Here is a 205,605-nt window from a genome sequence, read left to right on the forward strand (position 1 = left end):
GCACTTTTGCCGTTATCAAATTCTTTGAGAATGCCTGCTATCTGAGCAGGACTAAATGTGCTTTTTTTCATCTTTTACGGTTTTAAAATTAAACATTTTTGTCTTCTTTTAAACCGTACTGTTTTTGGGGGAGCTTACCCATGTGGTACCCGAATCGGAGTCAACAAAAGCGCAGTTGTGTTTTCACTACGATCCGGCTATCATATCTGTTGAAAAAGTACAGAATCTGGCAGAAGAGCGTGGGGCTAAAATCACTGAGCGATATAACCATTTACTGGTTGAGGTAGACGGCTTGCGACACCAACGCCAAACACGGCTGGTTGAGGCTTCCTTACAAGGTAAACAAGGAATTTTGTCTGTGGCTGCCTCATTACCCGGCATGCTATTAATTGAATTTGATGCCAAGGCAATTAAGGAAGAACAAGTGTACAGCCTGATAAAAAAGGAAGGGCTCAATGTAGTGAGCCCGAAGGTCAAAAAGACGGAAAAAAAAGCCGAAGCCCGGAAAGATGCAAAGCATGGTCATGAAAACGGACATAAACTCGATGATAGGCATGAACAAAAGGAAGACGTGCACAAACATGAAGAAGACGATTCGGATCACTCGCACGGCGGAATTTTTGGGAAAAACACAGTGCTTATATTCAATATTATTTGCGGAGCATTGTTGGGAACAGGATTTGGGTTATCATATATCACCGGAATCCCCCCAACCGTTCCAATTGGCTTTTATATTAGCGCCTATTTCTTCGGAGGTTTTTTTACAGCCAAAGAAGCAGTTCAAACCATTGCCAAAGGTGGATTTGAAATAGATTTTTTAATGCTGGTTGCGGCTATAGGCGCAGCTATTTTAGGAGAATGGGCCGAAGGAGCATTACTGCTTTTCTTATTTAGTTTAGGTCATGCATTGGAACATTTCGCCATGGAAAAAGCCCGGAAATCCATTGCAGCACTTGCAGCGTTAGCTCCCAAAACTGCTTTGTTAAAAACGGCTAACGAATTAAAAGAAGTGAAAATAACGGACTTAAAGGAAGGTGATGTGATCGTTGTAAAACCAAATACCAAAATTGCAGCAGATGGTATTGTGGTAATAGGAAATGGAAGTGTTAACCAGGCTCCTATTACCGGTGAAAGCATTCCTGTGGATAAGGTTGCTGTCGAAGAACCCGGAATCTCTATTGCCGAAGCAAATAAATTAGAAGCTAAATACAGGGTGTTTGCAGGAACAATAAACGGTGATGGATCCCTGGAAATAAAAGTAACCCGGCTGGCGGCAGATTCAACAATATCCCGGATTGTAAAAATGGTAAATGAAGCGCAAACACAAAAATCGCCCACACAACGTTTTACCGACAAATTTGAAAAATATTTTGTTCCTGCTGTACTCATATTGGTAGCATTACTATGTTTTTCATTTGTAGTAATAGATGAACCTTTCAGCAAAAGCTTCTATCGTGCAATGAGTGTATTGGTAGCAGCAAGTCCGTGTGCATTGGCAATTTCAACGCCCAGTGCGGTATTAAGTGGTGTAGCAAGAGCTGCCAGAGGAGGTGTTTTAATTAAGGGCGGTAAACCTTTAGAAGACTTAGGGAGCTTAACAGCAATAGCATTTGATAAGACAGGAACTTTAACCGAAGGAAGGCCAAAATTGACAGAAATAATACCTGGCGCCGGAATGAATGAGGATGAACTGCTGAAAATTGCGGTAGCCGTTGAAGCGCTGAGTGATCATCCCATTGCAAAAGCCATAGTAAAAAATGGCAAAGAAAGACTAAAAGGCCAGGATATTCCGCAGGCAAAAGACCTGGAAGCAGTGCTGGGTAAAGGTATTAAAGCAAGATTAGGAAACGATACGATCTATATAGGCAATCTTGCTTTATTTGAAAAGCTTGATGAAAATAAACCTGGCGACCGGGTAATCAATGACGTTAAAAGTTTAGAAACATCCGGCAGTACAACTATGATGGTGAGAAGAAACAATGATTATATTGGAATACTTGCCGTAATGGATACACCCCGGCAAGAGGCAAAGAGTTCACTGGATCAATTGAAGCAATTGGGTATTCGCCGTATGATCATGCTTTCGGGAGATAATCAACAGGTAGCAGAAGCCATAGCAAAGCAAACAGGTATCACCGATGCATGGGGTGGTCTTTTACCTGAACAAAAAGTTGAGGCCATTAAAAAATTAAAACAGGAAGAAGGTAAGGTAGCTATGGTAGGTGACGGTGTAAATGATGCCCCCGCCATGGCAAACAGCACCGTAGGAATTGCGATGGGAGCGGCAGGCAGCGATGTGGCATTGGAAACTGCTGATATTGCTTTGATGGGTGATAAACTTTCACTCCTTCCATTCGCTATTGGGTTAAGCAGAAAAGCAAGTGGCATTATCAAACAAAACCTGGTCATTAGTCTGGGGATGGTAGCCTTGCTTATACCTTTAACCATTTTGGGTATCGCAACAATCGGACCTGCGGTTATTGCACACGAGGGCTCTACCCTGATTGTTGTGTTTAACGCATTGCGGCTGCTGGCATATAAAAAATAAAACAGAGAAAAAAGGCTAACAGGTTACAAGTACGTTATCACAGAATTTTTTTGATACCGATAATTGATGATCCCTTTTTAGCGTAATCTTTAAAGAACCGTCAAAAGGGATTTTTTCGATCACTTTTATTTTTGTCCCAATACCTACGTTTATTTGTTGAAGGTATTGCAGAAAAAGAGTTGAACTATCCTTTACCCCAACAACCTGGCAGGCTTTACCTTCTTGAACTTCTGAAAGGATGGTTCTTTTTATCTCGTTTAATTCCCCGCTGGCTGAAGGGATAGGATCGCCATGCGGATCATATTGAGGAAATCCCAGGTATTTCTCCAGTCGTTGTATCAATTGTTCCGATTGAATATGCTCCAATTGCTCAGCTACCTCATGCACTTCATCCCATGCGAATTCCAGCTTGTCATGCAGAAAGACTTCCCAAAGACGGTGCTTTCGAACGATAAGAATAGCTACTTGCTTTCCTGCTTTGGTTAATTGAATCCTTTTATATTTTTCGTAGGAAATCAATTTTTTTTCAGTGAGCTTGCGAAGCATATCGGTAACCGTTGGTGGCTTTGTTTTGATTCTATCAGCAATCTCGCTTGTTGAAGTATCGAAAGATTCATTTCTTTCCGAAAGCGAAAAAATAGCCTTAAGATAATTTTCTTCTGTAAAGCTTAACTGTACGACAGGTTTCATCTGTTAAAGGTATAGATATTGGAGAAACTTTATATTTAGACTAATCTAACATTATTATTCGATTAATCAAAACTTATACTATATTTGCTGTAAAGTCCATAACATATGGGGAAGAAACAGTTGCTGGGGATACTTGTTCTTTCGGTATTAATTACCGGCATCATTTCCTGCGATAAATTATTGCCGGACACTCCTGCTGATGATGAGATACTTGATGGTCCAATGGAAGGATTAACACCTGAGCAGAGAAGAATTTTTTTGCGTGGAGATGTGGCTTTTAATGATGAAATATTCTCTGTAACTAATGGTCTCGGCCCCAGGTTTGTCGCTACTTCCTGCGGTTCCTGTCATGCAGGCGATGGTAAAGGACATCCTTTCACAACACTTACCCGGTTTGGGCAAAGTGATACATTGGCTAACGGGTTCCTTCATTTAGGAGGACCACAACTACAGCAACGGGCTCTTCCCGGCTTTCAACCTGAGCAAATTCCGGTAGGCGCTACCTTTTCTAAGTTTACTCCGCCTGCCAACACCGGGTTAGGATTACTGGAAACAATTACGGACGCCACTATACTCGCTTTGGCGGATGAAAGGGATGTTGATGGTGATGGAATATCCGGGCGTCCCAATTGGATAAACATACCTTCTTATTGCCTGCTACGTCCAGGCACAGTTGAACGCAATGGAAAATACATCGGACGCTTTGGGAAAAAAGCAGCTGTGTATGACCTTCTTCAGCAAACTGCCAATGCTTATAACCAGGACATGGGAGTTAATTCTACTTACGAAGCATACAATACTTATGACGGACTGGAGATTGATCCTGAAATTTCAAACCAAACCGTATTAGATGTAGTTTTTTATTTACAGACACTCAAAGCTCCCATCCAAAGAAATGAAAATGATGCGGATGTTATTGCAGGAAAGCAGCTCTTCATAAATATTTCATGCAGCAAATGCCATACACCACAACTTCAAACCGGACTGTCTTCCATAGCAGCTTTATCAAATAAAACCATCTTCCCCTATACCGATTTGCTATTGCATGATATGGGTCCGGATTTGAATGATGGCTATACTGAAGGAACAGCGTTACCAGCCGAATGGAGAACTCCACCTTTGTGGGGATTGGGCTTGTCTGAGAATTCACAGGGAGGACAACTTTTCTTAATGCATGATGGACGGGCCAAAAGTATTGAAGAGGCCATTCTGCTGCACGGTGGTGAGGCATCACAGAGTAAAATCAATTTTCAACAGCTTTCTTCTGCAGACAAAGTTAGAATTATCAAGTTTCTTGAATCCTTATAAGTTTCAAATATAGCATGACCAGAAAAGATTTTATTGTAAATACCTGCACCGCTTGTATATCTGCAACAGTGATTTCCTCCTTCCTTCCTTCCTGTACCTCCACCAGGTATATTTCTGGCAATCTCGCAAAAGATGGATTAACAATAAACAAAGATGAATTTATGATCAGGCAAAAAGGAAATATAGCTTATAGATCATTCATCATTGTACGGAATGATGCACTGCAATATCCTATCTGCTTATACAGGTTCAACGAACAGGAATACTCAGCTTTATGGATGAAGTGTACGCACCAGGGTACTGAACTACAGGCATCAGGGGATTTTCTGCAATGCCCGGCACATGGCAGTGAATTCAATAATAAAGGCCAGGTTACCAATGGCCCTGCCGATAATGGTCTGAGAACATTTCCTGTGACAATTACCAATAACGAATTATTCATAGACCTGAGAAAACAATCATGAAAAAGTTTTTCTTACTGCTTTCATTCGTTTTAGCATTGCGTATTGCTTTTGGGCAGATCGATCCTGAATTATTGAGAAAGCCTTTAAAAGACACATCCGGTTTACAATTGAATATGGATGCCGTATATAACCGTCCATTTATCCAGCTTGGAAAATTACCAGTGGCTTTGGGAGGTTATGTTGAAGCCAACTATCAATATTTAAGTGAGGATGGCGTGAGCGAAGGTCATCAGTTCCAGATGCGCAGATTAACACTATTTGTTTCCTCGTCCATTGCAAAAAGAATAAAATTTTTATCTGAAATCGAATTTGAAGATGGCACAAAGGAAATCAATATAGAATTTGCTTCTGTTGATTTTGAATTCGCTCCCTTACTGAACTTTAGAGGTGGCGTTGTGATGAACCCGATCGGAGGATTCAATCAAAACCATGATGGCCCCAAATGGGAATTTGTTGATCGCCCCATCTCTGCAACGCAAATGTTGCCCGCCACGTGGAGTAATGTTGGTTTCGGCATATTCGGAAAGAAGTACAAAAAAAACTGGGTATACGCTTATGAAGCTTATCTGACCAATGGGTTTGATGAAAGTATCATTTCAAATTCAGAGAATAAGACATTTCTACCCGCTGCCAAAGAAAATCGTGACCGCTTTGAAGAAAGCTTTAACGGAAGCCCTTTGGTGACAGGAAAAATCGCAATAAAAAACAGCAAAATTGGGGAGTTCGGATTATCCTATATGGGAGGGGTGTATAATAAGTTTAAAGATGATGGATTAATCTTAGACAAGAAACGGCGGTTAAGTGTGTTTGCTGTTGATTTTAACGCTACCATTTCAAAAACTAAAACTTTTATTAACGGCGAATGGGCATGGATAAACCTGGATATTGCTGACACATACACAGAACAATTTGGCCGAAAACAACAAGGGGGCTTTATAGATATTGTTCAACCCATTATCAAAAAACCCATATTTGGATTTGACAAAGCAGTTTTAAATGCAGCCGTACGATTTGAATATGTGGATTGGAATAAGGGGTCTTTTAAATCAACGGGACATAATATAGCCGACCATATTATTTCTGTAGTGCCGGCAATAAGCTGGCGTCCTGCAGGTCAAACAGTAGTGCGGTTAAATTACCGGTGTAACTGGCAATCTGATCTGTTGGGAAATCCTCCATCAAAGCTGGCAGGGTTTCAGTTTGGATTTTCAACCTATTTCTAGATCACCCGGGTTTCCTTATCACAACATCTGCGAAAGTTGAAGGATGGAAATATTGTTGAAACCAGAAAAGAAGGTCAAACAATTTATTGTTCTCTTAAACAGGAAAACATAAACATTTTAAGGCCATTCTTTATACACATCCATCAACAAACACAAAAACTGGAAACATATGATAAGCATGAAATTATACGGGATATTTACAAGTGCCGGAGTTCTGTCAGCTATTGCGGCTTCTCTTTGTTGTATAACCCCTGTGATTGCATGACTTGCTGGTAGCAGCAACGTTGCAGCTAATCTTTCATGGATGGAACCCAGCAAGGCAGTATTTGATAGGATGATCAATTGCTGTATTAGTATGGTATATCAAACTGAAACCAGTTAATACAAACGAGATGGATTGTAATTGCGAAACAACTATGAAGACTTCATTTCATTAGTTTAAGTTTTTTTTAGCGATAGTATTGTTTCTGCTTTGCTGATAATGGTTTTTCCGCTGTTTGCCCAACTGTTTTATCCAAAACCAAAAAGTCAGGTAACAGCAGTTGCCGCCGTGGATAACAAACAACAGGTAAAATTCACAATCCAGGGAATGACTTGTGAAGCTTGTGAGGAGCATGTAAACAATGAACTATCAAAAGTAGCTGGTGTATTAAGTCATAAAACCTCTTATGCCAACCGGAGCAGCTTAGTAGATTTTGATAGATCAAAAGTTAATGAATCTGCTATTGAAGCTGCAATTAATAAAACAGGTTACAAAGTAAAAAGTTATGTCCCCATAAATCTGCCTGGCTCAATAGATGCTGATAGCGCAGCTTGTCAAAAGGACAAATCCTGCTCAAACGAAAACGGCAAATCCTGCTGCAAAAAACAATAGGTTATGGAAACAACTGTAGTACTCCAATCAACAATTACCTGCCCACATTGTGGTTTTCAGAAAGAAGAAACAATGCCCACTGATGCTTGCCAATACTTCTATAAGTGTACAAATTGCTTAACAATTCTAAAGCCAAAGCAGGGCGATTGTTGTGTATTTTGCAGCTACAGCACTGTAGCTTGCCCACCAATACAGATGAGTAAACCTTGTTGTGCTTAAATATGAAAATGAGGAAAACCCCATACCTGCTTTTCCGCTGCTTCCATCGATGCAGCTCTTTCGCTTCCATTTCGCCAGCCTGACACTCCATTCAGGCTTGGCAACCTTTGCCCACTGCACAAACCTCCAGCGCATAAGGTTGACACAACCCTGAATTCCCAAAGGTTCATTACAGCGGTTGCTGCTATCTGTCATTCGCTACAAAGCAGCATACCCGGATTGCATTAAAGAGGACTTTTAAACCGGCTATCATTCAAGATTGAGATAAGATATTTAAAAGATCCGGCACAGTACACCCGTCTTATTTCTTTTACGCCTGCGGCAAATAAGCCGTGAGAACTGTGCCGGGCAATACCATTGGGAATTGAGATTGGCTCGCTGCTCACCAAACACAATTCCAGAAACCATAAACAATTGCTTTAGATTCCCTAAAAGAAGAGTATATCCTCATTCAACAAACCTTGCCGCAAATTTATTGTCCTGCTTTGTGCGGAACAAGGTCTTCGCCTTCGTAAACTACGGCTTGCCTCCGGTTTTCAAAATAATCTCCACCTGATTCCTCTTACACTATCCATCACTGGGTAGTATTTTTTTGAAAAACCTTGTTTCTCCTCCGCAGTCCTAATGCCTGGTCGCTATCGGTAAATGAATGAAGCGCTCTGCTGAATTCAACATTTATAAACAATTAAAATTTTGAGTTATGGAAATGACAGCAAGATTAACAGGTGATGCAAAAATCAGCACCCTGAAAAATGACAGGCAGGTAGTAAACTTTAGTGTTGCCATTAATGACAGCTACAAGGCCAAAGGTATTAGCGAAGTAACGAAGATTGTAACCTATGTGCAGTGTGACTATTGGGTAAACCCCGCTATTGCCCGGTATCTGACCAAAGGCATATTGGTAGAATTACAAGGGCGTGTTGGCGTAAACGCTTATACCGGCAAAGATGGTGAAGCGAAAGCCACATTAACCTTTCATGTAAATACCATTAAGCTGCATGGCAATGGTAAGCAGCAAGATAATAATGCCAAAATAGTACCAATGGAAGCAGATGTAAAAGTTCCTGCAGATGATCTGCCTTTTTAAACTTTTATACCAGCCTGATTGAGTTTCAGGCTGGTACTTTTTTCAAATTCAATTTTATGTAAGCAACAGACCACAGTAATACCACCTGTGGAATACAAATTAAAACCGGGTAATTCATTATGGCACATAATATCAATTTCAATGAACAAACAGGTAAGCACAGCTTTTTTTCAGTAAAAGAAAAAGCCTGGCATGGGTTGGGGCAAATAGTAGAAGGCTATCCCACAAGTGCCGAAGCGCTAAAGTTTGCAGGACTGGATTATACAGTAGAGAAAAGAACACTCTTTACCTATGACAACGAAAACCAGGTAGCGGATGAGGATATTGAAATCAAAATTCCGGAAATGGAAGTACCCAACTATTTTGCAACAGTTAGAACAGATAATGAAACTGTACTGGGTGTGGTAGGCAGGGATTATGAAGTGGTACAAAATACAGATGCCTTTAGTTTCTTTGATGCTATTGTAGATGGCGATGGTATCCAGTATGAAACTGCCGGCGCTTTAGGAAAAGGGGAGCGGGTCTTCGTTACCGCTAAATTACCAAACTATATCAGAGTGGGTAATGATGATTTGATTGAACAGTATTTATTTTTAACGACTTCTCATGATGGGTTCGGAAGTATTACCGCTGCCTTTACTCCCATTCGCATTTTATGCAATAATACTTTAAATGCCGCCCTCCGCAATTGTAGCAACGCTATAAAAATAAGACATACAGCCAATGCAAAAGAAAGACTGGAAGAAGCGTACAAGCTGATGGGCATTACCAACCAGTTAAGTATCCAACTGGAAGGTATTTTTAACCGATGGGCAAAGATTCGTATAACAGATTCCGAGGTAAAGAAACTCATTCAAATGGCTTTAGTGCCCAACAAGGAAGTGTTGCAAAATATACAGGCTGGTAAAGATGATGAATTATCCACCTGCTTTAAAAACATGACAGATGCCGCTTTCGAATATGCAATGACCAACGAAACCCAGCAGTTAGAAACTACAAAGGGTAGTTTGTTCGGTGCTTATAACGGAGTGACTGGTTATTTTCAGAATATAAGAACCTACAAAAACGATGAAGCAAAACTGAAATCATTGTTGTTTGGTGGTACAGGACAAATGCGGACACAAAAAGCATTTAACCTGTGTGAGCATTTTGCAAAAAGCGAAAGAATAGACTTTTTTAACTAATTTTAGAGAAAAGGGGCATTGCAAAATGCCCCTTTAAAATGCCTGTAAAGCTGCCCCGCAATATGGTGACAGACCTTGTAAAATGGCGGGGCAGCTTTGGTTATTTTGGAAATATTATGCTGCAACAGCGTAATATGAAATACTCAACAAACTATCTTTACTTCCTCCCAAAAAACTATCATTTATTATCAATAGCCAATTTTAAAGCCCGCAAAACAGGATTATTAACAACAGGAGTTGTATCAGGAATATCATACCAATTCCCCTCTTTTGTCTTGTATAATTTATAATTTTCCCCTTTACTGCCTGCGATGGAATATTCCTCCAGGACAGCGATAACAGCGCCTAACACATTGGTAATTTCAACTGGATTCACACTATACAAATACAGGCTGTTGTCTTCAAGAATTATTTCCTTATTTTTTACTCCGGTTAGCTCAGTTTCCATAATACAATAATACATTACCGAAGGTGTTGTGACAAACTTATTTGGTTAACATTATTAAAATACAGGAAAAACACCTGCTGCTTTTCGTTTGAAATTAACATTTCTATTATTACGCTTTTATATCAATGCACTTTTGGCAGTCGTTAAATAATTATTACCGGTTTTCTTAATAAGTTTTAAACTTATCCCTTCCTTTTATGGCTCCCAAAACTTAAGTTTTGAAGTATCTGTTATTTACGTAGCTATGCTGATTCCGCAAATAATATCCCTTTACTTGCTGCTATCGTTTATAAATCTTCTATCTCTCACCTGTTCGGATTTTGAACAGGTCATCTTTTGTTTTACAAATTAGTTTTGTGATAGCAAAAGACAATGAACTGTATATGTCGTTTTGAACAGTCAAGGTGTCTTTTAAAATTAATCTTTACATCAGGTGACGGGATTGCCCGCTTTGCAGCAATCGGCAAGATGTACGTTTGTTTAACAAACGGATCTTGCCCCTTACTCCGGAGTCGTAGGGGTCAGGGAAAAAATGATTTAATTGGTTATTGCGTAAATGAAAAGTGATGACAAAAAAGAAAAATAATCGTACCCGTTTTGTCGGACTCAGGTTTACGCCGGATGAATATAATAAGATAAAAGAACGCAGGCAAACCACTACAACAAAGCATGTAAGCGAGTATATACGCCGGGTTTTGTTGAATAAGGAGTTAACGGTAGGTATTCGCAATAAGTCCTTAGATGATTTTATGGCAGAAATGATCCTGCTGCGTGTTGAGCTAAACCATATTGGCACCAACTTCAACCAGGCGGTCAAAAAGCTCAACACACTCTCCCATATAGCAGAATTTAAAACATGGCTCTCTCAATATGAAAACGACAAGCAAAACCTGTTAAACAAAATCAACAGTATAAAAGAAAAGATCAATCAAATTTCCGACCAGTGGTTGCAGTAATCCATAGTAGTAATAGTATCCGCAGTGCACTTAATTATAACGAACAAAAGGTGCAACAAAAACAGGCAAAATATCTGGCAGTTTCCGGCTACCCAAAGGATTTAAAAGACCTGACATTTTCTCAGAAGCTATACAGGTTAACCCATCTTGCTTCGCTAAATCAACGGGCGAAAGTCAACAGTGTTCACATCTCTTTAAACTTTGATCCGGGTGAAAAATTGCCGGAAACAACGTTGGAAAAAATTGCTAATGTGTATATGGAGAAGATCGGATTTGGAAAACAGCCTTACCTGGTTTACCAGCATTTTGATGCAGGACATCCACACCTTCACGTTGTAACGACCAGCATACAGGCTGATGGAAAACGAATAGACATGCATAATCTTGGGAGAACTAAATCCCAGCAGGCAAGGGTGCAAATTGAAAAAGATTTTGGATTAATTGCTGCCGGTAGCCGGAAACTAAAAGAAGCTTACCAGCTCAAGCCAGTATCAGCCGAGAGAATTAAATATGGTAAATCAGATACACGCAGGGCCATTACCAATGTACTTGATGCAGTGTTAAACAACTACAAATTCAGTTCCCTTCCTGAATTGAATGCCGTACTAAAGCTCTATAATGTTATAGCTGACAGGGGTAGTGAAGATTCACGGACTTTTCAGAAAAAGGGATTGGTATACCGGGTGCTCAATGAAAGAGGAGATAAGGTTGGTGTTCCCATCAAAGCCAGTCTGATCTATAGTAAACCCACCCTGAAATTTCTTGAAACAAGGTTTGACTTGAATGAACCTTTAAAACAAAAACATAAGCAGCATACAAAGACAACAATAGATTGGGCATTGGAAAGGTTGACCAATCCCACTCTTGATAGCTTAATCAAAGCCCTGGAGAAAGACCGGATTAATGTAGTAGTCCGGCAGAATAAAGACGGTATCATCTACGGGATTACGTATGTGGATCACACAACTAAATGTGTATTCAATGGCAGTGACTTAGGAAAATCCTATAGTGCTAAAGGCATCCTGGAAAGGTGCAAAGCTATACCCGCCAAAATATCCACACTAAAAGCAAACATCTTACAACAACCTCAAATTACCACAGAACAAAAAAATATTGGGGTGCAGCAGGCATGGAATAGCAGTGCTATTGCTGTAAAGAAAACTGTAAATGATCCCGAAGAAATAATGCCTCCTGTCTCATCAACTAACTATACTCCTTACCAGCTTAAACGAAACAAAAAGAAACGAAAGAAAAAAAGATTGCGATTTTAAAATATACCAATATGAGTACAGGCGAGAATGAACAGGGACTAAGGAAAATCCTGGATATGACAAGGTTGTTCAGCATTGTGATCCTGGGGATACACTTTTATTACTATTGCTACCGGGCATTTGAGCAGTGGAATTTAACCAGTACTATATCTGACAGGTTACTCGAAAACATTCAGAAAACCGGGTTGTTTGACAATTTTCATTTTTCTAAATGGATAGCAGTCGGACTGCTTATGATATCCCTTCTCGGTGCTAAGGGGAAAAAAGATGAAAAACTAAATTACAAAATCGCCTTTGCTTATATAATTACCGGATTGGGCATATACGGACTTAGCCAGTTGATTTTGCTCCCAACTATGCCGGTTATTTCCCAGGCATTATCTTATATGACAATAACTATTCTGGGTTATATTCTTATCCTCACTGGTGGTACTTTGCTGAGCCGGGTAATCAGGTTGCAGTTTAATAATAAAGATATTTTCAATAAAGAAAATGAAACCTTTCCACAGGAAGAAAGACTTTTAGAAAATGAATATTCGGTTAACCTGCCCGCAAAGTATCATCTGAAAGGCAAAGTCCGGCGAAGCTGGATAAATATTATCAATCCATTCCGGGGATTATTAGTCGCAGGAAGTCCTGGATCCGGCAAATCTTATTTTGTGATCCGTCATGTAATTACCCAACATCTTTCTAAAGGGTTTTCCATGTTCGTCTACGATTTTAAATTTGACGACCTGTCAGTAATCGCCTATAATCACTTTTTAAAGAACAGGCATAAATTTAAAGTAGCTCCTGAGTTTTATGTTATTAATTTTGATGATCTCTCCCGCAGCCACCGGTGCAATCCCCTGGACAAAGAAAATATGCTCGATATCACCGATGCTGCAGAATCAGCCCGGACGATTTTAATGGGACTTAACCGGGAATGGATCAAAAGACAAGGCGATTTCTTTGTAGAATCGCCGATTAACTTTTTGACTGCGATCATTTGGTTTTTGCGCCGCTACCAGGACGGAGAATTTTGTACACTGCCGCATGTCATAGAACTGATGCAGGTAAATTATGACAAGCTTTTTTCCGTACTGAGGACTGAAAAGGAAATAGATGTCTTGATCAATCCTTTTATAAACGCTTACCTAAATGATGTAATGGAACAGTTGGAAGGACAAATTGCTGCGGGAAAGGTAGCTATGGCAAGATTATCCTCTCCTCAATTATACTATGTCCTTTCCGGGAATGATTTCAGTCTTGATATTAATAACCCTGGCGCTCCAAAGATTCTTTGCATGGGCAATAACCCGCAAAAAATACAGATATATGGAGCAGTATTGTCTCTTTATGTTAATCGCCTGGTTAAGCTGGTCAACAAAAAAGGAAAGCTGAAAAGCAGTCTGATCTTCGATGAGTTTCCAACCATCTATCTCAATAATATAGACAGCCTGATTGCTACAGCCCGGAGTAATAAGGTAGCAACATGTTTGGGTATTCAGGATTTTAGCCAGCTCCGTAAGGATTATGGGAAAGAACAGTCAGATGTGATTATGAACATTACTGGTAATATTATTTCCGGACAGGTAGCAGGAGATACAGCAAAACAATTGTCAGAACGGTTTGGAAAGATTATGCAGGATAGAGCCAGTTTCTCCATCAATAGGATGGATACATCCATTAGCCGTTCTAAACAACTGGAATCCGCGGTACCTGCTTCCAAAATTTCTGCACTCAGTTCGGGAGAGTTCGTGGGGATGGTAGCGGATGATCCTGGCAATAAAATAGAACTTAAAACTTTCCATTCGTCTTTAATAAATGATCATACTTTTCTGCAAAGTGAACAGAAAAACTACAAGCCTATTCCTCAAGTCAGGAAAATTGATAACGCTATGATCCAGCGGAATTATTTGCAGATAAAACAGGATGTAGAGGATTTGATAAATGCTGAAATTGAACGGATGATGAATGACCCTGGTTTGGTAGGACTGATAATAAAAAAAAATAAAGATTAAAAATACAATCCCTATGGCTAAATATTTTAGTAATATTGCGGGTTAGATGATTTTTACAGTCCTTTTATTATATTATGCAAAATTAATTATCTCTTCAGATGGGTAAACCTTTTAAAAAAGAATTGTCTTTCATTAATGAAACTTATAATTGGGCAAAATCTGTTGATATTACGGAGTTGACAGATAACATTGAAGAAATTATGAATTTTTCAACCTTTGTAGTCGGCTCGGGAGGATCATTCAGCGCTTGTCATATGTTTTCGGTGTTACAGCAGTCTAAGGGTACATTTTCGAAGCCCATTACGCCTCTTGAACTACATTATTCGTCTGGATCAATAAGGGATTCTAATGTCTTCTTCTTGAGCGCAAGCGGAAAAAATTCTGATATTCTTTTTGCCTACAACAGGGCAATAATGCACGATGCTAAGAATGTTTTTGGTATTTGTATGAAGAAAAATACAAGACTTAGAACGATTTCGTTAAATCATTCAATTAGTAAAATTATAGAGCTCGATAGTCCTGCAGGGAAGGATGGCTTTTTAGCTACAAATTCTTTGATTGGATATTTTACACTTTTGTCTAGAATGTTTGGTTTCGAGAATAATGTTGAAGACTTTTATTTATCAACTTCGGAAATAGACTCCATCAAGCATTTTGTAGAAAAATTAGACTCTGATTTTACTTTAATAGTTTTATACGCGGGATGGAGTCAACCGGTTGCGGTTGACTTAGAATCAAAATTTACAGAAGCGGGGCTTGGAAACGTTTTATTTTCTGATTATCGAAATTTTGGACATGGCCGACATAACTGGTTTGACAAAAAAAAGAGGCAGTCAGCAGTTGTTGCACTTATTACGCCTGAAGAAAACGAATTAGCTCAGAAAACCTTGGCTCTGCTTCCAGATCCTATTCCAAAATTGGTCTTGGAAACGAGATATCATTTGTCTACTTCGACGATTGATCTTCTTATAAAGTCATTTTACTTAGTGAACGCTGTTGGCGAAAAAGTTGGAATAGATCCAGGTAGACCTGGGGTGCCGACGTACGGGGGCAAACTTTATAATTTACGATATCTATCCCTGCTAGAAAATAAGAAGAGGGATTATAAGAGCATTAATGCTATTTTGAGGAAATCCCGTAAAAAATCTTATGAAGAGCTAACTAAAGTGGAATTGACCCACTGGAATGAGAGTTTATTTAAATTCAAGAAAAAAATGAATAATGGTAAATTTGGTGCGGTCATTTTAGACTACGATGGGACCTTGTGTACAAAAGAAGAAAGAAAAAAATTGCCATCGCCACAAATTATAGAGGCTTTGCATACATATGCTAAAAAAGGGTTCATTGTTGGGATAGTAACAGGAAGGGGCAAATCAGTGCGAGCAAATTTGGCTAAATGCATTGATAAGAAATACTGGGGAAACATCATTGTCGGTTATTATAATGGTGGAGTCATCGCCCAATTAACAGATGAATCGCAACCCGACATAAGTGCTAAACCTAAAAAATCTTTACAATTAATTTCAGATACAATAAGGAGTCATTCTCAATTTGACTTTTCTTCAGAACTGTCATTAAGACCATTGCAAATGACAATTGAAAAAAATAATAAGGGAGATTGGAATTTGGAAAAACAGATGATCTTGGAAATGATAGCAAATCTCCAGTTAAATGATATTCAAGTATTAGAGTCCGGACATTCAATGGATGTTATTGCAAGACCTGAAGTTTCTAAATTAAACATAATAAAGCTTTGTGTTGAAGAATGCAGCAAAAGAGGTATTTCGGAGCAGTATGTTTGTATCGGTGATAAAGGAATGTATCCAGGCAATGATTATGAACTACTGCGATCAGAATATTCCTTAAGTGTAGATGAAGTATCGTCCGATCCTGTTACTTGCTGGAATTTATCTGATGTTGGAAAAAAAGGTGTTCTCTCTTGTTTGGAATATCTCAATTCTGCTAAATTCAATAAATCTTACTTTACCTTGTCATTATGAGAAACGATATTGCTCAGGCCCTTATGCTAAATGTATTAAATGGTTCATCTTTTGAAGTTGTTGATGATGCCAGGAAATATTTTCAAAATATGGCAAAATATAAATACGATGACTATCAACAGTATTCACCTGGAATGAGGTTTATAGAACGATTTGCTCTGTGGCTTAATCAATTTAATGATGCTGATAAAAGTGTAGCGTTAAAATTCATTCGTGAAAAACTTATTTTTATCTCTCACGCTGAAATGAATCTTCTGGTTTCGTCCGCTTTTCCAGATGTCATAAGAGAGTACTTTCTCAGGGATGTTTCTGATCTAATTAATGTTCCCGAATATGATGTAGCGAAAATTATCGGATCAAAAGAATATAAAAGGCTTGTCAGACAGTCTCTTTTCTGTGGAATGAGTGATGGCGCCAAGATGGAATATTTTAGGCGTTCAAATACGGGAGTTATCTCACATGAACAAATCTATCAAACCTATGAATTGTCGGATGATAGGGCTGGAAAAATGAAGGAGGAACTAATTAAGGATTTAGAAAAAATACTAGGTACAAAGGAAATCGAGGAAGCTGAGCAAAAATTTAAAAATGTTTTTTTGTTAGATGATTTTTCTGCTAGTGGGACTTCGTATCTGAAATTTGTAACAAAAGATGGCGAATCCATAGGAAAAGGGAAAATAGCAGCATTTTATAGAAGTATATCTCAAAACCCTGGACTGAAAGAAGTCTTTGACCTTGATCATTTAAAGGTTTATGTAATTATATATTTGTGTACGGAACAAGCTAAAAATCAAATAGAAAATAATTTCAATGAACTTGAAAAACAATATGGGCGCAAACCTGAATTGATTTGTTTGCATATAATTCCCAATGCAGATAAACTTAATCCGGTAACAGACGAAGAAATAGTAAATCTATGTAATAAGGATAATTATTATGATGCAGAAGCCCTTGAAGACGGGCATACAAGACAAGGAGGTGGTAGTGGTGTAAAAATGGGCTTTGGACAATGCGCGCTTCCAGTAGTCTTATTTCACAATACCCCCAACAATTCTGTTCCACTTTTATGGTCCTATGATGCATCGATAAAGTTTACCGGATTGTTCCCACGGATTCCAAGACATAAAGAAATATGAGAGTTGATATAAATCCATTTTATACAAGAGCTTCTGATAATATTGATTCAGAAGAAAAATTTATTAAACTTTTCAGCCCGGAGATTCTTTTGATATTTAAGGATTATCCAATTTGGCATGCTGTTAATGTTTTAAGAAGTTCGCCAGGGGGTGGTAAGACAACTTTATTAAAAATGTTTACTCCCAAAATACTAGCATCTATAAAAAACAGTAAAAATCACGATGATCATGCCAAGGAACTCTTTAATGTATTGACGGAACTGGAAGTGTTTAACAGTAAAGGAGATATTCACATTGCTGCGGCTCTGATTTCTTTTAGTAATCAATACACAAATTTGGAGTATTTGAATCTTCCCGGCAATCAGAAAATCAGATTGTTTTGCTCATTATTAAATACTCGTATTATTCTTTCAGTACTTAAATCTATATGCTTAACAAAAGACCTTAATTATCCCCAAGATTTGCGAAGATTGACTTTTACGGAAGAAAATAATATTGATATCCCCGTCCATTTGCGCGACATAAAAAACGCATTGCAACTATATGAATGGGCTACTAATGAAGAGGAGAAAATAAGTGATCAGATTGATAGCATATACTCAGATGTCTCTGAAGTGAGAGGCGGAGATTCTTTTTATCCTTTGGATTTGTTAGCTCCATCCAACTTAAAATTGGATGGCAACAACATTGATGTCAAGGTAGTGGTAATGCTTGATGATGTTCATAATTTGTCGGTCTCACAGCGTGGTTTTTTAGTTAAGGCTGTAATTGATAAAAGGCCCTTGGTTAATACATGGATTTCAGAGCGGTTGAAAGCTTTAACAATGGAAGAGCTATTGTCTGAAGGAAGTTTACAAGGAAGGGATAATAATATTATCATTTTAGAGAATTTTTGGGCAAAACGCCATGTCCAGTTTGAGAAGTTCGCCAAATCCGTGGCTAATAGACGAGTAGAAGTAGCATTTGAGAACAAAATGGATTTTGCTAGTTTCCTTTCCATTAAAATGTCTAACAAATATCAGACGGTGATAAAGGAAGCATTGGAGAAAGTTGAAGCCAGAATAAAAAGTAAATATAGTGTCACAAGTAAATATGTGCCATGGATTAAAACAACTGAAGAACTTGATGAAGACGAGTATAATAAATTGGTGGAGTGGCGAGCTCTAGAAATTTTAATATATAGAGATTCTAATAAAGTGCAGCAAACACTAGCATTTGAAGATCTGGAGGTAGAGGCGTTGGAGCATCAAAATGGGAATGATGTAAAAGTGGCTGCTCAGCTTTTTTTACACGACGAATTCAAAATTCCTTTTTATTATGGGATTTCAACCGTATCTCGATTAGCTTCTTCCAATATTGAACAGTTTTTGAATATAGCAGGTGAATTGTTTGATCTGGTTCAGACCAACAGTGTAAAGAAAATTATTAATTCAAATCATCAGCTTGGGTTGAGCCCGGAAAAACAAGAGGAAGTTATAAAAAAGATTGTGAGCTTAAGATGGAAAGATTTAAGTACGAATGTTCCTTTGTTTGATGATGTGAAGAAGTTGATGGATTCAATAGGCCAATTTTGTTATTCTGAAACATACGTTCCGAATGCATGGAATTCTCCTGGAATTAATGGAATAGCTATTACGATGGCCCAACGGAATGAAATAAAAGATACAATATTGAAGGATAAAAATCATCAGTATTATAAACTGGCAAGGTGTTTAACAATATGTATAGCATATAACCTAATAGATTTTAAACTAAATTATAAATGTAAAGGGAGGGAATGGATGATCTTGTATATCAATAGGATTTATTGCGCAAAATATCAATTACCCCTAAATAATGGCAAGTTTAAGGAAAAGACACTAAAAGATTTATTAGGGTGGCTAAATAATGGGATTACTATTAAACCTAAACTTAACGTATAGCTATGCTAAGGTGGGAAAATTATTTCATGAAGTCTGGTTCAAATTTTGAATCCTTTTGGAAAAAATATCAAGAAGAGTCAAAGCCGGATATCCTTTTTATTATGGGTATGGGATTTGATCCCAGAACTAATAATGGTATTGAATCCATTTACTCTTTCAAATCTGAACAGAAAAGAGATACAATATTATTGCGTTATTATAAATCTGCCGAAGATGTGGAGGAAGCTCCTGTACTTAAAGTAAAGGAGCATCTGGATCGGTTAACTAATTTTTTAAATAAGGCGGGATATTCCGGGCCGCAGGAAAAAAATATTATTCTACGTTCAGATGACGATAAGAGTATTGCTTCTATCAATGCTACCTATATTATTCCAGATTTCTCTGTTTTCGAAAAATATTCAGATATAGTAATTGACATTAGCGCTATGCCAAGAGGAATATTTATTCCTCTAATTAATAAGTGTCTTGATCTTGTTGATCAATACAATAATGTTAATGTAATAAAAAAGAATCTTCATGTTATCGTTTCAGAAAACTCAAACCTTGATGGATTGATCATGGATAAAGGAACGGATGAAGCCGCCACATACATTTACGGTTTTAGAATAAAGGAAATTGATAAGACCGTTGATCAGAAAGAAGTTTGGATACCTCTCCTTGGAGAGAATCAAACCAACCAATTTGACAAAATTAAAGTTGAATTAAATCCTGTCGAAATCTGTCCTATACTTCCTTTCCCTTGTGAGAATCTTAGGAGAGGTGATAATTTGATAATTGAATATCAGGACCGGCTTTTGAATGATAATAATGTTGAACTAAAAAATATTGTATATGCGGATGAATCCAATCCTTTCCAAGTCTACAGGTTATTAAATGGAACAATTCATAGATACAATGAGTCATTTAGACTTTTATCCGGCTGTAAAATTATTGTTTCTGCTTTATCAAGTAAACTTCTTACCATAGGGGCCTTTATGGCTGTTTATGAAAAAAAGAAGGAAGGTTCAAACATTGGCATAATGCATGTGGAATCAATGGGTCATGAACTTAGTGAGGATTTTGAAGAGCAGAAAATAGAAATTGCAAAACACAACAAATTATTCGAAATTTGGCTCGCTGGAATTCCCTACAATGAAGCATAAAGAATTGAATATCAATAAGAAAAGATCCTCCAAGGCTATATGCTTTGGAGCAGGATTAGTAGCCCTTGACGTAATTATGAACGGCAATCCAAATACGCAACCAAAATTTTTGGCTGGAGGATCATGTGGGAATGTCTTAACTATTCTATCTTTTTTAGGATGGAGAAGTTACCCTATCGCAAGGCTATCCAATAAACCATCATCAAAGCTGCTTTTTGAAGACCTTAAAAATCATAAAGTAAAATTTGATTTAATCAGTCAGTCTGAAGACGGAAGCACTCCTATTATCATTCATAGAATTTTAAAGGATTCAGAAAACAATCCGAAGCATAGATATGAATTTCGTGTCCCTAAAACCAATGTGTGGTTTCCATCCTTTAAACCCATATTATCTAATAAAGTTGAGGAAATATCGTCATTCCCGTTGATTCCTAAAGTGTTTTATTTAGACAGAGTAAGCAGGGCTTCAATTAATTTAGCCAGGCATTATAAACAGAATGGAAGTATAATATTCTTTGAGCCCTCTTCCATGAACGATGAAAAACAATTTAAGGAATGTTTATCCCTTGCTGATGTATTTAAGTTTTCAAATGACAGATTACCTCGATTTAAAGATTTCTTCCCCAGTCGTCAAGTACCTATCGAAATTGAAACATTGGGCGCTAACGGATTATTATATCGGTCTTTTAGAAATAAAACTGATGATTGGAGGTTTTTAGCCGCAATTCATATAGAAAATGCTTTAGATACTGCAGGTGCTGGTGATTGGTGTAGCGCTGGAATGATTCATGCCTTATATGAAAATTTCGATGGGTCGGGTTTACCATCTCTTACAACATCAAGACTTGATCAAGTTCTTGTATTCGGTCAATTCTTAAGCGCCTTAAATTGTAGTTTTTACGGTGCTAGGGGTTTAATGTATAATCTTACTTATCCAGAAATAATAAGACTTTATAGAGGATATGTGAAAGGAGGAACTATTGACATACAGAAAAAGGAGCCGGGATTTTTTTTAAATAATATACCTTTTGATTTTTCAAAGCTGCTATAATGTGTTAAAAATACTTACATTTCCTTAAGATGAATCCTTTAACCTGCAAAGGATACAGATATATGGAGCAGTATTGTCTCTTTATGTTAATCGCCTGGTTAAACAGGTCAACAAAAAGGGAAAGTTGAAAACAGTCTGATTCTCAATGAGTTTCCAACCATCTATATAGACAGCCTGATACCACACACAGCCCGTAGTAATAAGATAGCAACTTGTTTGGGTATCTAGCATTCTTAGCCAGCTCCGCAAGGATTATGGGAAAGAACAGTTAGATGTACTGGTAATATTATTCCGGGCAGATAGCAGGGGATACAGCCAAACAATTGTCTGAAAGGTTCGGAAAGATTATAGTGATTTGCTTAAAAAACGGTACGATTGAACTTGGAAGATTAGTGAATTAATGGGATACGCGAATCACAGCCCTATTTCTAAGGCAATGATTAAAATTAGAAATAAGGCAAAGAAATATTTTGACATAAAGTAAGTAAGCGTACTGTTTACAATGTTTTTATCAGACATGCTTTTGAGGATAAAGATTTTTTTGTTCATGAATTTGCCAATGGTGTTTTACAAACAGTTTTGAGTTCTGGCATGTCGGCATTTTGCAAATCAAGGAATAACTTTTAAAAATAACCATTGAATGTCAGAGAAAGGAACAGTTTTTCAAAAAGGCGGCGGCGGCACAAACTTTGAGCAATATATTCAGGCGGCATTTGTAGTAACCATGGCTGTAAAAGGAAATGCACCCTGCATACCTCAAAACGAAATTGAAGAAATTGTATTGCAGGCTTCAAACAGGAGTTGGGAAACCGACGATATGCTCGTCATTGCAAAATCGAAATCCGGGAACCATCAGTTATTAGTTCAGGCTAAACATACACTTGTATTTTCGGAAGAAAACGAAACCTTTAATGAAGTAATACTTGCTTTCTGGAGTGATTTTAATAAGCCGGCTTTTAACAAGATGAATGACCGGCTCCTAATTATCAAAAACAGGCTGAACAACATTGAAAAAAATCATATCAAGGGAATTCTTAACTATGCAAAAACCCATTCTTCAGAAACTGATTTTATAAGCGAAGTAAACAGAATTAAAGAGAAAAAAGAGCGGCTAGATATTTTCAGAAAAACTTTGAAGGTGGCAAACAATAACAATGCTGTTGGCGAAAAGAATTTATGGGAATTTCTTAAATGTCTGGATGTACTTGGTTATGATTTTTTAAATGAAGGCAGTGTAGATGAAACGTATATTTTAAATCTTATTAAACTATCCAAGAATACATCTATTACAACTGGAGAAAAGGAAATATGGAACAGTATAATCACTTTTATTACAAAAACTAATCCTGCAGGTGGGAGTCTCACAAAGGAAACAATTAAAGGAAAGGAGTTTTACAACTATTTCGATTTTAGCCGCCTGGAACCAGTCTACAAGTCAGTTGAGAAATTATTAAAAGACAGTGAAGCGATACTAAAACCAATCAAGAATGTGATTGGTAATTCAACCGCTCAGTTTTATATTTCCCGGCCTACCATGATTCAGGATATAGTCAATGGGACCAATGAGTCAAATTTTGTTATTGTTACAGGTAAACCTGGTGTTGGCAAATCTGCTGTGGTGAAAGACATTTTTGCAGGCGGCTTTATTGATTCCAGCATCCTTGTTTTTCGGGCTGATCAATTTAACCGACCTCATTTGGCAAATGTCCTCTCTGATATGGGAATTCATCAGTCGCTCACGGAAGTATTTGCCTGCCTTTCACTGATACCGGGAAAAATTATTTTTATTGACAGTCTTGAAAAATTATTGGAAGATGCAGATCCTGATAATGCTTTTAATCAACTTCTTTCACTAACTAAGGAAAAGGATATTAAGGTAATAGGGACATCCCGCAAATATGCCGTTGAACTGCTTATTCAAAAATTTGGTATCGAACAAGCCACCCTGAAAATTACAGAGGTCCTGCCATTATCGGATGCTGAACTTACAGAAGTCGCAAAACATTTTCCAGTATTAAGCAATCCCTTAAAGAATGAAAACATTAGATCTCTTTTGCGAAGTCCTAAATATCTCGACTTTACTATCAGATCACTGGCGCTGTCCTCAGATGATTTTACCGGCACTTCCATAACAAAGTTCAAAGAGAAGCTTTGGAACTCTCTTGTTTCTAATGCCTCGTACAGGGCAAATGGATTGCCTGCCAAACGAGATCGGACTTTTATGAACATAGCGGTTAACAGAGCTAAAGAAATGACGCTGTTTATTAAGGCAACCGATATTGACGAGGAGGCAGTTGATTTACTGGAAAACGATGATATAATTTTTCAGGACGGAACAAAAAGAAAATATGCACCATCCCATGATATACTCGAAGACTGGGCACTTGTAAAATATGTTTCTTTTAAATATGAGGACCATACGGATATTAAATTCTTTTTTGAAGAACTTGGCAATGAGCCCGCCATCCGGCGGGGATTCAGGTTGTGGGTTGAAGACTTCATGGTTGATCAACCAGGAAAATTAAACAGCTTAATAAAATCATCGATAACCAACGAATCAATTGAAAGATATTGGGCAGACGAACTTTTAACAGCAATTTTTAAATCTGATAACAGTAAACCTTTTTTTACTGCATTCCAAAACGAATTGCTGGATGATAATGCACGTTTTTTGAATCGCTGCCTGCATTTAATTAAAACATCCTGCAAGGAAAATAATTATTCGGTTGGCGAAAAGCCAGTATTGCTGCCGATAGGCTCAGGATGGGAAGAAGCGCTTGTTTTCATTAATCAACATTTGACTGATTTAAATCATCTTCGACTTTCTATCCTTAGCTTTCTTGATAACTGGGACTATCGTTTAATATTCCAGTATCCCCGAGAGAAGCCTGAATTGTTCGCGGTCAGGGATATTGTGCTGTTCTATATTGGTCAAATTGAAAAAGAAGACGAATTCTGGATGGAAAGGTCTTCAGAGAGTAATCAAAAACTAATTATTTCAATTTTGCTGAATCTCCCTTCAATTGTGAAGGATGAAATAACCAGCCTGGTTAAAAAGGCTCTCAAAGAAGAAGACGAAAGATCAAACTGGCGGCTGCATTCATTTTATGAAAAAGTGCTCGAAAAGTTTTTAAGTGGCATAGGAACACAACGAATTGCATTGGTTTTACCAGACCTGATTATCGAAGCTGCCTGGAAACATTGGAAATATGCACCACCCAAATTAGACGAAAACGATATGAGCTTTACCCGTGTGATGGGTGATTATATCCACCGGGACCATTGCTGGGGCATAAACGAAAAATTCGGTTTTTTCCCCTCTGGTATTTATAAAACTCCAGTTTACAACCTTCTTACCTTCCATCCTGTTCAGGCAGTAAAATTTATCACCGAATTTATCAATTACTCCGTTGATTTTTATGTAAATGCTAAATGTCATTATAAACATGAGATGTCGGAAGTGAATATAACAATGAATGATGGAACAATTGTAAAGCAATGGGCAGGATGGGAATTATGGGTAGCATATAGGGGAATTAGTGTTACCGATTATCTTTTGGAATGTTTATTAATGACGCTTGAAAAATATTTGCTGGACCTGGCATCACAAAAAACTGAAACTAGCCGCAAAACCTTAAAACTTGTTTACAATTACCTTTTGCGTAATAGCAATTCGGTAATGGTTACCGGTGTTCTATCCAGTGTAACAATAGCCTATCCTACAGAAGTTGAAGAGGAAATGTTACCCTTAGTACAGGTTAAGGAAATATTCCCTTGGGAATCAGCAAGACCGTTGCAAGAGAATACAGCCCTCGCTCCTTATGATGATCATATATTAATTGCTCAAAAGATCAGGTGGGAATCCAATCAGCTTCCACACAGAACAAAATACCGAAGAGGTTTTGCGGATTTTCTCGTGGATTATCAGTTAACAATAGGCACACTGAACCCCCGACTGATAGAAATTCTTGATAAAATGTGGGATGAGGCACAACCGGACGATGTTATATGGAGGAAGAAACTAAACGAAATAGATACACGAAAATGGGAAGTCAGCAAGTTTGAAGAGGGTTCGGGCCAGTTTATGATACAGCCCAAATATGAAACGGCAATAGTAGAGTTTATGAGTACAGGGAAGGAGCAAATGGATGCCGCAAATAAAGCCTCTGGCTACTCATTAAAGTTAAGCAAAGTATTAGATGGAAAAGAACAAATGGATATTGATACATGGAAGGAATACTTTTTATATTACTCAATTCTTGAAAAGATAGATATTCTGCATGACCGGCCGGTTACTTTTGCCGTAATAGGTTTGAGAGAATTTGCCGAGCATTTGTCAGGTGAAGAGTTGAGCTGGTGCGTGCAGACTTTAACTACTACTATTGGCTACATAATTGGAGAGACCAACGCCAGAAATTTCTCGTTGAGTAGTAATTATAACCTGATGGAAAAAGAGGTAGCATTACACTCCTTTCATCTCCTTTTTAATGTTGTTGAAGAAGAGGATAATATCAACGAGCTTATTTTTATGATGGCGTATGCTTTAATAGCACCCTTTGCTGAACATGAAATTGAAAAACTAACGGATTATGTACGATTGACGTTCGCAAAACCGCATCCTGTGATCACTAAAAAAATATGGAGAATCGTTATCCATTGCAGCCGTTTTAAGAAGGAAAATCAATACTTCTATGATGATCATGATACTAATCGCCTGCAAGCAGCAAGAAAAAAAGAGTTTGAATATGTTGAAAATCTGTCCAAGAAGGGTGAAATACCCCCACTTGATTTTTCAACAATCACCTTTATCAACTCACGGGCACATTTACTTTCCATAGCACTTTGTATAATGCCGTATGAAGAAAATGAAGAAGAATACATCCAGTTTCTTTTTAGGTTTGTTCAATTGCTTGCCGAGGATTTGAGCAGGGAGGACAATTTTTCCTATAAAAGAAATAAAGACAGACAGCTTCATCACCGTCTAATATTTGATATTGAAAAATATTTAGCGGAATTACTATTGAACGCTGAAATAGGTCTTTCAAAAAAAGTAATCGACACGCTTACGTCAATGGCTTACAAAATAAAAAAGACGGATTTACACAAAAAAGCCGATTTCCTAGATTTTATTTCGAAAACGCTTGATCTTTTAGTTTACAAATTAGATGATTTTGTTTCAAATGATGCAAATAAGGAATTAAGAAACATTGTCACAAAGAGGTTCTGGGATTTATGGAATCACCTGTATAGTATCGTTTCCAAAAGCAAGAAAGATTATTTTAAATCTAAGTTATTATTTGATACAGAGATTTCTTGGCCTGAGGAACGAGACCACTTCAGTGTACTCGATGGAAAGACTAACCAGTATAAAGAGATGGCGTACGAGTTCGAAGAGACAAATATCAAATCGGTCATTAAAATACTATCCACTGTTGGGAGGAAAGTGTTTTTACCCGAAGGGCTAGTTTGGATAACAGATATGCTTAAAAAGTATCCCGAACAAATTAACCATGTCAATACTGTGGCTTGTGAACGACTGATAAAATCTCTTTATTATAACCATATCACTGAAATAAAAAACAGGCAAGCTCTGATTACTAATTTTATATGGCTGTTGGATAAAATGATAGACCTTGGAAATTCATCAGCTTATCTTTTCCGGGAAAATGTAATTAGCTACAAAAAATACAATTAACCTCCTCATTCAAAAGGGGAAGGGGCTGCTTTTAGGGATGAAGTGGGATATTTAAAAAAGAAGCGAAATATGTCAATCAATACTCTCTTAGATAGCGATTTGGATAAGATTCCAGACTTTGAAGTTTATGCGGCTAATCTTCAATCCTTAAAAAATATTGACTTTAGCCAATCTTCTTTACTGAATATTCAAAAGGCCTATGATCAATACGCCACAGTAATACCGTCAATATTTACAACACGGACGCCCGAACAATTTAACCAGCTGTACTTTTATCGTGTACGGATGAATATCGTTGATGAAGACCTTAATCTTTTTCGCACCTACTCTTGCCCGTCTCCACTTATTTGTAAGAATAATGGCCGGGCAAATCTCAAAGGGAAATCAGTTTTTTATTGCTCAAACAACCCGTTTGCGGCAATGATAGAAAGCAAGCCCCAGGTGGGTCAAACTGGCTATCTCAGTATATGGAAAGCCGGGACAACAAGGAATATAAAAGTGGGACTTTTGCTGCCAAACTCATTAAGGCCGGATAATATCTGGAGTGATATGGCGAAAGGAGCATACGAATATGCAATTAACCATTCAAATGCGGATGCGAAGAGCAAGGCCAAACAATTTGTGTTGCTGCATGAATTTATAGCCGGACTTTTTGTGACAGAAAAATATCCTTATTCCATTACATCAATGCTGGCTGACCAGTTGCTGTTTGATAAGGATACATGGAAAGATTGCATCCTGTATCCCAGTGTTGCTTCTGATAAACATTATTGCAACTTCGCCTTTCACCCGAACGTGGTGGATCAATTTCTGAAATTTGAAAATGTCATTCCATTTGTCGTAAAGGAAGTAAACAATAATTCGGTAGTCAGGTATACGGCAGGCCAGATCGGTAAGGTGAGCAATGCGGGAATTTTTTGGGATAAAAACATATCGCCCCAGGATGTTGATTTCAGGAACTTGCCATTTGATTAAAATAAATCCTGTTCAGTATTTTTTGTTTTTGATAGAGGATTATTTTACGATCCCCACTGCCTTTGCTACCAGTTCCGTATTTATTCTGGTAAAAACAACGGAGTAGCGGAAATCGTCAAAGTCAACCGGGATGGTCACTGTTGCTCCCTCAATCATGAAATTAGGACTGGTAGAATCTTTCGGATCTTTTAGACGGGCTGCGGCTATTACTTCTTCAATAGTACGGTTGGCGAAGTGTACCGGCCTCCGCAACCGGTCGGTAAGCTCTTCCAGCCGTCTGATCAGTTCTTCAAACTCGGGCGGGTTTCCTTGTATCATTTGCGTTCTCATGACAGCATAATCTTGGTCATATTCCTTCAATATCTTTTCCGGGGGTATGAACAGGATGGTATCCGGATGATGAGTTTCATAATCAACCCCACTTAATTTATAAAACTTTTTCCGGTGTTCAATAACCGTAGCATAAAGTGCTGTATCCTGCAGTGCATCCCAACCCTGCAAAGTATCCATGACCATTTCAAGATCATATAAATGACGGGACATGCGGTGAGCCCGCATTTTTTCTTTGCGCTGAAATTCTTCGTGCAGCAGGAATATCTTTTCCACGAAGGTGCGTTTCGGATCAACGGCACTTACTTCAAAAGGCTCCCCGGCAAAAGGATAGCCGGGATATTGTTCACCCACTACTGATTGAATCAGGCAGGCAGAGAAAGGTTCTTTCAGTGAAAGGCCGCTGACTTCTGCTTTCACCACGTTGGAAATATATTCCACCGGCTCAAATAGTGAAGGGTACTCAATCTGCAACTCTTGCGGGTCTTTGTCCTGTAACTCCGGTTTAATCGGGCTATGCGTGATGGTGAGCATACCTTCTGGCACTCCCAATTCCAGGAGTTGCTTTTCAACAGCATCCTTCAATTGAAAACTCGTGAAGGCACAGGCCGCTTTTTTCAGTTCATGAATCTTGCTGTTGCTGATTGCTCCGCCAAAGCCAAGATAGTCACGGTCAATTGCCAGATCAATGTCCTCGGAAAAGCGGCTGATCAGCTTCCAGCATTTGCTGAGTGAAGTACCGCCCTTGAATAATAAGTGTGGTGCGTACTCCGTCCGGAACACAGCTTTCAGCACCAGCGTTACCCACCAGTCTTTTTCGACCACGTTTGCCAGCAGTCCCGCCTGGAAACCCGCATTGGTAAAAATCAGCTTACGCTGTTCGGCTGGTAAGCGAAGCAGTTCCGTCATGAAAAGGATTTAATTGTGTATAATCAACCATGAGTTTACAAATCCAGGCCGGGGCAAACTTGAAATCGTTAATCAGGTTTCTCTTCGTTTCTTGTTTCAGCAGTTCCTTCAGCTTCTTTTCCATATCCGGGGTAACTTCCTTGGGACCCAGTTCTTCCAGTGCCTGTATAACGAGGCTGGAAATCGGGCCTGTCAGCATCAGTTTCTTCGGAGTGGTTTTTATAAACCTGATACTCCCTTTGCCAATCTTAATTTTCCGGGGCGCACCGTCCGTCAGGTATACCAGGTTCATCGGCACCTGGGTGCTCAATCCCAGTTTGTGAAGTGCAAAACTACCTGTCGGCCGGATACGGGCACGATCCCGGTCAGCAATGGCTTTCGCAATTTCTTCCATACCGGGATACAGCAGGCCGAGCAGTGGGTCGTACTTCGGTATAACATAAATACCGTGCGCAAGACGTTTAATCGCTCCTTCCTTGTTAAGCCTTGACAGAGCCATGTTGATCGCAGCATCGTCCGCCAAGCCCTTAAAATCAGCCGGGAAAAGGAGGCTTCCCTTTTTAGCCTTTGCGACTACTTTATGGATAATATCATGGGTTGAATTTTGCATTTACTTGTTACAAATATAGTATAAAATTATAACAAAAAATCAATCTCCTGATGGTAAACAATGACTTATACCGTCTAATTATAAGACCTTCTGCTTCTATTTCCAAAATGCAAACAGGAAAGTTTGAATATTCATTTAGCAACGATTCTTATCCGCCAAGAAGCCTTACCAGTTATGTCTTTGACAGATTTGTTAAGAAAAAGTGAAAAAATGTCATAAAAGAGACTGCCAAAACAAAGAAGGGAGAAAAATTCAGTTTCCCAATAAAATTAGCTTGTAAACGCTAAAAAAATTAGAACTCTTTACAGGCTTCACTTTCCGCTGTAATCCACAACTGCCAAGGCCAAAAGGTGAATATCAAAAACTGCCAAATTGGATCAGCTCGAACGAACTGGCATAATAGTAGCGAAAAAAATAATACTTTGACGAGCATTGGTTCAAATCCTTTGAGGGATTATGGTTTAACGACCGCGAATGTAAGGGCAAATCGTGTACCGGAAACACCATCTCTCCTTCTTTTTCCCCTCTCTTTTGGAATTGATCATAGTAAAGCCAGGTGCAAATACCCGGAGGGTAATTCATATACTAAAACTAAAAAGATGGCAACGGACAAAAACAAACATTTGGAATGTGTGCTTAGTTCACACAAGATCAGTAAAGAGCAGGGACTTCTTGATAAGCATATTGCAAAGAGAAATGAAGTAAAAGAGGCGCTGGAGGAAAAGTATGGCAGCGATATATATTCTCCTTTTAATTCCGGCTCATATGCAAAAAACACTGCGGTAAACAAGAAATTCGATTTTGATTTAATGGCACCTTTTAAAAGGGATGCATTTGACACACTCGAAAAAATGTATACCGGGGTGCACGACTTTTTATATGAAAAATACAAGAACGTAGCCACGGTAAGAAAACAGAAAGTTTCGGTTGGATTAGATTTTTTTGCAGATGTCGATGGTGATGTGATCAAAATTGATGTGGTGCCGGGCCGGGAGCTAAACCAGAAGCAGTATACAGAAGATGACAAACTCAACCTGTACGTCTATTCACAATTTGGCAAAATTGAAAGTGGAAGTGATCGTCTCCGCAGTAATGTGAAAGCGCAGATTGAAAGCATCAGAAACAATGCAGAAAAAAGTTCCGTCAGGCAGATAACCCGGTTGCTAAAAGTATGGAAAATATGCAAGGGCAATGGACCAAAATCTTTTTTCCTGGAACTAATCACCATAAAAGCTTTTGATAAGAAAGATATTGCCGGGGAGATATGGGATAAATTGAAAGCAGTGATGGAGTTTATAAGGGATGAGGTAAAAGATATTGCGTTACCAGATCCCGGAAATGGCGGCAATGATGTGGCTGATACTCTGACTGATTTTGAAAAAGGAGTTTTAAGTGATGATATGAAATATATGATTGAAAGAATTGAGGAGAACAGTGACAATGTCAAGCTATATTATATGGTAAACGAAAAGTTTCCATGCGATGATGAGAAAAGTGATAAGTATGATGAGAAAAAGAAAGGAATGTCTGTTCCCCCACCAACCAGATTCGGATAAAAAATGAGCCAGCGGCTGAATGAAATAGTTAACGTCATAACGAATATTGATTATGCGGAAATTGTTAAAGCATTTGAAGAAAATGAAAATGCCTTAACAGTAACGAGCAGGGTTGCCCTGACCGTGAATGAACACAGAATTGAATTCGATGTCTCCATATACCCCCAATATCCGCTACAATTTCATGATACAGAAACTATCAGGTTTGTCAACAAGGACTTACTGGAATTTGATCATGTAAATGGTGACGGTTCCATTTGTGTACATACTTTTCATAGCCCGGTGATGGAAAGAAAGTTACAACTGGATTTTAATTCACTGAAACACTGGATCACGAAATACTATATCAATAAGGAGAAAGACACTCATAATGAACATATCATTGTTTCACCACACGTAAATGCCGGGCTGAATCCTGTCTTCTTGTTTACAGAGGTAGATTATGATTTTCATAAAGGTCAGTTCGGCCGATTCACTTATTCAACGCTTGCCACAGGCATCCTAAAAGAAAAACATACTGTCACCAACCTGGTGCAGGATTTTATTATTGACAAGATAACGGCATCCTGTAAATGGAATACTGCGTATAAAGCGCTGACAAGGCAAACAGGGATATTTGGTTATATTGAAAACCCTCCTGTTCGCAACAGAAGGTTCGCAGTAAATAACTGGCAGGAATTACAATCTTTGGTAAGTCAGAAATTCCTGAGCTTTTTAAATAGGACAAGTAAAGATTACGCTGGCAATAGAAACAAGGAACTGGAAATTCCTCTATTACTCGGTTATAAAATAAGTGATACCGAAATACACTGGCAGGCGACTCAGATACCTGTTAATCATTTTCCTACTTACGGCGAAAAAGTACTGGGGCTGGGAACCTGGATCGGGAGATTACGTGACCAGGGAATCCTTTGGGCGGAAACCCGTAATTGCTCCTATAAATACTTCTTTGGACGGGGGAAACTGCATGATACATTAACGGGCATTAAAATAACTTATAATCGGAATTGGAGCAATAGGGAGCATGCTGGCGACAACGCTTGTCAGGGGTGGTTGTACTAATATCGTATTGTTCGATCATGATGGGAAAGAACCGGAAAATGTATGCAGATCAGATTATAGATTCTCCAGCGGTATCCTCGATAAGGTAAGCGATCTTTCAATGGAACTGACGGCAATATCACCATTTGCAGAAGTGTTAACCAACCAACGATTTATTGATTTTGCCAAAATTGGCATCAATGATGATCGCTGGAAGGATACACTTACACAGTCGCTTAACGAATATGATATAATTTTTGATTGCACGGCCGATAACGACGTAGCCCATATCCTTGATCAATTATCTGCGCGGTGTAAAATATTTAATCTGTCTATAACTAACCATGCAAAGGAACTGGTGTGTTCAGTTAGTCCTGATTCATATCGGTGGGCGATGGAAATGTTTGAGAAACTGGAGAATGATGTGGAAGATCTCTATAACCCAGCCGGTTGCTGGAGCCCCACTTTCAAAGCTTCTTACAATGATATTGCCGTTTTAGTACAATACGCAATAAAACATATTAATACTTGCTTTGAGAGCGATTTGCCGGTTAGGAATTTTTTCCTGTCAACTCAATCTGATAAAGGCTTCACAATAAAATTGAGCCAGTTTTGAAACTCATCAATAAGCAAAAGGGATTGGTCATAAAAATGGAGGATGCGTTACTTGAAAAGCTTTGTAAATATGGTGTACAATGGCATCCGAAGGAGTTCGGCGGAATACTGGTAGGATATTATGCCGATGATAATAGAACGGTGATAATTAGCGAAACGGTAATACCGGAGGAATTTAGATCATCCAGGTTTAGCTTTGAAAGGAGAAATAAAGGACTGAAGAAAATACTTGAAAGATTATATAGGCAATCTCCTCCTTTGGTGTATGTAGGAGAATGGCATACGCATCCTGATAACCCTGCCATTCCAAGCGCAACTGATATGAAGGCCTTGCAGGAAATAGTACAGGATAAAAGAGTTTTTATCAATAACCCGATATTGCTTATAATAAGTATATGCAAAGAAAAATGTGCCCCTGCATTTTTTGTCTACAATAACAATAAAGTATATAGATATGAAGAAAAAGAATGACCAAATTGATATGCAACAAATGTTTCTGGGTCTGCAGGCAACAATGGTTAGCCAGCTGAAAACATTCAGGAAATCAATAAAACATCCGGTTGATAAAGGAGATGGGTCAGAAAATATTTGGATAAAATTTCTCTGCAAATACTTGCCCAAACGTTACACGGTTGCAAAAGCTACTGTTATCGATCATTTGGGCAATACAAGCGAGCAGATTGATGTGGTGATTTATGATAGCCAGTATACTCCTTTTATTTTTAATGAGGAAGGCACCGTTTATATACCTGCAGAAAGTGTATATGCTGTCTTTGAAACAAAACAGGAAATAAAAAAGGGCTTGGCCGAATATGCAGGTAAGAAAATTGCCAGTGTAAGAAAGTTACAAAAAACATCAGCTATAATTATTGACAAAGGTACTCCAAGGCCTGCGGCGCAGGTATTTACAACGCTTGGTGGTTTTCTTTGTTTAGATAATGGCTGGAAAAATTCAATAAAGGGAAATCAGTATTTTGAAAAAGTGATAACGGAATCAACGGCTGAAGAGCTAATAAATATTGGCTGTGTGTTAAATGATCGCTCTTTTGTTACAGAAGTGGACACAAAGGATGAGCTTAACCCAGTTGTCAATGTTCACTATAGTACAAAAGGAGAAAGCCTGATATTTTTCTTTTTAAAATTGGTAGCTGAGCTTCAAAAGTTGGGAACGGTAAGGGCAATTGATTTAAATAAATACATTGACCAGTTAAAATCACAGTAATGAACACCTTAAAAATATATGATCTCACCCCGTCTGACTGGAAGCAGTTACAGACGTTTACAGCCACTATTTTATCTGAATGCGGGTTTGATACAGAAATTGAAAAAACTATAGAAACTGTGAGAGGAAAGGTCGAAGTCGACGTACACGCCCAAAGAAAAGCAGCTTTTGACTCGAAAATAATTTGCGAATGTAAATATTGGCAATCTCCTGTTCCACAAACTGTAATTCATGCGTTCAGAACAATTATCAATGACTCAGGGGCCAGCCGGGGATATATTATTTCAAAAGCAGGTTTTCAAAAGGGGGCTTATGAAGCAATAGTTAAATCGAATGTGTCAATACTCAGTTGGGAGGAATTTCAGGAAAAATTTAAATTGGAATGGCTTACACAGCTGATAGAACGGAATTACAAAATAGGGCGGGAATTAATGAGGTTAAGCCATGATATGGTTACAGAGTTACATAAAGAATCACTACGATTTGATGAAGCGCAAATGAACGGTTTTTATGAGAAGAAAGAATCAGATTTTATTTTTTTTACTTTCAAGGAACATTTTCTTGATTTAGATAACTATGAAATCTCATACCACCAGATCGATAGCAGTATTGATAGTTTCCAAAGAAAGCATTCTGTAAACTTTTCTTCATACCGAGATTTTTTTAATACCATGCATACAGAATGCAAAAAGATTATTGCAGGATGGGAAAGCACACTTTCAGGATTAAAAACTCCTCCACATATAGATTAAATCAACAAAATGAGTAAAGCCAAAAAATATGCAGTAGAGGGTGCGATTGCGGTTGGTTTAGTAAAGACAATTATTAATGCAGTAAAACAGCTAAACCAAATGGAAACAAATCCTCAACAAAAATTCAATTGGAAAGAATTATTACTTGAGGCAGGAAAAGGAGCGGCAATAGGAGGCATTGGGGGCGGTTTTATTGGCGCAATTGAGGATCATCAAAATAGCTTGGAAAAACCACTGAATACGGATTCCTTTTTGTATGCTGTTGCCAGCAAACTGAAATTAAATAAAGAAGACGCTACCTATCTTAAACTCCAGCAGAAAGCTGATCAGCTAATTGGGCTACTCAAAAATAAATATGCAGAAAAACTAGCAAGTGAACCATTCAGAATTGGTTCGACTGAAAGAGGCACAGCATTAAGAAATAAATTCGATATCGATATTGCTCTTGCTTTTAAAAAAAACAGCTTTCGATCAACCGCTGATATGTTTGACAATGTAGCGGCCTTTTTGGAAGGAAAGATTGGTGATTATTCTATCGTCAGGGTAAGAGATCAGCATGTATCAGTCGGAGTGTATTTTAAGGTCAACCAAAGGGAATACAAAGTTGATGTAGTTCCCAAAAAAAGGAGCAGCATCAATGGTAAAAATAAATCAGGGTATCTGTATGTCAATGATTACAATTTTTGGAAAGACAATTCAAGTTACACGAAAACCGATTTCCATGCACTTAATAGCATCCGGTTAAGTGAAGTACAAAAAAGAATTGTCATCATTTTAAAACACTGGAAGAGTAAAAATAACTTGCCATTAAGTTCGCATTTGCTTGAAAACCCGGTACTGGACGCTTATAAAATGAACCGGTACAGAATACCGGGAAACTTAACTGGGAAAATCATTATGGTATTAAAGCATATTGCCGAAAATTTAGATGTAGCGGTTATAAAGAGTATAGAAAATACAAATAATGTTCTTACGGATATCTCTGTAGAAAGTAAAGCCGCGATAATTGATGCATGCATTAAGGTGGTACTGGATTATGAATATCAGCCTAATTCCTTATTCGATACATTTGGTAAATAGCACGAATTAATTAACTATAGTATTCACCTCAGGTACTAATCCCAATATCTCACGCTGTAACCAAATTTCTCTTATTTAATGTCCTGCCACTTCAGCAGTAATCCTCATATAACGACAAAAATCACAAATACTTTTATGGCCACTGATCTTCATTGTAAGCTCAACAGGTTTCTGCTAGAAATTCATTGGTACAAAATCACCGACGACAAGTCTGTCACGTCACCCAAGCATATTTTGGCTTTACAGTAATAATATCCTTATTATTCTTTTTGTAGGAGAATTTAATTAACTTAAGTATAACCCTGCTTTAGTTAATCCAGATAAAGACAAGAGATTGCTATTCTTATATTGGAGAAAGAGAATGTTGAAATGATAACTGATAATCTTCCTTAAGTCATTGGTCACCTATATCTGATATCAACAGAACACTATTCATATTGATTGAGGTCACCTATTCGTGCGAATATGATGTGCTAAGCGAGTCGTTGAAAGGAACTTATAAAACAATGGATTTGGACTGTTTTATTTTGTGTAAACCACTTAACTTAACAACAAAATGTCAGTGGCTTTTTGTCATATTTCTGACAAGATTTTTTTGTTAGAAATTTGTTTTAAAAAATGTTGGAATTTTAATATGTACTGGAACACTTTGATTACAAATTATTTACAAATTGGAAAAATTACACCCATAATGATATTAATAGATTGATTATCAATAAGTAAAGAATCCAGTCTTGGGCACGTTAAAAACCCCTTAAATCATTGATTTTCAGGGGTTTTTATTTTTTTAACATGCTTTTTTTTACCGCTTTTTTACGCTTATTTTCACTGTTTTTTCCCTTAAATCACCCACAGTTGTTCCCGCACTTTTGGTGTTTTGTTTGTGGCATAGCCGATAAACAAAATTACTATAACTATAGAGGAAAGACTATCTGCAAACGGAAAGAAAATTAAAACAACATCTGGAAGTAGAAGAATACCTCAAGTTATTAAGAACACCCTGCCTGAACGCGGAAGTACGGAATACTATTGCTACTCAAAATTTGAGAAAAGTAATAATACGGCAGCAGGCCTGGCTATCTACAAGGCAACGCTATCCAACCTGCACCAGAAAGCCGAAGCAAAGCTTATGTAACCGGTATATCCTTTCCTTTCAATACGGCAACCGTAAGGCGGCTTATGCACACCAGCCTTTCGCGTTCATCATAAATTTTAATATCCCACACATGGGTGGAAGAGCCCAGATGTATGGGTGTTGCAATGCCCGTAACCAATCCCTGCCGGGCGCTGCGGATATGATTGGCATTAATTTCCAATCCTACACAAATAAACACACTGGTATCTAACACCAGCGATGAAGCCACACTCCCTAATGTTTCGGCCAATGCAACCGAGGCGCCGCCATGTAATAAACCATAGGGCTGCCGGGTACGCCGGTCTACCGGCATGGTGGCTTTCAGATAACTATCGCCAATTTCAGTAAATTCAATACCAATATGCTCCCCCATTGTTCCGGCACTCATAGCCTGCAATTTTTGGAGCGAGAATTCTTTTTTAAACCAGATATGTGACATGGCTGGTGATGTTTACATTTTTTAAATGAACTCAAACTTAATTGTTTTCAGGATAATTATATGTTCCTGATTGCATTGATCAGTAAATGTTTTTAATATTGCCAACAGAATTTTTTAATGCAGGATCAACTTTTACAACTCAGGCAATTAATTCAGGCTGTGTATCCGCTGCCCGATGCAGACTGGCATGCATTTGCCGGAATATGGCAGCCTTTCTCTGCAAAAAGAAAGGAGATCATTACCGCGGCCGGAGAAAGAGAAAAATATTTATACTTTGTGCTGGAAGGCCTGCAAAGGGTATATTATTATGATGAGCAGGATCGCGAAGCCACGCTCGTTTTTACCTATGCCCCTTCTTTCGGTGGTGTGCTGGATGCCATGATGCTGCGCCAGCCTTCGCGCTATACGTATGAAACCCTTACGCCGTCTGTTTTTTTAAGAGCTCTCTATCCTGAAGTGGAAGCCATTATGAAAAGCAGGCCCGTTGTTGAAACGATGGTGCGTATGGGTGTAACCCATGCATTGTCCGGTTTATTGGAACGCCTGGCAGAAATACAATGTTATTCTTCTGAAGATAAATTCAGAAAGCTTTTACACCGCAGTCCGCACATTTTACAACTGGTTCCCCATAAATACCTGGCCAATTACCTCGGAATAGACCCCACCAATTTCAGCAAACTCATCAATAAAATAAGGATCTGAAAAATGTTGGTATTTACCAATAATTATCAGTGCAGGGTGAAACAATTTTGCATCATTAATACATGAAGCAAAATGAAAACAAAAAGAATCGTATTGGCAAGCTCTAAGGCTTTTATCGCATTATCTGCGTTAAGCCTGTTATCTGTAAGTCTGATGGCATTAAAAAACCCTCAATCTGTAATGGATATGGTGAATGTTCAACTCAGTAACAATGATGCATTCAGTTCCATAAGAGGAGTATATGGTGGTGTAGGGCTAACCATCTTTATCAGTTTGATTTACCTGCTGAAAAAAGATGTAAAAAAAGGATTAGGATTTCTTTGTTTGCTTTGGGGACTCTATGCCGTATCGCGTATGATCACCATCTCAACAGAAGGAGCATTGGGCGCATTTGGTTCGCAATGGTTAATAATCGAATCCTCTTTTTTTACAATTGCGGCAGCCCTGCTTATTTTGAATAAAAAATACATCACCGAATAATAATCCACACGATGAAATCAATCTCAAAATTTGATTTATTAAGTTCATTGGAGCATGAAGTGGAAAACCATCTTGCTGAAGCCATCAGCGTTTTCCAGAACTTACCCGAAGAAACCCTGTTAAAACCCGCCCCGGATGGCGGTTGGAGCATGGCCCAGTGCCTGGCGCACTTAAACAGCTATGGCAGGTTTTACCTGCCGGCTATCACTTCTGCCATCAACCATCCTGCGGGTAACGCTACCAATGAAAAATTCAAAAGTAGCTGGCTGGGTAATTATTTTACCCAAATGATGCAGCCCGGCAATTCCGCTAAAAAATACAGGTCTCCAAAAAATCATTCGCCGGCTCCAAATCTCAATGCCCGTGCAGTAATGGCGGAATTCATACAGCAGCAGGAACAGCTTATGCTTTGCCTTCGAAAAGCTAAAGTCACAGATATTAATGCTACGCGCGTACCCGTCTCCATTTCAAAATGGATCCGTTTAAAGCTCGGCGATACTTTCCGCTTTTTAATTGCGCACAATGAAAGGCATATGCTGCAGGCAAAAAAACATTTAGATAAAAATCAAACATGCACACTATGATCCGTTACCATCAGTTTTTAACCTGTTCAGCAAATGATAGCCTGCTATTTTACGGCACCACCACTTTTTTCGAAAAAGCCATACCTGAGGCGCTGGTATAGGACACTATATACAAACCGGGTTTAAGCACATGCGTAGTATAAGCAAATTGAGCGGTATTATCCTGCCATACCAACTGGCCCGAAGCGCTGAACAACCCTACCTGCTTTGGCATCCTTCCGGTAAATTGCATGTTTATCTTACTGCCAGACGTCCAGGCATACATGTCTGCCTTAGGCTGTTGCGATACTATCTCAACGGGCGAATAGGAGCGCCCGCCATCAATGCTTTGCAGTTGTAAGCGATATTGTTTAGTGGTAAACGACATATCCCTGTCGGTATATGTGTAGCTTACTGTTCCGGTGGATGACACAGCTAATATGTCGGTAATGTTTTTCCAGTCATGTCCATCGGCATTGGCCTGTAATTGAAATCGCTGGTACTGTTCATTGTTATTCACCTTCCAGTTAAGCTCTACGGCGCTATTTCGGAGTGTTGCGGTAAAGCTATGGCGTACTAATGGCAAAATGGTACCGTATTGGGCTGCCGTTATCCCGTTGAGTTGTATATTGTTCAGCGCTATTTCCAAATAGTTTAATGCGGGGTCAACAAAACCGCTTCCGGTTGTTGCCCAAATGGTTGCCAGTCGTTTGTAAATCTCAAGGCCGGCTTCCGTATTACCATTCAGCTCGTCATCTTCATAGTATAGCTGTAATGTGCCTGTATAGTTTATTGGCTCATCCAATACGTATAACCTGTTAATGCCGGCAGCGGCGCCTGGGCCGGTTACTGCTGTGGTGCTTTTTGTTACCGCATTGCTGGAAAGTGTAAGGGGCGAAAGAGGTGTGAACACTAACCCATCGTACGAAAACGTAGATCCGGTCGGCAGCGTGAGGCTTTCGCTGCTGCCAACCGAAAGCTGGGCCTGTGCACCCAGTGCGGTGGCAAGCGCTATAAGTAAAAAGATTTTCTTCATAAGACGTTTAGTTTAACAAAAGGGAACCATGTATACTTTTCATTTTCTAACAAGGACTGTTAAAAATTGAGCTCAATAGAAATGGGATAAGCCATAAGAGCCGGGTTGTTTGCAGTCACCGCCGATGCGGAAAGACTGCTCCGTGTTTTGCACTGCGGAGCGGTTGCGGTCATTGCGGCAACAGAGCTATATTGCACCAGATGGCCATCGCCGGCACCTGAACTGGTTTGATACACGATCCGAAAGCCGAAACCAGATGTAGTGTTTACGATTCCAATGTTAAATTCCATGGTATATAGCTCACTGGTACCGTTGGAGCCCACAATTAAAGTAAAATAATCGGTTCCATAAAGGTTGGCAAGTGCGGGGTCGTTGTCCATGTCCACCCCTCCTGTACCCAGCGCTGTGCGGCCCAGCACAATCTTGCCCAAGATATTGCTATTTACGATTATCGCATTCTGGCTTTGATCATAGTGATTATCATTCTCCAGTGATTTGAATTCGTTGATAATTTTTTGCAGCCAGTAAGCGGCTAACTGGTTGGCTTTGGTCACATTTTCGCAATACCAGGGTACCTGGGCGGGCGTAATGCCCCCGGTGCCGGTTTGGTACCACAGCAGGTCGTGATAAACCTTTTGCGGAAAAGCGCTGCCGGTAAGATCAATACCCAGCTTTTTTTCGGCGCCCGCACTGCGGGTAGTGTTTATGCGATCCCATATAAGGCTGGTGCTATTCCACACATACAAGCCCGGAGTAACGTTGCCGGTGGTAGCTGTGTTGTACACAATAAGGCCATCAACAGGCGAAACAACAGGCGCAGCAACGGCAGTACTGCTGAGTGATACCCGTGGGGGCAAAAAACCTTTTGTGGTAGCGGTAACGTCCAGCGCGGCAGAAGCGGCTGGTGTAGCAGTTCCAATGCCTACCTGGGCAAAGCTGTGGAAACAAAAAAGCACGCAAAAACAAAGCAGTGAGAAGTTTTTCACTTTCATGGATATTGAATTTAATGCAGGTTATCAACGCCTGCGGATTTACATACAGATACGGCAAATATATCTGTTGGGAAATAAATTCGCAAAAGCCAATGAATGGATAACAACACCAGATGTGCTTACGCAAATTATTGAGGACCAATTTATTATAATGATATTTTTATTTTTTCCTAAGTACTTCCACTGATTGAATTTCCTGACAATTGTCAAGATTTTTTTTAAATTCTCCTTCTGACCAGCCTGAATAACGGCTTTTAATTCCGCTATCAGTTACTTATTACAACGGTATACTATTGGCGTAATATATTAATTTTAATTAGTAACGGTAATCATATAGCAATGCCGATTGCTTATATGCAGACCCGGCGCCACACATGCGAAAAGCTAAAGTCCCGGGTATTAATGCTATGCCTGTCTCTGTTTCCATTTCAAAATGGATTTGCTTAAAACCCGGTGATACTTTCCGCTTTATGAATTGCGCATAATGAACGGCACATGCTGCAGGCAAAAAGGCATTTGGATAAAAATAAAAATGTGCTGTTACCTGTTATAGTTTTAGTTTTACCACGCTATTTTATTAAAGCTTACTACTTCAGAGATGTCCTTAATGAATAAATCCATTACCAATCGTACTACATCGCAGGGGGCAAAAACGGATCATTCACCATTAGTGGATTTTATGAGAGCCATTTACCCACTGGGGAAAAAAGCCGGGCAATATATCATACAAAACTCATTTCGTAAAAAAATAATTAAGGGTAAATACCTTTTAAAACCAGGTGAATTTTGCGCACATTATTACTATATACACAAAGGCGTTTTACGTGCTTTTATAAAAGAAGGAAAAAAAGAGATCACCACATGGATCAATCCAGAAAATGAAATCACCACTTCCATCCGCAGTATGTCGCGCAGGGAGCCTTCACTGGAATATATACAGGTCATGGAAAACAGCGATCTGTATGTAATGTCCTTTGAAAGCCTGCAAAAAATGTATGCGCTTTTTCCCGAAATGAATATAGTTGTGCGGATACTGCTGGAAGAATATTATGCCGCTTCAGAAGAAAGATCATATATTTCGCGCCTGCCCAGCGCTGAAAAAAGATACCGTCATTTCATTGCATCCAGGCCGGAACTGGTAAACCGCATACCGCTCAAATATGTGGCCTCCTACCTCGGCATGTCGGAAGAAACCCTTAGCCGGCTCAGAGGCAAAAAAAGCATGTAGCCCTTACTGTTATAAACCAGATAATGCATGTCATAATTTCAAATACTACCTTGTTTGTGTACTTTGCGTTTTCCGCTTTCCCTCGTTGCGTGAAAAATTACTACCCCATTTCTTACGTTATGAAATTTTTCTTTGTAATATTGGGTATCTTTCTACCCGGGCATACTCTACATGTAAAAACGGCAGACTTTTTATTATAGCTATGCTTTTAAGTTTCACACAACTAATAATATATTCTTCTTACTATAACACGCTAAATCTGATCATTTAATTATGGGAAAGTTCCAAATAAAAAAATCGGCCGCTGTTCATGACGTAGTTATCATTGGCTCCGGAGCAGGAGGAGGAATGGCCGGGCATTTTTTAGCCCAGGCAGGTATAAAAGTTTTAATGCTGGAAGCCGGCCCTTTCTTTGATCCCGCCAAAGATTCACAACAGTTTAAATGGCCATGGGAATCCCCGCGCCGCGGCGCCTCTACTGTTCGCCCCTTCGGTGATTTTGATGCCGCTTACGGAGGATGGGAAATAGAAGGTGAACCATACACCAGGAAAAACAATACGGAGTTTGACTGGTTCCGTTCCAGGATGCTCGGTGGCAAAACCAATCACTGGGGCCGGATATCTTTACGTATGGGGCCGGAAGATTTCAGACCTAAAGACGGCTTAACGGATGATTGGCCTTTTACCTATGATGATATTAAGCCTTACTATGATAAGGTTGACCGCTTAATAGGAATTTATGGTACCGTGGAAGGTTTGGAAAATGAACCCGATGGTATTTTTATGCCGCCGCCCAAACCACGACTCCCCGAATTATTTATAAAAAGATCGGCCGCTAAAGCAGGTGTAAAAGTTATCGCGGGCAGAGGATCGGTTATTACCGAACCCATACCCGGAAATAAAGATCGCCAACCTTGTTACTTTTGCGGGCAATGCAGCCGCAGTTGTAAAACTTATGGCGATTTTTCAGCATCTTCCTGCCTGGTTATTCCTGCCATTAAAACAGGAAACTTAGAAGTGATCACCAATGCTATGGTAAGAGAAATACTTACCGATAAAAATGGCCAGGCTACCGGTGTTTCATATATCAGTAAAGATGATATGCAGGAGTACCAGGTAAGCGCCAAAACGGTAGTGCTGGGTGCAAGCGCCTGCGAATCGGCACGTATATTACTTAATTCCAAATCTGCCAGCCATCCTAACGGATTGGCCAATAACAGCGGTGTGGTAGGAAAATATCTCCATGATTCTACCGGTTCCAGCCTGTCTGGCTTTCTGCCGCAGTTGCTGGATCGTAAACGCTTTAATGAAGACGGATCAGGCAGCATACATATTTACTCGCCCTGGTGGTTAGATAATAAAAAGCTTGACTTTCCAAGGGGCTACCATATTGAATATGGAGGCGGAATGAGGATGCCTTCCTATGGTTTTGAATCGGGCATACACAGGATAAACGGAAAAGTACCGGGAAGAGATGGGAATCCCAAACAGGCCGGGGGCTTTGGCGCATCGCTAAAAGATGATTATCGCCGTTTTTATGGCACCCGCGTTGGTATGGCCGGAAGAGGCACTGCCATTGCAAGGAAAGAGAATTATTGTGAGATAGACCCTAATGTTGTTGACAAATTTGGTATACCCGTATTGCGCTTCAATTATACCTGGAGTAATGAAGAAGTGAAGCAGGCCAAACACATGCAGGAAACCTTTCAGTCTATTATGCACGAAATGGGCGCAATTGTTACATCAAAACCACAGGGCCCCGAAAACAATTACGGATTAGAAGCGCCCGGCAGGATCATTCATGAAGTAGGTACCATAAGGATGGGAGATGATCCAAAAAAATCTGCGCTGAATAAATGGTGCCAGGCCCATGATTGCAAAAATTTATTTGTAGTGGATGCCGCTCCCTTTGTGCAGCAGGGAGATAAAAATGCTACCTGGACGATCCTTGCTTTATCATTGCGTACAGCAGAATATATTCTGGAACAGAGAAAGAAACTAAATGTATAAAAAGCTTTTTAATCTTATTATAGTATGAACAGACGTGAATCACTTAAAGCCATTGGCTTAACCGCTGTTTCAACAGGCGTTTTATTAGAAGCCTGCAAAACGGATAACAAAAAAGCAACGGCCATAGCAAAAACAACGGCCAATGACAACGAGGCCGGCCGGGAAGCTTTTGAAACAGAGCGTAATAAAAAACTGAATGAACGCCAATTTTTCTCTGACCATGAAATGCTCACTATTACCGTATTGGCTGATATTATTATACCCAAAGATGAAAAATCAGGCAGTGCGTCAGACGCCAAAGTGCCCGGGTTTATAGAATTTATTGTAAAAGATATTCCCGAACACCAGGTTCCTATGCGCGGGGGATTAAGATGGTTAGATATACAGTGCCTGAACAGGTACAATAATACCTTTAAAGATGCTACAGCAGAACAGCAGCTTGAAATGGTGAACGATATTGCCTGGCCTGAAAAGATAAAACCCGGTATGGAACAGGGCGTTGCTTTTTTTAACCGCATGCGCGATCTTACCGCTTCCGGCTTTTTTACCAGTGAAATAGGTGTGAAGGATTTAGGCTATGCAGGCAATATGCCCAACAAATGGGAAGGCGTTCCGGCAGACGTATTAAAACAATATGGTTTGGAGAATGTTTGAGTTTGCTAAACCAAAGGCTGAAACCTGATCATCCGGTATTGCCCGTTAAAGCCAGGCAATGCCAGGTGCTGGTTAACCGGGTGTTGCAATATGGAATAGTACTGGTGCCAGTGGCCTGCAAAAACACCGGTTAGTTTTTTGGCTTTCATTACTTCTTTTACAAATGCCACGGTTGAAGGCTGGTTACCTGATGCGGACCAGCGTTCCCTGCGCTCAATCCCGTAATTCTTATCGCTGGCAGCGCCCCATTCAGGATGTCCGCAGCACATTTTCATGGATGGCATATACAATGGAATATGTACAAAAAGCGCAACGGGTTCGGGTCGTTTAAGCTGATTCCGGAAAAACGCCAGTTGTTCTTCATTTACCTGGTAGGTAGAATTATCAATGGTAACCATATTAATGCCACCTACAATATCTGATGAGTAAAACAGGTTTTTACCGGTGTAAAGTGGCTTCAGCCTTTTTTCGCACCATTCCTTTCGCAATGCATCTGATGAACCCTCCATGCCTTCATAATGCCAGTCGTGATTGCCCGCTGTATAAATATGAGGGATACCCGCAGTTTCTACCGCCGATCGTACAAATTCAACAGCGGTAGCAGAAGGATAGTTAACAATATCTCCAATAAGGGCTATCAAATCTACTTTTTCCTGCTTCGCCATCTGCATCATGGCTGTAAAACATTCCATAGTAGTAGTAGGCTCACCGGTTTTATAATGCTTAGGCTGCAAAAAAGCCTTGTTCATTCGGGCGCTGTATGGTTCATATTGCCGGTCGCTTTCATTATCGCAACTAATATGCGTATCTGCAATCTGTAACACGGTTACTGGCTCAGGCAAACCGGTTACTGATATAATGGTTTGCATGGTATTGGTATTGTGTACACATTGCCAGGGTGTCTTTGCCGGATCGGCCAGGGAAGGCAAAGCAGGTAAGCCCAGTGCAGCCCCTGCACCAAGGGAAGTTTTAGTAAGAAAAGACCGGCGGTTCATGGAAGACATCCTAAAAGATTTGTGTAAATATAAAGAAAAGGAATGCTTTAGGGCATTAAGTATAAGCATTAACCACATGGAAAAACAACAATATTTACAACGCAGCCGGCAATATCCTTTATCTGCACCGGATGCTCCTTATCTTTAATGTTCCTATTGCATGCATATTTTTATACCGGTTTCATCCATGAAAAAACTTTTTCTTTTTACGCTCTTCCTGTCTGCCGCCTTTACCTATGCGCAGCAAGCAGGCGTTCCCGCATCTCCATGGAATATAAAAGCATTGTATCAAACGCCGCTTATGCATGAAACAGGTTGTTGTGCTGTAGCAGGCATGCGTTCTTTTTTTTACGAAGGAATTACTTTTAAAGCAAAACCAACCAGGGTGTTCGCCTATTATAAAGCGCCCGTGGGTACTCCGCCTGAAGGTGGATGGCCGGCAGTAGTTTGTGTACATGGCGGTGGTGGAACTGCATTTCCGGAATGGGTGCAATCCTGGGTAAACCGAGGCTATGCAGCTATTGCTATGGACCTGGAAGGGCATCTTCCTATAGGCGATTTCCCCAACCGCGAATGGCACGAACAGGCCGGGCCACCCCGCATTACCAGCTTTGGCGATATAGAAATTGCCGACAGGGAGCAATGGTTCTATCATGCAGTAGCCGATGTCATCAGGGCTAATTCATTGCTGCGCTCTTTTCCTGAAATTAATTCTGAAAAAATTGGATTGCATGGTATTTCGTGGGGTGGAGTAATAACTGCTGCAGTAATGGGACTGGATAACCGCTTTGCGTTTGCCGTGCCGGTATACGGTTGTGGTTTTTTATACGAATCTACCGTATCCAATTTTGAAAGATATTTTAAGGTGATGACGCCTGCCCAGTTAAATGCCTATAAAACCAAATGGGATCCTTCCTTATATATCCCCTCTTCTACGGTTCCAAGCCTATGGTATATTGGCAGTAATGATGGATCATTCTCTTTAGATATATGGCAGCGATCGGTATCGCTTGTTAAAACGCCTCCGCTCCTTTGCATCCCGGTTACCAGTGAGCATGGTCATATATGGAACCAGCCTGAAATATTTGCCTTTGCCGATATGATGGTAAAAGGCGGTAAAAAAATGATGCAAATCACTAACAATCCCATTCAAAAGCACATGGTTACAGCAAAAATTGTTTCTGAAACAACATTAAGCAAAGCAGTATTGTGCTATACTGCCGATGCCGGCGTTTGGCAAAGCCGCAACTGGATACAGTTGCCAGCTCAATTCAATAAAAACGGGGTATCCGCTATTTTGCCGGCCAATGCACAAGCGTATTACTTCAATATCACCGATGTCAATAATCTTCGCTTCAGTTCTGCGGTTACCACTATTGAAAAGTGATTGTGATTATTGCAATCGCTTATTGTTTTGGCTATGCTCCTTTAATGAACGAACCACCGGTTCGGGCAAAAACTGGTTGGCATTTCCGCCATTGCGGAGTACATCTCTTACCAGGGTGGAAGCTACAGAAGTATATTGCGGAAGGCAGGTTAAAAAGATGGATTCAATTTCTGGCGAGAGGCTGCGATTCATATCTGCAATAGCCTTTTCGTATTCAAAATCACTTACATAGCGAATGCCTCTTAAAATAAAATTCGCATTCACTTTCCGGCAGCAGTCAACGGTTAACCCTTCATAAATAACCGCGTCAACCTTATCTTCTTCTTTAAATATTTCTTTTATCCACTGCAGCCGCTGCTCTTCCGAAAACATAGCCGTTTTGTTTACGTTGCGCCCAATGCCAATGAACAATTTATCAAATAAATGGAGCGACCGGTTTATAATATCTAAGTGGCCGATGGTTATGGGATCAAAGGTTCCGGGAAATAAAGCAATGCGTTGCATATAATGATTTGAGATTGGAGATTTTAAATTTGAGATTTAATACTCACTTACCACCTACCACTTACTACTGTCAACTTACCTCTCTTCCCCCGGATAATAAATACAATACGGCCATTCGGGTGGCCACACCATTTTCTACCTGCTGTAAAATAATAGATTGTTTTGAATCAGCTACATCGCTGTCTAATTCAACTCCCCTGTTAATGGGGCCGGGATGCATGATCAGTATCTCTTTCTCTAATTCATCCAGCATTCTTTTATTGATGCCATAGGCGAGGTTGTATTCCCTGAGTGATGAAAACAATACCTGGCTCTGGCGCTCCAATTGAATTCTCAATACATTGGCTATATCACACCATTTCAATGCATTACGTACATTGTATTCAACTCTTATGTCAAATGCTTTTTGGATATAAGGTGGTATTAATGTGGGAGGTCCGGCCACCATCACTTCAGCCCCCATTTTCTTTAAAAGATAAATATTGCTGAGCGCCACCCTGGAGTGCATGATATCGCCAATAATAGCTACTTTCAAACCTTCCAGCGTTCCTTTATGTTCCCGCATGGAAAAAGCATCCAGCAGGGCCTGCGTGGGATGTTCATTAATACCGTCTCCCGCATTTACGATAGCCGCGGGAATATGTTTTGCCAGGAAATGCGGTGCTCCGCTGGCGCTATGCCGCATCACCACCATATCTACTTTCATGGAAAGGATATTATTCACGGTATCTAAAAGCGTTTCACCTTTTGATACGGAAGAACCGCTGGCCGTAAAATTAATCGTATCGGCGCTCAGCCGTTTTTCCGCCAGTTCAAACGAAATGCGGGTACGGGTAGAACTTTCGTAAAAAAGGTTGACAATAGTAATATCCCTGAGTGTAGGCACCTTCTTAATTGGACGCTGTAAAACTTCCTTAAATTGGGTTGCTGTATCTAAAATAAGTTGAATGTCTGGTGGGGTGAGGTCCCTAATGCCCAACAAATGTTTGGTGCTGAGTTGCATTAGGAAGCGAAATTAAAGGATAGAAACTAAAATGCCAAATCCGAAACAATAAATCCGGGGGAAAAGAGAAAGGTAAAAGGTGAGAGGCGAAAGAAGGAGTTATCAGCCTGTCGTTAGCAGGTTACTTACCTGAAACCTGATATCTGACATATCCTGCCTCGTCTAAAAAACTTGTTTTTCCTTAAGTATATTTTATATACCTTTGCACCCCGCAAAAACGGGTGTGCTTTGTTTACCGCTCTGCGGGAGCGAAGTGCAGATTGCCCCAAAGGCTCCATAAGTGTTTCGTCTGTTCGGAACCGCCCCACGGGTATAACCTAAATACTTTTACTTCTATGCCAAAGGTTAAAACCAATTCAAGCGCAAAGAAAAGGTTTAAAGTGACCGCCACCGGCAAGATCACCTATCAAAAGGCTTTTCGCCGCCACATTCTCACTAAAAAATCAAAAAAACGCAAACGGGCCATGGGTATTGACGGGCAGGTACATAAATCCAATATGGATTTTGTGAAACGTCTCCTGCGCTTAAAATAAGCGTATTGTTTTCTCTGCAAGGAAAACAAAGTGTATAAAAAAGAACAACATTTAAAAAACAGTTGAGCGTAAGCCCGGAACTTACCACAACTTAAAACTTAATAATTATGCCACGTTCAGTAAATGCCGTTGCATCCAAGGCCCGCAGAAAAAGAATACTAAAAGCCGCCAAAGGCTTTTACGGCAAACGTAAAAACGTGTTGACCGTTGCTAAAAACGTAGTAGAAAAAGGATTGACCTACAGCTATGTTGGGCGGAAACTGAAGAAAAGAGAATACCGTGCTTTATGGATAGCGCGTATTAACGCCGCTGTTCGCGAAGAAGGGCTTACCTATTCGGAGTTTATTTTTAAACTGCGCCAGAAAGGGATAGAACTTGACCGTAAAGTTTTAGCCGACCTGGCAATGAATGAAGCCGAAAGCTTTAAGAAGCTGATTGCTTCAGTTAAATAACGATAAACGCGGAGATGAATTGAATACCTTTTCCAGATAATCATATTAACCGGTAGTGAAAAAATTCACAACCGGTTTTTTATTGGAAGAAGCATCAAAAAACTACATTTGCATATCCATTGCTCACCCTTACAACAGCTTTACAGTAAAAAATGAACAAATCATACACCGATCTGGTGAAACAAACCTTCTATTTTCCACAGGAAGGCTTTGATGTAACAGACGGCTACCTTCGCTTTAACGGATTAGACCTGAAAGCACTTATTGATAAATACGGTACCCCGCTTAAACTTACCTACCTGCCCAAAATAGGTATGCAGATAGATAAGGCAAAAAAAATGTTCAAAGAAGCGTTTAAGAAGCACCGTTATGAAGGCAAGTACTTTTATTGCTACTGCACCAAAAGTTCGCATTTTGCTTTTGTGGTTGAGGAGGCGCTCAAACATGAAATTCATCTTGAAACTTCCTATGCATACGACATAGAGATCATTAACCGGCTGTATGAAAGAAGAAAGATCAATAAAGACATTCATATTATCTGCAACGGCTTTAAGCAAAAAAGCTACACTTCCCGCATCGCCCGCCTGCTGAATACCGGGTTTAAAAATGTAATTCCCGTTCTGGATAATAAAGACGAGCTGGATGCTTACCGCCGTTCGGTAAAAGTGCCGTTTAAGCTGGGCATACGCGTTGCGGCTGAAGAAGAGCCTACCTTTCCTTTTTATACTTCCCGGTTAGGCATGAGAGCAAGGGATATACTGGAATTTTATGTAGATAAGATTGAAGGAAATGAACACAAATTCCAGTTAAAGATGCTTCACATTTTCCTTAATAAAGGCATCAAAGATGATATTTATTACTGGAGTGAACTGAATAAGATCATTCACCTGTATTGCCAGTTAAAAAAGATATGTCCTGAACTGGATTCCATTAATATCGGCGGTGGTTTTCCTATCAAGCATTCGCTTGGGTTTGAATACGACTACCAGTTCATGATCAATGAAATTGTACGTAATATTAAAAGCGCCTGTAAAAAAGCCAAAGTACCCATGCCTAACATTTACACGGAGTTTGGCAGCTTCACCGTTGGGGAAAGCATGGCGCATATTTATAGCGTAATAGGAGAGAAAGTTCAGAACGACCGGGAAACCTGGTATATGATTGACTCTTCTTTTATTACCACGCTGCCCGACACCTGGGGCATTGGCGAAAGGTTTTTATTACTCCCAATTAACAAGTGGGAAGAGGAATATCATCGGGTAGTGCTTGGCGGTATGACATGCGATAGTCATGATTATTACGATTCTGAAGAACATATGAATGAAGTATTTCTTCCTAAAGTTGTAAACGGAGAGCCATTGTACCTGGGCTTCTTTCATACCGGCGCTTACCAGGATCAGATCAGCGGCTATGGCGGCATTAAACACTGCCTTATCCCCTCCCCCAAACATGTTATTGTAGAACACGATAAAAACGGAAAACTGGTTGACTGGCTATACGCCAAGGAACAATCTTCCCAAAGCATGCTGAAGATACTGGGATATATCAAGTAAGTGGTAAGTAGTAAGTGGTGAGTGGGGTGCAGGTTGCAAGTCACAGGGGGCAGGTTACAGGGTGTAAACTATCTTGTTAAAGCTTAACAAACCTCAGTATATAACTGCTTTTCCCGGCGGTTAATCTTACAATATAAGTTCCTGCAGCCCAGTTGCCGGTATAAATTGTTTGGGTAAGCACCGTGCCGTTTATTTTTCCGGTATACACGCATTTCATATCACTGCTTAAAATTTCAACACTGGCATTGGCAGCAGGCTTTCCAAAATGAACCGTAATATTATTTCCGGCAGGCACGGGGTATAGTGATGGTGCCTGATTGCTGTTCCCCGTAATGTATACTGCTATAATTTTGCTGTATGCGCTTTTTCCATCCTGGTCTACCTGTTTTATGCGGTAATACATTTTCCCTGCCCGGGGCTGTAAATCAAAATATTCATATGCTGTGGCTGTATTGCTGTTACCCTTCTTTGAAGGCAATGTACCAATCATACTATAATTCGTTCCATCACTGCTTGCCTGCACTTCAAAATGGCTGTTATTAAATTCCATAGCGGTTAACCAGCGCAGCTTTACACCCCCATCCCTGTTTATAGCTTCAAAGTTAAGCCAGCTTACGGGCAACACAGCGTCTAAAGCGCCAATTGAAAAACCGGAAAAACCCGTATTAAAAGCAGCCTGCACCATATGATCTTCACCAAAGCTGCCATGCGCAACCACTGCGTTTATTTCTACCTTATCAGCTTCAGGAGTTGCCGGCGTAACAAATGAAACAGGAATTTGCGTTTTGATCACTTTTACATCGGCCCAGTTTTTCCCCGTTGCCCTTTCATAGCCCAGTTTTTCCGCATCGGTATAGTACAGTGTTATTTCGTAACTCCCCGAAGCGTTGTTGTTTTGAGGCATTACAAAAAATGTTTTACGCGTAAGGTATTGGGCCGGCACGCTATTCCAAAATGGCGCTACGCCATCGCCTTCCCTGTCAATACTTACCGTTGTGCAACCATAATCCCAGGCACCCAGGTTTTTGATTTTAGCCATAATTTTCTGCGGCTGTAACTTATCATAAAAATACACTTCGTTATACGGGCCAAGATATTCTTCTTTAGATTCAGCTATCGAATTATCTACCGGATTACCCTGTATGGTATAGTCCAGCATAACAACAGGCTTTACACCATTCCGGTAAAAACTCACCAAAGCAAAGTTTTCTGAGCAATTCACGGTTTCATCTTCTATCATACTGCCTTGTTCTCCATCGCTTTCATCAGAATAGGCATGTACTATATCGGCAGCTCCGGCAGCAGCCGTGCCGTTATCAAAGCAAAGCTCTACCGCAATATTACCGGCGCCATCCCAGCTAAAAGGTTGTGTAAGGGTGAAGATATTCCAGCCATTTACCGTAGCATACGATGCCAGCGATAATACGGTTGTCATATTGCCGGCGTATCGAATACTGCCATTTTCCGCCAGATTGGCGAGAGTGGTCTGCGCCATCTTTATACTGAGGTTCTTAAATGCCCGGACAGTATTTTTTTCTACAAAAAACCGTATCCCTGTAATGAAACTTCCCGCGGAAAGCCCTGCTGCAGAAAGCTCACCCGACTTATAAAGGATCTGTGTTTTTTGTTTCCGGAGCGCCGCATTAAAAATTTTAGCGTTATTGATATGGTAGGCTGATGAGCCAACTGTTGCAATGGCAGCCCCACCCGCAATCACCGGGCTATAATCACCGGGCTGGATATTAATATCCATTACCGGGGCGGCAGTTCCTATTTCGGCAATTCCTCCTCCATTATTAACAGAAAAATTAAGGCGTAAAAGCTTTGTTTCGGCCGAACTGCCGTTATCATAAATACGCAATATAAAAGGTCTGCTGCTATTTGATCCTGCCGGGAAAATTATATTTTTCCCCGAAGGAAAATCAAAGTCACCGTGTTCCATTGCCGTAGATGCCGGATCAACGGCAAGCACAGCGGTGGCATTCTGCAATGGATCACCGCCAATAGTAAGCTTAAAAACATGATCGCGGTATTTCAAACATCCGCTTACTGTTGTTGCTGTTTTAGCCAGCTCGGCACTTTGCTGTTCAAAATTAATTTTGGGTGTGCAGGAAGGGCTGGCGTAGGTAGATACAGCGCCTGCAGATATAATCAAACTGCTTCTCTCTTCCAACAAAATGCTCGCCTGTATACGGTCTCTTTGTCCGGGTGTAAAAAGCGTATAACAATTCGTGTAACTCATGAAATTACTTTCCGTACGAATAGAATAAGGCTGATTAATGCAGGCGTTATTACCTGTACGGCAGGTAAAATCAACTGCTCCAGAAGCATTGGCATTAAAGGAAACAGGATCCGTATCATCTACGTGATCGCCTTTACCTATCGGACACTTATCCCTGTTTGCGGACCCCTCAAAAGTGTGGTACAGGTTAAAGGCATGCCCCATCTCATGCGAAAGCGTTTTAGAACCCGGCTTCATTTGTGTTGCCAGCATTACCGTACCATCCACCACGCTGGAAGTAGGAAAATAGGCGTACCCGGCAATAAACTGACCGGTAGTTCCATTTTGGCCGTTGATCTTATTAACAACATAAATATTATAATATTTTGAACGGTCCCATGCCACGGGCGCTTTCATATCAATATCCTGGGTAATATTACCACTGCTGGCGCCATTGGCCGTATACGCGGCATTGGAAGACATATTAACCCTCTGAATGCCCGTTGTTGGGTTACAGTCAGGATCTCTTTTGGCCAAAACAAAACGTAAGCCCAGGTCGGCAGCAGCATCGGTACCAGCGGGAGTAAGAGAAACATGTATGCCACTATATATGGCGTTCAAATAATCAATTGCCGCAAGTATCTGTTCATCGGCAGGATTAAAAGGCGTACCTACCGGTTCGCCCGTATGCAGCACATGCACTACTATGGGAATGGTAAAAATACCCGTTTCTTTTTTCTGATAATCCCGTTCAGCTTTTCTTTTCTGGATAAACTGTTCAATTTGCTGTTCATTTAGCGATACCCGGAGCTTATAGGAAGGGTTAGCCTGCTGCAGGGCATAATTAGACTGATCGAAGCCACATACAGGCTGTGCTAAGATTTGGGCGCTACTCAGCAACACACAACAAAAAGCAGCGATTACGCCTTTCATAGCAGCATATTATATTTCAAATGTAAATAATAAAACAAATGCTGCGGTCTTTGCCCGGCTAATTTTGTTCACATAGCGCTGCTTTGTACCCCTGCTGTGATACTGCCAATGTTTTATTGATGCGTATAATACCCAGCCATTTAAAAAAAAGTATAACCGGGTAAATGGGATCCACTTCATGCCGGCGCTTTCCAAAATTAATAGCAGATGGGTTTTTGTAATGGTTGTTATGATACAACTCTCCCAACATTAAAATATCAACCGAAAATAAATTGTGTGAAGTGTTTTTTAGCCTGAAGTTTATATATCCGTATTTATGGGCGAACCAATTAATAATGGCGCCATGAAAAGCGCACATGGTAATTACTACGGGAAGTAATAAAAACCACCATGCTGAGGATGCAAAAATGATAAAGAAGCTAATGTAAAGCAATATCCATGCAATTTTTGAAGTTGTAGAGTTGGCCCATATATCAAAACCATTCCATTTTGGAAGGTTTTTGGTGAACCCTGGTTCTACAGGCAATATTCCCTTTAGTATTCCAACATAAATATTCCGGGTTCGCCACATCATTGAAAAAATATTGGATGAAAATTTTGGCGAGTGCGGATCCTTTCCGGTATCGGTATAAGCATGGTGCATCCGGTGCATTACGGCATAGGAACGGGGACATGAATAAGAAGATCCCTGCATCAAATAAGTGAAAATGAAAAAAAACCTTTCCCAGAATTCACTCATTTTAAACGCGGCATGCGCGGCATAGCGATGCTGAAAAAATGTTTGTGTAAACAAGGACATGTACCACAGTGATACAAAAAAATAAGTATAGTCATAAAATTGCATTTGTTCCCAAACAGAAAGCAGCTTGAAGAAATACAGGAATTATTTTTTGGGAAACATGCCCGAAGAAAAACGGGTTCCTGAGCAGGCGGGAAAACGATTAACTGTATTAACCGATTAACTGTATTAACCCTTTTAAAGGTAGGTATAATTATGTTAAGAAATGCACAACGTGTACTATGAATTATTAAGTGAATAAAGCAAAAATGTAATGAATGCCTCTTCCGCTTCTGATTTTTTCACTTATTTTTGCATCATGAATAATATTAGTGTATTGACAGATTTTGAAGCATTGACCAATACCATCAATTTTAAAAAGCTGCCTTCTCCACCCGGTTTAGAAACGTACACTATTTATGCCGGGGGCAATTTTATTTTTATATCCAATCCTAAAAACCGTACCATTCGCTTCAGCCTCGCCAATTTCAGTACCAGCGACATAACAAATGCCGGGATCCAGGAATGGATTGACCGCATCCATAAACTATATCCCAGCTTTTAGTTCTAGCAGATCATTCTTGCGCTAACATACACATAAGCCGAATTTCCATCCCTGCTATTTTTTACAGCAGATTGGGAATCAATATAAAAAAAGGCCTCATTGCTGAGGCCAATTTCATTGGAGGTCCCGAGCGGATTCGAACCGCTGTACGAGCTTTTGCAGAGCTCTGCCTAGCCACTCGGCCACAGGACCCTTTTTATCTTTTTTTCCGGGTTGCGAAAATAGGATATTTTTATGAACAACAACCATCTTACGCATGCAATATATTGCCGAATCTGAATTAATACTCAATAAGCGGGGGGCTATTTACCATTTAAATTTGCTGCCCGAAGAGTTAGCCGGTATTATTATAACGGTGGGCGATCCCGGCAGGGTAAAAGAAGTAAGCAAATATTTTGACGAGATAGAATGCCAGTGTCAGCACCGCGAGTTTGTTACCCATACCGGACGCATAGGCAATACACGGCTTTCTGTGATATCAACAGGTATTGGAACAGACAATATTGATATTGTAATGAATGAACTGGATGCCCTGGTTAATATTGATCTTGCTGCCAGAACAGTAAAATCAGCACTTACCACTTTACAGGTTATACGGGTAGGCACTGCCGGGTCTTTACAGGAAGATATACCCGTTGATCATTATGTTGCCAGCACACACGGTGTGGGAACAGATAATTTACTGCATTTTTACCGCAATGAAAACAACGATGAAGAAAATCAACTGATCCAGTCTTTTATTACACAGATCCAGTTGCATAATAATACGGCGTTGCCTTATATTAACAGTGCCAGTGTGGGCCTCATCAAGCATTTCGTTGAAGGCTTTCACCAGGGTATTACCGTAACCTGCCCCGGGTTTTACGGCCCGCAGGGAAGAATTCTGCGACTGGGGTTAAGTAACCCGGCTTTTATAGACCGATTGTCTGCGTTTAGCTTTGGTACACACCGGATATGCAATTTTGAAATGGAAACAGCAGGCATTTATGGTATGGGGAAACTTTTGGGGCATCATTGTCTAAGCCTTAGCGCCATTGTAGCCAACCGTGTCAGTAAACAGTTCAGTAAAGACGCCAATGGCACTGTTGACCGGCTCATTCAAAAAACACTTGACACTATTTCGCGCATGTAAGTGGTAAAAGGTACTGGCTCTATAACAAGGAGTACATTTAACTTATTTAGTTATTTAACACGGTCAACCAATAACTTTGCATAATAAAAGCAGGAGATGCATATACATTTTTATAAATACCAGGGAACGGGAAACGATTTTATTATATTAGACAACCGCGACAATGCTTATTCTTTTCTTACTACAGCCCAGGTAAGCTTTTTATGCAACAGGAGGTTTGGTATAGGCGCTGACGGGCTGATGTTACTCAATAAGCACAACGATTATGACTTTGAAATGGTTTATTACAATGCCGATGGAAAAGAAGGCAGCATGTGTGGAAATGGCGGGCGATGCCTGGTAAAATTCGCGTCTGATTCCGGTATCAAAAAGACCACCTATCGTTTTATCGCTATTGACGGTTTGCATGAGGCTGAAATAGACCTTCAGGGAATTGTTCGCTTAAAGATGAAGGATGTTCAGGAAGCAACGGATTTAAAGGACCACTTCATTCTAAATACCGGCTCACCGCATTATGTGAAATTTGTACAAAATCTGCAGAAAATAAACGTAAAGGAAGAAGGCAGAAAAATAAGGTATAGTGATGGATTTGCAGCAGAAGGCATTAATGTAAATTTTGTGGAGGCATTAGATGATGATAGTATTTTTGTGCGTACGTACGAACGGGGAGTTGAGAACGAAACATTAAGTTGCGGTACCGGCGTAACGGCCGCCGCCCTGGTTTCGGCACACCATGAAAACGGTTTTAATGAAATTGCTGTGGAAACCAAAGGAGGGAAACTGAGCGTGGAATTTAACCTGTCGGAAGAAAAGCGCTACAGCAATATCTGGCTTTGCGGGCCTGCCGAATTTGTATTTAAAGGAGAAATAGAAATGAATGTGGAAATATGAGGAATGTGGAATGAGGCGGCGTTTCCGGATGATAAATGAATCATGGGGGTTGAGTGGCTTTCCTGGTACGAACCATATTTGAGCCGAAAGACTTGGCAGGTTTCTACTCCGCCGAAATTGTAAATCTAAAATTGTAATACCCCTACCTTTGCGCCGCAATGATTCAATACTTCAAAAATATCAACGGGGTAACCACCGCGATAGAAAAAGCGGATAATGAAACCTGGGTAAATATTTTGCCACCCCTGAAGCATGAAGAATTTGCTGAAGTATCGGAAACACTTGAAATACCAATTGAATTTTTACAGGACTCCTTAGATATTGATGAGCGCTCAAGATTTGAGCTGGAAGACAAGGTGAAGCTGATCGTTATCAAAACGCCAACGGAAAATAACTCTTTCAATGAAAGCGATTCCTTTTATATTACTATACCTATTTGCATTATTCTTACCCATAACCAGATTGTAACCGTAAATTCTTTTGAGAACGGAGCTATTAAAAAATTTCTGAATACGTTTCAGAACAGGCATGCCGGCAAAAAAAACATGATGGTGGTGAAGATCTTTGAGAAGATCACGCAAACCTATATGGAATACCTTAAGGAAATTAACCATAGGAGGAATATACTGGAACAGCAGTTATATGCTTCCAGCAGAAATGAAGAGCTCCTGGATTTGATGCGCATACAAAAAAGCTTAGTATATTTTGTTACAGCGTTACGCTCCAACGAAATGCTGCTGATGAAATTAGCCAGAACAAATTTTCTTGGCCTCAATGATGAGGAGAAAGAAGAGCTGGATGATTTGGTAGTTGACACCTCCCAGGCGCTTGAAATGGCAAATATTTATACCAATATTCTCAGTGCTACTTTAGACGCTTTTGCAAGCATCATTTCCAACAATCAAAACTCCGTATTGAAACGGCTCACTTCTATTACTATTATTTTACAATTCCCCGTACTGATAGCCAGTATTTACGGCATGAATGTACCCATCCCCTACCAGCATCAGCCCCACGCATTTTATGTTCCCATTATATTAGCGCTCTCTGTTTCTATTATTATGGGCGCTTATTTTATGAGAAAAAAATGGTTCTAACTACTCACCACTTATCACGTACTTCTTACCACTTTTCACCATCGCCGCCACTACCTTATCTATAGGCAGCGTTACGCTTTCCTCAGAAAAGTCACTCCAGTCAATAAAGCGAAAGGTTTCCGTTTCGCCGGTTTGTTTATATACATGCAATTGCCGCTCGTCAAAATCAAAAGGTTTGGACCGGAGGGGAACAGTAATATCTGCCAATGGCTCAACAAAATAATAGATGGAAATAATTTGCTGATCAGGACTAAATGCCGACATCTGGAAAAAATCGGTTGTGTAAATATGGCCGGTCACTTTTATTTTAAGATTCATTTCTTCCATAAACTCCCGCTTCAGGCATTCCCTTGTACCCTCGCCAAATTCGAGTCCGCCGCCCGGAAACTTGGTATAATAGCTGCCCCGGATAAATTCATCACTTACCAAAACCTGTTTCTCTTTATTTATAAACATACCGTAAACCCTGAGATTGAACATTAGAAACAATTTGAGATTTAAGATTTGAGATTTGAGATTTGAAAGGATTTGCTTAAAACCTGTGAGGCTTTCCCACCCTGCCATTCCCTTGCCGCATACCTCATGGGTTTTGCTGATCCACATTTCCACACCACTCTGCCGGCTGGCAGTTTTTCACATTACCTCTCCATCGCCGTCTTCTTCATTCGCATGGCTGTTTCCTTACCTACATATTTTTCTATCCTGGCCTCAGCAAAATAAATGAGCGGTGTAAGCAAAATGGCTATAGTAAATTTATACATATAATTTACACAGCCAACGGCTATCACCTGTGCCCATGTCCAGTTACTACCCAGTTTAAAAGCAATGGTTAACACTATAAAACTGTCAATCAGTTGCGATACCAGCGTTGAGCCTGTGGCCCTCAGCCATACTTTCTTTTCGCCCGTTGCTTTTTTGATCCGCTGGAACACAGCTACATCTACTACCTGGCTTACCAAAAAAGCTACCAGGCTTCCCATAATAATCCACATGCCCTGTCCGAATATACCGTTAAAGGCTACCTGCATATCCGGAATACCCTGGCTTGCCTTAGATGCGGGCCACCAGTCGGCATACGGAATATGAATACTGGCATAAAACATAATAAATGCGTAGGATATTAATGCAACCGCCGTATAGCTGATCCTTTTTACCGCTTTGGGTCCATAAAACTCATTCACAATATCCGTCATAACAAACTCCAAAGGCCATAACAGCACACCGCAGGTAAGACTAAACGATAACCCGCTCTGTCCGAAAAGCGTAAGATTAACGGGGTTGAAACCGAATAGCTTTTCCAATGAAAAAATTTTACCGCCTATACATTCCGCTATCAGCGCATTAGCAACAAAAAAAGCCGCGAACCCGATAAATAGTTTGGTTGGCCGGTCTTTGAGTATCTGCTGTATCATATTATGCGTTAAAATTAAAGGGAAGATTAAAAATAACATTAATTTGCCGCCTTAAATTTGAAATTCTTTTTGCAGGAAGTTTTGTTTTGGCAGCCCTGATTATCATCAGTTTTAAAATATCTGAAAGTGAAAAAAATTAATTTTAAGGCGCTTGTACCTCACCTGGTAGCCATTGGTATTTTTTTAGTGGTGTCGGTCATATACTGCAGGCCTGCATTAGAAGGGAAGGTATTACAGCAAAGTGATATTGTACACTGGGAAGGTATGTCGCACAATTCTTTTGAGTATAAAAAGGAGCATGGACATTTCCCTTTATGGAATACGCATCTGTTCAGCGGAATGCCCAATTACCAGGTGGCTATGGAAGCCCATTCTTTTTTGCCTGACTTTCATACCCTGCTTACCTTAGGACTACCCAAGCCTATCAATTTCTTTTTTCTTGCTTGTTTGTGTTTTTATATCCTGTGCTGCGTTGCTAATATAAAACCGGTTTTGGGTATTATGGGCAGCCTTGCTTTTGCATATGCCAGTTACAATCCTATCTTGATAGCAGTAGGGCATGAAAGTAAAATGTGGGCGATAGCCTATATGCCGGGCGTGCTGGCGGGGTTATTGCTCATCTATCAAAAAAGATACCTCTTCGGGCTTGCCGTTACGACTATATTCGCCACCTGGGAAATAGCGTTTAATCACCCCCAGATCAGCTATTACTTTTTTATTACAGCGGGTATTATCACCCTTGGTTATATTGTACAATGGATTAAAGCCAAAGACTGGAAACACCTGGCTATATCGCTTGGTTTGGCTGCTGTTGCCGGGTGCGCCGCGCTTGCCAATTCGGCCATGAGCTTACTTACCACAGCGGAATATGCAAAATACACTATGCGCGGAGGTAAAAACATTGAAACATCGGGACCGGAAATAAAAAAAGTGGATACAAAAGGATTAGACAAAGATTATGCTTTCAGCTACAGCATAGGTAAAAGCGAAATACTCACCTTTTTTATACCCGATATATTTGGCAGCAGCTCTTCAGACCATTTTGATGAGAACTCCAAACTGGTAACAGCGCTTACCGAAAAGAATATACCAGAGAATAACGCGGTTCAACTTGCCTACTCCCTTCCGCGTTACTGGGGCGGAATAGAAGAAGGTACTGCCGGTACTATTTATTTTGGAGCCATTATCTGCTTTCTCGCCATTATAGGACTTGTTTTAATAAAAAATCCTATTAAATGGTGGGTACTTGCTGCTGCTGTTTTTGCCATTTTTATGGCCTGGGGAAGGAATTTTTCAGCGTTTAATTCATTTTTATTAGAATACTTTCCATTGTATAACAAGTTCCGGTCGCCCAATATGGCGCTCGTTATTCCCCAAATGCTACTACCGTTGCTGGCTGTTTGGGGTTTGCAGCACATATTTTTTACGCCCGATGGCAAGCAACAATTACAAAAATCCCTTAAATCTGTTTTATATGTACTCGGGGCTTTATTTGGCATTACCTTAATCATTTATTTCTTTAACGACTTCAGCAGCGCTTTCGATGCGCGTATTATGCAGGCTTATACCAACCCGCAGGATGGCAATACGGAAATAGCCCGTATTATAGTGAATGCTTTAAAAGCGGAAAGAAAGAGTATGTTCAGCAGTGGCATTTTTCGCGCCCTGTTGTTTGCCGGACTGGTAATAGGGCTATTGTATTTATACCTGAAGAATATTATTAAACCATTAGTAGCAGTTATTATTTTTAGTGTCATCAATATGATTGACCTGCTGGTAGTTGACAGCAAATACCTGAATGCTGATCATTATATGGATGCAGACAGTTACCAGTCAGAAAACTTTACCCCAACAGCAGCCGATACGCAGATTCTGCAGGACAAAGACCCGCATTACAGGGTATATCATTTATCAGGCGACAGGTTCAGCGATGCGATCACCGCCTATTTCCACCGCTCCATTGGTGGCTACCACGCTGCCAAGCTGCGTATATACCAGGATCTCATTGAAACGCAGTTGTCGAAAGAATCATTGAACATGGATGTGCTGAATATGCTGGATACACGTTATCTTATTGTTCCTCCCCAACAGCAGCAACGGGCGGCTGCAGTACATAAAAATGATGAAGCACTGGGAGCAGCATGGTTCATTAAGCATATTAAATATGTAAACGGCCCGGTGGAAGAAATAAAGGCGCTGGACCAGTTTGGACCAAAGGATACGGTGATTGTTGATAACAGCTTAAAATTGCTGGCTGGCAATGACCCCACGCCCGATTCATTAGCTACCATACAATTAGCGAGCTATGATAACGATGAAATAAAATATGCCACACAATCTGCCACTAACCAGTTTGCCGTGTTCAGTGAAATATATTACCCGGCGGGATGGAATGCCTATGTAGATGGCAAAAAAACGGATTACGCGAAAGTGAATTATGTTTTAAGAGGTATGCAGGTACCAGCAGGTAAACACGAAATTGTGTTTAAGTTTGAGCCTGCCTCTTATTCAAATGGACAGAAGCTTATCTATTTTGGTAATACCCTTTTCTTCCTTGCCCTGGCGGGAGGCATATTTTCTTTGTGGAAAAACAGGAAAAGATTCACCGCATAAACTATAGCTTCATCATTAATGACCAATGTATTAAGTATTGTTTCTTATCGTTTTCTGCCCGCCTTAATGGGTGGAGAAAAGAGTATCAGCACATTTAATAACCACCTGGCAAAGCTGGTGAACCTGAGCTGCGTTACTGTAAAAAAAGCAGAAGTGCCTCCTGCTGCCGGGTATGATATACTTCCTTTATTATCGAACAGCATCATTCGCTATATCAATCCCTTTTATTTTTTTGTTGTAAAAAAGATCATCCTCCAAAAAGAAATAACGCATATTATTTTAGAACATCCTTATTACGGGTGGCTGGGTATTGCCTTGCAAAAAGCGCTGGGTATAAAACTGGTTATACACTCGCACAATATTGAAGCCTTACGATTTAAAAGCTTTGGTAAATGGTGGTGGCGTTTGCTATGGTTATATGAGAAGGCGGTTCACCGGCAGGCAGACATGAATTTCTTTATCACCCGTGAAGACATGGATTATGCCATTGCGCATTTTAAATTAAAGAACGATAAGTGTACTGTAATTACGTACGGTACTAACTTTAATACCCCTCCCACCCCACAGGAAAAAATGAATGCCCGAACCAGTGTTTGCAATACACATCATATCAATCCGGCAAACCTGTTGCTGTTTTACACCGGCACGCTATACTATCAACCCAATGTAAAGGGCTTGGATATTATTATAGATGAAATCAATCCCCTGCTGCAGCAAAACGGTATCGCGTATACGATATTAGTCTGTGGCAATCATCTCCCGGAGCGGTACAACAATCTTGAGTTTTACAAAAATAAAAATATCATTTATGGTGGTTTTGTAAAAGATATTGACACTTATTTTAAAGCCGCGGATATTTTTATGAACCCCATCAGTGAAGGAGGAGGTATAAAAACAAAATTGGTAGAAGCCCTGGCTGGCAATAGTTCGGCGGTATCCTTTGCCAGTGGTGCCTTTGGCGTTCCTGCTGAAATAACCGGGGGGAAGCTGATTGTTGTGCCCGATGGAGACAGCGCAGCACTTTTTGAAGCCATTCAGCAGTCTGTAGCATTGCTGAAAGAAGATATTTCAACCGATTTTTACGAACATTTTTACTGGGGAAATATCGTACAAAAAGCGTATCAGCATCTACTTTCAATGCCCTGATCAATGACGCAATGTTTACTTTTGATATTCCAAAGGATTGTTTCATGCAATATAAAGAAAGGGTTCCGGACGAATTATTTACCGGGAAGCATTATCTCGGCCGGCCGGCAGATATAACGGACAAGATCGTTAGCCGCCGTATTAGCCTGATAGATCAGTATCCCGGGTTTACCGGGAAGCAATACACACATCTGGATATAGGCTGTGGCAACGGCGCGTCTATGTTCCTGCTGTCGCAAAAAATGAAATCATGCGTAGGGATTGATATTGTAAATGATTACGAGCAGGATATTAATGACTATCTCGAAAAGAACAATATCAGCAATTGCCGGTTTCAGTGCGTGGATATTGAAAAGGATATTTCGCCATTGCAGCAGCAGTTCAACCGCATTACCAGTTTTGAAGTAATAGAACATTTGCATGATGAAAACAGCGTATCTATTTACCGGGAATTATTAAAAGATGATGGGCTGATAGCAATTTCTGTTCCCAACAAATGGTGGATATTTGAAACGCATGGCGCCAGGCTGCCCCTGTTACCGTGGAACAGGGTGCCTTTTTTTTCGTGGCTGCCCCGCTTTTTACACGAACGCTGGGCCAATGCCCGCATTTATACTAAAGGAAGAATTACGCGGCTGTTAGAACGCAACGGGTTTGAAGTGCTGCACAGCAGCTATATTACCGCACCTATGGATGTTTTAAAAGAAGGAAAGCTGAAGCGCTTCATAGTAAAGCATTTCTTCAAAAATGATACAACCCGGTTTCCTTTTAAATCAACGGCTATATTGGTGATTGCGGGGAAGCGGAAATAATAATCATTTCTTATTTTATTCAACTCTTAGGTTGTACCAATCTAAGATGCTTTCAAATCCATTGAAAGGTATAATTAATCGAATAAACATTATATTAAATTTTTATTTCAATTAATTTTCTTTTATTTGTGATATTATTAAAATTAAACACCTAACTATGAATGTAAGAACCTCTTCCTTAATTATCCTCTCATTAAGCATACTACTGCTCTTCACCAATTGCACAAAAGAGGAGATCATAAATAACAAAATTCCCATAGCTGAAGCAGGAGAAAGTCGGATTATTGAATTACAGGAGAGTGAAGGATCAGCAACCCTCACAGGAACAGGTGCAGATGCAGACGGAAATGTAGTAGCTTATTTATGGAGCCAGATATCGGGGCCCAATGCTTCGGAAATAGTAAACGAAGGAGCCGCTTCAACTGAAGTGAGGAAGCTCATTACGGGAATTTATACTTATCAGCTAATGGTGATAGATAATGACGGGGCAACGGGTGTTGATACTGTTTCTTTAACTGTAAAAGGCCCCGTGTTTCTTACCCTCATACAACAACCCTCTAATAATCCTGATGAGGTACATATTTGGGGAAATTCATCCTTAAACGGATCGGGGCCCGGACAACCTGAAATTGGTGCAGTTTCCTGGACAGATGGCAGTACTATTGGAATGAGGGCAGCTTTTAAATTTGATTTAAGCAGCATCCCCTCCACTGCAACTATTACAAGTGCGAAGCTATCATTATATTCTAACCCAACACCGATCAACGGACATCATCCCGATGACCTGAGAGCAAATTCCGGTAGTAATAATGCAATGCTTATACAACGCATAACAACATCATGGACAGCGGGTACTGTTACGTGGAACGATCAGCCTGCTTCAACAACTTCGCACCAGGTCATTATTCCGCACACCTCAGCAGCTTTTCTTGATTTAATTGATATTGATGTTACAGAATTAATAAAAGATATGACAGGAACAAATATCAATAATGGATTTATAATACGTTTACAAAATGAAGTCGTATATAATTCCAGGGTGTTTTGTTCAAGCTTTTATACAACGGCGGAGAAACATCCCAAACTTATAGTAACCTACAAAAATTGATTTATTAAAATATTGAACTGCTAATTAACCTTTTCCCATTTTAGCTTTATCCAAAAAAATAAATAAAAAGGCAGTTATCATAATTGAAACTGCCTTTTTCTTAACAGCATCCTATGCTTCTGAAAACAAGAAGCTATGATTATTACGATTTTGCTTCTTTCTCTAATTATCTAAAAAACTTATTAAGGTACAGGTACATAACGGGTAGATTGCAAAATACTGAGTTTGTCAAGCGCCGTTATACTTTGAAAAGAAGTTTTCGATATTTCTACCATATTCCAGATAAAAATCTGAGGTGTACTGCTGTTTACAAGAAGCTTCATATTGTGCTGATCTGCAGATGTAAACTCCCATGTAGTAGTATAAGTAACTCCTGTTTCATTAGTGTAAGTTCCGGTACCATCAACTTTAAAGGTGAGCCTGAAATTGCTATAATCTACACCTGTATTATTTATTTCGCCACGAACAAAATGCAGGTTTTTGCATCCAACATTGCTCATTACTTCATCAACCTGCCAGGGCTGACGCACAAGTATTTCTAATTTTGTTAAAGGATTTTCCTCCGGTAGATTATCTTTTGTACAAGAATAAACTAAAGCTATTAATACCAGGGAGGTTACAATTAAAAATTTGGCTTTATTCATTTTATAAGTTTAGAAGTTAATAAATCAACTAACTGTCAAATTGCGGCAATAAATAGAATACAATTTTTTATAATATTAAAATTATAACTTTCTTTCAAAAAATCGGAAATTTTCATATTTTTTCAACGAATATTCTCAAATCACAATTAGAAAAGGGTTCTTCTTCTATTTAAAGTTACCAATAATTTTGAATTGCTTGTCCTCAAAAAGGCGTAAACCCTGATCTATTCTGCTGGTAATAACATAAATCCTTTAGTTTTGTATAATCTTATACGTATATGAAAGTTGTAATATTTGCAGGAGGGTTGGGCACCCGCATAGCTGAAGAAACGGACACGCGTCCTAAACCAATGGTTGAAATTGGCGGAAAACCTATCCTGTGGCATATCATGAAAATATACAGCTACTATGGTTTTAACGATTTTATCATTTGTCTTGGATATAAAGGGTATGTGATTAAGGAATATTTTATGAACTATTTCCTTCATAACTCTGATATCACCATTGATATAGCAAATAATAAAATGCAGGTGCTTGGCACTCACTCAGAAGCATTTAAAGTTACACTTATTGAAACAGGCAGCACTACCAAAACTGCAGGACGTTTAAAACAGGTGCAGCCATATATAGGCAACGAAGATTTTATGCTGACTTACGGCGATGGAGTAGCAGACATAAATATTACTGATCTTGCAGCATTTCATAAATCTCACAATAAAATCGCTACTGTTACCGCCGTTCAGCTTGAGGCGCGTTTTGGCGGCATGAACATTGATAAGAACAATGAGGTAGCATCTTTCAGAGAAAAAGCAAAGGACGAAAGCAAATGGATTAATGCAGGTTTTTTTGTACTGAAGCCCGAAGTATTCAGATATTTAGCAGGCGATATGAATGAAATGATGTGGGAAGATGAGCCCCTGGAAAACCTTACCAATAATAATGAATTAGTAGCCTTTAAACATGCAGGGTTCTGGAAGTGTATGGACGCTATGCGTGACAAAATAGAATTAGAAGCCATGTGGCAAAACAACGCGGCAAAATGGAAAAAATGGTAAGTAAAGCATCGCTTAAGGACTTCTACAAACACAAGAAAGTATTCGTAACCGGACATACCGGATTCAAAGGCGCCTGGCTAATATTACTCTTACAGGAATTAGGCGCACAGGTTAAAGGCTATGCATTAGCACCTGAATTTGAATATTCATTGTTTAATATTACGGGGGCGAAAGACCTTTCTGAAAGTATTATAGCCGATATAAGGGATAAAGAAAGATTACAGGCAGAAATTGAAGCATTTCAGCCGGATTATATCTTTCACCTGGCTGCCCAGCCATTGGTTCGCCGGTCCTATAAAATCCCGGCCGAAACTTTTGAAATAAATGTTACCGGCACCGCCAACCTGCTTGAATGCATTTCTTTGTTACAGAAAAAATGTACCACTGTTGTTGTTACTACGGATAAAGTATACGAAAATAAAGAGCAGCATATTCTTTATAAAGAAGAAGATGCGCTGGGTGGCTATGATCCTTATAGCGCCAGTAAAGCATGCGCTGAACTGGTTGTAAGCGCTTTCAGGAACAGCTTCTTCCATATTGCAAGATTTACTGAACATCAGAAGTCCTTAGCCAGCGCAAGAGCAGGCAATGTGATTGGCGGTGGAGACTGGAGTACAGACAGAATTATACCCGATATTATACGCTCATTACAAGCCAAAAAGAATATCATTGTTCGTAATCCCTTATCGGTACGTCCCTGGCAGCATGTGCTGGAACCCTTAACCGGGTATCTGCTGTTAGGTGGATTATTGAATACGCATGATGAGAAATATTCCACTGCTTTTAACTTCGGACCTTTGCCTGGCGATCATTTCACCGTTAAAACACTTGTTGAAAAATCTATAGAAAGCTGGGGCAGCGGCAACTGGACGGATGCTTCAACGCCGGGTCAGCCTCATGAAGCCGGGTTATTACAATTAGATATCACCAAGGCACAAAATGAATTAAAGTGGTGTCCAAAATTAGATGCGGCGTCTTCTATTGGCTGGACAATGGATTGGTATAAACAACCAGACAACAAAAAAAAGGAATTTACACTACAGCAAATCAACACCTATCTTGCCCTATGATCTTCTCACCTACCACGCTAAATGGCAGTTATATTATAGAACTGGAACAGTTTAGTGATACCCGTGGCTGGTTTGCAAGGTATTATTGCAAAAAAGAATTCAGGAAAATAGGCCAGGAGAAAGAATGGGTGCAAATGAATCATTCATTCACTGCTGCAAAAGGAACTATCCGCGGCATGCATTACCAGGTTGCTCCATACAGGGAAATTAAAATGATAAGGTGTATAGCTGGTGCTGTGTTTGATGTAATTGTAGATTTAAGAAAGAGTTCTCCCACATTTTTACAATGGTTTGGTGTAGAATTATCAGCGCAAAATAAAAAGATGATCTATATACCCGAAGGGTTTGCGCATGGCTTTCAATCTTTATCTGATGATGCAGAATTATTGTATCATCATTCTGAATACTATACGCCCGATGCTGAAGGCGGTATAAGATACGATGATACCAGGATTAAAATTGACTGGCCATTACCTCTACGCATTATCTCCAACCGGGATTCCGCTCATCCATATATTAATAACAACTTTAAAGGAATATAAATTATGCAGTGCAGGTTTTGTAAGACGGAGCTTAATCATATTTTCATTGACCTGGTGAACTCCCCTGCTTCAAACTCCTTTCTTACTAAAGAGCAACTGAAGGAGCCTGAAACATTTTACCCCCTTAAAATATATACCTGCCATAAATGTTTTTTGGTACAGGCTGATGAATATAAAAAGGCTGATGCGATTTTCAATAGTGACTACGTATATTTTTCATCTTACTCAACGAGTTGGTTAAAGCATGCCAAAGCCTATACGGATAAAATGACAGAAAGGTTCGGCTTAAATAAAGCTTCAAAAATTATAGAGATAGCTTCCAACGATGGTTATCTTTTACAATATTTTCATGAGAAAAATATTCCTGTTCTGGGCATAGAGCCTACAGCAAACACAGCCGAAGTAGCCGTAAAAAAAGGAATAGAAACTATTGTGGACTTTTTTGGTGTGCGGCTGGCAAAAGAACTCACATCAAAAAATATATTTGCAGACCTTTTACTGGGGAATAATGTACTGGCACATGTTCCTGATATTCTTGATTTTGTTGGAGGAATGAAAATCGTGCTGGCCCCGGCAGGCGTTATTACAATGGAGTTTCCGCACCTGATGCAACTGGTTGATAATAACCAGTTCGATACTATCTATCATGAGCATTTTTCTTACCTTTCTTTTGGTACAGCGCAAAAAATATTTTCCTCGCAGGGATTAGAACTGTTTGATGTGGAGGAAATCCCAACACATGGAGGTTCACTAAGAATTTATGCAAAACATACTGAAGATAACAGCAAAACAATTTCAGGAAATGTAGCCGCATTATTAAAAAAAGAAACGGAAAAAGGATTAAATGGGCCTAACTATTATAATGGATTCCAGGCGAAGGCACTGAAAATAAAACTTGATCTCACAGATTTTTTGATAAACTGTAAACGCAATAATAAAAAGGTAGCTGCATATGGCGCTGCGGCAAAAGGCAATACATTACTCAACTATTGTGGTATTAAAAACGACCTCATTGACTATGTTGCAGATGCGAACCCCTATAAGCAAAACAAGTGGTTACCCGCAAGTCATATACCGGTGGTGAATGAAGACCATTTAAAAAATGATAAGCCGGATTATATTATCATACTCCCCTGGAATCTAAAAGATGAGATAACAGCACAGCTTTCGTATATAAAAGAATGGCATGGAGGATTTGTAATACCAATACCAGCTTTACAAATAATTAAATGATCATGCAGAAAGTGTTGGTAACCGGCGCAACAGGATTTATAGGAAATTATGTGGTAGAAGAACTATTGCACCGGAATTGCCAGATTATTACCAGCTCAGCTAATGAAATCACTGCCAAACAAAAAAAATGGTTTGCCAAAACAGATTATCGCCCCTTTGACCTCGCATTCCTGAACGAGAACGAAAACTATTTTGAGTTCTTTGATAAGCCTGATATAATGATTCATTTAAGCTGGGAAGGGCTTCCAAATTATAAAGATAATTTTCATCTCGAACAAAACCTGCCAAGACATAAGGCGTTTCTTGAAAACATAATTAGAAACGGTTTAAAAAACATCAATATAACCGGCACCTGTTTTGAATATGGCATGCAGGAAGGAAAATTATCGGAAGATATGCCACCCTTACCCCAAAATCCATATGCGCAGGCAAAGAATGAACTTAGGATATTTATAGAGGATTTAAAAAAAAAACATTCTTTTGAATACAAATGGATCAGGTTATTTTATATGTTTGGAAAAGGGCAAAATGCAAAATCCTTACTTTCGCAACTCCAGCAGGCGCTTGATACCCATAATGAGGTATTCCATATGAGCGGAGGCCGGCAAACAAGGGATTTCTTGCCTGTTGAAAAAGTAGCGGAGTACATCGTTGCTATTGCTTTACAAAAAGAAGTTTCGGGAATTATTAATTGTTGCAGCGGTATACCGGTTACAGTAAAGCAATTGGTGCAGCAATACCTGCAATCCAAAAATGCAACTATAAAATTAAACTTAGGCTATTATCCTTATCCTGACTATGAGCCAATGCATTTTTGGGGGGATAACAGCAAATTAAATCAAATTATAAATAAAAGAAATTAATATATGCATATTCGTAAGAGAACCACCTGCAGGGTTTGTGGTTCAGCATCATTAACATCGGTTATAAGTCTTGGTCCTCAATACTTACAAGGCTCTTTTGTAAAGCCAGGGAAAGAAATGCCTTCTCAGCGTAAGATCAATTGCTCTTTAGTAAGGTGTAACCCTCAAATTGATGAGAATGCATGCGGGTTATTACAAATGGAGCATAGTGTTCCTCCTGATATTTTATATGCAGCATACTGGTACAGAAGCGGCACCAATCAAACGATGCGTACGCATTTAAAAGAGATTGCAGGCAATGCTTTGACATTAATAAAAAAGAGCAATGCAGCAGTATTGGACATTGGATGTAATGACGGAACCTTACTGGGTTACTATCCCGAAAGTTTTACGAAATTTGGATGCGACCCAAGTGATGTTGCACAGGAAGTAAAAGGAGCAGCAGTAGTGCAGGATATTTTCCCATCCGCAGAACTAACTAAATTAATTGGCGATACAAAGATTGATGTAGTAACCTCAATTGCGATGTTTTATGATTTAGAAAACCCGGTGGATTTTGTAAAGAAAATAAAACTCATTTTATCCCCGGAAGGTATATGGGTCTTTGAAATGAGCTACATGCCACATATGCTTGAGCTGGATAGCTATGATACCATTTGTCATGAACATTTAGAATACTATAGTTTGGCAGTATTGGAAAAAATAGCAGCGATGGCCGGAATGAAGATTTTTAAAATATCGTTTAACGATATTAATGGGGGAAGTATTCGCTGCTATGCTACGCATGTTGAAAGTGGATTGTATTATCAGCAGGAAAACCATAAGCTGATGAATGAGGTTAGACAAAAAGAGTTTGATCTGGAGTTAGATACCGATAAACCTTATGTAGCATTTCAATATAGAGTTGAAAGAGTAAAGAATGAGTTACATGATCTTTTAGTGAAACTAAAAAAAGAAGGCAAAAGAGTGCATATCTATGGCGCGTCTACTAAGGGTAATACGATTTTACAATGGTGCGATATCAATAATATGCTGGTAGATTATGCAGCAGAAAGGAATCCCGATAAATATGGCGCTTATACATTGGGAACAAATATTCCTATCATTAGTGAAGCTGAAAGCAGGGCAATGAATCCTGATTATTATTTAGTACTACCCTGGCACTTCAAAAAGGAATTTATAGAAAGAGAACAAGAGGCTTTATCAAAAGGTACAGGATTTATTTTCCCCATTCCCACAATAGAAATATTTAAAAACTAACGAGCAGTATTTATACAACACAACTATTACGATGAACTTAAAAAGGTTTTTAAGAAAGTGCGGAAAGGGATTAGATGTCATTTTCCTGAAGGCAAAGGCATCTTATTCACAGACCGGAGAAGATGTAATAATTGAATATTTGTTTAGTAGTCTTAAAATATCTCATCCAACCTATCTTGAAATTGGCACCAATCAGCCTAAAATATGCAATAATACATATGGGTTATATAAAAAAGGTTGTAAGGGAGTTTGTATAGAGCCAGATATCGAAATGGTGAAAGTAATTAAACATCAACGACCCAAAGACACTATCCTTAATATCGGTATTGGTATTAATGACCAGGCAAGCGCCGATTTTTATTTATTCCCGGGTTTGATGAATGGCTGGAGTACTTTTTCTAAAGCAGAAGCAGATATCAGGAAAAGTGATACAGGATTAGCTTATCGTACGCTACCTGTTGCACTGAAAAACATCAATACAATAATGAAGGATTATTTTGATCCTCATCCTAATTTTATTTCACTTGATGTAGAGGGTTTAGATATTGAGATACTACAATCTATTGATTTTAAAAAGTTCAAACCCGAAGTAATTTGTGCAGAGACTATTACATTTGGATACCTGAATAACACAGAAAAAAAAATAACCGCTATTAGTGAATTCATGTATAGCAAAGGATACTTCGCTTACGCAGATACACATATCAACACTATTTTTTGCCGTAGCGATCTGTTTAATTTTTGATATGACTAAGAAACAGCGTGTACTTATTTTTGGTTCAAATGGCCAAGATGGCTATTACCTTAATCAATTGCTTAGCCATTCGGATATTGAAGTGATCAACGTATCCAGAACTAATGCAGCTATTTGCGGAAGCGTAAGTGATTATAATTTCGTACAAAAGGCTATCAGGGAAAATTTGCCTGATTATATTTTTCACTTTGCAGCCCGATCAAGTACAAAGCACGAATTTCTCCTTGAAAATCATGAAACGATCTCCACCGGGACAATCAATATTTTAGAAACTGTAAAATTATTTTGCCCTGCGTCACGCGTATTTATTTCGGGAAGTGCCATGCAATTCAAAAACAATGATCATCCAATTGATGAAACAACTGAATTTGAAGCCAGCAGTCCTTATTCCTTAGCACGTATTCATTCTGTTTATGCTGCCAGGTACTATTCCAAAGCCTTTGGATTGAAAATATATGTTGGTTATTTTTTTAATCATGATAGTCCATTAAGAACAGAGCAACACGTTAGTCAAAAAATAGTCCGTGCTGTTCAAAGAATTGCTTCCGGAAGTACCGAAAAGTTAATTTTGGGAAATATAGAAGTGCAAAAGGAATTTAATTATGCAGGAGATGTTGTGGACGCTGTATGGAAATTAGTAAACCAGGATGCCACATCAGAAGCTGTAATTGGTAGCGGAAAAGCCTATGCCATAAAAGATTGGCTAGCGCTTTGCTTTTCTTTAAAAAACCTGCAATGGCAAAAATATGTAGCGCTTCAAAATAATTATGTTCCTGAATATAGAATATTGGTTAGTAATCCGGGAGTAATAAAAGGAATAGGCTGGGAACCCAAAACAGATTTTTATCAATTGGCAAATATGATGATGAATGAATAATGAAAGAGAAAAAATACTGATCTTATTTAATGGAGAACATATTGCTTATTCTCCCACGGTAATACAATTGTATGATGAATTGCAAAAAAAATATGACGTAACCATTACCGCGGAGTATCCCTATAGCTTTAATAATCAAAAATTAGAGAATAGAAATGTGCTGTACCACAAATTCTACCATGTAAAGGGGCGGTATTTTTATTGGATATTATTTCAGATTGCATCTATCTTCAATAAAGAAACAAGGCTTTTTAAAAGAAATAAACTAAACTACAAAGAGTACTTTTTCAAATTTCTTTTTATAAAAAAAATTTTAAAGAAGCACCAATATGAGACAATTATTAGTGTAGACATTCTGAATGCTGTTTTTTGTTCTCTGTTAAAAGTAAAAACAGATTTCCTGTCGCTTGAGTTAACTATTGATGAACAACATTTGCCGCTGTTAGATTTTAAATATATTAATTGTGTGTTGATACAAAGTATAGAACGTTACCAGTATCTGTTTAAGGATAAAGAGATAAAAACATTTTTTGTTCAAAACGCGCCTATCTATAAAGATGTTGTTAAAGAAACACGTAGTGGGCTTATTTACGGGGGATCCGCATATGATGAGTTAGGATTTTATCATTGTTTGGACTACGTTGCTACATATAGTAATGAAAAGCTGACGGTACAAGGCGCTATTATGCCTAAAGATATAGCCAGGGTTAATAATGAATACCAACAGCTTTTAGACGAAAAGAGGCTGGTAATAAAGAAAAAATATCTCGAAAATGATGAAGTTGTAGAATCTTTATCATACTATGAAATAGGTTTCTGTTTTTATAATTTCAATGTACCGGTGATTCGCGACAATTATTTTAACTACGCGTCTGCACCATCAGGAAAAATGTTTAAATATCTTGCCGCAGGCGTACCCGTTGTAGCCAGCAATATTGTAGGGTTTAAGTTTGTAAATGAATTTCAATGTGGCTTATTAATAGATGATTTGAGCCCGGAAGAAATACATAAGGCTGTTTCTAAAATCAGGGCAAATTATAGCTTTTACGTTGAAAATGCCATCAGGGCTGCTAAGTTTTACAGTTTTGATAAAGCTATTGAGCCTTATATGAAATTTATAGCCGAAAGATAATTTTATTAAAATTTGCTTACAGAAAAATGAATAAGTTCAGTGTCATATTACCGGTTCGGAACGGTGGTGAATATATTAAAGAATGTGTAGCAAGTATTCTTTCGCAAACGCTTCAACATTTTGATTTATTAATACTCGACAATAAAAGCAATGACGGAACAAGTGAATGGTTAGCTTCCCTAAAAGACAACCGTATCAAAATTTTTCCTTCTGCAAAACCATTGATAATAGAGGATAACTGGAAGAGAGTTTTAGATATTCCCAGGAACGAATTTATGACATTAATCGGTCATGATGACGTACTGATGCCGCATTATCTTGAAGTAATGGATTCGCTCATCAATGCAAACCAGGATGCAAGCCTTTATCAAACACATTCCATATTTATTGATGCACGGGGGGATAAAATACGTGATTGCTTACCCATGAAGCCCATTATGGATACCAATGAATTTATTGGCCAAGCTTTGCAACGAACAATAGATATCAGTGGTACAGGATTTATGTTTCGTTCTGATTTATATGACTCATTAAACGGAATTCCTTCCTTTCCCCAATTAATGTTTGCAGATTATGCGTTGTGGTTCTCTATAGCTCAGAAAGGCAAAGTTGCAGTAGCTGAAACTCCTGCTTTCAAATACAGGTTGCACCGGAACATTTCGCAAATGGCTGATCCGATAATTTATTGTAAGGCTTTGAAAGAATTTATAAGCTTTTTGAAGCAATTAATGAATAACCCAGCTTTACAAATGAACATTAAAGAAAATGCTCCGGTATTCATTACCCATTATTGTAAAAGTATCTGTCATAAAATGCTAAGACTTGCCCTGCCAGAAAGGGAAAACATAACCATAGCGCAAACTGTAGCTGCTTTTGAAAGGGAATGCAAAGAGATTTCAGGCAACCCATCCTACTCACTTACAAATAATACAGAGATAAAATTAGCATTATCAATAGATAATAATAAGCCAGCAAGGTACCTTTTTAGAAAATTCCGCAAGTTGTACAATAAGCCATTTTTGAAATAGTACTACTTTTTCTCAATTAATATTTCTCTATATTGCTTACAAAATATTGCCCGGCTAAATTTTTCTATTGCAACTTCCCGGTTTTTCTGCCCAAGCGCTATTTTAAGGTTGGGCTGTAGCAGCAAAAGCCTTAATAGTTCTACCCCCTTGTTTACTATTTCTCTTTCTTCAGTCTCGTAAATTAATAACCCGTTTTGCATGTGCTCAATATAGTCGGGAATAGCATTTACAGCGGTTGACAGAACAACTTTCCCGTAAGCCATCATGGTCATAATCACTACCGGTAATCCTTCAAATGCAGAAGTAAGTATCAGCACATCTGATCGCCTGTATATATCTTCCATTTGCTTTTTATCACTTATATTTCCCAAAAAACTGCAGTATGGATAATTCGCAGGATTAATTACTTTCTCTACATCTCCTACAAATGAAAAGTGAGCTTTATGCCCGGCTTCATGCATCTGCTTTGCAATAGCCCCAACCAGATGCACTCTTTTCTGAGGAGATCCTCTGCCAATAAAAACTATTTCAAGATTATCGTTTTCGACTGTAGAAGCAGCAGGTATATCTACAGCGTTATCAATAAACAGCAGTTTCTCGTATAAATATCTTTCTATTTTATTGCAGTCATACTGTTGCGCCACCTGCTCTTTTAATTTACGTGTGCTAAAAATCCTGGTATCTATACGGTCAATAAAACCAATATTGTATGAAAGCCAGGTAGCTAAATGACTTAGCTCAACACATTTTGCACTTTTTTTTACATGCGGCAACATTTTATAAAAAAACATACATTCTCCGCCAAATAATACAGGATCAGTACTTTTATTTATCCATGTAGCAATAACTCCCCTAAAAAAAAAATTAACGAAATAGAACAACTTATTATCAATATATGGAGCGAGATCGATTATTCTTACACCTGGTATGTTGAATTCTTCGATAAACTGGTTATTAGCAGGCTTTTTAGAAAAGATAATAAGAGGCATGGCATCCTTCATACACTGCGTAATGTCTATATTCACCCTCGGCGACCCTCCTATATCGCCGTTGGGAAAAAACAGAAAAAGATTATGACGGGTTTTTAATGGAAAAAAGAACCCTGAAATTATCCCAAGCAGTATAAACGGGGACATGAGTGCCTGTTCGATAGCAAGTTTTACTTTAGCCTGTTTATAAGTCATTGGACGTGTAATACTTATTTATTATCTTCCGTAAATAATCCTGGTCAAAATTAATATTAAGCGCTGAAACGATGCTTTGTATTTCCGAAACATCTATTTCGGGATGACTGGAGTTTTCAACAAGGGTATAGTTGCCTTTCTTTTTAAAAAAATGTTCAATTTCATGTACAATAACTTTTACATCATAGTTCACTGCATTGGCAATGTTAATTATTTTATTGTATGAGCAGTCCTGCTTGAGGATATAATTGCAAATTGAAAAGGCATCATCCACATCTATGATATTTCTCGAAGCATTGTTCCATAAAAAAAAAGAAGTGCCTGATAAAATATGCTGAACAAAAAAATTCAATACAGTATGTGGATTAGCTGATTGGCCTGCAAGATTTGAAATCCTGAAAATATAATAATGCTTGTGTAAATCAGCAATCAATCCTTCCATTTCCAGTTTATGCAACACATAGGGCGTTTTGTTTACAACCGTATCATACACACTGCATGTACTAAAATAAACCAATACTTTTTCTGTATGCTCTTTCAGGCATTTAATCAATAATTGCTTTTCCCGGTCAAAAGCCTTTTTGTCTGTATTTGTGGAATCTGAGACGCCTGAAGCAAAAATTAAAAAGTGATTACCTGTGCTATATGCGTCAAAAGCTTTAGCTACCAATCCATTACCAATTACCATTTTTTCAATGTTTAAGATCAGTGATGCAAGATATGTACAAAAAAAGAGCATCCTGGATGCTCTTTATAAAAATTTCATGAAGACTATACTTATCAATCCCTCCTCGCTACCGAACTGGCACCGCTGCTCTTGATATTGCGGGTTATACCCTGGCCCTTATAGTAGATGTCGCTGGCGCCGCTGGCACTGGCGGTGAGTTCTTTAGTAACCGTAATTTGTATATCACTGGCGCCGCTGGCACTGGCCGCGCAATACTCTGCTACCAGATCATAACCCTTTACATCACTTGCCCCGCTCACTTCAATTTTCAGGTTGGTTGTGCGGCCGCTGATATGGGAATCGGAACTGCCGCTCTGGTCAAGACTTAACTGGTTAACGTCTACCGCGCCTTTAAAATCACTGGAACCTGAAATATTTATCTTCAGCGCATCAGCTTTAACCACACCATTGGCATACACATCAGAAGCACCTGAAGCCGTTATTTTTTGTATTGTTTTAAACGAAACATAGGCTTTTAACTTCTTACTGCCGCTGCTCCATTGCAGTCCTTTATCGTTGTAATAAATTTTAAGCTCACCATTGACAACTTCAGTCACGATCCTGTCGCGGTATTTGGTTTCAGCCGCGCTTACTACCACTACTTCTTCATCGCTTTGAGACAGATACAGATCAATAGAACCCGCAACAGAAATAGCGGAAAAAGACCCCACAACATGCCTGGGCTGCGCATTTTTATCATTCACGAATACTTTTTCATCCTGCGCGTTAGCAGCAAAGGCAATGATGCTGTATACTGCAAGGAGTAATATTTTTTTCATGTGAGGTTATTTATGGATGTGTTGCTGTAAAACGGATACTCATCTTGTATTAACTCCTGTAATACGATAAGAATGCTTAAAAGTTACAGTATTTGGATAATATTTTAAAAGTCCGTTATCTTTGTAGCTCAAACAACCGTGGTTAAAGTTTGTTTTAACCTCAGTGATTCCCGGGGTGTTTTGTTTCGCTTACAGCGGGACAGGACTGAGATCAAACCCGTAGAACCTGATCAGGGTAATGCCTGCGCAGGGAAGGACGAGTCTTCACATCTCTCCTTTCCTGTTTTTGTAAACCCGGCTAAAGACAAGTGAGTGCAATAAAAACAAGATGCACGTCTGAAGCCGATAACAAAAACAGAAATGAAAAAAACATTTTCACTATTGATTATGCTGGCAGGCGCCATTGCAGCTTTTGCCCAGCACCCGCTCCATGGAAAAATTATTGAAAAAGATTCCCGGCAACCCCTTGCCAATGCTACTGTTGCGTTATCCGAAAATCTAAACACAATTTCTGACGAAAATGGTGATTTCCATTTCAGGAGTTTGAAAAAAGGAAGCTACACGGTAATGATAAGTTCCATTGGCTTTAAACCGCTAAAAAAAACCATACAGGTACCATCCGCTTTGCCTGTCAGCATTCTGTTGGAACGGATTGACCTGATGCTGGAACCTATAGAAATAAAGGGTGTAAGAGCAGGTGAAAGAACACCTTTTGCGAAGAGCAACCTGTCGAAAAAGGAAATTGAAAAGGTAAATATGGGACAGGACCTTCCTTTTGTACTTAACCAGCTTCCGTCTGTTATTGTAAACTCCGATGCCGGCAATGGGGTTGGCTATACAGGCATACGGATACGGGGTACAGACGCTACCAGGATTAATGTAACACTTAATGGCATTCCCTATAATGACGCGGAATCGCAGGGTAGTTTTTTTGTTGATCTGCCCGATTTCGTTTCATCGGTTAACAGCATACAGGTACAGCGGGGTGTTGGCACCAGCAGCAATGGCGCAGGCGCTTTTGGCGCCACCATTAATATGACAACCAACGAGTTTATTGAAAAAGCTTATGCCGAAAGCAATAACAGCTACGGGTCTTTTAATACCTGGAAAAATACGCTGAAAGCCGGTACTGGTTTAATTGACGGGCATTTTACGGTGGATGCCAGGCTCTCCTCATTAAAAAGCAACGGCTATATAGACCGTGCCAGCAGTGACCTGAAATCATTTTATTTATCTACTGCTTACTTCTCCGGCAAGGCATCGGTGAGGCTGAATGTTTTCTCGGGCAAAGAAAAAACTTACCAGGCCTGGAATGGTGTGCCGGAAAGCCTGCTAAAAACAAACCGTACCTATAATTCGGCAGGAACGGAAAAGCCCGGTGAGCCCTATGAAAATGAAACGGACAATTACCAGCAGGATCACTACCAGTTGTTTTACAACCAGGATGTAAACAACCGCTTTAGTTTTAATGTAGCAGCATTTCTTAGCCGCGGCAAAGGGTATTATGAGCAATATAAAGCCTCCAGGAAGTTTGCCGATTTTGGATTACCCAACTTACATATTGGCGATTCGGTAATAAGCCGTACAGATGTTGTGCGGCAACTATGGCTCGACAATTATTACTACGGAGGAATTTTTTCCCTTCTATATAAAAACAAGGGAACACAATGGATAACCGGTGGAGGATGGAACCGTTATGATGGCAGCCATTATGGCAAAATAATATGGGCGCAGGCGGGCATACCTAAGGATTATAAATGGTATGACCTGGATGCTTTTAAAACGGACTTTAATATGTACAGCAAACTTCAGCAAAAATTAACTTCCCACCTGGAATTATTTGGAGATATTCAATACAGGCATGTGAAGTACCAGTTAGATGGTTTCAGGGATAACCCCGGCTTACCTGTAAACAATACGTACCATTTTATTAATCCCAAAGCAGGAATAAGTTATACGAATCAAAACTGGTCGGGCTATATTTCTTACGCTATAGCCAATAAAGAACCCAACCGTGATGACTTTGAAGCCGGCACAACACAACAACCCCAACATGAAACTTTGCACGATCTTGAAATGGGGATTGAACAGAAAAACTATACATTTAACTGGAGCGCTTCTTTTTACTATATGAAATACCATAACCAGTTAGTACTAACAGGAAAGGTAAACGATGTGGGTGCATATGTTCGTACTAATATACCCAACAGCTACAGGATGGGTATTGAATTGCAGGCCAAATGGCAGCCTGCTCAATGGCTGAATGCTTCAGGCAATATTGCTTTCAGCCGTAACAAAGTAAAAAATTTTGTAGCCTGGTATGATGATTATGATGATGGCAGCCAGAAATCAGAAAGCTACAGCGAAAGCAATATATCCTTTTCACCTTCCGTTACCGGCAGTGCCGCCATTAATTTTGTGCCTTTACAAAACTGGGAGATCAGCTTTTTGAGCAAATATGCCGGTAAACAATATTTGGATAATACCAGTAATGAAGCCCGGAAATTAAATGCTTTTTATGTGCAGGACTTCAGAACCATATACACATTGAAAAACCTGCTATTCAGTGAAATTAACCTGGTGCTGCAGTTGAATAATATATTCAATAAAAAATATGAGCCCAATGGCTATACGTACAGCTATATTTCCGGCGGAGCGTTAGTAAACGAAAATTATTATTTCCCCATGGCGGGAAGGAATTTCATGGTGGGGGTGAATGTAAAATTGTAATATACTGTGGCACACCCTTATGGCTCACAGATTCCACAGAAAAGCACAGATATGGGTTAGTTGTATAAGCATTGTTTATCAAATTCAATCTGTGAGCATCCGTGCTATGAGCGAGAGACTTATCCCATACGGTCTGACGCTATGCGTACCGGCCGTATGGATTACTTAAACACCACTGCTCCTAATGGTGGCAGATGAATGTTTATTTCAAATAAACGGTTCTTTTTATCAATTTCGACAGCTTCTACATCGGGGTTAAATACATCGCCGGTTCCCCAGTATTTTTTGGCGTCACTATTAAAAACTTCTTTCCAGTCCGGCTTGTCTTTTACCTGTAATTTCCAGTTGCGGCGCACCACAGGTGTGAGGTTTAAAACAACAAGCAAATCATCTTTGGGCTGCTTTCCTTTTCTGCGGTATACAATAACACTCTCCGCCCTGTGATTAAGATCAATCCATTCAAATCCAAAAACATTAAACTGGTTTTCATACATAGCCGGCTCGGCACGAAGCAACAGATTCAGATCACGCACACAATCTTTCAATAACTTGTGGCTGTCGTATTGCAATAAGAACCAATCCAGCTCCGATTTGTAATTCCACTCACTGGTTTGTCCAAATTCATCTCCCATAAACAACAGCTTGCCACCCGGATGTGTAAACATATAAGTGTACAATAACCGGAGGTTAGCGAATTTCTGCCAGTCGTCTCCGGGCATTTTGTATATCATGGGACTTTTGCCATGCACCACTTCATCATGGCTCAGGGGGAGCATAAAATTCTCATCATAGTAGTATATCATACTAAAAGAGAACTTATCCTGGTGATGCGGCCGGTGAATAGGGTCTAACTTAAAATAATCCAGCGTATCATGCATCCAGCCCATCATCCATTTCATTCCAAAGCCCAAACCACCTTCAAAAGTGGGTCTGCTAACGCCCGGCCAATCCGTTGCTTCCTCCGCAATGGTTTGCACATCAGGAAAATCGCGAAAGATGGTTTCATTCAAATCTTTTATAAAAGCAATGGCTTCCAGGTTGCCATCGCCACCATGCTCATTGGGTTCCCATTGCCCGGTTGTACGGGAGTAGTTTAATTTAAGCATAGAGCTTACCGCATCTACGCGAATGCCATCGGCATGATATTTATCCAGCCAATACCGGGCACTGCTGATCAGGAACGATTTTACCTCTCCTCTTTTATAATTGAATATATAGCTGTTCCAGTCGGGGTGAAAGCCTTTGCGCATATCCGCATATTCGTATGTATGCGTGCCATCAAACATAAATAAGCCATGCGCATCGTAGGGAAAATGCGAGGGTACCCAATCCAGTATTACTCCTATTTCTTCACGGTGGAATGCATCCACCAGTTCCATAAATCCCTGCGGATCGCCAAAGCGTGAAGTAGGTGCAAAATACCCTGCCCCCTGGTAGCCCCATGATCCATCGAAAGGATGCTCCATAACAGGCATGAACTCTACATGTGTAAAGCCCATTTCTTTTACATAGGGTACCAGGCGCTCCCTTATTTGCGTATAGGTGTTATAACTTTCTTCGTCATTCCTATCGGGCCGCATCCAGCTCGCCAGGTGCACCTCATATACACTCCAGGGTGCATCCGAAGAGTTATTGCGCTTCCTGCTTTTCATCCACGCGGCATCATTCCAGTTGTAATCTAACGCCCAGGTAATTGACGCTGTAGCAGGCCTTTTTTCCCAATACCAGGCAAAAGGATCTCCTTTATCCTGCCTGCTTCCTTCATAACCATGGATATGATATTTATATACTTCTCCTTTCTGAAAATGTGGAATAAAGCCTTCCCAAATACCCGAATTGTCGAGCCGTACAAATAAAGGATGCGTTTCATTATCCCAGTTATTAAAATTACCTTTAACCGATATATAAGATGCGTTGGGCGCCCATACCGCAAAATAATAGCCATTGGTATCCAGCACCCTTGCAGGCCTTGATCCAAATAAAGTATACAAGCTGTAGTGTGTACCCTGCTGAAAATTACGGATATCTTCATCGGAGAATAAAGAATAGTTCCATACTGTTTTTGTACTGTCTACAAAATGAATATCCTCATATTTTACGCCTGTCACATTATTATGGGGGTTCATCACATTTTTAGATTTGATTGCTGATTGTTTCGTTTTTTTGGAAACTTCTTTTGCGGAACCTGTTTTGGAGGCTTTTTTTTGTAGGTTTATTTTTTTATTTGCGGATTTTTCAGGTTTTGGCATTTGGCTGTGTTTATGTGTGAAAAGCTATTTAAAGTCAGATTAAAAGTACGGCTTATGAATTTAAACATAAATAATAGATTTTTTATAGTTCACCTCTGTTCCAATAAATAAGCTTATGCGCCAATTAAATACCTGCCTGATTGCTATCCTGTGTATTGTATCAGAAACATACGGTCAACAAGCATCCATTACCGGATCAGTTTTTGACACTGCCAATCAAAAAAAATTGCAATACGCTGTAGTTACACTACTGAATCCGGCCGATTCTTCCATAATTGCTTTTACAAGAACGAACAAAGACGGTAATTTCAGTTTATCTGCACGCTCTCCCGGGAAATTTTCCATTATGATCTCCTACCCTTCATTTGCAGACTACGTGGATGAAGTAGAACTGCAACCCGGCGCTGTTGCCAACCTGGGAACAATCCGTCTTACCAATAAAAGTATCCTGCTAAAAGAGATCATCATCAGGCAGAACAATGCTATGCGTATGAAAGGAGATACACTTGAGTATGCGGCTGATAGTTTTAAGGTGAGGGCTAACGCCAGCGCGGAAGAATTGTTAAAAGCCATGCCGGGTATACAGGTTGATAAAGATGGAAAAATTATTGCTCAGGGCCAGGAAGTGCAGAAAGTACTGGTAGACGGGGAAGAATTTTTTAGCGATGACCCTACCGTGGCTACCCGAAACATAAGAGCTGATGCAGTGGATAAAGTGCAGGTATTTGATAAAAAAAGCGACCAGGCCGCATTTACCGGAATTGATGACGGTGAAAAAACCAAGACGATCAATCTTAAACTGAAAGAAGATAAGAAAAACGGCTATTTCGGTAAAGCATCAGCAGGTGGCGGGCTGAAGGATAAGTTCAATAATGAAGCGATGATAAACTTTTTTAAAGGTAAAAGAAAAGTCGCGGCATTCGGCACAATGTCAAATACCGGTCAAACGGGACTTAACTGGCAGGATAGCCGAAAATATGGTGTTACAGAAGATAATTTTGAATACGATGAGAACAGTGGCTTCTTTTATTCATTTGCTCAAAATGACGCATTTGAGTTTAACGGTAACGGGCTGCCCAAAGCATGGACCGGCGGGCTTCACTTTTCGAATAAATGGAATGAAGACAAACATAATTTCAATGCCAGCTATATGTATAAGAAACTAGATGTGGCAGGTGATGGAGAAACCCGAACCCAATATATCCTTCCCGATACGCTTTATTATATTAACCAGCGCAATACCAGTTTTTCACAACGCGACCGCAATACCCTGAACGGCAAATATGAAATACAGCTCGATTCATCCTCTTCGCTGAAGTTTGTGTTTAGCGGGTATAAAGGCCGAACGGAAACCAGCAGTATTTTTTACTCCGAAGCGCTGAATGAAAATTCAGGCCCGGTAAACACCAGCAACAGAAAAACCTCTAATAAAAACCAGGAATCTTCCCTAAATACCAGTATCATTTACAGGAAGAAATTTAAAAAGACGGGGAGAACCATCACGGCTACGATGGAACAAAAGTATACGGATAATGATTCGCAGGGATACCTTGACGCGGTTAATAACTACTATGGGGAGGCTGGAGAAATTTTTCAGAACGACACGATCAACCAGCGCAAGTACAACCACAGCAAGCTGTTTACTTTTAACGGGAAAGTGACCTATACTGAACCTATAGGCAACAATAATTACGTGATACTGAACTATGGCATTTCCAATACTACCAGCAGCGCCGACCGGTCTACCTATGATTATAACGATGGCAAATACGATGTGCTTAACCCATTTCTGACCAATGATTATGATTTTCTTGTTACTACTAACGCCGGTGGTGTTGCTTACCGCATAGCCAAAAAGAAATACAATCTTTCTTTCGGCAGCGACCTGGCTTCGCAGGCCTATACACAAAAAGATAAGCTTAAAGATTCATCCTTTCATTACAACAGGCTGAACCTTTTTCCAAAAGCCAACTTTTCCTATAACTTTAAACCACAAACAAGGCTTAGCCTAAATTACAACGGAAGTACACAGCAGCCTACCATCCAGCAGATACAACCGGTGCAGGAAAACAATGACCCCCTTAATATTTTTACCGGCAATCCCGATCTTGAGCCCGCATTCAATCATCGCTTCAATATTTTTTTCAACGACTATAAAGTGCTCAAGCAAAGGGGCATCTTTGCCAATGCAAGCTTTAATGTTACCGACAATGCCATTACTTCAAGCAATACGGTAGATAAATTCGGCAAACGCATATACCAGTCTGTAAACAGCAACGGCACTTACAATTATTCATCTTACATAAGTTACAACATGGAAGTGCCTTCCATTAAAACCAGGTTCTCCGCTAATATTAATACCTACGGAGGCAAGGGGATCAATTTTGTAAACCTTGAAAAAAACATTACACACAACAATACTTACGCTGCGGGTGTTGGAGGTTATTTTTCCAAAGAAAATAAAATGGGTATCAATCTCCGCACAAACGTATCGTACAATACTTCGCTTAGCTCCATCAATGAAGCAGTTAAAACAAAATACTGGGTATATACCTATAATATTGATACTTATTTTGCACTCCCTTACAAATTTGATCTCTCCAGCAATGCCGATTTTAATTTCAGGCAAAAAACAAATGTTTTCGACCAGAACCGCAACACCATTATATGGAATGCATCGCTGAGCAAGCGTTTGTTTAAAGAAACCTGCTCTTTGAAATTCTCCATAAATGATATCCTGGATCAGAACATCGGGTTCAGACGGGATATACAAAGCAATTTTATCACCGAGAACACTTACGCTACATTAAGACGGTTGTGGACAGTAAGCTTTACCTGGAATTTTTCTAAAAACAATGCACAAACACAAAACCCATAGCCATGAAACGAAACAGCAGTATCATTTTGTCAATATTACTGGGCATAGTGCAGATATCAAACGCACAATTTATTCTGAAAGGGAAGATTGAGTTTGAAAAAACCGTTAACCAGCACAAGCAAATGGACCTGGGCGATGATGGCTGGGCTACAACCCTTAAAAAGCAAACACCGGAGTTTAAGCACACCTATTTCAACCTGGTATTTTCCGGAGACAAGACGTTGTATGCGCCCGGGCGTGAAAGCAATGAAAAGCCCAGTCCTTTTGGTGAAGGCCCGGCCTCATCTAATATGGTATATACCGATTTTGCAAATCAAAGAACCGTAGCAGCCAAACAGGTGTTTGATGAGTCTTTTCTTATACAGGACAGTTTACGCAAGTACCAGTGGCATCTTACAAAAGATACCCGTAAGATAGCCGGCTTTGAATGCAGGAGAGCTTTTACAGTTATTATGGACTCCGTATTTGTGGTAGCTTTTTACACCGATGAAATTGTTTCAGTTGGCGGCCCGGAATCTTTCCAGGGGTTACCCGGGATGATCCTCGGTATTGTTATACCCAGGCTGTATACCAACTGGTACGCTACCAAAGTGCAGCTTGAAGAAGTAAAAGAAGCGGCCATTGCTCCCCCTAAAAAGGGTAAAACCACCAATTACTCCGGCATGGAGAAGACGATACAGGATAGCCTTAAGCGCTGGGGTAAATGGGGTAAAAAGTATATATGGCAGATTATGATATAAGGTTAATCAACAGAATAACATGAAGGCTTTGTTGAAAACATTTTTAGAAGTGCAGCAATGATGACGCCCCCGATTGCATTGAATGCCTGGGTGCAATGGCTGGAAGCGCATATGTTTACCTGCCCGTTGGTAAAATACTGGAATATGGAATGCCCGGGCTGTGGCATGCAACGCAGCCTGCTTGCGTTGTTTAAAGGAGATTTGTTCTCTTCTTTGCAATTATATCCAGCCTTACTACCACTGATGATCCTGATTGCCTATGCCGTGCTTCACCTGAAATATAAATTTTCCGGCGGTGCAAAAAACATTATTGTAATGCAGGCAGCGGTTGCAAGTATCATTACAGCACATTACATTTACAAAATTTATACGCATCAAATTCTTCATTAAATGACTCCGCAGGACAGTTCCTTATTTGCCCCCCAATCGCAACGCTCACTACCCAACGCATCCGCAGTACTGGTGCTTGGTATTATTTCCATTATCGGCTGCTGCTGCTACGGTATTCCCGGTGTAGTATGTTCCATAATAGCACTGATCCTGTACAGTAAAGACACCCAATTGTACCAGTCTAATCCTGAGTGGTATACCGCTTCATCGTACAGCAATTTGCGTACAGGAAGATTATGTGCTATTATTGGGCTCATTCCCTCCATACTTTTTCTTTTGTTCTGGATATTCATACTACTCACTGCCGGCTTTGGCATCCTTACCAACCCGCAGGATGTTTTTAACAGGATATAAGAAAAAAATAAGGAGGATAAAAAAAATGAAAAAAAATTTGAAAACCCGGACAAATGACCGTAAATTTGGGACAAATAATAGGTTGGCTAAAAAGTATAATATAGAAGAAGATTTGCCTTTAAATATATTAGAGGATCCGGCAGTTCCCTATGGTGCGGTTGCCCCCTCCAGCCCGTTTCTTAGCCTGGTTCGGGGGGTTCTGCAACTGTTGGGTATACCAGGCCAAACAACACACTCCCCTATCCGAAATAATGCAGATTTTATCGGTATTATCCGGGAAGGCGTTCCCAGAAAAGCTCTTGATCACCTTATGGAAAATACTGGTCTTACGGTAGCTGAAATATCAACCATTATCAGAACTTCAGACAGAACGCTCAGAAGGTATACAGCAAAGCAAAAGCTAAATCCTGAGCAATCGGAAAGAATCATAGAACTGGCTAAATTATACAGCCGCGGGGAAGATGTTTTTGGCAATATGGAGGGCTTCAAACAATGGATGAACAGCAGCATAGTAGCTTTAGGTAATAAAAAACCCAAAGAGTTTTTAGATACTTCCCTGGGGATAGACCTGTTAATGAATGAGCTGGGAAGAATTGAACATGGAATTTTTGCCTGATGAGAAGCGTATACCGTATCAGCAAATGCATGTATATAGACGATTTGAAAGGCACCGGTGCAGCCAGCTATTCGGGGCGGTGGCACAGCAAGGGAACCTATATTTTATATACTGCCGCAACACCTTCATTGGCATTGCTGGAAAGCGTAGTACACCTTGCGGGCATACCCTTAGAAGATTATTGCATGCTTTGCCTCGAAATTCCGGAAAATAATATTCTTACTATAGCAATTAAAGACCTGCCTGAAAGCTGGTATGTGAATCCACCGCCCGGTTCCCTGGCGATCATCGGGGATCATTTTATTCAAAGAAATCAATACCTCGCAATACAACTGCCTTCGGCTATTATGCCAGAAGACAACAACTTGCTTATCAATCCCAATCACAAAGATTTCGGAAAAATAAAAATAGCATATAAGCGGATTATCCCCATAGATAAACGGCTGTTATAATACCCGCTTTATTATCCACCCAATATCTCATGTCCCAGTTTATCTCTTTTGGTTCTAAGGTATTTTTCATTATGTGGATTAGGGTGAATTTGCAAAGGAACATTTTCAACAATATCCAGTCCATAACCCACCAAACCCACTCTTTTACGCGGGTTGTTGCTTATCAGCCTCATTTTATTAATACCAAGAGAGCGCAGAATTTGAGCGCCCACTCCATAATCTCTTTCATCCATTTTAAATCCAAGGTGCAGGTTGGCCTCCACTGTATCCATTCCTTCTTCCTGCAGTTTGTATGCTTTCAATTTGTTTACCAGTCCTATTCCCCTCCCTTCCTGGTTCATATATAATACTACGCCTTTACCTTCTTTTTCTACCATTTTCATGGCTTCATGCAGTTGTTCGCCACAATCGCAGCGCATAGAGCCCAGTATATCGCCGGTAAAACAGGAAGAGTGCACACGAACCAGTACAGGCTCATCTTTTTGCCATTCTCCTTTCACCAAAGCCATATGCTCACCACTGGAAGGATTGTTCCTCTCCCGGAAAATAATAAGTTTAAAATAACCATATTTAGTGGGCATATCCACCCTAACAATTTCTTCAATCAGCGAATCTGCTTTTAACCGGTATTCTATCAGGTCTTTAATCGTAATTAGCTTAAGATCAAACTTCTTTGCTATCTCCTGCAATTCCGGCAATCTTGCCATAGAACCATCATCATTCATAATCTCTACCAGTACTCCCCCATAAGGAGCATCAAAACCGGCCAGGCGCGCCAGGTCAATGGTTGCTTCGGTATGGCCTGCACGTCTTAAAACGCCGCCAGCTTTGGCTTTTAACGGAAACACATGTCCCGGACGGCCTAATTCAGACGGTTTTGTTCGAGGATTAATGAGGGCTTTGATTGTTTTAGAACGATCGTGAGCAGAAACACCCGTTGTACATCCATATCCTAAAAGATCAACCGACACGGTAAAAGGTGTTTCATGCAGGGAAGTATTACTAAGCACCATCAAATCGAGGTTCAATTCCATGCATCTTTCTTCGGTTAATGGCGCACAAACCAGTCCCCGCCCGTATTTGGTCATAAAGTTAATGATCTCAGGCGTAGCGTTTGCGGCGGCAGTAATGAAGTCTCCTTCATTTTCACGATCCTCATCATCCACTACAATTACCAGCTTACCGTTCTTTATATCTTCAATCGCACTTTCAATAGTATTGAACATCTGCAAAATTTTGGCAAAGTTACGAATTCGGGGCCACTCGATTATGCATTACCATTTTGGGCAGGTTTCCACATTTATATTTTCACATTCCTTTTCCCCACCCCCATTTTAAAAACTCCGGCATGGCCTTAGCCCAGGTAGCCACGTCATGCCTGCCATCTGTCAGTTCAAGGTATTTAATATCGGTAAGCCTGTTGTAGCCTTTATGTTCCAGTTCTGCTATCAATCCAATTGTATCGTCAATAGAATCAATGATGCCGTTCTTATTCCGGTCTTCCGTTTCATCAAGCGTGCCGGTTTCGAAAAAAAATTTAAGCCAGGGGGAATAATTTCCTTTTCTTATCTGTGCATGCATAATGCGATCTGTATCTTCTATATATCCTTCATCAAGCCCCCTTGTTCTCCACCAGAACGATCCGCTGAAAACGCCGGCTTTTACAAATGATTCCGGGTGATTCCATATAATATCCAGGGCAGATAAGCCGCCCAGTGAAAAACCCGCAAATGATTTTTCTTTAAATACAGTTATACCACTTTCGGCGGTGATAAAAGGAAATAGTTCATCCAAAATGAACTGCGTATATAATCCCGCCTTAGCACCTCTTCCCTTATAATCTTTTACGGCCGCTGTTCCATATTCATTCTTCCTGTCATCTCCACAGTGTACCCCCACGCAAAGCAGCGGCCGGATTTCATTTTTCCGGTACAACCCCGCAAGCAAATCCACCAGCCCCAGTTCTTCCATATCCTGTCCATCATTAATGAGCAATAAACTCATTTCATTTTCCTTAGCAGACATAACAGGTATAAAGAAATCAATACGCACATCCCGCCGGAGAAAGCGGGACGGGAGAACATATTTTTTTACAGCTACTATTGTTTGATTTACAAGCGCCATCAGCACCAAATATAACGGAAAGATTTAAAGATAATTTGATCCGGTAAAATAGTTTTTAGTTATCTTACAAGCACTTAAAATCTTTTAATAAATGCCCGGGCGATGCTGCACGGAGAAAAAAAACAGTATGAAGAAAATCGGAATTCTGCACGGCAAAGAAAGATCCTTCCCCAACGCTTTTGTAGAACGGATCAACCGCAAAGGGGCTGATGGTATTATTGCAGAGTCAGTATCCATCAGTAAAGTAGTACAGGGTGAGCCAAGCGGATATACGGTAATTATTGACCGCATATCGCAGGATGTTCCTTTTTACCGCGCTTTTCTTAAAAATGCGGCTATCAGCGGCACCGCGGTTATTAATAATCCATTTTGGTGGAGCGCTGATGAAAAGTTTTTTAACAACGCGCTGGCTACAAAAATTGATGTGCCGGTACCCAAAACAGTTATCCTGCCCTCAAGAGATTTACCGGCCGATACATCAAACGAATCGTTCGCCAACCTTTCCTTTCCTTTAGACTGGGAAGGTATTTTTAAATATGTTGGATTTCCCGCTTATATGAAGCCTTTTGCGGGAGGCGGATGGAAAAATGTGTACCGGTTAGAAAATATGGAAGATTTTTTTGACAAGCACAGTGAAACAGGCGAACTGGTAATGCTATTGCAGGAAGAAATTGTATTTGATGAATATTACCGGTGTTATTGTATTGGCGGCAAGCATGTACGCATCATGCCTTATGAACCCCGCAACCCGCATCATCTCCGGTACACGAGCAGTTTTAAGCCTTCGCCGGAGCGATACCAGCTTATGGAAGCCATTGTTTTACGAATTAATAAATACCTGGGGTACGACTTTAATACCGTAGAACTGGCAATCCGCAACGGTATCCCCTATGCCATTGATTTCTGCAATCCTGCTCCCGATGCGGAGATAACCAGTGTGGGTGAAGAGAATTTTGAATGGGTTGTAGAAACATCTGCTAATTATGCTATAGAGCGGGCGCAAAACAGCAGCGGGGGAAAAGATAACCTTACCTGGGGAGAATATGTGAAACGGAGTATAGAAAAGCAGCCACTGATATAATTTAGGATTTGATATTGACCGGTTTGGATTTTGACACTTAAACCAGGATAGCTCGGGATTATATTTATGTTTTATTGAATTAATAATTATTACTTCCCGTTCTCTGACCGCACTAAATGAAATCAACCATATGGCTAATCTGAATTATAAACAATTTACGCTGGGCGTGGAAGAAGAGTACATGGTAATTGATCCTGAAACTTTTGAACTGAAAAGTCACGAACAAAAAATTGTATCTGAAGGGCAAAAGATCATAAAAGACAAAGTAAAGGCAGAAATGCACCAGGCAGTGGTAGAAGTAGGCACGGATGTATGTGAAGATATAGATGCCGCATATAACGATGTGAGGCTTTTACGTAAAACCATTGCCGGCATTGCAGGTGAACTCGGTTTTGGAATGGGTGCTTCAGGCACTCATCCTTTTAGCTTATGGGAAAGACAATTAATTACAGACAATATACGCTATCAGAAAATTGTAAATGAAATGCAGGATGCCGCCCGTAGCAATCTTATTTTTGGTTTGCACGTGCATGTAGGTATGGAAAGCCGGAGGATGGCTATACATATCGCCAATTCGGCCAGGTATTTTTTACCGCATGTGTTCGCGCTCAGCACCAACTCACCTTTCTGGGAGGGAAGATATACGGGCTTTAAATCATACCGGACAAAGGTATTTGACAAATTTCCACGCACAGGCATACCCGACTATTTTGAAAGTATTGAAGCTTATGACAATTATGTAAACCTGCTGATCAAAACCAATTGTATTGACAATGCCAAAAAAATATGGTGGGACCTGCGTGTTCATCCTTTTTTTAACACCGTTGAATTCCGCATTTGTGATGTGCCGTTAACCGCAGATGAAACAATAGCTATTACGGCTCTGTTCCAGGCCATCTGCGCTAAACTGTATAAGCTCCGGATGGAAAATATGAATTTCATACAGTACTCACGGGCATTGGTAAACGAAAATAAATGGCGTGCCAGCCGCTATGGGTTAGACGGGCACCTGATTGATTTTGGCAAAGAAGAAGAAGTAAATACCAGGGTACTGATTTATGAACTTCTTGACTTTGTAGATGATATGGTAGATCACCTGGGATCGAGACACCGGCTTGCGATTGTACAAAAGATAATTGAAACCGGTACAGGAGCCGACCGGCAACTGGCTGTTTATGAAAGCACAAAAAATATGACAGCCGTAGCCGCATATATCCATTCGCAGTTCCTGGAAGATTTATGATAACCTCATTGCTTACCCCTGCTGCAGATGATGTATGCACTTTTTAAGACTGTCGTTCCACAAGGGTATACTTACGCCATACTTTTCCCTGATCTTTGAGGTATCCAGCAATGAATAAGCAGGCCGTTTAGCGGGCGTGGGATACGCGGTAGCGGGTACCGGATGCAAAAAGCAACCGGCGCCGGTCATTTCTTTTATAGCCACCGCAAAATCGTACCAACTGATCCTGCCTTCATTGCAATAATGATAAATACCGGGAAGCCAATGTGTACTGCTTATTATTTTCATAATGACATGAGCAAGATCGGGCGCATATGTAGGAGAACCTACCTGGTCATTCACTATGTTCAACTGCTCTTTTTCTTTCATTAAGCGTATCATGGTTTTTACAAAGTTGCTTCCATATTCACTATATACCCAGGCTGTGCGTATGATTATAGTTTCAGGATCATACGCTATCGCTAACGCCTCCCCTTTTGCCTTGGAAGCGCCATATATGTTTATGGGATCAACCGGATCGCTTTCTTTATAAGGAACAGAAGACAATCCGTTAAAAACATAATCGGTAGAAATATGTATAAGCTTCGACCGCCAGCCTGCACAGGTTTTTGCAAGTTCCTTAACAGCTTCCGCATTGATAAGGAAAGCGCTTTCTTTACCTGATTCGGCTTTATCAACGGCTGTGTATGCCGCACAGTTAATACAAAACTGCGGTTGAACAGCTTCAAAAACGGCTTCCATTTTAGCCCTATCGTCAAGCGGCAGAGCTGCTTTTGTTAGAAAAACAAATTCAAAACGAGGGTAACGGTCCGCTATACCCGCTATTGACTTTGCCAATTGGCCTCCGGCGCCAGTTATAAGTATTTTAGGCTTTTGCATGAATAGAAATTATCCTTCAAATACAAAATGATTGTTACAAGTCTTAAACGGGGGATGTGTAATATCTTTTTCAGACAAAATGATTTTACCGGGCGGAATTTTCCAGTCAATATGTAAAGAAGGATCGTTGTAAGCAATACTTCCTTCTGATGCTTTGTCATACAGATTATCGCACTTGTAGAGCACAGTAGCATTTTCACTTAATACCGAAAAGCCATGGGCAAAACCAGCGGGGATAAGCAATTGCAGTTTATTTTCGGCGGAAAGTTCTATGCTGTATGCTTTGCCATAGGTGGGAGATCCCTTTCGTATATCTACTGCTATGTCTAATATTTTCCCTTCCAGCGCGCGCACAAGTTTTGTTTGGGCTTTGGGAGGATTTTGATAATGTAACCCCCTGATCACGCCATAGCGCGAGTAGGATTGATTATCCTGGATCCATTGATAACCCAGATTTTCCTTTTGAAAAATATTTTGATTATAACTTTCAAAGAAATACCCTCTTGCATCCTCAAATACAACAGGCTGAAATATAAGAAGGCCGGGGAAATCGGTTTTTATAAACGGCATTAGAATTTAATTGTATTATCACAGCATACCATACGCTGTTTAATGCCCGTGAAGATACGAATGTTCCTTTATCGTTTTACATACTGCTCTGCATAAAACTGCTGATATTGGCCGGAAGTAACGTGGCTGATCCATTCCTCATTCTGCAGGTACCAGTCTACTGTTTTCTCCAACCCTTCTTCAAATTGCAGCGAGGGTTTCCATCCTAATTCTTTATTCAGTTTTGCAGCATCTATAGCATAACGCAGGTCGTGACCGGAGCGGTCTTTTACATAGGTAATCAGTTGCGCCGATTGGCCTGTGGTCCGGCCTAACTTTGTGTCCATTATAGCACACAGCAGCTTAACAAGGTCTATATTTTTCCATTCGTTATAACCGCCAATATTATAGGTTTCTCCGGTTCTGCCTTTATGAAAAATAATATCTATGGCTCCTGCATGATCTTCCACCCATAGCCAGTCTCTCACGTTTTCACCTTTTCCATACACAGGAAGGGGCTTATTATGCTTAATATTGTTGATCATTAAGGGGATCAGCTTTTCGGGAAAATGATGCGATCCGTAATTATTGGAACAATTAGATATGACTACCGGCAGGTTATAGGTATGATAATAGGCCATTACCATATGATCGGAAGATGCCTTGGAAGCGGAATAGGGTGAACGGGGATCATAGGGCGTTTCTTCCGTAAAAAAGCCGGTTTCACCTAATGAACCATATACTTCATCCGTAGAAACGTGATAAAACAGTTTGTCGCGATAGTTGTTATTCCAGTATTTACGACAGGTATTTAACAATACCGCAGTACCCATTACATTCGTCCTTACAAACCCGAGTGGATCCATTATAGAACGGTCAACATGGCTTTCAGCAGCCAAATGTATTACAGCATCAAAAGCATACTTCCGGAACAGCTCATCAATTTGTTGTTCATTACAAATATCTGCATGCTCAAAAATATAATTGGGTAGCTGATCAATATCTTTCAGGTTTTCCAGGTTGCCGGCATAGGTAAGCACGTCAACATTTACTATGCGATATGCAGGATATTTCTTTACAAATAACCTGATAACATGGGAGCCTATAAAACCTGCGCCTCCTGTTACAGCAATGGTTTTTATATACTCCGCCATTACAAACTCCAGTATTTGAGATTCTTAAATTTATTTCTGTATAAGCCTTTCAGGTCCGCAAAAATAGCGTCAGGATTGGTGATGTCAAGCAAGTACTCTTCCGTTAAGTTTTTATATTCGTTATGCGGAACGCCCAGTATAACAGCATCATAATTTTTGCCTACAGCGGGCGAAAGCGGAAAACCATATTCATGCTGCAGTTCCGTATTGTCGGCATAGGGGTCAACAATATCTACATTTAATGAAAACGCCCTCAGCTCTTTTACCATATCAATGATCTTCGAGTTCCGTATATCACTTACATTTTCTTTAAATGTTGCACCCATAATCAGTACTCTTGCACCTGTGGCTTCTTTAGCATGTTTAATGATATGCTGCACTATTTTTTTTGCCACGTACAATGGCATCCCATCATTAATTACACGTCCGGCCAATATTACCCGTGATTCATACCCCAGCTCACTGGATTTGTAGGTAAGATAATAGGGATCTACGCCAATGCAATGCCCGCCTACCAGTCCCGGCTGAAATTTTAGGAAATTCCATTTGGTGCCTGCCGCTTCCAGCACTTCGTAGGTATTGATGCCTACCATATCAAAAATAATAGACAGCTCATTCATTAAGGCGATGTTCAGATCCCGCTGTGTATTTTCAATAATCTTTGCCGCTTCCGCAACTTTTATGGAAGACGCTTTATGCACCCCCGCCTTAACCACAATTTCATACGTTTTTGCAATTTCTTCCAGCGATTCAGCATCAGAACCCGATACTACTTTAATAATCCGGGAAAGAGTATGCTCTTTATCTCCCGGGTTAATCCGTTCGGGTGAATAACCTAATTTAAAGTCAACATTCAATTTCAAACCACTGAGCGCTTCAATAATAGGGAGGCAGTCTTCTTCCGTGCAGCCCGGGTATACGGTAGATTCATATACCACATAATCTCCTGCTTTTATTACTTTACCAATCGTTTCGGAAGCTTTTTTTACCGGCAAAAGATCGGGCACATTATGATCATCAACAGGTGTAGGAACAGCAACAATAAAAAACTTGGCTTCCCGCAATACGTCCAGTGAATTGGTAAATTCAATATCACATCCTTCAAAAGCAGAGGTCTCCAGTTCATTACTCGGATCAATGGACTGCTTCATCATATCAATGCGTTTGGCATTGATATCAAAACCAATTACACTCACTTTTTTTGCAAATTCAAGTGCAATAGGTAATCCTACATAGCCTAATCCTATTACGGCCAATTTTGCTTTTTTGTCAATAATATCCTGGTAGATTAACATAAATGTTACTTTTTAAATTCTTTGGGTAGTTTATATAATTCTTCTTTGGGTAAAGATTTGAAGTATTCGCAGGTAATTTTCAATCCCTCCGCACGATTCACTTTAGGTTCCCAGCCCAATATTTCTTTTGCGCGGGTAATATCGGGGCGCCGTTGCTTAGGGTCGTCTGTAGGTAACGGTTTATATACAATTTTCTGATGCGTTGCCGTAAGTTTAATTATTTCTTCAGCAAATTCTTTGAGGCTGATCTCATCGGGATTTCCAATATTTACAGGATAAACATAATCGCTGTATAGTAAGCGGCAAATGCCTTCAATAAGATCATCCACATAGCAGAAAGAACGGGTTTGCGAGCCATCGCCAAATACGGTAAGGTCTTCGCCACGCAAAGCCTGTCCAATGAATGCCGGCAAGGCTCTCCCATCGTTGAGGCGCATGCGTGGTCCGTAAGTATTAAAAATACGAACGATCCTGGTTTCAACATGGTGAAAAGTATGGTAAGCCATTGTTATAGCTTCCTGGAACCGTTTGGCTTCATCGTATACGCCGCGCGGTCCAACAGGGTTTACATTTCCCCAGTAATCTTCCGTTTGCGGATGCACTAACGGATCACCATATACTTCAGAAGTGGAAGCCACTAATATCCTTGCCCCTTTTGCTTTAGCCAGTCCCAGGCAGTTATGCGTACCCAGCGAACCTACTTTTAAGGTTTGGATGGGAATTTTAAGATAGTCAATGGGGCTTGCCGGGGATGCAAAATGAAGAATATAATCTACAGGCCCGGGAACGTGAATGAATTTTGAGATATCATGGTGATAAAACTCAAATTGTTCCAACGCAAACAAGGATTCAATGTTCCTCAGGTCACCCGTAATCAGGTTATCCATACCAATAACATGATAGCCATCATTGATGAACCTGTAACAAAGATGTGAGCCTAAAAACCCTGCCGCACCTGTTATCAATATTCTTTTTTTCATTTTTATTTTTATTTATTGAGCAACTACCGGGCGCCCTATACTTTCATAATAAAATCCCAGTTCCCTGATGGCGTTCACATCAAACAGGTTCCTGCCGTCAAAAATTACTTTCCGTTTCAAATTAGATACAATTTTCAGGAAATCCGGGGTTCTGAACTCATTCCATTCCGTGGCAATTACCAAAGCATCGGCATCTTTTAAACAATCATACTGATTACCGGAGAAAGTAATTTTGTCGCCCACCAGTTGCTTCACATTGTTCATGGCTTCCGGATCATATGCCACCACCGTTACGCCTTCTTTCAGTAACGCATCAATAATTTCCAGCGCAGGCGCTTCCCTGATGTCATCGGTATTAGGCTTAAAGGCCAATCCCCATAATGCAATTTTTTTACCTTTCAGGTCGTTATTAAAATACTTCTTTATTTTAGATACCAAATGCAGCTTTTGTTTTTGGTTCACCTCCATTACAGCATTCAGTATTTTAAAATCGTAGCTAACATCTTCAGCGCTTTTTACCAATGCCTGCACATCTTTCGGAAAGCAGCTTCCGCCATACCCGATGCCGGGAAATAAAAACCGTTTGCCGATCCTGTCATCGCTTCCTATGCCACGCCGCACCATATCCACATCTGCTCCCAGCTTTTCGCACAACTGGGCTATTTCATTCATAAAAGATATTTTAGTGGCAAGAAAAGAATTTGCCGCATATTTAGTGAGTTCCGCAGAGCGCTTATCCATAAAGATAACAGGGTTACCCTGGCGCACAAAAGGAGCATATAAATCGGTCATTACTTTCTTCGCTTTTTCCGATGATGCCCCTATTACTACCCTGTCGGGCTTCATAAAATCATCCACAGCTACGCCTTCCCTTAAAAATTCGGGATTAGACACCACATCAAAAGCGCCTGCTAATGCGTCTCTGTCTCCACTGGTAATTACTCCGCCGGCGCTTTCTATTATAGCCTCTTCTACCTGCCCGGCGGTTCCAACAGGAACGGTGCTTTTATCTACAATAACCTTGTATTGACCCGGCTGTATTATTTTGCCCATATCTTTGGCAACACCCAGTATATATTTTAAATCAGCCGATCCATCTTCTCCCGGAGGCGTTGGCAACGCTAAAAAAACAACTTCGGCATCTTCAACACCCTGAGACAGATTGGTAGTAAAATGCAAACGCCCTTCTTTAAGATTCCGGAGGAAAATTTTCTCCAGTCCGGGCTCATATATGGTAATTTCCCCGGCAGATAATTTGTCTACTTTGGCTTTATCAATATCTATGCAGGTCACCGCATTTCCGGTTTCGGCAAAACAGGTTCCTGTAACCAATCCAACATACCCTGTTCCTACTACAGCAATTTTCATTGAAGTGTGAATTTATTTATTAATGTACGCTAATACTTTTTGTGTAATGAAAGCAAGCTGGTCTTGGTCTAATTCCGTATGTATAGGCAGGGAAATAACCCTTTCCGTTAGCCAGTCTGTTTGAGGCAACTGGTAAGCGCCCCCGCCAAAGGCTTCAAACATTTTTTGCCGGTGGGCAGGCACAGGGTAGTAAATCATGGAGGGAACCTGGTGTTCTGCCAGGTATTTATTAAGCTCATCCCTGTTTACATTATCTAAGATTAATGTATACTGGTGAAAAACATGATTCGTATAGGATGCTACAAAGGGAGTGCTAATTTTTGAATGTCCCGCGAATGCCTTATCATAGTAAGCGGCAGCTTTTTGCCTGGCCGCAATATATTCATCTAACTTTTTAAGCTTAATATTCAATATGGCAGCCTGTAAGGTATCGAGTCTTGAATTGCAGCCCACCACTTCGTGATAATATTTTATCTTCTGCCCGTGATTGGCAATCATTTTTAACTGTTCCGCCAACTGGTCATCATTCGTAAATATGGCGCCTCCATCGCCATAACAACCCAAATTTTTGGAAGGGAAAAATGAAGTACAGCCAATAGTGCCAATAGTACCCGTTTTCTTTTTTATGCCGTTACTAAAGGTATAATTACAGCCAATTGCCTGCGCATTGTCTTCTATTACATACAGGTTATGTTTTTCAGCTATCTGCATGATGGCTTCCATATTGGCAGACTGTCCATACAAGTGTACCGGTACTATAGCCCTGGTTTTGGGGGTAATGGCTTTTTCAATGGCTTCCGGCGATATACAAAAGGTTTGCGTATCCACTTCAACAAACACGGGTTTTAACCGCAGCAAAGCAATCACTTCAGTGGTAGCAATATAAGTAAAGGAAGGGGTAATCACTTCATCTCCCGGCTGCAGCCCCAGTGCCATTAAAGCAATTTGGAGTGCATCGGTACCGTTAGCGCAGGGTATTACGTGTTTTGATCCTGAATATGCCGACAGATGCTTTGCGAAATCCTGAACGGGCTTTCCATTAATAAAAGCACAACTGTCCAGCACACTGTGAATAGCCGCATCCACCTCCGGTTTGATGTGTTCATACTGTTGCTTAAGATCTACCATCTGAATAGGCCGCATATATTCTTCTTTTTATAAATGGGTGCAAAAATAGTAAAATATGCAGAGGATAAGCAATAGGTATTAGTTTTGTAACCTATTTTAATCATTATAAGCGTGGTTACAACATTTTACAATCTGTTTATCAGGCTATACGGTTTTGCCATGAAACTCGTTGCGCAATGGAATCCCAAAGCGAAGCAATGGATCAACGGGCGAAAAGATTTTTTTGAAAAACTACCCAAAATACTGGAAAATTTACCCCATGATAACAGGCCTGTCATATGGATGCATTGCGCATCTTTAGGTGAATTTGAGCAGGGAAGACCTGTTTTAGAGAAAATAAGGCGCAGGAGTTCGCAATCAAAAGTGATCATTACTTTTTTTTCTCCATCGGGTTATGAGATCAGGAAGAACTATAAAGGCGCAGATGCCGTATTGTACCTTCCCTTAGATACCCTTTCCAATGCCCGGAATTTTATTAAGCAGATTAATCCCATGCTGGTGTTATGGGTGAGGTACGAATTCTGGCTGCATTATCTGGAAGAATTAAAAAGAAAAAAGATTCCACTTCTGCTGATATCGGGTACTATATTAAATAATAACCCATTGTACAGGGTATACCGTAAAAAACTTTTTAGTTGCTTCACTCACTTTTTTGTGCAAACCGAACGATCTGCCCGTTTTTTGCAGGCGGAAGGCTTTGAACAAAATGTAACAGTAGCGGGCGATACCCGTTTCGACCGGGTAATTGAAATTGCGGAGGCTTTTGAACCTCTTGCCCCGGTTGAAGCATTTTGCCGTGGACACAGGGTATTGGTTGCGGGAAGTACATGGACGGCAGATGAAGAAGAGCTGATGCACTATATTAAAGTGAACCCGGATATGCGATTTATAGTAGCGCCTCATGAGGTGGATGAAGAGAATATAAAAGAGCTGCAAAAAGAATTTCCGCATTCGGTACTTTTTTCGGTATTGCAGGCCAAAGTTTCCAACAATAATGCAATTGATGGATCAACCAGTGATACAACGGTAACCAATACCCTGATTATTGATAATATAGGCATGCTTTCCCGTTTATATAAATATGCCGATATTACTTATGTAGGTGGCGGGTTTGGCGATTCGGGGCTTCACAATATACTGGAAGCCGCGGTGTACGGGAAACCGGTTTTTTTCGGGCCGGTATACCAACGGCATTTTGAAGCGGTGGAAATGGAAGAAGCAGGCGGAGCTGTTAGTATAGAAAACGCGCTGGAATTAGAAACCGAACTCAATAAATTATGGAATGATGAGACTTTGCTGAAAGCAAGCGGAGATTGTGCGAAACAATATGTATATGCCAATGCCGGCGCCACGGACCGTATACTGGAGTATATTTATAAAAACCGCCTTCTCACCAACTGATCAAATTGCTTTACCGCCGGATGTTCCTCATTCCATCCTAATTTCAGTTTCAGTTCGCGCAGTATCCAGAACTCTGCTTCGGGGTAAATAGTAAAACGGTTAATGGTCTTAAGTGACCGTTCATACATATCTTCGTCTCCGCGAAAAAGTTCGCTGATGAAAATAAAGCGATCGTTTACCCCCACTGCCTTCTTAATATCCTTCAGTGGTTCTTCTTTTAATTTTTCACCCAGCTCCGTTCTCCGTTCGTATAATCTTTCGTTAATAGAGGGTTCTGTTCTGCCTATTACTTCATTAATTTCTTTTACCTGTGGCTGGTGAGCCAGGGTGGGTACTTCCTCCAGCACATTAAACCGGGGAGTGGTTATAGTTTCCTTATGTTTTGATCCGTTTTTTGAAGGCAGGGCAATTTCCGGTATCTCTTCCTCAGGTACTACATTCGATTCATCACTTTCTTTTAAGGAATCATTGTTTACTATAGTGGAAGGTTGCTCTGTTACTGCAACAGTTACACCACCCGGCATCATTACTGCAATTTTTTTACGTTCGGGTGCATGGTGCTGCTGTTTGAGCAGGAATAGTTCCGTTTGTAACATCTGCACTACATGAATAATTTGCTCTGTGGGGGCATTTTGCCGGTAGAGCTCCTGTAATTTGTTTATTAAAACGCCGATACGTTCCATTTGAATATGGTATTTTTGAGCGTTTGTTTTAAATTATAAATAGATAATACATAAATTCCGGTGAAGTTACAAACACCTTGCCACAAAATAATCATAAATGTTTACCGAGCCATACACAAAAGGAGAAAGACGCGGATGGATAGAAGTGATATGCGGCTCCATGTTCAGCGGAAAAACAGAAGAGTTGATCAGGCGGCTAAAGCGTGCCAGGATCGCCAATATGAAAGTAGCAATATTTAAGCCGTCTATTGATAAGCGGTATCATGAACAACAAATCGTGTCACATGATGAGAACGCTATTTTATCAACGCCGGTTGAAAACGCCGCGTCTATATTATCTTTTGTACATAAAACAGATGTAATTGGCATTGACGAAATACAGTTTTTTGATGATGACATCTTAGTTGTTTGCAACCAGTTGGCTTTGCAGGGAATAAGAGTAATTGTTGCCGGATTAGATATGGATTATGCGGGCAAACCCTTCGGACAAGTGCCTGGTTTGCTTGCTACGGCAGAATATATCACCAAACTTCATGCTATATGTGCGCGCTGTGGTAATATAGCCAATTACTCCTATCGCAAAACTTCCGGTGAGGGTGAGGCACAGATAATAATAGGTGAAAGCAATATTTACGAGCCAAGATGCCGCCATTGCTATAATATGGAAGAATAAAAAATAATTACCCACTTTTGACGGTGGGATTTCAATATTGCATAGCCCTTCCCCAATAATTAATCAAAACCAGAAATTTAACCAGTGAATACCTTGCCCCACATTTTTACCCTGCTAAAAAAGGATATACTGCTTGAACTAAGACAGCAATATACTTTTTACGGCGTTCTGCTGTATGTAGCTTCGTCTATATTTGTACTATACCTGGCCATACAACAACCCGAGAGCGATGTATGGAACGGATTATTCTGGATCATCCAGTTGTTTATCTGCGTAAACGCGGTAGCGAAAAGCTTTTTGCAGGAAACCAAAGGAAGGATGCTGTATTTTTACGCCATTGCGGGAGCGCAGCATTTTATTATTGCCAAGTTGCTCTACAATACCTTCATCATGCTGCTGATGAGTTTAATCAGCCTGGTACTTTTTCGTGCGCTCCTGGGCAACCCACTGGTAAATTTCTGGCAATTTACCGGCATAGTATGTATCGGATCGGTAAGCCTGAGCCTTGTATTTACCATGCTGGCTGCCATTGCGGCAAAAGCGCAGCAACAGGCTTCTTTAATGGCAATCATGGGTTTCCCAATCATCATTCCGCAATTGCTGTTACTTATGCGCATTTCCAAAGCGGGTATGGGTGAGGCATTCCAGGCTGGCGCTTTATCTGATATGGTTTGGCTGCTTTGCGGGTTAGACACGCTGGTTATGGTAATGGCAGTTATACTTTTCCCGTTTCTATGGAAAGATTAAACTCATTGTTCATTCGTTAAATTGATGTAGGTTTGCTGCATTAAATAATAAATTAAGGGATGAAGATATCCTGGTGGAAGATACTTTGCATTGTTTTATTGACTTACGTATTGCTTGGCGGACTTTTGCTGGAAGTACCCAGAAAAGCTATTTTGAATGAAACCATACGGAATATTTATTTTCATGTGCCCATGTGGTTTGGAATGATGGCACTGTGCGGCTGCTCTGTATACTACTCTATCCGTTTTTTGCGAAAACCCGACTTATTAAGCGATATCAAAGCCACCTCATATGCCTCCACAGGTATGTTATATGGCATACTTGGTATTGTAACAGGTGCCGTATGGGCCAATTATACCTGGGGCAAGCCCTGGAGCAACGATATCAAACAAATTGGCGCAGCAATAGCCCTGCTGATATATGCAGCTTACTTTGTTTTAAGAAATTCCATTACAGATATTGACAAACGGGCAAGAGTAGGTGCAGTATACAATATATTCGCTTTCGCCATGCTGCTGCCCGCATTGTGGATCATTCCGCGCATGATGGAATCTTTGCACCCCGGTGGTATGGGAAACCCGGGTGCTGACCCCAGAGACATGGACACGCGTATGAGGATGATATTCTGGCCGGCCGCCGTTCCGGGTTTTATATTGCTAGGCCTATGGATCAGTAACCTCATCACCCGCTTACGAAAAATAGAAGATAAAAACCTTTTACATGCTTAGTTCATCTGTAAAAAAATTCCTCTTAATTATAATACTATTTGTTACCGGACAATTTGTCTATGCCCAGGAAAGAGTGGAAATGGCAGACGGGTTACGCAGTAATGGTAAAATTTACGTAGTAGTAGCCGTACTTGCTATCATTTTCATGGGATTGTTCCTTTTCCTTATCAGTATAGACAGAAAAGTAAGCCGCCTGGAAAAGGAAAATAAAAAGCAATAAATCACCGCTTCCGTTAGTACTTACCCCGATTAATACCTTCAAAATATTATGCTATGACTACTCACCAGGAGTATCGTTTCTTTGACGCTGTTTTAGCGAGTTTCGATAAAGCAGCAAAATTTACCAACTGGGATCCCGGAATATTAGAACAGATCAAGCTGTGTAATTCGGTTTACCGTATGCATTTTCCTGTTAAAATAGGTGATAACATTGAAGTAATAAAAGCCTACCGCGTACAGCATTCACATCACAAAACACCCTGCAAGGGCGGGATAAGATTTGCCACCACCGTAAATCTCGATGAGGTAATGGCACTGGCTGCTTTAATGACCTATAAATGCGCTATTGTAAATGTTCCATTCGGGGGGGCGAAGGGCGGCATTAATATTGATCCCAAGAAGTATACACCGTATGAACTGGAAAAAATTACCCGCCGCTATACGCATGAACTGATCAAGAAAAATTTTATAGGTCCGGGAACAGATGTTCCTGCGCCGGATTACGGAACCGGCGAAAGGGAAATGTCGTGGATACTGGATACGTATACCAGTATGAAGCCCGGCGAAATAGATGCATTGGGTTGTGTAACCGGGAAACCTGTTTCGCAGGGTGGTGTGCGGGGCAGAAGAGAAGCTACCGGTTTGGGTGTTTTTTATGGCATAAGAGAAATATGCACAATGCCCGACCTGATGGAAAAAGCAGGGCTGCCGGTAGGTATTGAAGGGAAAAAAGTAATTGTGCAGGGATTAGGTAATGTTGGCTATCATGCCGCAAAATTTTTTCGTGAGGGAGGAGCCAAAGTAATTGCGCTGGCAGAATATGAGGGTGCCATTTTTAATGCCGATGGATTAAATGAAGAGGAGGTACGCGAACACCGGAAGAAAGAAGGTACTATCCTTAATTTTCCAGGCGCTACCAATATCCTGCACTCACATGACGCGCTGGAACTGGAATGCGATATTTTAATACCTGCTGCATTGGAAAATGTAATTAACGGCGACAATGCTTCACGAATAAAAGCCAGAATAATAGGAGAAGCGGCGAATGGACCGCTTACCCCGGAAGCAGATGAGATATTCATAAAAAAAGGAGTGCTGGTAGTTCCCGATATGTATCTTAATGCCGGGGGTGTAACTGTAAGTTATTTTGAGTGGCTTAAAAACCTGAGCCACGTAAGGTATGGAAGAATGGAAAAGCGCTTTACGGAAAATCAGAACCGCAGTATACTTAACCAAATGGAGGGCTTGACAGGGAAAACGGTAAATGCCAGGGAAAGAGAAATTATAATGCATGGCCCGAATGAGGCAGACCTGGTATATAGCGGGCTGGAAGAAACCATGATGGGCGCAACAAAAGAAATAGTAGAAACCTGGAAAAACAATCCCGGCATTCCGGATATGCGTACCGCGGCCTATGTAGTAGCTATTAATAAAGTAGGAACCAGCTATGCGGAGCTGGGAATATTTCCATAGAGTTCTGATTGCGCCTATTTTATTTTTAATATGGCAGAAGCGGAAAAAAATTTTGTCAAAACAATTGATCTCTTATCTTTGCACTCCCTTTACAACAGGGGTAAAAAAAGTTCTAAAAAATATTGGGAGCATAGCTCAGCTGGTTCAGAGTATCCCGCTTACAGGCGGGAGGGTCCGCCACCGGTAAAAGAAAAAAAAGTTCTAAAAAATATTGGGAGCATAGCTCAGCTGGTTCAGAGCATCCCGCTTACAGGCGGGAGGGTCCGCCACCGGTAAAAGAAAAAAAAAGTTCTAAAAAATATTGGGAGCATAGCTCAGCTGGTTCAGAGCATCTGCCTTACAAGCAGAGGGTCCGCGGTTCGAACCCGTGTGCTCCCACATTTTAAGAGGTTTTGATTATTTTTAATCAAAACCTCTTTTTATTATGTGGACTTTCTACATTCTATACTCTTGTTCTGCCAACAAATACTATATCGGCGTTACAGGTGATAATGTAACCGAAAGACTACGCAGGCACAATACTCATCACAAAGGATTTACAGGAAAAACAAATGACTGGGAAATTATTTATACAGAAAAATATCAAACTAAAAATGAAGCATACAGCAGGGAACGGCAAGTGAAGAAGTGGAAAAGTAGAAAATTAATACAGCAGCTTGTTAGTTCAGCGCACCCCGGCTCATAAGCCGGAGGAGTTCCGCGGTTCGAACCCGTTCCGCTTTGCGGAACAAGTAGTGCTCCAACATTTTAAGAGGTTTTGATTATTTTTAATCAAAACCTCTTTTTATTATGCAGACTTTCTATATACACTACCCCCCTTCTGCTAAACAGGTTCTGTATAAACAATACGGATACCTCTCAATAGTCTTTCCTGCGTAGCCGTTTTCATAGTTGGCCCAATTTCTATATGATACATATATTTATCCAGTATCTTTCCTCCGGCATCAAAGTGGTTGATCACTTTTTGCAAAAAATTATCAGGAGCAGAAGTACCCGGCGGACATGCTTCATACGTTACTTCCACTTCCCCTGAATAAGCATGATGATCAATATGATGCTTCAGTATCCATACGGTAATATCTTCCGTAGTATTATTTTTATAATAAATAGTAACACTTTTCATAACGGAGCCCACCCGTAGTAAAACAGGAGCAACTAACATACCATTGGCTGAATACCTTCCGTCCTGGTAATTATCTGTATACCCGCCATTGCCCGGCGGAAAGAAAAAACATGCATCAATATATAATACTTTAGACTTGCTTGCAACGGGAGGAAGAGCCGGCTTCTTTAAAGTTTTACTTTTTGCTAAAGCAGCATCTTTTTTTAAGGGAACTTTTTTAGCAATTGTTCTATTAGCGACCGCAACCTTTTTGTTATCGTCTATTTTTTTGGTTTTACTTTTCTTTACTGGCATATTTACCCGGTTTTCTATGATTTAAAACGAAAAAATACAAAATGTTATACTAACGATCAATACCACTTTAAGGTGATAGCAGGCCATTGTACTACCGCCGGATAAATACGCCACAATATGTTATTGTTACCTTTGCTGCAAAAATTTATTGGTTCTTATAGTGCCGTTACCGCCATCCATCTACCACGGCAAAACTGAAACATGGCTCCTTTGTTCTGTTATTCATACCTGTTTACAGCGCCGTAGCCCAAGACAAGGCTTATTTTATTTGGGAAGAAATGCTGACAAAATGTATTAGAGCCATAAGCGATAGCCGTTAAATGGTCCATGCGGTAACCGTGTTTACCATCTCCTCCCGGTAAGGCACGGTAATTTTTATATAATTATCCGTATAGCCTTCCATCATACCATCTTTATTCCGGCTCTCAAATAAAACTTCCCGGCTTTGCCCGCTGTGCTGACCGGTGAAGTACTGCATTTTCATATACGACAAATTGCGTAATGTTTTATTGCGCTCATGCCGGGTATGCACCGGCACCACAGGTTTAATGGAAAGTGCAGCGGTATTATCCCTTTCGGAGTAAGTGAATACATGAAGATAGGAAACATCGAGCCCGTGCAGGAAATCAAATGTGGTCCTGAAATCTTCTTCCGTTTCGCCCGGAGATCCCACAATAACATCGGCGCCAATACAACAATGTGGCATCAGGGCTTTAATAGTAGCCACACGGTCGGCATACAACTCTCTTTTATACCTGCGGCGCATGAGCCCCAGAATGTGGTTGCTGCCGCTTTGAAGGGGTATATGAAAATGCGGCATGAATTTTTTACTACCCGCCACAAACCCTATAATATCATTGGTAAGGAGGTTAGGTTCTATAGAAGAGATGCGGTAGCGTTCTATCCCTTCCACTTTTTCCAGCTTTTGTATAAGTTCAAAAAAAGTTTCATTCCTTCGTACGCCGGAAACGTTTACTGTTTCATTCAGCCCAAAATCGCCGAGATTAACCCCGGTTAATACAATTTCCTTTACTCCTCTATCCGCCAGCTCCGTGGCATGCGCAACTACATTGGCAATGGTATCGCTCCTGCTTTTACCCCTTGCCATAGGTATAGTACAAAAAGAGCAATTATAGCTACAGCCATCCTGCACTTTTAAAAATGTGCGGGTACGGTCATTTACGGAAAAGGAGCTGTTGAAGCCGGATATTTCATCTATATCACAACTGGATATTCTGGCGGAATCACCTTTGGACAATTCTTTTAAATGCGTGGCAATATTAAATTTCTCTGCGGCGCCCAGCACCAGGTCTACTCCCTTTATGGCTGCAATTTCTTTCGGTTTTAGCTGGGCATAGCAACCTGTAATAACTACCAGGCTCTGAGGAGATTTACGCTGAATACGGCGTACCAATTGCCTGCATTCCTTATCGGCATTGTCGGTAACAGAACAGGTATTGATTACATATACATCGGCAATATCTTCAAACGATTTTTTCTGAAACCCTTCATTTTCCAGCATCCGGGAGAGCGTAGAAGTTTCGGCGAAATTGAGTTTGCAACCCAGCGTATGAAAAGCCACTGTTTTCGAAGTGTTCATAAGTGTGCAAAGATACTTGAAATGGAGAAAAAGACGGCGATCGCACTACTTAGTTCCATCCTTTACCCCTTTACCAAGAAAAATATTGCCTTTATATACTTCTTCAATCGCTTTTACCAGGTCTTCCGCTACAGCATATTTAAAAACATAACCCCGCGCTCCGGCATCTAACATTTTTCTTATATAAACCGGTGAAGTATGAAAAGATACACCAATCACTTTAACCCCCGGGTACTCAGCCGCTAACTTACTGGTAGCTTCAATGCCTGAGATGGGCTTCATATTAATATCCATCAGCACAATATCGGGTTGTGATTCCCGCACCGTATCTATCGCTTCCTGACCATTGGTACATTCTCCTACCACGTTTATATTAGCGTGGCTGCGGAGGAACATTGACCAGGCACTTCTGATTTCAGGATGGTCGTCAGCAATCACAATTCTTATCATTGTCTGGTGTATTTAGGGTAACTATTACACAATAGTCGTATAAATACGTAGAAAGGTTCCCATCAGACAAAATAAATATGAATTTTTTTTTATTAGTTATCAAATATCAATTCCCTAAACCAAACTAACATCCAAAACCTGCTGCATATTCTTCACATAATGAAATTTCACGCCTTTAATAAAATCAGAATTAATTTCCAGCACATCCTTTTCATTCTGCCAGCACATTACTATCTCTTTCATCCCGGCGCGTTTAGCAGCAAGTACCTTTTCTTTTATGCCGCCTACCGGCAATACCTGTCCGCGAAGTGTAATTTCACCGGTCATTGCCAAATAAGGCTTTACTTTACGCCCGGTGAGCGCTGAAGCTATAGCCGTCATCATGGTAATACCGGCGCTGGGTCCGTCTTTAGGTACAGCTCCTTCAGGTACATGCACATGAATGTTCTTTTTTTGAAACATATCGGGGTCTATACCGTATTTGCGGGCATTGGCCTGCAGGTAGGTTAGCGCGGTTGTGGCGCTTTCTTTCATTACATTACCCAGGTTGCCCGTAAGCTTTAGTTCTCCTTTTCCATCGCTCTGCGTGGTTTCAATAAACAATATATCGCCGCCCACATAGGTCCAGGCAAGCCCTACTGCCACTCCGGGCATATTGGCTATTTTATACAAATCGTTGCTGTACCTGGGCTTACCCAATATCTTTTCAATATCACGGGCTGTAAGGGTGGGCTTCAGTTTATTCTTTATGGCATATTCCTTTGCCTGGGAACGCATAATGGAAGCCAGTTGCCTGTCTAATTCACGCACCCCGCTTTCCCTGGTATAATCTTCAATTATTTTTTCCAGAACGGTATCGGCAACCTTAATATTCATGCCCTTTAACCCGTGAAGCTCTTTCTGCTTGGGAAGGAGGTGACGTTTGGCTATCTGCACTTTTTCTTCAACAGCGTACCCATTAAGATCAATGATCTCAAGCCGGTCTCTCAATGCAGGCTGAATATGCTGCAAATCATTGGCGGTGGCAATAAATAATACCTTGCTTAAATCATATTCCAGCTCAAGGTAGTTATCGTAAAAAGTATGGTTTTGCTCCGGATCCAGCACTTCCAGTAATGCAGACGAAGGATCGCCCCGGAAATCATTTCCCACTTTATCTACTTCATCTAAAATGATTACAGGATTGCAGGATTTTGCTTTCCGTATAGACTGAAGAATACGACCCGGCATTGCGCCTATATACGTTTTGCGATGCCCCCTGATCTCGCTTTCATCATGCATACCACCAAGGCTAAGCCTTATATATTTACGGTTGAGGGCCGCCGCTATGCTTCTTCCCAGGGATGTTTTACCAATACCGGGAGGCCCTACAAAACAAAGGATGGGACTTTTCATATCCCCTTTCAGCTTTAATACCGCCAGGTATTCCAGCAAGCGTTCCTTAATTTTATTCATGCCGTAATGATCGCGGTCGAGTATTTTTTTGGCTTTGGTTAAATCATAAGAATCCACCGTTCCCTCATTCCAGGGCAGTTCCAGCATCAGGTCAAGGTGATTGTATACTACAGAATAGTCGGGTGTGGAAACATGCATACGCTCCAGCTTTTCTATCCCTTTCTTAAATGCTTCTTTTGCAGCTTTCGGCCACTTTTTAGCATCCGCCTTTTTCAGCATTTCCCTTATCTCCCGTTCATTAGCATCTCCTCCCAGCTCTTCTTTTATGCTTTTTAACTGCTGCTGCAGGAAGTATTCTTTTTGCTGTTTGTCTAATTCAGTTTTGGTGCGGTTGGTAAGCTGGTTTTTTAATTCGGCAAACTGGAGTTCGCGGTTAAGCAGGTGCATGAGCTTTTCGGCTCTTACTTTCAAATCATTCATTTCAAGCAGTTCCTGCTTTTCTTTTAAATCGCTGCTGATATTGCTGCTAACAAAATGAATAAGGAAAGAGGGGTTTTCAATATTCTTTAAAATAACAGAGGCTTCAGAAGGCATATTGGGCGAAAGCAATATAATTTGCGCTGCCAGGTCTTTTATGGAGCTTACCGTTGCCGCAAAATGCTGGTCATCGTCAATATTTACCTTATCCTCCTCCAGCAGCTGTATTGTGGCCCTGAAATAAGGATCTTCGGCTACAATTTTTTCTATAGCAAATCTTTTACGTCCCTGGATAATAATGGTTGTTCCGCCATCCGGCATTTTTATGAGCTTAATTATTTTTGCTACGGTGCCTGTAGTTTCCAGATCATTAACAGTGGGGTCTTCCACCGTACTGTCTTTTTGCGCTATCACACCTACCAGTTTGTCAGTCTTGTACACATCACTTACCGCTTTTATAGACCGGTCTCTCCCTACTGTTATAGGTAAAACCACCCCGGGAAATAAAACGGTATTGCGCAGGGGTAATAAAGGTAATTCGGATGGAATGCTGATTTCATCAGCACTTTCGGACTCATCTTCATTAAGGGGGATAATGGGCATAAACTCCATTTCATCTTCAGGTCGAAAAAAAATATCGCTTCTTTTCATAATCTTCCATTCAAAAGTCAATATGACATATTTTCAAAGCAAACACGCTTTGAAAAGCTTTGATAATACCTTGGTCAAGTATAATGCCAGTAAAAAAACAAAAAATCCGGATCATGGCATCCGGATTTTTCAAATAATTATTTTTATTCCTTTTAAAGCGCTATTCCAACACCTAATTGTACCGTTTGACTTTTCCAGTTATCCCGGTTATCTATATCATTAATATCAGACAGCCCGATGCCATACCTGCCATATACCCGTAGTTTTAATATGTTTATCTGCGCTCCGCCTACCATTGAAAAATCACCATTCTTAAATGCCTCTCCGCCATTTTCAAGCAGCGTGTTATGCTTATTCATTAAAATACTGAACTGCGGACCTGCCTGCAGGGTAAAAAATGAAAACGGACGATAAGAAAGCATAAGTGGAATACTCAGGTAATTCAGCTTTACATCTTTTAATTCATTTACCGATACTTTATACATATCCTGAAAGTTAGTAGAGGTGGTGGTATTGGTTTGACTGAACAATACCTCGGGTTGAATACCCCATTTGGAAGAGAACATAATTTCAGGAGCAACCCCCAAATGGTAACCTAACTGGTATTGGTCTTTAAACGATTTCCCGTCTAACTTACCCATGTTGGCGCCGGCATGAATGGCGAGTTTAATTCCCTGGGCAGACGTTGATGAAGCGATAAACAGGAAGCTTATACAAGCAACAGGAAGAATGTAACGTTTCATACGAGGAGTTTTATTTCCTAAATCTAATCCAATATAGTGCCACCCGCAATAGCTGTTTCAGAGTATTTTGTTAAGTATGGGGGGCAGGTTACAAGTTCCAGGAGAGATTTCAGGTTAGGGCATCCCCTTGTAACTTGTGCCTTGTAACCTGTCTGTAAACCCTACGCCAGTTCAATCAATGTAATTTCCGGAAGAATGCCTACTCTTCCGGGATAGCCAATAAATCCAAATCCGCGGTTGATGTATAGTTTTTGCTGAGCCTGTTCGTACAAGCCCGCCCATTGCTTATATATATATTGTACCGGACTCCATTTAAAACCGGGTAGCTCCACGCCAAACTGCATGCCATGCGTATGTCCGCTCAGGGTAAGATCAATGTCGCTGTATTCGGGCCTTACCTGCGCATCCCAATGGCTGGGATCGTGGCTCATTAAAATTTTGAAAGGGTATTTTTCCGTACCCGCGTATGCCTCATGCAACTTACCATACCTGGGAAAATTGGCTTTGGCGCCCCAGTTCTCTATGCCCAGCAAAGCAATTTGCTGTCCCTGTTTTTCCAGCACCACGTGCTCGTTCATTAATAAACGCCAGCCCATACCGGACTGCAATTGCTTTAACCTTTCCAGGTTTTGTATTTTTTCTTCCTTGCTGGACCACTTTTTGTAGTCGCCATAATCATGATTTCCCAATGTACTGAATACACCCATAGGCGCCTGCAGCCGGGCAAATATTTCTGTATAGGCATTCATTTCACTGGCCTGATCGTTTACCAGGTCGCCGGTAAAAAGAATAAGATCGGCCTGCTGATCCATGATCATTTGTACGCCGTGTTCCACCGCTTTTTTATCGGTAAAACTGCCCGAATGCACATCTGAAATATGAATTACTTTCAATCCTTTAAAAGCGTCCGGAAGATTAGGAAAATTCAGTTTCACCTTTTTTAGCTGGTAACGGTACTTATTAGCGAACCCCAGCATCATCGTTGTCATTAAACCTCCGCCAACGGCTAATCCCAGCCAACTCATAAATACAGACCTTGAAATACCTGCCGCTTTAAAAGACTCGCCTTCTATATACTGGTAAAACAGCTTACCGCCTCCCCATTGCAGTAACCTGCGGAGATCATCTGCCAATAAAAAGATTACGGTGAGTGATTTAGAAAGAAATAAACCTATAATAGTGGCCATCCAGTAAGTGCGAAAATTCCTTGGCCAACTATCCAGATTGATATACGGAAGAATAGCAAGCGTTATTACAGCCAGCGCGCTTACGCCCCAGTACAGGCTGTAAACCGTAAACCTGATCCTTGGTGAAGCAGATTGCAGCGTAAGCTTTACAGACTGAAAAACATACAGGTCAATCAGTAAAACAATTATTATAAAAAGCCAGGCGCCCGAATAATTACGCATATTGCTATATAAATTTCAAATCTAAAATTTCAAATTAATTAAACCCGCATTCTCAAAACCGTATAAATTCTTCCAACTGTTCGTCAATTCCTTTTAATGTTCCCGCATCTTCAATATCCTTTTCACCATTTAATAACTTGTTTACTACCGATATAGGCAGCTTATTATGATGCACATTCATTTTAAGGTAATGCAATACGCCGGTAAGATGTTCCATTCCCCTGAGGTTGCCCGCCCGACCGGTAGATACCCCGGTAAGCAGCGCCTTTTTACCCCACCACACTTTTTCAATATCGGTATTGTCTATCATGGCTTTTAATACGCCCGGAAAACTGCCATTGTATTCGGGTACCACAAAAATAAATTTCCGGGTTGGAATGAGTACTTCTTTTTCTAACTTTCTCAACTGGTCATTCCTGCTGTTAACGTCCAGCCCTTCAAGCGAAACAAACCGCGTGGGTATTCCTTTTTTTTCGAGTAAATGCAAATACTGCTTTGCTACCCGTAAGGTATTACTTCCGGAGCGGTTGGTTCCGGAAATAACAGTATATATAGCTGAATGCATCTTGATATCGGCTGCTGTGTGTGAATTGTTCAATGAATATTATACCGAAACTGTATTTTTGTCAACATGTCACGGTTGTACCCGGCGTTTATGCGGCAAAGATAAACCTGTTTCAACCATGAAGCGGCATTATTAACTATCATAATATATCAGCATGCGGTTTACCTATTACGGACATTCGTGCTTTGCGGTACAAATTAAAGGCAAAAACATTCTTTTTGATCCTTTTATTACTCCTAATGCATTAGCGGCTGCTATTGATATCAGTAAAATACAGGCAGATTATATCTTTTTGTCGCATGGCCATGAAGATCATATTGCTGATTGTATAAGCATTGCAACAAAAACCGGCGCCAAAGTGGTGTGCAACTTTGAAATTCATACTTGGCTGAATAACCAGGGAATAACCAATACGCACCCTATGAACACGGGCGGAAAGTGGATATTTGATTTTGGAACGGTAAAATGCGTGGTGGCACAGCATTCCGGCGGATTGCCCGATGGCAGCTATGGCGGCAACCCCATGGGATTTGTTTTTACCACAGAAGAGGGGAATTTTTATTACAGCGGCGATACGGCCTTAACTTTAGATATGCAACTGGTTCCACTGCATGCCCCTATGAATTTTGCCGTGCTTCCGGTGGGCGACAATTTTACAATGGGTATTGACGATGCCATTCAGGCAGCGCGTTTTATACAATGCAGCAAAATTATCGGCGTTCATTACGATACATTTGGCTATATTAAAATTGATCATACAACAGCAAAGCGGGCCTTTGCAGAACAGGAAATGAAGCTGCATTTATTAGCAGTGGGCGAAACCCTTGACATTTAATGAAAAACAGCAGCAATAATAAATTACATTTGCCATTTGGCAAAACGCCGAAGCATACATTAGTATAACAATCTACGTAAACAACACATGGCAAGAATTATAGGTATAGCCAATCAGAAGGGCGGAGTAGGAAAAACCACTACGGCCATTAATTTGGCAGCAAGTCTGGCGGTGCTGGAAAAGAAAACGTTGCTGGTGGATGCCGATCCCCAGGCAAACAGTACCACGGGCGTTGGGTTTGATTTGCATAATATACAAAAGAGCCTGTACGATTGCATGGTGAACGAAACGCCGGCAAGGGAAACGGTATTAAAAACAGAGATCCCCAATTTAGACGTTATTCCCTCGCATATTGACCTGGTAGGCGCTGAAATTGAAATGATCAACTATCCCAACAGGGAAAATGTGCTGAAATATATTCTTGACCCCATCAGGGGCGATTATGATTTTATTGTGATTGATTGTTCCCCATCGTTAGGACTTATTACCGTAAATGCCTTAACCGCAGCCGACAGCGTGGTAGTACCCGTGCAGGCAGAGTTCTTTGCACTGGAAGGACTGGGAAAATTGCTGAACACGATAAAAATTGTACAAAGCAGGCTTAATCCGGAACTGGTTATTGAAGGTATTTTGATGACGATGTACGATGGCCGGCTGCGCCTGTGCAACCAGGTAGTAAACGAGGTAAGGCATCATTTTGAAGAAATGGTTTTTGATACGATCATTCACCGCAATACCCGCCTGAGCGAAGCGCCCAGCGTTGGTAAGCCGGCCATTTTGTATGACGCGGAAAGCAAGGGATCCATTAATTACCTGAACCTTGCCAAAGAAGTGTTACAGCGTAATAACATGACGAAAATATCACAGGAAGAAAGAATCTTAACTCTTGATAATGAGCAGCACTCCGAATAATAAAAATAAGAAAGAAGCTTTGGGCAAAGGGATACGCTCCCTGTTGCAAAGTATTGATGCCGATTTAAAAACTACCGCTGGCGATCACCTGAAAGGCGGTGTGGTGGAAAAAGTAACCACAACCATACGCGTTGCTGTTGAACAGATTGAGGTTAACCCCAAACAACCGCGCCACGATTTTGATGAGCAGGCTTTGAATGAGCTGGCAAATTCTATTAAGCTGCACGATATTATTCAACCCCTGACGGTTTCCAAAACAGGCGATAAGTACCGTATTATAGCAGGCGAAAGAAGGTGGCGGGCGGCTAAAATTGCAGGATTAAAAGACATTCCGGTATATATAAGGCAGGCCAATGACCAGCAACTCCTGGAACTGGCCCTGCTGGAAAACCTGCAGCGCGAAAATCTCAATGCTATAGAAATCGGCATCAGTTATAAGCGCATGATGGAAGAGTTAGCCTATACGCAGGAACAGGTAGCAGAACGCATGGGTAAAGAAAGAAGTACGGTAACCAATTATATCCGCTTATTAAAACTTCCTCCCGACATACAAATAGCCGTTCGCAACAACAGCATTAGCATGGGACACGCCCGGGCTATCGTAAACGTTGATAACGTTGATCAGCAGTTATTCATTTTTAATGAAATTAAAAAACAGGGGCTCTCGGTACGTCAAACGGAAGACCTGGTTAGAAAATTATATAAAAGCGGCGCTGTTAAAAAACCGGTAAAAGCTGCCCTGCCCGCTCCTTTCAGGAAAATTGAAGATAACTTGGCCTCTCACTATGGTACCCGCGTAAAAATGCAACATAATAAAAAAGGGCATGGCGCCATTACCATTGAATATTTTTCCATACAGGAACTCAATACCATCCTGGAAAAAATGAATGTTCCGGCTGTTTAATGCAATTACTACTATGCCACTGCAATACATGCTATGGATGTTTTTTTTAGCATTTTGTGTACAATCGGCCAGTGCACAAAACGATACGGCCATTACAAAACCAACCACCGATAGCAGTATAACAGCGCCTGCGCATATTGCTTCAGATAGTTTGCTTAAATCTATTGCTGTTGCCGACACATCAAAAAAAAGAAGTCCTGCCGGCACTGCCGCGCTGCTTTCCGCCATACTACCCGGCGCTGGACAGGTATACAATAAAAAATACTGGAAGCTGCCCCTGGTGTACGGTGCTCTGGCTTTTCCGGCCTATACATTTGCTGACAACCTCAGGTGGTTCCAGCGCACGCGGTTTGCATACAACGTTTTAGCAAATAAAGACACCGCCAATTATAAAAATGTATATGTTCAGCTACAACCCCTGGTTAAACGCGGAGATAAGTCGGGCCTCCAGAATTATCGTAACGACTTTAGAAGGAATGTAGATTATTCGGTACTGGCTTTTATTTTATTATGGGGACTGAATGTGGTTGACGCCACTGTTGACGCACATTTAAAGGATTTTAATATTACTGATGACCTCAGCTTACAAATTAAACCCGGGTATATGCCCATTGCCAATACCGCCGGAATAGGTCTTGTGCTTAATATTGGTAAAAACCATACCAACCGGCTTTCTCCGGGCCGTTAATTCTGTTTATCTTTGCCGATTGAAAAATAAATTAAACTGCAGATGAAAATAGCATTGATCGGTTACGGCAAAATGGGCCATGCCATTGAAGAAATTGCCATACAGCGCAAGCACAGCATTGTATTAAAAGTTTCAATAGACAATACGGAAGACAACACCGTGGAAAACATAGCCAAGGCCGATGTAGCTATTGAATTTACCGGGCCCGACAGCGCTTTTGACAATATCAACAAATGCTTTGAAGCAGAAGTGCCCGTGGTTTCGGGTTCCACCGGCTGGTTAAACCGGTACGAGGAAGCAGTATGGAACTGCAAGGCGCAAAATGGCGCGCTATTGTATGCCAGCAACTTCAGTATTGGGGTAAATATTTTTTTTGAGGTTAATAAAAGACTTGCGCAGCTAATGGCTTCCCAAAAGGATTATAGCGCTATTATAGAAGAAACGCATCACACCCAAAAAAAAGACGCCCCCAGCGGCACTGCTATTACACTGGCAGAACAAATACTGGCGGTTAACCCCTTTAAGAAACAATGGGTGAATAAAGAAAGCAATAAGGCATCTGATCTTCAGATCATCAGTATAAGAACCGATCCGGCGCCGGGAACCCATCGTATCCTGTATCATTCGGATACAGATGATATTGAGATCATACATACCGCGCATAACCGTTCGGGCTTTGCCTTAGGGGCTGTATTGGCCGCCGAATTTTTATACGGGCAGCGGGGGGTGTTTACCATGAGTGATGTGCTTGGTTTTTAACAACCATATATAAAATAGTTTCAGACTGTTTTATAGTAAAAAGAAGAACCTGCTGATGATTTTCATTTTCCTGACGAAAATCAGCCCTGCTTGCCTGCACTTAATGCCTGAAATCCGGATTTTTAAAATTAAATTGCTGATTGTTTAAACCCTGTAGGATTATGCTTTCTAAAAAAACACAGTATGCTTTTAAAGCACTCATGTACATGGCCCAGGTAGAAAAAAACGGGCCCATACTTATTGCGGAAATAGCCAGGAAGAAAAAGATACCCCTGAAATTTCTTGAAAATATACTCTTAGAGTTGAAAAACGGTGGCGTATTAGATAGCAAAAAAGGCAAAGGCGGGGGCTATTTTTTTAAGGAAGCACCCTCAGAAATTCACCTGGCAAAAGTAATGCGTTTGCTGGATGGACCCATCGCGCTGCTTCCCTGCGTAAGCCTTAATTTTTATGAACGATGTAAAAACTGCGATGAAAAAAATTGTGGCTTGCGCGATACGCTGATAACAGTAAGAGATGCAACGCTAAGGATTTTAGAAAAAAAGACCGTTGCCGACCTGGTATAACATTTTTATTATATTTGCAGGATGTTATTAAAAAGGAGAAAGTGGCATAGCAGACAAGTTAGGCCCTATTCCTGTAAATCAAAATTTCAATTCACCTTCCTTTGTTTGTATAACCAGTTCCTGTTGCGCCGATGCCTCTACCCTGCCAATTACCCGGGATTCAATACCATATTGACCGGCAGCACGTATTACAGCCTCCGCATCTTTTTCAGGAGTGTATATTTCTAACCGGCAGCCCATATTAAACACCTGGTACATTTCCCGTGCAGGCGCATTCCCCGCCTTTTGAATAATGTCAAAAATAACAGGGGGCACAAAAAGATTATCTTTTACAATCCTTACATTTTCCGGTACATATTTCAGGCATTTGGTTTGCCCGCCGCCGCTGCAGTGAATTAAACCGTGTATGGCGTCAAAATTTTCTTCCAGCAAGGTCTTCAATACAGGAGCGAAGGTACGCGTAGGCGATAGCAATAGTTTCCCGATAGCTATTTCCCTGCCGGCAACACTAAGCTTGTCTGTCATTTTATGCGCTCCAATATATACTACATAATCGTTCAGCGCGGGCTCAAAGGTTTCGGGATATTTTTCAGCATAATATTTACTCAGCACATCATGCCTGGCACTGGTAAGTCCGTTACTGCCTAATCCGCTGTTGTATTCTTTTTCATAGGCACAGGTACCAAAGCCGGCCAGTCCTACAATTACATCGCCCGCCCGTATTTTTTCATTGGTGATCAGTTTTTTCTTTGGCCAACGCGAAGCCATTGTGCCATTTACCGCTATGGTTCTTACCACATCGCCCACATCGGCCGTTTCACCGCCTAAGTAATGAATATGTATACCATAGGCAGCCAGTTCATCAAAAAGTTGCTGCGAGCCGTTAATAACCTGTTCCAGCACTTCTCCCGGGATTCTTTTTTTATTGCGGTCAATAGTGGAATTGAATACCAGGTTATCATACACGCCTACACAAAGCAAATCATCAAGATTCATTACAATAGCATCCTGTGCAATGCCCTTCCACACCGAAATATCCCCGGTTTCCTTCCAGTACAAATAAGCAAGTATACTTTTGGTTCCGGCTCCATCGGCATGCATGATGTTTACATAATCTTCGGCGCCGCCCAGGAAATCGGGATACATTTTACAAAACGCTCTGGGATACAACCCGGCATCTAAATTCCTTACCGCGGCGTGCACTTCTTCTTTTTGCGCTGAAACGCCTCTTTCATTATATAAACTCATGATATTTTTTTAAACCGCTGCAAAAGTAAATATTCGCCGTTCAATTATCAATTATCTGTTAGTTTTGCAACCCGGAAACCATGCACTGCAGCTTTTACTGTGGCAGGAACCAATATATCCGGAAGCTTTTACAAAATCGCCATTTACCCTGCAAATACATCATAACATAGCGCAACTTCCCGTTTTTAATAACGCTGTAGTTACCATTGGCACTTTTGATGGCGTACACAGCGGGCATAAACATATTCTTAACCAGTTAAAAGCCGAAGCCAAAAGCATATCGGGGGAAACGGTTATCATTACCTTTCACCCGCATCCCCGCAAAATTGTTAGTTACACGCATAAAGTACGGCTTTTAAACACCCTGGAAGAAAAAATAGCGCTGTTATCGAATGAAGGTATTGATCATCTTGTTATTATTCCCTTTGATGAAGCATTTGCAGCGCAAAGCGCTGAAGCGTATATCAGGGATTTTTTAGTAAAACGGATCCATCCGCATACCATCATTATCGGCTATGATCACCGCTTTGGTAAAGACCGTGCAGGCGATTACCTGATGCTGGAGCAATATGCCGAGGCACTGGGATTTGAGGTGAAAGAAATTTCTGAAAAAGTGCTGAATGAAGTGGCGGTAAGTTCCACCCGCATCCGGAAGGCATTGCTGGACGGAGACATTGAAACAGCAAACGCCCTGCTTGGATACGATTATTTTTTTGAAGGAAAAGTAATTGAAGGCAATCAATTAGGCCGCACCATAGGCTATCCTACAGCTAATTTAGCTGTACAAAACCATGAAAAGCTCATACCGGGCAATGGCGTATATGCTGTAGAAATTAAAATCGGGGAGACCTGCTTTAAAGGCATGATGAACATTGGCTTTCGCCCCACTGTTGATGGCAGCAGATTAGCCATTGAAGTAAATATTTTTGACTTTAACCGCGATATTTATCATACGACAATACAGGTATTCGTAAAACATTTCTTAAGAGCCGAACAAAAATTCAACGGACTGGACGCATTGAAAGCCCAACTGGCGCGGGACAAAGAAATGGCAATGCAAAAGCTAATTCGATGAACGGAGGTTACTAAAACGCTGCCAATACCGCACCGCATCTAAGCAGGGTTATTAAAGCCGGATTTTCCATAAAAAATCCTTACAAATGAGAACTACTTGCGGCTTCGTACCTTCGTGGCGTTACTGCAACTACGCCGCATTCCCCGTAATATATTTTACAAGTGATCTTTTGGCAACAGGCAATAAGGTTTCTTCCAGCGGAAAGCTCAAACCGGTTTCAATACAATATACTGCCGGATTGGGCAAATCTCTCCGGATCCGGATGAGTTCCGTTTTTATATGTTCGAAGGTGTGAACGATGTTTCTTTTCCATTGTGCAATAAAAGTGGTTTTGATACTGCGGTATTTTTCATCATGTTTTTCAAAAATGCTCAGCCGGTACTGGTATACATAGGTTTGATGATAAGAACCGTTGCACAGAAAAAAATATCCTTCCCGGTTCTCCAGCGGAATAATCCCTACCGGAGCAATACTGAGCTTGTCTTCCACAAATTCGTATATTTCGGCACCGCTTTTAATAGTTGAATTCATCCGGTTAACAGCGTACCCGATAATATCTTCCAGTTCTTTCATCATTTCATCATCTTCCACAATTTTTTCATACAGCAACTGCAGTTTATCCATGTTTACCCCGGTAAAACGTTTGGGAAACTGCTCCTGCAGCATTTCCTTATTATGTTTAAAATGCAGGATATTATTGTGATGAAAAATGATATCGGATAACTGCGGGTAAAGTTTGTTTTGCGTGAACTCTTTATGTATCTCCTGCAGGTAGGCCAGCAGGGTATACTTTTTTAATTCAAAATCAATGTAGCCTTCCGCGAACCAGGTTTGGGATAAAGTCTTCATAATTGTGTGGGTTAGTTTACCGAATATAAGAAAAATGTAAAAACCTTCCAATCAACTATAAGTAAAAAAGACCAGGCTGAAGCAGTGTGCTTATTTTTTAAGCTACCTATTTAACCTTCCTGTAACTGTTCATATCCTTTACCTTGTGGTAACGGTTTTATTGCTGCGGTTATTTTAAAAGGGGAGTAAATATAAACGAACGCAGTCACCTGGTGATGCCTGGTCTAAGCCCTGCACCCTGCAACTTGCACCCCGAGACCTGAAACCTGTAACTCAAAAACTTCTGTTCACATCAAAATTTTCCATTTCATGAGCTACGGCTGTAAGAAATGTAGCGCCAAGCGATCCGTCTACTATACGATGATCGTAGGAAAGAGAGAGGTACATCATATGGCGGATGGCAATACTGTCGCCCTGCCTGGTTTCTACTACTACCGGGCGTTTTTTGATAGCGCCTATCGCTAATATAGCCACCTGCGGCTGATTGATGATGGGTGTGCCCATTAAACTGCCAAAAGTTCCCACATTGGTTACCGTAAAGGTTCCGTTTTGGGTATCATCGGGCCGAAGCCGGTTGTTCCTGGCCGCATCGGCCAAACGATTTACTTTTTTAGCAAGCCCTGTAAGATTCAGCATATCCGCCTCCTGTATAACCGGAACAATAAGATTACCGTTGGGCAAAGCGGTTGCCATACTGATATTGATATCTTTTCGTACAATTATTTTGTCACCATCAACACTGGCATTGAGCCAGGGATATTTTTTAATACATTTAATAATGGCTTCCATAAACAAAGGTGTAAAAGTTAGCTTCTCTCCTTCCTGTTTTTCAAAACCTGCTTTTACCTTTTCGCGCCACAACACCATATTCGTTACATCGCATTCCGTAAAGCTGGTTACATGCGCGCTGGTACGCTGGCTCTCCACCATATGCTTTGCAATAAGCCTGCGCGTACGATCCATTTCAATTACTTCTACATTACCGCTGTACTCCGGTTCAGGCGCCTCTTCTGTTTTTGGGGATGTTAAGGGCTCCACTGCGCCTGCAGTTGGCTGAGCAACAGCAACCGGCTGTAACTGTTCAATAGGCTCCTGTGTACCGCCTTCTTTTTTAGCGTCAATCCATTGAAGGATATCTTTTTTGGTAACACGCCCTTCATTTCCGGTACCGGGTATTTTTTCAAGATCCGACAGGCTTATGCCCTCATTGGCTGCAATATTTAAAACAAGGGGAGAATAAAAACGGGCGCCTCCTGTTTTAGGCGGCAGGGCTATATGCGGGGATGGTGGTTGATAAGGTACTTCCTTTATCTCTTCCTCCTCTTCTAACGCTTTTACTTCGGGAGTGAGTCGTTCAGGAGCGGACGCCTGTTCTTCCACACCGTTCTCCGACCTGATCTTTGCAATAACAGCCCCTACAGGTACCACGTCATTTTCACGGTACAATAACTCCTCAACTATTCCTTCCGCGGTAGAAGGCACTTCACTGTCTACTTTATCCGTAGCGATTTCCAACACGGTTTCATCCATCTTTACATGATCGCCCGGCTTTTTACTCCAGTGTAAAATGGTAGCTTCCATGATACTTTCGCCCAACTTAGGCATTACCAGGTCAACTATCGCCATATTAGAATTTTAGTTATCGTTAAGGCTCAAAGGTAAGTATTGCTGTGCAATTAGAAAGCAGCAGATACACATGTGAATATTTTTATAATAACTCTTTCTGTACGCCTGTACTAGCCTGTATTACAGCAACGAAATCCCTTCTTCCAGCATCAGCTTACGCAACAGGTTCAAAGCGTAGTACGAGGTCATTTCAATATTGCGCGCCCGGTCGTACCGGAAATGAAATGCTGCGGTGATCGTTTTACTACGGCTGCCTGCCGCAACCCATACCGTTCCTACCGGTTTTCCGGCTGTGCCACCATCCGGGCCCATAATGCCGGAAGCAGCTATGGCATAGTTTGTTTGCATTTTATCCATAACGCCGCCCACCATCTGCCTTACGGTATCTTCGCTTACAGCGCCCACCGACTGTAGCGTGACTTTTTGTACACCCAGTACATTTTCTTTTACTTCATTGGCATAACTTACCACACTTCCTTTAAACCAGGCAGATGAGCCTGCAACGGAAGTGATAAGATGCGCCATATACCCCCCGGTGCAGCTTTCTGCCGTAGCAACGGTTCGTTTACTTTGCAGCAGCATTTTCCCTATTACCTGGGCAAGTGTAATATCTTCACCCGCTACCAGCCATTCTGCTACCAGCGCCTTTAGTTTTTTAAACTGGCTGTTTAATGTTTCCTGCAACCGGTTGTTGTTACTGTCGCTGCCGGTAATGCGTAGCCGAACCATACCATAATTGGGCAGGTAGGCCAGTTTAAGATGGTCAGGCAACTGCGCTTCCCAGTCTTTAATGGCTTCCGCCAGGAAGGATTCGCCAACACCAAAAGTGAGCAGGGTGCGGTGGTCTATAAAAGGAAAAGTAAAATACTGTTGCAGATGAGGGATAACATAATCCGTCATCATCCCCTTCATTTCATGGGGTACGCCCGGCATGCTTACGAAAACTTTTCCGTCTTTCTCAAACCACATACCGGGGGCCGTTCCCCTGTTGTTTGGAATAACAGTACAATTATCGGGCACTTCGGCCTGTTTAAGATTACGTTCTATTAAGGGGTGGTTCAGTTTCGCAAAAATGGCTTTCACATTGGCAAGCGCTCCTTCGTCAACAACCATTGAACCGCCAAAGTATTCGCAAAGCACCGGTTTGGTTATATCATCAGCGGTGGGGCCCAGTCCTCCTGTTATAAGAATAATTGCGGCGTCATTGCTTTCTTCATCAAGGGCATGTATAATTTCCGGTTTACTATCGCCAACGGATACCCTGCGCCTCAGCCATATCCCTGTTTTGTTGAGTTCCTGCGCTATCCAGGCGCTGTTGGTATCTATCACCTGTCCAATCAGCAGTTCATCACCAATGGTAATAATGGAAGCATTTATTTTGAGCGTATCATCAAAAAGATCAGACATCTGTGCCATCATAAATTTCCTGCAAGGTAAGCGTAAAACCAATGGTTTGAATGGTGAGCGGAGCGCCATCGGCATCTGTATTTTCAAATAACCACGAGTTATCCTTCTGCCTGCGGGAAACAATAATATATTCTTTAAGCGCGTCAATCATGATATATTCTTTTAACGAAGGAATATCACGATAAAAGAAAAATTTTCTACCCTTATCCATACTGCCGGTAGAAGGAGAGAGTATTTCAAATATCACTGAGGGATTAAGCAGGGTATCAAATTGATCGTCTTCTAACTGAGGTTCTCCGCAAACAATAACTGCATCCGGGTACATGTATGCATCCTGTAACGGCGTGCTAACCCGCATATCGGCAGGAAGGATGCTGCAATGCTTACCCTTTAAAAAATAACCCACTTCCCGGTACAGGTTCATGGCAATCCTGTTATGCTTCAAACTGGCGCCGGCCATGGCAATAATGTGCCCGTCATAATATTCACTCCGGCTTCCAGCAGTTCGTTCCGCTGCCAGGTAGGCTTCGGGGGAAATATAGTTGTATTTTGCCGCCGGCTCTTTAACTTCATTTTCCATACTATAAATTTAATCATTCCCCGTTTAGTAATAAATAATTTTTATGATGCAAAAAAAAGCTCCCGGTCTCGGCAACGCAATGGCAGCGTATATGCTGCTAATGATTGCATTGTTTGCCGCAACAACGGTTTGCGCGCAAACCGTTACGCAGAAATTACAAAAAGTATTCCCCGGGTTTGAAGAAGACATACAGCTATCGCATGCCATCAGTTCCCTGTATGTAATTGACGCCAAGAGCGGGAAAGTGGTATTTGATAAAAACTCCCGGGTAGGGCTCGCACCTGCTTCTACCCAAAAAGTAATTACCAGCGCCACTGCTTTTGCTTTGCTGGGAAAAGATTTCAGCTATACAACGGCATTTGCTACAGCCAATCATAGCGATATACTGTATATTTTCCCTTCAGGCGATCCTACACTGGGCAGCGAAAGATGGACAAACACAAAGGCAGATAAGATATTAAACAGGATTACCCGATTGCTTGCACAAAACAAAAAAAAAGTTAACACAATAGCTATAGATAACAGCCGGTGGGCATTGGATGATATACCCGATGGCTGGATCTGGCAGGATATAAGTAACTACTATGGCGCGGGCAGTGAAAAATTGAACTGGCGAGAAAATCAATATGACCTGCTGCTGCAATCCGGTGAAAGCTTAGGCGATCCAGTTCGCATAGTGGGCGCCAATCCTAAACTATATGGCTACAGCCTTCATTCGGTAGTAACCGCTGCAGCCAGGGGAACGGGAGACAATGCTTATATCTATTTCCCCTTAAATGATACCGCAGGAATTGTAAAAGGAACAATTCCCGTAAACGAAAACGCCTTTGCTATATCAGGAGCATTTCCTTCGGGCGCCAGGCAATGCCTTGCCGAATTAGCAGATAATATGATAAAGACAGGCATAGCGGAAACAACACCTGAAATAAAACCGGTTACCGGTATCCGGGCTGAAGATTATACCATCATCCATACGGAAACGTCTCCCCCGCTGGATTCCATCATTTACTGGTTCAATAAAAAAAGCATTAACCTGTACGGCGAGGCATTGCTGAAAACAATAAGCTATAAGGAAAGAGGCTATGGCGCCACAGATACAGGCGTTGTTGTTGTACAGGATTTCTGGAAGCAAAATGGAATTGACGTGGCGGAACTAAATATAGTTGATGGCTCAGGCCTTTCTCCCCTGAACAGGGTTACCACCCACGCACAGGTTCAAATACTGCAATATGCTCAAAAACAAAACTGGTTCCCTTCTTTTTTGAAATCGTTACCAGAATATAACGGCATGAAAATGAAAAGCGGCACCATCAGGAATGTAAAAGGATTTACCGGCTACCATACTTCATCCGATGGTAACACCTATATCTTTTCATTTTTGGTGAACAACTATAACGGCCCGGCATCATCGCTGGTACGCAAGATGTATGCCGTATTAAATATATTAAAGTGAACAGGGCTATCGGCTATCAGCTTTCAGCAGGTAAGTACTACCAAGAGGCTGCATCCTCATACCTGATACCTTACACCTCCACTCATTTCCCCATCATTCCATCTACACTAGCTTTGCCCGGACCTACCAGTAGTATGGCTAAAAAGCCAGTAAGATATAATGCAGCCTTTTCGCCACCTCCAAATATAGCGGCATCATGCGCTTTAAATACAGCAACGCTCATTCCAATAACAAGGGGTAATACAGTAAAGCGCGTAAACAATCCTATCATAACGAACATAGCACAAAAGAATTCTGCAAAAAGACTAAGAGAAAGCGACACCGTACTGCCCATTCCCAAAAAATTCATAAACGTGTTTTTCTTTACTGCAAAATGCACCAGCTTATCATAACCATGCGGGAGCACCATCAGTCCCAGACCTGTGCGAAGCACTAACATGGCAATATTGAAGGCCCAGTCTGTATAGCCGGTAGACAAAAGTTTTTTCATCTTTTTTATTTTGAAGCGGCAAAAATAAGAGATACCAACCTTTTATCCACAAGTGTTTTGGAATGGTTATTGCAAAATCTGTTCAGTGTACCTTAGCGGCTGGTTTTTACTTTAAGAAATTTGTAACAAAAGAGCATTGAACTTCGTGCAATCTGCCAAACAGCAGCAATGTTGTACGATAATCACCACATGTATGCAAGGACGTTTCATTTATATTACGATGGCGCTGCTATGTATTACAGCCGCAACCACCGCGCAGCAAACAAGGATTTATACTGATCCGCAGGCTGGTTTTAACCAGGCCAAAGAATACTTTCAGAAAGAACAATACAGCTTAGCTTACCCCCTTTTTAAGGAAATGAGGAATGAGATGCGTTCTGCAGACCGCAGTAACAATAACATTACTTACGATGATGTGCAGTTTTATACCATTGCCTGCGGGTTGCAGCAAAATGAAACCTTTGCCGCTGAAGAGGCCAAAGGCTTTATTGTATTAAATTATAACCCTTCCCTTACACAAAGACTGAGCTTCCATCTTGCAGAATATTATTTCCGCAAAAACGATATGAGGGAAGCGCTGGCATATTATGAGCAAACCAGTGCCGAAAGCCTGAGCAACAGGCAGGTTGCCGATATGAAATTTCACCAGGGATACGCCTATTTTACCCTGGAGGAATTCAGCAAGGCCGCTCCCCTGCTGGAATCTATTGCAAAAACCGCTTCCGACCCTAATTATAAAGCTGCTAACTATTATTACGGGCTGATTGCCTATGCCAACCGTAACTACCGGGAAGGATTAACCGCTTTCCGGAAGGTAGAAAAAGACGATCCGTATAAAAATGTTGTTCCTTTTTATGTAGCTAATATTTATTATGTACAGGGGCAAAAAGAAGAAGCGCTTGCATACGGCGAATCGGCGCTTGGCAAAACAGGCGGTTACTACAACGTTCCCATGAAAGAATTAATCGGCCACGCCTGGTTCGAGAAAGGGGAGTATGCAAAAGCATTGCCTTATCTGGAGGAATATGTTAATAAAACAGAAAAGGTAAACCGTGAAACCCTTTACCAGCTAAGCTATTGCTATTACCAGGCAAAGCAGTTGAACAAAGCGGTAGAAGGTTTAAAGCAACTGAGTGGCGGTGAAGATTCGCTGAGCCAGAATGCCATGTATATTCTGGGAGACGCCTATCTTAAATTAGGCGACAAAGCCAGTGCCAGGAACGCTTTTTCATTTTGCGCCGCCAATAATACCAACCCGGCGCAACGGGAAGTTTCAAAATTCAATTATGCCAAGCTTTCCTATGAGCTGGGTTTCCAGGATATTGCCCTTAACGAGTTTAAAAAATTCTTAGCCGAATATCCCAATTCAACCTACCAGAAAGAAGCGGCTGAAATTGCAGCGGCGCTTTTGGCCAACACCAACAATTACCGCGAAGCACTGAGCATTCTTGAAAAAATACCATCCCCGGCGGAAACAGTAAAAAGAATGTATCCGAGGGTGCTGTACGGAAGAGCAATGGAACTGATCAATGACCAGGACCTCAATGGCGCCAAAGCCCTGTTAGATAAAGCGCTCAGGGATCCTTTTAACGCCCCGGTATTGCCGCTTATTAATTTTTGGAAGGGTGAAATTGCATACCGGCAAAACCGTTTGGACGAAGCCATATTGTTTTATAACGATTACCTCCGCAATCCATCTTACTCCAGCGGGGAAGTAAGCGTTATTAATGCAAGATATAACCTGGGTTATTGCTACTACCGCAAGGAAAATTATCGCCAGGCATCAACCTTTTTTGAGCAGGTTTCCAAAAACCCTCCATTGAGCGCCAGACCCGTTGAGCAGGATGCCTACCTGCGCCTGGCAGATTGTTATTATATGAATAAGGATTTTTCCAGAGCCAGGTCTATATATAATACCATCATCAGTTATTCGTGGCCTTCGGGAGATTATGCCACCTATCAAAACGCTATGATTGCGGGGGTCAATAACAGTAATGAGAAGATCAGCCTGATGAAAAATATTGAACGCAAATATCCCTCTTCCCTGCTGACGCCTGATGTAAACCTTGAAATTGCAAAAACATATCTTGCGGATGAAAAATACCGCGAAGCCGTACCCTATTTAAATAATGTAATGAGTGCGCCCGTAGCAGGCAACCTGAAACCCGGTGCCCAGCTAAAATTAGGACTGGCCTACCTCAATCTGAACAACAACACAGAAGCGTTATCCCAGTTCAAAAAACTGGTGGCAGACTATCCCAATACCATTGAAGCTAACGAGGCTATAGAAAATGTAAAAGCTATTTATACCGCCGAAGGCAAAACAGCAGAATACGTTGCGTTTATGAAGAGCGCCGGCCGTTCGGTTACTATTAATGAAGAAGATAACCTTACTTACAAGGCTGCAGAAAACAGGTATATAGACAAGGATTTCAATGGCGCGCTTACCGCTTTTAATAGTTATCTCACCCAATTCCCCGATGGACAAAACGCTTTGGATGCCTGGTTTTTGAGAAGCGAGATCTATAATCAGCAAAAAGACTGGAAAAATGCAGTAGCCGGCTATTCGGAAGTATCGGACCGCGGCGCCAGTAAGTATGCGGAAAGATCCGCGGCGCAGGCTGGCCGCATTTATTTTTTTGAACTGCAGGATTATCCAAAAGCAGAGCAGTATTTTACTACGCTTAAAGCACTGGCAGCCGGTGGCGAAAGCAGGCTGGAAGCCATGCGCGGACTATTGCGCAGCCAGTACCAGCAAAAGAAATGGGCCGAAGCCGTGGGTAACGCGCAGGAATTACTAAAAGAAAAAAATACCAGTGTGGATGATAAAGTGTTGGCTTATATGGTAACCGCAAGAGCTGACCAGGACAAAGGAGCGTTTACCGAAGCCATCAGGAGTTTCAGAAATGTGGTGAGCATTAACAAAGCTTCCTTTGCGGCAGAAGCAAGGTACGAGATTGCGAGTTGTTATTATTCGCTTAACGATCTGAAAAATGCCGACAAAGCTGCTTTTGAAACCATCAACAAGTCGGGCTCATACGATTACTGGATTACAAAGGCTTATATACTACTAGGCGATATTTACATGAAGGAGAAAGACTATTTTAACGCCAAAGCCACTTTACAAAGTGTAGTTGATAACAGCAGTATAACGGAACTGAAGAACGAAGCCATGGAAAAACTAAAGCAGGTAATCAGCGAAGAAAAAAAGGAAAGTAAGATTGGAGGATAACTGGCATTAATGGGGTTACCCATCCTCGTTATTTACGGATAAAAAAAGATGAAAATGATCATGCAAAATAATATATCTGTTAAACCATTGTTTTTTTCGGCATTGGGATTTTTATGTTCCCTTGCAACGGTAAAAGCCCAGGATCCGCTAAAAAAGCAAACAATTGAAATTACTTCTTCTTTTAAGCCTGAAATAAAAGAATCGGCTAAGATTAACTTTGTTGCAGCGCCACCTGTACCTGATTCCGCAAAACCAAAATTCAATTATACTATTCCCATTACCAGCTTATCGCTGGTATACCAGCCGCTTGCCATTAGCCCGTTAGCACTCAGCATAGACTCTGCCTCCCGTAAATGGGATGCCAGCAATTTTGTGAAGTTAGGTTACGGTAATCTTCAAACGCCGTTTGCGCAGGCAGGGCTGAGCTTTAACAATAGCGACAATGCCAACCTCAGCATTTTAGCGCATTACATTTCTTCCAAAGGAAAGGTGCCGCAGTACCAGGAATATACCGATGCAGGCGTAAGTGCGTATGGCAGTACCATAACCACCGGAAAGCAGGAGTTGTACGGTAAGCTTTCTCTTGATAATGACAAGTATTACCTGTATGGCTACGATCATGCCGCCTATCAGTTTGATAAGGGAGACCTTTTGCAAAGATTTTTAACCCTTGATGCCAATATCGGCTTCCGGAATACAGAACCTACAGCATTTGGCTTAAAATACCACCCCGATGTTCAACTCTCTTTCTTTAACAACAACCATAACGGAAAGGAATTTAACGCGGTGGCCGACTTGCCGTTAGAAAAGGCCATTAGCGATGCGCTTAGCATTAAACTGGGCGTAAATGCAAATTACACGCAATATGCTTCCAATAATACTGCCCGTACTATTAACAATACGGTTGTAACGGTTCCATTTGCCCTGCAGTTCAAAAATGAAACCGTTAATATTCATGGCGGTGTTGTTCCTTCATGGGATAATTCCACATTTAAATTACTACCCGATCTTTTGGCAGATTTTAAAGTAGGCGGTGAAGGGCTGATCGTTCAATTAGGATGGCTGATGCATTACGACAAGGGGTCTTACAAACGTTTCGCTTCCATTAATCCCTACCTGGCACAACCGGCACAATTATTAAACACCCGCGTAAATGAAACTTTTGGCGGCATAAAAGGCACATTCTTTGAGCACTTTTTTTACAATGCCAAAGTGGGCCTTGTACAGTTTTATAATATGCCCCTGTTTGTAAATGATTATGGCGTTCCCGGGCTTTCCCTTGCCGGCAACCGGTTTTCGATACGTAATGAAGAAAAGCTGAACGCTTTTCAAATGCACGGAGAAGTGGGTGTAGTGCAGGCGGAAGACTTTTCATTAACGGGCCGTTTTAACTGGCTGCTCTTCAACAAGCAAAAAACGGAGCCACAGCCCTGGGGCATTACGCCAAGGGAATTTAGCGCTGCACTGCGCTGGAAAGTATTAAAAGATCTTTGGTTTAAAAGCGACCTGTTCTTTTTTGAAGGCGCCAAGTACCTGAAAAGAGATGGCGGCGTTGCCACAGGCAGGCACCCCGTGGATTTGAGCGCCGGACTGGAATTTAAAATAACCAAACAGTTTAACCTGTGGGCGCAGGCCAATAATGTTTTCAATAACAAGTACCAGCGCTGGAACCAGTATAATGTTTACGGCTTTAATATACTGGGGGGCATTATTTATAACTTTTCTAAATAGCACCATAACCAAAACCCGGCACAACCGGGGTTGAGTAGCAATGCAAATTCCCGTTCCGGCTGTATCAAAAAATATTATCTTAGAGGCATTGTAACTCGTTTAAAGCATTTTCATGTTTCATATTCTTCATCAATACCTCATACAACATAAGTCGTTAAGTTTACCCGGACTTGGCACTCTTGAGTTACAGAACATTCCGGCTATCAGTAATTTTTCGGATCATATGATTGAGCCGCCCATGCAAAAAATAATTTTCGATGACATGCATGATGCGCCCGATAAAGACCTCTTTCAATACGTGGCTGCACGGTTGCATATAGAAGAATGGGAAGCCATTAAACGGGTAAACGACTTTTCGTATGAATTGAAAAACCAATTGAAGGAGGAAGGAGAAAAGGTATGGGATAAAGTAGGTGTGTTACGTGCCGAACTGGGTGGTAGTATTACGCTGGAGGCCAAAACCATTACCTACGATTTTATGGAACCCGTGCCTGCAGTACGTATCATCAGAACCAATGCCAATCATACTATTTTAAGAGGCGATACAGAGGTAAGCGAAAATTTTATCCGGCACCAGGCTGGTCATGATGCCATTTACCCTGCAGATGAAAAGAATAGCTTCAGGCAAAGATGGTGGATGTGGGCCTGCGTTTTAGGCGGTATAGTGCTTTTACTGTTGTTCCTGCATTTGTATAAATCAGGATTTACGCTCAACAGCCTCCACAATACACAAAAGGTAACGGTAAAAGAGGCGCCGGCAACCTACCGGCAGGAAAAATAAATTACCACCTAATATCCTGTAGTAATAAATAAGTAAACTACCGCCAGCAAAGACGCGGCGCCAATGACCAGCACTATCATTTCCATTTTATTATTATTGCTTAAGGCAGATATGGTTTCCAGCAGGCGAAACTTACGCAGCCCTGTATGAACCGGTTGCATAAAACCGGTTGCCCGATACCGCCGTTCCGGATGTGTATGCATATAACCGGCATTATATACGGGTGCAATTACAGGAGGGTTTTCTATTAATTCTTTTTCACGTATTTCCACCTTCACCATATTGGGTTGAGCAACAGATTTTATGGTTCTGATCCGGATATGCTCTACTTTAGGCTGTAAGGCCACAATATGACTGAGTTGTTTTACAGCCGCCTTCTTTTTAGCAACCGGTTTATCCTGTACAAAAGCCCTGTCAGCTTTGTTCCCGGAATCCGGCAGGTTTGCTCTCCTGCTTTCTAAGCTATCCTTACCAGGGGCCGGCATTTCCAAAGGCGGTGCAAATACCGCCAGTTCGCTGATCTCCGATGGATACTTCCACGAAAAACTTCTCTTTTCAATCCAAACCAGGTCATAGGCTTTTAAACCCATCACCTTCAATTCCTCAAGTGAGTAAGGCCCCGATTCGGTATTATTCCGCAATAACAAATATTCTTTCATGAACATATCATTTTATCAGAGGTTCAATTACGAATATTTCAAAGGAACGGATAATAGAAAATAAATAAGATGCCTATGGCATGGATATTCAGAGGAGAAGGATTTGAAATGAAACAGGAAGTACCGGCGGAATCAGGATCAAAGGTATTGGAGTATGATCAAAAACGGTACAGTTTACCACTAAAAATTGGCAAACTGTACGTTAATATATTATATTAAGCGGTTATTTGTATAAGATAATATTTGCTTTTCACCTTGCTATAGTTTAAAATTGAAGCCGGTTGCCGCAAGTGCTATTAAGCCTGTTATTACGGCGCTCAATCCACTTTTTAAAAGGCCGCGGGTTTTTCGCATTTGTTTTTCTTCAACCTGTTCTTCTTTCCTGTTGTTCACTTTCCATATGGTTGTAAATTTATCATAATCAGCCTTGTATTCCGGAGTATCTATTATTTGATCAGCGCCTATTACAGGGTAGGAATGATTTAATATAGCCTGAGCCACGTCTACAGCTTCCTGCTCTGCATTATTTTCTGCAGCTACTTCATCAACCGGCAGCCTGAAGCTTTGCGCTCTTACCAGGTATTCATAACCGGGAGTTACATCATACAATACCGCATCGGGTTCCTGAATATATTGAATGTTCACTTTTTTGTAATCCATCTTGGCCATATGCGCACTAAAGTAAAGAATTTGTTTTTCTTTCCGGTTATTTACTGCCGAAGCTTCTGTAAGCTCAACAGGCAACGCATATGCGCAAAACTCTTCCAGTTCCGAAGGATATTTCCATGTAATGCTTTCTCCTTCTATCCATAACAGGTCTAACGGCTGAAGCCCTATCTGAAGTAAGCAGGTTTTTGTGTAATACCCCATTTGTTTGTTGTTCCTGAGCAATTGATACGTTTTCATAATTTTAAGATTTTAGAACCGGCTTTACAAAGGCGTGGATATATACGGATTATCATTAACTGGTGTGAAGATACATACCAATCCCAGAGTCATTCTTCGAAATCGGCCAACGCCGCTCATTTTTCGATTAATGGTAAAAAATGTTCTTTTATTGCCGTGCGGCCTGCCTGCTGAACAGGAAAAGTTGGAGCGTCCAGCCCAAAAGCATTACGGCAAGAGCGCCAATGGCATTGAGCCATAAAAAACTAAGGCTAATAATATTATGCTCATTTAGCAGGAACAATGTAATAACCAGCGCTTCGCCCAGTATAGCTCCCCAAAATACGGCGTTCCCTTTTACGGGTTTACTGTAAAACGCCAGCAAAAACACACCCAGTATTACGCCATAAAAAAGAGAACCCAGGATATTTACCGCTTCAATTAAACTGTTGCCCAAATTATAAGCAAACTGGGCTACTATAATACAAAATACGCCCCAGGCCAGGGTATACCATCTCGCTACGCGGTAATCACCCGCATCATCAAGATCTTTATTGATAAACTTTTTATGAATATCTACAATGGTACTGGACGCCAGGGAATTAAGCGCCGCGGCTATACTTCCCCACGATGAAATAAAAATAACAGCAATCAGTAGTCCGATCAATCCTTTGGGCAGGTAATCCAGCACAAAACGCAGGAAAATATAATTTGCATCATTGGAGTCTCCTCCCACTTCGGGCTTCACCACCAGCCCTTTAAAAGCAGTACGCAGGCTGTCTCTTTGCCGGTTAATGTGGCTAAGCTCCGTTCGGTTCTCTGCAGAAATACTGGTTGTTCCGCTTGCGGCAATAGATTGAACCAATTGCTTTTTCTGTAAATCAACCACCTGGTAATGACCCTGTATTTCCGATAGTGACCCCGCATATTTTGAATCGCTTACTTTTTGAACCTGGGTTTGATTAAAAAACAGCGGCGCGTCATGAAACTGGTAAAAAGCAAAGATCAGTACCCCCAGCATCAGTATCAGGAACTGCATAGGCACTTTAACCAGCCCGTTCATCAATAAACCCATCCGGCTTTCTCTAATGGATTTTGCCGTAAGGTATCGCCCTACCTGGCTTTGGTCGGTTCCGAAATAGGATAGCGCAAGGAAAAACCCGCCAATTATTCCACTCCATAAATTATACTTATCATTCCAGTCGAACCCGCCGCCTTCCTTAACGCCGGTTGTAATTACATTGGTTTTACCCATTGCTCCGCCTATCTTTAACGCGTCAAAAAGACCAACACCCTCCGGCAAATATTTTACAACCAGCCAGCCTGCAATGAACATACTGGCAAAAATGATAACGATTTGCAGTTGCTGTGTATAGGCAACCGCTCTTGCCCCTCCGGCTACTGTGTATATGATCAGCAGTCCTCCCATAAAAATATTGGTCCAGTAAATGTTCCAGCCTAACAGGGAAGAAAGGATAATTGCCGGGGCATAAATGCTTATGCCCGTAGATAATCCCCGTTGCAACAAAAAAAGAAAGGAAGTAAGGGTTCTTGTTTTTACATCAAACCGTTTCTCCAGGAACTGGTAGGCAGTATATAACCGGAAATTATGAAAAATGGGAACAAAGGTTACGCACAGCACGATCATGGCTAACGGCAATCCAAAATAGTATTGCACAAAGCGCATACCATCTGTATATGCCTGCCCGGGGGCCGATAAAAAAGTAATGGCGCTGGCCTGCGTACCCATAATGCTGAACAACACAATATACCAGGGCATTTCGCGGTTACTCAAAAAATAACCATCGAGGTTCCTGGTGGTGCGGCTCTTGTATACACCATACAAAATAATAACGGCAAGGGTTATAACCAGTACAAACCAGTCGGGATAACTCATGAAAAGATTTTCGTAAAATAAGTAAATAATACAATCAGCAACAGCAGCGCCCCTGCAACAATAAAGTACCAGGCATTCCAGCTTTTAAATACAGGCGGACGTTCATTGGATTGTTCCATACTATTTATTTAAATGACCGGCGCAGCAGCAATGCTACAACAATACCCATTAATATACCATACCCCACTTTTTTGAAGATCAGTGTTACTAAAATACCCAGGGCTACACCAATAACTACCCCCACTGCCGATCCTTTATTAATATTATTCTTTTTTTGCTGTTCCATTTGTTTTTTGAAGATTAGGATTAGCCACCAAATTAGCAAATAATCGGTAAGCGCCGCCAATACCGGCAGGTAATTGCCGGAAGAAAACCAATCCCGTGTAAATAAAACGCCCGCTGCCATAGCGGCCTACGATCAGGCTTCCGTGCTGCTCTTCTTCGCCGGGGTCTTTCATGCCCAGTATACTTTTATATGCTTTATCGGGTGCTTCAGCAAAATAGATCCCCCTTTCCTGTATCCATCCCTCAAAATCTTTTGAACTGATTTTATTGGGCCAGTTCAGTACGGGATCTGCGGGCTGCAGAAAATGAACAGCGGCATTTTCATCGGTTACTCTCCCTCTTGAAATCTCAAACGGGTAGGGACCGATCTTTGCGTTGAGCGGCCCGCTGAAATTGCGGGTATTATATTGTACCACAAGATTGCCGCCTTTCTTTACATAATCCATCAGCGCATCATATACATTATTAAGCCAGTCATTTACATTATAGGCGCGTACGCCTGTCACAATAGCGTCAAAACCATTAAGACTGCCGGCAACGATATCTTTTTGATTCAGAAAACTAACTTCGTATCCCATTTCCTGCAAGGCTTCCGGCACCCTGTCGCCGGCTCCGGTAATGTATCCCACTTTCTTTCCGGCTGTAATAATTTCATCTTCTATTATTTTTACTTTATTCAAATAAAAATAAGTAATGGCGGGTATGTGGGCGTATTCAATTTTACGGATCGTATAGCTTTGATACCGTTCTTTGTACGGGGCTGTAAGATCAGCAAAAAAGCGAAGCGCTTTTTCTTTTGTTTTCTTTAGTATATCACTTGTTTTTAAAACATAGCTGACCGCATCATTTTTGCGAAGCGATAAGGCCGTATCTGCTAATATACTGTTCTTTACCAATTTATCTCCTTTATATTCATACTGGTAATATTGTGTTTTGGCTTTTTGAAGCGATGCGGTTAATGCCGTTACATTGAGCTTTATGTTAGAAACCGGGTGCCGGTTGAGCCGGGTGAAAACGAACTGCGGCGACTCGTTTAACGATAAGGCGGGTACAACGGGCAGGGGTTGGTATACTTCACCGCGAACAGGATCGGTATATTTGTAACGAACGGGCGTGGAAAAAAGGAAGACCTGGTTATCTATTTTAGCCGACAGCGTCATTACATACGCGGGGGGACTTTCCGGCAAACCAATCAGCAACTGATCATCTACTATAAAATGACCTTCATTTAATTCTTTTTCGAGCCAATACGGTTGTGATACCGGCATATTAACGGGCACAAAAATGGTTTGGGTGTAAGCAACCAACTGGTTGGCAGGTAACGGATCAGAAAAGGAATAGCTGAATGGCGCTATTACTTTAGCAGATATATTCAATCCTCCCCTGTTCACAATATTGATGTTCACACGTAGTGAATCGCCTCCTGCAATGTAAGCCTCATGCGCGGTTGCTTCAAAGAATAAGCCGGAACATGATTGTATCAATCCTAATACTTCTTTCAGTTTTTGCTCTTTCCAGTAAGCAGAAAGTCCGCTTTCGTCTGCTATCATTTTATACAATTTTGCAAGACCACTGACGGATTTTTCGGGATGTTCAAAAGAAAATCCATTAATAATTGTGTTAACCAGGTGAGGCAACTGCAACCGGTCTAATACGCCAAAGCTTGCTGCTCTTTCCCATCCTGTTTCCACACCGTCCATCAAATCCGCTTTGGGCGCCTCCCCGGCTACAGGTGAAAAATACTCCCATGCCGATCCGCGCTGGGCCGCTACGCCAAAGCCCTGGCTTTTGTGCTGGCTGCGGCTTTCGGCGGCTATCTCTCCATATCCTTTTCCTAACAGGGTATTGTACCCGCCAACATCCATTTTAAACTGGTCATCGCTTTGCGTATTGTTACCGCCAAAATTGAAGGTATTCCATACAATGCGCCTGGCCTGCCAGGGTTGTACGCCTTTCTTTAATTGATCGGGGAACCGTTGCGGATCGGCAGCGGCAACAAAAGCCTCATGCGCCAGCACAGCCGAAGCGGAGTGGTGTCCGTGACCGGCACGGCTGTCTTCCGGGAAACGGGTAATGATCACATCGGGCTGAAATTTACGGATTACCCAAACCACATCGCCAAGTATCAGTTCTTTATTCCACTTTTCCATGGCCTCTTCGGTGCTTTTGGAAAAACCAAAATCGTAAGCTCTTGTAAAAAATTGTTCCGCCCCGTCAATACGGCGGGCCGACAATAGTTCCTGTGTACGTATTAAGCCAAGCTCTGTGCCCTGTTCATCGCCAATTAAATTCTGTCCTCCATCACCACGGGTAATACTGAGATAACCTGTGCGGTATAGCTTTTCATTTGCCAAATAGGCCAGTAGCCTTGTATTTTCATCATCGGGATGTGCAGCGATGTATAAAACGCTTCCCAATACATTCAGTTTTTTTAAGCGGAGTAAAATTTCAGAGCTGTTCAGCGAAACGGGTGGCTGGGCCTGTGCAATAAAAAAGGTGAAAAGAAATAAAAAAGATACTGCCATTTTCTTCATGCTGTTCAACTTTTATCCGGTTATCTTTAGCACTACCGTTCCCTTACTTCAACAGAAATGTAAATGTAATGATTACCCTTTAAAATGAATGCTATGGGAATGGTTAAATCCGAAGCCGAAAGCCGTGGAGGAATGAAGCACGGAGGCACAGTGGCACGGAGAATGTATATATACTTTATGGTTTTAAGCACAAAAAATAAATAAATCTCAAACCCGCAACCCGGTGGAGGCAATGAAATTCTATGAGGAGTACAGGAGGAGGAGTATGCATCTTATCATTAGTAGTTACTCAACTGACGGCTGACACCTGATAGCTGATTGCCTGATGTTCTTCAATACGTTCTTTGCCTGAAAACCTTTCTGCCTCTGTCGCCCGTTCCGCTGTTTTTGAAGCTGTTGACATGACTTGCTGAAGGCACTTTATTGATGTTACTATGAACGGAATCCATGTCATAAGGATGGCCGTTAACCACAGGAATAGTTCTCCGGTTAAGTTTTTGAATATCATTCAATAAAGGCTTTTCACCCTGGTCGCAAAAAGAAATGGCAATACCGGCCGCGCCTGCCCTTCCTGTACGTCCTATGCGGTGTACATAGGTTTCAGGTACATTCGGCAGGTCAAAGTTAATGACATGGGAGAGTTCATCAATGTCAATACCACGCGCTGCAATATCCGTTGCCACTAATACGCGGGTCTTCCTGCTTTTGAAATTCTCAAGCGCTCTTTGCCGCGAATGCTGCGATTTATCGCCATGAATGGCCTCGGTACGGATGCCCGCAGTATTTAGTTTATACGCCAGCTTATCCGCGGCATGTTTCATTTGGGTAAATACCAGCACGGTTTCAATAGACTTATCCTGCAACAAATGGATCAGTAAAGATTGTTTGTTTTTTTTCTCTGTGAAATAAACGGATTGCTGTATAATTTCTACTACAGAAGAAACAGGGGTAACTTCAACCTTTACCGGATCTTTCAATAATACAGATGCCAGCTTACTAATAGCCGGGGGCATGGTTGCAGAGAAAAAAAGTGTTTGGCGCCGGGTGGGCAGTTGAGCAATGATGCGTTTTACATCGTGTATAAATCCCATATCCAGCATGCGGTCTGCTTCATCCAGCACAAAATATTGAATATGGCTAAGGGATACGATTTTCTGTTGCATTAAATCCAGCAAACGGCCTGGTGTAGCCACTACCAGGTCTACCCCTCTGCGGATAGCCTGCACCTGGCTGTATTGTGCAATGCCACCAAAGATTACCGTGTGTTTTACATTTAAAAACCTTCCGTAAGCTTCAATACTTTCACCAATCTGTATAGCCAGTTCCCTGGTGGGCGTAAGTATTAAAGCCCGGGGCTGCTGTAAAAATGAGGCTGTTTTTTTCTCCTCATGAATTAGTTGTAAAACAGGGATGGTAAAGGCGGCAGTTTTTCCGGTACCTGTTTGGGCACAGCCCAGCAGGTCTCTTTTTTGTAAAATAGGAGGAATTGATTTTTCCTGGATTGGAGTGGGCTTTGTATATCCTTCTTTGCTCAGGGCCTGTAATACAGGTTCTATAAGCTGCAAATTGTTAAATGACACTTGTAATTTTTTTAAGTAATAAATGAGTGATAAGGCTATCAAAAATGATTGATACTTTATCTGCCTTAGGTTAAGCGGTCACTATAATGGAGGAGATAAACTACTACACAAAGGGAGAAAGCAATAACATTAAGAGCAGCGAAGATATAATAAATAGCTGAGAGAAAAAAATGCTATATAGGGAACAGTACAATGCATCTGCATTAAACACCATAAATTTAATACTCCACCTTCTTGAATTTCGTAGGGTGAAGGCAGTTCATCGAAATAAACAGGCCATCGGTCGAATTGTACAGAATAAATACTTAGTTAAACTAAATGCAACCCTATATTTGCTCAGGTTTTTCATAGGATATTGGATTTAGAAACGGGGTGCATTTTTATGCTGCCCCTTTTTTATTGCTAAGTTGAAGTGTTGTAACTCAACCTTAGTTAATGGAGAATGGTTTTTTATAAATCAATAAAGCTATTACAACCGCTTATGTGACGAATAATGCTTAATTTCTAACAGGTGTTAAATACAGTTTCTTGCTTGTTATTGGATTACTCATTACAAGTGTTGAATCGGTTAATTCATAAATCGTTTGGTAAACATTATTATCGGGTTTGTCTCTCGGATCCCAATCTCTTATAGCATTATCAATATTAGCATGCCAGTCCCAATTTTGGCGCCCAACAGTGCTGTACAGACCGCCATCCTTAAAGTATCTCCAGAAATAAAAACCGCTTGCGGAGAAAACGACTTTTGCCTCAATAATTTCCTTCTCGCTGTACCTGTTGAGCTGATCATATACATCCATTCCTCCTTCTTTTTTACTAAGCGACCAGTCTCTGCATAAAAACCTGGATGCGCCGGCAGGAATGGCTTTAGGGTCTTTCACAGCCAAAAATTTATCAATAATTTCTCCTGCAAATAAATCAAAAAAAAGAGAATCATCCTTAACTGTTACATTTAATAATGAATCATTTCCCCACAAACCAATTGATCTATTCTCTTTTACTTTAAACTCCCCTACTGTAGTATGATCCGGAGATAAAATAGTGAAGATAACAGTGCTGTCGGAAAGGAACTCCAAATATCCAAAAAGAAGATCACCGTTTGTGGGTGCATCCGGATATCGTATATCCCATTTACCAATAATATCACCCATAACCAGTGGGTTTTGTTCTTCCGGCTCAGGCTTGTTGATTTCTTCTTTATTACAGGCAACTATAAGCAAACAAATGATAAAACAGACCAAACAACTTTTCATAAAACCCCTTTCGGGATAAACGCAGTAAATCACCAGAAATTGCAATGATTTATTATCTTCCTCTCTCAGGTACAAGCGTTCTGGCTGTAGCGTTTACATTACTTTGCAGAATTTATGGCCAGTTTTGAGTCGCGCCGGGGTCTGCTCATAAAAAGCCGTTATGAAAGGCCATGACACCCTGCGCTGAACGATGTCTTTTACGGTATATGTTTTACATTTTGGATTAGTATTGTATTTACTATTCGCCTGGATCTCGCCCACACTTCTTATCCATCCGGCGAAGATCCCGGCGGTACGAAAATTGATATTCACCCGGCGCAGGTTTGGTAGCACTGCTTTGTGTATTGCCAAACCTGCTGCCGTATTATTACTTTTCTCAATTGCTAAACAAATACTGCCAAAGTTTACACTCCTGGCAGCACCCTTGAAAGTTCAATTGCGTTCTTTTGTTCTTTTTTATCCACCGTTAAAGAAAAAATTAAATTCCCGGACCGGTCACTCTTTGCTTTTAAATAAATTTTCCCGTTTTTAGAGATAGCATAGCTACTGTTAGGCTTCAGCGAAGATAGTTCATACGTTAATTTTACCGCGTTCGCCGATGACCTCACCTGCCATTTCCTGCTATCTGCATTCCATGTATCAATGTACAGGTCAACAGTGTTATGTTTGCCGCGCAATATTTTCATAGCCGGGCTGGAATTATCCCTATGGAAGTATAATAGCTGACCTTTTTTTACCTCCATTCCAAAATCTTGCGTACTGTGTATGGAAAATGAATCAGCGCTCAGTGTATAATCATTCTTTGAAAGCAACAAGGTATAGTATTGATGCCTGAGCCAGTACTGAACCTTAGTGCCGTTAAGCGCTTCCGTGAGGCTGGGATCAATATACAAACGGTTGTACTTTGGCTGAATACCGTATATATTACGGTATAAGCCAACAACGGACAACGCGTTATTGGCCAGTATGTCGCCGCCCTGGCCCGCTTGCTTTCCGCGACTGTACCGCTGGTAAGCCAAGCCGTCTTTCTCGTACTGATCCAAAACATTCCTGATATATTTAACCGGAATTTCAGGATTGTGCTGTTTATAAGCCCTGGTACCTACTTCACCCCATCCAAGAAAAATATCTCCGTTTTCATAATTGGGAAAAGGATAATTTACGTGCAGTCCTTCATCTTCGGCGAACGGGAAAAAGCTTATCGGCCACATAAAAAGATTTTCTTTCCCCATTAATGTTTCCACCTTATCCAATATTGCCTTTTGCCGGGCGCTATCGTCACAAATACGATAAGCTATAGCCATAAAATTTACGGGTGTAACAAGATTATTGCCATGTACCCGGTCATCTTTATCGCGCCAGTAAACATACCACTGATTGCTTTCATCCCAAAAGCCGCCTTCCTTTGTTGACTGGTTAAACCGGCGTTTTAGTTTATCCGCAAGCAACAGGTACTGATCTGCCCGCGCATTATCGCCCAATATCTTTTCTATTTCAGCCCAACTGGTTAAGGCATAATACATTTTGGCATTGAGAAAAGCATTTTCGTATGATGCCCAGATCACGTCTATCCAGTCGCTTCCCTTTTTTTCTTTGTATGAATCCGTCATTGCTTCTATTAACCCGTCATTATCCGAGTCTCTGCGCAGCAAATAATCCAGTACCTTTTCGCATTGTGATTTATGGGTTCTTACCCAGCTAAAATCACCATTCATGTGAAACAATTCTGCAACATTTATTACCTGGTCGGTATTTGAATCCAGCAACCTTCCCCACTGAGCTTCATAAAAGCCATTGTTATCATAGGTACCCGGCTCTTCATCACCCTTAACATAAGCCCAGCGCGATTTAACACGGCCGTCTTTGGAAATAGCGTTATCGCGGTAGTAATCCAGGGTTTGTTGATAGTTTTTAAGATAGTTGGAATCATTTATCCCAAGCCCCATCTGGGCAATCCATTGTTCGTGCAGCACCGCAAATCCCGCGCTGAGATGCCAGTTGTTAGAGCCAATAATGTTTTCATCAATAATACCCACCCGTGCAATGGTGTTGAGTACACTGCCTATGGACTTACCGTTGAATCCGGGAAAGTCTCCCCTGTAAAAATCCTTATCATAATCAAAAGCCTTCAAACGATAGGTAATGCTTACTGTGCCGCTTGCTTCCAGGCTATCCCAGATGTCCTGCCGGTTTCCAATAAACCGGCTAAGTCCATGTTTTGTGGTAAGCCTGTTATTACTGGCTGTATAATGGAGTGTCCATTTGTTATCCGGCTGACGGCTGAAGCGTACGGCTACCTCTTGCTTTGGACTAACAGGATATATGCGAAGCCCTGATTTTTTATCTTTATTCCAAAGTGTAACAATGCCGGTATGATTGGCAAACGATGCATTGGGCTTATCAAAAAGCTTGCACCATGCTACCCCTCCTGTTCCCAGTAAGGCTCCCGTCCAGGTTTCCATATTATTAAAGGACCATTGCGGGAAACCGGTGTCTTCTAATGTAAGCGCACCGGGATATTTTCGTTCAATGGTCCAGTCTATATAGTCATCATAGGAATGAAATGTCCATTTTTCTTTGACCGGGTTATTTTTTTCGCCATAGTAAATACCGTCTATTAAAAGCCCGTTTTTTATAACACTCACTTTAGGTGCGGGAATTTCCGACCGGGTACTGAACCACTCCCCTTTTAGTTTAACCGAACTAAAAATACCTTCATCATTAAATACAGGCGCTTCACCCGGTATCTGCACTTTATCTATTACACATTTTTTGTTATAGTTAATATGCAAAACAAGATTACCATTCCGATCCTGTACTTTAACTGAGCTGTTCTGTTCTTTTTCCTGTAATGCCGGCTGGCTATAAACAGGCAGTTGCAGGTGTACAATCAGTATAAACAGAAAGTGCCTGATAGAAATAGTATTGATCTGCATTTCCAGTATTTTTTTTTATTTTTTAACATGTACCTTATAATCGCCGGATCCCAGGTTCAGTACTACCCGGCCGGTTACCTTATCTTTTCCCGAATCAATGGTTTTCGTTAAAGGCTTACCATCCAGGAAAATATTTTTTTCAGTACCAACCGGAATATATACTGAAGCCGTTGTATTAGGCGGAATGGTAAAATTCCAGTCAAATGCTTTTTCATCTGTTTTCCAGCTACTCAATATTACACCATATAATGATTTAAAAGAAGCATCAACAAATTTAAGGTCGCCTACAGGCTCCGGCTTTAAAATAATATGTTTGAAACCCGGATGCTCAGGATCATAATTTATACCGCCCAGCGTTTGATAACACCATGCTTCAAAATTACCGGAAAGAATTTTTTGGCTTTCCCCATTCATGCCCGGCCCCGTAGTATCGGAGTTCCACAACTCCCAGCTGGTAGTTGCTCCTTTGGATATCATATAGCCCCAGCTTGGCAAATCTGTTCGCGTTGCAATGGTATACGCTACTTCAGGATGCCCCGCATTCGTTAGCACCTGCATCTGCCACTGCATACCGATCAATCCAACAGAGGTATGTCCTTTCCTTGTTTGCATAATATCTTTCACCAGGTTGCTTATCACTTTTTCTTTATACGCATCGGGCACCAGTCCAAATGCCAGCGGAAGCACATACGCACATTGCGACCCGCTCTGGTAAATACCATTTTGTTTATCCAGGAAACGGTCATTGAAAGCGGTATACATTTTATCGGCCAGTTCCTTAAAGTACAATTCATCTTCCTTGTTGCCTAATATTTTTGCGGCTCTTTGAATTATCCTTGCATTATTGTATATATAGGCCGTTCCCATTAATCCCTTCGGTGTTTGCTCGCCGGAACCACCCATGTTTATGGCATTCACCCAATCTCCATAATCGCAGTGATCAGTAGTAAAGTCAGGCTTGAGATATGCGTTTTTAGTGAACAGCACAAAGCGCTTCATCATCTGGTAGTTGTCTTTCAAAATGCGCTCATCACCATAAAAGTTATAAAACCAATCGGGTATAACAGTGGCTACACTGGGCCAAAGAATACCTTTTCCGTTAAAGGTCCAGTAAGGAGGAAGGATCTCCTGCAGGCTTCCATCGCTGCCCTGGTGTGTTCTGTAGTTGTGTAAGAAATGATCGTAAAATCTTGCCACATTAAATACCCATCCTTCGCTTTCAGAGGTTTTGGCAGGATGCCCGCTCCAGGGCATGCGTTCATCCCTGTCTGGTTCCATAGGCAAGCTCCTGTTCTGCATCCTGGTACCCCATTTCGCATTTAAATAAACACGATTTAATAATTCATTGGAGGAAGAGAACATACCTGTCTTTTCAAAATCAGTATGTGTAACAAGCCCTTCGAAATTGTTAATATCAGGCGTTCCCGGAAAACCTTCCACCTGCACCCACCGCGTAGCGTTTCCGCGAAACCTTGGATGCCAGTCTTCTTGTCCGTCTCCTTTTAAAGTATACTTATCCATATTCAATGCACTGCGATCGTTCTGGTACTTCAGCGTACCATCGGGCAAAACATTAAAACTGGAATGCAGGTTTACGGTGGTACCGCGGGCGCCTTTTACTTTTAGCCGGATAACGCCGTAGAAAGACTGACCAAAGTCTACCATCCATACACCTGGCTTTGGTTGTAAAATTCTTTTGGGATGTATAATTTCGGTTACGCGTATCGGTTCAATTACCTGCGCTTCCATTCTCCCTCCCGGGCTTTCCATCATCTGTGCGGGCTGCCATTTGCTGTCGTCAAATCCTGCCGCAGACCATCCCGGCATCTCCAGGCGGGCATCATATTCTTCTCCATCATACTCATTGCTGGCACGAACAGGTCCATCGGCTGTAGCCTTCCATTTACGGTCAGATACAATCACTTCTTTTGTACCGTCTTCGTACTCCACATGCAATTGCATCAATAATCTCGGATACCCGTAATTGTGCATAGGAACGGGTACTTTTATCCTGGGTGCAAAAAACCTGCCGTTACTCAGCACCACTCCTATCGCATTATTTCCACGCTTCAATTCGTTTGTCATATCAAAACTAACATACAGCAGCCTTTCATTATACCCCGATAATGCCGGGTTCATGAGTTGGTCGCTGATGCGTTTGCCATTCATATATAAATCAAAAAAGCCTACACCGCATACATAGGCTGTAGCGCGTGATACTTTTTTTTGTACTGCAAACTCGCGGCGCAGCATTCTTGATGCCAGGCGGCGATGTTCTGTTACCGTATCTTTGATTTCAGCATCACCATTCAATCCAATCCAGCTTCCCGTCCATTCTTTTTGATCGAGTAATCCCATTGACCACAAAGCAGGTTCACTCCAGTCGGAAACCATCTCTTTTCCGTTACCTGGCTTTACCCACACCCTTACTTTCCAGTAGCAGCGCATTTCAGAACGAAGGGGCTTTCCGGTAGCTCCATTCTGCACAGCCTCTCCGTAAGTAATATGCGTAGCATTTGCAGACGCTACTTTTTTGGAATCCCACAAATCACCCTTATTCATTTTTAATAATGCCGGAGATGATGCCACCAATACCTGGTATCCTGTTTGCTTAATATCTTGCAAACTGTTTCCTTCAGGCGGCTTAATGATCCAGCCGAGGCTGGGTTTCACCATATCAATGCCAAGGGGGTTATCAAGATATTCACAGCGCAGCTCAGTTACAGCCACTACCTGCTTTTTAAAACCAGGTACCGATGCAAAGCTGATCATTGCTAAAAGAAAAGCGCATATGACATTGGGGTATCTGTTTCTCATCAACTCAGTTTTATAATGCCCTTAAAGATGATTTGCTTATCATAGATAAAAGCGTAGCATGCAAGATTTTGATTATTCCGTATGCGCTAAAAAGATAACAGGAAATAATTGTTACATTATCTCCTGTTATTTACTATGCCGTTGATACTAATAGCCTGAATTCTGAACCAGGTTTTTATTGATTTGCTTTTCTCTTGCCGGAATAGGATAAACTAATTTTTCCGGGGTTACATTAAAGGCTGCGGGCAATATCCAGCCGTAGATAGCTTTTAAGCGGGTTCCTTTAGCTGTAATTGTTTCGATTGCTTTACCAGTACGGATAAGATCGAGCCAGCGATGATTTTCAAAGGCCAGTTCGTGGCGCATTTCGGTAGCAATATTTTCTTTGGTGGCTACACCCAGGTCATCCAAACCTGCCCTGTCGCGCACCTGGTTGAGATAAGGCAATGCCTCCGGTTCTCTGCCTTGTTCTGCCAAACATTCAGCCAGTAATAATAACGCTCCCGAATACCTGAAAACAGGAAAGTTGTCTGGTGTATTGAAAGCCACTGAATAAGGCGGATGAAAGTATTTTTTTACCATATACCTGAAACTGCTACCCGGTGCCGGCGTATAACCTACAGGGCTCTTCATTTCTGTAATGGTAAAGTCTTCCACGCCACTGATGGTGCCTTCTACCACAGCAACAGATGCAGGCAGCCTTTTATCGTTGGCTTCATAAGATTCAACCATTTCATCTGTTGGCACATTCCATCCGCTGAAGATATTCATGCGGCCTCCGTCAAAGCCCATGATCAACTGGGGATTGGTTGCCTTTGGCATAAATTGCCATGCAAACTGGCTTTGCTGCCCGCTCACTAAATCCGACATATACTGCACATCGAATATAGATTCACTGTGATTTTTATTGGCAGGGTCAAATACATCTTCGTAGTCGTTAAGCAACGAATAATTCATATTGGTGATATCCTTTAATTCCTGTTCGGCTTTCGGATAATCACGTACAGGCTGTGTCATGTATACATAGGCCAGCAACATTTTTGCAGCGCCTTTGCTTGCACGGCCCGTTTGGGGAAAACTGGTAACGGTTGGCAATAGCGGAATAGCTGTTGCAAGGTCTGTTTTTATTTGAGTATATATCTCATCAACCGTATTACGGGGTTTAAAGGATTCTTCCGCATTCTGTATCTGTTCCAGATGCAAAGGCACACCACCGTAGTGCGTAACCAGGTCAAAATAATAGAAAGCTCTCAGAAACATAGCTTCACCCATGAGGGTATCTTTTGCACCCTGCGACAGGAAGTCGCTTTTTGTAAGCTGGTTGAGTATGGTATTTACTCTCGAAATACCAGCATAATCACTGCCCCACCTGTTGCCGGGCGAATTGGGGGTAGCACTTGATTGCGCGTTATTCGTAAACTGTGAATAAGCTTCCCTGTGAGGTTCAAAGCCGCGGTTGGCCTGGTAAATAGTAAAGAAGGTATTGTCCGACCTCATTTCGTCCTCATAAACGCCTATAATAGCTACATCACGTAAGGGAACATATGCCGCGTTCATCGCCTGCATGAACTGGGTACGATCTTTAAAAAAGGATGCTGAGCTCAATGATGTAGGCGGGGTGAGGTTTAAGAAATCCTTGCTGCAGGAAGAAAGGAAAACCGCCGATATGACTACTAATAATATTTTATTCTTCATAATAATGAGAGTTTAAGTGTAGGTTTTAAAATTGAACGTTTACACCTAATGTATATACTTTGGCTATGGGGAATGCTGTAAAGTCGCGACCTAACCTTAAGCCATCTAAACCATTCAAACTAATTTCAGGGTTCATGCCCGGGTATTTAGTAAACATAAATGGATTTTGAGTGGTAAAATAAACGCGAACACTTTTTATTGTTGCATTGGTGTTGAGCGGTACGCGGTAGCCTAATGTGATATTTTTAACAGCAAGATAAGTACCACTGAACACCTGTCTTGTAGTAAAGTTCCTGAAATCAGCAGTAGTACCTGCCCTGGTTCTGGGATAAATGCCGGCACCGGGATTTTCTTCTGATCTCCACCTGTCAACTACGCCTTTCCTAACATTAAATACACCATCAAGATTTTCTGTTGATTGATAGGCATCATCCGCAATATCGTTGCCTACAGAACCCGAGACCATCACGCTGAAATCAAAATTCCTGTACTCCAGGCTGTTGGTCATACCAAACAAAAAGTCGGGATTTGGATTGCCGATCCAGGTTCTGTCATTGGCGTCAATTTTTCCATCAGGTTTTCCGTCAGGACCGCCAACATCTGCAAACCGCGCAGTGCCTACCATTGATGTTGAGTTGTGCGGCTGCGTTTCCCATTCCTGCTGCGTCATGTAAACGCCGGTGTTGATATAACCATAAAACATCCCGATCGGCATTCCAACAGCAGTTCTGTTGTCATCCCAATATTCCTGGTAACCGCCTATAGGCGCATCATTAGTTCCCAGTTTTTTAACAATGTTTTTAGGTATGGAAATATTGAAGTTTGTGTTCCATGTGAGTGCCCCTGTCAGATTCCTCGTATCAACCGTAAATTCATGACCCCAAAAATCAAAGCGGCCGATATTGGAAGTAATAGTAGAAAAACCGGATTGTACAGGGATGTCAATCCCATATAATAAACCATCTGTTTTTTTACGATAGTAGTCGTATGCAAATGAAATACGGTTATTCAATAACGACACATCCAGACCAATATCATATCCTTCTGTAGTTTCCCAGGTTAAGTTAGCATTACCAATGCCATTTAAAGCACTTCCTGATGCCAGCCGGTTATTGAATACATAATTGGATTGGGCTACGCCTGCCAGGTAAGTATAATAACCAATATTATTGTTACCTACTTTACCCCAGCTACCTCTAAGTTTAAGGAAGTTGATGGCGCTGATGTTACTCATAAATTTCTCATCCGACACTACCCAACCGGCAGAAACAGACGGAAAGGTACCGTACCTGTTGTTGGTTCCGAATTTTGATGAGCCATCACTTCTAAGTGCAACCGATAAAATGTATTTACCATCATAGTTGTAATTGACCCTGCCTATATATGATAATACCGAGTAATCGTTAGCGCTTACTGTACCAATTCTGGTAGCCGCTACGTTCAGCCATTCAATGTTATTATCAGGAAATTGTGAACCATTGATGCCGCTGTTTTCAAACGTAACTTTTTGTGCAGTATAACCCGCGAACGCTTCGATGTTATGCTTTTCAAACAACTGCCTGGTATAAGTGAGCGTATTTTCAGTCATCCATGATGTAAAGCTGCCGGTATTGTAAAAGGCCGATGCAGAGGCAGCAGGTTGCGGTCCGCCCAGGATAGTTGAAGGTCTGAATGCTCTGTTAATTGAATTACTCATATTAACATTGATACTGCTTTTGAATTCAAGCCCGTCAATTATTTTATACGCCCCGTAGCCACTCCCTATGAGTGTTAATGATTTATTGGGATTAACGGTTTCCATTAACACATTGTAATAGTTTGGAGTGGAGAACATGCCGGGAGGAGCGAACCCAATGGGGTAGGTTCCATCATCATTTTTGTATTTCAGCGCCGGATCACTCAGGTAGGCTACCTGTATAATATTACGACCATTGCCGAGACCAGGTGTAATATTATCTGTTTGATGCGTAATACCCGCGTTCAAACCAAATGTAAGTTTATCTGAAGCGTAAAAAGTGTTATTGGTTGATGCGGTAAACCGCTTGGAATTTTGATTGATCATTACGCCATCCTGGTTATTGTAGCTTACGCCTACTACTGATCTTACAAACTTGCTACCCGATGAAAGCGATAAACTGTAATTCTGGATGAGTGCATCTCTCAGTAATACATCAAACCAGTTGGTTCCTTTAGATGGATCAATCTGGTCAGGATTCTGGTATTGCGCAGGCACACCGCCAGTATAGCCTTCATATCTCGCAGCGTCTTCATAATATTCCTTTTTGAACTGTGCAAATTCACGTGCATCCATTAAATCGGGCTTACCGCGGTCTGAAACGGTTTGCAAACCAAGATAGCTCGTGAATTGTATGTTGCGCTGACCCGCTTTAGCCTGGCGCGTGGTGATCAATAATACGCCGTTAGCAGCTCTTGAACCATAGAGCGAAGATGCTGCAGCGTCTTTAAGCACGCTCACCGATTCTATCATATCCGGATCAATGGTATTCAATCCGCTTTCAATAGGGAACCCGTCTACTACAATCAATGGATTATTACCTGCGTTAATAGATGCCGCGCCACGTATACGGATGGCCATATTAGCTCCCGGCTGCCCTGTGTTCTGATTAATTTGAACCCCGGCTAAACGGCCTTGTAATTTTTGTCCTACGTTGGTAACCGGTAAGTCTTTTAATTCTTTGCCACTGATATTACTAATGGCGCCGGTTATTTCTCTCTTTTTCTGTGTACCATAGCTGACTACTACTACTTCGCTGAGGTTTTGTGATACCGCGCTCATAGTAATATTAATGTCGTTGTCGTTGTTAATCACTACGGTTTGTGAATTGTAACCTGTGAAGCTGAATACCAAAGAAGCACCTTTTGCCGCTTCAATAGTAAAAGCACCCGCGTTGTTGGTTTTGGTAGCTTTGTTGGTTCCCTGAACCGTTACAGTAACACCAACCAAAGGATTTCCGTCTGCCAGATCGGCAACTATTCCGGAAACTTTTAAAAGGTTCTGAGCGGAAGCATAACTGTGAAAGCCGAGTAATACAATCAATATCATACTACACCTCTTCCAGGACGGGAATGGCAATCCTCGTTTTTTCATAATAATTAATTTTGATTTTTTCAGATTTGATGCTGTGTTGTGAAAGTAAAAGTGAGTTTTGGAATAAAAATTAATGTGCTAAAATTACTGCAATGGTAATTGAGTTAAAATATACATCCTGACAATTCATTTATACTTTTTGCTTGATGATTTTTTTATTGTTAAAACAGGATAAAAAATTTATTGTTCAGCATTATTTATTAAGCGCATTAAAAACTTTGATTGCCGCTCTATAAAAGCTGGTTAATAAAAATAAAACCCTGCCTTGATGAAGGAAGGATATCTGATGAACAGATTATCTTTTTTTTGATTTCGCCAAGCGAATGGGCCGATACCGGGTGATTCAAAGATTATGTAAAAACATTTCTTTATTCTGGCAGCGCATATTCATCCGGAACCTCTACCCTAACAGGCATTGCGCCGGCGTATACCCATATCATAGACATGGATTGCGGAAACTGATTAGTAAAATAATGTATCCGTCCGCGCGGCTGTAACGCAGTAGCTAAGTCAGACATAATATATTCTCTTCCTTCCACAAAGCAGGTTGCTTTTCCGGAAGTAATGCAAATAGATTCATCAAAGTCATGAAAATGCGCCGGCAACCTGCCACCTTCATAAAAAAGCCCAAACCCGCCGCTCATACCAATTCCAGGCATCATGCTGTCATTAAAGAAATCAATAAATTCAGTATTCGGTCCGGCACTGTAACGTCTTGCAAAATTGTAGCGGGTAATACGTTCAGGTCCGGCATGCCCGCAAAAATCATCAGGTATATTTTCAAATTCCGTTGCAGGCATTTCTGCCAGATCACGCTGTGGTAAATCAACCGGCATAGCGATATGCAAAACCGCTTTCTCCTCCACAGACATATTTTTAACACAATGAGCCTGCCCTTTTGGAATAGTAATATTATCTAATGGCTGAAGAAAATATCTCCGGTTCTCTACTTCAATGCACACGCTTCCGCTGATGAGTGTAATGGATTCCGAATGCGGATGTGTATGTGCAGGTAATACCGTATAACCTTTATCAAATGTTACAATAGCCGTAAATAACGCTACTGCATTATTGTGTGCTCCTGTAAGCGCTTCACAAATAATCCCCGGTCCTAATTCAATTTTGTCGCCTTCACCTGTTTTGCAAATTGTTTCCAAACGATCAGATTGCGGAATATTGTCCGGTAATACATATTGTTCAACCGGTTTGATATCAGTTACAGAAAGGTCAGGTTTGATATTACTTTCCCGTCCCAGCTTTGTTAAAAAATTATTCAGTGTTTTTAGAATCAACCCACCATCGGTGCCTAAACCTATCATGCGAAACCCTTCTTTAGTCCTGTTTAATATATCGTCCATACCGGACGCTATAATACCACACGATTTTCCTGCCTGTACAACAGCATTTTTAACAGTATTAATTTGAGCGGCAACGCCGGGGCCTTCCCACTGTCCTGCATAACCTGCCGAAGCGGAATAATCGGCAGGTCCGAAAAAGAAGATATTTGTACCGGCTACTTCCAGCATTTCTCTGATATTATTTCCGCCGGAAACAGATTCAATAATAGGAACGATCAAAACATTGTCGTTGGCCTCTTTTACATGATCTGCAAAACATGCTCCCCAGGCGGTGGCGCGTTCGGCGCCAATAGCGCGGCTGCCGGCAGGCGCGTATTTTGCAAAAGATAAAGCACGCTGCAACTCCGCCGCGGTTTCTATATGAGGAATAACTATTCCATCTGCACCTATATCCAATGCACGTTTAATAAGCGCTTCATCAAGATGTGAGATACGAACCAATACTACGGTATTGCTCCGTACCGCGGCCCGTATATGTTGCATAATATCCTGCCAGTCGAGATGCCCGTGTTCTGCATCAACCACCACCCAGTCCATACCGCATGCTACCGCTATTTCAGTAATACTGGCCGATTCCAGCGTTACCCATAATCCATACACACACTCGTTATTACCCAGCTTATCCCGGAATGATTGAATTGCTTTCGTTTTCATTTGCTATGCTGTGTTAATAAATTACGCTGCTTAAAAAAATAGTTTCAATTTCTAAAAGCCGCTTCAATAATATTTTTCAGCCGGATTGTTTCCGACAAAGTATCCACCCGGTTGCATTGCTCCCATTCTATCCAGATATATTCAAGCCCTACCCACCCGGTATAACGCATGTCTTTTAGCTTTTTAATGATAGCTGTATAGTCAATCGTATTATCGGTCATGGAAGCCTGTAGTTTTCCTTTTCTTGCACCACGGGCATGGAAATGACTGGCATGGCTTAGTAAAGGATCCACCTGTTTTTGCGCATAACCCTGCTGGGTAAAATGCGTGTAATCCAGGGTGAGCGTTAATCCGGGAACCGCCTTCATCAAATCCAATACATAAGCTGGCTTTATAAAAGGAGAACCAATATGTGCTTCAACGGAAAAGGAGAGGTCAAAAGCTGTCGCCTGTTCTACCCGCCAGTTTAATTCATCATAACTACGGTGGGCACACTGTTCATAAGATTCTGTACCAAAACGCATACCCGGCAGGCAGGTGATATGATCGGCTCCTGATGCTTTAGTATAGTCTATACATTTCAGAAATTGTTCCCGTGCAAATTGCCTGCGCTTTTTTTCGGGATGATTGATAGCGTATTTTGCCGGGCTATTATCTAATTGTAAATAAATATCTGTTGCTGCAAGCCCCCGGTCCTGTAATTTTTTCTTCAATGCCCGCGCCTTCCTGCCGATATGCGTAAACTCGGTTTCCGCAGTTAAATGTGACCGCCCGCTAAAAAGTCCGATATCTACTCCTTTAAATCCTAATAAAGCAATAAGGTCAAGTACTTTTTCATGTGTCAAAAGCGGGAATGTGAAGTCGGCACACGATAATTGCAGCTTTTTCATACCTCCTCCCCTCCTTTCCATTCTGCTGTGGCAAGGTAACCGCCATCTACAATTAAACTTACCCCTGTAATTCCGGCAGAATCATCAGAACACAAGTATCCCACACTACGTGCAATATCACCTGGTTTAAGTATTTGACCGCCCGGCACACGCCTCAGCCGCTCCCTGATATCGGATTCCCTTCCCATGTGTTCTTTTAACATAGGGGTATCCGTTATACCCGGACAAACCGCATTACACCGTATACCTTCACACGCGTAATCTATCGCTATAGATTTGGTGAGCATGATCACCGCGCCTTTCGAAGCTATATATCCCGGCGTTTTGGCCTGCCCTACAAAACTACTGACTGAACCTATGTTTACAATATGACTTGAGGTATGTTTTCTTAAATGCATATAGGCATATTTAAAACTTAAGAATATGGCTTTCAAATTTACATTCATCTGCCAATCCCATTCTTCAGAGCTGTACTCGTGTAAGCATTTTACAAAATTAACAGCCCCGTTATTAACAAGGATATGCAGATCTCCAAACCGTTCCACCGTGTCTGCAATGGAGCGCTGAATGGATGTTTCCTCATTCAGGTCGCAATAAAAAAATTCGGCTGTACCCCCTTTGCTTTTAATGTCATCACTTAATTCATTACCTTCCTTTACCTTAATATCTATCAAAGCAACCATTGCCCCTTCTTCTGCAAAATACTCTGCTATTCCCCTTCCTATTCCCTGTGCAGCACCACTTACCCAAACAACTTTACCATTAAACTTTTGACTCATTATGATGTGTTTTTCTTTTAGCTACAAGCAGCTTTTTTGTTTTAACGTTTAAATTTTGATTAAACAAACAACTCAGCTTACGGGCGCTTTTTAAGTGTAAGTACCCAGTCTTGTTGCGTAACAGGAGAGGAAGCGGTTACATCTCCTGCATGATCAGAAAGCAGTGTAAAATCCTCCTGCTTCCTGCCTGTAACCGGGTCAAACCAGCAAGCGGTGTACTTAACCCCGGGAGTGGCAGATAAACGAACTTTTATTGTTCCAGGCGATGGCAAATACGCTAATGCCGTTTGTTCACCGGCAACCACCAAAAGGGAAGTATCTTTTCCGGACCAGCCTGTTATTAATTCAGGACGGGGTTCAAACCTATGCCATTGAGGAAGTGATTCAATTAATTTTCTTGCAGCTCCCAATTGAGCCGATCCTGCTAAGTTCATAGCATCATCCCAGGGAGTAATTCCCCAGTTGTTTCCCCCGGGTGAGGCTCCGTAAGGCTTATCGCGCCTGTTTACCTGCCATATACCATTGGCTCCATAGGTATGACCTGCAAAACCCGAATTGAGGGTATGTGCCCAAAACGCCTGTCTTGCAGCAGATGCGGGAAGTGGTATGGGTATAGCGAGTGCCTCATATCTTGATTCTCCGCTAAGAACCGGCATAACGGGACCAGTGCGCCAGCCTTCTATCGCTAATGCGGATTGTTTTGAAGCAACAGATCCGTGGCCGCTCTGATGCATATCAAAATCAAGTACGGAAGGATCAGTAACAGAAGCACGGGCTGTTCTGGCAGGATGCGTAGTTATAACCCGGTGAAAAGGATCAGTTTCCCGCATGTATTGTATCACTTTCGTCCATTCCACTTTCTGCAGCTCTCTGTCGGCTTCCTTGCTTTTTGAAAGATAATAGGGCATGGTAGTTTCACCGGCAGCGCACCATACCACAGGTAAAGCACCCCAGCGGGCGATCAGGTAGCGCCAATGCTGTTTCATTTTTTGCGTACTTACCCAGGGTAAATGATAGCCCCATGCGCCTACAACACAGGGCACAAATCCTTCTTCCGACAGGAATATAATCCGTTCATCGGCGGCATTGAAGTATTCAGGCCTGATTGCTGTATAAGCAGTATCCCAGGGAAACCCCGCTTCATTAGCGCCTCTTTCATCAAAGGCAGGCATATCAGGGTACAGCCCCGCTACAATTTGTATAACATTAAATCCTTTTTCCTTACGGTTGGCGGCCAGCTCTTTTACTTCCTCCGGCCATTGCAACCGCTTTGTTAAACCCATCCACCAGGTATCACCCAGCCAAAAAAAAGGAGTGCCATCCGCATAAGCAAAATGTCTTTTATCATCCGCGATCTTTAAGGGACCGCGTTGATAAAGCAGGTTCTCACCCTTATATTTTTTCACCGTTACTTTACCGGTAATGCCCTGTAGCCCTTTATCGCCCGCTACGGAACAAACCGTTCTAAAACGATGGTTACCGACAACAGCAGATGAATAGCGTACCTTCCATACATTACCACCTGCCCAAAAACCCGGTACTTTCAGCTCTTTGCCTTTGGGATCTGTGAACACCGCATCAAGCAGCACCTCATTAAACGGATCTGCATAGCTTCGTGTAGCAGTTAGCGTTATCTCCGCCATTTTATTCGCTTCCGTACGAACAATGACCGCCTTGTCGTTTGCCCCGGCAAACAGCCCCAAAAAGCATATTGCCATTGTAATAAGGAATGGCTGCCCATATTTCAAAGCCAATTTAAAACGCCCTTTGCCTTTGATCCGCCTCACATCATATTTGCTGGTGGAAACAGATAGAGAATTGTTCATAGTAATAATTTAGGTAATTTAAAAAACAGAATTATAATGTTTGGTATTATTGAGATCAGGTTTGCTGTATATAAATTGTTTTTGTTTGAAGGTATTCTTCCAGTCCATGTTTGCCATCTGCTCCTCCAATACCCGATTTTCTCCAGCCCGCGTGAAACCCCTGTATAGCTTCAAAATTCTCCCTGTTAAAATATACTTCTCCGAATTTGAGTTCCTTTGTTGCTTTGAGCATTTTATTAAGATCAGTAGTGTATACCGAAGAAGTGAGTCCATATTCACTATCATTGGCTAATCGAAGCGCCTCATCAAAATCTTTTACTTTCATTACAGGCAACACAGGTCCGAACACTTCTTTCTGCATGATTTCAAAATGCTGCTGTACATCTGTCAATACAGTTGGTTCATAAAAATATCCTTTTGAAAAGCTTTCATTCTTTTTACCTCCCAACACTACTGTAGCTCCTTCTTCCTGGGCTGTTTTTACCATTGAATGTATTTTGTGCAGTTGCTTTGTGTTGATCTGCGCGCTCATATCTATGCCATCGTCCAGCGATGCATTGCCGGTTTTTACTGCTTTCATTGCGGGAACCAGTTTCGCCATAAACGCATCGTATATACCTTCTTCTACGTATGCCCGCTCCGCGCAATTACATACCTGCCCGCTGTAGATGATCCTGGATGCTACAATAGCTTTTACAGCCACGTCAATATCCGCATCATTACACACAATTGCCGGTGCCTTGCCGCCCAGTTCCAGCGATACTTTTGTAATATGTTTGGCTGCCGCAGCCATTACCTTATGTCCCGACTGCACACTGCCGGTAAGGCTGATAATGCCAACATCCGGGTTATTGGTAAGCGCTTCGCCAATTTCTTCGCCATATCCGCAAACAACGTTCAGTACGCCTTTCGGTAAATTAATGCTGTTTAATAATTTGGTAAACTCCAGGCAGGTTAAAGGCGCTTCTTCACTCACTTTAATAACGGCTGTATTACCCGTTAAGAGAGAAGGCGCTACTTTTCTTGCCATCACAAAAAAAGGAAAGTTCCACGGGCAAATTCCTACGGCTACTCCAATAGGAAATTTATGAAGGAATATCTGCTCTCCGGGGCGATCGCTTTGAATGATCTCACCTTCATATGATCTTGCCATTCCTGCATAATAATCATAGTATTCCGCAGTAACATCTATTTCAACCTGTGCAAGGCCTTTTACTTTAGCCTGCTCTTTTGCCAATGTTTCCGCAAGGTGTACCCTGTTTTTTCTTATTACCTGAGCCATTTGTTTTAAATAGGAAGCTCTGTCAACAGAAGGACGCATACTCCACTCGTGCTGTGCTGCTTTAGCCGATGAAACGGCCAGGTCCGCTTCCCGTTTTTGTCCTCTCGGTACCAGGGCTATTACCTCCTCGGTACAGGGATCAATTACTTCAATATATCCGCTACTGCTCTCTGTAAATTCACCATTAATAAATTGTTCGTAAACAGCAATTTTTGTTGGCTTGTGTGTATTCATAACCATATGATTTTATTTTTTTGCAATATGCCAGTGATCCAAAACTTCCGGGTTGATTACATGATCAGGTATTTTGCCTTGTGCAACCTGCAGCACCTGCCGGCAGGCCATACGGCCTATTTCCCGGAATAACTCATCTGTCCATGCTATACAATGCGGCGCCAGCATTACATTATCCAGCTTAAACAAAGGATGGCTTTCATCTGGCGGCTCTTTTTCGTATACATCTGTTGCATAACCCGCAATTGATTCTGAAACTAATATTTTTATTAAGGCTTCTTCATTGATAATGCCGCCTCTTGCCGTGTTAATAATATACGCGTTCTTTTTTAGTAAAGACAATTCGTGTGTGCTGATCAGGTTACGTGTTTCTTCCGTTAAAGGACAATTAACCGATACAAAATCTGATTGCCGCATGAGCGTATCCAGGTCAACTAACTTAACGCCATACGCTTCAGCCTTAACCGGGTCTGCAAAAGGATCGTACGCAACGGGGGGATTCATATCGAAGGTCTGAAGCATCTGCACTAACTTTCCACCTATTCCGCCCAGTCCAATAATACCAAGCGTGCGATTACGTAATTCCGTTCCCGTATACATACTGCGATCAGCCCATTTCCCGGTTCTTACTAACCTGTCTTTTTCAAATACGCGGTGTGTAAGCGCCAGCATCCAGGTAATAACAGATTCGGCAACCGAATGATTTACCGCTCCGCGTGTAATGGTTACCAGCACATTTGCATCATTGCAGGCATTAAGATCAACCATGTCATATCCTACCCCAAAGCGGCAAATAGCCTTCAGCCTGGTTACACCGTTAAAACTATCTTTATTGTATGCAGGTGAAAGCGAAATGACGGCATCGTATTCTTTTAGCATACCGGGTGTTACAGGAGACTGGTTTTCCTGCATGAATTCATATACTATGCCTTCTGCTTTCTCCAGAATGGAGAGCCCCATATCCTTGTAGGTAAGGTTCCCTTCTTGGGTTAAAAAATCCCTGGTGATACCAACTTTAAACATGGTTTACATTTTTATGCTATTCGCCTCTATATTTACCTTCAGTAAGAAAAGTTCAAATTGTTGCCGGTTGGCAGATACACGGCCACCTGTACTTGTACATTAAGCTTTATAAATAAGCGGATTCTGTTCATCATTATTAAGCAAATCGCCTTTTTTAAGCTGCCGGAGATAATCTTCCGGGAGAATATTGGGTTGCCCGTTAAAAACACTGCCTTCCGGCATATATGCGCATGTCATGGCACGGCGAAAGCCCGGCGTCATGTTAGCCTGTGCGCCATGAATAGTTAATCCGTTGTGAAAAGAACAACTGCCCGCTTTCATTACTGCGGGCATGGCCTGGGTATTTTTAAATTGCGGATAGGCGTCAAAAATATCACTCATGTTTTTTCCAATGAACGGAGATGTGAAATCTGTTTGCTTACTGGATCCGGGAATAAAGAACATACAGCCATTTTGCAGTGTCACATCATCTAAGGCAACCCAAATAGATAGTGCCTGCCTGTGAAAGAATGACCAGAAAGGTGTGTCCAGGTGCCAGGAAGTAGGATTGGCCCATGGGCGTTTAATTAATGCCTGGTCATGCCAGATTCTTATTCCCTCAGCACCGGAAAGATCAGCAGCCATTTTGCCAATTCTTTCATCCAGCATTAATGCTTTTACTTTGTTATTGGTTTGCCAAAGGTTTAACACCTGGTCAAATACATTTTTAAAATAACCGGCATCAATATTGATCCCGTCATCTTCGCCCACTTTAACAGATTTTCCCGGTATCTTTACACCGTTCCTTTCCTGTACGGCTTCAGTAACTGAGGCGCGCCAATGTTGAAGCTCTGTATCATTAAGAAAATCTTCTATAATGATGTATCCATTTTCCCTGTAAAAAGTAACCTGGCTGGAAGAAAGATTATTTTGCATGGCTCATCGTTTGAATTTCACATGAAAGGAAAACAAAACTATCTTATTGACTATAGTAAAAGAATGGATAAAATATTTTCTTTTTGTACCTTTTGACATATTTTGATAGCTTCAGTTTTAAATCTTTGCCATTATGGATAATTTTTGCAAATATTTCAGTATGGGGCGTGCTGAGGAAAACTGGGGGTTGTACCTTGATACCGCAGGCTATTCAAAAGTTGAACCTAATCAAAGCTATCCGAAGAATTACGAACATCCGTCCACACATACTTTTTCGTGGAACAAAGGACGGGTGCTGAAAGGATACCAGCTATTGTTCATATCCAAAGGCGGTGGTGTTTTTGAATCTGAATTTGCCAATGCAGTTGAAATAACGGAAGGCACCTGTCTTTTTTTACATTCGGGTGTATGGCACCGTTACAAGCCCAACCCGCAATCCGGATGGGAAGAATACTGGTTCGGGTTTAACGGATCTTTTGCCAATGCACTGATGAACAAAGGCTTTTTTAATGCGGATCTTCCATTCATTAAAGTGGGAATGAATACGGAACTTTTACAGCTTTTTCATAAGCTGATAGAAACCATACAGGTTGGCGCATACGGGTACCAGCAGATCATAGCAGGAATTGCCATGCAAATATTAGGCGTTATCTATTCCATATCGCTTTATAAAGGGCAGGAAAAAAGTACGGTAGGGATGCTGATAGAAAAGGCTAAATTTTTATTGCAGGAATCTTTGGAAAAACCTGTAGATCTTATACAAATGGCGAAGGAATTGCCGATGGGCTATTCTACATTCAGGAAAGAATTTAAAAGGATAACCGGTGAGCCACCCAATCAATTCCTGCTCAACTTGCGGTTAGACAGGGCAAGGTACTTCCTGGAATCAACGGATATGAATATTAATGAAATTGCCGACCGTACAGGTTTTGACTCCGTTTATTACTTCTCCAAGTTGTTTAAGAAAAAATCCGGGAAGTCGCCTAAGTATTACCGAAGCGAGATGGTTGATTTAGCTAATGTAAACAACCTTTAGCCGGTGCATTTATTTAACAGCAACCGCCAGAATAAACAGAACAGCTTCAGTTTTCCGGGATATAACATAGCTGTGCGAAGTCAGAGACTTCGCACAGCGGAGACTTCGCACAGCGGATTACAATGTCTTCAATAATATTCTTCATACAGGTGAATTTATAGGGCTATTCTTTTTGGCAAACTAAGTACCCGCGGCATGGGGATGCTCAAGTACTAAAAATTATTTTTACGCTCCCAATGCCTGCTTAGCATACGCCAAACATTTCCGGGTTTCTTTTACCGCATCTGAGCCTTCAGGAATAGTATATTCCAGTTCAATGCTGGCGGGGATATTATATTTTTTTTCTTTCAGCAGGTTGAGTATTTCTTTAAGCGGCGTATCGCCCTGGCCCCAGGGCAAATTGGCGCCGCCATTTTCTTTCGTCTTACGGTCTTTAATATGGAAGCTGGTAATGCGGTTATGTTTTGCCTGGATAAGCGCTAACAAAGTTTCTTTGGTATTATTTCCGCCGGCAGCTATATAATGGCCGCAATCGAGATTCATGGAATTGTATGGCGACTGGCTGAGCGCTTCATCCCATGCGGTATCCGTAGCCTGCGTGTGGGCGTGATAGCCGATGTATACTTTATGTTTTGCGGCAAGTGCTCCGAGGCGTTTGGAGTGGGCCGGATCCTTGGGTAGTTCAACCGTTACGGAATTTGCACCTAATGCTTTTGCGGCGCGCAGCGCATATTCAACTTCGGCGTCTGTGTTGTTGGCACCCAGCGCGCTGGGCTTAAAAGCATAGATGCTTACACCAGCTTTTTTAAACATTTTTTTTACTTCTTTAAACTTATCCATTGAAACCGTGGCGCGCCATTCCGCCACCTGGTTTTTATCGGCCGGCTTACCCGCATAGTCTTCTACCGGCTCGCCCATCAACTCAACAGCGCTTATACCACTATCAACTATATACTGAAGCAGCTGCTGTACATTATGGGGCATGCTGCGATAGGAATAGGTAATTGCCCCTATTTGTACACCGAAGAACTTTGAATCAGGTAATTTTTCAATAGCAAAAGATCTGGACCAGGCAGATGAACCGGTTATGAGTAAGCCCAGGGAAGCCATTGATCCTTTCAATAAAAAAGAACGGCGCGAAGCATTGTAAGTATTGTTTTTATTTACAGACATAAGGGAGGTTTTTAAAATGCAATTTTCTTTAAAGGTAAATATATGTCTTCAATGAAGAAAGCAGGAAAAAAATTCTCATCAATGCACACTACACCTGCAATACATCTTTGCTTATTACAGAATCAATATTGAAATAATTTCAAATAGCCGTTATTGACCCCTATAAGCATGGCCTTCTTATCAGCAGCCAGCTTAACAGGTTGTATGCTTCTTATTTCGCCCTGCACGCTGCTTAATATACCCGGCAATGGCAGTACCACCTTAAATTCTCCCTTGCCATCGCCCAGGTAAAGGGCAAGCGGCATGGCATCATAACGCCCTTCATAAGGCCGGGTTCCATAAAAATTACCTCCCGCAAGCAAATCGGTTTTCCCATCATTATTAAAATCTCCGGTAGCAAAAGCATATATAGGCGCCCATTGTGCTGCCATGGGTAGCGGCGTCATATTATACCGCCCTTTGCCATCATTGATAAGTACAACCGAAGCAAAAGTAGTGGCGGTAAAAACAGTTGCCTCTTTAAGCTTTTTTCCAAAAATTTCCTCTACAGTTTGCCCGGCCATTTCGCCATATTTTAAAAAAGTATTTTTGAGATACGGTAACTGATTTTCCAGGTCTTCTTTATTCAAAAAAGGATAATATTTTTTTTCTTTAGCCACCGCCAGAATTTGGTGATCGCGCCCAATATTATTGAAATCTATACTGAACATTTTTAAAGGATAATCAGCACTGGCTGTTATCTTGCTGTTGAGTCCATAATTACCTAACAATATATCATCAAAACCATCACCATTAAGGTCAGTAGTTTTAATAGAACACCACCATCCTTTTAAATCCTGGTCATTACTTGTTAACCCCGCCTTCTTCAACTTACCGTGATCGTTTTTAAATAAAATGGGCGGCATCCATTCTCCAATTACAACAAGGTCGGCCCATCCATCTTTATCAGTATCTGTCCAGCTTGCATCAGTAACCATCCCAAGCTGGCGCAGTTCTTCTGTTATCCCTGCTTCGGCAAAGTTGAATACCCCCTTACCATTATTGATTAAAAGATACGAGGCTGGTATTTTGCTATAATTTCGTGAAAAGGACCGGCCACCAACAAAAATATCCAAATCACCATCATGATCAATATCTGCTACACATACCACCGATTTGTTTTCAGACATGTCGGGCAATCCATCAAAAAAGGTGAAACGTCCTTTCCCGTCATTCATATACAACTTGTCATTCAGTAAAGGAGTAATCCCGGTGTAAACATTTCCTCCGCTTACAACGTATAAGTCCAGGTCGCCATCATTATCAGCATCAAAAAAAACAGCGTTCACTTCTTCGGAGGCTTTATTGGCTATAAATGCAGCACTATCGGGTGAAGGTTTGAAACTTCCATTTTTTTGCTGTAAAAAAATAGCCCCTGCCTGGTTTTTAGCACCGCAAACAAAAAAATCTTCCAACCCGTCATTATTTACATCCCCTGCAGCAATTTGGGGCCCCTCGGTAGACAATTGATGAGGTAGAAACCACTGATCATTAAAATCAAAATAATGGTCTTCTTCGTGCTTAAAATTATTACCCAGTTGCCCGGTAATATCCGCAAATCCGGAATTATCTGTAGTATTCAAAAGTTTGTTGATAAATACCATTTGGTTCAGAACCGTATCACTGTTGTTACGGTCGTAAACAATATCCGTTATTTTATCAACAGCTATATTCCTGAGGGTTTGAAAAGTATTATCGGGCCAGACAACTATCATACTGTCTACCTGATTAATTTTTCCTAAACCAAAATTCAATAAAAATTCTCCACTGCTCATAAAGCCTTTAACGGGTTGTAGTTCCTTAAATAAAACCTGCTGATCATTAAAAAGAAAAGCTTTGGCTCCAATAGCAAAACCATTGGGGCTTTTTCCTTTCAGCCGGATACTTATATAATGATTTTCCGGTAATTTTTCACGGGTATTATTTTTATAAACACCTGCAGGCTCATTCATATTATTGGTAATAATATCCAGGTCGCCGTCTCCATCTAAATCTGCATACATAGCTCCCTGTGAAAGGGATGCTTTTTCAAAACCCCAGGCAAAGGACTGATCCTTAAATTTCAAATCCGGAGTTCCTTCAAAGATATAATTGTGCCAGGCGCCCTCCGGCATGTGCTCCAGTATTAACCTGTCATTTGCCCTGGGGTTTATTCCGGGTTTGTTTTTTGGCAACGCGGAAATAAACTTTATATAATCCAGGTCATTCGGCCGCTTTTTTATACCGTTGGAAACAAATATATCCGCATGGCCATCCAGGTTATAGTCAGCTATTAATGGCGCCCAGCTCCAGTCTGTAGCCGCTACCCCGCTGTACAACGCTATCTCTGCAAATTTCATTCCCCGGCCAATATTAAGTTGTAAACAGTTGCGGGCATACTGGTACGAATAGCCGAATGTTCGCAGGTAAGTGTAAGTATCCAATGGACCATCTCCCATGGAGGATTTTAATACCTTTTCATCAGCGGGCAACATGTCGGCGGTTATAATATCCGGCCATCCATCATTATTGATGTCTGCAATATCATTGCCCATTGAAAATGTTGATTCGTGGCCAAAGGCTTCTTTATTCATTTCTTTAAAGCTGCCATTACCCTGGTTTATATAGTAGTAATCATTTTCGTGAAAGTCGTTGCTCACGTAAATGTCATCATATCCATCGTGGTTAACATCGGCAACAGCAACCCCCAATCCATACCCCAGGGCACTGCTAATGATGCCCGATTCCTTTGTTACATTGGTGAAATGATCACCATCATTCCTGAAAAGTTTTCCCCCGCTTACCTCGCTGTATTTATCACGCAGGGTAGCAGGCCCATAAGCATCCGGCTGATGCGTAGAATGTTGTAATTGAAAAAGGTCAAGGTCTCCATCTTTATCATAATCAAAAAAAACAGCCTGCGTATTATATCCTTCTATGGCAATACCCCATTTTGCTGCACTCTCGGTAAAAGTATTGTTGTGATTATTGATGAATAGCTGGTTTCTGGAATTTTTAAAATAGCTATGGGGTGGTGCATTTTTGAGATGCGGGTCATGATTAGAAACGGTAGATACATAAATATCCAGGTATCCATCGCCATTGATATCCGCCATTGATACACCTGTAGTCCAGTCGGCTTTTCCCGCTACGCCTGCAGTTGCAGTAATATCTTCAAACTGTAAATTGCCTTTATTTAAATATAACTTATTCCCGCCCGTGTTGGATGCAAAATAAATATCGGGCAGTCCGTCATTATTAATATCGGCAACAGCAATGCCCGCACCGTTATAATAGTACAGGTAATCTATAATGCTTAAGGTATCTGTATCAATATTGGTATTTTCAAAATCAATACCGGTTTCTGAAGCTGTTAGCCGGGTAAATAATGTATCCTCAGGTTTTGAACAGGAATAGGTCAGCAATAGAAAAAAAGATGAAAAAAAATAATACACAGCAGGCGATGATAGTTGAAAAAGATTTGCTTTCATAAAATAAATATAAACTTAATTCATCTTATTGCGATTGATGAAGGGCGCATTCCAAATTAGCCGAACTGGCATGGCAGCAAAACACAGAGATATACCCTGGATTTTTTAGCCGCAGATGCGCAGATTAGATCTGCGGTAACTTCTGCATGGGGTATATATAGATTATCGCATTGCTTCATATGGGCAGTGAAAACCTGCCTGCCCTTTAGGCAAGCACTGCCTGCGGCTTTAGCTCCTTTAATTTTCGCTGTACATTTTTTTTGACGTGCCGTGAAATCCTTACAAACATTTTAAGAGCTTGCCGGATTTGGAAAAAGAAATAGCAACCTAAGCTGCTACTTCTTTTATAAAATCTTTACCATTTTAATAATCAGTATCCGGGGTTCTGTTCAATTTTCGGATTAGATAAAATCACTGGTGCAGGTATCGGTAACAGGTAGGTATGCTTATCCGGGTTATCGGCTGCTTTTACAGGTATTGTTCTGGCTTTAAGAAAATGACCAAAACGGATCATATCCTGCCTCCGCACCATTTCCCATGCCAGTTCCCTCGCTCTTTCGGCATACAGGTTATCCAAAGTAAGGTCCGATGGCTCCCAGTCATAACCGGTCCTTCCGGAATAGGCCCGGCGGCGAACCGCGTTTACACTGGCAAGCGCATCCTCCAGGTTTACATTTAAGCGAACCTCTGCCTCCGCCTTCATCAGCAGAATATCGGCGTAGCGGAAAAGTGGTACATCATTGCTGATATTATCTCCCACATTCCCTCCCGGTTCCGGCCAATATTTTATATTCCTCAACCCTGCCAGGCGGAAATAAGGCGCAGGATTGGAAATTAAATACATGGTATCAAAGTAAGACAAAGGAAGTCCGGACTGGTCATCGAAGATCATCAGCGCGCCTGGCTTTGGTGTTCCAATTCCAACGGTGTCGGTATTGCTGCTTTTAAATAATATGTTCTGGTGAGGGGGATAATTGATCCCTTTAACATATTGCTGGCCTCTGAGAAACTGGCCGGTTCGCTGGTCATTAAAAGTTTTGTATACATTGGTATTCCCGTCCACCACTCTTGTTTCATAAACCGCAGTGGTATCATAAAAATCGTAAAACGGCTTGGTTGTAGACATCCCGTTATTTCCCATACCCAACTGACCAAATGTATAATTGGCGTTATTAGCCATAATGGATGATACATTAATATAATTACCACCTCCTGCAGGCACGATACCTGCTTTAAGAGGAACAACAAAAATATTTTCAGTTGATGTTTCCTGAACGAGATCCCTGAAATTGTCGAAGTAGTTATCCATTAATGTATACCCCGCAGCCTGAATAGCTTCGCACTGGGCAATACATTCAGCCCATCTTGGTGTGCCGGTATATATTTCAGCATTCAAATACAATTTTGCGAGTATGCTATGCGCAAAATATTTGTTCACTTTACCATAAGTAGTAATATCCTTTGCAGTGGAAAGCGCAGGCAAAGCCTCTGTAAGCACTGCCACCAGTGAATCGTACACCTGTTCCCGGGGAATAGTTGCCACAGTAGTGGGATCCTGCTTAAAATTGGTAACATAAGGTACATTGCCGAAAAGATCCAACGCGTGATAATAGAAATAGGACCTTAGTACTTTCATCTCCGCCAGGTCAGCTTCAAGGGTAGCGGGTGCAGGGTCAAGCGTATTGAGCGTATATATGATATAGTTACACTTACCTACGCCGTTATAAATATCTCCCCATGCCCCGTTAACTGTGCCGCCATCCGGCGCTTCAGTATGATTCCATATATTGGTCCACATACCACCATCTCCCCAGTCACCTCCCCGGGTAGGCGTAATCATTTCATCAGTAGAAAGTTCATTTTCCCAGTAAATACCCGAGTTGGCTCCCAGTCCCTGCAATGCTGCATAGGCGGGAATTTTGCCTGCGGCAATCTGGGCCGGCGTCTGCCAGAAGTTTTCATTTACAATCTGGCTATAGACTTTAGAATCCAGTTTGGTACAACGCAGGCCGGAAAGAGATAAGCCCATCATTACCAAAAGTGATATATTAAATTTCAATTTTTTCATCCTTTTAAATTTATATAGCTTTCAAAATTTATTCACCCTTTCTTTACTTGAACGATATATTTACGCCCAGGGTAAGTGAACGTGATTTTGGATAAAAACCGCCCCCTCCGTTATAGGTTAAATCAATAAATGCCGGTGTGGCCTGGTTGTCAACAGTGGCAATTTCAGGATCAAGTCCTTTGTATTTTGTTATCACAAAAAGATTGTTTCCGGAAAGGTATAAACGCATGCTTTCAATACCTTTTATTTGGGGAAGACTATAAGATAAGGTCATACTTTCGAGCCTCAGGTAAGAGGCATTTTCCAGCCAGTAATCAGAAGGCGTGGGATTGTCCTTTAAGCCACTGGTTACCGCTTCTTTCAGCGTATTTACCGAAGGCAGGTTACTGTAATTTGCCAGGTTCAGATTGGTATTATTAAATATTTTTATACCGGAAACGCCCCGGAGAAACACATTCAATGCCCAGCTTTTATATGCAAAATTGGTAGTAAACCCGTAATTAAATTTTGGATAAGGATCAATATAACGGTTCTTAGCCTGCAAGTAATCTGTAGTTGTACCGTTGTCGGCTGTTTCAAACAAAGACAATCCATCCGCTGTTTTTCCCACATAATGAGGAAGGAAAAAAGTATAAGGCGATTTACCAACCACCAGGAAAGTAATGGGGTTGGAGCTTAAACCACGGCCGCTGGCAGATCCTACAACAACTTTATCGGATGCTAATTTTTGTCCGTTCCAGGTTCCGGAAAGACTGGTTATTTTGGTGTTGATAGTAGTAATTTGTCCACCAACTGACCAGCTCATATCCTTTGAGCGTATGATTTCGCCATTCAGTTGTAACTCCACCCCTTTATTGGTAAGACTGCCAACATTAGCGAGCACGTTAGGAACAAAATTTGGTGGTACCTGAACAGCATAGTTATATAACAAATGCTTGGTCTTATCATTAAATGCGCTGAAAGATCCTGTTACACGGTTTCCCAAAATGGCAAAATCAAGTCCAATATTTTTACCATGTCTTTCTTCCCAAACCAGGTCGGGGTTGGGATTCTGATTAGGAGAAAATCCAACCGGGTAGGCATTTGCCGGGTTATTAGGATCGTACCCAACAGCTCCGCTGCTTAAAGTAGTTAATGTGTTATAAGCACTAATGGCATCCTGGTTGCCTACCACACCGTATCCTGCATTAATTTTCAGTTCATCTAACCATGCTGCATCCTTCAGGAAAGATTCGCCTTTTAAACGCCAGGCTGCCGAAACAGACGGGAAATTTCCCCACCGGTTATTGGCGCCGAATTTAGAAGAACCATCCCTGCGGAAACTGGCTGTGAGATAGTATTTTGAATTGTAGTTGTAGGTTAACCTGCCTAAGAAAGAAATGATTTTATATTCTTCTTTATAGGAAGGTGTACTATTCAGGCTTGAATTACCATTTTGTAATGCATTATTGGTATTGGCATCCACAACATAACCCTGACCAGAAGCAGCATAGGAGTCAAATGAATAGTAGTTATATTCATAAACCCCCGTGGCAGTAATAGCATGCTTCCCAATATCTTTAAGATAATTGACATGCATATCACCTTTTTTTGAATCGCGGTTGGAAGATGATTTTGATCCGCCATTGAGATTATTTGCTCCCGGAATTAAAGGCATGTAGTAATCGCCCTGCACATTAAATTTAGTAAGTGAACCGGTAACACCCACTGTTAAGTCATCAATTATTTTATAATTAACCGTTCCATATGTCTGGGTTAAATGCTCTTTTGCCTTATTGGTTACCATATTTTGTATTAAAACAGGGCTTTGATAATTGTATTGATAAACGGGATTATCAATGCCTTCATTTGTTTTAATACGGATATAAGGAGGTATTACATACGCCCAGTTAAAAATATTCCTGCTCACCAGGTCTCTATTGGTATTGGTATTTACTATGCCTACCTGTATATCCAGTTTATCATTTAAGGCTTTTTGCTGCGCGTTAAAACGCAAACCAATTTGCTCCTTACCGGTATTAATTACAATGCCTTCCTGGTTTAAATAGCTTACAGAACCGCGGTAATTAAATTTATCTGTTCCGCCGCTGATACCCACGGTATGGTTATGGGCAAAACCCTTACGTAAAATAGCGCCTACCCAATCATTCGTTACTCCCGGGCTGCTGTTTGCTGCTTCAAGCTGTGCTGCATCCGGGCCAATAATCTTAAGTGCTTCTTCCATGAATTCAGGAGTGGTCATCAGGTCTGGCGTTTTAGCCACCTTAGATCCGGATATATACCCTGAATAATCAACCTGCATACGCCCGTCACGGCCTTTCCGGGTATTAATGATGATTACACCATTTGCACCACGTGAACCATAGATTGAAGTGGCAGAAGCATCTTTTAATACATCATAAGAAAGAATATCACCCGGAGGTATATTTGAAATCTGGTTAATATCATCCATTATAACTCCGTCTACTACCACCAGTGGGCTTTGTCCACCCGATAAAGAAGTTTGCCCGCGCAACCTGATAACAACAGGGGAATTAGGATCGCCGTCAACTTTTGTAATTACAAGTCCGGGTATTTTACCCTGTATCTGGTCCATCGGGTTGGTAACAAGTCCGAGTGTAAAATCTTTCGCTGAAATACTGGATACGGCACCGGTAACATCTTTCCTGCGTGCACTGCCATATCCAACTACCACCACATCTGTAAGATTAGAAGAAGCTTCTAATAATACAATGGTCCCCAGATCGGCTCTGCCGCTTACCTTAACGGTTTGTTCCTCATAACCTACATAGCTAAATGTAAGTGTAGCATTATCATCCACGTCAACGGTAAACACTCCCAGTTCATTGGTAGTAGTGCCTTTGTCACTTTTATTTACGGTAATACTTACATTGGGCAAGGGCTCTCCTTTACTATCGGTAACCTTTCCTTTAACCGTAATTACTTTTTGATTGAAAAAAGGGCTGTTAATAACCACCAGGTTCTTGTCCATCACTTTAAAAGTCAGCCCTGTATTTTCAAGGAGCTTACCCAGTAACTTTTCCAGTGGCATTGCTTTAGCGTCAATATTCACTCTTACGTTTGCAGGCAATATCATATTGCTGAAAACGAACCGGTAACTGCTCTTTTTCTCCACCGCTTTAAGGGCTTTGGATAAATCAAGATTATTCAGTTTTACTGTAAGCATTTCCTGCGAAAATGTTTTGGCGGAAAGCTGAAGGCTTGTCAGTAAAACAATTAAAATACTAAGTTTCATAAACAGAAACGCTTTTAATACTCCGCGCCACAGCGGAGAGGGGTTAAGGGATTTGTTTTTTTTCATACCTTAGTTATGGTTTTAACTGTTAAAAAAAAGAAACAGGCGCAAACTTCAATTAAGTTCCTGTTTCAGCAATTAAGCCGGGAGGGAATGTGTTCAGCATTCTCTCCTTTTATTTAGAAAGCGTTATTGTATTATTTTCCATAACATAATGGAAATGATAAGAGAGCTGCAGTGCCTGCAATACCTGCTCAATCGTTTCATCTGCAAATGTTGCCGAAAACCTGTAATTAGCCACTTTACTATCTTTAAAGTTGATGTTTACATTATACAGCCGTTCCAGGTCAGTCTTTATTTCCGAGAATTTTTTATTATAGATGTCGAGCCTGTTATATACCCACGAGGTTTCTATTATTGAGCTGTCGCCACTGCTTATGGTAAGCGGAATAACCGTGGGAACGGGTTCCTGCAGCCCAACAGGCGCGTGGCTGTTCTTTTTTTGGCGTGCAGCATCCTGCGGTGTTTCTGCATTGGGTATAATAGCCTTTTCATTAGGTTTTAAAAAAAGATTACTGTTCTTCCTGTTTTTTATAATAACCTCTACACTGCCACGGATAAGTGAAGTTTCCTGCGTTTTATCTTCGGGGTAGGCCTTAATATTAAACAGGGTGCCTAAAACCTTTACATCAAAAGACGGCATGTTAACAGTAAAAGGTATTTTTTTGTTATGCGCTACATCAAAAAGCGCTTCGCCTGTCAGGTATACAGTCCGGTTAGTTATGCCAAAGCCTTCCCCCGTTTTTAATGTTGACATTGCATTCAAAGTCACTTTTGAACTATCGGGCAGCCAAATCACTTTCTTTTCCCGATAGTTTGTTTTATATACGCTTTCAGCAGCGGTTATTACAACAGCATGCTCCGGCACCTGCCTGTTTTCTTTTAGTTTAGCGGGTTGCAAAAACAAAAACAGCCCGGTTAACGCTGCAACAGCCGCTGCGGCATAACCTGCATATTTCCAAACGGCCTGCTTAGGCGCAGTTTGCCTGTTTTCCAAATAAAATAAGGTCTGTTCTTTTTCCGTATTATATTTTAGCCACACATCTGCTTTTAATTCGGATAATGCCCGTTCGTACTCCTTTTCCCTGAACATTTGAGCAATTCCAAGTACCAGATTCCTGGCCGCTTCTATATTATTTCGCTGATCAGGAAATAATAGGAGATAGTTTTCCCAGCAGGTGATATCTTCCTGGTTTCTATTATGACAGTAATTAATAAAGGAATCATTAGCAGCCAGTTCCTCAATTAAAAAGGTATTTTGCATATGTAGTAAAACTTAACATTAATTAAGACGGGGAAAACCAGGGATTTTACCAACGTTGCAGCTATTTTTCTTTAGCTATTTTCCGGCAAAGAGTAAACAGATGATAAAAAAAAGAGAAGAAAGAGACTTTCGCTGGGCAGCCTGAACGTGAAGAATATCTATCCTTAATAACTTTAAGGCTTCAAACAAATTATTATATACGCTTCGTACAGACAGCCCTGTTTTCTTTGCAATTTGCTCCGTAGTTAAGCCCTCATAGAATTTCAACTGAATTACTTTTTGGCACCGGGGCGGCAGCTTTTCATACAGCAGCTTAATTTTTTTTGCCCTGTCCACTATATCCTGGGCATTGTCTGATTTTTCATCCATACCCGGCTCATATGCGGCGTCAGGCGTAATCATATCCAGTATCTGTTGCTGTTTTTTATTTTCCCTGTCAATATCAATCAATCTTCTGCGAAAGGAAATGCTGAGATAGGCTTTATGGTTGGAAATGGTATTTAACTGAACCTGCTGATCAATGAAATCAAGAAACATCTGGTTGATAATATCCTTTATATCTTCACGGCTGCGGCCAAACCGCAGGCCAATATTCATAAGGTGATCAAAATGTTTGCCATGCAAATCATAAAGCATTTGCAATTCACCGGCTCCTAAACTCATTCTCATCGTAATTTATAAGCAATTAACAGGTTTGGTTTTGGTTAAATCAGTTCTTAGAAGAAAATAAGTCATTGGCAAGGTAATTAAATAACAGTCATTTCAAAAAAATATATAAAAACTTTGTTTATTATAAGATATTTTGTTTATTTATTGATGCTGAAACAAAAACTTATACGGTTATTACTTATTTCCTGTGTTACGTTCTTTGCTATTTCCGCAACGCAGGCGCAGCGATGGATGAACCTGTTTAATGGCAAAAACCTGCATGGCTGGCATATTTTACCGGGGGGAGAATGGAAAGTGCAGAATGGTATTATAGCAGGTATAAGTGCTGCTGCGGAGCCGAAGCACGGCTTGCTGGTAAGCGACAGCGTTTTCACTGATTTTGAAATTGAGATTTCGTATAAAGCGGTGAAAGGCAACAGCGGACTGTATTTCAGGGCGCAGGAAGTGAATGATGCCGTTGGCGTATATGGCTTCCAGGCTGAAATTGATCCGGACAAAGATGCCGGCGGATTATATGAAACCGGTGGCCGGGGTTGGGTGGTGCAACCTGCTGCAGCAGCGGTAAAAAAATGGTACCTGCCGGGCAAATGGAATACAATGAAAGTACGCGCTGTAGATAAAGACATAACGGTGTGGGTTAACGGCAAACAAAGCGCCCGCCTGAGCAACGATCCGGGCAGAACAGCCGGACGAATAGCCCTGCAATTACACGGAGGCATGGATATGGAAGTTTATTTCAGGAAAGTGCGGATAAAACAGATTGGAGAAGAAAAGTAAAGCCCATACTACCAGCATACGTAAATGCAAACCACGGTAGCGGTTATATAACTCTTTTTATCACCGGTATTTTAGCCATTCTCTTTTACGGGAGAGAAAACGCAACCACAAAATCTCCTTGTTTGCTTCCCAGTTTTCCATGTCCGCCGGCGGCTATTACTACATATTGTTTACCATTGATCTCATAGGTCATGGGTGTGGCCTGCGCGCTGGCAGGGAGCGCATATTCCCAAAGTAATTTGCCCGTTTTTGTATTAAATGCACGCAGGTGGTTATCTAAAGTAGCGGCTACAAACAATATGTTGCCCGCAGTAACAATGGCGCCGCCAAAATTTATTGAGCCCCAGTTCTTCGCTTCAGGATATTGGCGCGGATCAAGCATATATCCCAGCGGTACTTCCCATTGTTTTGCCCCGTTGCGCAAATCAACAGCAAGCAGGGTACCCCAGGGTGGCCGGGTTTGCATCATCAAACCTTTGTCTCCCGCTTTAAAAAGATAATCACGTTTCATTACATAGGGCGTACCGGCCTGCCTGCCGGTCTCTGCTCTCATCATTTCCGAATGTTCCTTTTCTAATTGCGCCACTTTTTCCCTGGGCAGCATTCTTATAACCGCCGGTATCCTGTTAATATTGGTGATCAGTAATTCCTGCTCAGGATCATAGCACATACCGCCCCAGTGAATGCCGCCTACATTTCCCGGCGCCATAATGGTGCCTTCATAACTGGGAGGAGTAAACGGCCCTTTATTAATATATTGCGCAATCCGTTTCTCTGCCTCTGCCTTGTCCTGCGCTGTTATACCCCACGCATCCGCTATAGAAATGCTTTGCAGGCCCACAGGGGCAGGAAGCACCGGAAAAGGTTGTGTGGCATGAGCTTCTTCCCCCGCAATATCAGATGGCGGTACGCTCCGCTCTTCAACAGGAAATAAAGATTCGCCGGTTTCACGGTGCAAAATAAAAATATGTCCCATCTTGGTGCCTACAGCAACCGCTGGAACTTTTCTTCCATCTCTTGTTATCTCTATCAGCACAGGCTGTGCCGCAATATCATAATCCCACAAATCGTGATGCACCACCTGGTAATACCAAACCATTTTTCCGGTAGAGGCACGAAGCGCTGCAATGCAGTTGCCATATAAGTTCTGTCCTAAGCGTTCTCCTCCATAAAAATCAGGACTCGGGCTGCTCGTAGGAATGAATACAAGGTCACGGTCAGCATCAGCCGAAATAACAGACCACGCATTGGCTGCGCCGCTTTGATGTGCTTTTGGACCATTCCAGGTATACCAGGCTTTATCAGTAGTATCTGCTGGAATAGGATCCCAGCTCCACCGAAGCGCGCCAGAGTTAGCATCGTAGGCCCTTACGGTGCCCCGCGGATAATCGAAGCGCTGGTTATCGCCCATGGAAGAACCTACTATTATAAGATTGCCAATAATAGCGGGTGGGGAAGTTATACTGAGGTCTTTGCCAAAGCCTTCCCTTAAATCAACCACTCCATTCTTACCAAAATAAATAACCGGGTTACCTGTTTTCGCATCCAATGCAATTAAACGCCCGTCAATTGTAGCAATAAAAATCCTTTTTGAAGCGGAAGGATTGGTTTTATTGCCTGGCGCAGGCCACACAGCAACACCACGGGAAGTAATTTCTGAAAAATCATTCTTTAAATTCACCCCCGGATCAAAAACCCATTTTCGTATTCCTGAAGCAGCATCTATAGCAAATACCCTGCAGGAAGGCGTACTGAAATACAAAGTGTGATCTCTGAGAATGGGCGTTGCTTCAAAGGCCGCTTTTTCCTTTGCATTTGTTCCTTCATACTTATTTAATTCACCGGTTTGGTAAGTCCACACTACCTGTAATTTTGTTACATTATTACTGTTGATCTGTTGTAATGAAGAATAACGGCTACCCCCCGCGTCACCGCCATAGGTGGGCCAGCCGTTGTTACTTTTGCCATTATATAATCCGCTAACGGTTTGCGCTTTCAAAAAAGCCGGAACCATGATCAGTCCAAGCATGGTGAGCACTATATTTTTAAATGGCATAGCAAAATATTAAGTAAAAAACGTCAGATCAGGCTGGAGATCAGATTAGAGCAATTTAAAAATAATACCGGAGAATAGTCTTGGCACAATGGTCAGTTGTTAACCCGAAGAAAATTTCCGTTCTTATCAAACTCAAGCTCTATTCCGTTAGAAAGCTTAACCTTCTGTTTTGTTCTTTCCTGCTTCCATTCCTTTATAAATTCCGAAGCATAATTGGTGTTTACGTAATGGAGCAGGGCAAACGGAATCACACTATCGGGCAGCGCGTTACTGCCTTCTATCTCCTTCACCTCCCCGTTTTGGTTAAACTCAATTTTGACCCCGTTTTTGAGATAAACGGTATATGTTATTTGAAGATCGCTGAACTCTTTTACCGCATGAACAATGGTTTGATCAGGAAAATGAGCGGTAATATAGCTGGTGCTGGTAGCGGGCAGATCATTAGACCCTACTGCCTTTTCCTTGGTGCAGGAAGCCAGTAACAGAAAAGGCAATGCCAGTAACAGAAGTGTACTTTTCATAAAACGCTTTAGATAATGGGGTAAGAAAACCGTGCTTTCGCATAAGTGCCGCAGGCGTATGCTTATGTTTACGTGAAGTAAAAAAGAAAAATGTTTACAAGTTGTTAATAACATGCCGGACGGCACATATAATATGCTTTAACTGCAACGATTTAACTTTTCATTTGTTTTCAATATAATGTTTAAACAACTGCAGGTTGTTATCCATATATGTTTCCCTGAAACTTTCAGCAAACAAACCATAGAACTTCTCCCAGGGATACCATTTAATATCTTCGTTGATCCACCACTCTACCTTGGTAAGTAAGCTATCCTGCTGGTGGCTGACAACGGTAAAACCGCTGGAAAAAACCTGTTTGTTTTTCGATCGTATAATAACAATTATGCTGTCATGCGCATATTGCTCTAATTGTATGGAGTTTGGAACGCCATCAGCGCTTACCCAGTCTATCCGCCGGGGCGATGGTATGGAATATTTTGCAGTACTGTCCTGCAAAATAGGATTCCATTGCTTCCAGCGCTCCATATGCAGCAGGGCAGCCATTACGCTGTCATGGGAAGCGTGTACCAGTACAGATTTGGATACCCTTATTTTTGAGGGTAGCAGAAAGGAAAAAAACAGCAGTATCATACTAAATGCTATCAACCCTATTACCGCCTGCTTTAATAACCGCATACCATGCTTTAAAAATTAATAAATTGAATTGTTGTTTACAAAGAAACAGGAATAAGTTAAAGCCTGGCGTTGCCTGCCTGTTCCGGTTCTCAGCAATTTCGGTTATTCCCACTTAAATGCCTTTACCGCAAGCGTGTAGCCTATTACAGCCCAAATAGCAAGTATGCCTAACTGTTTGCCGCAATCTGTTAAATGCGCGCCTTCAAATGCCACATTGCGCATGGCATCGTTTAAATGAGTAAGTGGTAATATTTTACAAAAAGGCTGTAGCCACGCGGGAAAGTTATCAATAGGAAAAAAGGTACCGGCAAGCAAAAACTGGGGTAAGGTAACGATATTAGCTAATGGCGGAATAGTACTTTCGTTCTTTGCTATACCACTTACTACAAATCCAAACGACATAAAAACAACCAGTCCAATAAAACTCAATACCAGCAATTCAATAAAAGTGATCCAGCCATGGATTAATGTAAAATGAAAAAAATAATATCCTACCAGTAATATAACTACAGCCGTTATCAGTTGAAAGGTTACGCGGCTCAGGCCTTCACCCAAAACAATAAACGTGCGGCTGACAGGTGTGGCAAAAAAACGTTTTAGCACTAATGTTTGCCGCAGGCTGAAAAATAAAAAGGCTACGCCAAACACGCCGGCGCTCAGTAAAGAGAACCCGAGCTGCCCCGGCAAAATAAAATCAATGGTACGATAGGTTCTTCCGGGTATCTTTTCTATATGATTATTAATGGCTGCAATAGTAGGCGTATTGGGATATTTCTGACGATCTGTATTTTTGATAACTGATTCCAGAATGGAACGCAGTACCTGCAAGTTTTGCGGGTTCACCGCTTCCGAACTTTTGAGGTTAATAAAATACGCCGGCGACTCATTATCATTTTTTTGAATAGAGATAATAGCCGTTAGCCTCCCTTTTTCAAGCTCCTCATTGAGCTCAGTAACAGGTTTTTCAACAATGCGAATACCCGCGATGTTATTGATTACGCTATATAAATACTGAGTAGTATCCGTACCCGGAGCAAAAGCCGCACGCAAAGAAACCTTGCCCCCTCCACTGAAAAAGCCAAAAACAAGTATAAATATAAGCGGGAAAGCAAAGCTGAAGGCAACTGCTGAAGGACTTCTGAAAATAGCGATAAGCCCGGCTTTGGCAATAGCTAACATAGCTTTAAGCTGGCTATAGGATTTTAACATGCAATGTATAATTTGCCCGGTAAAGGTATCGGATTTGGGTTCATTAATGATTTATTCTACAACAATATCATAGGGTAGCCTTGTTTGCGCCGTACCCACCATTTGCCTGATGCGCTGCAGTTGTTCATACAACTGGTATTCGCTATAATTCAGTTCTTCCCTTATCGCTTTGGCCTTTACTGCTTTGCCATAGCTGTTCTTTAGCCTGTCCCAGAATGACGCCGGCTCAGGATATTCCCTCAATCCGTAATCCTTAAGTTTGGCCATCCTTGCGGCGCAGGCTATGGCATCGCTCAGTCCGCCAAGGCGATCTACCAATCCAATTTGGATAGCGCGGCTGCCCGTCCACACTCTTCCCTGTGCAATACTGTCAACCAGCGGCATATCTTTTTTTCGCCCTTCTGCTACCCGCGTTTTAAAATCATAGTAAATGGTATCTATTGCGGCCTGTATAATTTTCTTCTCTCCTTCGGTCAGTGGTCTAACGGTAGTGCCTATATCGGCATAAGGCGAGGTTTTTACCTGGTCGAATGTTACGCCTAATTTATTTTTAAAAAAATCCTGCATATTAGGCACTATCCCAAAAACGCCAATAGATCCGGTAATGGTATTGGGTTGTGCAAAAATGCTGTCGGCCGCACATGAAATATAATAACCGCCCGAAGCGGCTACATCTCCCATGGAAACCACCAAAGGCTTTCCGGCTTCGCGGGTAAGCATGGTTTCGCGCCAGATAATTTCGCTTGCCAAAGCGCTGCCACCGGGTGAATTAACACGCAATACGATGGCTTTGGTATTTTTATCTGTGCGGGCTTTGGAAATCAGGTTCCTGAATTCGTCTGAACCTACCTGCCCCTCGGCTCCCCGGCCATATACAATATCGCCTTCTGCATAAATAACGGCTATCCTGTCGGCCGCGTATTTTTGTATGCTGGTTGCCTCAGCATAACTCCCTATTTGCACAAATTCAATTTTATCACCTCCGTTAATACCCAGCTTTTTCCTGATCTCATCCTTCACCTCATCATCATATTTTACACCGTCTAATAAATTATATTTTACCGCATCACTGGCGGTCTGTATCATATAAGCGCTGGCATACCGGTGAAGTGTAGCTGTATCAATATTTCTTGCGCCGCCAACAGAAAGTAAAAAACGATGGTATACATCTCCAAGCCATACTGTAGTTTGTAAGCGGTTGGCATCCGTCATTTTTTCTTCGCGTAAGGGCTCCGTAGCGCTTTTAAATTTGCCATCATAAAATATTTGCGGCTCAATTTCAAGTTTCTTTAATGCGTTCTTAACAAAAAAAAGCTGGGAGGCAAATCCTTTCCAGTCCATCATACCTTTAGGGTTGCAGTAAATTTTATCGGCCGCGCTGGCAACAAAATAAGCTTTCTGGGAAATCATATCCCCGTAAGCGATTACGAATTTTTTACTTTCCCTGAAATCAAGAAGCGCGTTGCGCAATTCTTCACTCGCGGCAAATCCATTCGCATTTTCATTGCATTTAATATAAATACCCCTTACTGAGGAATCGCTTTTGGCATGTTCAAGGAGGCGAACAACATCGTACAGGGAGGTAGAATATATATCCCTGTCGCCGCTGAGCCGCGCAAGAGTATTGTCTGTTTTTTTATCTTTAAAGCTCCTCGAAAGGTCAATAAATAAAACTGATTTTGCCGCTATTGTTGTTTTTTCACTACTGGCAATACTACCTGCCACGACAAATAAAATAAGAAAACCCATCAAAGTAAAAACAACCAGCGCCAGCAAAGCTGCCAGGAAAAACTTAAAGAAACTCCTCACGTTTAAAATTTTAATCTGGTAAAAATAGAGATATTTGAAGCCGGAAATTACATACTATCCATGAATAAAGCGTATTTACTGATAGGCGGTAATATGGGCGACAGGAAAAAGCAACTGGAAAAGGCGGCAGTGGAGATTGAAAAAGAATGTGGACCAATAGCCCTTTTATCGCATTTTTATGAAACCGCGGCCTGGGGGAAAACCAATCAACCTCCTTTTTATAACCAGGCACTTGTTGTGCATACTCCTTTACCTGCTTTAGAATTACTGCACGCTATACTATCTATAGAAACCGGTATGGGACGGCACCGGGTTGAAAAATTTGGCGCCAGGATCATTGATATTGATATTTTGTTGTTTAACGATGCGGAGATTCATTATCCAACCCTGGAGGTTCCGCATCCCCAATTGGCCAACAGGCGTTTTGCCCTTGAACCGCTGGCTGAAATAGCTCCTGAGGTGGTACACCCTGTATTAAAAAAAACAATCAGTCGTCTTTTAAAAGAATGCCCCGATGTATTAGCAGTTCAAAAGCTGGAAAATTAGTGTATAACCCTTTTTAAGTTTATTTAAAAGGGTTGTTTAAGTTTGGCTTACTTTATGAATTACCATTTCATCACTATTGAAGGCAATATAGGCGCAGGCAAAACAACGTTAGCCCACCTGTTATCAAGACATTTTAACGCAAGACTGATCCTAGAGCAATTTGCTGACAATCCTTTTCTTGCCAGGTTTTACGAAAATCCAAAACAAAACGCTTTCCCGCTGGAATTGTTTTTTATGGCCGAACGGTATAAGCAACTCAAAGAACTGGTACATACCAAGGATCTCTTTCAAAGCATAACGATATCGGATTATATGTTTACCAAGTGCCTGCTTTTTGCAAAAGTAAATTTGCCCGATGAAGAATTTCTCCTGTATCAACGCCTGTTCGACATTATTCACCAGCAGCTTATTCAACCCGATATACTCATTTACCTGCATGCCCCCGTTAGTAACCTGCAGGCTAATATTCGTAAACGCGGGCGCGCTTATGAACAGCGTATACCCGATGAATACCTCTTTAATATACAACAAACCTACACACACTATATTAAGCAGCATAATATCAGAACTTTATATGTAGATGCCGGCAAAGCGGATTTCTTAGGAAATGAAAGCCACCTGAAAGCGATTATTGACGCGCTTGATAAAGATTATGATACAGGGCAGTATTATGTGGCGCTGCCCTGAAAAATTGTAAAGTGATGAGTCTTCCAACCTATTTTAAAACAGGTTCCCCGTTTCAGGCCGTACAAATACCAGAGTTCAGATATTTGATGACCGGGCGTTTTTTGTTTATCCTTTCGCTGCGTATGATGAGCACGCTCGTTGGCTGGTGGATATACCAGCTTACCAATGCTCCTTTTGCTATTGGTCTCATTGGTTTGTCGGAAGTAATTCCTGCGCTCAGCCTTGCCTTATATGCAGGGCATGTAATTGATATGAGTGAGAAAAGGAAACTACTCCTTACGGGCGTTTTCATGTATATATGCGCAGCTATTGCCCTTTTAGTCCTTTCGTCAGCATTTACCGGAGCCCATCTTACACAGCACCACATCACTATTTGTATTTATGCGGTGATATTTTGCACAGGTATTTTCCGTGCCTTTGCCGGTCCCTCTTTTAATGTGCTGCTTGCGCTGATCGTTCCCCGGCACGTTTTACAAAATGCCATTACCTGGAACCAGGGTGCATGGCTTACGGCATCGGTTATGGGGCATGCTATAGGAGGTTTTTGCATTGCCCTGTTTGGAAACAACGGAACCTTATGGTGTATTTCTTTGGGCATGCTTGCCGCATTTGCAGTGCTTTTCCATATTAAAAAGAAACCGGCGCTGATACTAAAAAGTGAAAAAAAGACATGGGAAAGTGTTAAAGAAGGACTACGCTTTGTTTTCAGAACAAAAGATCTGCTGGGCGCTATTTCACTGGATATGTTTGCCGTATTTTTTGGCGGGGCCGTAGCTATGGTACCCGTATTTGCCCGTGATATTTTGAAAATAGGGCCGGAAGGGTTTGGTATTCTAAACGGAGCTTCCGATGCGGGCGCTATATGCAGCGTGTTGCTGCTTACCTTTTTCCCAATGAAACAAAAACAGGGGCGGCGGCTCATTATTGCTGTTTCAGGATTTGGCATCTGTATTATTATTTTCGCTTTCTCCAAATGGTTCCTGCTGTCTTTTTTTGCATTGATGCTGAGTGGTATATTAGACGGGATCAGTGTAGTAATACGGGGTACCATCATGCAATTAAAAACACCCGATGAAATGAAAGGCAGGGTATTGAGTGTAAACTCCATGTTCGTAAATTCGAGCAATGAACTGGGGCAGTTTGAAAGCGGTTTGATGGCAAAAATAATGGGAGTAGTACCTTCAGTTATTTTTGGTGGATGCATGACGTTTTTGGTAGCTGCTGCCACCTGGTTCAAAGCGCCTGAACTCCGGAAATTAGAATATTAATTATCGCAGGTTTTCCTCAATTCTTTTATCTATTACCAGTTTTTCGGTATCTGTTATTTTTATTTTATTAAAATCAGCGTGCGCAGGATTAATAATAACATTGCATTCAGAGGGAACAATAACGGAAGGTACTTTCAATAACAGGCTGCTGCCGGAAGTAAGCCACCTGTCTCCCATCCGTGTAACAGGAATAGGAACGGGATAAGCGTTCCAGCCGGCAGGAAGATCATTCAGCGTATATTCATCTGTTGAAAAGTTCCCGTTCAGCTCCAGCGTTATAATCGAAAAGTTGGTTCGCAAAATGGCAAGCGGCGTATTGGCAAGTACTTCAAGCAGGGCAAGCGATTTACTTTCGGAAGTATACAAGGCAGCCTTGCCGGCACTGTTCCAGCGTCCCCCGTTAATCCTGGCACCTTCGCCACTCAAATCATGCAGGTATTTATGACTGCAGGCTCTGTATAATTGCACAAAAAATGAATTAAGAATATACACCGTGCGCTATACGGCCCATAAGTTTTAAGATCATACGAACACCAAAAGAAGTGTCGAGAAGGTCAATAGGTTTTTTACCACCCAAAGCCATGATACTGGAATGCAACCACTGTTGCAGGTTGTCGGTGGTTCCAAAAAGATCAAGCCCGTTACTTACTACCTGGGCAATTTCTATAACCCGCTCCGATTTGTAAACATCCAGGAGATCATTATCGTCTTTTCGCTGGATGTTTCGGTGCGAAGTATGCAGCAGGGTACTCATAGTATCCATGGTAATACCCAGGTATTGGCTAAGCGATTTTAAAGAAGACTTTTGTACACCGCTCCGGGAAAGCCGGATGAGATCCATATCATTGAGAGAAGCAACAGAAAGTGGGTTATCGCCACCTAAAATAACCCTCATGGTTTCATATTGAACGGCGGCTTCTTCCACAAGGGATTGCGGTGGATCATCTTCGGAAAAATATTTTTTAGACTTTGCCATATCAAACACTTTTCCAAATTTACGACATTTTGTTAAAAAAAATAATATTTTGTCGCATTTGTTTTATACTCTTCCTTTTTTTGGTTGCCGGAGTTTTTCAATTGCCTTCGGTTCGCAGTTCGCTGTTAAACGTTCTCCTTAACTTCCAGGAGTTTTTCCAATACAAAAAAAACAGCAGGGCAAAAGCTGGAGTTTTTTAAGGTAATCCGGGCACGGTTTACAAGAACATCTTCATTAGTGTATGGAAACCGTTCGCAGTCTGAGGGACGAACAGCATAAATACCGCAACGGTTATCGTTGCCAAGAAAAGGACATGGTGTTTGCTTTACCACATAATCACCGTCCTCATCTATCCGGAGATAAGTATCAATAAACCTGCTTTCTTTCATGTTAAGATGTTTACTGATGCGTTTTATATCCGGCGTTTTAAAGCGGGGAGAATAGTTTTTACAGCAGGCGGCGCAGTTCAGGCAATCTATAACGGTAAAAGCGGTTTCATGTAAGTCGGGGAGGCGTTTCAATATTTGGTTCTTATCGCCTTTTTGCAGCATCCGGGCGTAAACTTTATATTGCGCGGCAGATTTTTTTTGCCATTGCGCATCCTTCCATTCGCCGGATGTGAAAGCTGAACCGCTTGTGGTATGTTTCTCCATCAATATAATATCATTAACGCTATACGGCAGGTTAAGCAATTAATAAACAAAATGCAAGATACGCCAGATTACACCTGTAATCTGTTATTTTTGCAATTACATTATAATGGAACCCTTAAGAGAATACTTTTTAATACTGCTGAGTACACCTGTATATATTGTAATTATCGGCATTGAAATATTACTAAGCAATTACAGTCATAAAAAAATTTATGGCTGGAAAGATACCACCCGTAACATTTACCTGATGCTGCTTAACAGCGGGGTAGACATACTGTTTCGTACCGTATACCTGGTGATACTGGATTACTTTTACGACCGGCACCTGGTTTCTTTTGGTAATGTAATTACCTACTGGTTGTTACTGCTCCTATTAGAAGATTTTTTATATTACTGGCTACACCGTTTTGATCATGAAATAAGGTTTTTTTGGGCAGTACATGTTACGCATCATTCTTCGGAGCATATGAATTTTACCGTAGGATTCCGCTCTTCTGTATTTCAGCCCCTGTACCGTTTCGTGTATTTTATTCCCCTTGCCTTGCTTGGGTTTAAGCCGTTAGATATTTTGTTTTTATACTCCGCCACCCAAATATGGGGCATTTTGGTGCATACCGAGCTCATTAAAAAAATGGGCTGGCTCGAAAACATTTTGGTTACTCCATCCCACCATCGGGTTCATCATGCCTCTAACCCCAAATACCTGGATAAGAACATGGGCATGTTTTTAATTATATGGGACAAAATGTTTGGCACATTTCAGCCGGAGTTGCCTGCGGAACATTACCAGCCCATCAAATACGGCTTAACGCAACCGCTTACCCGTAAAACCCCGCTTCATATCGTATTTCACGAATGGAAAGCCATTTGGCAGGACCTGCACCGAAATGATGTTACATGGAAGCAAAAAGTAGCCTATCTTTTTGGCCCTCCCGGCTGGAGTCACGATGGAAGCCGGCATACCAGCGAAGAACTGCGGCAACAGGAGAATCCTTTATACAATTCAAACAACAGGGATGTTGAAAACAGGAGAGATATCAACGTTGCGTTACCTCCCACTGGCAAGGAATCAAAAAGCATCCCGCTGATCCCGCCAGGCAGTATGTATCGGGCAACGGAGTAATCGTAAAAATACAGGAAATTGGTGGTTTGTCGGTATTTCCATTACAAAACAAAAGCATATTGTTCTATTTTTTTTGCAGGCCAGGTGCATTTCCTTTGAGGTATCCAATCATCCCAAAAACCACTTCCATGTCCTTAACCGTAGCTCAATTTTCCGCCCTCTCCACAGTGCAGCAACTGGAACTCATTGTTAAATACGCCGTAATACTTGGTGAACGAAGAGATAATATTTTCGAGTATATTCTATATAATATTGATGGACTGTATATTGAAGAAATACGTGGAATTCACTATGCAGACTGGTATCAGTATACCGCTATTGACGATATGAACCTGGTACTCCCGTATACAGAAGAAATACAGGTAGTTTTTGTATAGTTGCTGCCGGCTGCTAAATCAACCCCATATAGTTTGTGAACTTGCCAGAAATGTGCTGAGAAGCAATAAACGCCCGGCCGGCTTCCTCCCTCCTACTCCAATCCACTATATTTGTTCAACAATGACGCTGTATGAACCTATCCATCAAACTCCTTGTTGTTTTTGCTTTTGCATGTCTGCCAATAAATAATGCAACCGCGCAAAGCATTCCTGATTCCGTTACTCAAAAAATTGACAAGCTTTTCAGCCAGTGGAATAACCCCAACACACCGGGTTTTGCCATAGGTGTGGTACGCAACGATTCGCTGATCTACGCCAAAGGGTATGGTATGGCCAACCTGGAGTATGGTGTTCCTATTTCTTCCGAAACTATTTTTCATATGGCTTCTGTATCCAAGCAGTTTACGGCCTACAGCATTGTATTGCTCGCCGGGCAGGGAAAGCTGCGCCTGGATGATGACATTCATCAATACCTGCCCTGGTTTCCTGACCTTAAAGAAAAGATCACGATCCGTGAACTGCTCAATCATACCAGCGGCATCCGCGATCAATGGCAATTGCTGGCCATTGCAGGCACCCGTTTAGACGATGTGATTACCCAGGATCATATTGTAAAAATACTGGGCAAACAGCAGGCATTGAATTTTAAACCGGGAGAACAATACAGCTATTCCAACAGCGGGTTTACCATGCTGGCAGAAATTGTGAAAGCGGCAACAGGTCAGTCGCTCCGCAGTTTTACAGACTCTGCTATTTTTAAACCACTGGGCATGAAGGATACGCACTTTCATGATGACTATACGGAGATTGTAAAAAACCGTGCTTATTCTTACCAGCGGAAAAATGGCTTTACATTTTCCAACAGCGTACTCTCCTATTCCACTGCAGGCGCCACCAGCTTGTTTACCAATATCAACGATCTTTCGAAATGGGTGATGAACTTTTATACTCCTGTTGCGGGTACGCAGGCAGATATCAATCAACTGGTACAGCAAGGGAAGCTGAACAATGGTGCGGAACTGAACTATGCCCTGGGCATTGTTTCCGATACCTACAAAGGGTTTAAACAATATTCACATTCCGGCGGGGATGCGGGGTTCAGAACATGGCTCACCGTGTTTCCGGAACTAAAAATGGGTTTTATGGTGTTCAGCAACCTGGCAGATGTAAACACCTATGAAAAGACTTACCAGTTAGCAGATCTTTTTATTAAAGACACATCAACTACAGTTGCTGCTGCTGACATAAAGATTGACAGCAGCCGGGCTATTATAAAAGATGAAGGACGTGCAAAAAATTTCACCGGTGATTTCATTTCCGAAGATGGTGCACAATTCAGCTTTGTGCTGCGCAACCACAAATTGTACTGGGAGCGTTATGGGAACTCGGATCTGCTGTACCCCGGGTTGAAAGACAGCTTTACCGTAGCCAAATCACCGGAGATAAAATTCGTATTCAGTGCAACAAATGGTAAAAGCGTGCGGGTAAATCAATACTGGCCCGACAATAAACGGTTGCTGGTAAAATATACCACAGACAGTATTCAAGCGAATAAACAACTACAGTTGTATACAGGTGTGTATTACTGCCCGGAACTGGATTGCAAGTATACCATTATTGTAAAAGATCATGAACTGGTATTAACCGGCAATAAGTATAGCGACAGCAAACTGAAGCTGGCCGGTAAAGATCATCTTTTTACTGAATACTGGTGGATGAGGCATTTAAAAATGATCAGCGATAACAATATGAAAATAATTGGTTTCGAGGTAAACGATGGCAGGATCATGCACCTGCGGTTTAATAAAATATAGAAACAAAAAAGGGCAAAAAAAAGGGGCAGCATAAAAATGCACCCCGCTTTTAAAATCCAATATCCTATGAAAAACCTGAACAAATGTATTATGCAGTTTTGAAATCAAAAAGGGTTTGCCGTTCTTTTTAGTAATCGGTATTATTCCCTGTGTAATTAGCCGAAAATGGGCTATCCTTTTCTTTGGCAGGAAGGGTGATCCGGAAAAATGAATTACCATAAGATCACCATTTTGCCTGCCGTCCAAAAGTATGCTACCCCAAAAAGTAATACCGGTTCAGGAAATAAAAGCAGTTACAGCCTGTTGCTTCCCGGGTTCAGAACCTGGAAAAAAGCTCCATAAATTCCTGCCGGCGGCTACGGGAAAGCGTTATATTCTCATCATTATCCATAACAATATACCCGCCTTCCCCGCGAACAAACTTTTTTACGTGATTGATACCAATGAGAAAAGAGCTGTGTACCCGGTAAAAATCGGGGCCGCTTAACGTTTCGTCTAATTCTTTAAGCACCCTCGACACCATAATCTTTCTGCCGCCCGTAAGTACCACATTGGTATAATTGCTTTCCGCCTTGCAGTAAATGATCTCTCCGGTAGCCACAAATATCAGTCCATCGCCTGTTGTAAGTGCAATACGCGAAGGCGTTGATTTTGGGGGACGGTTAATATGTTGCAGCAAAAGCGCAAACTGCTCCTTACTGGGAAGCGTTCTTTTTTCTTCTACCCGCTGCATGGTTGCTTTAAGATCATCGGGGTCAACAGGCTTTAATAAATAATTTAACGCGGCATATTTAAATGCTTTTATAGCAAACTGATCGTAGGCCGTGCAAAACACAATCTCAAACGGTAAGTTCTTAACCTGCTCCAGCATATCAAAACCATTCATCCTGGGCATCTCAATATCCAGAAACACTACATCAGGCTTATGCCTGTTAATGGCTTCAATACCCTTTTCCGCCGTATTGCACATCGCTACAATTTCAGCCTGCGGACAATAGGTTTTCAGCAGCCACTCCATCATTTCGAGGGCGTTTGTTTCATCATCTACCAGCACACATTTTATCATATCAGTTATTTTTAAGTTTCATCTACAGGAATGTTCAGCGTAACTTTCGTTCCCAGCGCTTCTCCATATGCATCCTTCATATCTTCAATACCTACTGAGGCATTCAACCCTGCCTGCCGGCCCATTAATACCAGCCTGCTTTCGGTGAGCTGCATCCCTAATGATTTCCGGGAAGCCGCTGTTTTGCTCTTTAATTCTTTAGCCTTCTTCCTGCCCACACCGTTATCCTCAATAATACATTGCAGTATATCATTCCCTTTCCGGCTGATGTGAACAGATAAATAACCTTCCGTTGTTTTATGCAACAAGCCATGCCAGATGGCATTTTCTACATAAGGCTGTATGATCAACGGAGGCACATATACGCTTTCCGGGTATACTTCCGCGGTAAAACTGATATCACAGGTGAATTTTTTTTCAAACCGGATACCTTCCATCTCGATGTATAGCTTTAATGCTTCCAGTTCACTGGCCAGTGTAATAGACTTGTTGTTAGAATTATCCAGTATTAATCGTATCAGCCGGGCAAACCTGGTGAGATATAAAGATGCCGTTGCCTGGTCGCTTTTTACAATGTAGCGGTTAATGGAATTAAGACAGTTAAAAATAAAATGAGGATTCATTTGCGCCCTTAAAGCCTGCATTTCAGCGTCTGCCATTTTTTGCCGCGTATCCATAAGCACCGATTCGGCCCTCGCCTTTTCTCTGTCGGCTTTTGTTTTTATGATTTTATTGGCGCAAAGCGAAGTAATGGTGGTAAGTAACGATAAATGTTTTTGTGTAAAAAAACCTTTTTTAGTGTGTCCGCAATATATAATCCCCCATACATTTCCGTCTGTAATAATAGGAACAGCAATCTCTGAAAGTATACGCCCTTCGTTATCGTTATTGCGGGTATCCCTGGTAGTATCATAAATAATCTCTGCGCTGCCGGAATGGGCTACCCGCCCGGCAATGCCGTTTTCTGTGGAAACCTCAGCAGGATGGCTTATCACAGTTCCGGCTATGGAAGCGGCTTTTTGTTTTAATACTTTTGTCTTCCTGTCTAATATATATACTACACAGTCTTCAAAATGAAGCCGTTCTGTACAATGCTTGGGTATATCCGGCAAAATAGTTTCTATATCCGGCGCTTCGTAAATACTGGAGGAAAAGTAATTGATGGCCTGCGCGGTTTCCAACTCATCTTTATGCATATTGATCTTACGCCTGTGATTTAAAACAACACGCGCTATTACAGCCGCTACCAGCAAAACACACAATGCAATAAACCACCATGTCATCCAAAAAGGGTTCAGTATCCGGAAAGCGAGGGTATTATTCGCTTTTTTCCAGTCAACCTGGTTCAGGCTTGCTTCCATTTCAACAACATAATTGCCTGGCGCCAGCGAAGAAAAACGCACAATATTGCCATTGCCAATTTCTTTCCAATCCGTATCCAGTCCGCTGAGCTTATACCGGTACCTTACTTTTTCGGGGTTATTGAAATATACAGCCGCAAAAACCACACTCATTGACCTGTCTGAGTAATTGATTGGCCCCAGGGTATCAAAAGCATACATGGAGTAATCCATGTTGCCAATCCTTGCTTTGCTGATATACGCTTCAAATGACTGGTAAGGAGCTGAAAACGTTTCGGGCTGCCAGTAATTGATGCCATTCAGTCCTCCAAAGTAAAGAATACCGTTCTTATCCCTGAACCAGCTATTGCTGTTGAAGCCATAACCCTGGATATTATCAGACCGGTCAAAAAGATTCAGTTTTGAAGTTTTAGGATCAAAGCGGTAAATACCATTTTCGGAGCTGGCCCAAATAACCCCATTCCTGTCCTGGTAAACCGTATACAAACCCATATTGTCAAAAACGGTGGTTAGCTTTTTGCTCTTTACCTGCCCATCTTTATAATGAAGCGTATACAATCCCTTAGTACAGTAAAACAGCAAGCCGTTATCCTGCATAATGAAACCGCTGTAGCCATAGGTAATTACATTACTTTTAAAGTCTTCGGGTACTGTTAGCAGGTAGTTCAGCGCCCCGTCAAAACAGTACACACCCGAATGAGTCGCAATCCATACTATCCCGTCACCTCCCTGTGCACAAAAACTCGCCGCTCCTTTTCCCATTGCCGGATGGCTGAGCCGCCGCAACCGGTAAGTTTTTCCGTCCAGCACATATATCGCATCCCGTGCAACAACAAGGTGATCGCCATTATGTAAAGTGGTAATATCATTTACAAAATCCCTTTCGCTTATTTTTTTTGTTTCGTCCGAATCATAAGCCGGACGCCTGTACTGTTTAGTCTTAATATCAAACAACCACAACCCCTTATTGGTAGGGCCAAGTATCAGGTACCTGCCGTCATATACCATTCCCCGTATTGATTCATGACTTAACCTGGTGCTGTCATTTTTGGCGGGAGGAAACAATATCCATTCGCTTTCGCTTTTTTTCCAGCAGGCAAAGCCATAGCCGGTAGCTATCCATAAATCTCCTTTTTCATCCTGTACAATCTTACGCACATCATTAATATTGGCAGATATTTCATCGTTCATCTGCCGTATTTTAATCAGTCCCATAGGCTGGTTCCTGAATGCGAACCGTGCAATACCGTCTGTTGTAGCTATCCAGGCATAGCCTTCCGCTTCATCATAAAAAATAAAACTGGCATATTCATTGGTCGCTACCTTTCTTCCATTCAGGAAAAAATTCTGCTTTAAAAACTCTTTTTTCGCCGCATTATATTCAAATATCCCTTCGGAAGAAGCTACCAGGAAACGGGAGGGGGAAATGGCCGCCATATTTCTTAAACTAAACGACCCGGCAAGGCCACTACCCAGCGAGGCGGCAGTGATCTTCTTTGTTGAAAACCGGTACCATTGCGGCGTGGCATAGCGCATACTAACAAGCGCGCTGTCTTCACTCACAGGAAAAATACCATAAATCTGTCCGCCCGGTACGCTATCTGTGCCGCCGGTTGTAATATTGTAGCGATAAATAAAACGATTATTATGTACAAATAAAACGTTACGGTATAATACACAAATATCCGTACGCAGCCCGTTTGCCGTTTGTAAGAACGACTCCATTTTAGTAAATGCCTGTTTTACCTGGCTGAACTGAAAAAAGCCTTTATTGGTAAGCATCCATATTTTCCCATCGGGCAGTTCAATAACAGGTCCAACTTTCAAACTATCCTTACTGTCTTCAACGGTTACAGCGTCAAATATTCCTGTTCTTTCGGAAAAAAGGAATACCTCTTTTTCAGAGCATACCCATATGCGGCCTTCCTTATCACAAAGCAGGCTATTCACCCTGGGAGAAGGCCGGAAATTCTGCACCTCCTTTCCGTCAAAGCTTTGCACCTGCGACCTGTATAAAATCCAAAGCATCCCTTTCCGATCCTTGGCCATTGATGTTATAGCATCGGGCCGGATGCCGCTTGGGTAATCAAATAACTGGAGATGATACTCCGGTAACTGCGCCCTTGCCGGAACCAATAGCAGTAAACAAACCGCCACTGCACACATTCTTCGGATATCATTAACCATTAGCAATTTACTCCTCTAATTAGCTTTAAAATGAATGAGGCGTATCGTCTCAATTGGTGAAAAATAGGTGATCGGACTGTAACCTGCAATATTTTTTAGTATTTGCCTTAAATTTTGAGTAAACGGACGGTTTGCAGGTTCGCAGTACAAATGTATGGCAATGATTTTTCCGTTTCCCGGAGTTTGCACCCTGTGCGGCGGGTTTCCGCTTTGTACAGATGCTTCCTGCGTAAGCATGACAAACAATAGTAACAATTCTTATGTAATTTAGTGCCGGCAAACCAATACAGCAACTACCGGATACGCGAAAAAACACAGCCTATGCGAAGATCAATGTTGAACAATTTTCTTTTTATTGCGTTTATTATAATGAGTGTGTCCTCCTGCCAACAAGGAAAAAACAAAACGGAAGCTGCACAGGTTGCCGCCATCGCACCCGACATCGGCGCCATGAAGATCAGCGGCGCCATTTCCTGTACAAAAGGACTAACACCCGGCGACAGCACCATCTTCATGAATGGCGGTGGCACGGCTTTTATTACTACAGCAGAAAATGAAATACCCGCAGATCCTGAAAAAATTGCAGGCATGGCATATATCCCCGGCGGAACATTCAGCATGGGCGGTGTAAACCCCGTGGGCATCACCGAAGGGGGACACGAAGCCATGGACGACGCCCGGCCCATACACCAGGTATACGTTGATCCATTTTACATGGATGAAACGGAAGTAACCAACAAGCAGTTCGCGGACTTTGTAAAAGCAACCGGTTATATTACGGTGGCGGAACAAAAACCCACAAAGGAAGAATTTCCCGGCGCACCGGAAGAAGCGCTTGTTGCCGGCGCGGTGGTATTCACGCCTCCCGCGCATGAAGTGCCATTGACCAATCACCTGCAATGGTGGCAATATGTACACGAAGCCAACTGGCGGCACCCATCGGGGCCCAACAGCAATATTGCAGGAAAAGATCATTATCCCGTAGTGCAGATCGCTTATGAAGACGCGGCAGCTTACGCCAAATGGGCGGGCAAGCGCTTGCCCACGGAGGCCGAATGGGAATTTGCCGCAAGAGCCGGTAAAACAGGCAACCTCTACACCTGGGGCAATGAAATGAAAAACGGAGGCAAATGGCAGGCCAATACTTTCCAGGGACAATTTCCCAATGCGGATATCGCCGGTGATGGCTTTGCGGGCATAGCGCCGGTTAAGCAATTCGCGCCCAACGGCTATGGTTTATACGATATAGCCGGCAATGTGTGGGAGTGGTGCAGCGACTGGTACCGCCCGGACTATTATGCCGGACTTGTAAAAGCAGGCGTTGTTAAAAATCCCAAAGGACCCGATTCATCCTTCGATCCTGCTGAACCCGGCCAGCAGAAAAAAGTACAACGCGGCGGCTCGTATTTATGCACCGATCAATATTGCACAAGGTACATGGTAGGCACCCGCGGCAAGGGCGAATGGCGCTCCGCCACCAACCATATCGGGTTCAGGTGCGTGAAGGATGTGGAGGGAGAATAGTTTGAGCGGTCAGCCGTCAGCAATCGGCTGTGAGCAACGAGCTTAGCAATACATCTCAACTTTCACTTCTGACCCCTCACTTTTCACTTTTCACCTTTCACAACCTGTCCTTTCACCTCTCTCCTCACTCCCTTGTACTTACTTTCCGCTATGGAGCAAATCTGTTAAGCCCGAAGCCGGGTCCTAAATCCGAAGGGAAGCACCAAGCACCAAATCAAATAAAATTTAAATCTCAAGGCCGCGTCCTCCCCTTTCACTCCTCACTTCTCACTTTTCACCTCTCACCCCACCTCTTTTACAACTTAATTTTAACGCCGCCATTTATTACAAATCCATCTACCGGAGCATAAATGTCTCTAAAAACCGGGTTGGTAATGGAGCCTGTGTAAATGGTGTCAAACCTGGTTTGCCGTGTATCAAGGAAGTTTTCAAAGTTGATGAATACAGAAAATTTCTTCCATAGCTTTTCTGCCATTAAACCATTTATCCAGTAAGGCTTTCCTGTTGCGCCATCGCTCAACCTTTGCGGACTGAAATAATAGGCTTCCAAACCAATCTTTAGTTTGTCTTCCTGCTCATACATTAATACATTATTCAACCTGTGCTTTGCCGTTAATGGAAACCAGCTTCTGGTATTGCTGAAGTAACTATTCACATCTGCATAAGTATAGCCAATGAACAACTTAAAATCGCCGTAAGTGAACCGCAGGTTTGTTTCCATTCCTTTGGTATCTATATAACCATCTGCATTTACAAATTCATAATTGCTGCCTGCCGTATTGGTTAACACCAATGGCTTATTCAGTCTTGTATAAAAGAATAGCTGGTTGATGCTAAAACCTACATCACCAAAATTTGTTCTGTAGTTAAAATCAAGATTACCACCTGCTGACCTTTCGTTGTTTGCCAATTGCCCGTTGATGGGCAGCATGTTTTGAAACTGTACTTTCTCCGCATCTTCATTAAATACAGTAGGTGTTTTATAACCTAAGCCGCCGCCTAACCTTGCCGTTAGTTTTGGAGTTGCTTTTAGCATGGCTGAAAATCTTGGCAATAATTCAAAACCATATTGCTTTACATAGTCGCCTCTTAAACCTGTTTCCAAAGTAAATTTGCCTGTTGGCGACCATGTGTTTTGCACAAATGCACCAAAGGTATTGTAGTGATAATTTCTTAATGGGTTGGTGTGGTGCCTTTGTTCGCTGAAATCATCGGTTAAGAAATTCACTCCGGCTATCCAGAATGTCTTTTCGCCTTTTGTATTAAAGTTGAGCTCCGAATAAGAAGATTTTTGCACGCCCTCAAAAATGCTGGCAGGCACCGTAATTAACCTGTTGAAGTTTGAATAACTGCTTTTAAACTGAAGATTGCTGTTATCACTTAATTTATGCCGTATATCTGCCTGGCCTGTAAAACGACCGGTATTGTTCTTTTCAAAATAACCTGTTGTTCCGTGCCTGATATAATCCATGCTGCCGCCTGTACGGTCTTCTGTAACGTAGCTGAAACCAATATTGGCATTTGTCTTTTCACCATAAATAAATAGCCTGGGATTAATGGTATATCGCTCAAACTCCGGAATAGCTGTTAATCCAATATCTGCCGGATCGTAAGCACGGCCTGTGTTCCTGGAACCGAAAACAGTTAGTCCGGTGTTCCTGAATTTCTGGCTGTAAAAACCACTAAGATCCAACCCCATGGCTGATGTGGCATTTGCCATAAAACTCAATTCCCTTTCGGCTGTGGGTGTTTTAGAAACGAGGTTTACCAAACCGGCTATCGCCCCGCCACCGTATAATGTAGATGATGAACCTTTAATTACTTCAACCTGCTTTAAATCAAGAGGAGCAATCTGCATTAAGCTTAATCCGCCCGAAAAGCCTGAATAAAGCGGGAAACCGTCTCTTAATATTTGGGTGTACCGGCCATCCAGTCCCTGTATGCGGATGCTGGAATTGTAAGAAGTGGCTGAAGTTTGCTGTGTTTGAATACCTGTGCTTTCGTTCAGCAGCATTCTTATGTCGCCCGGCTTCATGTTTCCTTTCTCAGTTAGTTCTTCGCCGGAAATCACTTCCACCCGTGTTGGAATATTGGCAATGGTTCTGCTTATACGGGTTGCTGTAATTATTATTTCTTCTTCATGTTCCTCCCCTTCTTCCAAAAGCACCTCAAATGTTGTGTTGCCGGGCTGTGGTACCTCAACGGTTACTTCCTGTTCTTCCAAATCCACATACGACATTTTAACCTGGTACCTGCCTGCCGCAATGTTTGTAAAGGTTGCAATGCCTGCACTATCTGCAACTGCTGTTTTATTTAACGAAACGATGGTAGCTGTAGCGCCTGCAAGGGGTATCTTTTCTTCGCTGCTTTTAACCGATAATGTAATGGTATGCTGCGCATAAATAGTGAACGCACATAACACTGCTATGCTTAGCAATAGTATTTTCTTCATATTGTGTAAACGGTAATGTGATCAATAAATCCTGCCTGTCCTGAAGCTGTTAACCTGCACGCGGGGGCTGAAAGAGACTGGAATAATACCCTGACTTGAAAGAGAAACAATATTCGCTATACGCCGGTGAATTATTAAATGCAACCGGTTCAAAAGACGTGCTTATCGTATTAAGGGTAAAGCCTGGTGCGGATGAACAAATAGAAAATGGCGAACAGTTGCTACAGTCCTTTTTATGATCTGAACCGGCACTGTGTGCTGTACTTTGCGCTTCCTCACAATTGTCAAAAAAGGAACAGGGAACGACTGCGCTGAACAAAATATAAATAGCTAATATGCAGGCTATACAATTTTTCACCAGGCGCAAAGGTAATCAAATGGATGGATGGAAACGATGTGATGGGTGCATTTACCTTCGGTGAGAAAAAGTTCAAATTGCCGCATTGTTTTGCTTTCTGAAAAAAATGACTCCGGCTTTCAGAAAGAAAACGCTCTGCCGGGGCGGGATAGTAAAATTTGAGCTTCGCAAAGTTGGCTTTGTGCAGGGATTTCTATGTTTTACAAATAATGTGTTTGCATTTGCGTAGGTTAATGAGCTATTGCATTTATTCTTTTTTGTAACTTCTGAATCCGTTTTATCAGGTTATCAAAGTTTAGTGGATCGCCGTAAATCATATGTTGTATCATTATCTGATAATCCGTTTCCCACGCTTTAATTACTGTATCAGGCGGAATGATTTTTATTTTAACTGGAACGTGATTGGAATAGTCAAGCCCCCGGAGTCGGTTAAACTTTTCCCTATGTGCTACTATGCCCTTGTATAAGGCTGTGTCTGAAAGTGCTGCCTTTCCGTATTCAGTGTCCATTATCTTTTCTATATCATATAAGTGCCTCGATAACCTGTTAACGCGAATTTCATCAGTAGGCTGCGAAAATTCTTCATGAAGTAAAAATATTTTTCTAAGTAGAAATAAATTCGCATGATTTTTTTCTTAAATTTTTAATTTTATTTTTGCTGATGTCGCTATGAAAGCCAAAGAATTTTCTGTCAACAGCCAGATCAATATCTTCTGAAAAACGCTCTATCAAATTCCAACCTTTGCTTAAAGAAGTTCCGCCTTTAAAAATAATGTTCCCGCTATACGGCAACGAAAAGGAAGCGTTTAACGCTAATGTTACCCACCAGTCTTTTTCAATGGCGGGTCCGGGTAACCCTGTTAATCCGGTGGCCTGATTTAGCAAGTCCACTCTTCTTTCTTTCGATATTGTTAGCCAGGTTGTGTTCATTTGATTGCCTGCATTAGTATTTTATTTATCCAGGCGGGTGCGAGCTTTGCATCGTGCAGGATGTTTTCTTTCTTTTCCTTTTCCAGGATAGTTTGTAATTTCTTCAAAGTATCATCATCAACATTATTTTGCCCGATCGTTTTTAATGCCTGAATTGCCAAATTGCTTATTGGTCCTTTGGGCAACAGGTTTTTGGGGCTGGTTTTTTTGAATGTAATGGTTCGTTTTCCCACTTTGACAATCCTTGCTGCCCCATCGGTCAGGAAAACCACCTTCATCGGAACCTGTGTTGATAATCTCAATGCATTTAATGCCTGGATACCTGTCGGAACAATTCTCGACTTGTCTCGTCTTGCAATAGCTTTAGCAATATCTTCGGTAGATGGAAACAGAGTCCCAAATTCTTTGTCAATTTTTGGATATAAGTAAATGCCGTGAGCCAGGCGAACCAGCAACCCTTTCTCTTTCAGCCGTAATAAAGCTTTTTTGATACTTTCAGGGCTGCCATAGTCAAGGAAGTCGTCCACGAAAAGAACAGTTCCTTTTGGGAGCGTTCCCAGCTTTTCAGCGACTTTTGCTTCCACTTTTGGTCGTTCCATAATTTAAGTTTCGTCCCAAATTTAGCACATATTTGGGACGAAAAAAAGATTTTAGCACAACGATTAAAGCGTTTCTTCAGCCTGGCTTGCAGCTTACGCTTTTTCAACCTTTTCTAACTATCACTTCACTCCTTCAGCGGCGCGATCGTAACAGACCGGAATACCACCTTGCCAAACTTCGCATACAACCACAAAAAATGGCCTTTGTGGTTTATAACACGGTTTACAATACAGCGGCGATCGTTAATGCTTACATCAATAATATCACCCTTCATCACAATGTCAAGTTTAACCTTACCGTGCAATCCCTCAACCGCAGTAATTCGTGTATCCGCTAAGCGTTACCGATGATTCGTTTGCCGATACAGCCAGCTTATACCCTTCTCCTCCATCTTCATTGGCGCGCAGGTACAATCCATATTCATCATAGTTACCCGATGGTTCAATCTCCATTGTGATCCTGCAGTTAACCGGTACATCTTTTATAAAAGAACCGGTTAATCCGTATGCAGCATTAAATGTATAGCTGTCGCCCGACCGGGAAACCCATTCATTTTTGCTCAGCACAAAAGGGATCTCCGCTCCCGTGGCAGGGATCATTTCGGGAACGAACTTTGTACACAGCGTGCCGTCTTCCTGCTGAATGATTTCACGTAAAACCGTATTCCCTCCAAATATCTCATGTCCTTCGTCTTCATTGTCTTTGCGGGAAGGTACCCAGCCTGCGGCTATCCGTCTTCCGTTTACAAAGGCTGCGGTCTTTACCACGTTCGACCATTGTTCTTTAAACACCTGTGAAGCCGGGTATTGCCATGGACCATACGGCTGCCCCGACATTACATAGTACGTGTCGGAGCCTGTGCTGTACAGCAGGTAATACCAACCGTTCCGGTAAAAATAATCCGGGCACTCCGGTACATCGCTCATGCCGGTAATGACGGGTTCTTTTACTTCCCATTTTTTCAGATCTTTGGAAACCATGTGCACCAGCGCGCCATTATTATGGAAGCCACTGTTTTCCCTGGCGCTTGATACAAACAAATGAAAATTACCTGCACTGTCTACAGATACTTTTGCATCGCGGAAATGGCGTTTACTGTATCCCGGCGCATAGGTATAGAAAGGATTAGGCTGTTGCTTTTTAAAATGAATACCGTCTTTACTAACGGCATAGCTTAGTTGTTCACTCCATTCGCCCGAAGGATCTATGAGCCGGGTAGCATAAAACGCGTAAAAGGTATTGTTGTAATATACTACAGACCCGGTGCAGATCGATTTTTCCCAGTCTTCGTCAATGCCAAGCACAACAGGGTACTGTTTCCAGGTTTTAAGGTCTTTGCTGGTGCTCTCAGCACCCATTGATGACCACCCATACCGTTTAACGCAGAATGATGCCCCGAATCGAGCAGCCAGTACAGGTAAAAAGTGCTGTTGTGGTAAAACGGGATGCAATCCCCAACAAACATATTCCCCTCCGGCTTAAAATAATTCATTGCGCTGGTAGCCTGTGCCGAAGGATCATAATTAAGGTGAAACGTTGATTTTTTGGATGGCTGCGCATGAACGTATAGCATCATTATGCAACATGCGGCAAAAGCGGTCAATATTTTCATTGTAATAAATAAGTGCCTCAATTTACACATTATTAAGCCCGAAGCCGTAAATCCTAAATCCGAAGGAAACCCACCCAGCTCTGGGCTATCAGCCATCAGCTTTCAGCTTAAGCGTACTAACGATGATCTGATTCCTTATCACTTTTCGCCTCTCACGTTTCACTCCTCATCATTCACTATTCACACTTCTCTCCTTTCATCCTTCACCTTTCCCTAATACGGCACAAGAAACCCTCGCTCTTTTCCTACGCCTCATTCTTGCGCCAAAGCGGGGGATATAATAGAGGCTATTATAGTTAGTAATCTTTAGGTTGAATTTTTTGCACCTTAACGGCTTCAAGTTTAATCCCTTTTAAATTCGATTTAAATAACGGTGAGTCAAATGCATACGGCACACGTCCTGATGGAACAACCTTTGAAGATTCGGCAAGATGTACTTCCTGATCATCAAAAAATATGTGGGCGCCAAATGCTTTCAAAACTTTATCTTTTGCGAGACCGCCTAAAAAGTATGCTTCGTCAACATATACGCCCCATTTTCGCAGTGTTTTTATTACCCTCATGTGAGATGGAGCATTTCTCGCTGTCACGATTGCTAACCTTAATGGTGAAAGTTCAACTGCAGTTGGAAGTTCTTCTTGAATTTTCGATAACTTAATTAACAACTTAGCAAACGGCCCTTCACCCAAAGCTTCATCTTCGTGTTCCTGCTCGTATTTATGAAATTCCTCAATTCCCTGAGTTTTATATCTGTGCTCTGATTCATCGGAAAACAGAACAGCGTCAGCATCAAAAGCAATTTTAACGCAATTGTTTAAAGGTTTAAATTCTTTCGGTGGTGCATATATATATGCTGCGGCGCAACTTTTTGAGTCTATCACAGCTTGAACATCTTTTACATCCTTGCTTAAAAACAAGTCAATATCAAAAGCGTCAATATAGGGGGCTAAAGGTCCGCCGCCACTAAAAGCCATTCTCGTTATGTCAAGTCGATGCTGTCTTACAGAATTCATAATTCTTACTCCTGTCTCCGGGCTATTCCGCGACATAACAACAACTTCTACAATTTGGCTCATGGCATTCGTATTCAAATGAAGTAAACTTTGTACTAAATGAAAAGCAGTTCCAGGTTGTAGTAATTCGTCTTCGTGTTCCAACTGATATTTTCGATATCCAGATATTCCTTCTTTGTCAAAAATTTCATTTTCCTTTTCCAGGTCGAAGAGGGCTCGACTGGATACTCCCACAACTAAAATATTTGATAGGTCTAATGGCATTTGCAAAGTATTTTTAATGTTTTGAAAAACTCCTGTGAAAACAAGGCAGTAATCGCCATAGCACCAGCTTTTTAAAAGCCAGTCGCTCACCGGCTGCCTATTATTCCCAATTCTAAATTTGATAACCCCATAAGGCAAGAGCGGTACCGTAGTGTATTGACAAATTAATTTAGAAACATTTATTATATTTGTGTTACTAAAATCAATTTAGATGTCAACACAAATAAAGCTAAGCAAAAAAGAATTGTTGTATTTAGGAGAGCAAAAGCGGTCTGGTAATGTGAGTTTAC

General features: G+C 41.3%; 175 protein-coding genes, 2 tRNA genes and 1 riboswitch. Of the genes, 91 read left to right on the forward strand and 86 right to left on the reverse strand.

The window, feature by feature from the left end; all coding sequences use genetic code 11:
• Positions 1 to 124 precede the first annotated feature (124 nt).
• Complete coding sequence (locus tag VL121_RS12695) at positions 125 to 2,548, forward strand: heavy metal translocating P-type ATPase (protein WP_325405827.1); 2,424 nt, start codon at positions 125 to 127, stop codon at positions 2,546 to 2,548.
• A 15-nt stretch (positions 2,549 to 2,563) separates the two neighbouring features.
• Here VL121_RS12695 and VL121_RS12700 read toward each other — a convergent pair whose 3' ends face one another.
• Complete coding sequence (locus tag VL121_RS12700) at positions 2,564 to 3,238, reverse strand: metal-dependent transcriptional regulator (RefSeq protein WP_325405829.1); 675 nt, start codon at positions 3,236 to 3,238, stop codon at positions 2,564 to 2,566.
• A 105-nt stretch (positions 3,239 to 3,343) separates the two neighbouring features.
• Here VL121_RS12700 and VL121_RS12705 point away from each other — a divergent pair, with 105 nt between their 5' ends.
• The 7 genes from VL121_RS12705 (at position 3,344) to VL121_RS12735 (ending at position 9,597) form a co-directional block, all read left to right on the forward strand.
• A complete protein-coding gene (locus VL121_RS12705; RefSeq protein ID WP_325405831.1) occupies positions 3,344 to 4,546 on the forward strand; it encodes a di-heme oxidoredictase family protein in 1,203 nt (400 codons plus the stop codon).
• Between the two features lie 14 nt (positions 4,547 to 4,560).
• Positions 4,561 to 5,010, forward strand: a complete 450-nt coding sequence (locus VL121_RS12710) for a Rieske (2Fe-2S) protein (RefSeq protein ID WP_325405833.1) — start codon at positions 4,561 to 4,563, stop codon at positions 5,008 to 5,010.
• Entirely contained in the window at positions 5,007 to 6,233 is a 1,227-nt protein-coding gene (locus tag VL121_RS12715; RefSeq protein ID WP_325405834.1) for a hypothetical protein, read from the forward strand. Before VL121_RS12710 ends, VL121_RS12715 begins: the two co-directional genes overlap by 4 nt.
• A gap of 481 nt (positions 6,234 to 6,714) precedes the next feature.
• Positions 6,715 to 7,107, forward strand: coding sequence for a heavy-metal-associated domain-containing protein (locus VL121_RS12720; RefSeq protein WP_325405836.1), 393 nt, complete (start codon positions 6,715 to 6,717; stop codon positions 7,105 to 7,107).
• A gap of 3 nt (positions 7,108 to 7,110) precedes the next feature.
• A complete protein-coding gene (locus VL121_RS12725) occupies positions 7,111 to 7,326 on the forward strand; it encodes a GDCCVxC domain-containing (seleno)protein (protein WP_325405838.1) in 216 nt (71 codons plus the stop codon).
• A gap of 706 nt (positions 7,327 to 8,032) precedes the next feature.
• Entirely contained in the window at positions 8,033 to 8,413 is a 381-nt protein-coding gene (locus VL121_RS12730; protein WP_325405840.1) for a single-stranded DNA-binding protein, read from the forward strand.
• 119 nt (positions 8,414 to 8,532) lie between these two features.
• Positions 8,533 to 9,597 carry a DUF932 domain-containing protein gene (locus tag VL121_RS12735; protein ID WP_325405842.1) on the forward strand — a complete coding sequence of 355 codons (1,065 nt, stop codon included), beginning with the start codon at positions 8,533 to 8,535 and terminating at the stop codon, positions 9,595 to 9,597.
• Positions 9,598 to 9,775: 178 nt separating this feature from the next.
• On the opposite strand, the gene VL121_RS12740 is transcribed toward VL121_RS12735, so the two are convergent.
• Positions 9,776 to 10,045 (reverse strand): hypothetical protein, encoded by a 270-nt coding sequence (locus tag VL121_RS12740; RefSeq protein ID WP_325405844.1) that lies wholly within the window; start codon positions 10,043 to 10,045, stop codon positions 9,776 to 9,778.
• A 566-nt stretch (positions 10,046 to 10,611) separates the two neighbouring features.
• On the opposite strand from VL121_RS12740, the gene VL121_RS12745 reads away from it, so the two are divergent.
• The 10 genes from VL121_RS12745 to VL121_RS12790 all read left to right on the forward strand — a co-directional run bounded on the left by VL121_RS12745 (position 10,612) and on the right by VL121_RS12790 (position 28,196).
• Entirely contained in the window at positions 10,612 to 11,001 is a 390-nt protein-coding gene (locus VL121_RS12745) for a plasmid mobilization protein (RefSeq protein WP_325405846.1), read from the forward strand.
• Positions 10,989 to 12,272: a relaxase/mobilization nuclease domain-containing protein gene (locus VL121_RS12750; RefSeq protein WP_325405848.1), complete on the forward strand. Its 1,284-nt coding sequence runs from the start codon at positions 10,989 to 10,991 to the stop codon at positions 12,270 to 12,272. The genes VL121_RS12745 and VL121_RS12750 overlap by 13 nt, the downstream gene beginning before the upstream one ends.
• An 11-nt stretch (positions 12,273 to 12,283) precedes the next feature.
• The gene (gene mobC / locus VL121_RS12755; RefSeq protein WP_325405850.1) at positions 12,284 to 14,275 is read left to right on the forward strand and encodes a conjugal transfer protein MobC; all 1,992 of its coding nucleotides are present in this window, start codon (positions 12,284 to 12,286) and stop codon (positions 14,273 to 14,275) included.
• Positions 14,276 to 14,373: 98 nt separating this feature from the next.
• On the forward strand, positions 14,374 to 16,275 hold the full coding sequence (locus VL121_RS12760; protein WP_325405852.1) for an HAD hydrolase family protein: 1,902 nt from the start codon (positions 14,374 to 14,376) through the stop codon (positions 16,273 to 16,275).
• Positions 16,272 to 17,411: a phosphoribosyltransferase-like protein gene (locus tag VL121_RS12765; protein ID WP_325405854.1), complete on the forward strand. Its 1,140-nt coding sequence runs from the start codon at positions 16,272 to 16,274 to the stop codon at positions 17,409 to 17,411. Before VL121_RS12760 ends, VL121_RS12765 begins: the two co-directional genes overlap by 4 nt.
• Positions 17,408 to 19,333, forward strand: coding sequence for an ORC-CDC6 family AAA ATPase (locus tag VL121_RS12770; RefSeq protein ID WP_325405856.1), 1,926 nt, complete (start codon positions 17,408 to 17,410; stop codon positions 19,331 to 19,333). The genes VL121_RS12765 and VL121_RS12770 overlap by 4 nt, the downstream gene beginning before the upstream one ends.
• A 2-nt stretch (positions 19,334 to 19,335) precedes the next feature.
• Positions 19,336 to 20,475, forward strand: coding sequence for a hypothetical protein (locus tag VL121_RS12775; protein WP_325405858.1), 1,140 nt, complete (start codon positions 19,336 to 19,338; stop codon positions 20,473 to 20,475).
• On the forward strand, positions 20,465 to 21,526 hold the full coding sequence (locus VL121_RS12780; RefSeq protein WP_325405860.1) for a carbohydrate kinase family protein: 1,062 nt from the start codon (positions 20,465 to 20,467) through the stop codon (positions 21,524 to 21,526). The genes VL121_RS12775 and VL121_RS12780 overlap by 11 nt, the downstream gene beginning before the upstream one ends.
• Positions 21,527 to 22,166: 640 nt before the next feature.
• Complete coding sequence (locus tag VL121_RS12785; RefSeq protein WP_325405862.1) at positions 22,167 to 27,221, forward strand: P-loop NTPase family protein; 5,055 nt, start codon at positions 22,167 to 22,169, stop codon at positions 27,219 to 27,221.
• A 69-nt stretch (positions 27,222 to 27,290) separates the two neighbouring features.
• Positions 27,291 to 28,196 (forward strand): hypothetical protein, encoded by a 906-nt coding sequence (locus tag VL121_RS12790; protein WP_325405864.1) that lies wholly within the window; start codon positions 27,291 to 27,293, stop codon positions 28,194 to 28,196.
• Between the two features lie 39 nt (positions 28,197 to 28,235).
• Here the strand turns inward: VL121_RS12790 and VL121_RS12795 are convergent, their stop codons facing one another.
• A complete protein-coding gene (locus VL121_RS12795; protein WP_325405866.1) occupies positions 28,236 to 29,435 on the reverse strand; it encodes a nucleotidyl transferase AbiEii/AbiGii toxin family protein in 1,200 nt (399 codons plus the stop codon).
• A complete protein-coding gene (locus tag VL121_RS12800) occupies positions 29,398 to 30,045 on the reverse strand; it encodes a DUF6088 family protein (RefSeq protein ID WP_325405868.1) in 648 nt (215 codons plus the stop codon). Before VL121_RS12800 ends, VL121_RS12795 begins: the two co-directional genes overlap by 38 nt.
• A gap of 350 nt (positions 30,046 to 30,395) precedes the next feature.
• On the opposite strand from VL121_RS12800, the gene VL121_RS12805 reads away from it, so the two are divergent.
• From VL121_RS12805 to VL121_RS12835, 7 genes are read left to right on the forward strand one after another with little or no spacing between them, the layout of a single operon-like run.
• On the forward strand, positions 30,396 to 31,601 hold the full coding sequence (locus tag VL121_RS12805) for a nucleotidyltransferase family protein (RefSeq protein ID WP_325405870.1): 1,206 nt from the start codon (positions 30,396 to 30,398) through the stop codon (positions 31,599 to 31,601).
• Positions 31,602 to 31,604: 3 nt separating this feature from the next.
• Positions 31,605 to 32,663, forward strand: coding sequence for a hypothetical protein (locus VL121_RS12810; RefSeq protein WP_325405872.1), 1,059 nt, complete (start codon positions 31,605 to 31,607; stop codon positions 32,661 to 32,663).
• Positions 32,626 to 33,258 carry a ubiquitin-activating E1 family protein gene (locus VL121_RS12815; RefSeq protein ID WP_325405874.1) on the forward strand — a complete coding sequence of 211 codons (633 nt, stop codon included), beginning with the start codon at positions 32,626 to 32,628 and terminating at the stop codon, positions 33,256 to 33,258. The genes VL121_RS12810 and VL121_RS12815 overlap by 38 nt, the downstream gene beginning before the upstream one ends.
• Positions 33,255 to 33,728 carry a Mov34/MPN/PAD-1 family protein gene (locus VL121_RS12820; protein WP_325405876.1) on the forward strand — a complete coding sequence of 158 codons (474 nt, stop codon included), beginning with the start codon at positions 33,255 to 33,257 and terminating at the stop codon, positions 33,726 to 33,728. Before VL121_RS12815 ends, VL121_RS12820 begins: the two co-directional genes overlap by 4 nt.
• Positions 33,712 to 34,479 carry a DUF6602 domain-containing protein gene (locus VL121_RS12825; protein ID WP_325405878.1) on the forward strand — a complete coding sequence of 256 codons (768 nt, stop codon included), beginning with the start codon at positions 33,712 to 33,714 and terminating at the stop codon, positions 34,477 to 34,479. Before VL121_RS12820 ends, VL121_RS12825 begins: the two co-directional genes overlap by 17 nt.
• Entirely contained in the window at positions 34,479 to 35,231 is a 753-nt protein-coding gene (locus tag VL121_RS12830) for a restriction endonuclease (RefSeq protein WP_325405880.1), read from the forward strand. Before VL121_RS12825 ends, VL121_RS12830 begins: the two co-directional genes overlap by 1 nt.
• Positions 35,232 to 35,240: 9 nt before the next feature.
• Positions 35,241 to 36,311, forward strand: coding sequence for a nucleotidyltransferase family protein (locus VL121_RS12835; RefSeq protein WP_325405882.1), 1,071 nt, complete (start codon positions 35,241 to 35,243; stop codon positions 36,309 to 36,311).
• Positions 36,312 to 37,438: 1,127 nt separating this feature from the next.
• Here VL121_RS12835 and VL121_RS12840 read toward each other — a convergent pair.
• Positions 37,439 to 37,885 carry a hotdog fold thioesterase gene (locus VL121_RS12840; RefSeq protein ID WP_325405884.1) on the reverse strand — a complete coding sequence of 149 codons (447 nt, stop codon included), beginning with the start codon at positions 37,883 to 37,885 and terminating at the stop codon, positions 37,439 to 37,441.
• 117 nt (positions 37,886 to 38,002) lie between these two features.
• Here VL121_RS12840 and VL121_RS12845 point away from each other — a divergent pair, with 117 nt between their 5' ends.
• The 3 genes from VL121_RS12845 (at position 38,003) to VL121_RS12855 (ending at position 39,651) form a co-directional block, all read left to right on the forward strand.
• The gene (locus VL121_RS12845) at positions 38,003 to 38,587 is read left to right on the forward strand and encodes a Crp/Fnr family transcriptional regulator (protein ID WP_325405886.1); all 585 of its coding nucleotides are present in this window, start codon (positions 38,003 to 38,005) and stop codon (positions 38,585 to 38,587) included.
• A 72-nt stretch (positions 38,588 to 38,659) separates the two neighbouring features.
• The gene (locus tag VL121_RS12850; protein WP_325405888.1) at positions 38,660 to 39,067 is read left to right on the forward strand and encodes a DUF4345 domain-containing protein; all 408 of its coding nucleotides are present in this window, start codon (positions 38,660 to 38,662) and stop codon (positions 39,065 to 39,067) included.
• Between the two features lie 11 nt (positions 39,068 to 39,078).
• Positions 39,079 to 39,651 carry a DinB family protein gene (locus VL121_RS12855; protein ID WP_325405891.1) on the forward strand — a complete coding sequence of 191 codons (573 nt, stop codon included), beginning with the start codon at positions 39,079 to 39,081 and terminating at the stop codon, positions 39,649 to 39,651.
• Between the two features lie 49 nt (positions 39,652 to 39,700).
• Here VL121_RS12855 and VL121_RS12860 read toward each other — a convergent pair whose 3' ends face one another.
• Both VL121_RS12860 and VL121_RS12865 read right to left on the reverse strand, forming a co-directional pair.
• On the reverse strand, positions 39,701 to 40,666 hold the full coding sequence (locus VL121_RS12860) for a hypothetical protein (protein ID WP_325405893.1): 966 nt from the start codon (positions 40,664 to 40,666) through the stop codon (positions 39,701 to 39,703).
• A gap of 59 nt (positions 40,667 to 40,725) precedes the next feature.
• On the reverse strand, positions 40,726 to 41,658 hold the full coding sequence (locus tag VL121_RS12865; protein ID WP_325405894.1) for a hypothetical protein: 933 nt from the start codon (positions 41,656 to 41,658) through the stop codon (positions 40,726 to 40,728).
• 607 nt (positions 41,659 to 42,265) lie between these two features.
• Between VL121_RS12865 and VL121_RS12870 the strand changes: the two genes are divergently transcribed.
• The 3 genes from VL121_RS12870 to VL121_RS12880 all read left to right on the forward strand — a co-directional run bounded on the left by VL121_RS12870 (position 42,266) and on the right by VL121_RS12880 (position 45,550).
• Entirely contained in the window at positions 42,266 to 42,886 is a 621-nt protein-coding gene (locus VL121_RS12870) for a Crp/Fnr family transcriptional regulator (RefSeq protein ID WP_325405897.1), read from the forward strand.
• Positions 42,887 to 43,159: 273 nt separating this feature from the next.
• Positions 43,160 to 44,896: a GMC family oxidoreductase gene (locus tag VL121_RS12875; protein ID WP_325405899.1), complete on the forward strand. Its 1,737-nt coding sequence runs from the start codon at positions 43,160 to 43,162 to the stop codon at positions 44,894 to 44,896.
• 24 nt (positions 44,897 to 44,920) lie between these two features.
• Positions 44,921 to 45,550: a gluconate 2-dehydrogenase subunit 3 family protein gene (locus VL121_RS12880; RefSeq protein ID WP_325405901.1), complete on the forward strand. Its 630-nt coding sequence runs from the start codon at positions 44,921 to 44,923 to the stop codon at positions 45,548 to 45,550.
• 5 nt (positions 45,551 to 45,555) lie between these two features.
• Here VL121_RS12880 and VL121_RS12885 read toward each other — a convergent pair whose 3' ends face one another.
• Positions 45,556 to 46,554 carry a metallophosphoesterase gene (locus VL121_RS12885; RefSeq protein WP_325405903.1) on the reverse strand — a complete coding sequence of 333 codons (999 nt, stop codon included), beginning with the start codon at positions 46,552 to 46,554 and terminating at the stop codon, positions 45,556 to 45,558.
• Positions 46,555 to 46,732: 178 nt separating this feature from the next.
• On the opposite strand from VL121_RS12885, the gene VL121_RS12890 reads away from it, so the two are divergent.
• Positions 46,733 to 47,932, forward strand: coding sequence for an alpha/beta fold hydrolase (locus VL121_RS12890; protein ID WP_325405905.1), 1,200 nt, complete (start codon positions 46,733 to 46,735; stop codon positions 47,930 to 47,932).
• Positions 47,933 to 47,938: 6 nt separating this feature from the next.
• Here the strand turns inward: VL121_RS12890 and coaD are convergent, their stop codons facing one another.
• Positions 47,939 to 48,436 (reverse strand): pantetheine-phosphate adenylyltransferase, encoded by a 498-nt coding sequence (coaD, locus tag VL121_RS12895; protein WP_325405907.1) that lies wholly within the window; start codon positions 48,434 to 48,436, stop codon positions 47,939 to 47,941.
• Between the two features lie 70 nt (positions 48,437 to 48,506).
• On the reverse strand, positions 48,507 to 49,439 hold the full coding sequence (locus VL121_RS12900) for an aspartate carbamoyltransferase catalytic subunit (RefSeq protein WP_325405909.1): 933 nt from the start codon (positions 49,437 to 49,439) through the stop codon (positions 48,507 to 48,509).
• Positions 49,440 to 49,774: 335 nt separating this feature from the next.
• Here VL121_RS12900 and rpmI point away from each other — a divergent pair, with 335 nt between their 5' ends.
• From rpmI to VL121_RS12915, 3 genes are all read left to right on the forward strand, one after another.
• Complete coding sequence (gene rpmI, locus VL121_RS12905; RefSeq protein ID WP_325405911.1) at positions 49,775 to 49,972, forward strand: 50S ribosomal protein L35; 198 nt, start codon at positions 49,775 to 49,777, stop codon at positions 49,970 to 49,972.
• A 107-nt stretch (positions 49,973 to 50,079) separates the two neighbouring features.
• Positions 50,080 to 50,424: a 50S ribosomal protein L20 gene (gene rplT, locus VL121_RS12910; RefSeq protein WP_324554564.1), complete on the forward strand. Its 345-nt coding sequence runs from the start codon at positions 50,080 to 50,082 to the stop codon at positions 50,422 to 50,424.
• A gap of 152 nt (positions 50,425 to 50,576) precedes the next feature.
• The gene (locus VL121_RS12915; protein WP_325405914.1) at positions 50,577 to 51,977 is read left to right on the forward strand and encodes a type III PLP-dependent enzyme domain-containing protein; all 1,401 of its coding nucleotides are present in this window, start codon (positions 50,577 to 50,579) and stop codon (positions 51,975 to 51,977) included.
• 76 nt (positions 51,978 to 52,053) lie between these two features.
• Here the strand turns inward: VL121_RS12915 and VL121_RS12920 are convergent, their stop codons facing one another.
• Both VL121_RS12920 and VL121_RS12925 read right to left on the reverse strand, forming a co-directional pair.
• Positions 52,054 to 55,131, reverse strand: a complete 3,078-nt coding sequence (locus VL121_RS12920; RefSeq protein WP_325405916.1) for a zinc-dependent metalloprotease — start codon at positions 55,129 to 55,131, stop codon at positions 52,054 to 52,056.
• A 58-nt stretch (positions 55,132 to 55,189) separates the two neighbouring features.
• Complete coding sequence (locus VL121_RS12925; RefSeq protein WP_325405918.1) at positions 55,190 to 55,930, reverse strand: acyl-CoA desaturase; 741 nt, start codon at positions 55,928 to 55,930, stop codon at positions 55,190 to 55,192.
• Between the two features lie 298 nt (positions 55,931 to 56,228).
• On the opposite strand from VL121_RS12925, the gene VL121_RS12930 reads away from it, so the two are divergent.
• Positions 56,229 to 56,474: a hypothetical protein gene (locus VL121_RS12930; protein ID WP_325405920.1), complete on the forward strand. Its 246-nt coding sequence runs from the start codon at positions 56,229 to 56,231 to the stop codon at positions 56,472 to 56,474.
• A 118-nt stretch (positions 56,475 to 56,592) separates the two neighbouring features.
• Here VL121_RS12930 and VL121_RS12935 read toward each other — a convergent pair.
• Positions 56,593 to 56,666 (reverse strand) — tRNA-Cys (locus tag VL121_RS12935).
• A gap of 64 nt (positions 56,667 to 56,730) precedes the next feature.
• Between VL121_RS12935 and VL121_RS12940 the strand changes: the two genes are divergently transcribed.
• The 3 genes from VL121_RS12940 (at position 56,731) to VL121_RS12950 (ending at position 59,594) form a co-directional block, all read left to right on the forward strand.
• Complete coding sequence (locus VL121_RS12940) at positions 56,731 to 57,606, forward strand: nucleoside phosphorylase (RefSeq protein ID WP_325405922.1); 876 nt, start codon at positions 56,731 to 56,733, stop codon at positions 57,604 to 57,606.
• Positions 57,607 to 57,702: 96 nt separating this feature from the next.
• A complete protein-coding gene (gene dapF, locus VL121_RS12945) occupies positions 57,703 to 58,497 on the forward strand; it encodes a diaminopimelate epimerase (RefSeq protein WP_325405924.1) in 795 nt (264 codons plus the stop codon).
• A gap of 158 nt (positions 58,498 to 58,655) precedes the next feature.
• Positions 58,656 to 59,594 (forward strand): magnesium transporter CorA family protein, encoded by a 939-nt coding sequence (locus tag VL121_RS12950; RefSeq protein WP_325405926.1) that lies wholly within the window; start codon positions 58,656 to 58,658, stop codon positions 59,592 to 59,594.
• Here VL121_RS12950 and VL121_RS12955 read toward each other — a convergent pair whose 3' ends face one another.
• On the reverse strand, positions 59,595 to 60,074 hold the full coding sequence (locus VL121_RS12955; RefSeq protein ID WP_325405928.1) for an NUDIX domain-containing protein: 480 nt from the start codon (positions 60,072 to 60,074) through the stop codon (positions 59,595 to 59,597). It abuts the gene before it with no gap.
• Between the two features lie 158 nt (positions 60,075 to 60,232).
• Positions 60,233 to 61,006, reverse strand: coding sequence for a queuosine precursor transporter (locus tag VL121_RS12960; RefSeq protein ID WP_325405930.1), 774 nt, complete (start codon positions 61,004 to 61,006; stop codon positions 60,233 to 60,235).
• A gap of 126 nt (positions 61,007 to 61,132) precedes the next feature.
• Here VL121_RS12960 and VL121_RS12965 point away from each other — a divergent pair, with 126 nt between their 5' ends.
• The 4 genes from VL121_RS12965 to VL121_RS12980 all read left to right on the forward strand — a co-directional run bounded on the left by VL121_RS12965 (position 61,133) and on the right by VL121_RS12980 (position 66,685).
• Positions 61,133 to 63,619 carry a YfhO family protein gene (locus VL121_RS12965; RefSeq protein WP_325405932.1) on the forward strand — a complete coding sequence of 829 codons (2,487 nt, stop codon included), beginning with the start codon at positions 61,133 to 61,135 and terminating at the stop codon, positions 63,617 to 63,619.
• 18 nt (positions 63,620 to 63,637) lie between these two features.
• Entirely contained in the window at positions 63,638 to 64,765 is a 1,128-nt protein-coding gene (locus VL121_RS12970) for a glycosyltransferase family 4 protein (RefSeq protein ID WP_325405934.1), read from the forward strand.
• Between the two features lie 44 nt (positions 64,766 to 64,809).
• Positions 64,810 to 65,577 (forward strand): class I SAM-dependent methyltransferase, encoded by a 768-nt coding sequence (locus VL121_RS12975; RefSeq protein ID WP_325405936.1) that lies wholly within the window; start codon positions 64,810 to 64,812, stop codon positions 65,575 to 65,577.
• Between the two features lie 157 nt (positions 65,578 to 65,734).
• Positions 65,735 to 66,685: a DNRLRE domain-containing protein gene (locus VL121_RS12980; RefSeq protein WP_325405938.1), complete on the forward strand. Its 951-nt coding sequence runs from the start codon at positions 65,735 to 65,737 to the stop codon at positions 66,683 to 66,685.
• A 182-nt stretch (positions 66,686 to 66,867) separates the two neighbouring features.
• Here the strand turns inward: VL121_RS12980 and VL121_RS12985 are convergent, their stop codons facing one another.
• Positions 66,868 to 67,329, reverse strand: coding sequence for a hypothetical protein (locus VL121_RS12985; protein WP_325405940.1), 462 nt, complete (start codon positions 67,327 to 67,329; stop codon positions 66,868 to 66,870).
• A 278-nt stretch (positions 67,330 to 67,607) separates the two neighbouring features.
• On the opposite strand from VL121_RS12985, the gene rfbF reads away from it, so the two are divergent.
• From rfbF to VL121_RS13035, 10 genes are read left to right on the forward strand one after another with little or no spacing between them, the layout of a single operon-like run.
• Complete coding sequence (rfbF, locus tag VL121_RS12990) at positions 67,608 to 68,384, forward strand: glucose-1-phosphate cytidylyltransferase (protein WP_325405942.1); 777 nt, start codon at positions 67,608 to 67,610, stop codon at positions 68,382 to 68,384.
• Complete coding sequence (gene rfbG / locus VL121_RS12995) at positions 68,348 to 69,454, forward strand: CDP-glucose 4,6-dehydratase (protein ID WP_325405944.1); 1,107 nt, start codon at positions 68,348 to 68,350, stop codon at positions 69,452 to 69,454. Before rfbF ends, rfbG begins: the two co-directional genes overlap by 37 nt.
• Positions 69,451 to 69,996: a dTDP-4-dehydrorhamnose 3,5-epimerase gene (rfbC, locus tag VL121_RS13000; protein WP_325405946.1), complete on the forward strand. Its 546-nt coding sequence runs from the start codon at positions 69,451 to 69,453 to the stop codon at positions 69,994 to 69,996. Before rfbG ends, rfbC (VL121_RS13000) begins: the two co-directional genes overlap by 4 nt.
• Before the next feature lie 3 nt (positions 69,997 to 69,999).
• Positions 70,000 to 71,229, forward strand: a complete 1,230-nt coding sequence (locus VL121_RS13005) for a class I SAM-dependent methyltransferase (RefSeq protein WP_325405948.1) — start codon at positions 70,000 to 70,002, stop codon at positions 71,227 to 71,229.
• Between the two features lie 2 nt (positions 71,230 to 71,231).
• On the forward strand, positions 71,232 to 72,092 hold the full coding sequence (locus tag VL121_RS13010; RefSeq protein WP_325405950.1) for an NAD-dependent epimerase/dehydratase family protein: 861 nt from the start codon (positions 71,232 to 71,234) through the stop codon (positions 72,090 to 72,092).
• Between the two features lie 3 nt (positions 72,093 to 72,095).
• Positions 72,096 to 73,352: a class I SAM-dependent methyltransferase gene (locus VL121_RS13015; protein ID WP_325405952.1), complete on the forward strand. Its 1,257-nt coding sequence runs from the start codon at positions 72,096 to 72,098 to the stop codon at positions 73,350 to 73,352.
• A 31-nt stretch (positions 73,353 to 73,383) separates the two neighbouring features.
• Positions 73,384 to 74,097 (forward strand): FkbM family methyltransferase, encoded by a 714-nt coding sequence (locus VL121_RS13020; RefSeq protein WP_325405954.1) that lies wholly within the window; start codon positions 73,384 to 73,386, stop codon positions 74,095 to 74,097.
• 1 nt (position 74,098) lies between these two features.
• Complete coding sequence (locus tag VL121_RS13025; protein ID WP_325405956.1) at positions 74,099 to 74,983, forward strand: GDP-mannose 4,6-dehydratase; 885 nt, start codon at positions 74,099 to 74,101, stop codon at positions 74,981 to 74,983.
• Positions 74,976 to 76,115: a glycosyltransferase gene (locus VL121_RS13030; RefSeq protein ID WP_325405958.1), complete on the forward strand. Its 1,140-nt coding sequence runs from the start codon at positions 74,976 to 74,978 to the stop codon at positions 76,113 to 76,115. The genes VL121_RS13025 and VL121_RS13030 overlap by 8 nt, the downstream gene beginning before the upstream one ends.
• Before the next feature lie 26 nt (positions 76,116 to 76,141).
• Positions 76,142 to 77,143: a glycosyltransferase family 2 protein gene (locus VL121_RS13035; protein ID WP_325405960.1), complete on the forward strand. Its 1,002-nt coding sequence runs from the start codon at positions 76,142 to 76,144 to the stop codon at positions 77,141 to 77,143.
• 2 nt (positions 77,144 to 77,145) lie between these two features.
• Here the strand turns inward: VL121_RS13035 and VL121_RS13040 are convergent, their stop codons facing one another.
• The 3 genes from VL121_RS13040 to VL121_RS13050 form a co-directional block, all read right to left on the reverse strand.
• Entirely contained in the window at positions 77,146 to 78,327 is a 1,182-nt protein-coding gene (locus VL121_RS13040; protein WP_325405962.1) for a glycosyltransferase family 4 protein, read from the reverse strand.
• The gene (locus tag VL121_RS13045; RefSeq protein WP_325405964.1) at positions 78,317 to 79,015 is read right to left on the reverse strand and encodes an NAD-dependent epimerase/dehydratase family protein; all 699 of its coding nucleotides are present in this window, start codon (positions 79,013 to 79,015) and stop codon (positions 78,317 to 78,319) included. The genes VL121_RS13040 and VL121_RS13045 overlap by 11 nt, the downstream gene beginning before the upstream one ends.
• A gap of 92 nt (positions 79,016 to 79,107) precedes the next feature.
• Complete coding sequence (locus tag VL121_RS13050; protein WP_325405966.1) at positions 79,108 to 79,833, reverse strand: head GIN domain-containing protein; 726 nt, start codon at positions 79,831 to 79,833, stop codon at positions 79,108 to 79,110.
• 161 nt (positions 79,834 to 79,994) lie between these two features.
• Positions 79,995 to 80,103: riboswitch (TPP riboswitch) on the forward strand.
• Positions 80,104 to 80,193: 90 nt separating this feature from the next.
• Between VL121_RS13050 and VL121_RS13055 the strand changes: the two genes are divergently transcribed.
• The gene (locus VL121_RS13055; protein WP_325405968.1) at positions 80,194 to 82,563 is read left to right on the forward strand and encodes a TonB-dependent receptor; all 2,370 of its coding nucleotides are present in this window, start codon (positions 80,194 to 80,196) and stop codon (positions 82,561 to 82,563) included.
• A 161-nt stretch (positions 82,564 to 82,724) separates the two neighbouring features.
• Here the strand turns inward: VL121_RS13055 and glgB are convergent, their stop codons facing one another.
• A complete protein-coding gene (gene glgB / locus VL121_RS13060) occupies positions 82,725 to 84,812 on the reverse strand; it encodes a 1,4-alpha-glucan branching protein GlgB (protein ID WP_325405970.1) in 2,088 nt (695 codons plus the stop codon).
• 115 nt (positions 84,813 to 84,927) lie between these two features.
• Between glgB and VL121_RS13065 the strand changes: the two genes are divergently transcribed.
• From VL121_RS13065 to VL121_RS13090, 6 genes are read left to right on the forward strand one after another with little or no spacing between them, the layout of a single operon-like run.
• Positions 84,928 to 87,690 carry a TonB-dependent receptor gene (locus VL121_RS13065; protein WP_325405972.1) on the forward strand — a complete coding sequence of 921 codons (2,763 nt, stop codon included), beginning with the start codon at positions 84,928 to 84,930 and terminating at the stop codon, positions 87,688 to 87,690.
• A gap of 2 nt (positions 87,691 to 87,692) precedes the next feature.
• The gene (locus tag VL121_RS13070; RefSeq protein WP_325405974.1) at positions 87,693 to 88,430 is read left to right on the forward strand and encodes a GLPGLI family protein; all 738 of its coding nucleotides are present in this window, start codon (positions 87,693 to 87,695) and stop codon (positions 88,428 to 88,430) included.
• Positions 88,431 to 88,487: 57 nt separating this feature from the next.
• Positions 88,488 to 88,820: a DUF2752 domain-containing protein gene (locus VL121_RS13075; protein WP_325405976.1), complete on the forward strand. Its 333-nt coding sequence runs from the start codon at positions 88,488 to 88,490 to the stop codon at positions 88,818 to 88,820.
• Positions 88,821 to 89,174: a CCC motif membrane protein gene (locus VL121_RS13080; protein WP_325405978.1), complete on the forward strand. Its 354-nt coding sequence runs from the start codon at positions 88,821 to 88,823 to the stop codon at positions 89,172 to 89,174. It abuts the gene before it with no gap.
• A 25-nt stretch (positions 89,175 to 89,199) separates the two neighbouring features.
• Positions 89,200 to 89,790, forward strand: coding sequence for a type II RES/Xre toxin-antitoxin system antitoxin (gene parS / locus VL121_RS13085; protein WP_325405980.1), 591 nt, complete (start codon positions 89,200 to 89,202; stop codon positions 89,788 to 89,790).
• The gene (locus tag VL121_RS13090) at positions 89,790 to 90,242 is read left to right on the forward strand and encodes an RES family NAD+ phosphorylase (protein ID WP_325405982.1); all 453 of its coding nucleotides are present in this window, start codon (positions 89,790 to 89,792) and stop codon (positions 90,240 to 90,242) included. Before parS (VL121_RS13085) ends, VL121_RS13090 begins: the two co-directional genes overlap by 1 nt.
• 11 nt (positions 90,243 to 90,253) lie before the next feature.
• On the opposite strand, the gene VL121_RS13095 is transcribed toward VL121_RS13090, so the two are convergent.
• Complete coding sequence (locus VL121_RS13095; protein WP_325405984.1) at positions 90,254 to 91,468, reverse strand: bifunctional 3,4-dihydroxy-2-butanone-4-phosphate synthase/GTP cyclohydrolase II; 1,215 nt, start codon at positions 91,466 to 91,468, stop codon at positions 90,254 to 90,256.
• 82 nt (positions 91,469 to 91,550) lie between these two features.
• Entirely contained in the window at positions 91,551 to 92,366 is an 816-nt protein-coding gene (locus tag VL121_RS13100) for an alpha/beta hydrolase (RefSeq protein WP_325405986.1), read from the reverse strand.
• Positions 92,367 to 92,493: 127 nt separating this feature from the next.
• On the opposite strand from VL121_RS13100, the gene VL121_RS13105 reads away from it, so the two are divergent.
• Together VL121_RS13105 and VL121_RS13110 are read left to right on the forward strand one after the other, a co-directional pair.
• The gene (locus VL121_RS13105) at positions 92,494 to 93,447 is read left to right on the forward strand and encodes an ATP-grasp domain-containing protein (RefSeq protein WP_325405988.1); all 954 of its coding nucleotides are present in this window, start codon (positions 92,494 to 92,496) and stop codon (positions 93,445 to 93,447) included.
• 130 nt (positions 93,448 to 93,577) lie between these two features.
• Positions 93,578 to 94,690 (forward strand): carboxylate-amine ligase, encoded by a 1,113-nt coding sequence (locus VL121_RS13110; protein WP_325405990.1) that lies wholly within the window; start codon positions 93,578 to 93,580, stop codon positions 94,688 to 94,690.
• Positions 94,691 to 94,702: 12 nt separating this feature from the next.
• Here VL121_RS13110 and rfbD read toward each other — a convergent pair whose 3' ends face one another.
• From rfbD to VL121_RS13145, 7 genes are all read right to left on the reverse strand, one after another.
• A complete protein-coding gene (rfbD, locus tag VL121_RS13115; protein ID WP_325405992.1) occupies positions 94,703 to 95,569 on the reverse strand; it encodes a dTDP-4-dehydrorhamnose reductase in 867 nt (288 codons plus the stop codon).
• A gap of 9 nt (positions 95,570 to 95,578) precedes the next feature.
• Entirely contained in the window at positions 95,579 to 96,139 is a 561-nt protein-coding gene (gene rfbC / locus VL121_RS13120; RefSeq protein ID WP_325405994.1) for a dTDP-4-dehydrorhamnose 3,5-epimerase, read from the reverse strand.
• 68 nt (positions 96,140 to 96,207) lie between these two features.
• On the reverse strand, positions 96,208 to 97,272 hold the full coding sequence (rfbB, locus tag VL121_RS13125) for a dTDP-glucose 4,6-dehydratase (RefSeq protein ID WP_349255356.1): 1,065 nt from the start codon (positions 97,270 to 97,272) through the stop codon (positions 96,208 to 96,210).
• A complete protein-coding gene (locus VL121_RS13130) occupies positions 97,272 to 98,567 on the reverse strand; it encodes a nucleotide sugar dehydrogenase (protein ID WP_325405996.1) in 1,296 nt (431 codons plus the stop codon). Before VL121_RS13130 ends, rfbB begins: the two co-directional genes overlap by 1 nt.
• A gap of 5 nt (positions 98,568 to 98,572) precedes the next feature.
• Complete coding sequence (locus VL121_RS13135) at positions 98,573 to 99,547, reverse strand: UDP-glucuronic acid decarboxylase family protein (protein WP_325405998.1); 975 nt, start codon at positions 99,545 to 99,547, stop codon at positions 98,573 to 98,575.
• A 12-nt stretch (positions 99,548 to 99,559) separates the two neighbouring features.
• Entirely contained in the window at positions 99,560 to 100,915 is a 1,356-nt protein-coding gene (locus VL121_RS13140; RefSeq protein WP_325406000.1) for a UDP-glucose dehydrogenase family protein, read from the reverse strand.
• A gap of 12 nt (positions 100,916 to 100,927) precedes the next feature.
• Positions 100,928 to 102,058, reverse strand: a complete 1,131-nt coding sequence (locus tag VL121_RS13145) for a DegT/DnrJ/EryC1/StrS family aminotransferase (protein WP_325406002.1) — start codon at positions 102,056 to 102,058, stop codon at positions 100,928 to 100,930.
• 144 nt (positions 102,059 to 102,202) lie between these two features.
• Between VL121_RS13145 and VL121_RS13150 the strand changes: the two genes are divergently transcribed.
• Complete coding sequence (locus VL121_RS13150) at positions 102,203 to 103,444, forward strand: 3-deoxy-D-manno-octulosonic acid transferase (RefSeq protein ID WP_325406004.1); 1,242 nt, start codon at positions 102,203 to 102,205, stop codon at positions 103,442 to 103,444.
• Here the strand turns inward: VL121_RS13150 and VL121_RS13155 are convergent.
• Entirely contained in the window at positions 103,417 to 104,127 is a 711-nt protein-coding gene (locus tag VL121_RS13155; protein WP_325406006.1) for a hypothetical protein, read from the reverse strand. The genes VL121_RS13150 and VL121_RS13155 overlap by 28 nt on opposite strands.
• 97 nt (positions 104,128 to 104,224) lie before the next feature.
• Between VL121_RS13155 and VL121_RS13160 the strand changes: the two genes are divergently transcribed.
• The 7 genes from VL121_RS13160 to VL121_RS13190 all read left to right on the forward strand — a co-directional run bounded on the left by VL121_RS13160 (position 104,225) and on the right by VL121_RS13190 (position 108,652).
• The gene (locus tag VL121_RS13160) at positions 104,225 to 104,800 is read left to right on the forward strand and encodes a thymidine kinase (protein ID WP_325406008.1); all 576 of its coding nucleotides are present in this window, start codon (positions 104,225 to 104,227) and stop codon (positions 104,798 to 104,800) included.
• Positions 104,801 to 104,884: 84 nt separating this feature from the next.
• Positions 104,885 to 105,547, forward strand: a complete 663-nt coding sequence (locus VL121_RS13165) for a heme exporter protein CcmB (RefSeq protein ID WP_325406010.1) — start codon at positions 104,885 to 104,887, stop codon at positions 105,545 to 105,547.
• A gap of 59 nt (positions 105,548 to 105,606) precedes the next feature.
• Complete coding sequence (gene ccsA, locus VL121_RS13170; protein ID WP_325406012.1) at positions 105,607 to 106,275, forward strand: cytochrome c biogenesis protein CcsA; 669 nt, start codon at positions 105,607 to 105,609, stop codon at positions 106,273 to 106,275.
• Positions 106,268 to 106,495, forward strand: a complete 228-nt coding sequence (locus VL121_RS13175; protein WP_325406014.1) for a CcmD family protein — start codon at positions 106,268 to 106,270, stop codon at positions 106,493 to 106,495. Before ccsA ends, VL121_RS13175 begins: the two co-directional genes overlap by 8 nt.
• A 53-nt stretch (positions 106,496 to 106,548) precedes the next feature.
• The gene (locus tag VL121_RS13180) at positions 106,549 to 107,967 is read left to right on the forward strand and encodes a Glu/Leu/Phe/Val family dehydrogenase (RefSeq protein ID WP_325406016.1); all 1,419 of its coding nucleotides are present in this window, start codon (positions 106,549 to 106,551) and stop codon (positions 107,965 to 107,967) included.
• Between the two features lie 303 nt (positions 107,968 to 108,270).
• A tRNA-Val gene (locus VL121_RS13185) sits at positions 108,271 to 108,345 on the forward strand.
• Between the two features lie 46 nt (positions 108,346 to 108,391).
• The gene (locus VL121_RS13190; protein ID WP_325406018.1) at positions 108,392 to 108,652 is read left to right on the forward strand and encodes a GIY-YIG nuclease family protein; all 261 of its coding nucleotides are present in this window, start codon (positions 108,392 to 108,394) and stop codon (positions 108,650 to 108,652) included.
• Between the two features lie 138 nt (positions 108,653 to 108,790).
• Here VL121_RS13190 and VL121_RS13195 read toward each other — a convergent pair whose 3' ends face one another.
• The 7 genes from VL121_RS13195 to VL121_RS13225 form a co-directional block, all read right to left on the reverse strand.
• Positions 108,791 to 109,384, reverse strand: coding sequence for a hypothetical protein (locus tag VL121_RS13195; RefSeq protein WP_325406020.1), 594 nt, complete (start codon positions 109,382 to 109,384; stop codon positions 108,791 to 108,793).
• A 316-nt stretch (positions 109,385 to 109,700) separates the two neighbouring features.
• Positions 109,701 to 110,984 carry a tRNA (N(6)-L-threonylcarbamoyladenosine(37)-C(2))-methylthiotransferase MtaB gene (gene mtaB, locus VL121_RS13200; RefSeq protein WP_325406022.1) on the reverse strand — a complete coding sequence of 428 codons (1,284 nt, stop codon included), beginning with the start codon at positions 110,982 to 110,984 and terminating at the stop codon, positions 109,701 to 109,703.
• Positions 110,985 to 111,029: 45 nt separating this feature from the next.
• The gene (locus VL121_RS13205) at positions 111,030 to 111,434 is read right to left on the reverse strand and encodes a response regulator (protein ID WP_325406024.1); all 405 of its coding nucleotides are present in this window, start codon (positions 111,432 to 111,434) and stop codon (positions 111,030 to 111,032) included.
• A gap of 114 nt (positions 111,435 to 111,548) precedes the next feature.
• The gene (lon, locus tag VL121_RS13210) at positions 111,549 to 113,957 is read right to left on the reverse strand and encodes an endopeptidase La (RefSeq protein ID WP_325406026.1); all 2,409 of its coding nucleotides are present in this window, start codon (positions 113,955 to 113,957) and stop codon (positions 111,549 to 111,551) included.
• 152 nt (positions 113,958 to 114,109) lie between these two features.
• Positions 114,110 to 114,700: a porin family protein gene (locus VL121_RS13215; RefSeq protein WP_325406028.1), complete on the reverse strand. Its 591-nt coding sequence runs from the start codon at positions 114,698 to 114,700 to the stop codon at positions 114,110 to 114,112.
• A gap of 161 nt (positions 114,701 to 114,861) precedes the next feature.
• Positions 114,862 to 116,109 (reverse strand): metallophosphoesterase, encoded by a 1,248-nt coding sequence (locus VL121_RS13220; RefSeq protein WP_325406030.1) that lies wholly within the window; start codon positions 116,107 to 116,109, stop codon positions 114,862 to 114,864.
• Between the two features lie 52 nt (positions 116,110 to 116,161).
• Positions 116,162 to 116,674: an NADPH-dependent FMN reductase gene (locus tag VL121_RS13225; RefSeq protein WP_325406032.1), complete on the reverse strand. Its 513-nt coding sequence runs from the start codon at positions 116,672 to 116,674 to the stop codon at positions 116,162 to 116,164.
• A gap of 154 nt (positions 116,675 to 116,828) precedes the next feature.
• Between VL121_RS13225 and VL121_RS13230 the strand changes: the two genes are divergently transcribed.
• From VL121_RS13230 to VL121_RS13255, 6 genes are all read left to right on the forward strand, one after another.
• Positions 116,829 to 117,509: a metal-dependent hydrolase gene (locus tag VL121_RS13230; protein WP_325406034.1), complete on the forward strand. Its 681-nt coding sequence runs from the start codon at positions 116,829 to 116,831 to the stop codon at positions 117,507 to 117,509.
• 87 nt (positions 117,510 to 117,596) lie between these two features.
• On the forward strand, positions 117,597 to 118,421 hold the full coding sequence (locus VL121_RS13235) for a ParA family protein (RefSeq protein ID WP_325406036.1): 825 nt from the start codon (positions 117,597 to 117,599) through the stop codon (positions 118,419 to 118,421).
• Entirely contained in the window at positions 118,402 to 119,325 is a 924-nt protein-coding gene (locus VL121_RS13240; protein WP_325406038.1) for a ParB/RepB/Spo0J family partition protein, read from the forward strand. Before VL121_RS13235 ends, VL121_RS13240 begins: the two co-directional genes overlap by 20 nt.
• Before the next feature lie 13 nt (positions 119,326 to 119,338).
• Positions 119,339 to 120,013: a DUF5683 domain-containing protein gene (locus tag VL121_RS13245; protein ID WP_325406040.1), complete on the forward strand. Its 675-nt coding sequence runs from the start codon at positions 119,339 to 119,341 to the stop codon at positions 120,011 to 120,013.
• 42 nt (positions 120,014 to 120,055) lie between these two features.
• The gene (gene dapB / locus VL121_RS13250) at positions 120,056 to 120,772 is read left to right on the forward strand and encodes a 4-hydroxy-tetrahydrodipicolinate reductase (protein WP_325406042.1); all 717 of its coding nucleotides are present in this window, start codon (positions 120,056 to 120,058) and stop codon (positions 120,770 to 120,772) included.
• Between the two features lie 161 nt (positions 120,773 to 120,933).
• Positions 120,934 to 121,338 carry an RrF2 family transcriptional regulator gene (locus VL121_RS13255; protein WP_325406044.1) on the forward strand — a complete coding sequence of 135 codons (405 nt, stop codon included), beginning with the start codon at positions 120,934 to 120,936 and terminating at the stop codon, positions 121,336 to 121,338.
• Between the two features lie 78 nt (positions 121,339 to 121,416).
• Here VL121_RS13255 and VL121_RS13260 read toward each other — a convergent pair whose 3' ends face one another.
• A complete protein-coding gene (locus VL121_RS13260; RefSeq protein WP_325406046.1) occupies positions 121,417 to 122,586 on the reverse strand; it encodes an AIR synthase-related protein in 1,170 nt (389 codons plus the stop codon).
• 64 nt (positions 122,587 to 122,650) lie between these two features.
• On the opposite strand from VL121_RS13260, the gene VL121_RS13265 reads away from it, so the two are divergent.
• The gene (locus VL121_RS13265) at positions 122,651 to 123,661 is read left to right on the forward strand and encodes a bifunctional riboflavin kinase/FAD synthetase (RefSeq protein ID WP_325406048.1); all 1,011 of its coding nucleotides are present in this window, start codon (positions 122,651 to 122,653) and stop codon (positions 123,659 to 123,661) included.
• A gap of 129 nt (positions 123,662 to 123,790) precedes the next feature.
• Here the strand turns inward: VL121_RS13265 and VL121_RS13270 are convergent, their stop codons facing one another.
• From VL121_RS13270 to VL121_RS13285, 4 genes are all read right to left on the reverse strand, one after another.
• Positions 123,791 to 124,510: a hypothetical protein gene (locus VL121_RS13270; protein WP_325406050.1), complete on the reverse strand. Its 720-nt coding sequence runs from the start codon at positions 124,508 to 124,510 to the stop codon at positions 123,791 to 123,793.
• 273 nt (positions 124,511 to 124,783) lie between these two features.
• A complete protein-coding gene (locus VL121_RS13275; RefSeq protein WP_325406052.1) occupies positions 124,784 to 126,136 on the reverse strand; it encodes a dihydrolipoamide acetyltransferase family protein in 1,353 nt (450 codons plus the stop codon).
• A gap of 120 nt (positions 126,137 to 126,256) precedes the next feature.
• On the reverse strand, positions 126,257 to 127,555 hold the full coding sequence (locus VL121_RS13280) for a competence/damage-inducible protein A (RefSeq protein ID WP_325406054.1): 1,299 nt from the start codon (positions 127,553 to 127,555) through the stop codon (positions 126,257 to 126,259).
• The gene (locus VL121_RS13285; RefSeq protein ID WP_325406056.1) at positions 127,536 to 128,123 is read right to left on the reverse strand and encodes a Uma2 family endonuclease; all 588 of its coding nucleotides are present in this window, start codon (positions 128,121 to 128,123) and stop codon (positions 127,536 to 127,538) included. The genes VL121_RS13280 and VL121_RS13285 overlap by 20 nt, the downstream gene beginning before the upstream one ends.
• Before the next feature lie 43 nt (positions 128,124 to 128,166).
• Here VL121_RS13285 and dacB point away from each other — a divergent pair, with 43 nt between their 5' ends.
• Positions 128,167 to 129,576: a D-alanyl-D-alanine carboxypeptidase/D-alanyl-D-alanine endopeptidase gene (gene dacB, locus VL121_RS13290; RefSeq protein ID WP_325406058.1), complete on the forward strand. Its 1,410-nt coding sequence runs from the start codon at positions 128,167 to 128,169 to the stop codon at positions 129,574 to 129,576.
• 82 nt (positions 129,577 to 129,658) lie between these two features.
• Here the strand turns inward: dacB and VL121_RS13295 are convergent, their stop codons facing one another.
• Complete coding sequence (locus tag VL121_RS13295) at positions 129,659 to 130,066, reverse strand: DoxX family protein (protein ID WP_325406060.1); 408 nt, start codon at positions 130,064 to 130,066, stop codon at positions 129,659 to 129,661.
• A 193-nt stretch (positions 130,067 to 130,259) separates the two neighbouring features.
• Here VL121_RS13295 and VL121_RS13300 point away from each other — a divergent pair, with 193 nt between their 5' ends.
• From VL121_RS13300 to VL121_RS13310, 3 genes are all read left to right on the forward strand, one after another.
• Positions 130,260 to 133,298: a tetratricopeptide repeat protein gene (locus tag VL121_RS13300; RefSeq protein WP_325406062.1), complete on the forward strand. Its 3,039-nt coding sequence runs from the start codon at positions 130,260 to 130,262 to the stop codon at positions 133,296 to 133,298.
• Between the two features lie 60 nt (positions 133,299 to 133,358).
• Entirely contained in the window at positions 133,359 to 135,029 is a 1,671-nt protein-coding gene (locus VL121_RS13305) for a hypothetical protein (RefSeq protein WP_325406064.1), read from the forward strand.
• 112 nt (positions 135,030 to 135,141) lie between these two features.
• A complete protein-coding gene (locus VL121_RS13310; protein WP_325406066.1) occupies positions 135,142 to 135,810 on the forward strand; it encodes a hypothetical protein in 669 nt (222 codons plus the stop codon).
• An 8-nt stretch (positions 135,811 to 135,818) separates the two neighbouring features.
• Here the strand turns inward: VL121_RS13310 and VL121_RS13315 are convergent, their stop codons facing one another.
• Positions 135,819 to 136,469 carry a hypothetical protein gene (locus VL121_RS13315; protein ID WP_325406068.1) on the reverse strand — a complete coding sequence of 217 codons (651 nt, stop codon included), beginning with the start codon at positions 136,467 to 136,469 and terminating at the stop codon, positions 135,819 to 135,821.
• A 75-nt stretch (positions 136,470 to 136,544) separates the two neighbouring features.
• On the opposite strand from VL121_RS13315, the gene VL121_RS13320 reads away from it, so the two are divergent.
• Entirely contained in the window at positions 136,545 to 136,688 is a 144-nt protein-coding gene (locus VL121_RS13320) for a hypothetical protein (protein WP_325406069.1), read from the forward strand.
• Between the two features lie 39 nt (positions 136,689 to 136,727).
• Here the strand turns inward: VL121_RS13320 and VL121_RS13325 are convergent, their stop codons facing one another.
• The 18 genes from VL121_RS13325 to VL121_RS13410 all read right to left on the reverse strand — a co-directional run bounded on the left by VL121_RS13325 (position 136,728) and on the right by VL121_RS13410 (position 164,421).
• Positions 136,728 to 137,375, reverse strand: a complete 648-nt coding sequence (locus VL121_RS13325; protein WP_325406070.1) for a hypothetical protein — start codon at positions 137,373 to 137,375, stop codon at positions 136,728 to 136,730.
• A gap of 148 nt (positions 137,376 to 137,523) precedes the next feature.
• Positions 137,524 to 139,251 carry a sodium:solute symporter family protein gene (locus tag VL121_RS13330; RefSeq protein ID WP_325406072.1) on the reverse strand — a complete coding sequence of 576 codons (1,728 nt, stop codon included), beginning with the start codon at positions 139,249 to 139,251 and terminating at the stop codon, positions 137,524 to 137,526.
• The gene (locus tag VL121_RS13335) at positions 139,248 to 139,370 is read right to left on the reverse strand and encodes a hypothetical protein (protein WP_325406073.1); all 123 of its coding nucleotides are present in this window, start codon (positions 139,368 to 139,370) and stop codon (positions 139,248 to 139,250) included. The genes VL121_RS13330 and VL121_RS13335 overlap by 4 nt, the downstream gene beginning before the upstream one ends.
• Before the next feature lie 5 nt (positions 139,371 to 139,375).
• Positions 139,376 to 139,537, reverse strand: a complete 162-nt coding sequence (locus VL121_RS13340) for a hypothetical protein (protein ID WP_325406074.1) — start codon at positions 139,535 to 139,537, stop codon at positions 139,376 to 139,378.
• Positions 139,515 to 142,070, reverse strand: coding sequence for a PIG-L family deacetylase (locus tag VL121_RS13345; RefSeq protein ID WP_325406075.1), 2,556 nt, complete (start codon positions 142,068 to 142,070; stop codon positions 139,515 to 139,517). Before VL121_RS13345 ends, VL121_RS13340 begins: the two co-directional genes overlap by 23 nt.
• A 332-nt stretch (positions 142,071 to 142,402) precedes the next feature.
• Positions 142,403 to 143,650 carry a DEAD/DEAH box helicase gene (locus VL121_RS13350; protein WP_325406076.1) on the reverse strand — a complete coding sequence of 416 codons (1,248 nt, stop codon included), beginning with the start codon at positions 143,648 to 143,650 and terminating at the stop codon, positions 142,403 to 142,405.
• A 497-nt stretch (positions 143,651 to 144,147) separates the two neighbouring features.
• Positions 144,148 to 144,903: a hypothetical protein gene (locus VL121_RS13355; RefSeq protein ID WP_325406078.1), complete on the reverse strand. Its 756-nt coding sequence runs from the start codon at positions 144,901 to 144,903 to the stop codon at positions 144,148 to 144,150.
• 404 nt (positions 144,904 to 145,307) lie between these two features.
• Complete coding sequence (locus VL121_RS13360; RefSeq protein WP_325406080.1) at positions 145,308 to 147,839, reverse strand: glucosidase family protein; 2,532 nt, start codon at positions 147,837 to 147,839, stop codon at positions 145,308 to 145,310.
• Between the two features lie 15 nt (positions 147,840 to 147,854).
• Positions 147,855 to 150,656, reverse strand: a complete 2,802-nt coding sequence (locus VL121_RS13365; protein ID WP_325406082.1) for a family 78 glycoside hydrolase catalytic domain — start codon at positions 150,654 to 150,656, stop codon at positions 147,855 to 147,857.
• A 147-nt stretch (positions 150,657 to 150,803) separates the two neighbouring features.
• On the reverse strand, positions 150,804 to 152,351 hold the full coding sequence (locus VL121_RS13370) for a RagB/SusD family nutrient uptake outer membrane protein (RefSeq protein ID WP_325406084.1): 1,548 nt from the start codon (positions 152,349 to 152,351) through the stop codon (positions 150,804 to 150,806).
• A gap of 25 nt (positions 152,352 to 152,376) precedes the next feature.
• A complete protein-coding gene (locus tag VL121_RS13375) occupies positions 152,377 to 155,460 on the reverse strand; it encodes a SusC/RagA family TonB-linked outer membrane protein (protein WP_325406086.1) in 3,084 nt (1,027 codons plus the stop codon).
• Between the two features lie 368 nt (positions 155,461 to 155,828).
• Complete coding sequence (locus VL121_RS13380) at positions 155,829 to 157,472, reverse strand: aldolase/citrate lyase family protein (protein WP_325406088.1); 1,644 nt, start codon at positions 157,470 to 157,472, stop codon at positions 155,829 to 155,831.
• A 44-nt stretch (positions 157,473 to 157,516) separates the two neighbouring features.
• Positions 157,517 to 158,383, reverse strand: coding sequence for a sugar phosphate isomerase/epimerase family protein (locus VL121_RS13385; RefSeq protein WP_325406090.1), 867 nt, complete (start codon positions 158,381 to 158,383; stop codon positions 157,517 to 157,519).
• Positions 158,359 to 159,141, reverse strand: coding sequence for an SDR family NAD(P)-dependent oxidoreductase (locus VL121_RS13390; RefSeq protein ID WP_325406092.1), 783 nt, complete (start codon positions 159,139 to 159,141; stop codon positions 158,359 to 158,361). Before VL121_RS13390 ends, VL121_RS13385 begins: the two co-directional genes overlap by 25 nt.
• A 77-nt stretch (positions 159,142 to 159,218) precedes the next feature.
• The gene (locus VL121_RS13395; protein ID WP_325406094.1) at positions 159,219 to 160,967 is read right to left on the reverse strand and encodes a glycoside hydrolase family 140 protein; all 1,749 of its coding nucleotides are present in this window, start codon (positions 160,965 to 160,967) and stop codon (positions 159,219 to 159,221) included.
• A 55-nt stretch (positions 160,968 to 161,022) separates the two neighbouring features.
• Entirely contained in the window at positions 161,023 to 162,483 is a 1,461-nt protein-coding gene (gene aldA, locus VL121_RS13400) for an aldehyde dehydrogenase (protein ID WP_325406096.1), read from the reverse strand.
• 12 nt (positions 162,484 to 162,495) lie between these two features.
• Complete coding sequence (locus tag VL121_RS13405; RefSeq protein WP_325406098.1) at positions 162,496 to 163,506, reverse strand: NAD(P)-dependent oxidoreductase; 1,011 nt, start codon at positions 163,504 to 163,506, stop codon at positions 162,496 to 162,498.
• Positions 163,507 to 163,605: 99 nt separating this feature from the next.
• Entirely contained in the window at positions 163,606 to 164,421 is an 816-nt protein-coding gene (locus VL121_RS13410; RefSeq protein ID WP_325406100.1) for a phytanoyl-CoA dioxygenase family protein, read from the reverse strand.
• Between the two features lie 133 nt (positions 164,422 to 164,554).
• On the opposite strand from VL121_RS13410, the gene VL121_RS13415 reads away from it, so the two are divergent.
• On the forward strand, positions 164,555 to 165,457 hold the full coding sequence (locus tag VL121_RS13415; protein ID WP_325406102.1) for an AraC family transcriptional regulator: 903 nt from the start codon (positions 164,555 to 164,557) through the stop codon (positions 165,455 to 165,457).
• Positions 165,458 to 165,682: 225 nt separating this feature from the next.
• Here VL121_RS13415 and VL121_RS13420 read toward each other — a convergent pair whose 3' ends face one another.
• The 6 genes from VL121_RS13420 to VL121_RS13445 all read right to left on the reverse strand — a co-directional run bounded on the left by VL121_RS13420 (position 165,683) and on the right by VL121_RS13445 (position 177,450).
• A complete protein-coding gene (locus VL121_RS13420) occupies positions 165,683 to 166,630 on the reverse strand; it encodes a sugar phosphate isomerase/epimerase family protein (protein ID WP_325406104.1) in 948 nt (315 codons plus the stop codon).
• A 122-nt stretch (positions 166,631 to 166,752) separates the two neighbouring features.
• Positions 166,753 to 170,139, reverse strand: a complete 3,387-nt coding sequence (locus VL121_RS13425; RefSeq protein ID WP_325406106.1) for a VCBS repeat-containing protein — start codon at positions 170,137 to 170,139, stop codon at positions 166,753 to 166,755.
• A 370-nt stretch (positions 170,140 to 170,509) separates the two neighbouring features.
• Positions 170,510 to 172,207 carry a RagB/SusD family nutrient uptake outer membrane protein gene (locus VL121_RS13430; protein WP_325406107.1) on the reverse strand — a complete coding sequence of 566 codons (1,698 nt, stop codon included), beginning with the start codon at positions 172,205 to 172,207 and terminating at the stop codon, positions 170,510 to 170,512.
• A gap of 43 nt (positions 172,208 to 172,250) precedes the next feature.
• Positions 172,251 to 175,529, reverse strand: coding sequence for a SusC/RagA family TonB-linked outer membrane protein (locus VL121_RS13435; RefSeq protein ID WP_325406108.1), 3,279 nt, complete (start codon positions 175,527 to 175,529; stop codon positions 172,251 to 172,253).
• 109 nt (positions 175,530 to 175,638) lie between these two features.
• A complete protein-coding gene (locus VL121_RS13440; protein ID WP_325406109.1) occupies positions 175,639 to 176,787 on the reverse strand; it encodes a FecR family protein in 1,149 nt (382 codons plus the stop codon).
• 75 nt (positions 176,788 to 176,862) lie between these two features.
• Entirely contained in the window at positions 176,863 to 177,450 is a 588-nt protein-coding gene (locus tag VL121_RS13445) for an RNA polymerase sigma factor (RefSeq protein WP_325406111.1), read from the reverse strand.
• Positions 177,451 to 177,570: 120 nt separating this feature from the next.
• Between VL121_RS13445 and VL121_RS13450 the strand changes: the two genes are divergently transcribed.
• Complete coding sequence (locus VL121_RS13450) at positions 177,571 to 178,233, forward strand: 3-keto-disaccharide hydrolase (RefSeq protein ID WP_325406113.1); 663 nt, start codon at positions 177,571 to 177,573, stop codon at positions 178,231 to 178,233.
• 85 nt (positions 178,234 to 178,318) lie between these two features.
• Here VL121_RS13450 and VL121_RS13455 read toward each other — a convergent pair whose 3' ends face one another.
• From VL121_RS13455 to sppA, 5 genes are all read right to left on the reverse strand, one after another.
• Positions 178,319 to 180,289 carry a pyrroloquinoline quinone-dependent dehydrogenase gene (locus tag VL121_RS13455; protein WP_325406115.1) on the reverse strand — a complete coding sequence of 657 codons (1,971 nt, stop codon included), beginning with the start codon at positions 180,287 to 180,289 and terminating at the stop codon, positions 178,319 to 178,321.
• A 92-nt stretch (positions 180,290 to 180,381) separates the two neighbouring features.
• Complete coding sequence (locus VL121_RS13460; protein ID WP_325406116.1) at positions 180,382 to 180,810, reverse strand: PepSY-like domain-containing protein; 429 nt, start codon at positions 180,808 to 180,810, stop codon at positions 180,382 to 180,384.
• Positions 180,811 to 180,970: 160 nt separating this feature from the next.
• Entirely contained in the window at positions 180,971 to 181,486 is a 516-nt protein-coding gene (locus tag VL121_RS13465) for an SRPBCC family protein (RefSeq protein WP_325406118.1), read from the reverse strand.
• A gap of 102 nt (positions 181,487 to 181,588) precedes the next feature.
• Positions 181,589 to 182,695, reverse strand: coding sequence for an ABC transporter permease (locus tag VL121_RS13470; protein ID WP_325406120.1), 1,107 nt, complete (start codon positions 182,693 to 182,695; stop codon positions 181,589 to 181,591).
• A 51-nt stretch (positions 182,696 to 182,746) separates the two neighbouring features.
• Complete coding sequence (gene sppA, locus VL121_RS13475) at positions 182,747 to 184,504, reverse strand: signal peptide peptidase SppA (protein WP_325406122.1); 1,758 nt, start codon at positions 184,502 to 184,504, stop codon at positions 182,747 to 182,749.
• Positions 184,505 to 184,564: 60 nt separating this feature from the next.
• Between sppA and folK the strand changes: the two genes are divergently transcribed.
• The 3 genes from folK to VL121_RS13490 are packed head-to-tail and all read left to right on the forward strand — an operon-like array spanning position 184,565 to position 187,005.
• The gene (gene folK / locus VL121_RS13480; protein ID WP_325406124.1) at positions 184,565 to 185,050 is read left to right on the forward strand and encodes a 2-amino-4-hydroxy-6-hydroxymethyldihydropteridine diphosphokinase; all 486 of its coding nucleotides are present in this window, start codon (positions 184,565 to 184,567) and stop codon (positions 185,048 to 185,050) included.
• Positions 185,051 to 185,104: 54 nt separating this feature from the next.
• Entirely contained in the window at positions 185,105 to 185,737 is a 633-nt protein-coding gene (locus tag VL121_RS13485; RefSeq protein ID WP_325406126.1) for a deoxynucleoside kinase, read from the forward strand.
• A 14-nt stretch (positions 185,738 to 185,751) separates the two neighbouring features.
• A complete protein-coding gene (locus VL121_RS13490) occupies positions 185,752 to 187,005 on the forward strand; it encodes an MFS transporter (protein ID WP_325406128.1) in 1,254 nt (417 codons plus the stop codon).
• Here the strand turns inward: VL121_RS13490 and VL121_RS13495 are convergent, their stop codons facing one another.
• From VL121_RS13495 to VL121_RS13505, 3 genes are all read right to left on the reverse strand, one after another.
• Positions 187,006 to 187,473, reverse strand: coding sequence for an RES family NAD+ phosphorylase (locus VL121_RS13495; RefSeq protein WP_325406130.1), 468 nt, complete (start codon positions 187,471 to 187,473; stop codon positions 187,006 to 187,008).
• Positions 187,474 to 187,483: 10 nt separating this feature from the next.
• Complete coding sequence (parS, locus tag VL121_RS13500; RefSeq protein ID WP_325406132.1) at positions 187,484 to 187,981, reverse strand: type II RES/Xre toxin-antitoxin system antitoxin; 498 nt, start codon at positions 187,979 to 187,981, stop codon at positions 187,484 to 187,486.
• Positions 187,982 to 188,106: 125 nt separating this feature from the next.
• Positions 188,107 to 188,634: a YkgJ family cysteine cluster protein gene (locus VL121_RS13505; RefSeq protein ID WP_325406133.1), complete on the reverse strand. Its 528-nt coding sequence runs from the start codon at positions 188,632 to 188,634 to the stop codon at positions 188,107 to 188,109.
• A 106-nt stretch (positions 188,635 to 188,740) separates the two neighbouring features.
• Here VL121_RS13505 and VL121_RS13510 point away from each other — a divergent pair, with 106 nt between their 5' ends.
• The 3 genes from VL121_RS13510 to VL121_RS13520 all read left to right on the forward strand — a co-directional run bounded on the left by VL121_RS13510 (position 188,741) and on the right by VL121_RS13520 (position 191,948).
• A complete protein-coding gene (locus tag VL121_RS13510) occupies positions 188,741 to 189,757 on the forward strand; it encodes a sterol desaturase family protein (protein ID WP_325406135.1) in 1,017 nt (338 codons plus the stop codon).
• Positions 189,758 to 189,885: 128 nt separating this feature from the next.
• On the forward strand, positions 189,886 to 190,134 hold the full coding sequence (locus tag VL121_RS13515) for a hypothetical protein (RefSeq protein ID WP_325406137.1): 249 nt from the start codon (positions 189,886 to 189,888) through the stop codon (positions 190,132 to 190,134).
• A gap of 131 nt (positions 190,135 to 190,265) precedes the next feature.
• Complete coding sequence (locus VL121_RS13520) at positions 190,266 to 191,948, forward strand: serine hydrolase domain-containing protein (RefSeq protein WP_325406139.1); 1,683 nt, start codon at positions 190,266 to 190,268, stop codon at positions 191,946 to 191,948.
• A gap of 316 nt (positions 191,949 to 192,264) precedes the next feature.
• On the opposite strand, the gene VL121_RS13525 is transcribed toward VL121_RS13520, so the two are convergent.
• Entirely contained in the window at positions 192,265 to 193,014 is a 750-nt protein-coding gene (locus tag VL121_RS13525) for a LytR/AlgR family response regulator transcription factor (RefSeq protein ID WP_325406141.1), read from the reverse strand.
• Positions 193,015 to 193,025: 11 nt separating this feature from the next.
• On the reverse strand, positions 193,026 to 196,541 hold the full coding sequence (locus VL121_RS13530; protein WP_325406143.1) for a sensor histidine kinase: 3,516 nt from the start codon (positions 196,539 to 196,541) through the stop codon (positions 193,026 to 193,028).
• 342 nt (positions 196,542 to 196,883) lie between these two features.
• Here VL121_RS13530 and VL121_RS13535 point away from each other — a divergent pair, with 342 nt between their 5' ends.
• A complete protein-coding gene (locus VL121_RS13535) occupies positions 196,884 to 198,086 on the forward strand; it encodes a formylglycine-generating enzyme family protein (RefSeq protein ID WP_325406145.1) in 1,203 nt (400 codons plus the stop codon).
• Positions 198,087 to 198,381: 295 nt separating this feature from the next.
• Here the strand turns inward: VL121_RS13535 and VL121_RS13540 are convergent, their stop codons facing one another.
• From VL121_RS13540 to VL121_RS13570, 8 genes are all read right to left on the reverse strand, one after another.
• Positions 198,382 to 200,538 (reverse strand): TonB-dependent receptor, encoded by a 2,157-nt coding sequence (locus tag VL121_RS13540; RefSeq protein ID WP_325406147.1) that lies wholly within the window; start codon positions 200,536 to 200,538, stop codon positions 198,382 to 198,384.
• Positions 200,539 to 200,587: 49 nt separating this feature from the next.
• A complete protein-coding gene (locus VL121_RS21710; RefSeq protein WP_414635419.1) occupies positions 200,588 to 200,896 on the reverse strand; it encodes a DUF6660 family protein in 309 nt (102 codons plus the stop codon).
• Between the two features lie 230 nt (positions 200,897 to 201,126).
• Positions 201,127 to 201,495, reverse strand: coding sequence for a nucleotidyl transferase AbiEii/AbiGii toxin family protein (locus VL121_RS21715; protein WP_414635420.1), 369 nt, complete (start codon positions 201,493 to 201,495; stop codon positions 201,127 to 201,129).
• 4 nt (positions 201,496 to 201,499) lie between these two features.
• Positions 201,500 to 201,826, reverse strand: a complete 327-nt coding sequence (locus VL121_RS13550; protein ID WP_325406152.1) for a nucleotidyl transferase AbiEii/AbiGii toxin family protein — start codon at positions 201,824 to 201,826, stop codon at positions 201,500 to 201,502.
• Positions 201,823 to 202,425 carry a DUF6088 family protein gene (locus VL121_RS13555; RefSeq protein ID WP_325406153.1) on the reverse strand — a complete coding sequence of 201 codons (603 nt, stop codon included), beginning with the start codon at positions 202,423 to 202,425 and terminating at the stop codon, positions 201,823 to 201,825. Before VL121_RS13555 ends, VL121_RS13550 begins: the two co-directional genes overlap by 4 nt.
• Positions 202,426 to 202,550: 125 nt before the next feature.
• Positions 202,551 to 202,703, reverse strand: coding sequence for a hypothetical protein (locus tag VL121_RS13560; protein WP_325406155.1), 153 nt, complete (start codon positions 202,701 to 202,703; stop codon positions 202,551 to 202,553).
• A 31-nt stretch (positions 202,704 to 202,734) separates the two neighbouring features.
• Positions 202,735 to 203,784 (reverse strand): family 43 glycosylhydrolase, encoded by a 1,050-nt coding sequence (locus VL121_RS13565; RefSeq protein ID WP_325406157.1) that lies wholly within the window; start codon positions 203,782 to 203,784, stop codon positions 202,735 to 202,737.
• Between the two features lie 550 nt (positions 203,785 to 204,334).
• Entirely contained in the window at positions 204,335 to 205,405 is a 1,071-nt protein-coding gene (locus tag VL121_RS13570) for a 5'-nucleotidase (protein ID WP_325406159.1), read from the reverse strand.
• Positions 205,406 to 205,605 lie beyond the last annotated feature (200 nt).

It is taken from the genome of Agriterribacter sp. (assembly GCF_035497235.1).
Taxonomy (GTDB): Bacteria; Bacteroidota; Bacteroidia; order Chitinophagales; family Chitinophagaceae; genus Agriterribacter.

Bases quoted from the DNA above. Each gene is read 5' to 3' on its own strand.
- VL121_RS13040 (WP_325405962.1), bottom strand. From the start codon at position 78,327: ATGACTTATAAACAGGCTAAAGTAAAACTTGCTATCGAACAGGCACTC.
- VL121_RS13425 (WP_325406106.1), bottom strand. From the start codon at position 170,139: ATGAAAGCAAATCTTTTTCAACTATCATCGCCTGCTGTGTATTATTTT.
- VL121_RS12725 (WP_325405838.1), top strand. From the start codon at position 7,111: ATGGAAACAACTGTAGTACTCCAATCAACAATTACCTGCCCACATTGT.
- VL121_RS12970 (WP_325405934.1), top strand. From the start codon at position 63,638: ATGACCAATGTATTAAGTATTGTTTCTTATCGTTTTCTGCCCGCCTTA.
- VL121_RS13525 (WP_325406141.1), bottom strand. From the start codon at position 193,014: ATGATAAAATGTGTGCTGGTAGATGATGAAACAAACGCCCTCGAAATG.
- VL121_RS13360 (WP_325406080.1), bottom strand. From the start codon at position 147,839: ATGCAGATCAATACTATTTCTATCAGGCACTTTCTGTTTATACTGATT.
- VL121_RS12720 (WP_325405836.1), top strand. From the start codon at position 6,715: ATGGTTTTTCCGCTGTTTGCCCAACTGTTTTATCCAAAACCAAAAAGT.
- VL121_RS12705 (WP_325405831.1), top strand. From the start codon at position 3,344: ATGGGGAAGAAACAGTTGCTGGGGATACTTGTTCTTTCGGTATTAATT.
- VL121_RS13150 (WP_325406004.1), top strand. From the start codon at position 102,203: ATGAAACTCGTTGCGCAATGGAATCCCAAAGCGAAGCAATGGATCAAC.
- VL121_RS12760 (WP_325405852.1), top strand. From the start codon at position 14,374: ATGGGTAAACCTTTTAAAAAAGAATTGTCTTTCATTAATGAAACTTAT.
- VL121_RS13515 (WP_325406137.1), top strand. From the start codon at position 189,886: ATGTCCTTAACCGTAGCTCAATTTTCCGCCCTCTCCACAGTGCAGCAA.
- VL121_RS12860 (WP_325405893.1), bottom strand. From the start codon at position 40,666: ATGAAGAAAATCTTTTTACTTATAGCGCTTGCCACCGCACTGGGTGCA.
- VL121_RS12785 (WP_325405862.1), top strand. From the start codon at position 22,167: ATGTCAGAGAAAGGAACAGTTTTTCAAAAAGGCGGCGGCGGCACAAAC.
- VL121_RS13370 (WP_325406084.1), bottom strand. From the start codon at position 152,351: ATGAAGAATAAAATATTATTAGTAGTCATATCGGCGGTTTTCCTTTCT.
- lon (WP_325406026.1), bottom strand. From the start codon at position 113,957: ATGAAAAGAAGCGATATTTTTTTTCGACCTGAAGATGAAATGGAGTTT.
- VL121_RS13080 (WP_325405978.1), top strand. From the start codon at position 88,821: ATGACTCCGCAGGACAGTTCCTTATTTGCCCCCCAATCGCAACGCTCA.
- VL121_RS13510 (WP_325406135.1), top strand. From the start codon at position 188,741: ATGGAACCCTTAAGAGAATACTTTTTAATACTGCTGAGTACACCTGTA.
- VL121_RS13340 (WP_325406074.1), bottom strand. From the start codon at position 139,537: ATGGAACAGCAAAAAAAGAATAATATTAATAAAGGATCGGCAGTGGGG.
- VL121_RS13235 (WP_325406036.1), top strand. From the start codon at position 117,597: ATGGCAAGAATTATAGGTATAGCCAATCAGAAGGGCGGAGTAGGAAAA.
- VL121_RS13345 (WP_325406075.1), bottom strand. From the start codon at position 142,070: ATGAAGAAAATGGCAGTATCTTTTTTATTTCTTTTCACCTTTTTTATT.
- glgB (WP_325405970.1), bottom strand. From the start codon at position 84,812: ATGCCAAAACCTGAAAAATCCGCAAATAAAAAAATAAACCTACAAAAA.
- VL121_RS13385 (WP_325406090.1), bottom strand. From the start codon at position 158,383: ATGGAAAGGAGGGGAGGAGGTATGAAAAAGCTGCAATTATCGTGTGCC.
- VL121_RS13280 (WP_325406054.1), bottom strand. From the start codon at position 127,555: ATGATGGCACAGATGTCTGATCTTTTTGATGATACGCTCAAAATAAAT.
- VL121_RS13565 (WP_325406157.1), bottom strand. From the start codon at position 203,784: ATGGGTGCTGAGAGCACCAGCAAAGACCTTAAAACCTGGAAACAGTAC.
- VL121_RS12985 (WP_325405940.1), bottom strand. From the start codon at position 67,329: ATGAATAAAGCCAAATTTTTAATTGTAACCTCCCTGGTATTAATAGCT.
- VL121_RS12735 (WP_325405842.1), top strand. From the start codon at position 8,533: ATGGCACATAATATCAATTTCAATGAACAAACAGGTAAGCACAGCTTT.
- VL121_RS13220 (WP_325406030.1), bottom strand. From the start codon at position 116,109: ATGCGTAATTATTCGGGCGCCTGGCTTTTTATAATAATTGTTTTACTG.
- VL121_RS12940 (WP_325405922.1), top strand. From the start codon at position 56,731: ATGCAATATATTGCCGAATCTGAATTAATACTCAATAAGCGGGGGGCT.
- VL121_RS12780 (WP_325405860.1), top strand. From the start codon at position 20,465: ATGAAGCATAAAGAATTGAATATCAATAAGAAAAGATCCTCCAAGGCT.
- VL121_RS13555 (WP_325406153.1), bottom strand. From the start codon at position 202,425: ATGGAACGACCAAAAGTGGAAGCAAAAGTCGCTGAAAAGCTGGGAACG.
- VL121_RS13420 (WP_325406104.1), bottom strand. From the start codon at position 166,630: ATGTCTGTAAATAAAAACAATACTTACAATGCTTCGCGCCGTTCTTTT.
- VL121_RS13160 (WP_325406008.1), top strand. From the start codon at position 104,225: ATGTTTACCGAGCCATACACAAAAGGAGAAAGACGCGGATGGATAGAA.
- VL121_RS12885 (WP_325405903.1), bottom strand. From the start codon at position 46,554: ATGTCTTCCATGAACCGCCGGTCTTTTCTTACTAAAACTTCCCTTGGT.
- VL121_RS12925 (WP_325405918.1), bottom strand. From the start codon at position 55,930: ATGTCCTTGTTTACACAAACATTTTTTCAGCATCGCTATGCCGCGCAT.
- VL121_RS13180 (WP_325406016.1), top strand. From the start codon at position 106,549: ATGACTACTCACCAGGAGTATCGTTTCTTTGACGCTGTTTTAGCGAGT.
- rpmI (WP_325405911.1), top strand. From the start codon at position 49,775: ATGCCAAAGGTTAAAACCAATTCAAGCGCAAAGAAAAGGTTTAAAGTG.
- VL121_RS13055 (WP_325405968.1), top strand. From the start codon at position 80,194: ATGAAAAAAACATTTTCACTATTGATTATGCTGGCAGGCGCCATTGCA.
- VL121_RS13190 (WP_325406018.1), top strand. From the start codon at position 108,392: ATGTGGACTTTCTACATTCTATACTCTTGTTCTGCCAACAAATACTAT.
- VL121_RS13390 (WP_325406092.1), bottom strand. From the start codon at position 159,141: ATGAGTCAAAAGTTTAATGGTAAAGTTGTTTGGGTAAGTGGTGCTGCA.
- VL121_RS13300 (WP_325406062.1), top strand. From the start codon at position 130,260: ATGCAAGGACGTTTCATTTATATTACGATGGCGCTGCTATGTATTACA.
- VL121_RS13145 (WP_325406002.1), bottom strand. From the start codon at position 102,058: ATGCGGCCTATTCAGATGGTAGATCTTAAGCAACAGTATGAACACATC.
- VL121_RS13325 (WP_325406070.1), bottom strand. From the start codon at position 137,375: ATGAAAACGTATCAATTGCTCAGGAACAACAAACAAATGGGGTATTAC.
- VL121_RS12810 (WP_325405872.1), top strand. From the start codon at position 31,605: ATGAGCCAGCGGCTGAATGAAATAGTTAACGTCATAACGAATATTGAT.
- VL121_RS13490 (WP_325406128.1), top strand. From the start codon at position 185,752: ATGAGTCTTCCAACCTATTTTAAAACAGGTTCCCCGTTTCAGGCCGTA.
- VL121_RS13110 (WP_325405990.1), top strand. From the start codon at position 93,578: ATGGCTAATCTGAATTATAAACAATTTACGCTGGGCGTGGAAGAAGAG.
- ccsA (WP_325406012.1), top strand. From the start codon at position 105,607: ATGAAGATATCCTGGTGGAAGATACTTTGCATTGTTTTATTGACTTAC.
- VL121_RS13130 (WP_325405996.1), bottom strand. From the start codon at position 98,567: ATGTTAATCTACCAGGATATTATTGACAAAAAAGCAAAATTGGCCGTA.
- VL121_RS12800 (WP_325405868.1), bottom strand. From the start codon at position 30,045: ATGCAAAATTCAACCCATGATATTATCCATAAAGTAGTCGCAAAGGCT.
- VL121_RS13035 (WP_325405960.1), top strand. From the start codon at position 76,142: ATGAATAAGTTCAGTGTCATATTACCGGTTCGGAACGGTGGTGAATAT.
- VL121_RS13485 (WP_325406126.1), top strand. From the start codon at position 185,105: ATGAATTACCATTTCATCACTATTGAAGGCAATATAGGCGCAGGCAAA.
- parS (WP_325405980.1), top strand. From the start codon at position 89,200: ATGAAAAAAAATTTGAAAACCCGGACAAATGACCGTAAATTTGGGACA.
- VL121_RS13030 (WP_325405958.1), top strand. From the start codon at position 74,976: ATGAATAATGAAAGAGAAAAAATACTGATCTTATTTAATGGAGAACAT.
- rfbC (WP_325405946.1), top strand. From the start codon at position 69,451: ATGATCTTCTCACCTACCACGCTAAATGGCAGTTATATTATAGAACTG.
- VL121_RS12745 (WP_325405846.1), top strand. From the start codon at position 10,612: ATGACAAAAAAGAAAAATAATCGTACCCGTTTTGTCGGACTCAGGTTT.
- VL121_RS13445 (WP_325406111.1), bottom strand. From the start codon at position 177,450: ATGAGTTTAGGAGCCGGTGAATTGCAAATGCTTTATGATTTGCATGGC.
- VL121_RS12795 (WP_325405866.1), bottom strand. From the start codon at position 29,435: ATGACGGAACTGCTTCGCTTACCAGCCGAACAGCGTAAGCTGATTTTT.
- VL121_RS12870 (WP_325405897.1), top strand. From the start codon at position 42,266: ATGAATAAATCCATTACCAATCGTACTACATCGCAGGGGGCAAAAACG.
- mobC (WP_325405850.1), top strand. From the start codon at position 12,284: ATGAGTACAGGCGAGAATGAACAGGGACTAAGGAAAATCCTGGATATG.
- dapB (WP_325406042.1), top strand. From the start codon at position 120,056: ATGAAAATAGCATTGATCGGTTACGGCAAAATGGGCCATGCCATTGAA.
- VL121_RS13470 (WP_325406120.1), bottom strand. From the start codon at position 182,695: ATGTTAAAATCCTATAGCCAGCTTAAAGCTATGTTAGCTATTGCCAAA.
- VL121_RS13270 (WP_325406050.1), bottom strand. From the start codon at position 124,510: ATGAAGACTTTATCCCAAACCTGGTTCGCGGAAGGCTACATTGATTTT.
- VL121_RS13430 (WP_325406107.1), bottom strand. From the start codon at position 172,207: ATGAAAAAATTGAAATTTAATATATCACTTTTGGTAATGATGGGCTTA.
- VL121_RS13395 (WP_325406094.1), bottom strand. From the start codon at position 160,967: ATGAACAATTCTCTATCTGTTTCCACCAGCAAATATGATGTGAGGCGG.
- VL121_RS13045 (WP_325405964.1), bottom strand. From the start codon at position 79,015: ATGGTAATTGGTAATGGATTGGTAGCTAAAGCTTTTGACGCATATAGC.
- VL121_RS12880 (WP_325405901.1), top strand. From the start codon at position 44,921: ATGAACAGACGTGAATCACTTAAAGCCATTGGCTTAACCGCTGTTTCA.
- VL121_RS12855 (WP_325405891.1), top strand. From the start codon at position 39,079: ATGAAATCAATCTCAAAATTTGATTTATTAAGTTCATTGGAGCATGAA.
- VL121_RS13175 (WP_325406014.1), top strand. From the start codon at position 106,268: ATGCTTAGTTCATCTGTAAAAAAATTCCTCTTAATTATAATACTATTT.
- VL121_RS12850 (WP_325405888.1), top strand. From the start codon at position 38,660: ATGAAAACAAAAAGAATCGTATTGGCAAGCTCTAAGGCTTTTATCGCA.
- mtaB (WP_325406022.1), bottom strand. From the start codon at position 110,984: ATGAACACTTCGAAAACAGTGGCTTTTCATACGCTGGGTTGCAAACTC.
- VL121_RS12775 (WP_325405858.1), top strand. From the start codon at position 19,336: ATGCTAAGGTGGGAAAATTATTTCATGAAGTCTGGTTCAAATTTTGAA.
- VL121_RS12890 (WP_325405905.1), top strand. From the start codon at position 46,733: ATGAAAAAACTTTTTCTTTTTACGCTCTTCCTGTCTGCCGCCTTTACC.
- VL121_RS13255 (WP_325406044.1), top strand. From the start codon at position 120,934: ATGCTTTCTAAAAAAACACAGTATGCTTTTAAAGCACTCATGTACATG.
- VL121_RS13295 (WP_325406060.1), bottom strand. From the start codon at position 130,066: ATGAAAAAACTTTTGTCTACCGGCTATACAGACTGGGCCTTCAATATT.
- VL121_RS13015 (WP_325405952.1), top strand. From the start codon at position 72,096: ATGCATATTCGTAAGAGAACCACCTGCAGGGTTTGTGGTTCAGCATCA.
- VL121_RS12960 (WP_325405930.1), bottom strand. From the start codon at position 61,006: ATGATACAGCAGATACTCAAAGACCGGCCAACCAAACTATTTATCGGG.
- VL121_RS13505 (WP_325406133.1), bottom strand. From the start codon at position 188,634: ATGGAGAAACATACCACAAGCGGTTCAGCTTTCACATCCGGCGAATGG.
- VL121_RS13535 (WP_325406145.1), top strand. From the start codon at position 196,884: ATGCGAAGATCAATGTTGAACAATTTTCTTTTTATTGCGTTTATTATA.
- VL121_RS13105 (WP_325405988.1), top strand. From the start codon at position 92,494: ATGAAGAAAATCGGAATTCTGCACGGCAAAGAAAGATCCTTCCCCAAC.
- VL121_RS12900 (WP_325405909.1), bottom strand. From the start codon at position 49,439: ATGCAACTCAGCACCAAACATTTGTTGGGCATTAGGGACCTCACCCCA.
- VL121_RS12845 (WP_325405886.1), top strand. From the start codon at position 38,003: ATGCAGGATCAACTTTTACAACTCAGGCAATTAATTCAGGCTGTGTAT.
- VL121_RS13050 (WP_325405966.1), bottom strand. From the start codon at position 79,833: ATGAAAAAAATATTACTCCTTGCAGTATACAGCATCATTGCCTTTGCT.
- VL121_RS13330 (WP_325406072.1), bottom strand. From the start codon at position 139,251: ATGAGTTATCCCGACTGGTTTGTACTGGTTATAACCCTTGCCGTTATT.
- VL121_RS13550 (WP_325406152.1), bottom strand. From the start codon at position 201,826: ATGAACACAACCTGGCTAACAATATCGAAAGAAAGAAGAGTGGACTTG.
- aldA (WP_325406096.1), bottom strand. From the start codon at position 162,483: ATGAATACACACAAGCCAACAAAAATTGCTGTTTACGAACAATTTATT.
- VL121_RS12825 (WP_325405878.1), top strand. From the start codon at position 33,712: ATGAAGAAAAAGAATGACCAAATTGATATGCAACAAATGTTTCTGGGT.
- coaD (WP_325405907.1), bottom strand. From the start codon at position 48,436: ATGCAACGCATTGCTTTATTTCCCGGAACCTTTGATCCCATAACCATC.
- VL121_RS13405 (WP_325406098.1), bottom strand. From the start codon at position 163,506: ATGTTTAAAGTTGGTATCACCAGGGATTTTTTAACCCAAGAAGGGAAC.
- VL121_RS13155 (WP_325406006.1), bottom strand. From the start codon at position 104,127: ATGGAACGTATCGGCGTTTTAATAAACAAATTACAGGAGCTCTACCGG.
- VL121_RS13530 (WP_325406143.1), bottom strand. From the start codon at position 196,541: ATGTGTGCAGTGGCGGTTTGTTTACTGCTATTGGTTCCGGCAAGGGCG.
- VL121_RS13195 (WP_325406020.1), bottom strand. From the start codon at position 109,384: ATGCCAGTAAAGAAAAGTAAAACCAAAAAAATAGACGATAACAAAAAG.
- VL121_RS13305 (WP_325406064.1), top strand. From the start codon at position 133,359: ATGCAAAATAATATATCTGTTAAACCATTGTTTTTTTCGGCATTGGGA.
- VL121_RS13440 (WP_325406109.1), bottom strand. From the start codon at position 176,787: ATGCAAAATACCTTTTTAATTGAGGAACTGGCTGCTAATGATTCCTTT.
- VL121_RS13275 (WP_325406052.1), bottom strand. From the start codon at position 126,136: ATGGCGATAGTTGACCTGGTAATGCCTAAGTTGGGCGAAAGTATCATG.
- VL121_RS12840 (WP_325405884.1), bottom strand. From the start codon at position 37,885: ATGTCACATATCTGGTTTAAAAAAGAATTCTCGCTCCAAAAATTGCAG.
- VL121_RS13135 (WP_325405998.1), bottom strand. From the start codon at position 99,547: ATGAAAAAAAGAATATTGATAACAGGTGCGGCAGGGTTTTTAGGCTCA.
- rfbD (WP_325405992.1), bottom strand. From the start codon at position 95,569: ATGCAAAAGCCTAAAATACTTATAACTGGCGCCGGAGGCCAATTGGCA.
- VL121_RS12730 (WP_325405840.1), top strand. From the start codon at position 8,033: ATGACAGCAAGATTAACAGGTGATGCAAAAATCAGCACCCTGAAAAAT.
- VL121_RS13100 (WP_325405986.1), bottom strand. From the start codon at position 92,366: ATGGCGCTTGTAAATCAAACAATAGTAGCTGTAAAAAAATATGTTCTC.
- VL121_RS12830 (WP_325405880.1), top strand. From the start codon at position 34,479: ATGAACACCTTAAAAATATATGATCTCACCCCGTCTGACTGGAAGCAG.
- VL121_RS13075 (WP_325405976.1), top strand. From the start codon at position 88,488: ATGATGACGCCCCCGATTGCATTGAATGCCTGGGTGCAATGGCTGGAA.
- VL121_RS13540 (WP_325406147.1), bottom strand. From the start codon at position 200,538: ATGAAGAAAATACTATTGCTAAGCATAGCAGTGTTATGTGCGTTCACT.
- VL121_RS13240 (WP_325406038.1), top strand. From the start codon at position 118,402: ATGAGCAGCACTCCGAATAATAAAAATAAGAAAGAAGCTTTGGGCAAA.
- VL121_RS12920 (WP_325405916.1), bottom strand. From the start codon at position 55,131: ATGAAAGGCGTAATCGCTGCTTTTTGTTGTGTGTTGCTGAGTAGCGCC.
- VL121_RS13380 (WP_325406088.1), bottom strand. From the start codon at position 157,472: ATGAAAACGAAAGCAATTCAATCATTCCGGGATAAGCTGGGTAATAAC.
- VL121_RS13520 (WP_325406139.1), top strand. From the start codon at position 190,266: ATGAACCTATCCATCAAACTCCTTGTTGTTTTTGCTTTTGCATGTCTG.
- VL121_RS12875 (WP_325405899.1), top strand. From the start codon at position 43,160: ATGGGAAAGTTCCAAATAAAAAAATCGGCCGCTGTTCATGACGTAGTT.
- VL121_RS12975 (WP_325405936.1), top strand. From the start codon at position 64,810: ATGCAATATAAAGAAAGGGTTCCGGACGAATTATTTACCGGGAAGCAT.
- VL121_RS13140 (WP_325406000.1), bottom strand. From the start codon at position 100,915: ATGAAAATTGCTGTAGTAGGAACAGGGTATGTTGGATTGGTTACAGGA.
- VL121_RS13335 (WP_325406073.1), bottom strand. From the start codon at position 139,370: ATGGAACAATCCAATGAACGTCCGCCTGTATTTAAAAGCTGGAATGCC.
- VL121_RS13225 (WP_325406032.1), bottom strand. From the start codon at position 116,674: ATGCATTCAGCTATATATACTGTTATTTCCGGAACCAACCGCTCCGGA.
- VL121_RS12700 (WP_325405829.1), bottom strand. From the start codon at position 3,238: ATGAAACCTGTCGTACAGTTAAGCTTTACAGAAGAAAATTATCTTAAG.
- VL121_RS13465 (WP_325406118.1), bottom strand. From the start codon at position 181,486: ATGCGGTTATTAAAGCAGGCGGTAATAGGGTTGATAGCATTTAGTATG.
- VL121_RS13310 (WP_325406066.1), top strand. From the start codon at position 135,142: ATGTTTCATATTCTTCATCAATACCTCATACAACATAAGTCGTTAAGT.
- VL121_RS12715 (WP_325405834.1), top strand. From the start codon at position 5,007: ATGAAAAAGTTTTTCTTACTGCTTTCATTCGTTTTAGCATTGCGTATT.
- VL121_RS13375 (WP_325406086.1), bottom strand. From the start codon at position 155,460: ATGAAAAAACGAGGATTGCCATTCCCGTCCTGGAAGAGGTGTAGTATG.
- VL121_RS13415 (WP_325406102.1), top strand. From the start codon at position 164,555: ATGGATAATTTTTGCAAATATTTCAGTATGGGGCGTGCTGAGGAAAAC.
- VL121_RS13410 (WP_325406100.1), bottom strand. From the start codon at position 164,421: ATGCAAAATAATCTTTCTTCCAGCCAGGTTACTTTTTACAGGGAAAAT.
- rplT (WP_324554564.1), top strand. From the start codon at position 50,080: ATGCCACGTTCAGTAAATGCCGTTGCATCCAAGGCCCGCAGAAAAAGA.
- VL121_RS13315 (WP_325406068.1), bottom strand. From the start codon at position 136,469: ATGAAAGAATATTTGTTATTGCGGAATAATACCGAATCGGGGCCTTAC.
- VL121_RS12955 (WP_325405928.1), bottom strand. From the start codon at position 60,074: ATGTTCAATCTCAGGGTTTACGGTATGTTTATAAATAAAGAGAAACAG.
- rfbB (WP_349255356.1), bottom strand. From the start codon at position 97,272: ATGGCGGAGTATATAAAAACCATTGCTGTAACAGGAGGCGCAGGTTTT.
- VL121_RS13285 (WP_325406056.1), bottom strand. From the start codon at position 128,123: ATGGAAAATGAAGTTAAAGAGCCGGCGGCAAAATACAACTATATTTCC.
- VL121_RS13320 (WP_325406069.1), top strand. From the start codon at position 136,545: ATGGCATGGATATTCAGAGGAGAAGGATTTGAAATGAAACAGGAAGTA.
- VL121_RS12915 (WP_325405914.1), top strand. From the start codon at position 50,577: ATGAACAAATCATACACCGATCTGGTGAAACAAACCTTCTATTTTCCA.
- VL121_RS13020 (WP_325405954.1), top strand. From the start codon at position 73,384: ATGAACTTAAAAAGGTTTTTAAGAAAGTGCGGAAAGGGATTAGATGTC.
- VL121_RS13435 (WP_325406108.1), bottom strand. From the start codon at position 175,529: ATGAAAAAAAACAAATCCCTTAACCCCTCTCCGCTGTGGCGCGGAGTA.
- rfbF (WP_325405942.1), top strand. From the start codon at position 67,608: ATGAAAGTTGTAATATTTGCAGGAGGGTTGGGCACCCGCATAGCTGAA.
- VL121_RS12815 (WP_325405874.1), top strand. From the start codon at position 32,626: ATGCTGGCGACAACGCTTGTCAGGGGTGGTTGTACTAATATCGTATTG.
- VL121_RS12770 (WP_325405856.1), top strand. From the start codon at position 17,408: ATGAGAGTTGATATAAATCCATTTTATACAAGAGCTTCTGATAATATT.
- VL121_RS13460 (WP_325406116.1), bottom strand. From the start codon at position 180,810: ATGAAAAGTACACTTCTGTTACTGGCATTGCCTTTTCTGTTACTGGCT.
- dacB (WP_325406058.1), top strand. From the start codon at position 128,167: ATGATGCAAAAAAAAGCTCCCGGTCTCGGCAACGCAATGGCAGCGTAT.
- rfbC (WP_325405994.1), bottom strand. From the start codon at position 96,139: ATGCCGTTTATAAAAACCGATTTCCCCGGCCTTCTTATATTTCAGCCT.
- VL121_RS12950 (WP_325405926.1), top strand. From the start codon at position 58,656: ATGATTCAATACTTCAAAAATATCAACGGGGTAACCACCGCGATAGAA.
- VL121_RS13095 (WP_325405984.1), bottom strand. From the start codon at position 91,468: ATGTTCAATACTATTGAAAGTGCGATTGAAGATATAAAGAACGGTAAG.
- dapF (WP_325405924.1), top strand. From the start codon at position 57,703: ATGCATATACATTTTTATAAATACCAGGGAACGGGAAACGATTTTATT.
- VL121_RS13010 (WP_325405950.1), top strand. From the start codon at position 71,232: ATGCAGAAAGTGTTGGTAACCGGCGCAACAGGATTTATAGGAAATTAT.
- VL121_RS13260 (WP_325406046.1), bottom strand. From the start codon at position 122,586: ATGAGTTTATATAATGAAAGAGGCGTTTCAGCGCAAAAAGAAGAAGTG.
- VL121_RS12930 (WP_325405920.1), top strand. From the start codon at position 56,229: ATGAATAATATTAGTGTATTGACAGATTTTGAAGCATTGACCAATACC.
- VL121_RS12790 (WP_325405864.1), top strand. From the start codon at position 27,291: ATGTCAATCAATACTCTCTTAGATAGCGATTTGGATAAGATTCCAGAC.
- VL121_RS13230 (WP_325406034.1), top strand. From the start codon at position 116,829: ATGCGGTTTACCTATTACGGACATTCGTGCTTTGCGGTACAAATTAAA.
- parS (WP_325406132.1), bottom strand. From the start codon at position 187,981: ATGGCAAAGTCTAAAAAATATTTTTCCGAAGATGATCCACCGCAATCC.
- VL121_RS12865 (WP_325405894.1), bottom strand. From the start codon at position 41,658: ATGAAAGTGAAAAACTTCTCACTGCTTTGTTTTTGCGTGCTTTTTTGT.
- VL121_RS13355 (WP_325406078.1), bottom strand. From the start codon at position 144,903: ATGAAAAGTTGTTTGGTCTGTTTTATCATTTGTTTGCTTATAGTTGCC.
- VL121_RS13245 (WP_325406040.1), top strand. From the start codon at position 119,339: ATGCCACTGCAATACATGCTATGGATGTTTTTTTTAGCATTTTGTGTA.
- VL121_RS13205 (WP_325406024.1), bottom strand. From the start codon at position 111,434: ATGATAAGAATTGTGATTGCTGACGACCATCCTGAAATCAGAAGTGCC.
- VL121_RS12980 (WP_325405938.1), top strand. From the start codon at position 65,735: ATGAATGTAAGAACCTCTTCCTTAATTATCCTCTCATTAAGCATACTA.
- VL121_RS12835 (WP_325405882.1), top strand. From the start codon at position 35,241: ATGAGTAAAGCCAAAAAATATGCAGTAGAGGGTGCGATTGCGGTTGGT.
- VL121_RS12765 (WP_325405854.1), top strand. From the start codon at position 16,272: ATGAGAAACGATATTGCTCAGGCCCTTATGCTAAATGTATTAAATGGT.
- folK (WP_325406124.1), top strand. From the start codon at position 184,565: ATGAATAAAGCGTATTTACTGATAGGCGGTAATATGGGCGACAGGAAA.
- VL121_RS12740 (WP_325405844.1), bottom strand. From the start codon at position 10,045: ATGGAAACTGAGCTAACCGGAGTAAAAAATAAGGAAATAATTCTTGAA.
- VL121_RS13365 (WP_325406082.1), bottom strand. From the start codon at position 150,656: ATGAGAAACAGATACCCCAATGTCATATGCGCTTTTCTTTTAGCAATG.
- VL121_RS13005 (WP_325405948.1), top strand. From the start codon at position 70,000: ATGCAGTGCAGGTTTTGTAAGACGGAGCTTAATCATATTTTCATTGAC.
- VL121_RS13215 (WP_325406028.1), bottom strand. From the start codon at position 114,700: ATGAAACGTTACATTCTTCCTGTTGCTTGTATAAGCTTCCTGTTTATC.
- VL121_RS13455 (WP_325406115.1), bottom strand. From the start codon at position 180,289: ATGCCATTTAAAAATATAGTGCTCACCATGCTTGGACTGATCATGGTT.
- VL121_RS13070 (WP_325405974.1), top strand. From the start codon at position 87,693: ATGAAACGAAACAGCAGTATCATTTTGTCAATATTACTGGGCATAGTG.
- VL121_RS13025 (WP_325405956.1), top strand. From the start codon at position 74,099: ATGACTAAGAAACAGCGTGTACTTATTTTTGGTTCAAATGGCCAAGAT.
- VL121_RS13090 (WP_325405982.1), top strand. From the start codon at position 89,790: ATGAGAAGCGTATACCGTATCAGCAAATGCATGTATATAGACGATTTG.
- VL121_RS13065 (WP_325405972.1), top strand. From the start codon at position 84,928: ATGCGCCAATTAAATACCTGCCTGATTGCTATCCTGTGTATTGTATCA.
- VL121_RS12710 (WP_325405833.1), top strand. From the start codon at position 4,561: ATGACCAGAAAAGATTTTATTGTAAATACCTGCACCGCTTGTATATCT.